This window comes from Vibrio sp. 16, from assembly GCF_963681195.1.
Taxonomy (GTDB): Bacteria; Pseudomonadota; Gammaproteobacteria; order Enterobacterales; family Vibrionaceae; genus Vibrio; species Vibrio sinaloensis_D.
This window is the reverse complement of sequence record NZ_OY808997.1, coordinates 2,708,227-2,938,912: the sequence shown is the minus strand read 5'-3', so window position 1 is coordinate 2,938,912 and position 230,686 is coordinate 2,708,227. Positions and strand designations below refer to the sequence as shown.

At 46.4% G+C, this 230,686-nt stretch carries 230 protein-coding genes, 12 tRNA genes and 6 rRNA genes (2 of these 248 running past the window's edge); 113 read left to right on the top strand and 135 right to left on the bottom strand.

Translation table 11 applies throughout. The features are described 5' to 3' along the window. The 6 genes from lptD to apaH form a co-directional block, all read left to right on the top strand. Positions 1-468 carry the 3' end of an LPS assembly protein LptD gene (gene lptD / locus U9J37_RS13675; RefSeq protein ID WP_322413836.1) on the top strand. 1,848 nt of this gene lie to the left of the window's left edge, so the window shows 468 of its 2,316 coding nt (coding positions 1,849-2,316); its start codon lies beyond the left edge, outside the window; its stop codon occupies positions 466-468. Positions 469-518: 50 nt separating this feature from the next. Next, the gene (gene surA / locus U9J37_RS13670; RefSeq protein ID WP_005476876.1) at positions 519-1,814 is read left to right on the top strand and encodes a peptidylprolyl isomerase SurA; all 1,296 of its coding nucleotides are present in this window, start codon (positions 519-521) and stop codon (positions 1,812-1,814) included. Beyond that, positions 1,804-2,796, top strand: coding sequence for a 4-hydroxythreonine-4-phosphate dehydrogenase PdxA (gene pdxA, locus U9J37_RS13665; RefSeq protein WP_005476883.1), 993 nt, complete (start codon positions 1,804-1,806; stop codon positions 2,794-2,796). Before surA ends, pdxA begins: the two co-directional genes overlap by 11 nt. A 12-nt stretch (positions 2,797-2,808) precedes the next feature. Next, positions 2,809-3,615 carry a 16S rRNA (adenine(1518)-N(6)/adenine(1519)-N(6))-dimethyltransferase RsmA gene (gene rsmA / locus U9J37_RS13660; RefSeq protein ID WP_005476881.1) on the top strand — a complete coding sequence of 269 codons (807 nt, stop codon included), beginning with the start codon at positions 2,809-2,811 and terminating at the stop codon, positions 3,613-3,615. Positions 3,616-3,684: 69 nt separating this feature from the next. After that, positions 3,685-4,062 (top strand): Co2+/Mg2+ efflux facilitator ApaG/CorD, encoded by a 378-nt coding sequence (gene apaG, locus U9J37_RS13655; RefSeq protein WP_005476879.1) that lies wholly within the window; start codon positions 3,685-3,687, stop codon positions 4,060-4,062. A gap of 18 nt (positions 4,063-4,080) precedes the next feature. Then, positions 4,081-4,890 carry a bis(5'-nucleosyl)-tetraphosphatase (symmetrical) ApaH gene (gene apaH / locus U9J37_RS13650; protein ID WP_005476877.1) on the top strand — a complete coding sequence of 270 codons (810 nt, stop codon included), beginning with the start codon at positions 4,081-4,083 and terminating at the stop codon, positions 4,888-4,890. Between the two features lie 58 nt (positions 4,891-4,948). On the opposite strand, the gene folA is transcribed toward apaH, so the two are convergent. The 6 genes from folA to rplU form a co-directional block, all read right to left on the bottom strand. Further along, positions 4,949-5,434, bottom strand: a complete 486-nt coding sequence (gene folA / locus U9J37_RS13645; RefSeq protein WP_005476873.1) for a type 3 dihydrofolate reductase — start codon at positions 5,432-5,434, stop codon at positions 4,949-4,951. Between the two features lie 15 nt (positions 5,435-5,449). Then, a complete protein-coding gene (locus U9J37_RS13640) occupies positions 5,450-5,923 on the bottom strand; it encodes a threonine/serine exporter family protein (RefSeq protein WP_005476885.1) in 474 nt (157 codons plus the stop codon). Continuing rightward, positions 5,920-6,687: a threonine/serine exporter family protein gene (locus U9J37_RS13635; RefSeq protein WP_005476874.1), complete on the bottom strand. Its 768-nt coding sequence runs from the start codon at positions 6,685-6,687 to the stop codon at positions 5,920-5,922. Before U9J37_RS13635 ends, U9J37_RS13640 begins: the two co-directional genes overlap by 4 nt. A 116-nt stretch (positions 6,688-6,803) precedes the next feature. Further along, positions 6,804-7,976, bottom strand: coding sequence for an Obg family GTPase CgtA (cgtA, locus tag U9J37_RS13630; protein ID WP_038191352.1), 1,173 nt, complete (start codon positions 7,974-7,976; stop codon positions 6,804-6,806). A gap of 293 nt (positions 7,977-8,269) precedes the next feature. Then, the gene (gene rpmA, locus U9J37_RS13625; RefSeq protein ID WP_004409945.1) at positions 8,270-8,527 is read right to left on the bottom strand and encodes a 50S ribosomal protein L27; all 258 of its coding nucleotides are present in this window, start codon (positions 8,525-8,527) and stop codon (positions 8,270-8,272) included. Positions 8,528-8,547: 20 nt separating this feature from the next. After that, a complete protein-coding gene (gene rplU / locus U9J37_RS13620; protein WP_008072988.1) occupies positions 8,548-8,859 on the bottom strand; it encodes a 50S ribosomal protein L21 in 312 nt (103 codons plus the stop codon). Positions 8,860-9,131: 272 nt separating this feature from the next. Between rplU and ispB the strand changes: the two genes are divergently transcribed. The 6 genes from ispB to U9J37_RS13590 all read left to right on the top strand — a co-directional run bounded on the left by ispB (position 9,132) and on the right by U9J37_RS13590 (position 17,896). Further along, positions 9,132-10,103 (top strand): octaprenyl diphosphate synthase, encoded by a 972-nt coding sequence (ispB, locus tag U9J37_RS13615; protein ID WP_322413835.1) that lies wholly within the window; start codon positions 9,132-9,134, stop codon positions 10,101-10,103. Between the two features lie 400 nt (positions 10,104-10,503). Beyond that, the gene (locus U9J37_RS13610; protein ID WP_322413834.1) at positions 10,504-12,255 is read left to right on the top strand and encodes a bifunctional lysophospholipid acyltransferase family protein/GNAT family N-acetyltransferase; all 1,752 of its coding nucleotides are present in this window, start codon (positions 10,504-10,506) and stop codon (positions 12,253-12,255) included. Positions 12,256-12,507: 252 nt separating this feature from the next. Next, the gene (locus U9J37_RS13605) at positions 12,508-13,587 is read left to right on the top strand and encodes a TRAP transporter substrate-binding protein (protein WP_005475213.1); all 1,080 of its coding nucleotides are present in this window, start codon (positions 12,508-12,510) and stop codon (positions 13,585-13,587) included. A 502-nt stretch (positions 13,588-14,089) separates the two neighbouring features. Then, positions 14,090-16,042 (top strand): PTS mannitol transporter subunit IICBA, encoded by a 1,953-nt coding sequence (locus tag U9J37_RS13600; RefSeq protein ID WP_043887282.1) that lies wholly within the window; start codon positions 14,090-14,092, stop codon positions 16,040-16,042. A gap of 113 nt (positions 16,043-16,155) precedes the next feature. Continuing rightward, entirely contained in the window at positions 16,156-17,304 is a 1,149-nt protein-coding gene (locus tag U9J37_RS13595) for a mannitol-1-phosphate 5-dehydrogenase (RefSeq protein ID WP_005475146.1), read from the top strand. A 61-nt stretch (positions 17,305-17,365) separates the two neighbouring features. Further along, positions 17,366-17,896 (top strand): MltR family transcriptional regulator, encoded by a 531-nt coding sequence (locus U9J37_RS13590; protein ID WP_005475233.1) that lies wholly within the window; start codon positions 17,366-17,368, stop codon positions 17,894-17,896. 144 nt (positions 17,897-18,040) lie between these two features. Here the strand turns inward: U9J37_RS13590 and glmS are convergent, their stop codons facing one another. Both glmS and U9J37_RS13580 read right to left on the bottom strand, forming a co-directional pair. Next, complete coding sequence (glmS, locus tag U9J37_RS13585; RefSeq protein WP_005475150.1) at positions 18,041-19,873, bottom strand: glutamine--fructose-6-phosphate transaminase (isomerizing); 1,833 nt, start codon at positions 19,871-19,873, stop codon at positions 18,041-18,043. Positions 19,874-19,956: 83 nt separating this feature from the next. Beyond that, positions 19,957-20,718 carry a DeoR/GlpR family DNA-binding transcription regulator gene (locus tag U9J37_RS13580; protein WP_005475142.1) on the bottom strand — a complete coding sequence of 254 codons (762 nt, stop codon included), beginning with the start codon at positions 20,716-20,718 and terminating at the stop codon, positions 19,957-19,959. Between the two features lie 432 nt (positions 20,719-21,150). Here U9J37_RS13580 and pykF point away from each other — a divergent pair, with 432 nt between their 5' ends. Together pykF and U9J37_RS13570 are read left to right on the top strand one after the other, a co-directional pair. Continuing rightward, positions 21,151-22,563, top strand: a complete 1,413-nt coding sequence (gene pykF / locus U9J37_RS13575) for a pyruvate kinase PykF (protein WP_005475201.1) — start codon at positions 21,151-21,153, stop codon at positions 22,561-22,563. Between the two features lie 211 nt (positions 22,564-22,774). After that, positions 22,775-23,398 carry a GntR family transcriptional regulator gene (locus U9J37_RS13570; protein WP_038137932.1) on the top strand — a complete coding sequence of 208 codons (624 nt, stop codon included), beginning with the start codon at positions 22,775-22,777 and terminating at the stop codon, positions 23,396-23,398. A gap of 43 nt (positions 23,399-23,441) precedes the next feature. On the opposite strand, the gene U9J37_RS13565 is transcribed toward U9J37_RS13570, so the two are convergent. The 3 genes from U9J37_RS13565 to U9J37_RS13555 form a co-directional block, all read right to left on the bottom strand. Then, positions 23,442-25,322: a sensor domain-containing diguanylate cyclase gene (locus U9J37_RS13565; RefSeq protein ID WP_005475222.1), complete on the bottom strand. Its 1,881-nt coding sequence runs from the start codon at positions 25,320-25,322 to the stop codon at positions 23,442-23,444. Between the two features lie 96 nt (positions 25,323-25,418). Beyond that, positions 25,419-26,114, bottom strand: a complete 696-nt coding sequence (locus U9J37_RS13560) for an oxidative stress defense protein (protein WP_005475224.1) — start codon at positions 26,112-26,114, stop codon at positions 25,419-25,421. A gap of 97 nt (positions 26,115-26,211) precedes the next feature. Continuing rightward, positions 26,212-27,108, bottom strand: a complete 897-nt coding sequence (locus U9J37_RS13555) for a LysR family transcriptional regulator ArgP (protein WP_005475161.1) — start codon at positions 27,106-27,108, stop codon at positions 26,212-26,214. A gap of 142 nt (positions 27,109-27,250) precedes the next feature. Between U9J37_RS13555 and U9J37_RS13550 the strand changes: the two genes are divergently transcribed. After that, a complete protein-coding gene (locus U9J37_RS13550) occupies positions 27,251-27,892 on the top strand; it encodes a LysE/ArgO family amino acid transporter (RefSeq protein ID WP_005475131.1) in 642 nt (213 codons plus the stop codon). After that, positions 27,885-28,367 carry a YbaK/EbsC family protein gene (locus U9J37_RS13545; RefSeq protein WP_005475217.1) on the top strand — a complete coding sequence of 161 codons (483 nt, stop codon included), beginning with the start codon at positions 27,885-27,887 and terminating at the stop codon, positions 28,365-28,367. The genes U9J37_RS13550 and U9J37_RS13545 overlap by 8 nt, the downstream gene beginning before the upstream one ends. Before the next feature lie 56 nt (positions 28,368-28,423). Here the strand turns inward: U9J37_RS13545 and mscS are convergent, their stop codons facing one another. From mscS to U9J37_RS13520, 5 genes are all read right to left on the bottom strand, one after another. Next, positions 28,424-29,290 (bottom strand): small-conductance mechanosensitive channel MscS, encoded by an 867-nt coding sequence (mscS, locus tag U9J37_RS13540; RefSeq protein ID WP_005475169.1) that lies wholly within the window; start codon positions 29,288-29,290, stop codon positions 28,424-28,426. Positions 29,291-29,618: 328 nt separating this feature from the next. Beyond that, the gene (fbaA, locus tag U9J37_RS13535; protein ID WP_005475220.1) at positions 29,619-30,695 is read right to left on the bottom strand and encodes a class II fructose-bisphosphate aldolase; all 1,077 of its coding nucleotides are present in this window, start codon (positions 30,693-30,695) and stop codon (positions 29,619-29,621) included. Positions 30,696-30,848: 153 nt separating this feature from the next. Then, positions 30,849-32,009, bottom strand: a complete 1,161-nt coding sequence (locus U9J37_RS13530; protein WP_005475155.1) for a phosphoglycerate kinase — start codon at positions 32,007-32,009, stop codon at positions 30,849-30,851. A gap of 151 nt (positions 32,010-32,160) precedes the next feature. Beyond that, complete coding sequence (gene epd / locus U9J37_RS13525; protein ID WP_005475123.1) at positions 32,161-33,186, bottom strand: erythrose-4-phosphate dehydrogenase; 1,026 nt, start codon at positions 33,184-33,186, stop codon at positions 32,161-32,163. A 169-nt stretch (positions 33,187-33,355) separates the two neighbouring features. Beyond that, a complete protein-coding gene (locus U9J37_RS13520) occupies positions 33,356-34,879 on the bottom strand; it encodes a PTS transporter subunit EIIC (RefSeq protein WP_005475234.1) in 1,524 nt (507 codons plus the stop codon). A 327-nt stretch (positions 34,880-35,206) separates the two neighbouring features. On the opposite strand from U9J37_RS13520, the gene U9J37_RS13515 reads away from it, so the two are divergent. After that, on the top strand, positions 35,207-35,443 hold the full coding sequence (locus tag U9J37_RS13515; RefSeq protein ID WP_005475244.1) for a hypothetical protein: 237 nt from the start codon (positions 35,207-35,209) through the stop codon (positions 35,441-35,443). A gap of 82 nt (positions 35,444-35,525) precedes the next feature. Here the strand turns inward: U9J37_RS13515 and tkt are convergent, their stop codons facing one another. Continuing rightward, positions 35,526-37,520, bottom strand: coding sequence for a transketolase (tkt, locus tag U9J37_RS13510; RefSeq protein ID WP_043887283.1), 1,995 nt, complete (start codon positions 37,518-37,520; stop codon positions 35,526-35,528). 317 nt (positions 37,521-37,837) lie between these two features. Between tkt and metK the strand changes: the two genes are divergently transcribed. The 8 genes from metK to ruvX all read left to right on the top strand — a co-directional run bounded on the left by metK (position 37,838) and on the right by ruvX (position 44,300). After that, positions 37,838-38,992 (top strand): methionine adenosyltransferase, encoded by a 1,155-nt coding sequence (gene metK / locus U9J37_RS13505; protein ID WP_005475235.1) that lies wholly within the window; start codon positions 37,838-37,840, stop codon positions 38,990-38,992. Positions 38,993-39,268: 276 nt separating this feature from the next. After that, positions 39,269-40,066: a DUF2189 domain-containing protein gene (locus tag U9J37_RS13500; RefSeq protein WP_322413833.1), complete on the top strand. Its 798-nt coding sequence runs from the start codon at positions 39,269-39,271 to the stop codon at positions 40,064-40,066. A 69-nt stretch (positions 40,067-40,135) separates the two neighbouring features. Then, positions 40,136-40,633 carry a SprT family zinc-dependent metalloprotease gene (locus U9J37_RS13495; protein WP_043887284.1) on the top strand — a complete coding sequence of 166 codons (498 nt, stop codon included), beginning with the start codon at positions 40,136-40,138 and terminating at the stop codon, positions 40,631-40,633. Between the two features lie 76 nt (positions 40,634-40,709). Beyond that, positions 40,710-41,411, top strand: a complete 702-nt coding sequence (gene endA / locus U9J37_RS13490) for a deoxyribonuclease I (RefSeq protein WP_005475167.1) — start codon at positions 40,710-40,712, stop codon at positions 41,409-41,411. A gap of 129 nt (positions 41,412-41,540) precedes the next feature. Continuing rightward, positions 41,541-42,272 (top strand): 16S rRNA (uracil(1498)-N(3))-methyltransferase, encoded by a 732-nt coding sequence (rsmE, locus tag U9J37_RS13485; protein ID WP_038191409.1) that lies wholly within the window; start codon positions 41,541-41,543, stop codon positions 42,270-42,272. Between the two features lie 13 nt (positions 42,273-42,285). Beyond that, positions 42,286-43,233, top strand: a complete 948-nt coding sequence (gene gshB, locus U9J37_RS13480) for a glutathione synthase (RefSeq protein WP_005475173.1) — start codon at positions 42,286-42,288, stop codon at positions 43,231-43,233. A 47-nt stretch (positions 43,234-43,280) separates the two neighbouring features. Beyond that, positions 43,281-43,844, top strand: coding sequence for a YqgE/AlgH family protein (locus U9J37_RS13475; RefSeq protein WP_038137822.1), 564 nt, complete (start codon positions 43,281-43,283; stop codon positions 43,842-43,844). A gap of 30 nt (positions 43,845-43,874) precedes the next feature. Beyond that, on the top strand, positions 43,875-44,300 hold the full coding sequence (gene ruvX / locus U9J37_RS13470; protein ID WP_038137825.1) for a Holliday junction resolvase RuvX: 426 nt from the start codon (positions 43,875-43,877) through the stop codon (positions 44,298-44,300). A gap of 70 nt (positions 44,301-44,370) precedes the next feature. On the opposite strand, the gene U9J37_RS13465 is transcribed toward ruvX, so the two are convergent. Together U9J37_RS13465 and U9J37_RS13460 are read right to left on the bottom strand one after the other, a co-directional pair. After that, positions 44,371-45,156, bottom strand: coding sequence for a DUF4198 domain-containing protein (locus tag U9J37_RS13465; protein WP_005475221.1), 786 nt, complete (start codon positions 45,154-45,156; stop codon positions 44,371-44,373). Positions 45,157-45,179: 23 nt separating this feature from the next. After that, positions 45,180-45,491, bottom strand: coding sequence for a hypothetical protein (locus U9J37_RS13460; RefSeq protein WP_043887285.1), 312 nt, complete (start codon positions 45,489-45,491; stop codon positions 45,180-45,182). Positions 45,492-45,704: 213 nt separating this feature from the next. On the opposite strand from U9J37_RS13460, the gene U9J37_RS13455 reads away from it, so the two are divergent. The 3 genes from U9J37_RS13455 to U9J37_RS13445 are packed head-to-tail and all read left to right on the top strand — an operon-like array spanning position 45,705 to position 48,616. Continuing rightward, entirely contained in the window at positions 45,705-45,944 is a 240-nt protein-coding gene (locus tag U9J37_RS13455; RefSeq protein WP_005475125.1) for a FeoA family protein, read from the top strand. 10 nt (positions 45,945-45,954) lie between these two features. After that, positions 45,955-48,456, top strand: coding sequence for a ferrous iron transport protein B (feoB, locus tag U9J37_RS13450; protein WP_005475223.1), 2,502 nt, complete (start codon positions 45,955-45,957; stop codon positions 48,454-48,456). Between the two features lies 1 nt (position 48,457). Continuing rightward, positions 48,458-48,616: a FeoB-associated Cys-rich membrane protein gene (locus tag U9J37_RS13445; protein ID WP_005475144.1), complete on the top strand. Its 159-nt coding sequence runs from the start codon at positions 48,458-48,460 to the stop codon at positions 48,614-48,616. A 38-nt stretch (positions 48,617-48,654) separates the two neighbouring features. Here U9J37_RS13445 and U9J37_RS13440 read toward each other — a convergent pair whose 3' ends face one another. After that, entirely contained in the window at positions 48,655-49,761 is a 1,107-nt protein-coding gene (locus tag U9J37_RS13440) for a PilT/PilU family type 4a pilus ATPase (protein ID WP_043887287.1), read from the bottom strand. Between the two features lie 11 nt (positions 49,762-49,772). After that, entirely contained in the window at positions 49,773-50,813 is a 1,041-nt protein-coding gene (locus U9J37_RS13435; RefSeq protein WP_005475129.1) for a type IV pilus twitching motility protein PilT, read from the bottom strand. A gap of 25 nt (positions 50,814-50,838) precedes the next feature. Between U9J37_RS13435 and U9J37_RS13430 the strand changes: the two genes are divergently transcribed. The 7 genes from U9J37_RS13430 (at position 50,839) to hemW (ending at position 55,627) form a co-directional block, all read left to right on the top strand. After that, the gene (locus U9J37_RS13430) at positions 50,839-51,552 is read left to right on the top strand and encodes a YggS family pyridoxal phosphate-dependent enzyme (RefSeq protein ID WP_005475219.1); all 714 of its coding nucleotides are present in this window, start codon (positions 50,839-50,841) and stop codon (positions 51,550-51,552) included. 24 nt (positions 51,553-51,576) lie between these two features. Further along, entirely contained in the window at positions 51,577-52,395 is an 819-nt protein-coding gene (proC, locus tag U9J37_RS13425) for a pyrroline-5-carboxylate reductase (protein ID WP_005475241.1), read from the top strand. Positions 52,396-52,432: 37 nt separating this feature from the next. Beyond that, entirely contained in the window at positions 52,433-52,990 is a 558-nt protein-coding gene (locus U9J37_RS13420) for a YggT family protein (RefSeq protein ID WP_005475177.1), read from the top strand. Then, positions 52,990-53,280: a DUF167 family protein YggU gene (yggU, locus tag U9J37_RS13415; RefSeq protein WP_005475152.1), complete on the top strand. Its 291-nt coding sequence runs from the start codon at positions 52,990-52,992 to the stop codon at positions 53,278-53,280. The genes U9J37_RS13420 and yggU overlap by 1 nt, the downstream gene beginning before the upstream one ends. 31 nt (positions 53,281-53,311) lie before the next feature. Further along, positions 53,312-53,743, top strand: coding sequence for a DUF4426 domain-containing protein (locus U9J37_RS13410; protein ID WP_005475132.1), 432 nt, complete (start codon positions 53,312-53,314; stop codon positions 53,741-53,743). Positions 53,744-53,846: 103 nt separating this feature from the next. After that, positions 53,847-54,446, top strand: coding sequence for an XTP/dITP diphosphatase (locus U9J37_RS13405; RefSeq protein ID WP_005475148.1), 600 nt, complete (start codon positions 53,847-53,849; stop codon positions 54,444-54,446). Between the two features lie 5 nt (positions 54,447-54,451). After that, the gene (gene hemW, locus U9J37_RS13400) at positions 54,452-55,627 is read left to right on the top strand and encodes a radical SAM family heme chaperone HemW (protein WP_005475165.1); all 1,176 of its coding nucleotides are present in this window, start codon (positions 54,452-54,454) and stop codon (positions 55,625-55,627) included. A 62-nt stretch (positions 55,628-55,689) separates the two neighbouring features. On the opposite strand, the gene glsB is transcribed toward hemW, so the two are convergent. Both glsB and trmB read right to left on the bottom strand, forming a co-directional pair. Then, positions 55,690-56,610 (bottom strand): glutaminase B, encoded by a 921-nt coding sequence (gene glsB, locus U9J37_RS13395; protein ID WP_005475185.1) that lies wholly within the window; start codon positions 56,608-56,610, stop codon positions 55,690-55,692. Between the two features lie 119 nt (positions 56,611-56,729). After that, positions 56,730-57,449, bottom strand: coding sequence for a tRNA (guanosine(46)-N7)-methyltransferase TrmB (trmB, locus tag U9J37_RS13390; RefSeq protein ID WP_005475163.1), 720 nt, complete (start codon positions 57,447-57,449; stop codon positions 56,730-56,732). A 198-nt stretch (positions 57,450-57,647) separates the two neighbouring features. Between trmB and mutY the strand changes: the two genes are divergently transcribed. The 13 genes from mutY to U9J37_RS13325 all read left to right on the top strand — a co-directional run bounded on the left by mutY (position 57,648) and on the right by U9J37_RS13325 (position 63,385). After that, positions 57,648-58,703 (top strand): A/G-specific adenine glycosylase, encoded by a 1,056-nt coding sequence (mutY, locus tag U9J37_RS13385; protein WP_005475184.1) that lies wholly within the window; start codon positions 57,648-57,650, stop codon positions 58,701-58,703. Positions 58,704-58,721: 18 nt separating this feature from the next. Further along, positions 58,722-58,994 (top strand): oxidative damage protection protein, encoded by a 273-nt coding sequence (locus U9J37_RS13380; RefSeq protein WP_008078685.1) that lies wholly within the window; start codon positions 58,722-58,724, stop codon positions 58,992-58,994. 72 nt (positions 58,995-59,066) lie between these two features. Beyond that, positions 59,067-60,203, top strand: coding sequence for a membrane-bound lytic murein transglycosylase MltC (gene mltC / locus U9J37_RS13375; protein ID WP_322413832.1), 1,137 nt, complete (start codon positions 59,067-59,069; stop codon positions 60,201-60,203). A 103-nt stretch (positions 60,204-60,306) separates the two neighbouring features. Then, a tRNA-Phe gene (locus U9J37_RS13370) sits at positions 60,307-60,382 on the top strand. A 66-nt stretch (positions 60,383-60,448) separates the two neighbouring features. After that, positions 60,449-60,524: transfer RNA gene (locus U9J37_RS13365), tRNA-Thr, on the top strand. Between the two features lie 7 nt (positions 60,525-60,531). Next, positions 60,532-60,607, top strand: a tRNA-Phe gene (locus U9J37_RS13360). A gap of 47 nt (positions 60,608-60,654) precedes the next feature. Continuing rightward, a tRNA-Asn gene (locus tag U9J37_RS13355) sits at positions 60,655-60,730 on the top strand. A gap of 307 nt (positions 60,731-61,037) precedes the next feature. Continuing rightward, positions 61,038-62,663, top strand: coding sequence for a methyl-accepting chemotaxis protein (locus U9J37_RS13350; RefSeq protein ID WP_322413831.1), 1,626 nt, complete (start codon positions 61,038-61,040; stop codon positions 62,661-62,663). A gap of 222 nt (positions 62,664-62,885) precedes the next feature. Then, positions 62,886-62,961: transfer RNA gene (locus tag U9J37_RS13345), tRNA-Phe, on the top strand. 54 nt (positions 62,962-63,015) lie between these two features. Beyond that, positions 63,016-63,091: transfer RNA gene (locus tag U9J37_RS13340), tRNA-Thr, on the top strand. A gap of 21 nt (positions 63,092-63,112) precedes the next feature. Further along, a tRNA-Asn gene (locus U9J37_RS13335) sits at positions 63,113-63,188 on the top strand. 10 nt (positions 63,189-63,198) lie between these two features. Further along, positions 63,199-63,274, top strand: a tRNA-Thr gene (locus U9J37_RS13330). A 35-nt stretch (positions 63,275-63,309) separates the two neighbouring features. Beyond that, positions 63,310-63,385: transfer RNA gene (locus tag U9J37_RS13325), tRNA-Asn, on the top strand. 307 nt (positions 63,386-63,692) lie between these two features. Here the strand turns inward: U9J37_RS13325 and U9J37_RS13320 are convergent. The 8 genes from U9J37_RS13320 to mlaF form a co-directional block, all read right to left on the bottom strand. Continuing rightward, positions 63,693-64,433: a 1-acylglycerol-3-phosphate O-acyltransferase gene (locus U9J37_RS13320; protein WP_038137868.1), complete on the bottom strand. Its 741-nt coding sequence runs from the start codon at positions 64,431-64,433 to the stop codon at positions 63,693-63,695. 117 nt (positions 64,434-64,550) lie between these two features. After that, positions 64,551-65,810: a UDP-N-acetylglucosamine 1-carboxyvinyltransferase gene (gene murA / locus U9J37_RS13315; RefSeq protein ID WP_005476225.1), complete on the bottom strand. Its 1,260-nt coding sequence runs from the start codon at positions 65,808-65,810 to the stop codon at positions 64,551-64,553. 9 nt (positions 65,811-65,819) lie between these two features. Then, entirely contained in the window at positions 65,820-66,074 is a 255-nt protein-coding gene (gene ibaG, locus U9J37_RS13310) for a BolA family iron metabolism protein IbaG (RefSeq protein ID WP_005476231.1), read from the bottom strand. A 13-nt stretch (positions 66,075-66,087) separates the two neighbouring features. After that, entirely contained in the window at positions 66,088-66,396 is a 309-nt protein-coding gene (locus U9J37_RS13305) for an STAS domain-containing protein (protein WP_005476257.1), read from the bottom strand. Continuing rightward, complete coding sequence (gene mlaC / locus U9J37_RS13300) at positions 66,393-67,034, bottom strand: phospholipid-binding protein MlaC (protein ID WP_005476235.1); 642 nt, start codon at positions 67,032-67,034, stop codon at positions 66,393-66,395. Before mlaC ends, U9J37_RS13305 begins: the two co-directional genes overlap by 4 nt. 10 nt (positions 67,035-67,044) lie before the next feature. Further along, the gene (gene mlaD / locus U9J37_RS13295; RefSeq protein ID WP_038137876.1) at positions 67,045-67,527 is read right to left on the bottom strand and encodes an outer membrane lipid asymmetry maintenance protein MlaD; all 483 of its coding nucleotides are present in this window, start codon (positions 67,525-67,527) and stop codon (positions 67,045-67,047) included. Positions 67,528-67,529: 2 nt separating this feature from the next. Next, the gene (mlaE, locus tag U9J37_RS13290) at positions 67,530-68,321 is read right to left on the bottom strand and encodes a lipid asymmetry maintenance ABC transporter permease subunit MlaE (RefSeq protein WP_005476241.1); all 792 of its coding nucleotides are present in this window, start codon (positions 68,319-68,321) and stop codon (positions 67,530-67,532) included. Next, on the bottom strand, positions 68,318-69,115 hold the full coding sequence (mlaF, locus tag U9J37_RS13285) for a phospholipid ABC transporter ATP-binding protein MlaF (protein WP_005476244.1): 798 nt from the start codon (positions 69,113-69,115) through the stop codon (positions 68,318-68,320). The genes mlaE and mlaF overlap by 4 nt, the downstream gene beginning before the upstream one ends. A gap of 243 nt (positions 69,116-69,358) precedes the next feature. On the opposite strand from mlaF, the gene U9J37_RS13280 reads away from it, so the two are divergent. The 12 genes from U9J37_RS13280 (at position 69,359) to mgtE (ending at position 78,529) form a co-directional block, all read left to right on the top strand. Next, a complete protein-coding gene (locus U9J37_RS13280; protein ID WP_005476236.1) occupies positions 69,359-70,330 on the top strand; it encodes a calcium/sodium antiporter in 972 nt (323 codons plus the stop codon). 23 nt (positions 70,331-70,353) lie between these two features. After that, on the top strand, positions 70,354-71,319 hold the full coding sequence (locus U9J37_RS13275) for a KpsF/GutQ family sugar-phosphate isomerase (RefSeq protein ID WP_039628016.1): 966 nt from the start codon (positions 70,354-70,356) through the stop codon (positions 71,317-71,319). Continuing rightward, complete coding sequence (gene kdsC / locus U9J37_RS13270; RefSeq protein WP_005476238.1) at positions 71,319-71,876, top strand: 3-deoxy-manno-octulosonate-8-phosphatase KdsC; 558 nt, start codon at positions 71,319-71,321, stop codon at positions 71,874-71,876. The genes U9J37_RS13275 and kdsC overlap by 1 nt, the downstream gene beginning before the upstream one ends. Further along, complete coding sequence (gene lptC, locus U9J37_RS13265) at positions 71,873-72,436, top strand: LPS export ABC transporter periplasmic protein LptC (RefSeq protein ID WP_005476240.1); 564 nt, start codon at positions 71,873-71,875, stop codon at positions 72,434-72,436. The genes kdsC and lptC overlap by 4 nt, the downstream gene beginning before the upstream one ends. Further along, positions 72,417-72,914: a lipopolysaccharide transport periplasmic protein LptA gene (lptA, locus tag U9J37_RS13260; RefSeq protein WP_043887451.1), complete on the top strand. Its 498-nt coding sequence runs from the start codon at positions 72,417-72,419 to the stop codon at positions 72,912-72,914. The genes lptC and lptA overlap by 20 nt, the downstream gene beginning before the upstream one ends. A 2-nt stretch (positions 72,915-72,916) precedes the next feature. Continuing rightward, positions 72,917-73,642, top strand: a complete 726-nt coding sequence (gene lptB / locus U9J37_RS13255) for an LPS export ABC transporter ATP-binding protein (protein WP_005476256.1) — start codon at positions 72,917-72,919, stop codon at positions 73,640-73,642. A gap of 51 nt (positions 73,643-73,693) precedes the next feature. Next, positions 73,694-75,154: an RNA polymerase factor sigma-54 gene (locus U9J37_RS13250; RefSeq protein ID WP_005476262.1), complete on the top strand. Its 1,461-nt coding sequence runs from the start codon at positions 73,694-73,696 to the stop codon at positions 75,152-75,154. Between the two features lie 25 nt (positions 75,155-75,179). Then, positions 75,180-75,467, top strand: a complete 288-nt coding sequence (gene hpf, locus U9J37_RS13245; RefSeq protein ID WP_005476246.1) for a ribosome hibernation promoting factor — start codon at positions 75,180-75,182, stop codon at positions 75,465-75,467. Positions 75,468-75,472: 5 nt separating this feature from the next. Further along, positions 75,473-75,919, top strand: coding sequence for a PTS IIA-like nitrogen regulatory protein PtsN (gene ptsN, locus U9J37_RS13240; RefSeq protein ID WP_038137895.1), 447 nt, complete (start codon positions 75,473-75,475; stop codon positions 75,917-75,919). Further along, positions 75,919-76,782, top strand: coding sequence for an RNase adapter RapZ (gene rapZ / locus U9J37_RS13235; RefSeq protein WP_005476229.1), 864 nt, complete (start codon positions 75,919-75,921; stop codon positions 76,780-76,782). The genes ptsN and rapZ overlap by 1 nt, the downstream gene beginning before the upstream one ends. A gap of 4 nt (positions 76,783-76,786) precedes the next feature. Beyond that, positions 76,787-77,065 (top strand): HPr family phosphocarrier protein, encoded by a 279-nt coding sequence (locus U9J37_RS13230; protein ID WP_005476226.1) that lies wholly within the window; start codon positions 76,787-76,789, stop codon positions 77,063-77,065. Between the two features lie 108 nt (positions 77,066-77,173). Then, positions 77,174-78,529: a magnesium transporter gene (gene mgtE / locus U9J37_RS13225; protein ID WP_005476239.1), complete on the top strand. Its 1,356-nt coding sequence runs from the start codon at positions 77,174-77,176 to the stop codon at positions 78,527-78,529. Between the two features lie 80 nt (positions 78,530-78,609). On the opposite strand, the gene metH is transcribed toward mgtE, so the two are convergent. Then, positions 78,610-82,290 (bottom strand): methionine synthase, encoded by a 3,681-nt coding sequence (gene metH / locus U9J37_RS13220; protein ID WP_005476230.1) that lies wholly within the window; start codon positions 82,288-82,290, stop codon positions 78,610-78,612. 92 nt (positions 82,291-82,382) lie between these two features. Here metH and U9J37_RS13215 point away from each other — a divergent pair, with 92 nt between their 5' ends. Next, positions 82,383-83,762 (top strand): cation:proton antiporter, encoded by a 1,380-nt coding sequence (locus U9J37_RS13215; RefSeq protein WP_198135520.1) that lies wholly within the window; start codon positions 82,383-82,385, stop codon positions 83,760-83,762. A 56-nt stretch (positions 83,763-83,818) separates the two neighbouring features. Here the strand turns inward: U9J37_RS13215 and U9J37_RS13210 are convergent, their stop codons facing one another. The 17 genes from U9J37_RS13210 to dusA form a co-directional block, all read right to left on the bottom strand. Then, on the bottom strand, positions 83,819-84,511 hold the full coding sequence (locus tag U9J37_RS13210; protein WP_005476255.1) for a DedA family protein: 693 nt from the start codon (positions 84,509-84,511) through the stop codon (positions 83,819-83,821). A gap of 269 nt (positions 84,512-84,780) precedes the next feature. After that, positions 84,781-84,857 (bottom strand) — tRNA-Asp (locus U9J37_RS13205). 41 nt (positions 84,858-84,898) lie between these two features. Then, a 5S ribosomal RNA gene (rrf, locus tag U9J37_RS13200) occupies positions 84,899-85,014 on the bottom strand. A 90-nt stretch (positions 85,015-85,104) separates the two neighbouring features. Then, a 23S ribosomal RNA gene (locus U9J37_RS13195) occupies positions 85,105-87,993 on the bottom strand. A gap of 262 nt (positions 87,994-88,255) precedes the next feature. Then, positions 88,256-88,331 (bottom strand) — tRNA-Ala (locus U9J37_RS13190). A gap of 38 nt (positions 88,332-88,369) precedes the next feature. Next, positions 88,370-88,446 (bottom strand) — tRNA-Ile (locus tag U9J37_RS13185). A 64-nt stretch (positions 88,447-88,510) separates the two neighbouring features. Continuing rightward, positions 88,511-90,062, bottom strand: a 16S ribosomal RNA gene (locus U9J37_RS13180). A gap of 317 nt (positions 90,063-90,379) precedes the next feature. Beyond that, positions 90,380-90,495, bottom strand: a 5S ribosomal RNA gene (rrf, locus tag U9J37_RS13175). A gap of 90 nt (positions 90,496-90,585) precedes the next feature. Further along, positions 90,586-93,474 (bottom strand): 23S ribosomal RNA (locus U9J37_RS13170). A gap of 267 nt (positions 93,475-93,741) precedes the next feature. Beyond that, positions 93,742-95,293: ribosomal RNA gene (locus U9J37_RS13165) — 16S ribosomal RNA — on the bottom strand. Together the 16S, 23S and 5S rRNA genes with 3 tRNA genes alongside form the textbook arrangement of a ribosomal RNA operon. Positions 95,294-95,857: 564 nt before the next feature. Next, positions 95,858-96,637, bottom strand: coding sequence for a phosphoadenylyl-sulfate reductase (locus tag U9J37_RS13160; protein WP_322413830.1), 780 nt, complete (start codon positions 96,635-96,637; stop codon positions 95,858-95,860). Beyond that, positions 96,630-98,366, bottom strand: a complete 1,737-nt coding sequence (cysI, locus tag U9J37_RS13155) for an assimilatory sulfite reductase (NADPH) hemoprotein subunit (protein WP_322413829.1) — start codon at positions 98,364-98,366, stop codon at positions 96,630-96,632. Before cysI ends, U9J37_RS13160 begins: the two co-directional genes overlap by 8 nt. Then, positions 98,366-100,231 (bottom strand): assimilatory sulfite reductase (NADPH) flavoprotein subunit, encoded by a 1,866-nt coding sequence (locus tag U9J37_RS13150; protein ID WP_039478571.1) that lies wholly within the window; start codon positions 100,229-100,231, stop codon positions 98,366-98,368. The genes cysI and U9J37_RS13150 overlap by 1 nt, the downstream gene beginning before the upstream one ends. A 127-nt stretch (positions 100,232-100,358) precedes the next feature. Next, a complete protein-coding gene (locus tag U9J37_RS13145; protein WP_005475948.1) occupies positions 100,359-100,589 on the bottom strand; it encodes a hypothetical protein in 231 nt (76 codons plus the stop codon). 146 nt (positions 100,590-100,735) lie between these two features. After that, a complete protein-coding gene (locus tag U9J37_RS13140) occupies positions 100,736-101,404 on the bottom strand; it encodes a TIGR04219 family outer membrane beta-barrel protein (RefSeq protein ID WP_005475987.1) in 669 nt (222 codons plus the stop codon). A 131-nt stretch (positions 101,405-101,535) separates the two neighbouring features. Beyond that, positions 101,536-101,745: an envelope stress response protein PspG gene (gene pspG, locus U9J37_RS13135; protein ID WP_005475931.1), complete on the bottom strand. Its 210-nt coding sequence runs from the start codon at positions 101,743-101,745 to the stop codon at positions 101,536-101,538. Between the two features lie 159 nt (positions 101,746-101,904). After that, positions 101,905-102,906: a tRNA dihydrouridine(20/20a) synthase DusA gene (dusA, locus tag U9J37_RS13130; protein ID WP_043887412.1), complete on the bottom strand. Its 1,002-nt coding sequence runs from the start codon at positions 102,904-102,906 to the stop codon at positions 101,905-101,907. A 110-nt stretch (positions 102,907-103,016) separates the two neighbouring features. Between dusA and U9J37_RS13125 the strand changes: the two genes are divergently transcribed. Further along, positions 103,017-104,087 (top strand): site-specific integrase, encoded by a 1,071-nt coding sequence (locus tag U9J37_RS13125; RefSeq protein WP_043887410.1) that lies wholly within the window; start codon positions 103,017-103,019, stop codon positions 104,085-104,087. A gap of 126 nt (positions 104,088-104,213) precedes the next feature. On the opposite strand, the gene U9J37_RS13120 is transcribed toward U9J37_RS13125, so the two are convergent. The 23 genes from U9J37_RS13120 to U9J37_RS13010 all read right to left on the bottom strand — a co-directional run bounded on the left by U9J37_RS13120 (position 104,214) and on the right by U9J37_RS13010 (position 115,737). Further along, positions 104,214-104,444 (bottom strand): DUF2498 family protein, encoded by a 231-nt coding sequence (locus U9J37_RS13120; RefSeq protein WP_043887408.1) that lies wholly within the window; start codon positions 104,442-104,444, stop codon positions 104,214-104,216. 192 nt (positions 104,445-104,636) lie between these two features. After that, entirely contained in the window at positions 104,637-105,083 is a 447-nt protein-coding gene (locus U9J37_RS13115) for a hypothetical protein (RefSeq protein WP_157607891.1), read from the bottom strand. Positions 105,084-105,192: 109 nt separating this feature from the next. Continuing rightward, positions 105,193-105,564 carry a hypothetical protein gene (locus U9J37_RS13110; protein ID WP_043887406.1) on the bottom strand — a complete coding sequence of 124 codons (372 nt, stop codon included), beginning with the start codon at positions 105,562-105,564 and terminating at the stop codon, positions 105,193-105,195. Next, entirely contained in the window at positions 105,557-105,994 is a 438-nt protein-coding gene (locus U9J37_RS13105) for a hypothetical protein (protein WP_150918945.1), read from the bottom strand. Before U9J37_RS13105 ends, U9J37_RS13110 begins: the two co-directional genes overlap by 8 nt. A 279-nt stretch (positions 105,995-106,273) precedes the next feature. Continuing rightward, positions 106,274-106,426 carry a hypothetical protein gene (locus U9J37_RS13100; RefSeq protein WP_005475908.1) on the bottom strand — a complete coding sequence of 51 codons (153 nt, stop codon included), beginning with the start codon at positions 106,424-106,426 and terminating at the stop codon, positions 106,274-106,276. Then, positions 106,426-106,635, bottom strand: coding sequence for a hypothetical protein (locus tag U9J37_RS13095; protein ID WP_005475922.1), 210 nt, complete (start codon positions 106,633-106,635; stop codon positions 106,426-106,428). The genes U9J37_RS13100 and U9J37_RS13095 overlap by 1 nt, the downstream gene beginning before the upstream one ends. Positions 106,636-106,726: 91 nt before the next feature. Continuing rightward, positions 106,727-107,236, bottom strand: a complete 510-nt coding sequence (locus U9J37_RS13090) for a hypothetical protein (RefSeq protein ID WP_005475977.1) — start codon at positions 107,234-107,236, stop codon at positions 106,727-106,729. 20 nt (positions 107,237-107,256) lie between these two features. Further along, positions 107,257-108,060, bottom strand: a complete 804-nt coding sequence (locus U9J37_RS13085) for a hypothetical protein (protein ID WP_043887404.1) — start codon at positions 108,058-108,060, stop codon at positions 107,257-107,259. Beyond that, on the bottom strand, positions 108,057-108,605 hold the full coding sequence (locus tag U9J37_RS13080; RefSeq protein WP_005475985.1) for a hypothetical protein: 549 nt from the start codon (positions 108,603-108,605) through the stop codon (positions 108,057-108,059). Before U9J37_RS13080 ends, U9J37_RS13085 begins: the two co-directional genes overlap by 4 nt. Continuing rightward, positions 108,602-109,036: a hypothetical protein gene (locus tag U9J37_RS13075; protein ID WP_005475942.1), complete on the bottom strand. Its 435-nt coding sequence runs from the start codon at positions 109,034-109,036 to the stop codon at positions 108,602-108,604. Before U9J37_RS13075 ends, U9J37_RS13080 begins: the two co-directional genes overlap by 4 nt. A gap of 2 nt (positions 109,037-109,038) precedes the next feature. Then, the gene (locus U9J37_RS13070; RefSeq protein ID WP_043887403.1) at positions 109,039-109,410 is read right to left on the bottom strand and encodes a hypothetical protein; all 372 of its coding nucleotides are present in this window, start codon (positions 109,408-109,410) and stop codon (positions 109,039-109,041) included. Then, positions 109,407-109,613, bottom strand: a complete 207-nt coding sequence (locus U9J37_RS13065) for a hypothetical protein (RefSeq protein ID WP_005475929.1) — start codon at positions 109,611-109,613, stop codon at positions 109,407-109,409. The genes U9J37_RS13070 and U9J37_RS13065 overlap by 4 nt, the downstream gene beginning before the upstream one ends. After that, positions 109,610-109,744 carry a hypothetical protein gene (locus U9J37_RS13060; protein ID WP_263280378.1) on the bottom strand — a complete coding sequence of 45 codons (135 nt, stop codon included), beginning with the start codon at positions 109,742-109,744 and terminating at the stop codon, positions 109,610-109,612. Before U9J37_RS13060 ends, U9J37_RS13065 begins: the two co-directional genes overlap by 4 nt. Then, the gene (locus U9J37_RS13055; protein WP_005475961.1) at positions 109,744-110,028 is read right to left on the bottom strand and encodes a hypothetical protein; all 285 of its coding nucleotides are present in this window, start codon (positions 110,026-110,028) and stop codon (positions 109,744-109,746) included. The genes U9J37_RS13060 and U9J37_RS13055 overlap by 1 nt, the downstream gene beginning before the upstream one ends. 8 nt (positions 110,029-110,036) lie before the next feature. Next, a complete protein-coding gene (locus U9J37_RS13050; RefSeq protein WP_005475981.1) occupies positions 110,037-110,864 on the bottom strand; it encodes a major capsid protein P2 in 828 nt (275 codons plus the stop codon). Positions 110,865-110,875: 11 nt separating this feature from the next. Next, a complete protein-coding gene (locus U9J37_RS13045) occupies positions 110,876-111,004 on the bottom strand; it encodes a hypothetical protein (RefSeq protein WP_005475944.1) in 129 nt (42 codons plus the stop codon). Between the two features lie 121 nt (positions 111,005-111,125). Beyond that, positions 111,126-111,893, bottom strand: a complete 768-nt coding sequence (locus tag U9J37_RS13040; RefSeq protein WP_043887402.1) for a hypothetical protein — start codon at positions 111,891-111,893, stop codon at positions 111,126-111,128. Further along, positions 111,859-112,317 carry a hypothetical protein gene (locus U9J37_RS13035; protein WP_005475946.1) on the bottom strand — a complete coding sequence of 153 codons (459 nt, stop codon included), beginning with the start codon at positions 112,315-112,317 and terminating at the stop codon, positions 111,859-111,861. Before U9J37_RS13035 ends, U9J37_RS13040 begins: the two co-directional genes overlap by 35 nt. Then, entirely contained in the window at positions 112,301-112,813 is a 513-nt protein-coding gene (locus tag U9J37_RS13030) for a hypothetical protein (RefSeq protein ID WP_043887400.1), read from the bottom strand. Before U9J37_RS13030 ends, U9J37_RS13035 begins: the two co-directional genes overlap by 17 nt. Beyond that, on the bottom strand, positions 112,806-113,132 hold the full coding sequence (locus tag U9J37_RS13025) for a hypothetical protein (RefSeq protein ID WP_005475979.1): 327 nt from the start codon (positions 113,130-113,132) through the stop codon (positions 112,806-112,808). The genes U9J37_RS13030 and U9J37_RS13025 overlap by 8 nt, the downstream gene beginning before the upstream one ends. 74 nt (positions 113,133-113,206) lie before the next feature. Then, complete coding sequence (locus U9J37_RS13020) at positions 113,207-115,108, bottom strand: hypothetical protein (RefSeq protein WP_005475983.1); 1,902 nt, start codon at positions 115,106-115,108, stop codon at positions 113,207-113,209. A gap of 185 nt (positions 115,109-115,293) precedes the next feature. Next, positions 115,294-115,470 carry a hypothetical protein gene (locus U9J37_RS13015; RefSeq protein ID WP_005475975.1) on the bottom strand — a complete coding sequence of 59 codons (177 nt, stop codon included), beginning with the start codon at positions 115,468-115,470 and terminating at the stop codon, positions 115,294-115,296. A 12-nt stretch (positions 115,471-115,482) separates the two neighbouring features. Continuing rightward, the gene (locus tag U9J37_RS13010; RefSeq protein ID WP_005475959.1) at positions 115,483-115,737 is read right to left on the bottom strand and encodes a pyocin activator PrtN family protein; all 255 of its coding nucleotides are present in this window, start codon (positions 115,735-115,737) and stop codon (positions 115,483-115,485) included. A gap of 133 nt (positions 115,738-115,870) precedes the next feature. On the opposite strand from U9J37_RS13010, the gene U9J37_RS13005 reads away from it, so the two are divergent. The 4 genes from U9J37_RS13005 (at position 115,871) to U9J37_RS12990 (ending at position 119,316) form a co-directional block, all read left to right on the top strand. After that, entirely contained in the window at positions 115,871-116,476 is a 606-nt protein-coding gene (locus U9J37_RS13005) for a S24 family peptidase (RefSeq protein ID WP_005475969.1), read from the top strand. Between the two features lie 65 nt (positions 116,477-116,541). Then, positions 116,542-117,672: an HD domain-containing phosphohydrolase gene (locus U9J37_RS13000; RefSeq protein WP_005475910.1), complete on the top strand. Its 1,131-nt coding sequence runs from the start codon at positions 116,542-116,544 to the stop codon at positions 117,670-117,672. Positions 117,673-118,378: 706 nt separating this feature from the next. Next, positions 118,379-118,828 (top strand): zinc uptake transcriptional repressor Zur, encoded by a 450-nt coding sequence (gene zur, locus U9J37_RS12995; protein WP_005475957.1) that lies wholly within the window; start codon positions 118,379-118,381, stop codon positions 118,826-118,828. 26 nt (positions 118,829-118,854) lie between these two features. Further along, positions 118,855-119,316 carry a chemotaxis protein CheX gene (locus tag U9J37_RS12990; protein ID WP_005475940.1) on the top strand — a complete coding sequence of 154 codons (462 nt, stop codon included), beginning with the start codon at positions 118,855-118,857 and terminating at the stop codon, positions 119,314-119,316. A gap of 49 nt (positions 119,317-119,365) precedes the next feature. Here U9J37_RS12990 and cysC read toward each other — a convergent pair whose 3' ends face one another. Genes cysC through cobA form a run of 5 tightly spaced genes read right to left on the bottom strand, consistent with a single transcriptional unit; the run spans position 119,366 to position 125,020 of the window. Continuing rightward, complete coding sequence (gene cysC / locus U9J37_RS12985; protein ID WP_005475930.1) at positions 119,366-119,983, bottom strand: adenylyl-sulfate kinase; 618 nt, start codon at positions 119,981-119,983, stop codon at positions 119,366-119,368. Positions 119,984-119,995: 12 nt separating this feature from the next. Then, a complete protein-coding gene (locus U9J37_RS12980; RefSeq protein WP_005475953.1) occupies positions 119,996-121,720 on the bottom strand; it encodes an SLC13 family permease in 1,725 nt (574 codons plus the stop codon). 24 nt (positions 121,721-121,744) lie between these two features. Beyond that, complete coding sequence (gene cysN / locus U9J37_RS12975) at positions 121,745-123,172, bottom strand: sulfate adenylyltransferase subunit CysN (RefSeq protein WP_005475973.1); 1,428 nt, start codon at positions 123,170-123,172, stop codon at positions 121,745-121,747. Between the two features lie 22 nt (positions 123,173-123,194). Next, on the bottom strand, positions 123,195-124,103 hold the full coding sequence (gene cysD, locus U9J37_RS12970; RefSeq protein ID WP_005475906.1) for a sulfate adenylyltransferase subunit CysD: 909 nt from the start codon (positions 124,101-124,103) through the stop codon (positions 123,195-123,197). Between the two features lie 53 nt (positions 124,104-124,156). Next, positions 124,157-125,020: a uroporphyrinogen-III C-methyltransferase gene (gene cobA, locus U9J37_RS12965; protein ID WP_005475951.1), complete on the bottom strand. Its 864-nt coding sequence runs from the start codon at positions 125,018-125,020 to the stop codon at positions 124,157-124,159. A 260-nt stretch (positions 125,021-125,280) separates the two neighbouring features. Here cobA and cpdB point away from each other — a divergent pair, with 260 nt between their 5' ends. The 4 genes from cpdB to U9J37_RS12945 all read left to right on the top strand — a co-directional run bounded on the left by cpdB (position 125,281) and on the right by U9J37_RS12945 (position 129,303). Then, complete coding sequence (gene cpdB, locus U9J37_RS12960) at positions 125,281-127,242, top strand: 2',3'-cyclic-nucleotide 2'-phosphodiesterase (protein ID WP_005475956.1); 1,962 nt, start codon at positions 125,281-125,283, stop codon at positions 127,240-127,242. A 111-nt stretch (positions 127,243-127,353) separates the two neighbouring features. Beyond that, positions 127,354-127,917 (top strand): Crp/Fnr family transcriptional regulator, encoded by a 564-nt coding sequence (locus U9J37_RS12955; protein ID WP_005475950.1) that lies wholly within the window; start codon positions 127,354-127,356, stop codon positions 127,915-127,917. Between the two features lie 72 nt (positions 127,918-127,989). Continuing rightward, complete coding sequence (locus tag U9J37_RS12950; RefSeq protein WP_005475966.1) at positions 127,990-128,445, top strand: GNAT family N-acetyltransferase; 456 nt, start codon at positions 127,990-127,992, stop codon at positions 128,443-128,445. After that, a complete protein-coding gene (locus tag U9J37_RS12945; RefSeq protein WP_038213033.1) occupies positions 128,446-129,303 on the top strand; it encodes a DMT family transporter in 858 nt (285 codons plus the stop codon). A 5-nt stretch (positions 129,304-129,308) separates the two neighbouring features. On the opposite strand, the gene U9J37_RS12940 is transcribed toward U9J37_RS12945, so the two are convergent. Next, positions 129,309-129,872, bottom strand: coding sequence for a LysM-like peptidoglycan-binding domain-containing protein (locus U9J37_RS12940; RefSeq protein WP_322413828.1), 564 nt, complete (start codon positions 129,870-129,872; stop codon positions 129,309-129,311). A gap of 235 nt (positions 129,873-130,107) precedes the next feature. Between U9J37_RS12940 and U9J37_RS12935 the strand changes: the two genes are divergently transcribed. Together U9J37_RS12935 and U9J37_RS12930 are read left to right on the top strand one after the other, a co-directional pair. Further along, complete coding sequence (locus U9J37_RS12935; protein ID WP_038139313.1) at positions 130,108-130,728, top strand: BamJ family beta-barrel-assembly machinery protein; 621 nt, start codon at positions 130,108-130,110, stop codon at positions 130,726-130,728. Positions 130,729-130,842: 114 nt separating this feature from the next. Next, a complete protein-coding gene (locus tag U9J37_RS12930; protein WP_005477004.1) occupies positions 130,843-131,337 on the top strand; it encodes a DUF2780 domain-containing protein in 495 nt (164 codons plus the stop codon). Between the two features lie 94 nt (positions 131,338-131,431). Here the strand turns inward: U9J37_RS12930 and rplQ are convergent, their stop codons facing one another. From rplQ to kefG, 37 genes are all read right to left on the bottom strand, one after another. Beyond that, on the bottom strand, positions 131,432-131,812 hold the full coding sequence (rplQ, locus tag U9J37_RS12925) for a 50S ribosomal protein L17 (RefSeq protein WP_005383141.1): 381 nt from the start codon (positions 131,810-131,812) through the stop codon (positions 131,432-131,434). 26 nt (positions 131,813-131,838) lie between these two features. Continuing rightward, complete coding sequence (locus tag U9J37_RS12920) at positions 131,839-132,831, bottom strand: DNA-directed RNA polymerase subunit alpha (protein WP_004410407.1); 993 nt, start codon at positions 132,829-132,831, stop codon at positions 131,839-131,841. A gap of 24 nt (positions 132,832-132,855) precedes the next feature. Beyond that, on the bottom strand, positions 132,856-133,476 hold the full coding sequence (gene rpsD, locus U9J37_RS12915) for a 30S ribosomal protein S4 (RefSeq protein ID WP_005477001.1): 621 nt from the start codon (positions 133,474-133,476) through the stop codon (positions 132,856-132,858). Positions 133,477-133,503: 27 nt separating this feature from the next. Further along, complete coding sequence (rpsK, locus tag U9J37_RS12910) at positions 133,504-133,893, bottom strand: 30S ribosomal protein S11 (RefSeq protein ID WP_001118870.1); 390 nt, start codon at positions 133,891-133,893, stop codon at positions 133,504-133,506. Positions 133,894-133,911: 18 nt separating this feature from the next. After that, positions 133,912-134,268 (bottom strand): 30S ribosomal protein S13, encoded by a 357-nt coding sequence (gene rpsM, locus U9J37_RS12905; protein ID WP_005435100.1) that lies wholly within the window; start codon positions 134,266-134,268, stop codon positions 133,912-133,914. Positions 134,269-134,416: 148 nt separating this feature from the next. Next, positions 134,417-134,530 carry a 50S ribosomal protein L36 gene (rpmJ, locus tag U9J37_RS12900; RefSeq protein WP_000868186.1) on the bottom strand — a complete coding sequence of 38 codons (114 nt, stop codon included), beginning with the start codon at positions 134,528-134,530 and terminating at the stop codon, positions 134,417-134,419. Between the two features lie 38 nt (positions 134,531-134,568). Beyond that, positions 134,569-135,903: a preprotein translocase subunit SecY gene (gene secY / locus U9J37_RS12895; RefSeq protein ID WP_008072356.1), complete on the bottom strand. Its 1,335-nt coding sequence runs from the start codon at positions 135,901-135,903 to the stop codon at positions 134,569-134,571. Positions 135,904-135,923: 20 nt separating this feature from the next. Beyond that, complete coding sequence (rplO, locus tag U9J37_RS12890; protein WP_004410426.1) at positions 135,924-136,358, bottom strand: 50S ribosomal protein L15; 435 nt, start codon at positions 136,356-136,358, stop codon at positions 135,924-135,926. A gap of 5 nt (positions 136,359-136,363) precedes the next feature. Continuing rightward, a complete protein-coding gene (rpmD, locus tag U9J37_RS12885) occupies positions 136,364-136,540 on the bottom strand; it encodes a 50S ribosomal protein L30 (RefSeq protein ID WP_004410429.1) in 177 nt (58 codons plus the stop codon). A gap of 7 nt (positions 136,541-136,547) precedes the next feature. Continuing rightward, positions 136,548-137,051, bottom strand: coding sequence for a 30S ribosomal protein S5 (gene rpsE, locus U9J37_RS12880; RefSeq protein ID WP_004745894.1), 504 nt, complete (start codon positions 137,049-137,051; stop codon positions 136,548-136,550). Positions 137,052-137,065: 14 nt separating this feature from the next. After that, entirely contained in the window at positions 137,066-137,419 is a 354-nt protein-coding gene (rplR, locus tag U9J37_RS12875) for a 50S ribosomal protein L18 (protein ID WP_004410436.1), read from the bottom strand. Positions 137,420-137,428: 9 nt separating this feature from the next. Next, positions 137,429-137,962 carry a 50S ribosomal protein L6 gene (gene rplF / locus U9J37_RS12870; RefSeq protein WP_005476994.1) on the bottom strand — a complete coding sequence of 178 codons (534 nt, stop codon included), beginning with the start codon at positions 137,960-137,962 and terminating at the stop codon, positions 137,429-137,431. Between the two features lie 12 nt (positions 137,963-137,974). Beyond that, complete coding sequence (gene rpsH, locus U9J37_RS12865; RefSeq protein WP_005476983.1) at positions 137,975-138,367, bottom strand: 30S ribosomal protein S8; 393 nt, start codon at positions 138,365-138,367, stop codon at positions 137,975-137,977. A gap of 29 nt (positions 138,368-138,396) precedes the next feature. Then, positions 138,397-138,702, bottom strand: a complete 306-nt coding sequence (gene rpsN, locus U9J37_RS12860) for a 30S ribosomal protein S14 (RefSeq protein WP_004410442.1) — start codon at positions 138,700-138,702, stop codon at positions 138,397-138,399. 17 nt (positions 138,703-138,719) lie between these two features. Then, the gene (gene rplE, locus U9J37_RS12855) at positions 138,720-139,259 is read right to left on the bottom strand and encodes a 50S ribosomal protein L5 (protein ID WP_038139307.1); all 540 of its coding nucleotides are present in this window, start codon (positions 139,257-139,259) and stop codon (positions 138,720-138,722) included. A gap of 24 nt (positions 139,260-139,283) precedes the next feature. Continuing rightward, the gene (gene rplX / locus U9J37_RS12850; protein WP_005476984.1) at positions 139,284-139,601 is read right to left on the bottom strand and encodes a 50S ribosomal protein L24; all 318 of its coding nucleotides are present in this window, start codon (positions 139,599-139,601) and stop codon (positions 139,284-139,286) included. 12 nt (positions 139,602-139,613) lie between these two features. Beyond that, positions 139,614-139,985, bottom strand: a complete 372-nt coding sequence (rplN, locus tag U9J37_RS12845) for a 50S ribosomal protein L14 (protein ID WP_004410450.1) — start codon at positions 139,983-139,985, stop codon at positions 139,614-139,616. 166 nt (positions 139,986-140,151) lie between these two features. Beyond that, positions 140,152-140,406: a 30S ribosomal protein S17 gene (gene rpsQ / locus U9J37_RS12840; protein ID WP_008072333.1), complete on the bottom strand. Its 255-nt coding sequence runs from the start codon at positions 140,404-140,406 to the stop codon at positions 140,152-140,154. Then, a complete protein-coding gene (rpmC, locus tag U9J37_RS12835; protein WP_004410456.1) occupies positions 140,406-140,597 on the bottom strand; it encodes a 50S ribosomal protein L29 in 192 nt (63 codons plus the stop codon). The genes rpsQ and rpmC overlap by 1 nt, the downstream gene beginning before the upstream one ends. Beyond that, a complete protein-coding gene (rplP, locus tag U9J37_RS12830; protein ID WP_005379577.1) occupies positions 140,597-141,007 on the bottom strand; it encodes a 50S ribosomal protein L16 in 411 nt (136 codons plus the stop codon). The genes rpmC and rplP overlap by 1 nt, the downstream gene beginning before the upstream one ends. Before the next feature lie 11 nt (positions 141,008-141,018). Then, positions 141,019-141,717 (bottom strand): 30S ribosomal protein S3, encoded by a 699-nt coding sequence (gene rpsC, locus U9J37_RS12825; RefSeq protein WP_005471060.1) that lies wholly within the window; start codon positions 141,715-141,717, stop codon positions 141,019-141,021. A 19-nt stretch (positions 141,718-141,736) separates the two neighbouring features. Continuing rightward, a complete protein-coding gene (gene rplV / locus U9J37_RS12820; RefSeq protein ID WP_004410462.1) occupies positions 141,737-142,069 on the bottom strand; it encodes a 50S ribosomal protein L22 in 333 nt (110 codons plus the stop codon). A 10-nt stretch (positions 142,070-142,079) separates the two neighbouring features. After that, a complete protein-coding gene (gene rpsS / locus U9J37_RS12815; RefSeq protein ID WP_004745876.1) occupies positions 142,080-142,358 on the bottom strand; it encodes a 30S ribosomal protein S19 in 279 nt (92 codons plus the stop codon). Between the two features lie 21 nt (positions 142,359-142,379). Beyond that, positions 142,380-143,204 carry a 50S ribosomal protein L2 gene (rplB, locus tag U9J37_RS12810; RefSeq protein WP_038139298.1) on the bottom strand — a complete coding sequence of 275 codons (825 nt, stop codon included), beginning with the start codon at positions 143,202-143,204 and terminating at the stop codon, positions 142,380-142,382. A 16-nt stretch (positions 143,205-143,220) separates the two neighbouring features. After that, entirely contained in the window at positions 143,221-143,523 is a 303-nt protein-coding gene (gene rplW, locus U9J37_RS12805; protein ID WP_004398471.1) for a 50S ribosomal protein L23, read from the bottom strand. Then, positions 143,520-144,122 (bottom strand): 50S ribosomal protein L4, encoded by a 603-nt coding sequence (rplD, locus tag U9J37_RS12800; RefSeq protein ID WP_005435074.1) that lies wholly within the window; start codon positions 144,120-144,122, stop codon positions 143,520-143,522. Before rplD ends, rplW begins: the two co-directional genes overlap by 4 nt. A gap of 17 nt (positions 144,123-144,139) precedes the next feature. Further along, on the bottom strand, positions 144,140-144,769 hold the full coding sequence (gene rplC / locus U9J37_RS12795; protein WP_005470867.1) for a 50S ribosomal protein L3: 630 nt from the start codon (positions 144,767-144,769) through the stop codon (positions 144,140-144,142). Positions 144,770-144,783: 14 nt separating this feature from the next. Continuing rightward, a complete protein-coding gene (rpsJ, locus tag U9J37_RS12790; RefSeq protein ID WP_004410492.1) occupies positions 144,784-145,095 on the bottom strand; it encodes a 30S ribosomal protein S10 in 312 nt (103 codons plus the stop codon). 428 nt (positions 145,096-145,523) lie between these two features. Then, the gene (gene rlmB / locus U9J37_RS12785; RefSeq protein WP_005471156.1) at positions 145,524-146,261 is read right to left on the bottom strand and encodes a 23S rRNA (guanosine(2251)-2'-O)-methyltransferase RlmB; all 738 of its coding nucleotides are present in this window, start codon (positions 146,259-146,261) and stop codon (positions 145,524-145,526) included. A 24-nt stretch (positions 146,262-146,285) separates the two neighbouring features. Further along, positions 146,286-148,745, bottom strand: a complete 2,460-nt coding sequence (rnr, locus tag U9J37_RS12780) for a ribonuclease R (RefSeq protein ID WP_005470959.1) — start codon at positions 148,743-148,745, stop codon at positions 146,286-146,288. A 246-nt stretch (positions 148,746-148,991) separates the two neighbouring features. After that, positions 148,992-149,630 (bottom strand): flagellar protein MotX, encoded by a 639-nt coding sequence (motX, locus tag U9J37_RS12775; RefSeq protein WP_005470916.1) that lies wholly within the window; start codon positions 149,628-149,630, stop codon positions 148,992-148,994. Positions 149,631-149,882: 252 nt separating this feature from the next. Then, a complete protein-coding gene (locus U9J37_RS12770) occupies positions 149,883-151,199 on the bottom strand; it encodes an adenylosuccinate synthase (RefSeq protein ID WP_038139284.1) in 1,317 nt (438 codons plus the stop codon). A gap of 171 nt (positions 151,200-151,370) precedes the next feature. Continuing rightward, positions 151,371-152,312 (bottom strand): isoaspartyl peptidase/L-asparaginase family protein, encoded by a 942-nt coding sequence (locus U9J37_RS12765; RefSeq protein ID WP_005470985.1) that lies wholly within the window; start codon positions 152,310-152,312, stop codon positions 151,371-151,373. A 97-nt stretch (positions 152,313-152,409) separates the two neighbouring features. After that, on the bottom strand, positions 152,410-152,991 hold the full coding sequence (gene slyD / locus U9J37_RS12760) for a peptidylprolyl isomerase (RefSeq protein ID WP_038139279.1): 582 nt from the start codon (positions 152,989-152,991) through the stop codon (positions 152,410-152,412). 93 nt (positions 152,992-153,084) lie between these two features. Further along, entirely contained in the window at positions 153,085-153,279 is a 195-nt protein-coding gene (locus tag U9J37_RS12755; RefSeq protein ID WP_038139277.1) for a YheV family putative zinc ribbon protein, read from the bottom strand. Between the two features lie 17 nt (positions 153,280-153,296). Further along, positions 153,297-155,093: a glutathione-regulated potassium-efflux system protein KefB gene (kefB, locus tag U9J37_RS12750; protein ID WP_043886755.1), complete on the bottom strand. Its 1,797-nt coding sequence runs from the start codon at positions 155,091-155,093 to the stop codon at positions 153,297-153,299. Continuing rightward, a complete protein-coding gene (gene kefG / locus U9J37_RS12745) occupies positions 155,083-155,667 on the bottom strand; it encodes a glutathione-regulated potassium-efflux system ancillary protein KefG (protein WP_005470997.1) in 585 nt (194 codons plus the stop codon). Before kefG ends, kefB begins: the two co-directional genes overlap by 11 nt. Positions 155,668-155,824: 157 nt before the next feature. Here kefG and U9J37_RS12740 point away from each other — a divergent pair, with 157 nt between their 5' ends. From U9J37_RS12740 to crp, 6 genes are all read left to right on the top strand, one after another. Continuing rightward, a complete protein-coding gene (locus tag U9J37_RS12740) occupies positions 155,825-157,747 on the top strand; it encodes an ABC transporter ATP-binding protein (RefSeq protein WP_005470868.1) in 1,923 nt (640 codons plus the stop codon). Continuing rightward, positions 157,744-158,223, top strand: coding sequence for a TIGR02444 family protein (locus U9J37_RS12735; protein ID WP_005471127.1), 480 nt, complete (start codon positions 157,744-157,746; stop codon positions 158,221-158,223). Before U9J37_RS12740 ends, U9J37_RS12735 begins: the two co-directional genes overlap by 4 nt. Before the next feature lie 9 nt (positions 158,224-158,232). Next, positions 158,233-159,210, top strand: a complete 978-nt coding sequence (locus U9J37_RS12730) for a hydrolase (protein ID WP_005471153.1) — start codon at positions 158,233-158,235, stop codon at positions 159,208-159,210. Between the two features lie 38 nt (positions 159,211-159,248). Next, positions 159,249-159,461 (top strand): YheU family protein, encoded by a 213-nt coding sequence (locus U9J37_RS12725; protein WP_005471041.1) that lies wholly within the window; start codon positions 159,249-159,251, stop codon positions 159,459-159,461. Positions 159,462-159,543: 82 nt separating this feature from the next. Then, the gene (locus U9J37_RS12720; protein WP_005471097.1) at positions 159,544-160,413 is read left to right on the top strand and encodes a phosphoribulokinase; all 870 of its coding nucleotides are present in this window, start codon (positions 159,544-159,546) and stop codon (positions 160,411-160,413) included. 241 nt (positions 160,414-160,654) lie between these two features. Beyond that, complete coding sequence (gene crp / locus U9J37_RS12715; RefSeq protein WP_004410522.1) at positions 160,655-161,287, top strand: cAMP-activated global transcriptional regulator CRP; 633 nt, start codon at positions 160,655-160,657, stop codon at positions 161,285-161,287. Between the two features lie 87 nt (positions 161,288-161,374). On the opposite strand, the gene U9J37_RS12710 is transcribed toward crp, so the two are convergent. The 5 genes from U9J37_RS12710 to U9J37_RS12690 all read right to left on the bottom strand — a co-directional run bounded on the left by U9J37_RS12710 (position 161,375) and on the right by U9J37_RS12690 (position 167,137). After that, positions 161,375-162,166 carry a DUF1338 domain-containing protein gene (locus tag U9J37_RS12710; RefSeq protein WP_005471066.1) on the bottom strand — a complete coding sequence of 264 codons (792 nt, stop codon included), beginning with the start codon at positions 162,164-162,166 and terminating at the stop codon, positions 161,375-161,377. 186 nt (positions 162,167-162,352) lie between these two features. Beyond that, positions 162,353-163,810, bottom strand: a complete 1,458-nt coding sequence (astD, locus tag U9J37_RS12705) for a succinylglutamate-semialdehyde dehydrogenase (protein ID WP_005471006.1) — start codon at positions 163,808-163,810, stop codon at positions 162,353-162,355. Between the two features lie 34 nt (positions 163,811-163,844). Next, positions 163,845-164,864 (bottom strand): arginine N-succinyltransferase, encoded by a 1,020-nt coding sequence (gene astA, locus U9J37_RS12700; protein WP_005471035.1) that lies wholly within the window; start codon positions 164,862-164,864, stop codon positions 163,845-163,847. A 110-nt stretch (positions 164,865-164,974) separates the two neighbouring features. Beyond that, entirely contained in the window at positions 164,975-166,189 is a 1,215-nt protein-coding gene (locus U9J37_RS12695) for an aspartate aminotransferase family protein (protein WP_005471154.1), read from the bottom strand. A 369-nt stretch (positions 166,190-166,558) separates the two neighbouring features. Further along, the gene (locus U9J37_RS12690; RefSeq protein ID WP_038192767.1) at positions 166,559-167,137 is read right to left on the bottom strand and encodes an aminodeoxychorismate/anthranilate synthase component II; all 579 of its coding nucleotides are present in this window, start codon (positions 167,135-167,137) and stop codon (positions 166,559-166,561) included. Positions 167,138-167,359: 222 nt separating this feature from the next. Here U9J37_RS12690 and U9J37_RS12685 point away from each other — a divergent pair, with 222 nt between their 5' ends. Then, on the top strand, positions 167,360-167,725 hold the full coding sequence (locus U9J37_RS12685; RefSeq protein WP_005470904.1) for a hypothetical protein: 366 nt from the start codon (positions 167,360-167,362) through the stop codon (positions 167,723-167,725). A 50-nt stretch (positions 167,726-167,775) separates the two neighbouring features. On the opposite strand, the gene U9J37_RS12680 is transcribed toward U9J37_RS12685, so the two are convergent. From U9J37_RS12680 to U9J37_RS12660, 5 genes are all read right to left on the bottom strand, one after another. Then, positions 167,776-168,672: an endonuclease I family protein gene (locus tag U9J37_RS12680; RefSeq protein WP_005471166.1), complete on the bottom strand. Its 897-nt coding sequence runs from the start codon at positions 168,670-168,672 to the stop codon at positions 167,776-167,778. A gap of 50 nt (positions 168,673-168,722) precedes the next feature. Further along, a complete protein-coding gene (locus U9J37_RS12675; protein ID WP_005471146.1) occupies positions 168,723-171,665 on the bottom strand; it encodes an ExeM/NucH family extracellular endonuclease in 2,943 nt (980 codons plus the stop codon). Positions 171,666-171,781: 116 nt separating this feature from the next. Next, the gene (locus U9J37_RS12670) at positions 171,782-175,087 is read right to left on the bottom strand and encodes an ExeM/NucH family extracellular endonuclease (RefSeq protein ID WP_005471012.1); all 3,306 of its coding nucleotides are present in this window, start codon (positions 175,085-175,087) and stop codon (positions 171,782-171,784) included. 20 nt (positions 175,088-175,107) lie between these two features. Further along, positions 175,108-176,193, bottom strand: a complete 1,086-nt coding sequence (locus U9J37_RS12665) for a porin (protein ID WP_322413827.1) — start codon at positions 176,191-176,193, stop codon at positions 175,108-175,110. 483 nt (positions 176,194-176,676) lie between these two features. Beyond that, positions 176,677-177,198, bottom strand: coding sequence for an FxsA family protein (locus U9J37_RS12660; protein ID WP_005470935.1), 522 nt, complete (start codon positions 177,196-177,198; stop codon positions 176,677-176,679). Between the two features lie 318 nt (positions 177,199-177,516). Between U9J37_RS12660 and aspA the strand changes: the two genes are divergently transcribed. The 16 genes from aspA (at position 177,517) to U9J37_RS12580 (ending at position 196,246) form a co-directional block, all read left to right on the top strand. Then, positions 177,517-178,968 carry an aspartate ammonia-lyase gene (gene aspA / locus U9J37_RS12655; RefSeq protein WP_005470944.1) on the top strand — a complete coding sequence of 484 codons (1,452 nt, stop codon included), beginning with the start codon at positions 177,517-177,519 and terminating at the stop codon, positions 178,966-178,968. A 157-nt stretch (positions 178,969-179,125) separates the two neighbouring features. Further along, positions 179,126-180,433 (top strand): anaerobic C4-dicarboxylate transporter, encoded by a 1,308-nt coding sequence (locus U9J37_RS12650; RefSeq protein ID WP_005471049.1) that lies wholly within the window; start codon positions 179,126-179,128, stop codon positions 180,431-180,433. A gap of 478 nt (positions 180,434-180,911) precedes the next feature. Continuing rightward, positions 180,912-182,360 carry a YfcC family protein gene (locus U9J37_RS12645; protein WP_005471110.1) on the top strand — a complete coding sequence of 483 codons (1,449 nt, stop codon included), beginning with the start codon at positions 180,912-180,914 and terminating at the stop codon, positions 182,358-182,360. Positions 182,361-183,144: 784 nt separating this feature from the next. Next, complete coding sequence (gene arcA, locus U9J37_RS12640) at positions 183,145-184,368, top strand: arginine deiminase (RefSeq protein ID WP_005470929.1); 1,224 nt, start codon at positions 183,145-183,147, stop codon at positions 184,366-184,368. A 57-nt stretch (positions 184,369-184,425) separates the two neighbouring features. Next, a complete protein-coding gene (gene arcC / locus U9J37_RS12635; RefSeq protein WP_005471046.1) occupies positions 184,426-185,337 on the top strand; it encodes a carbamate kinase in 912 nt (303 codons plus the stop codon). 181 nt (positions 185,338-185,518) lie between these two features. Next, on the top strand, positions 185,519-186,529 hold the full coding sequence (locus U9J37_RS12630; protein WP_005470961.1) for an ornithine carbamoyltransferase: 1,011 nt from the start codon (positions 185,519-185,521) through the stop codon (positions 186,527-186,529). Positions 186,530-186,942: 413 nt separating this feature from the next. Continuing rightward, complete coding sequence (gene pyrB, locus U9J37_RS12625; protein ID WP_005470974.1) at positions 186,943-187,872, top strand: aspartate carbamoyltransferase; 930 nt, start codon at positions 186,943-186,945, stop codon at positions 187,870-187,872. Positions 187,873-187,889: 17 nt separating this feature from the next. Continuing rightward, positions 187,890-188,354: an aspartate carbamoyltransferase regulatory subunit gene (gene pyrI / locus U9J37_RS12620; RefSeq protein ID WP_005471151.1), complete on the top strand. Its 465-nt coding sequence runs from the start codon at positions 187,890-187,892 to the stop codon at positions 188,352-188,354. A gap of 292 nt (positions 188,355-188,646) precedes the next feature. Beyond that, the gene (locus tag U9J37_RS12615; protein WP_005471135.1) at positions 188,647-189,135 is read left to right on the top strand and encodes an arginine repressor; all 489 of its coding nucleotides are present in this window, start codon (positions 188,647-188,649) and stop codon (positions 189,133-189,135) included. 131 nt (positions 189,136-189,266) lie between these two features. Next, the gene (locus tag U9J37_RS12610) at positions 189,267-191,063 is read left to right on the top strand and encodes a protein-disulfide reductase DsbD (protein ID WP_005471109.1); all 1,797 of its coding nucleotides are present in this window, start codon (positions 189,267-189,269) and stop codon (positions 191,061-191,063) included. A gap of 284 nt (positions 191,064-191,347) precedes the next feature. Next, positions 191,348-191,983, top strand: coding sequence for a response regulator transcription factor (locus U9J37_RS12605; RefSeq protein ID WP_005471143.1), 636 nt, complete (start codon positions 191,348-191,350; stop codon positions 191,981-191,983). A 104-nt stretch (positions 191,984-192,087) separates the two neighbouring features. Next, on the top strand, positions 192,088-192,717 hold the full coding sequence (locus tag U9J37_RS12600) for a MarC family protein (protein WP_039473089.1): 630 nt from the start codon (positions 192,088-192,090) through the stop codon (positions 192,715-192,717). 217 nt (positions 192,718-192,934) lie between these two features. Continuing rightward, positions 192,935-193,198 (top strand): DUF4212 domain-containing protein, encoded by a 264-nt coding sequence (locus U9J37_RS12595; protein ID WP_005470918.1) that lies wholly within the window; start codon positions 192,935-192,937, stop codon positions 193,196-193,198. A 12-nt stretch (positions 193,199-193,210) separates the two neighbouring features. Further along, on the top strand, positions 193,211-194,938 hold the full coding sequence (locus U9J37_RS12590) for a sodium:solute symporter family protein (protein ID WP_005471090.1): 1,728 nt from the start codon (positions 193,211-193,213) through the stop codon (positions 194,936-194,938). Between the two features lie 95 nt (positions 194,939-195,033). Then, on the top strand, positions 195,034-195,516 hold the full coding sequence (locus U9J37_RS12585; RefSeq protein ID WP_005470962.1) for a hypothetical protein: 483 nt from the start codon (positions 195,034-195,036) through the stop codon (positions 195,514-195,516). 76 nt (positions 195,517-195,592) lie between these two features. After that, a complete protein-coding gene (locus U9J37_RS12580) occupies positions 195,593-196,246 on the top strand; it encodes an inorganic diphosphatase (protein WP_005471144.1) in 654 nt (217 codons plus the stop codon). An 83-nt stretch (positions 196,247-196,329) separates the two neighbouring features. Here the strand turns inward: U9J37_RS12580 and U9J37_RS12575 are convergent, their stop codons facing one another. Together U9J37_RS12575 and U9J37_RS12570 are read right to left on the bottom strand one after the other, a co-directional pair. Then, positions 196,330-199,758, bottom strand: a complete 3,429-nt coding sequence (locus U9J37_RS12575) for a hybrid sensor histidine kinase/response regulator (RefSeq protein ID WP_005470927.1) — start codon at positions 199,756-199,758, stop codon at positions 196,330-196,332. Between the two features lie 111 nt (positions 199,759-199,869). Next, the gene (locus tag U9J37_RS12570; RefSeq protein ID WP_005471069.1) at positions 199,870-201,048 is read right to left on the bottom strand and encodes a 3-phenylpropionate MFS transporter; all 1,179 of its coding nucleotides are present in this window, start codon (positions 201,046-201,048) and stop codon (positions 199,870-199,872) included. Between the two features lie 212 nt (positions 201,049-201,260). On the opposite strand from U9J37_RS12570, the gene U9J37_RS12565 reads away from it, so the two are divergent. The 14 genes from U9J37_RS12565 to U9J37_RS12500 all read left to right on the top strand — a co-directional run bounded on the left by U9J37_RS12565 (position 201,261) and on the right by U9J37_RS12500 (position 213,819). Beyond that, a complete protein-coding gene (locus U9J37_RS12565; protein ID WP_005470896.1) occupies positions 201,261-203,087 on the top strand; it encodes a DUF294 nucleotidyltransferase-like domain-containing protein in 1,827 nt (608 codons plus the stop codon). A gap of 11 nt (positions 203,088-203,098) precedes the next feature. Next, positions 203,099-203,731 carry a 3'-5' exonuclease gene (locus U9J37_RS12560; RefSeq protein WP_005470988.1) on the top strand — a complete coding sequence of 211 codons (633 nt, stop codon included), beginning with the start codon at positions 203,099-203,101 and terminating at the stop codon, positions 203,729-203,731. 210 nt (positions 203,732-203,941) lie between these two features. Further along, positions 203,942-205,891 carry an acetate--CoA ligase gene (acs, locus tag U9J37_RS12555; RefSeq protein ID WP_005470946.1) on the top strand — a complete coding sequence of 650 codons (1,950 nt, stop codon included), beginning with the start codon at positions 203,942-203,944 and terminating at the stop codon, positions 205,889-205,891. Between the two features lie 308 nt (positions 205,892-206,199). Beyond that, on the top strand, positions 206,200-206,649 hold the full coding sequence (gene aroQ, locus U9J37_RS12550; RefSeq protein ID WP_005471140.1) for a type II 3-dehydroquinate dehydratase: 450 nt from the start codon (positions 206,200-206,202) through the stop codon (positions 206,647-206,649). A gap of 96 nt (positions 206,650-206,745) precedes the next feature. Then, positions 206,746-207,210 carry an acetyl-CoA carboxylase biotin carboxyl carrier protein gene (gene accB, locus U9J37_RS12545; protein WP_005470939.1) on the top strand — a complete coding sequence of 155 codons (465 nt, stop codon included), beginning with the start codon at positions 206,746-206,748 and terminating at the stop codon, positions 207,208-207,210. 15 nt (positions 207,211-207,225) lie between these two features. After that, positions 207,226-208,569 carry an acetyl-CoA carboxylase biotin carboxylase subunit gene (gene accC, locus U9J37_RS12540; protein WP_005471164.1) on the top strand — a complete coding sequence of 448 codons (1,344 nt, stop codon included), beginning with the start codon at positions 207,226-207,228 and terminating at the stop codon, positions 208,567-208,569. 136 nt (positions 208,570-208,705) lie between these two features. Further along, entirely contained in the window at positions 208,706-209,593 is an 888-nt protein-coding gene (gene prmA / locus U9J37_RS12535; protein WP_005471073.1) for a 50S ribosomal protein L11 methyltransferase, read from the top strand. A 138-nt stretch (positions 209,594-209,731) separates the two neighbouring features. Further along, positions 209,732-210,694 (top strand): tRNA dihydrouridine synthase DusB, encoded by a 963-nt coding sequence (gene dusB / locus U9J37_RS12530; RefSeq protein WP_043886778.1) that lies wholly within the window; start codon positions 209,732-209,734, stop codon positions 210,692-210,694. Positions 210,695-210,767: 73 nt separating this feature from the next. Beyond that, complete coding sequence (fis, locus tag U9J37_RS12525) at positions 210,768-211,064, top strand: DNA-binding transcriptional regulator Fis (protein ID WP_000462885.1); 297 nt, start codon at positions 210,768-210,770, stop codon at positions 211,062-211,064. A 99-nt stretch (positions 211,065-211,163) separates the two neighbouring features. Then, the gene (locus U9J37_RS12520) at positions 211,164-211,826 is read left to right on the top strand and encodes a hypothetical protein (protein ID WP_005470933.1); all 663 of its coding nucleotides are present in this window, start codon (positions 211,164-211,166) and stop codon (positions 211,824-211,826) included. An 87-nt stretch (positions 211,827-211,913) separates the two neighbouring features. Continuing rightward, a complete protein-coding gene (locus tag U9J37_RS12515; protein WP_005471010.1) occupies positions 211,914-212,135 on the top strand; it encodes a helix-turn-helix transcriptional regulator in 222 nt (73 codons plus the stop codon). Positions 212,136-212,138: 3 nt separating this feature from the next. After that, on the top strand, positions 212,139-212,369 hold the full coding sequence (locus U9J37_RS12510; RefSeq protein WP_005470995.1) for a helix-turn-helix transcriptional regulator: 231 nt from the start codon (positions 212,139-212,141) through the stop codon (positions 212,367-212,369). A gap of 139 nt (positions 212,370-212,508) precedes the next feature. After that, a complete protein-coding gene (locus U9J37_RS12505; protein WP_005471138.1) occupies positions 212,509-213,138 on the top strand; it encodes a YagK/YfjJ domain-containing protein in 630 nt (209 codons plus the stop codon). Between the two features lie 75 nt (positions 213,139-213,213). Then, positions 213,214-213,819 carry an HGGxSTG domain-containing protein gene (locus U9J37_RS12500; RefSeq protein ID WP_083794644.1) on the top strand — a complete coding sequence of 202 codons (606 nt, stop codon included), beginning with the start codon at positions 213,214-213,216 and terminating at the stop codon, positions 213,817-213,819. A gap of 79 nt (positions 213,820-213,898) precedes the next feature. On the opposite strand, the gene U9J37_RS12495 is transcribed toward U9J37_RS12500, so the two are convergent. The 4 genes from U9J37_RS12495 to U9J37_RS12480 form a co-directional block, all read right to left on the bottom strand. Next, the gene (locus tag U9J37_RS12495; protein ID WP_005471033.1) at positions 213,899-216,847 is read right to left on the bottom strand and encodes a type I restriction endonuclease subunit R; all 2,949 of its coding nucleotides are present in this window, start codon (positions 216,845-216,847) and stop codon (positions 213,899-213,901) included. Between the two features lie 163 nt (positions 216,848-217,010). Then, a complete protein-coding gene (locus U9J37_RS12490; protein WP_005471147.1) occupies positions 217,011-218,297 on the bottom strand; it encodes a restriction endonuclease subunit S in 1,287 nt (428 codons plus the stop codon). Between the two features lie 12 nt (positions 218,298-218,309). Then, positions 218,310-219,854, bottom strand: a complete 1,545-nt coding sequence (locus U9J37_RS12485) for a type I restriction-modification system subunit M (protein ID WP_005471148.1) — start codon at positions 219,852-219,854, stop codon at positions 218,310-218,312. Positions 219,855-220,043: 189 nt separating this feature from the next. Further along, positions 220,044-220,802 (bottom strand): hypothetical protein, encoded by a 759-nt coding sequence (locus tag U9J37_RS12480; protein WP_005470955.1) that lies wholly within the window; start codon positions 220,800-220,802, stop codon positions 220,044-220,046. A 306-nt stretch (positions 220,803-221,108) separates the two neighbouring features. Here U9J37_RS12480 and U9J37_RS12475 point away from each other — a divergent pair, with 306 nt between their 5' ends. Next, positions 221,109-223,178, top strand: coding sequence for an RNA/DNA-binding domain-containing protein (locus U9J37_RS12475; protein ID WP_005470964.1), 2,070 nt, complete (start codon positions 221,109-221,111; stop codon positions 223,176-223,178). A 272-nt stretch (positions 223,179-223,450) separates the two neighbouring features. Here U9J37_RS12475 and U9J37_RS12470 read toward each other — a convergent pair whose 3' ends face one another. Together U9J37_RS12470 and U9J37_RS12465 are read right to left on the bottom strand one after the other, a co-directional pair. After that, positions 223,451-223,909, bottom strand: coding sequence for a hypothetical protein (locus U9J37_RS12470; protein WP_043886759.1), 459 nt, complete (start codon positions 223,907-223,909; stop codon positions 223,451-223,453). A 90-nt stretch (positions 223,910-223,999) separates the two neighbouring features. Continuing rightward, positions 224,000-225,232 carry a tyrosine-type recombinase/integrase gene (locus tag U9J37_RS12465; RefSeq protein ID WP_322413826.1) on the bottom strand — a complete coding sequence of 411 codons (1,233 nt, stop codon included), beginning with the start codon at positions 225,230-225,232 and terminating at the stop codon, positions 224,000-224,002. A gap of 402 nt (positions 225,233-225,634) precedes the next feature. Here U9J37_RS12465 and U9J37_RS12460 point away from each other — a divergent pair, with 402 nt between their 5' ends. Next, a complete protein-coding gene (locus U9J37_RS12460; RefSeq protein WP_005471124.1) occupies positions 225,635-226,612 on the top strand; it encodes a GGDEF domain-containing protein in 978 nt (325 codons plus the stop codon). Here the strand turns inward: U9J37_RS12460 and zntR are convergent. After that, positions 226,599-227,054 (bottom strand): Zn(2+)-responsive transcriptional regulator, encoded by a 456-nt coding sequence (zntR, locus tag U9J37_RS12455; RefSeq protein ID WP_005471139.1) that lies wholly within the window; start codon positions 227,052-227,054, stop codon positions 226,599-226,601. The two genes, U9J37_RS12460 and zntR, sit on opposite strands and share 14 nt — an antisense overlap. Positions 227,055-227,329: 275 nt before the next feature. Between zntR and purH the strand changes: the two genes are divergently transcribed. Together purH and purD are read left to right on the top strand one after the other, a co-directional pair. Continuing rightward, the gene (purH, locus tag U9J37_RS12450) at positions 227,330-228,922 is read left to right on the top strand and encodes a bifunctional phosphoribosylaminoimidazolecarboxamide formyltransferase/IMP cyclohydrolase (RefSeq protein ID WP_005470976.1); all 1,593 of its coding nucleotides are present in this window, start codon (positions 227,330-227,332) and stop codon (positions 228,920-228,922) included. A 222-nt stretch (positions 228,923-229,144) separates the two neighbouring features. Further along, positions 229,145-230,434 (top strand): phosphoribosylamine--glycine ligase, encoded by a 1,290-nt coding sequence (purD, locus tag U9J37_RS12445; protein ID WP_005470893.1) that lies wholly within the window; start codon positions 229,145-229,147, stop codon positions 230,432-230,434. 71 nt (positions 230,435-230,505) lie between these two features. Here the strand turns inward: purD and U9J37_RS12440 are convergent, their stop codons facing one another. Next, positions 230,506-230,686, bottom strand: partial view of a DUF1481 domain-containing protein gene (locus tag U9J37_RS12440; protein WP_005471172.1) — the 3' end only. 515 nt of this gene lie beyond the right edge of the window; 181 of the gene's 696 nt are visible here — the last part of the coding sequence; its start codon lies beyond the right edge, outside the window — the gene reads right to left on this strand; the stop codon is at positions 230,506-230,508.

The window sequence follows — 230,686 nt, the reverse complement described above, 5'->3', positions numbered from 1 at the left end:
CTAGGAAACAGCACGTTAGAATATCGTTTCGATAAAGGTTACCTACAAGGTAACTATCGTTACGTTACCCGTAGCTACATCGAAAATACCTTAGGAGATAGCCTAGGTGACCTCGATGCAATTACTGAAGACGGCATTTCGCAAGGTGGATTACTGGCCAGTTATCAATTGACTCGCCACTGGGATACCAGCTTGCAGTACTTTTATGATTTTACCACTGAGCAAACCATTGAATGGCTAGGCCGTATTAACTACACCTCGGATTGTTGGTATGTAGGTTTCTCATACAGCAACCAACTGCGTAACTGGAAACCTGATTTCAACAGTTACCCGAATTCAGAGCCTAAATATGAAAGCAACTTCAGTGTTAACTTCGGCATTATAGGCTTTGGTACCAACCTAGGTGGTGGTTCAGGAAGCAGTGATAACTCATTGGGCTACGGTCGCCCATTCTTCTTAAACAACTAATTTGACCGCTTGCTGTCTAACAAGCAAGCGATGAATGGATAGGACTACAAATGAAATTTTGGAAAAAGTCGTTGTTAGCACTGTTTGCGGCAAGCCAGTTTACCTTGGCATACGCTCAGCCAGTCGCACTTGATAAAATTAATGTCATTGTAAACAGTGGAGTCATTCTTGAGAGTGATATTGACACTTCAATTAAAACTCTAAAGGCTAATGCACGCAAAAATGGTCAAGGCTTACCAGAGCAAGAGGTTCTACGTCAGCAAGTGACCGAGAAGCTGATTATTGACACTCTACAGCAGCAAGAAGCAGAGCGAATCGGTGTGCGTATCGATGACAATCGACTCAATCAGGCTATCGAAGAGATCGCTAAAAATAACAACCAAACCATTGAGCAATTGAGCGACTCCATTGCCGCTGAAGGCCTAGAGTACTCTGAGTTTCGCGAGCAAGTGCGTAAGGAAATCGCAGCCACTGAGGCACGCAATGCCTTAGTTCGTCGTCGCATCAATATCTTACCGGCAGAAGTGGATAACTTAGCCAACATCTTAGCCCAAGAGACCAACGCAACTGTTCAGTACAAAATCAGTCATATCCAACTGCGTGTCAACGATGGCGACGATGCATCAGCGCTAGAAAAACAAGCCAAGGATATTGTCGCTAAACTCAAAGAGGGTGCCGACTTCGCAACCATGGCTTACACCTACTCTAAAGGTCCAAAAGCACTTCAAGGTGGTGATTGGGGCTGGATGCGTAAAGAAGAGATGCCAACCATCTTCGCGGACAACATCAACTTAGAAAACAAGGGCAGCGTTATTGGCCCGTTTCGAAGCGGTGTTGGCTTCCATATTCTAAAAATTGATGACGTAAAGGGTCTTGAAACCGTCGCCGTTACAGAAGTGAATGCACGCCATATTCTGATTCGACCAACCGTAATTCTAAGTGATGAAGGCGTTCAAAAAGAGTTAAATGAAATTATTGAGCGTATCCAGGCTGGTGAAGCGACCTTTGGTGAGTTGGCACGTCAATATAGCCAAGACCCAGGTTCTGCTGCGCAAAATGGTGAGTTAGGCTATCAAACGTCTGATCTTTATGTGCCTGAATTTAAGCACCAAGTGGATACGCTGCCAGAAGGTCAAATCAGTGAACCTTTCAAAACCGTACATGGCTGGCACATTGTCGAAGTACTTGACCGTCGTCAGGTAGACCGCACCGATTCTGCGATGAAGAACAAAGCTTACCGCATTTTGTTTAACCGTAAGTTCAATGAAGAAGCAAGCGCTTGGCTTCAGGAGCTACGAGCGAGTGCCTTTGTTGAAATTCTTGAGGACGACGAAGATGACAGTTAAGCGCATCATCGTCACCGCTGGAGAGCCCGCTGGAATCGGCCCCGATCTCGTATTGGCACTGTCTAAAGAGAGTTGGGCCCATCAAATTGTCGTCTGCGCTGACAAGCAGTTGCTTCAGCAGCGAGCGCAGCAACTTGGAATTGACGTTGAACTACTGGATTATCAAATGGATAGTCCAGTAACCGCTCAGCAAGCTGGCTCTCTCATTGTCGATCATATTGCGCTCGATAGCCCAGCGGTTGCTGGAGAACTCAACGAGGCGAACGGACATTATGTATTAAAAACACTGGAAAGAGCCGCTTTGGGCTGTATGAGTGGTGAGTTTGATGCTATTGTCACCGGCCCTGTGCACAAAGGGGTCATCAATCGAGCGGGAGTCGCCTTCAGCGGCCATACTGAATTTTTCGCAGAGAAATCCAACACCCCTCTGGTGGTGATGATGTTGGCCACAGAAGGACTGCGTGTAGCGTTGGTCACAACCCATATACCGCTTGCGTATGTCTCGAAAGCGGTCACCGCAGAGCGCTTGGAAAGCATTATCAACATTCTTCATACTGATTTGGTTGAGAAGTTTGCGATTCCATCGCCTAAGATCTACGTATGTGGCCTAAATCCACATGCCGGTGAAGATGGTTGTCTCGGCAATGAAGAGATAGAGACCATCACACCAACACTTGAAATGCTGCGTCAACGCGATGGCCTTGACTTAGTCGGCCCCCTTCCGGCAGATACTATCTTCAACGAGAAGTACCTTGAGGAAGCCGATGCAGTGTTAGGGATGTATCACGATCAGGTACTTCCTGTACTAAAATACAAAGGCTTTGGTCGCTCAGTAAACATTACTTTGGGCCTACCTTTTATCAGGACCTCCGTTGATCACGGCACTGCATTAGACTTGGCAGGTTCAGGCAATGCAGACACAGGAAGCTTTAGAACTGCACTCGCTCATGCGATTGAGCTAGTCGAAAAGAAAACCAGTTAACTTGAGAAAATTATGAGAAATGATGTCCACTTAGGGCACAAAGCACGTAAACGCTTTGGTCAAAACTTCCTGAACGATCCTTACATTATTGATGGGATCGTATCTGCGATTAATCCTAGACCTGGGCAGAATCTTGTAGAGATTGGTCCGGGCCTTGGCGCAATCACGGAGCCTGTTGGCCGTGAAGTTGATAAGTTCACAGTTATTGAGCTTGACCGAGATCTAGCCGAACGATTACGTAACCACCCTGAATTGGCGGATAAACTCACGATTCATGAAGGCGATGCGATGCGCTTTGACTTCACGCAACTAGTGAAGCCAAACAACAAGCTACGCATCTTCGGTAACCTTCCTTACAACATCTCCACGCCATTGATGTTCCACTTGTTTGAGTACCATAAAGATGTGCAAGACATGCACTTTATGCTGCAAAAAGAAGTGGTTAACCGTTTAGCGGCAGGGCCTGGTACCAAAGCGTATGGTCGTCTTACCGTGATGGCACAATACTACTGTAAAGTGGTCCCTGTTCTCGAAGTGCCACCGACAGCCTTCGTGCCACCACCAAAAGTGGATTCAGCGGTCGTACGCCTAGTTCCATACGAGGAGCTGCCTTATCCGGCGACAAACCTAAACTGGCTTGATCGCGTCTGTCGCGAAGGCTTTAACCAACGCCGCAAAACAGTCCGCAACTGTTACAAAGGCTTGGTTGATGCGGAAACCTTGGAGAGTTTAGATATCAACCCAGGGATGCGTCCGGAGAACCTCACCTTGAAACAGTTTGTTGACTTGGCGAACTGGTTAGATGCCAATCGCAAGTAATTTCAGTTAAAATCAAAGGGTGATAAACATTGGTTTATCGCCCTTTTTCGACTTTATAAAGGAGTTTACATGGAAGCAGTCCCTTGTATAAAAGTCCAAGTTCACAGCAAGTACATTCCTGAGCAATCTCAACCAGATGCGAACCGCTACCTCTTCGCCTATATGATCACGATTAAAAACCTAAGCAACCAAACGGTTCAGCTTCAGAGCCGACGCTGGTTGATTACAGATGCGAATGGCAAGCAACTGACCATAGAAGGCGATGGAGTTGTGGGTCAACAGCCTTTTATTCCCAGCAATGATGAGTATACCTACAGCAGCGGTACCGCTATTGAAACACCTGTTGGCGTCATGCAAGGCCAATACATGATGTTGGATGAAAAAGGCAATCAGTTCATCGCGGAAATTGATCCATTTCGACTCGCGATTCCTAATATTCTCAACTAATCAACGACAGGGGCGATTTTGGCTACATATATTGTTGGCGATATTCAAGGTTGCTTTGACGAGCTACAACTCCTTCTCAAAACCGTAGGCTTCAATCCCAAAAATGACACCCTATGGCTAGCGGGAGATCTGGTAGCTAGAGGTCCTAAATCTTTAGAAACACTAAGATTTGTACGTAGCCTTGGTGACAGCGCTAAAGTCGTCTTAGGTAATCATGATTTGCACCTTCTTGCGGTTGCTCTGGGCATCCACAAACTCAAAAACAAAGATAAAACAGCGCCAATTTTTGATGCAGAAGACCGCGATGAGTTGCTCCATTGGCTCAGAAAACAGCCATTACTTGCTGAGCATCCTGAGTTTGTGATGTGTCACGCGGGTATCTCTCCACAGTGGACACTTGAACAAGCTCGCCAGTACGCGAATGAAGTCGAAGCCTGCCTACAAGGTGATGATTGGACGTGGCTGATCGAAAACATGTACGACAATCAACCTGACTTTTGGCAGGAGACTCTACAAAGTATCGATCGCTACCGTTATATTATCAATGCATTTACGCGCATGCGCTTTTGCCTTCCTGATGGGCGACTGGATATGGGGTGTAAATTGCCACCACGAGAAGTGAGCGGCGATAAGTTTGTTCCTTGGTTTAACCTTAAAGAAAGGATTCCTCTCAGCAAGCCCGTCCTGTTTGGTCACTGGGCTGCACTGGAAGGTTATGACAGTAAAGACGTGATCGGTTTAGATACCGGATGTGTTTGGGGTGGCAGTTTAACGATGCTGCGTTGGGAAGATAAAACGTACTTCACACAGGATGCGTTAGAGCGATAAATAAAAACGGTTGATGCGATAACATCAACCGTTTTTAGTTTGAAAAGTTAGTCAATTGCTAGCTGTTCTTTTCCAATACGACAAAACGCATGTTATAGGCATTCTTCTCATCTGCGGTAAACGTCTCTGAGTAACACTCTTCGAACTCAGCCCCCCAATCTGGAAACTGTGTATCCCCATCAACACAAGCGTCAATATGGGTCACGTACAACTTATTGGCCAAAGGCAAACAAGCGGCATAAATCGCTCCACCACCAATGATCATGACTTCATCCACATTACCTGCCGCCTTCAAAGCATCATCAATCGACGTAACCGTGGTCACCCCATCAATCGTCAGGCTGGCATCTCGGCTAATGACAATGTTCTCGCGACCAGGTAGAGGTCGACCAATCGAGTCATAGGTCTTGCGCCCCATCACGACGGGCTTTCCCATAGTACAGCGCTTAAACCAGGCAAAATCTGCAGGTAAATGCCAAGGCATTTGATTGTCTTTACCGATAATTCGATCGTTTGCCATGGCAGCGATCATGCTAATGATCATTCACTTACTCCTGAGTTAGACAATGGGCTTACGGCGATAGAATAGCAAGCCAGGCATCGCAAGACCAACTGCTAATCCAGCGATAATAAACATTGCCTTTAAGAAGTTCTCCATCAACATCGCCACCAATTCAGGGCTGTAGCCTCGGTGGTTCAATTCAACTAAAGCGATCATCGCTTTAAAAGCAAATACCCCAGGGACCATTGGAATCAAAGCGGCAACGGTAAATACTTTTGGGTGAGCAAGAAAGCGGTGTGACCAATGAACGCCAACCATACTCACGATCATGGCTGCAAAGAAGGTTGCCCACTCTATCGGAATGCCAAAGTGCATCATCAAGTAACGTGAACCATGACCTATCGCTCCCCCTAACGCACAATACATCAGGGCTTTCTGTGGCACGTTGAAAACCAAAGCAAACCCAACAGCGGGGATGGCAGCAAACAACATGTCGTTGAGCAAACCTAACAGCAGTTCTATTGAGATCATGCTACCCACCCCCAAACACCGACTAAGCTCATGGCGGCTACGATTCCTAAACTGGTTGCTAAGGTGAGAAGACTTGCCATAACAAAGCGCGCAATGCCCATATTGATGTAGCCCTTGAGCATATCCGCTACAGAGTTAATCAAAGGGAAACCAGGGACGAGCATCAAAACAGATGATGCCATAACGATCGAAGGGGAGTTTCCGATGTCATAAATCACCGCCTGAGCGGAAACGGCGGTAGTGACAAAAGCGGTCGCGGCAAAGTTCAAAAGTGGATTAAAGTGACGATGACCAATTTCTTGTCGAACAACCATACCCGTAGCAGACGCAATAAACGTCATCACAAATACCGCCCAATCTCCCCCAGCTAAACGACTGAACGCCGCGCACGACAAACCGATCATGAATACCACTAACCAGCGGTTATAGCGTTCAGGACTGATCTGGTTGAGTTTCTTCTGAGCCATTGTTGAGTCAATGATGCCACGCTCTAACATAATACAGATGCGCTGCACTTGAGTGATAGCCCGCATGTTGATCCCTCTGTCAGGACATCGGCGAGCGGTCGTGATGCAGTGTTCTTGGTAGACAGTCGTTACCACCAAAGAACTGGCAGACAGAGAAACCTCAACTTCATCCATGCCTGATGCCATACCAAAACGGCGCATCAAGTCACCAACTAATGTACTTTCAGCGCCGTGAGCTAACAGCATTTGCCCTGCTTGGGCGATCATGCGGGAAACGGCGCGTTGCTTAGATGCCATATAACAATCCTACTCCTTTAGAATCCGGCTATTGTCCTCGGAATTGCAACATCATGATTTGATTTAGACACAAAAAAGCCGCAATAGTCATTGCGGCTTAGATATAGTTTCACTGATTAGTCACGAACGTAGACAACGTGGCCGTCATCTTCTTCGTCGTCCCAATCATCCCAGTCGTCATCATCTTCAGTGATCACGTCTTTACCGGCCATCGCATCTTTGTGGTAATCATCCCACATGAAGTCAACTTTCTCTTCTTCAGAAAGCTCTTCTTCTTCACGAGGTAGATTTTCCATAAAGTCAGCCAGCTTATAACAAAGCTCTTTAGTACCTTGACGATTCACCGCTGAAATCTTGTAGTAATCCTCTTCCCAACCAAGTGCATCAAGAATATTTTGGATTACTTCGTTAGCTTCTTCTTCTGGCATCAGATCGACTTTATTGAAGATCAACCAACGTGGTTTATCAGCCAGTTTTTCACTGTACTGCTCAAGCTCATCAATGATCGTCAATGCATTCTGAACAGGATCAGATTGATCAATCGGCATAATGTCGATCATATGCAAAAGCACTCGACAACGCTCTAGGTGCTTCAAGAAACGAATGCCAAGTCCAGCACCGTCCGCAGCGCCTTCGATCAAGCCTGGAATATCAGCAACGACAAAGCTCTTCTCAGGGACCACACTCACTACCCCTAGGCTCGGGATAAGTGTTGTAAACGGGTAATCTGCAACTTTTGGTTTCGCCGCAGACACCGCTCGAATAAATGTCGACTTACCCGCATTCGGTAGGCCTAGCATGCCCACATCAGCAAGTAGCAGTAGCTCTAAGCGAATCTCACGGATTTCACCTTTAGTACCTAGCGTCTTTTGACGTGGCGCTCGGTTTACTGACGATTTAAAACGCGTGTTACCCAGACCATGCCAACCGCCTTTCGCGATCATCACTTTCTTACCATGCTCCGCCACTTCTGCAACGATTTCATTGGTATGGATATCAACTGCACGTGTACCAACTGGAACACGCAATACATTGTCTTTGCCGCGCTTACCTGTACAGTTACCGCCACGACCGTTTTCACCACGTTCTGCTTCATAGAAGCGTTGGAAACGGTAATCGATCAAGGTATTTAGGTTTTCGTCAGCTTGGATGTATACATCGCCGCCATCGCCACCATCACCACCATCAGGGCCACCTTTCGCAACGAATTTCTCTCGCCAGAAACTCACTACACCGTTACCGCCATCACCGGCTTGAACTTTTACTACCGCTTCATCAACGAATTTCATCTCTTACTCCGCCCTTTTGCTATGTGTCATAGCTGCGTTGCAAATATCATCTCAAACTCCACCAAGTGAAGTGAATGATACAAATTCTAGCAGATTCCAATCTCAGACTGATCACCTTAGATCTGTAATGTTCTGCTACTGGAACAAATATGAAGGGACTCTTTACCAGAGTGCCTTAGTATTCATTCCGCAATGTTGGCAAACTCAAGTCACCATAAATAAAAAACCCCGCCGAATCGGCAGGGCTTTTGAATTCAGCTTGAAAGCTAATGAATAAATTAAACTAGGTTTAATTACTCAGCTTCGATGCTAACGAATTTACGGTTTTTAGGACCTTTCACTTCGAACTTCACTTTACCTTCAGTAAGAGCGAATAGAGTGTGGTCTTTACCGATACCAACGTTAGTACCAGCGTGGAACTTAGTACCACGTTGACGAACGATGATGTTACCTGCAAGAACAGACTCACCACCGAAACGCTTAACACCTAGACGTTTGCTTTCTGAATCGCGGCCGTTACGAGTAGAACCACCAGCTTTTTTGTGTGCCATTGTTAAACTCTCCTAATCGATTAAGCGTTGATACCAGTGATTTTCACTTCCGTGAACCACTGACGGTGACCTTGTTGCTTACGAGAGTGCTTACGACGACGGAACTTAACGATTTTAACTTTATCGCCACGACCGTGTTGTACAACTTCAGCAACTACTTTACCGCCCTCTACTAGAGGAGCGCCAACTTTAACATCTTCGCCGTTAGCAACAAGAAGAACTTTATCAAATTCTACAGTTGCACCAGTTTCAACGTCTAATTTCTCTAAACGAAGAGTTTGACCTTCGCTTACACGGTGTTGTTTACCACCAGATTGGAAAACAGCGTACATATCTTACTCCGCTTTTTCCGCACAGCCATATGCATATTAAATGAGCATCTTGGGTGTGCGCTAAACTAATCATCAATAGGGCGCAGATTCTACAGAAGAGATCTCCCTATGACAAGCCATATTTTGAAAAAATTGGCGAAAAGCTGTTCGCCAATTAAAAGTGCGGCAATCATGCCCGTTAAGCATGTATTAATCAACGTTTTTTAGTGTATTATTCAGCGATTAAAGCAGATAAGAAGACCTTACAAGTTCTAACTTCAGCCGGATTTACCATGGATTTTAAAGCTATCCAAGCGCTAACTGCCGATGACATGGCAAAAGTGAATGAAACAATTCACGCCCAACTCAACTCAGACGTATCTTTAATCAACCAATTAGGTTTTTACATCATTAGTGGTGGTGGTAAGCGCATACGTCCATTGTTAGCAGTATTATCTGCTCGCGCTTTGGGTTATCAAGGAAACGCTCATACAACGGCGGCAGCCTTTATTGAGTTCATTCATACGGCGACGCTATTGCACGATGACGTCGTTGATGAATCTGACATGCGCCGCGGCAAAGCGACCGCAAATGCGGCATTTGGTAATGCTGCTAGCGTATTAGTTGGTGACTTTATCTACACACGCTCTTTTCAGATGATGACAGAACTAGGATCCATGAAGATCCTAAAGCTCATGAGTGACGCTGTTAATGTGATTGCAGAAGGTGAAGTTCAGCAGCTAATGAACTGCAACGATCCTGACACAACTGAAGAGATCTATATGGACGTGATCTATTCAAAAACGGCACGTCTGTTTGAAGCCGCGACACAGATCGGTGCGATTCTTAATGATGCGCCTGAAGACGTGGAGACTGCCCTACAAAACTACGGCAAATATTTAGGCACGGCATTCCAGCTCATTGACGATGTTATGGACTACACGTCAGACGGTGAAGAAATGGGGAAAAATGTCGGCGATGATCTTGCAGAAGGTAAACCGACTCTGCCTCTGCTATACGCGATGCGTCATGGCAATGACGCGCAAGTTGCCATGATTCGTGAAGCAATTGAAAAAGCGAATGGCATGGAAAAACTCACTGAGATTCTAGCGGCCATGGAAGAAACTGGCTCGTTAGAGTACACACGCCAAAAAGCTTACCAAGAAGCAGATAAAGCCATTGCAGAGCTTAGTGTGCTTGAAGAGTCTGAGTATAAGCAAGCGCTAGTCACACTTGCACATATGGCGGTTCACCGAACCAGTTAAGAGTGCAGTGCCTAAAAACAGCAGATACAACAACGGGAACCTTAGGTTCCCGTTTTACCTCTTAAGGTGAGGTATTCCAGATCAGCAATTGCGAAGGTAAATTGACTGGCTATCTTCCATAGGAGTCTATCGCTCATCTCGGTTCGATAACCCTACCCGCCTAGACACATTAGCAATGAAACTTTGGTTTAGATGCAAAATTAGTATATTTTGTGAGCGATATATTTTTTAATAAAATTAATTAATCATCGTTACATTGTCGCTCACCAACATTACCGCAATAGAGTTAAGTGTCATTCAACTGTCACCTGAATGTCATTCAGAACTCACTAAGTTGAAGCTTCCCTGTCACAACTTACTCATAACCTCTTCTACAGAACTCAATCATCTGTGAGGATATATGGAAGTTTCGAGCCCTTTTCGTCTCCCTCAAAAAACACCATTCCGCTTAGGCGAACAGTTTACCGAGTGGGCCACTGGCCTGTCTCAGTTAGATAAGTTTTATGCCCAACGTCCAGCAGGCTGCTCCACTCAAACATTTCTCCGCTTTACTTTAGAAGTGCTAGGGATCGACTACCAAGTCGTAAAAGGTGGGCTTGGAAACATTCCATCATCGGGTGCAACCGTCGTAGTCGCTAACCATCCACTAGGCTGTGTGGAAGGCGTTATCCTTGCTGAGCTTTTGTTGCAAGTACGCCCTGATGTTCAAATTCTCGCCAACCACCATCTTAAAACCGTACCTGAGCTAGACGAATTATTCATTGGCGTCGATGTGTTTGAGGGCAATACCGCTAAACAGGCCAACTTGAAGGCGCTTCGCCATGCTCACCAACACCTAGAACAAGGTGGACTCCTCTTGTTATTCCCAGCAGGCGAAGTTTCTCAACTCATCAACAGCAAAGAAGCGTATCTAGAGGACAAGCAATGGAGCCGATCTGTCAGTCGCCTGATTCGAAAGTCCTCAGCCACCGCCGTTCCGGTTTTTATCGATGGTCAAAACACGAAACGCTTTTATTTCGCTGGCAAAGTTCACCCACTGCTAAGAACTTTGATGTTAGGGCGTGAGCTGCTCAACAAACGGGAGCAATGCATCAACATCTCGCTGGGCAATGCGATTCAATATAGAGAACTCAAAGGGCTCAGCGATGATCAAATGACCCAATATTTGCGTCTTAATACCTATGTGCTTCAAAGCTCATCGACCTCTGCCCGACATCAGCAACAAACGCCGATAGAACCCATTGCTCAACCACTGCCTCTAACGGATCGATTAAATGATCTTGCACGTCTGCATGAAGATCACCATTTACTATCTAGTGGCGACTTTGATGTATATTGCTGCCGATCTGACGAAATCCCCGCGCTGATGCATGAAATTGGCCGTTTACGTGAAGCCAATTTCAGGAAAGTTGGAGAAGGCACAGGCCGCAGCATTGATCTTGATGAGTTTGATCGCGACTACTTACAGCTGTTTATTTGGGATAAACAACACCAACGCTTGGTTGGTGCATACAGACTCGGACTTGTCGATAAACTCATTGAAAAAGGTGGGTTATCTACACTGTATTCGAAAACACTCTTCCGATTTGACCAACCCTTTATTGACAGTATGGGCCCGGCGATTGAAATGGGGCGCTCTGTAATCGATGAACACTACCAAAAAACCATGGCTCCCCTATTGTTGCTCTGGAAAGGCATCGCCACTTTTGTTCAGCGCAACCCTCACTACACTCACCTATTTGGTCCAGTCAGTATCAGCAACGACTACAGTGAACAAGCAAGGCAACTGCTAGCAGAAACCATGACGCTGCATTATTACAACTCTGACGTTGCCGCATTTGTTACGCCTTCAAATCCACTCCCGACAAAGAGTCATCACTGGAATACTTCCATGCTGACTGCTTTAGGTGATATTCAATTACTCTCGAAAGTGATTTCACGTATGGATGAGGGTAAAGGCGTGCCGGTTTTACTGCGCCAATATCTTGGATTGAATGGAAAGCTGATTGCTTTCAACGTCGATCCCGCCTTCAACAATGCGCTAGACGGTTTGATCATGGTCGATCTTAGAAATGTTCCAGTAAAAACCTTAGCACGGTACATGGGAGTTCAACACGCTCAGCAATATCTCTCTTATCACGCCGAACGCTAACTATGCTCAGTGCTGCGTGACCTATGCAGCACTTTTACTATCAAGATAATCTTCTTTTAGCGTATCTATTTGTGCTCATATATTGCACAACCATCACTTACCACTATGCACTCTCACCAAGAAGTGTTTCCAACGCGGTACCTTATCTTATCTAGCAGCGGCTCAGTAGAACAAAATTAGATTGACGAAAAATTCACCAAAGGAAAAGCTAGCCTTTGATGATAAACACAACAACAAGGAAGTCGTAAAGTCATGCTGCCAAAACAAAAATTCCTCCGTCCGTTGCTAATAGGCGCCGCCACGCTCTCTTTAGCGTCCGCCTCATTTGTCAGTTTTGCCGCCGATAAAGTCTACCGCCTAAAACTTGCCGAAACATGGGGACCAAATACCCCTATCTTGGGCGATGCGACAAAAAACATGGCGAAGCTGGCAGAAGAGATGTCCAATGGACGCCTGCAAATTCGCATCGATTCTGCCAATAAACACAAAGCCCCTCTGGGTATTTTTGACATGGTTAAATCTGGCCAATACGACTTGGGGCATTCCAGCTCTTACTACTGGAAGGGTAAAGTACCCAACACCCTATACTTCTCTTCTATGCCATTTGGCATGATTTCAACGGAGCAGTACGCTTGGTTCTACCGCGGAGGCGGTATGGAATTGATGGAAAAAGTCTACGCTCCACATAACTTGCTCTCTTTTCCTGGAGGTAACTCCGATATTCAAATGGGTGGATGGTTTAAAAAAGAGATCAACTCAGTCGATGATCTGAAAGGGCTAAAAATCCGCATCCCGGGGTTTGCAGGAGAAGTGATGGCAAAAGTCGGCGCTGCGCCAACGAATATTGCCCCTGGTGAACTGTATACCTCTTTAGAGCGCGGCACGATCGACGCACTAGAATGGGTAGGTCCTGCATTCGATTTGCGTATGGGCTTTCAAAAAATAGCGCCGTACTACTACACCGCATGGCATGAACCAGGCTCGGAAACCCAATTCCTCGTAAACAAAAACAAATGGGACTCACTACCAAAAGATCTGCAAACGATCTTAGAAACCGCGTTCCGCGTCGCTGCATTTGATATGTACACTCAAGCCGTCGATGCCAATGCAAACAGCTGGGCAACCATGAGTGCAGAGTACCCTGACATCAAGGTTCGAGACTTCCCACCAGAAGTACTCAAAGCGATGCAAACAGCCACCGCAGAGTTACTCGAAGAGCAAGCGAACAGTGACGCTCTCGCTAAAGAGATCATTGAATCGCAAAAGCAATACCTAACGAAAGTACGCGCTTGGACCGATATTTCTTCAAAAGCGTATCTTGAGGCTAACTAGCGAATAAATGGCAAGGGCAACCTTGCCATTTTTCAACCCGCACATCAGATTATCCAACCTCACTTACGTCACCCATTTATGTTGCTAAATTTCACAAAACAGCAAAATAAGACGTAGATCACAATGCACATTTAGATAGCACCACGGTGAAACGTGATGAAAATCTCACTTTAAGTTTATTCGATAAAAACAAAAACAATAAAGGTGATTTAGATCACCATACATTTAAATTTTCAAATTTTTAAAATGAGATCTTAGTTATTTAATTTTTATTGACAAATTTAAAGTTTAAAATTTGTATTAAAATTACGTTGTAAAAACGAGATGAAAATCACGAAGAAATACGTTGGAGGTAGGTATTTACGAGGTGGTGATCACAAAAAACCCGTCGTCAGTTCCAGAATGAATTTGTGTGGTAAATTGATTGAGAACTAAGCAATCAAGCGGTTTTGGCGAACCGTACTACTACAATATTCATCAGAACATCGAACGGGGAACTGTTATGATATCACCAGATGCTAAGATCAAGATACAAAATTTTGGTCGTTTTCTATCTAACATGGTAATGCCTAACATCGGCGCGTTTATCGCGTGGGGCTTTATCACTGCTCTATTTATCCCAACTGGATGGCTACCTAACGAAACGTTAGCCTCTATGGTTGGTCCTATGATTACCTACTTGCTGCCACTACTTATCGGTTACACCGGTGGTAAATTAGTTGGTGGCGATCGTGGGGCGGTCGTCGGCGCAATCACAACAATGGGTGTCATTGTCGGTACCGACATCCCAATGTTTATGGGCGCGATGATGGTTGGCCCGATGGGCGGCTGGGCGATCAAGAAATTCGATAACTACATCGACGGTAAAGTAAAAAGCGGCTTTGAAATGTTGGTCAACAACTTCTCTGCCGGCATCATCGGTATGGCGTGTGCGATCCTCGCTTTCTTCTTTATCGGGCCATTTGTCAAAGTGTTATCTGGCGGCTTGGCTGCTGGCGTAAACTTCCTGGTGTCAGCGCATTTACTGCCTTTAACCTCTATTTTTGTTGAACCAGCGAAGATCCTGTTCCTAAATAACGCGATCAACCACGGAATTTTCTCTCCACTGGGTATTCAACAAGCGTCTGAAGCTGGTCAATCGATCTTCTTCCTAATCGAAGCAAACCCAGGTCCTGGTCTAGGTATCCTTCTAGCGTACATGGTGTTTGGTAAGGGTACAGCTCGTCAAACAGCAGGTGGTGCATCAATCATCCACTTCTTCGGCGGTATCCACGAGATTTACTTCCCATACATCCTAATGAACCCTCGTCTAATCCTTGCGGCTATCGCAGGTGGTATGACTGGCGTATTCGTTCTAACTATCTTTAACGCAGGTATCGTTTCTCCAGCATCACCAGGTTCAATCTTTGCAATCTTGTTGATGACTCAGAAAGGCTCAATCGTTGGTGTACTAGCGTCTATCGCAGCAGCAGCAGGCGTGTCATTCGCCGTAGCAGCACTGCTAATGAAGACACAAACGTCAACAGAAGAAGACGGCGATGAAGCAGCACTAGAAAAAGCAACATCACAAATGAAAGACATGAAATCTGCATCTAAAAACGATGCGGTGGTAAACAGCCAAAGCAAAGGTGACGTAGACCTAGCGACAGTACAAAGCATCATTGTCGCTTGTGATGCGGGCATGGGCTCGAGTGCAATGGGCGCGAGTATGCTACGCAAAAAGGTTCAAGACGCAGGTCTGAACATCCACGTAACCAACCTTGCCATTAACAGCTTACCAGAGAGTGCAGATATCGTGATTACTCATAAAGACTTAACGGATCGTGCACGTAAGCATGCTCCAAACGCACACCACATTTCATTGACGAACTTCCTAGACAGCGAAATGTACAACCAGCTAGTCACCAAACTACTAGCAGCACAAAACCAATCCGCAGCCAATGACGACCAGATGGTAAAAGTGTCCGTCATGGCGGCGAACGACGACAGCTTTGAGCCACAACAACCATCGGTATTCCAAATCCAGCGTGAGAACATTCACCTAGGTTTGAAAGCAGCCAACAAAGAAGAAGCCATTCGCTTTGCAGGCAACAAATTGGTTGAACTTGGCTACGCAGAACCAGAATACGTAGACGCGATGTTTGAACGTGAAGCATTGGTTCCCACTTACCTAGGCGAATCTATAGCAGTACCTCACGGCACGGTAGAAGCGAAAGACCGCGTGAAGAAAACCGGCATTGTAATCTGCCAATACCCATCGGGTATCCAATTTACTGAAGACGACGATGATGTAGCGAAACTGGTTATCGGCATTGCCGCTAAGAACGATGAGCACATCCAGGTGATTACCACCATTACCAACGCGCTCGATGAGCCGGAGTCGATTGAAAAGCTAACCAGCACCAACGATGTGGAAGAGATTCTAAACATCCTTGGCGGCCAGCAAGCGGCTTAATCACTCCCTTTAATTTGCTCCTGAGCAAACCGAGGTCAGCTGTCACCCCCTATGCGGTTGGCCTCACCCTAAATTCGTTTAGTCAACATTTCAGACATTGGTAGGTAAGAACTATGAAAAACGCAGTTCATTTTGGCGCAGGTAACATTGGTCGTGGCTTCATCGGTAAACTATTAGCAGACGCGGAAGTCGAGGTGACATTTGCAGACGTTGATGCACCACTCGTCGATCAGCTGAGCCACAAGCAAGAATACAAAGTAAAAGTGGTCGGTACTGAGTGCCAAATCGACACAGTAACTCACGTCACCGCGGTTAACTCAGCCAGTGAAGATGTCATCGACCGCATTGTAAAAACCGACTTGGTAACAACAGCGGTTGGCCCTAACGTACTGGACATCATTGCAAAAACCATCGCTACCGGCATTGCTAAACGCTTTGCAGCAGGTAACGATAAACCATTGAACATCATCGCGTGTGAAAACATGGTTCGTGGCACCACACACCTCAAAGGTGAAGTGTACAAACACTTAGATGGATCATTGCACGCAAAAGCAGACGAGCTCGTTGGCTTTGTCGATTCAGCGGTAGACCGCATCGTGCCACCAGCAGAAGCGGCGAACGATGATCCACTAGAAGTGACGGTAGAAAGCTTTAGCGAATGGATTGTGGATGAACAGCAATTCAAGGGCGAAATCCCTGACATCGCAGGCATGGAAAAAACCAACAACCTAATGGCGTTTGTAGAGCGTAAGCTGTTCACACTCAATACCGGTCACTGCATTACCGCTTACCTAGGTTGCTTGAAAGGCCATCGCACCATTCGTGAAGCGATTGAAGATCCAAGCATTCACGCTGAAGTGAAACAGGCGATGCAAGAAAGTGGAGAAGTACTGATCAAACGCTACGGCTTTGATCCCGACATGCACAATGCGTACATCGAAAAGATCCTAGGTCGTTTCGCTAACCCATTCTTAGTTGATGAAGTTGACCGTGTAGGCCGTCAACCAATTCGCAAATTAGGTGCCAACGATAGATTAGTGAAGCCGTTACTCGGTACAATTGAGTATGGCACTGAAAATCAAACACTTTTGAAAGGCATTGCCGCTGCATTGAAGTACACTAACGACACCGACCCACAAGCAGTAGAACTGCAAACCTCATTAAAAGAAGTGGGTGTGAAGCAGACGCTAGCAAAATACACTGGGCTAGCGGAAGAGAGTCTCGAAGTGGCAAAAATCGAATCCATTTTCGAAACATTATAATAAAACATTCAAGGAGGGGTTTGCGGACTCCTCCCTCACTAACAGCAATTTAGTTCAGTATATGGTAGACACTATCAATGAAACCGAGATTATCGAACGATTAAATAGCGCCCCTTCGGTACGCGGTTTTTTTATCGCTACCGTTGACGTATTTAATGAGTCGATCGACGCATTAATGCAGAGAATTTTCCAAAAAGATAACTTCGCTGTGCAATCTGTGGTTGGTCCATTACTCCATGACACAGGTCCACTTGGTGATCTTTCTGTCCGCCTAAAACTACTTTTTGGTTTAGGGGTACTTCCCAACCAGGTTTATCACGACATCGAAGACATAATCAAAATAAAGAACACGTTAAACAGTGATACCTCCGATTATGAATTCACCGATCCAAACGTGTTAGAACCGATTAAGAAGCTCAACTTGGCAAGTAAAATGGGAATGGTTCAGTTGGAAGTGACCGAACCTGACGACGACATTGACCTCGAGTTTTATCAACTTCAACTGCAACGACAGCAGCAGATCATAAAATCAGGGCTCTCACTTGCGATTGTTGAGATTTGTAACGAACTCAACAAAGAGAGCCCATTCTAACGCCACTTCCTATCGCAACGCCTCTAGCAAACCGATAAATCATAGCAGTCAATCACCTCAAACATATCGCTAAGCGCTTGATTCATTTCCCCAGAGACAAAAAAGCCGAGGACAAAGCCTCGGCTAAATCGAGTTATATCACAATTACTCAACCGTTACCGCTTTCGCTAGGTTACGAGGTTGGTCTACGTCCGTACCTTTGATCAATGCTACGTAGTAAGACAGTAGCTGCATTGGGATGGTGTAGTAGATCGCTGCTGTGATTTCACTCACGTGTGGCATGGTGATGATCTTCATGGTCTCATCACCTTCGAAGCCTGCGTCCGCATCTGCGAATACGTAAAGCAGACCGCCACGCGCACGTACTTCTTCAACGTTTGATTTCAGCTTCTCTAGAAGATCGTTGCTTGGTGCAACAACCACTACGGGCATATCTGCATCGATCAACGCTAAAGGACCGTGTTTCAGTTCACCCGCTGCGTACGCTTCTGCGTGAATGTAAGAGATCTCTTTCAGTTTTAGAGACGCTTCCATCGCGATTGGGTAGAACTCACCACGACCTAGGAATAGTGTGTGATGTTTATCAGCAAAGTCTGGTGCGAGTGCTTCGATCTCTTTTTCGAAAGAGAGCGCTGCGTTGATTTGTTTCGGCAGAGCGTGAAGCGCTTCTACGATCTCTTTTTCTTTCTCTTTGCTGATGCGGTTTTGTTGCTTACCAAGAGCAGTTACCAGCATCAGTAGTGCAGAAAGCTGAGTCGTGAAGGCTTTGGTTGATGCCACACCGATTTCCACACCCGCGCGAGTCATAAATGCAAAGTCAGACTCACGAACCAAAGAAGAGCCCGCTACGTTACAGATGGTCATTGCCGCCATGTAACCCTTCTCTTTTGCTAGGCGAAGCGCTGCTAACGTATCGGCGGTTTCACCAGATTGAGAAAGCGTGATCAATAGGCTGTTTGGACGCGTCACAAACTTGCGGTAACGGAATTCAGACGCGATTTCTACGTCACAGCTCACGCCAGCAATGTCTTCAAACCAGTAACGCGCTGTCATACCCGCGTTGTAAGACGTACCACATGCCACGATCTGTACATGCTCAACTTTGCTTAGAATTTCTGTCGCGTTCACACCAATAGCTTCTGTAACAACAGAATCCGCAGTAAGGCGACCTTCCATTGTGTTGATCAGCGCCGTTGGTTGCTCGTAGATCTCTTTCTGCATGAAGTGACGGTACTGACCTTTGTCACCCGCATCGTGCTCAGCGTTTGATTCCGTAATTTCACGTTCTACACGCTCACCTGTTGCATCAAATACTGTTACTTCACGACGAGTGATCTCAGCAACATCACCTTCTTCGAGGTACATGAAACGGCGTGTTACGTTCAGTAGCGCAAGTTGGTCAGATGCCAGGAAATTTTCACCCACACCAAAACCAATCACGATTGGGCTACCAGAACGAGCAACAACGATGCGGGAAGGATCGTTACGATCCAGCGCTACCGTGCCGTATGCACCTTCCAGTTGTTTTGCTGTTTTTTGTACCGCTTCAAGCAGTGTTTCTGACGTGCGAAGTTCCCACTCCACCAGGTGAGCGATAACTTCCGTATCGGTTTGAGATTCAAATACGTAACCGCGAGATTGCAGCAATTCACGTAGCTCTTCGTGGTTTTCGATAATACCGTTGTGTACCACTGCGATGTCACCTGACATATGTGGGTGTGCGTTCACTTCTGAAGGTTCGCCGTGTGTTGCCCAGCGCGTGTGAGCAATGCCTGTTCCACCCACAACTTGCGCTGAATCGACGGCATCCGCGAGCTCTTGTACTTTACCGAGGCGACGAATACGCGTTAGGTTCGATTCGTGATCAACGATCGCAACCCCTGCCGAGTCATAACCGCGGTACTCTAAGCGACGTAATCCTTCTACTAAAATTTCAGCGACATCTCGTTGTGCAACAGCACCGACGATTCCACACATAATGGTAACTCCAATTTAATTTTCCGAGTGGCAACAAGCAAAGCCAAAAGCGGATCGGTTAATATTTGTTGATAATTTTTGCTTTAAGCGCAAATCACTGTGACGCCATGCGACTCAATAACTTGCTTAGATTCTGGTTCTAAATCTTTGTTAGTAATTAAAATATCGACGCTGTCCCAAGCCAGTTCCAAGTTAGGGATCTTTCGGCCGATCTTTTCAGATTCGACCATAACAATGACTTCTCGTGACACTTCTGCCATCACTTTGCTTAAGCCGACTAACTCATTAAAAGTCGTAGTACCGCGCTCCAAGTCAACGCCATCAGCCCCAATAAAGAGTTGGTCGAAGTCATACGATCTTAGAACAGATTCGGCGACTTGCCCCTGAAACGACTCCGAGTGCGCATCCCATGTCCCGCCAGTCATCAGCAAAGTGGGCTCACTCTCGAGTTCATTCAGCGCATTTGCCACGGTGAGCGAATTGGTCATCACCACAAGGCCACGCATTCCATCGAGTTGCTTAATCAGTGCCCCTGTCGTGCTGCCACTATCGATCACTATGCGATTGTGTTCACGAATCAATTTAGCGGCTGCTTCAGCAAGTTCATTCTTACGAATCGAAACATGTTGGCTCAATTCGTCGTTGACCACTTCTTTTGGTAATGCAATCGCGCCACCGTAACGACGCAGTAACTGACCATTTTTTTCAAGAGAAGCAAGATCCTTTCGTATCGTGACTTCAGAAGTTGAAAACTGAACCGATAGCTCTTCAACACTGACCTCACCTTTCTCATTCACCAAATTGGAAATCGCGTGTCTTCTTAGCTGAGTGTTTCGTTTCGACATTTATTGATTACTTAAAAGTTTCGAAGTGAAAGTTATTATAGTCAAGTCGAAAGATTTAAGTCCATTTATTTCGATCCAAAAAATTAATAAATAGCGATAAAACCTTGTCCTAAGACAATTCTTAAGCAGTGATATTGAAATCATTCGGTGGTAGAATGCGCCACCTAAAAGAAAAAAAATTACAGAATTGAACGTTATTTTTTTGCAACTAACTGCGTATATCCTAGGTTAGTCACATAAATGCTGAATAATAGCGCACCAGATTGGTCAGAAAATGACTAAACTTGGTGAAAGACTTTCAGTTTTGAAGTCACATGAATTTTGTCAGTTTACCTGTAAAAAGCAGGCACAAAATGCTCGGTAAACTGTTGAGACTTCCACAAGATTAACAACTTTCAAATTGTAACTATTATTGACCGGAGAGTATCTTCCATGAAAAAGACCAAAATCGTATGTACGATTGGCCCTAAAACTGAATCTGTAGAGAAGCTAACTGAGCTAGTAAACGCAGGCATGAACGTAATGCGCCTGAACTTCTCTCACGGTGACTACGAAGAGCACGGCACTCGTATCGCGAACTTCCGCAAAGTGATGGAAGAGTCTGGTAAGCAACTTGCAATCCTTCTAGACACTAAAGGTCCTGAAATCCGTACGATCAAACTAGAAAACGGCGACGACGTTGATCTAGTAGCTGGTCAAGAATTCACATTCACAACTGACATCTCAGTTGTGGGTAACAAAGACAAAGTAGCTGTAACTTACGCTGGCTTTGCGGCTGACCTAAACGTTGGTAACACTATCCTAGTAGACGACGGTCTAATCGAAATGGAAGTGATCGCAACAACTGAAACTGAAGTTAAGTGTAAAGTACTTAACAACGGTGCTCTAGGCGAAAACAAAGGTGTTAACCTTCCTGGCGTTTCTGTAAACCTACCTGCACTATCTGAAAAAGATAAGAACGACCTTAAGTTTGGTTGTGAGCAAGGCGTTGACTTCGTAGCTGCTTCTTTCATCCGTAAAGCTTCTGACGTTCAAGAAATCCGTGAAGTACTTGCTGCAAACGGCGGCGAGAACATCCACATCATCTCTAAGATCGAAAACCAAGAAGGTGTTGATAACTTCGACGAGATCCTAGAGCTTTCTGACGGCATCATGGTTGCTCGTGGTGACCTAGGTGTTGAAATCCCAGCTGAAGAAGTAATCTTCGCTCAGAAAATGATGATCGAGAAGTGTAACCGTGCACGTAAGATGGTTATCACTGCAACTCAAATGCTTGATTCTATGATCAACAACCCACGTCCTACTCGTGCGGAAGCTGGCGACGTTGCTAACGCTGTAATGGACGGTACTGACGCAGTAATGCTTTCTGGTGAAACTGCTAAAGGTAAGTACCCAGTTGAAGCAGTAACTATCATGGCTCAAATCGCGAACCGTACTGATTCAGCTCTAAAAGCTGAGCTAGGTTCTCGTCTAGACAGCCCACGTCTACGCATCACTGAAGCAGTATGTAAAGGCGCAGTAGACACAGCTGAGAAACTAGCTGCTCCACTTATCGTTGTTGCAACTGAAGGCGGTAAGTCTGCACGTTCAGTACGTAAGTACTTCCCAACTGCAAACATCCTAGCACTAACAACTAACACTAAGACTGCTGCACAGCTAGTTCTAACTAAAGGTGTAACTCCAGTTGTTGTTGAATCAATCGACAGCACTGACGCATTCTACGTAGCAGGTAAAGAGCTTGCTCTAGAATCTGGTCTAGGTAAAAAAGGCGATATCGTGGTTATGGTTTCTGGTGCTCTAGTCGCTTCAGGCACAACAAACACAGCGTCAGTACACGTTCTATAAGAATCTAGCACTTTCTTACCATTTGATAAAAAGAGGGCTAACGCCCTCTTTTTTTTATATATTCTGCTTGCTCCCATATTCGGTACGCTGTATTATCAAATTCAGCTAGCGGTACTTCATACCGTTAAATGGAATTAGTTGTATATCAGTATTATCAGTGAGTGAGGATTGGATTGTGCCTAGCCCAACATTGACAGATAAAGTCGCCAAGATGATTTATCTGGATATTTTAAGCGGTGAACTTAAACCTGGACAAAAACTCGTCGTTGCAGACCTCAAAGCCAAATACAACGTTGGCGCATCTCCTATCCGTGAAGCCTTAGTTCAGTTATCTTGGAGTAACTACGTCAACCTTGAACCTCAAAAAGGTTGTTGGGTTGCGGCCGTGACCGTCGAAGAGCTCACCGACCTCTACCAAAGCCTACGTTTTGTCGCGGCGGCGCTATTAAAGCAGGCGATTGAACATGGTGATGAGAACTGGGAACTGCAAGTCTTGACCTCTTTCCATAAACTTTCTCGCATCAAAAACGTGCAAGAAACCTTTGATTGGTCTGAATGGGAGGAACGTCAGCATCAATTCCATGTTTCGTTACTTGAAGGGGCGACTTCGAAGCAAATGCTGAACTTTTTCACTGATCTAATCAATCAAATCAAACGCTATCGCTATTTTGCGTTGGCCAATGGTTCAAGCTCAGAGATGTTCAACATCGATGAATACGAAAGCATCATGAAGCTGGTACTTTCTAAAGAAACTCAAAAAGCAACGGAAGTGTTTGAGCATCATCTAAATCGCTCAATGTCACATATTCAAGGCGCGATTGAGCAAGCTGCGTAATCAAATCATATACAAAAAAATCGAGCACTTCAGCTCGATTTTTTTATGCCACTTCTTCTGACGAACTGCAAACAGAGACCAAATTACGTCCCAACGTCTTAGATTCGTAAAGCGCGATATCGGCACACTTATAACTGCGCGTTCTGTCCGCAAGCAAATCCGTCACCCCTGCACTGATCGTGACAGAAAGGTCCGGTGCAATCTCAACGGCAACACGCAGTCGATTCAATGCCATTTCGGCTTCTGCAAGACTGGTATGCGGTAAGATCACCGCAAACTCCTCGCCACCAATTCGCGCAACGAAGTCAGTATCTCGCAGCGTGTCTTGCAAAATAACGCCGACGCGTTTGATTACGCGATCGCCTTCATCATGACCTTGCTGATCATTAACACGCTTGAAGTGGTCGATATCCAGCAGCGCTAAACATGTCGTCTGGCGAGGATAGCGGTCAACCAACTTCGCGTATTTACTCAGCTCAGATTCAAATTTGCGTCGGTTCCAAAGTTGGGTGAGTTCATCTTTTTCACTCAGAATTCGCAGCCGCTCTTCAAGCTTCTTACGCTCGGTAATATCAACCAATGAGCTAATGTAGTAACTCACGCGACCAGACTTCGATAACACGCTTTGAATTCTGAGTATTGCGGTCACTTCATCATCGCTATTGGGTTTTGAAAAGAGCACTTCGCCTTGCCAGTAATGGTCACGAGCAACATGTTCAAATATCTCTAACATCAACTCGAGTTGTTTATCACCGAGCAGTTTAGCCAACGTATTTTTTGAGGAGACCGAAGAGTGAGTTAATCCAGTCAATTGCACAAACTCATCGTTAACCATTATGGTACGGTGATTTCTGTCAGAGATGATCACAGCAGACATCCCACTGAGTGCGGCTCTCGCGAGTTGACTTTCAATACTGCGCTTTCGGTAGTGCATCACCAACCAAGTCGCAGGCACAACAAAAGCCAGCATCAAAAGGACAACCAAGATGGCTTGCTGAACAAGCTCACTGACGTCACGTTTAGTCAAGGCTTCGATCTGTTCGGGCCCCATTTGGATCACTAAGTAGAGCTTCTGATGCGGGGTCAATGAAATGCCGTTGTAAACCACTAAGGTACCATTCTCGATCAAATGACCTGAAGGTTGCTCCTTCATGGCACTCCAAGCCGTTGGCAGCTCTTTAGCTAAATTGTAGTGTTGCCTGCTTTCTATTAAATCCCCAAACAGCTTGCTCTGCTTCCCACTAGCAAGATAAAAGCCGTTCTCACCAATCAGTTCAGGTCTGAAAATTTCATCAGGTGAGTAGTTAAGCCGCGAAGCCAGATACCAAACATCAATATTGACCACCAAATAGCCATATTTCACCCCATCGACAAATACGGGAGTGAACAACCTCAACGTCGGTTGATAAGGCACGCTGATGTTGCCGCCTTCACGTTGCAGATCGATTTCTGATGCCCCAACTTGGTTCTCTTTTAGCTGCGAAGCAAACTGAAAATAGTCCCGCTGCGATACGTTATACAGTGTTTCAGCGACTGCTACCTGTTCATTTCCTTGGTAGTAGTTAATTTGTACTTGCTCGTTGCCCTGCAAATCGACATAGCGAATCTGTGTATACCAGCGCTGATTCAAGGCAACAGAGCGCCACACTTCTTCCACTACACGTTTGTTTTCATTGGAAGGATCCTGCACGTAATCGTAAAGGTTTCGACTGTGAGAAAGCAGCTCAATAATGGAAAGGAATTGACTGCGGAAAGAGAGATATTCACGCTCACTGTATTCGAGCTGATGAGCCGCTTGCCTTGCAGTTTGATCAATAACTTGATCTTTTAGCTGATAAAACTTTTGTAAGTAGTAAGTGGTTACTATCACCGTAAATGTAAGCGTAGTGGCTAATAAATACGAGAAAACATATTTACGACGCATTGATACCACTACTCCTAATCATTTGGCTGATCAGTATACCACTTACCAGAGTGTGGGTTAAAGTTTGGGGCTGCCACACCTAAACTATTGGTGTAATCAGTCCAGCTGATAAATAACATCGACTCTATCGCGAATCACAATGGTTGAGTCTTGATAGGTATTGGACTCCGTTTTTGCGTCCATCGCCATCGATCGCATTAATACTGGCTGAGAGCTTGGCATGTTGTAATCAATACGCCAGACCCCTTTGATCTCTTTATCAAATCCTTCAGCGAGAAAGTCCGCCTTATTGTTGGCATCTTTGATCGCTGCCATTCTGGCTTGATCTTGATATTTGCCCGGGTCTTTGACTTGAAGTTGGATATTGTCGACCTGATTAATACCTGCATTTAGAGCGGTATCTAAGTACTGATTCAACTTATCCAGATCATTCACTGTCACATTGATCGTGCGACTCGCACGGTAACCGACCAACTCGGGTTTGCCATTTTTGGGGTAGTGGTATTGAGGAGAAATATAGAGGTTGGAGCTAGTAATACTCTCTCCTTCAACGCCTTGTGCTTTGAGTGCCGTAAGGAAGTCGGAAACCACTTTATCAACGGCTTGTTTAGACTGCTCAGCTGTCATAGTGGTTTCCACGACTCTAGTAGTGAACTGAGCCATATCAGGTTTAGCAACGACCTCACCGTAACCTGTGGTCACAAGATGAGGAAAATCTGGCGTATTCGCCAACACGCTTGTGCTTAGCGTTGCCAATGAAATAAGCGCAACAACGGAAGGAATCACTTTCATACTAAAATTGCCCTATCGGATTAACTGACTACATCATAGGTAAGGAACAAGGTTTGACCAAGCGAACAGCTCCGTTCTGACAAAGATTTAACCCAAACTATTTTGGCAGCTTGCCATGGCAGTATTCGAGAATGGCTTGGGTAACTTGTTGTAAAACCCCGCTCTCTAACTGCCAGTGGTGCCAATAAATTTTAAAGCTCAGCTGGAACCCTGGCATTAAGTCTACCAACCGCCCTTGCGCTAACTCGTCGCTGATTTGCAGACGGGGGATTAAACAATAGGCAACCCCGAGTAGAGCAAGATTCACAAAAGCTTCAGAGCTGGCTACACGGTGATGAACAATTGCTTCTGGAGAAAGATTAAAGTACTGTTGAAGAAACTGGCGATGCATTTGATCGTATTGATCGTACGACACTGCTGGAGCGCATTCTAAAGCCTTTCGGGTGACGCCATGTCGAAAGTACTGCTGCGCAAACGCAGGGTTGGCGACACAAACGTAATCCATTCTGCCCAAATAATGACTTTCGCACCCTTTGAGCGCGCTTTCTTCCCAACTTATCGCTCCTGTTACTTCCCCTTTCCTTACCTTCTCTAAGGTGCGATCTTCAAGATCCACGGACAGGTTAAACTCGACTTTGCGCTGTTTCATGATGGGCGTTAACGCGGGAAGCAGCCAAGTCGCTAGGCTGTCAGCATTGGTCGCGATGGAGACTTGAATTGGGCGTTCGCTATCTTGGTTAGTCAACTCAGGCAACAGCTCGCGTTCAAGCACTTGAACTCGATGATAAAAGCCCAGCAGTTTCTTACCCGTTGTGGTCAATCTCAACGGCTTCTCACGAATCAGCACTGGCTTTGCAAGAAACTTCTCCAACTGTTTAATACGCTGCGAAACCGCTGATTGAGAGATATAGAGCTCACTCGCCGCGCGTTCAAAACTGCCACGACTGGCCACCATTTCTAACGCTTCAATCCATTTGTAATCTAAACCTCGCAAAACATTCCCTTACTTAGCAGGCATTCAAAACACAATTATTAGCATCACTTATGTAAAGTTAAAATCATTAATTTTACTAATTTTTCAAGTTTGAATACTTTACCCATTAGTTGATAGACACAATTAACATGGAGTAATAGCGGTGAATGTTTGGTTGATTTTGCAAGGGTTTGGACTGGGTGCAAGCATGATCATTCCTATTGGCGCACAAAATGCCTACGTGCTTAACCAAGGAATAAAACGACAACATCATTTAACAACAGCTAGTATTTGCAGTTTTCTTGATATCGTTTTTATCTCGTTAGGCATTTTTGGTGGCGGCGCACTGTTGTCCAAAAACGAGACGCTACTGATGCTAGTTACACTGGGGGGTATCGCTTTTTTAACCCTTTATGGCTCCCTATCATTGAAAAGTGCTTTTAGCACTCAGTCTAATGAAACAAAAGAAAATCAAACACTTCGGGGAAAGCGTGCCGTGATTCTCGGTGCACTCGCCGTGACGGTATTAAACCCTCACTTATATCTCGACACCGTTGTCATTCTGGGTTCGATTGGTGGTCAGTTTGAAGGCCAAGATCGCATTTCCTTTGCTCTAGGAACGATGATGGCTTCACTCGTTTGGTTCTACTCGCTGTCTATTGGTGCCGCTAAATTAGGCCCAGTGTTATCACAACCTCGAGTCAAGCAAGGTATTGATATCGCGGTTGCTATTATGATGTATGCGATTGCGCTGATGTTGGCGCTCGAGCTGTTCACTATGTTTGGTTGGGTGATTCATGAATAAACTCGAAGAAATTTATCTGTTTAATAAGACATTGCTGGGAAAGCTAAACGTTGAATACCAAGAGTGGCATCACGAGCCAATTCTTGATTTCACCACAGACGAGAGAGTCGCTAAAGAGCTAGGATGGACAGGTACACACACCAAAAGCCTGTTCTTGCAACTCAAAGGAGCTGGCTTCGCTCTGTTCTTGACAGACAAAGACAGTCGGTTGGACAGCAAGGGTATCAAAGCATTACTAGGCAAACGCCCATCGATTGTAAGTAATGAGGCAATGAGTGAAGCAACAGGTTGTGTTGCTGGTGCCGTCTGTCCCTTCGGTTTGCCCGCAGAGATCCCAATCGTGGTTGACCGTCGACTGTATGAATTCGAACAGCTTCTCTACACACCAGGTCACCCGGAATGCACATTTGGTATTTCTGCTAGCGATCTCAAGATTGTTTTATCAGCCTTGAGCAACCCAATCTTCGAGCTGTAAAAACGTACAAAAAAAGCGAAGCCAATGGCTTCGCTTTGTATCGTGTTAAGCGGTGATTACGCTTCAACTTTGTTCAAGTGAACATCCATTTGCGGGAAAGGAATTTCGATGCCTTCTTTGTCTAGGCCTTCTTTGATCGCTTGCATCAAATCAAAGTAAACATTCCAGTAGTCCGCCGTTTTCACCCAAGGGCGCACAACGAAGTTAACTGAAGAATCCGCAAGAGTATGAACACCAACTTGCACGCCAGGCTCTTTCAATACGCGCTCATCTGACTGACAAATCTTAGTCAACAGCTCTTTAGTCTTCTGTAGATCGGAATTGTAAGAAACCCCAATCATTAAATCGACACGTCGTGTTTCGTGACGAGAATAGTTCGTGATAGGGCTGCCAATGACGCTGCCATTTGGAACAACTACCATTTTGTTATCAGGTGTTTTCAATACAGTTTGGAAAATCTGAATCGCTTCAACACTGCCTGCTACACCGCCAATTTCAACGTAGTCGCCTGACTTGAACGGACGGAAAGCAACAATAAGTACGCCCGCCGCAAAGTTAGATAGTGAGCCTTGAAGAGCAAGACCAACAGCAAGACCGGCGGCACCGATTACTGCCACAACAGATGCGGTTTGAACACCTAAGCGGCCCAGCGCTGCAATTAGAACAATCACAAACAGCAAGTAACGTACAAGACCATGGATAAACTCGACAACCGCCTTATCCATATTTTTCTTTTCTAAAACCTTAGCAACACTGTTTGCTACGGCTTTCACGATCATGTTACCGATAAATAGAATCAGAACGGCAGAAATGATGTTTACGCCGTATTGAACCAATAGATCAGAGTTCGTCGTTAACCATTTTTCTGCGTGACTTAATCCATCAACTAGGGGAGCTTCAATTCCCGCTGATTCGCCTGCCATATTTGTATCCTCTCAAAATGTAATAATTCTATGAATCAAACTGCTTTATATTAGTAATTAACCACGGCTTGCTTATCCATGCGGTCAAGCAATGCCATTTTTTTGGCACAATATCTCATTTTTGACCATTCTCAAAGTCAAGTTTTTGCAAAGAGAATAAAAACAGACGTTTATCAAAACATGTTGAAATCGGCTTGTTACAGATTACGCAAAGCATTTACATTTAGCCAGATTTTTCACATCACTCACTCAGATAAACGAGCCAAGTATCAGATATAAAAAAACCCGCTCAATGAGCGGGTTTTTATCATTCGTAATAGCGACTAACTTATAGTACGTCTACTGCGTTTAGGTCAGCAAAAGCTTGCTCTAGACGAGCAACCATTGAAGCTTGACCAGCACGTAGCCATACGCGTGGGTCGTAGTACTTCTTGTTTGGTGCGTCTTCGCCAGTTGGGTTACCGATTTGACCTTGTAGGTAATCGTGGTTTTCCGCTTCGTACTTACGGATACCATCCCAAGTTGCCCACTGTGTATCAGTATCGATGTTCATCTTGATAACACCGTAACCGATAGACTCTTGGATCTCTTCTTGAGTAGAACCAGAACCACCGTGGAATACGAAGTTTAGAGCGTTTGGTGCGATACCGAACTTCTCTGCACAGTATGCTTGAGAATCACGTAGGATAGTTGGAGTTAGAACAACGTTACCAGGCTTGTAAACGCCGTGTACGTTACCGAAAGATGCTGCGATAGTGAAGCGGTGTGAAACAGCGCTTAGTTTCTCGTATGCGTAAGCAACGTCTTCAGGAGAAGTGTAAAGCTCAGATGCGTCCATGTGAGAGTTATCTACGCCGTCTTCTTCACCACCAGTACAACCAAGTTCGATCTCGATTGTCATGTTCATTTTAGCCATGCGCTCTAGGTACTTAGCACATGTTTCGATGTTCTCTTCTAGAGACTCTTCAGAAAGGTCTAGCATGTGAGAAGAGAATAGAGGCTTACCAGTTTGAGCGAAGAACTCTTCACCAGCGTCTAGTAGACCGTCGATCCATGGAAGAAGTTTCTTAGCTGCGTGGTCAGTGTGTAGGATTACTGGCACACCGTAAGCTTCAGCTACAGCGTGAACGTATTTAGCACCCGCTACAGCACCAAGGATTTGAGCACCTTGACCTTCAAGTTTAACGCCTTTACCAGCGAAGAAAGCTGCACCGCCGTTAGAGAACTGAACAACAACTGGAGCTTTAACTTTAGCTGCTGCTTCTAGTACTGCGTTTACAGAGTCAGTACCTACAACGTTAACTGCTGGTAGAGCGAAGTTGTTCTCTTTAGCAACTTCAAAAACTTTCTGTACGTCGTCGCCAGAGATAACACCTGGTTTTACGAAATCGAAGATCTTAGACATGGATTTAATCCTATTTATCTGTCGTTTTAAAAATAAAACTTGTTAAGTTTAAATTCTTGCAAACGTTTGCTCACAACTCGCGCTATTCTAGCAAAAAACTGTGATGTGCAGCAAACAAGAAAGCGGGAGAATCACTCTCCCGCTTTCACTTAATTACTTAGCGCGCTCTTCAAGCATTGCCACTGCTGGAAGTACTTTACCTTCAACGAATTCAAGGAATGCACCACCACCAGTAGAGATGTAAGAAACGTCAGCTTTGATACCGAATTGGTCGATAGCCGCTAGCGTGTCACCACCACCTGCTACAGAGAAACCTGCTGACTTAGCGATCGCTTCAGAGATACCTTTGGTACCCGCTTCGAAGTTCTTGAATTCGAATACGCCTACAGGACCGTTCCATAGGATTGTCTTAGCGTTAGCGATGATTTCAGCTAGAGCTGCCGTTGAGTCTGGACCTAGGTCGAAGATCATGTCGTCGTCAGCGACGTCAGCAACGTTCTTGATTTCAGCTTCTGCGTTCTCGTCGAATGCTTTCGCACATGCAACGTCAGTCGCAACTGGGATAGAACACTCTTTCATTAGTTTTTGAGCGGTTTCAACTAGGTCAGCTTCGTATAGAGACTTACCTACGTTGTGGCCTGCTGCAGCGATAAATGTGTTCGCGATACCACCACCAACAACTAGCTGGTCAGCGACTTTAGATAGAGACTCTAGAACGGTTAGTTTAGTAGAAACTTTAGAACCACCAACGATAGCAACAAGTGGACGCTCTGGGTTGTCCATTGCTTTACCTAGTGCTTCTAGTTCAGCAGCAAGAAGAGGACCAGCACACGCAACAGGCGCGTTCATACCAACACCGTGAGTAGACGCTTGAGCACGGTGAGCCGTACCAAATGCATCCATTACGAAGATGTCACAAAGTGCTGCGTATTTCTTAGATAGCTCTTCTTCGTTCTTCTTCTCGCCTTTGTTAAAGCGAACGTTTTCAAGAACAACTAGCTCACCTGTGTTTAGCTCTAGGCCATCTAGGTAATCTTTCGCTAGTTTAACGTCGCAATCTAGTGCGTCGTTTAGGTAGTTAACAACAGGTTGTAGAGAGAACTCTTCTGCGTATTCACCTTCAGTTGGACGACCTAGGTGAGAAGTAACCATAACTTTAGCGCCAGCTTCTAGACAGTGCTTGATCGTTGGTAGAGATGCTAGGATACGTGCATCAGAAGTCACTTTGCCTTCTTTTACAGGTACGTTTAGGTCCGCACGGATAAATACACGTTTACCTGCTAGATCCAGGTCAGTCATCTTGATTACAGACATGATGTGTCCTCTCAAATATTCAATAAGTAAAGTTTTCAGTAGCCCGGCAACCCTGCCAAGCCTATTAATTCTTTAAACTGGTTCAGATATGGAGCCATCATTTATTTATTTCAAGGGTGAAAATAAATAATTCTCCTCGCTGCACTACGGCTTACTTTGCAGCTTGCATTGCGAGCGCAGTATCCAGCATGCGGTTCGCAAAGCCCCATTCGTTATCACACCAAACAAGCATTTTCACTAAATGCCCATTGCTCACTCGAGTCTGTGTACCATCGACAATCGCGCTATGGGGATCATGATTAAAGTCGATAGAAACGAGCGGCGCTTCAGTATAGTCAACAATGCCCTGTAATGTACACTGAGATGCGTTAACAATGGTTTGATTTACGTCATTAACTTTCACATTTGTATTAATTGTGACACTTAAATCCATCGCCGTGACGTTTACCGTTGGTACTCGCACGGAAATCGCTTCAAATTTGTTAGAAAATTTCGGGAAGATTCTTTCAATACCTTTATGCAACTTAGTGTCTACGGGAATGATCGACTGGCTGGCGGCACGTGTTCGACGCAAATCGGAGTGGTACGCATCAATGACTTGTTGGTCGTTCATCGATGAGTGAATCGTAGTAATGGTGCCAGATTCGATTTCAAAAGCGTCATCAAGGGCTTTAATGATAGGGACAATACAGTTAGTGGTACACGAACCGTTGGAGACAACTTTGTGTTCGGCTTTTAGCGTATCGTGGTTCACACCATAGATAATGGTATTGTCGAGATCGTTGGCCCCAGGGTGTGAAAATAGGACTTTCTTTGCGCCCGCTTTGATATGCTCTTGACCATCCGCTTGAGAGCCAAAAACACCTGTACAATCTAAGACCAGATCGACCTCTAGATCGCGCCACGGCAGCAGCTCAATATCACTGAGATGTAGAATGCGGATAGAATCAAACTCTCCGCTGTCATGATGAATATAGATATGCTCTTGGTCGTTGGTCACCTTCTTGCCGAATCGACCGTGGCTTGTATCGTATTGCAGTAGGTGCGCCATGGCATCTGGCTGAGCAAGCTCATTGACTGCTACCACTTTAATCTGCTGGCTTTTGCCACTTTCATATACTGCCCGCAGTACATTACGACCGATACGTCCAAATCCATTGATCGCAACTCTTAGCATGATTCCATCGCCTTACATGATTTTCGTGTCACAAATAGTAACCGATAGCCACTCGAAGCGCATTAGTAGAATGCTAAAGCGATCTATAAGTTTGAAAATTAAATGCAAGGCAACGCTACCAACCTCTCGATTGATAGCGTAAATATTGAAGATCGTTCGTTGTAGATGATTAGCTAGGGCTTACTGACAGTGAAGCCGAAGTATCGCTGAGACTATCACTCATAATTTCAGCCACAAATTGAGCCCGCGCACCTAGAATGATTTGCAAGCCACTTGAACCCACTTTTATGACTCCCATCGCGCCGAGGTCTTTGATTCCCTTCTCATTCACAAGTGACTGATCTTTAATCTGTAGGCGCAACCTGGTAATACATGCCCCTATCGAAGTAATGTTCGCGGCACCACCAATCAAGGTTGTAATTTCACTCGCTAGCTCTTCATTTTCTAAGGTAATAGCCTTACTTTGCGTATCCTCACGTCCAACCGTTTTCAAGTTGAGTTTTCGAATTGCAAAGCGGAAAACCGTGTAGTAAATCGCAGCCATCGCTGAGCCCCAAAGAATCACATTGAACCAGTTGGTTTTAAAGCCATCCATCGCTGGAAGAACCCCAAATGAAACAAAATCAATGATACCTGCAGAGAAGGTTTTACCTATGTGAACATCCAGCGCATACGTCACCGCATAAGACACCCCAGCCATAATTGCAGAGAACACATAAAGCACAGGCGCGACAAAGATAAACGCGAATTCCACTGGCTCTGTAATACCGGTAACAAAAGAGGTAAGTGCAGCTGAACCCAAAATACCCGCTGCTATTTTTTTGTTTTTGTCATTCGCTTCGTGATACATCGCTAAACACGCCGCAGGGAAAGCGAACATGTAAATTGCAAAGTTGCCCGATAGGAATTTACCTGCTTCTTGGTATTCGCTGGTTGAGAATGTTTTGACGCCATCTTCGAGCATTTTAAACCAAATCGTATGATCGCCGTTTACAATAGTTCCAGCGGCGGTGGTGTACTCCCCGAAAGAGAACCAATAAGGGCTATAAAAGATATGATGGAGGCCAACTGGAATTAGAGCGCGTTCCATAAATCCGTAGATGAACGTTGAGACATACATGTTGCCGCCATTCGCCATGTGCGACAGCGCATCAATCCCTGACTGAATATATGACCAAATATAAGGTAATACTAACCCGATGAGAAACGCAGAAAATGCAGTCACAATAGGAACAAAACGTTTACCGGCAAAGAAGCCAAGGAAATCAGGCAGCTTAGTATCATAAAAGCGTTGGTACATAACGGCAGCGAGAATACCAGCGATAAGTCCACCAAAGACACCCGTTTGCAATGACGGAATGCCCATCACCATCGCATAACGACCACCACCGATCGCCATCTCAGGCGTAATACCTAACGCGACCCCCATGGTTGCATTCATGACAACCATCGCAACAATCGCAGCTAAGGCGGCGATCCCAGATTCCTTAGTCAAACCAACGGCAGCCCCCACGGCAAACAGCAAGGCTAAGTTATCAAATATGACGCCCCCAGCACGCATCATAAGCGGGATATCGAGCTTAGCGCCAAAGGCGAGCAGTAGACCTGCTGCTGGTAAGATGGATATAGGCAGCATCAATGCCTTCCCTATCAAGGAAAGCTTAGATAAGCCTGTTTTTAAACTATCTAGCATAATACAGTCCTTTAGTATCGATGGATTACCAAAGAACACTACCAACAACGACGAAGCCTAAGGTTACAAATAGAAAGCAGTTTGTAACTCATCCCTTACAATCTTCTTGTCATGGCTAACAAATACTTGGCTAAACGGAATGACTGATTAATCACAGACGGCCGATTGCAGTCCATCCTTAGACAAAAACCAAGGAGAAGTTACCTAGACCGCAATGTGAATTTATTCAACTTGATTGATATATTTTTCTTATGCATAGTGCGGCGGAGTATGTCGTTTTTCTATTGGCTGTTTCTATTCTAGTTTTATCAACCAAAGGAAATGACTATGTCTGGATACCCAGCCACTCACTTTTGTAAACAATGCGAACAAGAAACGCCCCATAGTGAAGTGCTTGTCAGAAAAAACAGCAGCTACGACACGGACACTTCTCTTTTAGGTCGAATCAAATTGATGGCTCATACCTTTATCAATGGTGGTCATTACTATGACATGGACAGATACGTCACATGCAAAGTGTGTGGTCACAAAGAGAAAGATAACTGGGGTAAAGAGTTTGAGTAACCGCTGCGCAGACTTAACTTGAACGCATAAAAAAACCGAGCCAAATGGCTCGGTTTTCTCTTTTTCGTTGATACGAACTAAATTAAGAAAGTAGTTCTTTCGCTGTGTTCACTACGTTTTCTGTAGTGAAACCGAACATCTTGAACAGTTCGCCTGCTGGAGCAGATTCACCGAACGTTGTCATACCGATGATCTTGCCGCCGAAGCCAACGTACTTGTACCAGAAGTCAGCAATACCCGCTTCGATAGCGATACGCGCAGTTACGTCTGATGGTAGTACTGCTTCGCGGTACTGCGCGTCTTGCTTGTCGAAAGCATCTGTAGATGGCATTGAAACTACGCGTACTTTCTTACCTTCAGCTGTTAGTTCAGCAGCAGCGTTAACCGCTAGCTCAACTTCAGAACCTGTTGCGATAAGGATTAGCTCTGGCTTGCCAGCACAATCTTTCAGGATGTAAGCACCTTTAGCAATGTTAGCTACTTGCTCTTCGCTACGCTCTTGCTGTGCAAGGTTTTGACGAGAGAAGATTAGCGACGTTGGGCCGTCTTTACACTCGATAGCCAGTTTCCAAGCGACTGCAGACTCAACTTGGTCACATGGACGCCATGTGCTCATGTTTGGCGTTAGACGTAGAGACGCCATTTGCTCAACTGGTTGGTGAGTTGGGCCATCTTCGCCAAGACCGATAGAGTCGTGCGTGTAAACCTGAATGTTCTGAACTTTCATCAGAGCAGCCATACGCATCGCGTTACGAGCGTATTCCATGAACATTAGGAAGGTTGCGCCGTATGGTACGAAACCACCGTGTAGTGCAATACCGTTCATGATCGCTGTCATACCAAATTCACGTACACCGTAGTGGATGTAGTTACCCGCTGGATCTTCAGCCGACACAGACTTAGAACCAGACCACATAGTAAGGTTAGAAGGCGCAAGGTCAGCCGAGCCGCCTAGGAATTCTGGTAGCATAGCACCGAACGCTTCTAGCGCGTTTTGAGACGCTTTACGTGATGCGATGTTTGCAGGATTTGCTTGCAGGTCAGCAATGATTGCGTTTGCTTTCTCTTCCCACTGTGCTGGTAGTTCACCGTTTAGGCGACGCTTAAGCTCAGCGGCTTCTTCAGGGTATGCCGCGGCATAAGCATCGAACTTAGCATTCCATGCAGCTTCTTTTTCAGCACCCGCTTGTTTTGCATCCCACTGTGCATAAACATCAGCAGGAATTTCAAATGGACCGTGCTCCCAACCAAGTTGCTTGCGAGTCGCTGCAATTTCTTCTGCGCCTAGTGGTGCACCGTGACAGTCGTGAGAGCCAGACTTGTTAGGCGAACCAAAACCGATCACTGTTTTAGTACAAATCAGAGTTGGGCGAGGATCCGCTTTAGCGGCGATGATTGCTGCGTTGATCGCTTCAGGATCGTGACCGTCTACCGCTGGGATTACATGCCAGCCGTACGCTTCAAAACGCTTAGGTGTGTCATCAGAGAACCAGCCTTCAACGTGACCATCGATAGAGATGCCGTTGTCATCCCAGAACGCAATCAACTTACCAAGACCTAGCGTACCAGCTAAAGAACATGCTTCGTGAGAGATACCTTCCATCAGACAGCCGTCACCCATGAATGCATAAGTGAAGTGGTCAACGATATCAAAGCCTTCTTTGTTGAACTGTGCTGCCAACGTCTTCTCAGCTAACGCCATACCTACAGCGTTGGTGATACCTTGACCTAGAGGACCTGTCGTTGTCTCGATACCTGGTGCGTAACCGTACTCAGGGTGGCCTGGTGTCTTAGAGTGAAGCTGACGGAAGTTCTTCAGATCGTCAATCGATAGCTCGTAACCCGAAAGGTGTAGCAAAGAGTAAATCAGCATAGAGCCGTGGCCATTTGAAAGAACGAAACGGTCGCGGTCAGCCCATTCTGGGTTTGCTGGGTTGTGGTTTAGGTGAGAGCGCCAAAGAACTTCAGCGATATCAGCCATACCCATAGGGGCGCCTGGGTGGCCAGAGTTAGCCTGTTGTACACCATCCATGCTTAGAGCGCGGATAGCATTAGCGAGATGTTGACGAGAAGACATGTCAGCTCCTGAGTGCATTAAGCGAATCATATAAATGTGGGCGATAATTCTCTCAAAGCGAATCTAGCTGTGCAAACGTTTTCCAAGCCATTTGTTCACAAATTTCCGACCTTTCGCAGCAAATCGCTCGAAGTTACTCATTTGAAGCCAATTTAAGGCAAACGTTTGGTTTTATCTAATAATAAAAAAGAGCTTGTAATTCGAGCATTCAAAACTAGAATAGACGTCTAGATGTAGATACACCTACAGTTTTTAATATTATTGAATGCTGGAGTGTTACCAAACCTCCAACATTAACCAGATATAGTGGAGCTAACATGGCTAAGCACCTATTCACTTCTGAGTCGGTATCAGAAGGTCATCCAGATAAAATTGCAGACCAAATTTCTGATGCTGTTCTTGATGCAATTCTAGAACAAGACCCAAAAGCACGTGTCGCGTGTGAAACTTACGTTAAAACCGGTATGGTCATGGTTGGTGGTGAGATCACGACTTCAGCATGGGTAGATATCGAAGAGCTAACGCGTCAAACCGTGCGTGAGATTGGCTACGTTCACTCTGATATGGGTTTTGACGCGGATTCTTGCGCCGTTCTAAACACTATCGGTAAGCAGTCACCAGACATCAACCAAGGTGTTGACAAAGCCGACCCTAAAGAGCAAGGCGCAGGGGACCAAGGCATTATGTTTGGTTACGCAACCAACGAAACAGAAATCCTAATGCCAGCACCTATCACTTACGCACACCGCTTAGTTGAAAAACAAGCAGAAGTACGTAAGAGCGGCAAACTAAACTTCCTACGTCCAGATGCGAAATCTCAGGTAACGTTCCAATACGATCAAGGTAAGATTGTGGGTATCGATGCGGTTGTTCTTTCAACTCAGCACTGTGACTCAGTATCAACTCCTGACCTACGTGAAGCGGTAATGGAAGAGATCATCAAGCCAGTATTGCCGTCTGAGTGGATCAACAAAGAAACTAACTTCTTCATCAACCCAACGGGTCGTTTCGTAATCGGTGGTCCAATGGGTGACTGTGGTCTAACTGGTCGTAAGATCATCGTTGATACCTACGGCGGCGCAGCTCGTCACGGTGGCGGTGCGTTCTCTGGTAAAGATCCATCAAAAGTAGACCGCTCTGCAGCATACGCTGCACGTTACGTAGCGAAAAACATCGTTGCGGCTGGCATGGCTGATCGTTGTGAGATCCAACTTTCTTACGCAATCGGTGTTGCGGATCCAACCTCTATCATGGTGGAAACGTTCGGCACTGAGAAAGTCTCTCACGACATTATCGTAGAAGCAGTTCGCCAGAACTTCGATCTACGTCCATACGGTCTACAAGAGATGCTGAACCTACTTCAGCCTATCTACAAGAAGACAGCAGCTTACGGTCACTTCGGTCGTGAAGAGTTCCCATGGGAAGCGACAGATAAAGCAGCGATTCTTGCAGACTTCGCAGGTCTTAAGTAATTAGAACATAAGACATAATCGAATTTAAAAGGGCTTTGGGGAAACCAAAAGCCCTTTTTCTTTACCGAGAAAAATACCGATGAAAGTTGTATTTTTTTGCCATCGGGTCAATAGTTAAAAATATGTTAATGGGATAAATCTATATTGAATTTCATCTCGTAACACAAGATAAACTCTTGCCCCAACCAAGAAGTCAACGATCCGGGCATCGAGTTTCCAACACATTCGGGCAGCCAAACCGCCCGGTGAGAACAGAGAATCGATCAAGGAGGATGTATGCCTCGTACGGTGAATCCACACGACTTCAAAGAGAAACATAAAGAAGTCCCAGACGCGGAATATGCTCGCACCATTCCGTGTAATCAAGTAAGCGTTTCAGCGCCATTTCATTGGCTCTCGTTGGGCTTACACGACTTTATCAGAATGCCTCTTATCAGCGCATTCTATGGTTTATGCTTTATGGCCGCCGCGATTGGTATTGTATTACTCGTTCAATGGCAAGGAACTCACCTCGTGGTGATGCCTAGCCTAGTTGTTTACATGCTAATCGGCCCTTTCCTCGCTCTCGGTTTATACGATGCGAGTTGGGAAAGAGAGAAAGGACACAGCGCCAGCCTGCTTCATTCAATGAAAGCGATCGGACGCAATTCGACCTCTCAATGGGCATTCGCGGTCTTGCTGGCAGTATGTATGATTTTCTGGATGCGCATCGCTGCGTTGCTTCACGCCTTATACCCTTCCGTGCAAGGTGCTCCGCTCACCGAATTTATGCCTTTCCTCGTGATAGGCTCTCTAGTTGGCTTTATCCTCGCTTGTGTTGTGTTCAGCATCTCCGCATTTTCAATTCCACTGATGATGGAACGTCACGTCGATATGATGACCGCGGTATTTACCAGCTTCAATGCCGTTAAGTCCAACATTCCGGCTATGATTGTGTGGGCAGGCTTAATTTGTGGCGGTATTTTGGTGGGCTTCGCCACTTACGGGATCGGCATGTTGTTCACAATGCCAATACTCGGCTACGGCACTTGGCACGCATACCACGAAACCATTAAGAAGAAACATCACCCTTAACAAGAATACCTGTTTCGATCTATGATGCGCCCCAACCCTTTTGGTTGGGGCGTTGTTTTAGGAGTAAATGTGGATTTAGAACTCGATTATCGTGCGCACAAAGTCATCGCAGAGTGTCTATTCCAAGCGCAAAACGCCTTCAAACGTCAATTCCCACAACCTTCACTCAACTACAAGCTGCGCGGTAAAGCTGCGGGTAAAGCTTATCTACAACTCAATGAAATCCGCCTCAATCCAACCCTGTTTAAAGAGAACCAGCAGGCATTCTTAAACGAGGTGATCCCCCATGAAGTGGCCCATTTGATCACCTATCAAGTCTATGGCCGAGTAAGACCACACGGTAAAGAGTGGCAAGGCGTGATGGAAGCCGTATTTAAAGTCCCTGCAAAAACGACGCACTGCTTTGAAATCACTTCAGTGCAAGGGAAGACCTTTGAGTACCTTTGTGCCTGTACCACCTACCCTTTGTCGATTCGCCGACACAATAAAGTACAGCGAAAGCAAGCCAGTTACCGCTGTCAGCAGTGCCAACAGACACTCGCTTTCAGTGGTAAACAACTCTCCTAGTTAATTGTTTTCTCAGTAATACAAGCCAGCAATGCGTGCTAGACTGTAAGCACTCATACTTTTCTAATACCAAGATATGAAAACACAACGCTTGCTTGCATTCACCATTGCGCTCCTGTCATCTGTGGCAGTCGCCGCTCCACCTTCTTCTTTTTCGAAAGCAAAGAAAGAGGCGGTCAAAATATACGCCGATCACCCAACCAGTTTTTATTGTGGTTGTGATATTCAGTGGCAAGGAAGAAAAGGCATCCCCGACTTAGAATCTTGTGGCTACCAAGTTCGAAAACAGCTCAAACGCGCGTCACGTATCGAATGGGAACATGTGGTCCCTGCGTGGCAATTTGGCCACCAGCGCCAATGTTGGCAAGAAGGCGGACGCAAAAACTGCGCGAAGAAAGATAAAACCTTCCGCATGATGGAAGCCGATCTTCACAACCTGACTCCTGCGATCGGTGAAGTGAATGGCGATCGTTCCAACTATAACTTTAGCCAGTGGAATGGCGTCGACGGCGTCAGCTATGGCCGCTGTGAAATGCAGGTCAACTTTAAGCAGCGCAAAGTGATGCCACCCGATCGAGCAAAAGGTTCCATCGCGCGTACGTACCTTTATATGAGCAAAGAGTATGGATTTAGGCTATCTAAACAGCAAACGCAACTGATGAATGCATGGAACAAGCAGTTTCCGGTTGATTCATGGGAATGTGAGCGAGAAGAGCGAATTTTCAAAATTCAGGGGAATCACAACCCGTTTGTTTATCAAGCCTGCCAAGCCCTTTAAGTTATCTATCCTTCAACCAACAAAGAGTTTCCAGTTCTTAGCTGGAAACGCTTTGTGCCCCTTGTTTTTTCCCTTAAAAGCATCCATGTTAGAGGTTATCTCTAAATCTCTTGCTGGAAATCGAAACCAATGCGAATCCCACGAATCTATCATCCAGAAACCATCTCACAGCTAGGCACTCTCATGTTGAGTGACGACGCTGCCGGCCACATTGGCCGTGTATTGCGAATGAAAGAGGGGCAAGATGTCCTGCTGTTTGATGGCAGTGGTGCTGAATTTCCAGCAACCATTTCAAGTGTGACAAAAAAACACGTCGAAGTGGATGTCACCGAACGCATTGAACGCAGCGCGGAATCACCGCTTGATTTGCACCTAGGTCAGGTGATCTCACGTGGTGACAAGATGGAGTTCACCATCCAAAAATCGGTTGAGCTTGGTGTAAATACCATTACTCCTCTGATTTCAGAGCGCTGTGGTGTGAAACTGGATCAAAAGCGCTTCGAAAAAAAGCTCGCGCAATGGCAGAAAATCGCTATCAGTGCCTGTGAGCAATGTGGTCGTAATACCGTTCCTGAAATCCGCCCAATCATGCAGCTTGAAGAGTGGTGCGCCGAAGACTATGACGGCTTAAAGCTCAACCTTCATCCACGAGCAAAATACTCAATCAATACCCTGCCAACACCGGTAGAGAAGGTTCGTCTATTGATTGGTCCAGAAGGTGGCTTGTCAGCGGAAGAAATCGGTATGACAGAAGAGTATAAATTTGAAGAGACACTGCTTGGCCCACGCGTACTGCGCACGGAAACAGCGGCTCTCACTGCAATTACAGCCTTGCAAGTTCGTTTCGGCGATCTTGGTTAAACGGAGAACAACAATGATCAAATTAGGTATCGTAATGGACCCTATCTCGTCCATTAACATCAAAAAAGACTCTAGCTTTGCCATGATGCTTGAAGCGCAGCGCCGCGGCTACGAAATCCATTACATGGAGATGAACGACTTACACCTAGACCAAGGTGTCGCCATTGCTGATACCAAGGTCGTCGAGCTAAAAGAAGATCCAACGGGTTGGTATGAGTTTAAATCGGAGCAAACCATTGAACTGTCTGAGCTTGATGCCGTTCTGATGCGTAAGGATCCTCCGTTTGATACCGAATACATCTACGCGACTTACATTCTTGAGCGCGCTGAAGAGCAAGGCACACTGATTGTAAACAAGCCGCAAAGCCTACGTGATTGTAACGAGAAGTTGTTCACCGCTTGGTTCCCAGAACTTACGCCGACCACCATCGTAACGCGTAAAGCCGAGAAGATTAAACAGTTCCGCGAGCAACATGGCGACGTGATCCTAAAACCTCTTGATGGCATGGGTGGCGCATCTATCTTCCGCGTGAAAGAGGGTGATCCAAACGTGTCGGTGATCATTGAGACCCTGACCAACCACGGTCAAAACTACGCAATGGCGCAAACCTTCGTCCCAGACATCAGCAATGGTGACAAGCGCATCCTAGTGGTCGATGGTGAGCCGATTGGTTACTGCTTAGCCCGTATTCCAGCTAAAGGTGAAACCCGCGGCAACCTAGCCGCTGGCGGGACTGGTGAAGCAAGACCATTAAGTGAAACAGATAAAAAGATCGCTGAAGCTGTAGCGCCTACACTTAAGGAAAAAGGACTGATTTTTGTTGGTTTGGATGTCATCGGCGACAAGCTAACTGAAATTAATGTAACAAGCCCAACGTGCATTCGTGAAATCGAGGCTGCATTTGATGTTTCGATCACAGGCAAGCTTATGGATGCGATTGAACGCCGCATCAACAAATAATAACAAGGGGGTAGAACCTCTGCCCCTAATAATCTGTTGGAGTGTCTATGAATTTAACTAACCATTTTTTAGTGGCGATGCCCGGGATGAAAGATCCCTACTTTGAGCGCAGCGTTATCTACGTGTGCGAACACAATGATGAGGGCGCCATGGGTCTAATGATTAATGCTCCAATCGACGTCACCGTCGGCAAAATGCTCAAACAAGTGGATGTCCAATCGGTTCATCCGCAGCTGTTCACCGACAGCCTCGACAAACCCGTCTTAAAAGGTGGGCCCGTCTCAAGCGATCGAGGCTTCATCTTGCACCAGCCCAAAGATGAGTATGAGTCGAGTATTCAGATGACGGACAGTATTTCTGTCACCACCTCGCGAGATATTCTCACCGTGCTAGGCACCGAAGCGGAACCAAACGAGTACTTGGTGGCATTGGGCTATTCCGGCTGGGAGCCTGGCCAGCTCGAAAGTGAACTCTCAGACAACTCATGGCTGACCATCGAAGCGGACCCAGACGTCATTTTTAACACGCCCATTGCTGAGCGCTGGCAAAAAGCCGTGCAAATGTTGGGTATTAACGTTGCTCAGCTCTCAAGTGAGATTGGCCACGCGTAATCGACCATAAAGACTAAAAACAGGATTCTCATGTCTAGAACCATCATGTCCTTTGACTTCGGTACCAAAAGCATTGGCAGTGCAATTGGTCAAGAGGTCACGGGTACCGCGTCTCCTCTTCGTGCATTTAAAGCCAATGACGGAATCCCCAATTGGGATGACATCGAAAAATTAATCAAAGAGTGGCAACCCGATTTATTGGTTGTTGGTTTACCGACCGACCTCCATGGTCGCGACTTAGAGACCATCACACCTCGGGCGAAAAAGTTTGCCAACCGACTACACGGTCGCTATGGCTTACCTGTCGAATTGCATGATGAAAGACTCTCAACCACCGAAGCGCGAGCAGACCTCTTCAACATGGGAGGATACAAGGCGCTAAGCAAGGGCAATGTGGATTGCCAATCCGCCGTTGTAATTCTGGAAAGTTGGTTTGAAGCGCAATGGGGTGAATAAGCTCTCCCATCGCAGAAACTAAACGAAAAAAGCTGGCGATTAAGCGCCAGCTTTTTTGATCGAATAGCGTTTATAAGTCTTGCGCTTCAATCCAAAGCACGGCGTCTTGCGATAGCTCTTTGCCTTTAAACTCTTTATCAGGACCTGACCCTAGGCACGCAAATCCCCACTTGCCTGCTGTTGGCACACCGAAAGTAAACATGCCATTGTCATCCGTGATGGCAACAATCGCAGACGCAGGCGTGCTGCGATGCGTACCTTTACCAAAAGCATTCGCTTTACTATCAATGTCAGTGTTTAGAAATTCAATCTCACACTCTACACCTGCCGCTGGCTTACCTTCAGAGAGAAGCTGGCCAGTGAATGTACTACCAGCAAGCACTTGATAAGGCTTGTTCTTCGGCACAATTTCCGTCTTCAAACCCAGTGGCTTCTCCCACCCAGTTGGCAGTCCACCTTTATTGATGTAACGCTTGGTGATTTGTTGAATGTAGATGTCCTCACCGCCTTCATAATAAGGCGCTGGTGTTGCGGCAAAAATGTAATCACCGTTGCGACGGATTTTATACTCTAACTTAAACGCCTTCGCCTTGTTGTCAGGGCCAGTCCACTCAATAGGTTGCAACGTATCCAACAGATCCGTTTTCTTGCCTTTGAATGTAACCGTTAGGGCCTCTGGCTTTTCAATGTCCATCACATGGCCGTTGTCCATCGGGTGGCCAAACACAACCTTCATGTCCACGGTCGTTGGAGCGTCAAGCTGAGAAGTTGGCGTATGCATTAATAGGAAGTGAGCCTGAGAAGCGGCCGACAAAGAGAGTGCAGCCACACCAACCGCTAGAGATAACTTTTTCATTTTTTCATCCTAAATTTCTTTGGTTATTCAACAATATTCTTGCCATCAACTTCTATGGAATGTCCCGGCCCAGCATTGAACTGAACTTTGTACTCACCTGCAGGTTTCTCAAATTCAATTTCACCATCTTCGTTAATTTCACTGGTAATTAACGTCTTGCCCGAGCCATCAGTTACCAACACTTCTACGCCGGATGCTGAAGAGCCATCGGAAAAGCCACCTTCACACAAAATGGTATTGTCGCCGAAGTCATAACATGAAAATAACGGGGTGTGAGCCAGTGCTGCACTAGGAAGCACTGCACTCATTAGTAAGAGCAGAGTTTTTTGTTTCATTTTTTCGTCCATTTCTAGCATTTTTAAAAAGATATTGAGAATGAATCCCAATTTTATGCCGAGAGATTAACGACTGAACTCAATAAATAAAAGTGAGAATGATTATTAAATACATCTTCATTGATATAAATCATTTATACAATGGTTATTGTTTAATTAATTTTCGGCGCATTGTTTACAATCTCGAAAGGAAAAACTACTCACTGTTATTACATGCAAACTACCTTAAGCCAGCTATCCATTGGACAAAGCGCAACGATTGTTTCCCATCAATCGAACGGAGCCGTTCGCCAACGCCTGCTTGATTTAGGGCTCATTCCACAGTCTCAAATCAAGCTGATTCGCAAAGCGCCGCTGCGTGATCCTTTCGAGTTTAGAGTGGGCGCAACCAGCGTCGTGATCAGAAAAACAGAAGCCGAGACCGTTATCGTGCAACTCGTAACGTTGTCGTAAGGAAATCGTTATGCAACGGAAAAAAGTACTACTGGCAGGCCAACAAAACGCGGGCAAGTCGACGATTTTTAATATGCTGACAGGCGCAAGACAGCATGTTGCTAACTACCCAGGCGTCACTGTAGACAAAAAAACAGGCTATTTCTCGGTAGCCGGCGACGCCTACCAACTCATCGATTTACCCGGTACATACAGTTTGAGCTGCTACTCACTAGAAGAAAGGGTGGCTCGCGATGCCCTTAGGCAAGAGTCGGCTGACGTGGTTCTCAACGTAGTCGATGCCGCCAACCTCAACCGCTCTTTGCACCTCACAATGCAACTGATTGAAATGGGTCTGCCAATCGCCTTGGTACTTAACATGATGGACATTGCTCAGTCAGAAGGTATCGCTATCGACTCGAGTGCGTTGAGTCAGCAAATCGGTGTGCCTGTCGCAGAATGTATTGGTAGGAAAGGAAAAGGTGAAGATCAGATCAACGCTGCTCTGCTCAATGCTAAAAAGCAGCAAGCGCCGATCGATTATCCGCAATTAGAGCCCGAGCTTTCTTCACTCACCGAGTGGCTCGATAGCGCGATTGCCCCGCAAAGCTACTCGTTCCGCTGGCTTGCACTGCGACTGTTAGAGCGCGATAGTCATATCGATGAATGGCTAGGTGAATGCCTCTCTGAGCAGCAGGCTCAGCAGTTGAGTGCCAAAGTCGAGCTGTATTTAAACGGCATTGAAACAAGGTTAAGCAGCACAGTCAGTGATTACATTGTTGCGCAGCGACATCTGCGTGTCTCGATGCTTGTTGAAGCGTGCAGCAGTCAATCTTGCCACCAAATCGAAAAACTCTCTGTGAGCGATAAAATTGACAAGGTTGTCCTCAATAAATTTGGCGCGCCGCTGTTTCTTATCGCGACCGTATTTGTCATCTATCAAAGCTCCATTGTCTATGGATATGAGCTAACCAACTACTGGTGGCCTTATCTCGCAGGGCTTAGAGAACTCATTGCCGGGGTCTTACCCGACGCGGGTTTTCTCCACGATCCTTACGTTCGATCGCTCGGCCTATGGATTGTCGACTCAGCCAACACACTACTCAACTATATCCCCATTTTTCTGATTCTGTTTGCACTTATCGCGATCATTGAAGATTCAGGCTACATGGCAAGGATCGCATTTATTTCAGATCGGGTACTCAATCGCTTTGGCTTACATGGACAAAGTACATTGCCGATGATTCTCGCAGGCGTCTTTGCCGGGGGATGCGCCGTACCGGGCGTCATGGCAACCAAAGGGATTCCAGACAATCGCGCTCGCATTGCGACGATCCTAACGGTGCCGTATATGAACTGTTTAGCGAAAGTCCCTTTGTACACCCTGCTTCTGGGTATTTTCTTTGTTGAAGACAAGTCTTTGATGACATTTTACATTTCGACAATTTCAATCATCGCAGCGCTACTTGTGGCAAAGCTGTTAACCCAATCTGTCTTGCGCCGTACCGAGCAAGCCCCCTTTGTCATGGAACTGCCGCGCTACAACCTGCCAACGGCACGCAGTGTGGTGACTCGCTCTCTAGAGAGAACCTGGATGTACGTACGCAAAGTGGGCACCATTGTGCTTGCGGTCTCTACGGTCATTTTCGTCTTGTTGCAATTTCCCGGCGTTCCAGAGCAAGAGCAGCAAGCGTTCCAAGCACGAGCGGAAAAAGCCGTCGCTCGCTTTCAAAAAGCAGCGCAAAAAACTCAGTATGCCGACTCATTTGATGAGCAGTCCTTAACAGACCTCGTAAACTTCTATACGGATTACCGCGCAGCAAAACTGAATGCGAAAGGCGCTGGTGCATCTCAATCAGTCAACACCGCTTTCCAATCTCGCAATGAACTTTACTTCGCCATTACTGCGAGAAAAGGAGGAAAAGATGCAGCTAAACTCAACAAAGCATTAAGAAAATTGGCTTCGGAAAGAAAGAAAATTCGCCGAGAAATGAAAGAGAGGCGCCTTGAAGCTTCACTGTTAGGTAGTTTTGGCCGAGCTTTGGAACCGGTCACCCGATATGCAGGGTTTGATTGGAAGATCAACGTTGCGCTATTTTCTTCGTTTGCCGCTCGCGAAAGCAGTGTGGCGACACTCGGCGTGCTATTTCAACCCGAAGAGGACAATAACCAAAAACTGGAGCAGCGGATGGCCCAATCAGATGAACTTGCCGGTCACGGCGAAGTCGCTGCTGTTGCGCTGATCTTGTTCTTCATTTTGTACCCACCCTGTCTCGCCACCGTGATGATGATAAAAGTGCAGACGGGAGAGTATAAATGGATGCTCCTCTCCATCGTATTGCCAACCTTGCTCGGTTTTACTGTTGCAACGCTTGTTTATACGATCGGCACCCGCTTTGCTCTAAGTGGTATCCAAGTGATGTCACTCACCTACTTTTCAGCCTTAGTCTCTTTGCTGCTGGTCGGTCTACGCGATAGAAAGCAGCAGAAAAAACAGGGGCAGCCCATTCCTATAAAAGTCGTTGAGAAATAGCATGTTCGAGCAAAACTATACCGTCTTGGATACACTTGGGTTAGTCGCGGTTGTGGCAATCGCCATTGTCTACCTTTACGTTCGCTTGGTGAGAAAAAAAGCCAGTTGTGGAAATGGTTGTGGTGGCTGCAGCTCAGATAAATCGAAAGAGAAAATCTAGCCAGTAAAAAAATGCCCTGCAGACTAGCAGGGCATGGTTCAATCCATATCAATTTTCACATTACTCAAAGAGCCACCAGCGAAGCCGTCACCTCGCCTTGTCTTTAGCATAATGCGCAAGTCATTCGCGGAGTCCGCACTGTGCAAGGCATCTTTTTCATTGATTTTTCCATCGATAACCAACTGATATAAAGCTTGGTCAAAGGTTTGCATGCCTATCTCTTTTGATTTAGCCATGGTCGATTTCAACTCATGCAGCTCTCCTCGGCGAATCAGGTCTGACACGCGTGGGCTATTAAGCAGAATTTCAAATACACCGTGACGCCCTTGACCATTCTTATCACGAATCAACTGTTGACCTATCACGCCGCGTAGGTTCATCGACAAATCAAACAAGAACTGCTCTTTTTGCTCTTTAGGCACCAAATGCAAGATACGCTCAAGCGCTTGGTTTGCGTTGTTCGCGTGGAGCGTCGCCATACACAGGTGACCCGTTTCAGCAAACGTCATCGCGTATTCCATGGTTTCACGAGAACGAATTTCGCCAATTAAGATCATATCCGGCGCTTGGCGCAGCGAGTTTTTAAGCGCGACTTCATAGCTTTCAGTATCTAGCCCCACCTCACGCTGAGTGACGATACAACGCTTATGCTCATGCACAAACTCGATCGGATCTTCCACGGTAAGAATATGACCAGTTCGGTGGGTATTTCGATAGCCCGTCATTGCCGCCATGGTGGTGGATTTCCCCGACCCTGTAGCACCGACGACCAACACGAGCCCTCGCTTGGCGATCGACAAATCTTGCAGCACATCAGGCAAGCGTAAATCTGCAAAGCTAGGAATCGTGGTTTCAATGCGGCGAATCACCGCGCCAGGTAGCTCTCGTTGGTAAAACGCCGATACTCGATAGCGACCAAAGTCTCGTACTATGGCAAAGTTCGCCTCTTTGCTTGAATGGAACTCTCGCTGCCGATCTTGATCCATCATACTTCTGAGTAGGATATCCACATCATTCAGTGACAGCTTCTCACCATGCGCACGCAGTTCCCCGTCTACTCGATAAAGGATCGGAGCGCCTACGGTAATGTATAGATCAGACGATTTTTGGTTGTTCATTCCCTGAAGGTAAGCATTAATATCCATATTCTCACCCATCAGAACAAACTATTGGATTCAGTTTCGATCTTCTTCGCCACTTCATCAGGATCCACCTGACCTTGAGCAATCAACTGCTTGGCGTGCTGCTCCATAGTCTGCATGCCGTGCGCTGCGCCAGTTTGGATCACTGAATACATCTGTGCCACTTTGTCTTCACGAACCAAGTTTCGAATCGCTGGGGTCGCCATCATGATCTCATGGCAGGCGGTGCGCCCTCCACCAATCCGCTTCAGCAGTTTCTGCGCGATAACAGCACGCAGTGACTCCGACAACATGGATCGCACCATGTCTTTATCGCTACCAGGGAAAACATCGATAATACGGTCAATGGTCTTAGCGGCACTACTGGTATGCAGCGTACCAAACACTAAATGGCCTGTTTCCGCCGCCGTCAGCGCCAAGCTGATCGTCTCTTGGTCACGCAGCTCACCCACCAAAATGACATCGGGATCTTCACGCAACGCACTACGCAGCGCATTACTAAAGCTGTGGGTATCGCGGTGCACTTCGCGTTGGTTTATCAGGCACTTGTTGTTGGTGTGAACAAATTCGATAGGATCTTCGATGGTAAGGATGTGTTTATTCTGGTGGCGGTTAATGTGATCCACCATGGCGGCAAGCGTTGTCGACTTACCCGAGCCGGTTGGTCCGGTCACCAAAACCAAGCCCTTCTCCATATTGGCGATCTTTTCGAAAATTTGCGGCGCTTCCAATTGCTCTAAGGTTGGAATATCGGTTGGAATGGTACGAAACACCGCAGAGCTACCGCGAGACTGGTTGAACGCGTTGACACGGAATCGACCAACGTTAGGTAACTCAAATGAAAAATCGACTTCAAGCCGCTCTTCAAACTCACTTCGCTGAGCATCGTTCATGATCTCAAAAATCAAACGGTGCACATCAGAATGACTAAAAGCAGGAACACCAAGCTTTCTTACTTCTCCATCTATACGTACCATGGGTGAAACACCCGCAGAAAGATGTAGATCTGATGCATTATGCTTTACACTAAAATCCAGTAATTCAGCGATATCCATTTATTTTCCTTAAGTAAAATCGGCTATGAACAGTATTCAACAAAATATTGAACAGATCACCTCACAGATTGAGAGCGCACAACAAAAGTGTGGACGACCTCGAGAGTCAGTGCAACTTCTGGCGGTGAGTAAAACGAAACCTGTAGACGCAATTCTCGAAGCTGCCCACGCAGGCCAAGTTGCATTTGGTGAAAACTACGTGCAAGAAGGGGCCGATAAAGTAGCATATTTTAACGAACACCATCCAGAACTTGCGCTTGAGTGGCATTTTATTGGTCCGATCCAATCCAACAAGTCTCGTCACGTGGCAGAGAACTTTGCTTGGGTACATACGGTTGACCGCGCCAAGATAGCTCAGCGCCTCAATGACCAACGTCCAGCAGGCATGCCTCCGCTTCAAGTCCTAATGCAAGTCAACACCAGTGGTGAAGCTTCAAAATCTGGCCTGAATGAAAATGAAATCTTTGCTCTGGCAGAGTTGATTTCTTCGCTGCCCAACCTCACGTTAAGAGGATTGATGTCAATTCCTGCCAACGTGTCTGACTACGCATCACAGCTGTCAGCATTTAAGCAATTGGCCGAGTTAAAAGATGCGCTGGTAAAGCGTTTTCCAGATGAGCAGCTTGATACCCTATCGATGGGAATGAGTGGCGATATGGAAGCGGCCATCGAAGCGGGAAGCACTATGGTTCGTATCGGGACCGCCATTTTCGGCGCACGTGACTACAGCAAGTCGTAAACAAACAGAAGGACAAGATAACCAATGGAACACAAGAAAATTGCCTTCATTGGCGCGGGCAACATGGTCAAAGCCATTGTTTCTGGATTAATTGCAGATGGGTATCCTTCATCTTTGATTACGGCGACTGCACCTTCAGAAACAAGGCGCCTACCGCTAGAGCAAGAGTTTGGTATTAATACCACCAACAATAATAGCGACGCCGTACAAGAAGCCGATGTGGTTGTGTTGTCTGTGAAGCCACAAATGATGGAAGAGGTGTGCAAGCCTCTTCAACAGCTAGATTGGTCAGGCAAATTGGTTATCTCGATTGCCGCGGGTATTCAAAGTGCGCGCTTCAATGAAATGCTAAACAGTGAGCTCAACTTGGTCCGAGTGATGCCTAATACACCTTCGCAGTTAGGCTTGGGCATGAGCGGCTTGTTTGCACCAACGCATGTTTCTGAGCAAGACAAAGCCTTTGCAGCTCAGCTCATGGAATCATGTGGAAAGGTCTGCTGGGTTGAGCAAGAATCTGGTATCAACAACATCATTGCTGCTGCAGGCAGTGCGCCAGCCTATTTCTTCCTGTTTATGGAAGCGATGCAAGCCGAGGCCATCGCGCAAGGCTTTGATAAAGACACCGCGCGTTTGTTGGTTCAACAATCAGCACTTGGCGCGGCCAGTATGGTGGTGAACAACCCAGAAACCGAGCTGTCCACACTAAGAGAGAATGTCACCTCTAAAGGTGGAACAACCGCAGAGGCGCTGCGCACATTCAATGAACACCAACTTTCAGATATAGTAGCCAAAGCCATGCAAGCGGCGGTCGCGCGCGCTGAAGAGATGGAAGCACTATTTTAACTATTTGAGCCTCAGGCTCACTAACTAAGGGTCACCTATGAATTCGATGAGTTTTCTGATTTCCACCCTATTTGATTTGTACATCATGGTGGTGATCTTACGCATTTGGCTGCAAGCCGCCCGTGCCGATTTCTACAATCCGTTTTCGCAGTTTATCGTCAAAGCCACTCAACCTGTGATTGGCCCACTGCGCCGAGTCATTCCATCTATCGGTAGCTTGGATATGGCAACCGTCTTGTTTGCCTACGTATTGTGTGTACTCAAGTTTGTCGCGTTGATTCTTATTGCATCCAACGGCTCAGTATCATTCAGTGCAGATTTTCTATTCTTGGGTTTCTTGTCGCTTCTAAAAGCGGCTGGCAGTCTGTTGTTCTGGGTGTTATTGATCCGCGCCATCTTAAGCTGGGTGAGTCAAGGTCGCAGCCCGATTGAGTACGTGTTCCACCAGCTCACTGAACCTATGCTGGCACCAATTCGTCGCATTATTCCGGCGATGGGTGGTTTCGACCTCAGCGTGCTGGTGCTGTTCATCGCTCTTCAATTCGCTAACTTCCTAATGGGCGATTTGATCGGTCCAATCTGGTTCCAACTATAATGTCTAACGTTGCTTGGTTTGATGGCGAAGATTTAGTTCTTCGCCTCTATATTCAACCAAAAGCGAGTAGAGATAAGTTAGTCGGGTTACATGGCGACGAACTGAAAGTCGCCATTACTGCCCCACCCGTAGATGGCAAGGCCAATGCGCATTTGAGCAAATACCTCGCAAAACAATTTAAAGTCGCGAAGGGATTGATCAAAATAGAAAAAGGCGAACTCGGCCGGCACAAACAGCTCAGAGTAAACTCGCCCACTCAAATCCCCGCAGAAATTAAAGCCATCTTATGATGGCTTTTTGTTTACAAAGGAAGAAGCAGCTATGAAAAAATGGATTACCCTACTGTGTGCAAGCTTGCTTGCCCTACCTACATGGGCAGGTCAGTTTAAAACCATTAAAGAGGTGGAAGTGCACTACTCTGCCTTTAACTCAACCTTTCTGACACCGCAAGTCGCGCGCAGCTATAAGCTAAAACGCAATGGCTACTCCGCGCTTCTCAACATCAGTGTGCTCGACAACTACCAACCAGGTAAGCCTGCTATTACAGCGAAAATCAGTGGCTCGGCGAAAAACCTGCTTGGTCAAACTCGTCAGCTGACATTCCGGGAAGTCAAAGAGGCGAATGCCATTTATTACTTAGCAGAGTTTCCCATCAGCGACGAAGAGAACTTAACCTTCACAATTGATGTTAATGCTGGCAATAAAGGTACGGGCACATTAAAGTTCACCCAAAAATTTTATGTCGAAGAGTAATTAGGTTGTGATGATCTAAATGCTATTGGACACCCTAAGACCGAAACCTATTTAACGGGAAGAGGCGTCACTCTCCCCACGGATAAAAACGAAAGAGACCACCATGAAAAAGATAGTGCTAGCAACTGGCAACCAAGGCAAAGTTCGTGAAATGGCTGACCTACTGTCTGACTTCGGCTTCAATGTTGTTGCTCAAAGCGAGTTCAACGTATCGGAAGTCGCCGAGACTGGCACAACCTTTATCGAAAATGCCATCATCAAAGCGCGCCACGCAGCAAAAGAAACTGGCTTTGCCGCGATTGCGGATGACTCTGGCCTTGAAGTGGATGCCCTTAAAGGCGCACCAGGTATCTATTCTGCCCGTTATGCAGGTGTTGGTGCGACTGACCAACAGAACCTAGAAAAGCTACTTGAAGCAATGAAAGACGTACCGGAAGCAGAACGCACCGCACGTTTCCACTGTGTACTGGTGCTAATGCGCCATGAAAACGATCCAACACCGATCGTTTGTCATGGCAAATGGGAAGGCCGCATTCTGACGGAAGCTCACGGAGAAAACGGCTTTGGTTACGACCCAATCTTCTTTGTCCCTGAAGATAACTGCGCTTCAGCTGAACTAGAGCCAGCACGCAAGAAGCAACTTTCTCATCGTGGTAAAGCGCTCAAAACACTGTTTGCAACGCTTTCTGAGCAGCCTTTGTAATCGTAATGAGCCAACTAATTCCACCAGCGTTAAGCCTTTATGTACACATCCCATGGTGTGTACAAAAATGCCCATATTGCGACTTTAACTCGCATGCTCAAAAGGCAGTTATTCCCGAGAAGGAATACATTGCCGCTCTGCTTCAAGATTTAGAGGCCGATATTGAACGCTATCAACTAGAGAGCAACCCACGTCTACTGCATTCCATATTTATTGGCGGCGGTACGCCAAGTTTAATCTCAGCACAAGGCATTGCCGAACTGCTCTCTGGTATTGAGGCAAGGCTGCCATTTAAGCCAGATATTGAGATCACTATGGAAGCCAACCCTGGCACCATTGAGGCAGAACGTTTTGCTGGTTACCAAAAAGCAGGAGTCACTCGAATTTCGGTAGGCGTGCAGAGCTTCGAGCAACAAAAGTTAGAACGGCTTGGGCGTATTCACGGTCAAGATGAAGCCGTTAACGCCGCCAAGCTTGCTCATCAGATTGGCTTAAACAGCTTTAACCTCGATCTTATGCACGGCTTACCGGATCAATCTGTCGATCAAGCTCTTGCGGATCTTGAGAAAGCGATCGCGCTCGATCCTCCGCATCTATCTTGGTATCAGCTGACCATTGAGCCCAATACTCTGTTCTACTACAAACAGCCAACACTACCTGACGATGATGACCTGTGGGATATCTTCGAACTTGGGCATCAAAAGCTCGCTGACGCAGGCTACGTTCAATACGAAATCTCCGGTTACAGCAAGCCAGGATTCCAATGCCAACACAACCTCAACTACTGGCGCTTTGGTGATTACCTTGGCATAGGCTGTGGCGCTCACGGTAAGATCAGTTTTCGTGATGGCCGCATTGTTCGCACTACCAAGATTAAACACCCTAAAGGCTACCTCGACGCGTACGACAATATGGTCAAACCGTACTTGAACAGCGAAGAAGAAGTTGCAGCAGACGATCGCCCTTTCGAGTTCTTTATGAACCGCTTCCGACTTCTTGAAGCCTGCCCTAAGCAAGACTTCCTTGATACAACAGGCTTAGGCTTTGAAGCAATTCAAGCAACCATGAACTGGGCAATTGAGATGGGCTACATCGACGAGAGCGATACTCATTGGCAAATCACCGAGAAAGGTAAGCTGTTCCTTAACGATCTGCTCGAAGCCTTTATGGCAGAAGAATAAAACAGATATAAAAAACGGGTTGAGGCGTAAACCTCAACCCATTGTTTATAAGGCATTTCGAATTAGAAGATCGAACGACCGATTCGTTCAGCAAGCAACTCTAGCGCTTTGGTTCCTGCCAATGAGTTACCTGAAGGATCAAGTTCAGGCGACCAAACCGCAATCGTCATTTCTCCGGGAACTACTGCAATGATGCCCCCACCAACCCCTGATTTCCCTGGCATACCGACACGGTACGCAAACTCGCCCGCTCCGTCATAGAGGCCACACGTTGCCAGTAATGCATTGAGCTGCTTCGTTTGAATTGGCGTAATCACGGGCTTACCGGTTTGCACTGATGTCCCTTTGTTGGCCAAGTAGCTGAAGGTCTTTGCTAAATCGACGCAGCTCATTTTAAGTGCACAGGCGTGGAAATAGTTGTTCAGTACCGGAATCACATCGTTTTCAAAGTTACCAAACGAGCGCATCAGATACGCGATCGCTGCATTGCGATCGCTGTGCATCATCTCCGAAGCTGCCACCACTTTGTCATAACAGATATGGGTATCGCCCGATAGCTGACGAACGAATTCAAGCAGTCGTTGGCGCGGCGCCGACAAACGGCTGTTGAGCAAGTCAGCCACCACAATCGCACCCGCATTAATAAACGGGTTACGCGGAATGCCTTGTTCCATCTCAAGCTGAATCAGTGAGTTAAACGCCTGACCCGATGGTTCTTTACCGACTCGACTCCAAATCTCGTCCGGTTTATACAAGCACATGGCAAGCGTTAGGCTCAGCGCTTTAGAGATGGATTGAATGGAAAAAGACTCATCAGCATCTCCAGCTTTGATCACTTGACCATCGTTGGTAAATACCGCAATCCCCAGTTTGTTTGCCCGCACTTTCGCGAGAGCCGGAATGTAATCAGCAACTTTACCTTTCCCAATCAGAGGACGAACCTCTTCTAGGATTTCAGTGAGAATTTCTTTTGTCGGTTTCATGGCAACCTTAAAAATCAATTAGTTATTATTATTTTCTTGTAGGGTCAAAAAAGCCAACATCGTGGAATGTTGGCTTTCTCGTTGTTTGTTGAGCGGTTAGCAGAGTAACCTGCGCGAGGCTATTTTACGCGCTTGTATTTAATATCCCAAACACCGTGACCTAAACGGTGACCGCGCGCTTCAAATTTTGTTAGAGGACGCTCATCAGGGCGAGGAATGTAATCACCATCCTCCGCGATGTTCTCAAAACCAGGCGCTTGATTCATCACTTCGATCATGTGCTCTGCGTAGTTTTCCCAGTCTGTCGCCATATGGAAAATACCTTCACCATTAATCAGTTTTTGGCGAACCATTTCAGCGAAGTCGAGCTGAACAATACGACGCTTGTGGTGGCGCTTCTTGTGCCATGGGTCAGGGAAGAAGAGTTGCAGCGTTGTTAGGCTGCTATCAGGGATCATGTGCTCAAACACTTCTACCGCATCGTGACACATAACGCGTAGGTTAGTAATACCTGCCTCGCGAGCGTCAGACAAACACGCACCCACGCCAGGGCTGTGTACTTCGATGCCGATAAAGTTTTTTTCTGGTGCATTCTTCGCCATTTCAACCAGCGATGCGCCCATGCCAAAACCAATCTCGAGAACGACAGGGTTATCGTTACCAAACACCTCTTTCCAATCAAGAAGCTTTTCTTGGTAATCAATACCCATGGTTGGCCAACACTCATTCATCGCGTTTTCTTGACCTTTGGTCAAACGACCTTCGCGGCGAACAAAGCTGCGAATTTTGCGTATCAGTTTACCGTCTTCGTTGTACTCGTTAGTGGTCACTTCACTCATGATTTTGCCTGTTTAAAATTTGGTCTCGACTCAAAGGGATTGTGATTATCCAAAGAATTGCCACTGGTGCAAGTTTTTTAGCGAATTCCACTCTTATCCCTGCTGGAAAGTATACCCTTACTGTTTGTCGGTTGTACTTTACCTACAAACTATGATGCAATTTTGCCAGATTCGATAACAAAATAAACAGAGCAAGTCGTGACTCCATTCGCTAGTGCCATCCTAGAGTGGTATGAAAACTATGGCCGTAAAAGCCTACCTTGGCAGCAAGATAAAACCGCATATAGCGTTTGGCTGTCAGAAATCATGTTGCAACAGACTCAAGTTGCAACGGTCATCCCTTATTACCAACGTTTTCTAGAGCGATTCCCAACGGTTATCGATTTAGCTAACGCTGAGCAAGATGAAGTTCTCCACCTCTGGACCGGACTGGGCTATTACGCGCGAGCTCGTAACCTACATAAAGCCGCAAAAGTGGTCGCGGAACAATATGGAGGGGAGTTTCCGCTCAACATAGAAGAGATGAATGCGCTACCGGGTATTGGACGTTCGACAGCCGCAGCGATTCTTTCCTCAGTGTATAAACAGCCACACGCCATATTAGATGGCAACGTTAAGCGTACCTTAGCGCGCAGCTTTGCTGTAGAAGGTTGGCCCGGACAAAAGAAAGTTGAAAACCAATTATGGCACTACGCTGAGGCGCACACGCCCGATGTGGACGTCGATAAATACAATCAAGCCATGATGGACATGGGTGCTATGGTGTGCACGCGCAGCAAGCCCAAGTGTACCTTGTGCCCAGTCGAATCAATGTGCGTTGCCAAACAACAAGGTAATCCGCTTGATTATCCAGGTAAAAAGCCGAAAAAAGAGAAACCGGTGAAAGAAGCATGGTTTGTAATGCTTCACTTCGATGGCAAAGTCTGGCTAGAGCAACGCCCGCAGTCAGGTATCTGGGGCGGGCTATTCTGCTTTCCAGAACACAGTGACGCCGATATTCAGCATCAGTTGGACCTTCGCGGCGTCTTAGAAACTAGCATCAAGCAAACCAGCCAACTGATCGCTTTTCGTCATACCTTCAGTCACTACCACCTCGACATCACCCCAATTTTGGTAGACTTATCAAACCAACCTAATGTGGTAATGGAAGCAGGCAAAGGTCTTTGGTATAACTTATCCCAACCTGAAGAGATCGGTTTAGCCGCACCAGTCAAACAATTGCTGGAAAGCTTACCCTTTGAGCTTCAACATTAATCTATTTAAGGAATCGTTATGAGCCGCACCGTATTTTGTGCTCGACTGCAGAAAGAAGCTGACGGTCTAGACTTTCAACTTTATCCAGGTGAACTGGGCAAACGTATTTTCGACAACATTTCAAAAGAAGCTTGGGCTGAGTGGCAACATAAACAGACCATGCTGATCAATGAAAAGAAACTGAATATGATGGACCCTGAGCATCGAAAACTGCTTGAAGCAGAGATGGTCAGCTTCTTATTTGAAGGCAAAGAGGTTCACATCGAGGGTTACACGCCACCGAGTGAGTAAAAACTCACCGAAGCGTAACGATCAACGAAGAGACATCACTGCATTGCATTGATGTCTTTTTTTAGGAGAATTATGAAGAAGTTAGCCTACTTTGCTCTGGCAATGACCTTGACCGGCTGCAGCCGAGAATTTGTCGAAAGCATGTATGACGTCAATTACGAACCGACCAACCGTTTTGCAAAAAACCTAGCGGGGCTACCTGGTCAATTCGCAAAAGATACCGATGCCCTTGACGCCCTAATCAATAGTTTTTCAGGCAACATCGAAAAACGCTGGGGACGGAATGAAATCAAGTTTGCGGGTAAAAGTAACTACGTTAAGTACATCGACAATTATTTGAGCCGCTCAGAGGTGAACTTCGATAAAGGGTTGATCACGGTAGAGACCGTCTCTCCGACCGACCCAAAAGGGCATTTAAAAAATGCCATCATCACCACACTCCTAACACCAGACGACCCAGCCAACGTCGATCTATTCTCTTCCAAAGAGATCACCCTCGAGGGTCAGCCCTTTCTTTATCGACAAGTGGTTGATCAAGATAAACAGCCCATTCAGTGGTCTTGGCGAGCTAATCGATTTGCCGATTATCTGATCGCCAATCATCTCAAGGTCAAAGATGTCGACTTTAAGAAAGCCTACTATGTCGAAATTCCTATGGTGGAAGAACAGTTCGAGATCCGCAGCTATAAATACGCAGACATTGTTCAGCGCGCTTCTCGTAAGTACGACATCCCCGAAGATCTAATTTACGCCATCATTAAAACTGAGAGCAGCTTTAACCCTTACGCGGTCAGCTGGGCCAATGCCTATGGCTTGATGCAAGTTGTCCCTAAGACAGCGGGTAAAGATGTGTTTAAGCTCGTAAAGAAAAAGTCGGGGGAGCCAACTCCAGAGTATTTATTTAACCCTGAAAACAACATCGATACTGGTACCGCTTACTTCTACATTTTGAAAAACCGCTATTTGAAAGACGTCAATCACCCACTTTCACTCGAGTACAGCATGATCTCGGCGTACAACGGGGGGACGGGGGGCGTGCTAAACACCTTTAATCGCAGTGATAGAAAACGAGCAATGCGGGACTTGAACTCATTGCAACCCAATCAGGTCTATTGGGCGCTCACGAGAAAGCACCCAAATGCCGAAGCGCGCCGATACTTAGAAAAAGTCACCAAATTCAAAAAAGATTTTAACTCAGGGAAAACATAACCAGTCAAAACGACTAAATAATCGACACTTAAGCACTTTTTTGATTTTTTTTCTAAAAACCTGTTGACGGCAAGACCGAAAATCCGTTTAATAGCGCTCCGTCGCCCGGATAGCTCAGTCGGTAGAGCAGAGGATTGAAAATCCTCGTGTCGGTGGTTCGATTCCGCCTCCGGGCACCACAATTTGATTTGTTGGTGTCTAAACAAAACGTTATAACACGGACAAAAGCACAAAGAATACAGTGTGCCGACTTAGCTCAGTAGGTAGAGCAACTGACTTGTAATCAGTAGGTCACCAGTTCGATTCCGGTAGTCGGCACCATTCTTTTGCCTCGATAGCTCAGTCGGTAGAGCAGAGGATTGAAAATCCTCGTGTCGGTGGTTCGATTCCGCCTCGAGGCACCATTATTTGGTGCGCTTGCTTAGTAATAGTAAGACACAAACAGAATAGTTCCTCCTTAGCTCAGTTGGTAGAGCGACGGACTGTTAATCCGCAGGTCGCTGGTTCGAGCCCAGCAGGAGGAGCCACTTTAAGAAGCCAAGTCGAAAGACTTGGCTTTTTTCATTTCTGATTTCCTCAGTTCCTTGGTCTCTTAAAAAACCTTACCTCTATCGCCTTCGAGCGTGATGGCACTTGCCTTGACTTAAACAATTGGATTGCTATGCACTAGCTTTCTTAAAAAGAACTTATTTTACACTTAAAATTTAATCTCAATCATAGTTTGAACCCTGTCTGCTATTAGCTTCTTATCTTCTACACTAATATGAAGGTTGTGTTACAGGTCGACGTGTAACTGTAATAAATATAAAAATGACTTATTTGTGAGCTGATTTTATGAAACTAAAGACACAAGCTTATTTATTATCAGGAATTATCTTGATCGCTTTACTCGCTTTAACTGCAACGGGTTTATGGACGTTACGTGTCGCCAGTAATCTGGATAACAAAGCGCGTGTAACGGAACTGTTCAAAAGTGCGTACAGCATCCTTACTGAAGTGGAGAAAATGGCAGTCGAAGGTACCTTGGAAGAAGATGAAGCCAAAGCGCTTGCCACTAGACTGCTGCGCAACAACATCTACAAAGACAACGAGTACGTGTATGTTGCCGATGATAAAATGACTTTCGTTGCGACGCCGTTAGATCCGCAACTTCATGGCACAAGTTTCCATGACTTCAAGGATGGCAACGGCAACAGTGTTGGCCAATTGATCCTTGATGTTTTAGGGCGCAGCACTGGCAAGATCGTTGAATATACTTGGACACAAAAATTGGCTGATGGCTCGATTGAAGAAAAACTCTCGATTGCCGAGCGAACACCTCATTGGGGCTGGGTTGTCGGAACGGGTATTGGTTTCAACGAAGTAAACGCTCGCTTCTGGTCAACGGCGCAATGGCAGCTCATGCTATGTCTTTTGATTGCGGGTTCAATCTTAGCCGCACTGATCGTTTCCATTCGCCGAATGCTCGCTCTGCTTGGTGGTGAACCTCAAGATGTCCGTAAAGCGGTACAAGATGTGGCGAATGGACACATTCAGACGTCATTCAACGAAAAAGCGCCATCAGGCAGTATCTATGAAGCGGTGCAGCAAATGAGTCAATCTCTGGCGCAGTTGGTCGAAAATCTAGACGGCTCAATGCACGCTCTTCGTGGTGAGCTGGCGAATGTGGAAGAACGAGCGGCAAGCATCGCTCAGCTTACGGACTCTCAGCAGCAGTCAACGGAGATGATCGCCACAGCAATGACGGAGATGGCATCATCCGCTAACAATGTTGCAGACTCTGCAAGCGACACAGCGAAAAACACCGATGAAGCAGATAAACAGTCTCAGCATACGCAGCAATTGATTCACAACACTGTCGACAATATTCAAGGGTTAGCTGGCCAGCTGGGCGCTGCAAGTCGTGCCGTCGCCGACCTAGATAACGACGTCAATAATATAGTGAAAGTTCTCGACGTGATCGGTGATATTGCTGAGCAAACCAACCTTCTTGCTTTGAATGCAGCCATCGAAGCCGCTCGAGCTGGCGAACAAGGCCGAGGTTTTGCCGTTGTTGCAGACGAAGTACGTAACCTCGCAGGACGCACTCAAGATAGCACCAAAGAGATTCAACAGATGATCACCAACTTGCAGGAAGGCTCGCGCAATGCCATCCAAACAATGGAAGTATGTGCGGAAACCAGTGAGAGTACGGTTGAAGAGTCTCAAAATGCCTCAGAAGCACTTCAACAAATCGTGGTTGCATTAGAATCAATTTCTCAAATGAGCCACCAAATTGCGACAGCAGCAGCAGAGCAAACCCAAGTGAGTGACGATATTTCTCAACGAATTAACATGATCGAAGAGAGCGGCACACAATTAAGTGGTGTGGTCACAGAGAGTCACAACAGCACTCAAAGCTTAGCGAAACTGGCCAATGAGCTTGAAAACTGGCTCAGCAAATTTACTGTTAAGCACTAGTTATCGGCCCAATCCTATAAAAGCACGCTCAAATGCGTGCTTTTTTACTTTCTAAATCCCCCAAACGCAGATAAGACATAGCCTAAGCGCACTCGCCTTCTATACATTTCTTATCCAAAATGGACAAAAACAGCCCATTAAGTATAGAAAAACAACAAACGATATTTTTTTTGCATTTTAATGTTGACCTGAAACACGAAAAGCCTTTTAATACACCTCGTCGCCCGGATAGCTCAGTCGGTAGAGCAGAGGATTGAAAATCCTCGTGTCGGTGGTTCGATTCCGCCTCCGGGCACCACAATTTATTTGTTGGTGTCTTAGCTAGACAACAGCAATGAAAAGAAATAAATGCGCCGACTTAGCTCAGTAGGTAGAGCAACTGACTTGTAATCAGTAGGTCACCAGTTCGATTCCGGTAGTCGGCACCATTTCTTTTCACAATGAACAATTCCTCCTTAGCTCAGTTGGTAGAGCGACGGACTGTTAATCCGCAGGTCGCTGGTTCGAGCCCAGCAGGAGGAGCCACATTTAGTGTGCCGACTTAGCTCAGTAGGTAGAGCAACTGACTTGTAATCAGTAGGTCACCAGTTCGATTCCGGTAGTCGGCACCATTCTTTCTCTTTAGAAAGATTATAAAAAGAATAATTCCTCCTTAGCTCAGTTGGTAGAGCGACGGACTGTTAATCCGCAGGTCGCTGGTTCGAGCCCAGCAGGAGGAGCCACTTTTTTAAAGCCAAGTCGAAAGACTTGGCTTTTTTTGTTGCCACAATCTCACCTCCTTTTGCCTAAGATCTCCATCCACTACCCTATCTCCAATTTATCAATTCGAGTATCAACAAGTTGAGATACCACACAAATACCATTGTGGTTGCAAATTCCATCATCTCTGCGCCATCAAACCTTTCCCGCTAGTATGACGTTAAGTAATAAGCCTTGTCATACTCGCTCAAGAAGCCTTTATACACAGATACAAAAAAGCCAGCTGTGTTACCACAACTGGCTCAATTCTAACGCTCTGAGTGCTCTCTATTAAGCTTTTACACCTTCTTGCTGATTAAGCATCGCCACTTCATTGTCGAGCTCTTCTAGCTTGGCCTTCATCTGTTCACGGCATGTATTGGCGAGGTCACGAACACTCTCCTTACCATGCGATTCAACCGAAACCGGTGGAAGCATTTCTACAATCACATGGCCATTGTTCCAACGGTTTAACTTAATGCCACCCGTTGAACTACATACAATAGGAATAATTGGCAATTGAGCACCGATGGCTGCGTGGAAAGCGCCTGTTTTGAACGGTAGTAACCCACGACCGCGTGAACGAGTGCCTTCAGGGAACATCCACACTGACACGTCACTTTGTTTCATTTGGTCAACGACTTGATCAATCGTCCCTTTTGCCTTCGAGCGATTAGCACGGTCAATCAGAATATTTCCCGTCAACCAGTAAAGCTGACCAAACAAAGGCATCCAAGCTAGACTCTTTTTACCAACGGTGACCACTTTAGGAGTAACCGCTGAGGAGACCGTAAATAGGTCCCAGTTGTTTTGGTGGTTGGCAATGTAAATATGCTGACCACGCTGATAAGCGTCTTCTGGCAATCGAAGCTCCAACTTGATACCAAAGATACGAGACATCTTGCCGAAAAGGCGACCAAAAGTGAAAACATGCTTAGGATTGCGAGGGCTAAGTAAGCAGTAGCCGCAACCAAACACAAACATTACGACTGCAAAAATCGCAACAGCTAATACACGTAGTAGTGCAATCATTGTGGTTCTCCAAGAACACAGTGAATCAAAATAATTTGAACAGACTCTAACTGATCTATGGCTCATAAAAAAGCCGAAACTGACGTTTCGGCTTACAAATGTTAGCTGAAGAGAGGATTAGTCACGAAATCTCTCAATCTTCGCTCCCAACGCAGACAACTTATCTTCAATTTTGTCGTAGCCACGATCAATGTGGTAAATACGATCAACAATGGTTTCGCCGCTTGCGATACAACCTGCAATCACTAAGCTTGCAGATGCACGTAGGTCTGTCGCCATCACTTGTGCGCCGCTCAGCTCTTCAACATCGCCACAAATCACGGTGTTGCCTTCAATTTCAGCTTTCGCGCCCATGCGCATCAGCTCAGGGACGTGCATAAAGCGGTTCTCGAAGATAGTCTCGGAAATGACACCGCCACCTTTAGCCATCATGTTCAATAGCGTAAATTGCGCCTGCATATCCGTTGGGAAACCTGGGTGTGGCGCGGTACGAATCGTCACAGCTTTGAGTTCTCGACCTGTCATGTCGACAGAGATCCAGTCTTCACCCGTTTCGACAAGAGCTCCAGCTTCTTCTAGCTTAGCAAGTGCCGCTTCTAGAAGGTGCGCACTGGTGTTACGGCATACCACTTTACCGCCAGATACAGCGGCAGCAACGAGGAACGTACCCGTTTCGATGCGGTCAGCAACCACAGCATGCTTGCCGCCACCAAGTTTCTCAACGCCTTCAATCGTAATCGTATCAGTGCCAGCACCAGAGATTTTTGCCCCTAGTTTATTCAAGAAGTCAGCGGTATCGACGATTTCAGGCTCGCGAGCGGCGTTGTCCAGCGTTGTCTTACCCTCAGCAAGCGTTGCTGCACACATAATGGTAATCGTCGCACCCACGCTGACTTTGTCCATCACGATGTGAGCGCCTTTTAAGCGGCCATCAACATTCGCCTTCACATAGCCATCTTCAAGTGTAATGGTGGCACCGAGCTGCTCTAGCCCATGGATATGAAGATCAACCGGACGTGCTCCAATCGCACAACCGCCAGGTAGAGAAACCTGACCTTGGCCAAAACGAGCGACTAGAGGTCCAAGCGCCCAAATGGATGCACGCATGGTTTTTACTAGGTCGTAAGGCGCGCAGTACTCATTGATGCTGCCCGCATCGACATGCACAGAGCCGTTACGCTCAACTTTGGCACCTAAACGCTTAAGCAGTTCCATCGTGGTATCAATATCACGAAGATGAGGGACGTTTGCCACTTCAACTGGTTCTTCCGCCAAAATCGAAGCAAATAAAATCGGCAGTGCTGCGTTTTTTGCACCTGAGATGGTGACTTCACCGACGAGAGGCTGTTTAGACCCCGTTACACGAAACTTTTCCATTACTAAACCTTACAGTGACATCAACTTCTTATCACGAGCCCACTCATCAGGAGTGAAAGCTTTAATAGAGACTGCGTGAATGTCATTTCTTTGGATATATTCCATCAGCGGTGCATAAATGAGTTGTTGTTTCTTAACGCGGCTCATTCCATCGAAACTAGCATCAACAGCAATCACTTCGTAATGGCTTCCTTCACCTTTAACCATGATCTCTTCTAGGTTTAGAGCTTGTTCTAAAATCTGTTGTACTTTTGCGCTATCCACAATTCACCCCTGTTTAATTCTTTAAATGCCCGTCGAGATGTTGTTCGACATTACTTAACTGAAATAAGGTTTTCAGTTGTTTTGGCACGAAGCTGAGCATTATATGACAGTTTTGTTTTTTTGCATGCTCTAATAGGTGAATTAACATCACCATTCCAGCAGAATCGACACGTTTTACTTGCTCCAATGAGAGCTCAATTTCATTTGCCGTGACATCCCACTGTTTCAACTGTTCCCAGAGCAGCGGCACAGACTCTCTATCAAGTGCGCCTGATAGCACATACCTGTCTTCCGCGACACACCGCCATTGCTGCTGGCTCATTGCTGCTGGCTCTCAAAACGAATAGGTTGCTTCGCCAATTGCTCAAGTTCTTCAGCCACCACTAGAATGCCATCTTGACGCAACTTGCTGCTCCACTCCGACTGCTTACTTGAGAGCAAGCTGATTCCCTCAGCAATCATATCGAATGCTTTCCACTCACCGGTTTTCTTATCCTTTCGAAGTTTGAACTCCAGTTTGATGTTCGGGCGAGGCGAGTCGATGATCTCTACTTTAATACCAGTAATACTTTTACTTGCATCAAGCTTAGGCTCTGGTTCAAAGGCTACCTCTTGATCGGTATATTGCGTCAAGACTTGCGCGTAAGACGTCACCAGATAAGCGCGGAAAGAGTGGATAAATGTCGCAACATCCTCTCGCTTCGCCCCTTTCAAGTTGGGACCTAGCAACTTCAATGCAGCGTATTGCTCATTGACGTAAGGCATCATCTCTTCTTCAACGATCACCTTTAGATAGTCTGGGTCTTGCTGAACTTTCGGCTGCTCTGCTTTCAAGCGCGCGAATGCTACTTCAGCCACTTGCTTCATCATTTGATATGGCTGAGTTTTATCGATTTCAGCTGCCATGACATTGGACGCGAAAACAATACCAATAAAAGTGAGTACTAACTTTTTCAACATAACTGGTTCCCTATTCGCTTGCTGAGTCACCGCCAACGCTATACAGCACTTGGCCAATCAAATCTTCGAGTACAATAGCGGACTTGGTGTCCTCGATGAAATCGCCATCCACCAGCATCTGTTCATCTTCAAAGACAAAACCCGGAGTCAATCCAATGTACTGCTCACCAATCAGACCTGAGGTCAAAATCTTTACGCTGGACGTTTCTGAAAACTGATCGTATTTCGCGTTAATCGCCATGCTTACCACAGGGAGCAATGAATCCGTATTCAAGCCAATGTCCGTTACTCGCCCAACAACAACCCCGCCGACTTTAACTGGTGAGCGAACTTTTAAGCTCCCAATGTTGTCAAACTCAGCTTTGAGCGTGTAAGTATCGTTGGAGCCAAATCCCTTAACGTCAGCGACTTGAAAAATCATTACCAGAATTGCGCAAATTCCGGCAAGGACAAAACTACCAACCCATAATTCAGTTTTTCGTGTTTGCTGCATGTTTAGTTCCCAAACATCAATGCTGTCAGTACAAAGTCTAATCCCAGTACTGCAAGTGAAGAGTGTACCACTGTGCGAGTTGTCGCTCGGCTTATACCTTCCGAGGTCGGAATCGCATCGTATCCGTTAAATAGAGCAATCCAAGTCACCGTAATCGCAAATGCTAGGCTCTTGATCATGCTGTTGCCAATGTCTTGTCCAAGTTCAACCGATGATTGCATTGCAGCCCAAAAGCTTCCGTGATCGATCCCTTTCCAGTCAACACCAACCAGCTGTCCCCCCCAGATCCCTACTGCCATAAAGATCATCGCAAGCAAAGGCATCGAAATGACACCCGCCCAAAAGCGTGGCGCAATCACCCGTTTCAGTGGATCAACCGCCATCATTTCCATACTCGAAAGTTGCTCTGTGGCTTTCATAAGACCAATTTCAGCGGTCAAAGCGGAACCTGCGCGTCCAGCAAACAACAGTGCTGTCACAACCGGTCCTAGCTCTCGCAGTAATGAGAGCGCGACCATTTGCCCTAATGCCCCTTCAGCGCCGAAATCAATCAAAATAACGTAGCCCTGAAGGCTCAAGACCATACCGATAAACAAACCAGAGAGGACAATAATCAGCAGCGATTGTACGCCAACACTGTAAAGCTGCTTAATCAATAGAGGGAGATTTGCTATCGGTTGAGGACGGGACGCCAAGGCGCCAAATAGCATTAAACTGGCTCGGCCAAACGAAGCAATGACAGAGAGCGCTCTGCGGCCAGTGGAAGCAACAAAATCAGTAAGATGTGCCATCATTGAAATAGCTCCTGCATGATTGGCTCAGCGGGATAACGAAATGGAACAGGTCCATCAGCGTCGCCTTGCAAGAACTGTTGCACTTGAGGATCAGGGTTGTCACGCAACTCCTGTGGCGTCCCCTTGGCAATCACTTTACCATTAGCAAGAATGTAGACCCAGTCAGCGATACTCATGACTTCTGGAACATCGTGAGATACAACAATGGATGTGACTCCTAGTGCTTGGTTTAGATTGCGAATCAACTCAACCAAGACGCCCATGGTAATCGGGTCTTGGCCAACAAAGGGCTCATCAAACATGATTAAATCGGGGTCAAGGGCAATGGCTCTGGCTAACGCCGCTCTTCGAGCCATCCCTCCAGAAAGCTCGCTCGGCATTAGCTGAGCAGCACCTCGCAACCCCACCGCTTCTAGCTTTAAAAGCACTAATGTTCGAATCAGTTCTTCAGAAAGTTGCGTGTGTTCGCGCAGTGGAAAAGCGACATTGTCAAAGACCGTCAGATCGGTGAACAAAGCACCTGATTGAAATAGCATGCTCATTTTTTTTCGAGCGGAGTAAAGCTGCTTACGACTTAATGATGGAATGTTATCGCCATCAAACCAAATCTCGCCACTTTCAGGGGATATTTGGCCGCCAATCAGACGCAACAAGGTAGTCTTACCGATACCGGAAGGCCCCATAATCGCTGTCACTTTTCCCTTTGGTACTCGAAGGCTAACGTCATCAAATATCTTACGATTCCCTCGGGTAAACGTAATTTTATTGACCGTTACCAAGTCTTCTGATGTCATCACACACTCGTATTAAGTCGCTAGAATGGGCAATCATAAGCACATTCAAATTGAATTAAAAGCACTGTTCAATTAAAAGTCGTTGATTCAAACCGAGGCATCGGTTTAGACGTCAATCTAACTTAAGCACGAAATGTGAATCATTGCTTAACAATTAATTGAATGAACTGCTTCCCTTTTATAAACCAAACCGTCAAAATTAACGGTTAAATTCTCTCGTTTGTATATTAATTAGGAAGCATCATGTTTGAAGCGGTCGCGTTTCTCATCATAGGATTAGTGTTTTTAGTCTGGAGTGCAGACAAACTGGTATTTGGCGCCGCAGCACTAGCGCGTAACGTCGGAATTTCACCTTTGGTGATTGGTATGACAATCCTTGCGATGGGATCATCTGCTCCTGAAATGATGGTTTCTGCTACCGCCGCACTCGATGGCAAAACAGATACGGCGGTTGGGAATGTACTGGGTTCAAACATCGCGAACATCGCGTTGATTTTGGGCATTACTGCGCTCATCAAACCTCTTTCGATCAGCTCTGCCGTGCTGCGCCGAGAGCTTCCTTTAATGATCGGAGTGACCATTCTTTCCGGTATTTTACTTTGGGATAGCCACCTAGGTTTTTACGAAGGCATTCTGTTATTTGTTCTATTTGCCGCTTTTATTATTACAATGCTTCGCATCAGCCAAAAAGAAAAAGCCGCTGGCACGTCGGACGCGCTACTCGAAGAGCAAGAATCAGAAGTGCCTGATGGTGTTAGTAACGCGAAAGCGGCCATGTGGGTTGTCATCGGTCTAATTATTCTTCCTCTAGCGGCAGACGTGCTAGTCGACAACGCCGTTATCATTGCTCAGTACTTTGGCATGAGCGACCTGGTGATTGGCTTAACCATTATCGCCGTTGGCACCAGCCTGCCGGAGCTTGCAGCTTCTCTTGCAGGAGTGATGAAAGGGGAAGACGATATGGCGGTTGGTAACATCATTGGCTCCAACGTGTTTAATATTCTCGCCGTAATGGGCATCCCTGGTATTTTAAACCCATCCATCTTAAGTGAGTACGCGATGGGACGCGATTTCTGGGTTATGCTCGGCGTTTCTCTATTACTCGTTGTCATGGCGCTGGGCAAATCACGAAGCATTAATCGCATTGAAGGTGGCGTATTATTCTGTACCTTTATCGTCTACCAAGCTTATTTGATTCTTAATATGACCGCTTAATGACCGTTTCCTTGGAGTTTGCGATGTTTGATTACCGTTCTGCTGCTTTAGATGTATTAAAAACTGAGATAGAGGCCTTAGAGCAACTTGACCAATACTTCAACGATGAGTTTATCCAAGCGTGTGAACTGATTTTGTCCAACAAAGAGGGCAAAGTTGTCGTCATGGGTATGGGGAAATCTGGCCACGTTGGCAATAAGATCGCCGCTACCCTTGCAAGTACAGGAACGCCCTCTTTCTTTGTTCATCCTGGCGAAGCAGCCCATGGCGACCTAGGTATGATTAAGCCGGGCGACATCGTGTTGGCGATCTCAAACTCGGGGGAATCATCAGAAATCTTGGGGCTATTCCCAGTCTTAAAAAGATTGAACATCAAAATCATCAGTATGACTGGCAAGCCACACTCAAATATGGCAAAGCTTTCGGATCTCCATCTTCAGATTACCGTACCGAAAGAAGCCTGCCCAATTCAGCTCGCACCAACGTCAAGCACAACTGCGACTATAGTGATGGGCGATGCACTTGCGATGGCACTGATGCAAGCGCGTGGTTTTACCGCAGAAGATTTTGCGCTCTCCCACCCGGGTGGCGCGTTAGGTCGCAAGCTATTGTTGAAACTCGCCGATATTATGCACTCAGGTGAGAACCTACCTCTAGTTAAGCCTACAGCTCTCGTTAGGGAAGCACTGCTTGAGATCAGCCAAAAAGGCTTGGGCATGACTGCGGTCGTCGATGACCACCAGCAATTGTTAGGTATCTTTACCGATGGCGACTTGCGCCGAATCTTAGACAAACGCGTTGACATTCATACTGCGTCGATTGGTGATGTTATGACAGCAAATCCAACTGTCGCTTCTCCTAATATGTTGGCAGCAGAAGGGTTAAACTTAATGCAAGCAAAAAGCATCAATGGCCTGATTCTCTGCGATCAGGGCAAAGTCGTCGGCGCACTGAATATGCACGACATGTTAAAAGCAGGAGTGATGTAATGACACAATGGGTAGAAACTCTGTATCAACCTGTGGAACAAAACATTCTAACGATTGCCAAACAGATCAAACTGCTGATTTGTGATGTTGACGGTGTTTTCTCTGATGGTCTCATCTACATGGGCAACGATGGAGAAGAACTCAAAACCTTTCATACCCGCGATGGCTATGGGGTAAAATCGCTAATGAATGCAGGTATTGAGATTGCTATCATCACAGGGCGTCAGTCGCAAATTGTCGAGAACCGCATGAAAGCCCTTGGCGTTTCCATGATCTATCAAGGTCAAGACGATAAAGTGCAAGCGTATCAAGATATTTGTGACAAGCTGAATATTTCTCCGGAGCAAACTGGCTATATCGGCGATGACCTTATTGATTGGCCAGTGATGGAAAAGGTGGCGTTAAAAGTCTGCGTAGCAGATGGTCACCCATTACTTAGAAAACGAGCCAATTACGTCACGGCGATCAAAGGTGGGCACGGTGCCGTGCGCGAAGTGTGTGACCTGATTTTGCAAGCGCGTGACGAGTTGGATGTGCACAAAGGTTTAAGTATATGAGTCTATCTCGTATCAGCTACCTGATTCTTGGTTTTGCTCTCTGTTGGTCAGCCTATTACTATTTTGACCGACAAAGCCAACAAGCACCTCAAGTTAGTCCTGATTTAGAACAGCCGATGTTCAGTGGGAAGTCGTTAACCAATACGTCTTATACTGAAAGCGGCGTACGAAGCTACGTGATTACCTCACAAAGCTTGGATCATTACGCTAAAAGCGGTGATACCGTTTTTGAGAAGCCTGTACTCAAGGTGTATAAAGAAGGTTTACTTCAAGAGTGGGAAATCACCGCTCAGACAGGCATTTTGAATAAAAAACATATTCTGACACTTTCGACCGATGTCGTTGTAAAAAACCTACTTCCTGAATCGGGATTCGATACACTGTCTACCAACAGTATGAACATCCAACTCGACAACAGAGATTTTTGGGCAGATGATCAAGTCATCATCAATGGCCCTCAGTTTGAAACCGTAGGGCAAGCAATGAAAGGCAATTTTGCCGATCATGATGCAACCCTTTATAAGAGCGTACAAGGTAGATATGAAACTCTCACACCTTAGTCTTATTTCTTGCTTAGTCTTATCAGGCCCAGCAATGGCGCTGTCGACTGACCAACAGCAGCCGGTTTATATTGACTCAGACAGCCAGCAGCTAGACATGCAGAGTAACAAAGTCACCTTTCTCGGTGACGTAAAGCTCAAGCAAGGTAGCATTAACATCAACGCTGACAAGATCGTTGTTACCCGTAACCCAAACGATGGGTCGATTGAAAGCATTGATGGTTTTGGCAAACTCGCGACATTTTCGCAGCTCACTGACGACGGAAAAACCCTGTATGGCGAAGCCGAAGAGCTAGAGTACAGCTTAGCCAAAGATCAGTTAACCATGCGTATAAAAGCCATGCTGTCTCAAGATGACAGTACCATTCGTGGTAATCAAATTCGCTACCATATTTCTTCACAGAAACTCACTGCGGATGGCCAGTCAAAAGGCGATCGCGTCTCCACTGTCCTACAACCTCAAGCAGTACAAGAATAGTTATGGCGTTACTCAAAGCAGAGCACTTGGCGAAAAGCTACAAGAACAGAAAAGTCGTCTCAGACGTCAGCTTGCAGGTCAAATCCGGGCAGATTGTCGGTTTACTTGGCCCAAATGGGGCGGGAAAAACCACTTCGTTTTACATGATTGTCGGTTTAGTTGCGCGTGATGAAGGTGCGATTTACATCGATGATCAAGATATCAGCGTTTTACCTATGCATAGTCGTTCCCGAATGGGGATAGGCTACCTTCCGCAAGAAGCCTCTATATTCCGTAAACTGTCAGTTCAAGACAACATCATGGCTGTTCTAGAGACCCGGAAAGAGCTGACCCGAGAAGAACGCCAAGACAAATTGGAAGACCTGCTAGAAGAATTCCACATCCAGCACATTCGTCAAAGTGCAGGTATGGCATTATCAGGGGGCGAACGTCGCCGAGTTGAAATTGCTCGAGCACTGGCCGCAAACCCAAAATTTATATTGCTTGATGAACCCTTTGCAGGCGTCGACCCGATTTCGGTTATCGATATCAAGAAGATCATTGAGCATCTTCGCGATCGCGGACTCGGAGTGTTAATCACTGACCATAACGTTCGCGAGACTCTAGATGTCTGTGAAAAAGCTTACATCGTTAGCCAAGGACACTTAATTGCCGAAGGGTCACCGGATGAAGTTCTCAATAATGAACAAGTAAAACAAGTTTATCTCGGCGAACAATTCCGTCTATGATTAAAGTGAAGAACGGCAAGATTCTATAGCATTTAAGGCAAATAATACTGAATGAAACCCTCATTACAACTCAAGCTAGGACAGCAGTTAGCGATGACACCTCAGCTACAGCAAGCGATTCGTTTGTTGCAGTTGTCAACGCTAGACCTTCAACAAGAGATTCAAGAAGCGCTCGATTCCAATCCTCTTCTCGAAGTCGAGGAGTCAGGGGATGACGCTACAATTGCCGAGGATAAAGGCAGTAATGAGGACAAAGAACCCACCGTTGATGTCGCAGAACCAGACGTAAAAGACAGTTCAGAGCTCATCGAGAAATCGGAAATCAGCTCTGAACTTGAAATCGATACAACATGGGAAGATGTCTACAGCGCCAACACCGGAAGCACAGGCATCGCCTTAGATGATGACGCTCCCGTTTATCAAGGTGAGACAACAGAGTCGCTGCATGATTACTTAACTTGGCAGCTTGACCTAACTCCATTCAGTGATACGGACCGTACCATTGCCATGGCCATTATCGATGCTGTAGATGATTACGGTTATCTAACAGTCTCTAGCCAAGATATTCTAGAAAGCTTTGATAACGAAGAAATTGAAATTGAAGAAATCGAAGCCGTTCGTAAGCGCATTCAGCAGTTTGACCCATTAGGTGTCGCTTCACTAAACCTACAAGATTGCCTGCTACTTCAACTTGCCACTTTCCCAGAAGATACACCTTGGCTATCAGAAGCAAAGTTAGTCCTGACTAACCATATAGATCAACTTGGCAATCGTGACTACAAACTGATCATTAAGGAAACTAAGCTTAAAGAAGCAGAGCTCAGAGAAACCCTCAAGCTAATCCAACAATTGGACCCGAGACCAGGAAGTCGCATCACCACCGAACATGCAGAGTATGTTATTCCCGATGTCTCAGTCTTTAAAGATCACGGTAAATGGGTAGTCACAATTAATCCAGATTCGGTACCAAAACTGAAGGTAAATCAGCAATATGCCGCGCTAGGCAAAGGCAATAGTGCCGATAGCCAGTACATCCGCAGCAATTTGCAAGAGGCGAAATGGCTAATTAAGAGCCTAGAAAGCAGAAACGAGACGTTGCTCAAAGTTGCTAAGTGTATTGTTGAACATCAACGGGATTTCTTCGAGTATGGAGAAGAAGCCATGAAGCCAATGGTGCTCAATGATGTTGCACTTGATGTCGACATGCATGAGTCAACCATTTCACGGGTAACAACGCAGAAATTCATGCACACCCCGCGTGGTATTTTTGAATTGAAGTACTTTTTCTCCAGTCATGTTAGTACTGACAACGGCGGAGAATGTTCATCCACTGCAATTCGCGCTTTGATTAAAAAGCTGGTTGCTGCCGAAAACAGTGCCAAGCCACTGAGTGACAGCAAGATTGCAGCTCTACTCGCTGACCAAGGGATTCAGGTCGCTAGACGAACAATAGCGAAATATCGTGAATCACTCGGCATTGCCCCTTCAAGTCAGCGCAAACGCCTGCTTTAAGGCATTTAACCGAGAAGGAAAGTCTATGCAAATCAATATTAATGGCCACCACGTTGATCTAACAGATTCAATGCAAGACTATGTTAATGAAAAGTTTCAAAAGCTGGAGCGCTTTTTTGACCATATCAACAGCGTTCATGTTGTTTTAAAAGTTGAAAAAGTCCGTCAAATCGCAGAAGCTACCCTTCACGTAAATCAAGGTGAGATTCATGCCTCTTCAGATGATGAAAACATGTATGCCGCTATTGATTCCCTAGTCGACAAACTTGTTCGACAGCTAAACAAGCACAAAGAGAAGCTAAACGCTCACTAACCACCATGCAATTAAGCGAAATCCTTACACTGGACTGCACGAAAAGTGCAGTTCAGTGCACCAGTAAAAAACGAGCCCTAGAAATGATCAGTGAACTTGTCGCTGAAAAAACAGGCCAAAACTCCACCGAACTATTTGAATGCATGCTCAGCCGAGAGAAGATGGGCAGTACTGGCATTGGAAATGGAATAGCCATTCCCCATGCTCGTATGCAGTCGAGTGACAAAGCCGTGGCGGTATTAATTCAATGCGAATCTCCTGTTGAGTTCGACTCCATCGACAATCGACCTGTTGACCTACTTTTTGCTCTCCTCGTCCCAGACGCTCAATGTAAAGAGCATTTAAAAACCCTTTCTAGCATGGCCGAACGATTAAACGACAAACAGGTCCTCAAACAACTTCGCAAGGCTCAATCAGATCAAGAGCTTTACGACATTATGGTTAGCCAATAATGCGTCTGATTGTAGTAAGTGGTTACTCAGGCGCGGGTAAAAGCGTCGCGCTTCGTGTTCTAGAAGATCTTGGCTACTACTGTGTCGACAACTTACCCGTCGATATGTTGGATGCGTTTGTTCAATCGGTTCAATCAAGCAAACAAAATGTCGCGGTAAGCATTGATATCCGCAACCTACCTGCCGAACCAAATTTAGTTGAGGATGTTTTAACTCAGCTAAAACAAAGCTCTGATGTCAGTGTGTTGTTCCTAGATGCGAACAAAGAAACCTTGCTGAAACGCTACAGCGAAACACGTCGCATCCACCCTTTGACACTCAGCCTAGAAAACACATCACTCGAACAAGCGATTGAGAAAGAGCGCGCGATCCTCTCTCCGTTAAAAGAGCATGCTGATCTAGTGATCAACAGCAGTAATCAATCTCTGCATGAACTGAGTGAAACCGTTCGTATGCGTGTAGAGGGGCGAGAGCGTAAAGACCTCGTTATGGTCTTTCAATCATTCGGCTTCAAATACGGGCTACCCAATGATGCGGACTATGTGTTTGACGTTCGATTCTTGCCAAACCCACATTGGGAGCCAGACCTAAGACCATTGACGGGCTTAGATGCGCCAATCAAGTCATTTTTGGAAAGTCACTCTGATGTGATGGAGCTAAAACAACAGATTCAAAAGTTCATTGAACACTGGCTACCACTCCTCGAGAAAAATAACCGCAGCTACCTAACCGTAGCGATTGGCTGCACTGGCGGAAAACACCGCTCTGTATATTTAACCCAACAAATTGGCGAATACTTTGCTGAGATGGGCCACCAAGTGCAGATCCGTCATGCGTCGTTAGAGCAAAACCACAAGGAATAACATCATGCAGCAACAGAGTCGAACCGTTCTAATCCAAAACCGTTTAGGCCTTCACGCTCGTGCTGCTGTAAAGCTTGTTGAATTGGCTCAATCTTTTGACTCCGTGCTAACCATTCAAAACCATGAAGGGAAAGAAGCCACTGCAGATAGCGTGATGGGATTGCTACTACTTGAATCAGCTCAAGGCGAACATGTCACCATTAGCGCTGAAGGTGCAGACGCCCACCCAGCTCTTGAAGCCGTTTGCCAACTTATCGAAGCAAAGTTCGAAGAAGACGATTAATACCTCTTCATTGACAAATTTCCTCTCCTTCACATTAACTTATTAAATAGATTGTAAAATTAAGTTACTATTCACCGCATTGTAGATAAATAGAGTCAGGGGGAATCAATGGCAGAGCAAATTGAATTTGACCAAGCTCACCAAGCCCTCCAAGAAGTTACAGAAGCTCTAGAAAATGGCCGCTTTGTTCATGTTCGTCGTCAATTACAGGACATGGAACCTGAAGACATTGCCCATCTATTAGAGGCCTCTCCGCGTAAAAGCCGTGAAGTTCTTTGGCAACTTACCGATCCAGAAGATTATGGTGAAATCCTCGACGAGCTCAACGAGGATGTCAAAGATGACTTGGTGTCTAAGATGGCACCAGAAATGCTCGCGGAAGCAACGGAAGGGATGGAAACGGATGACGTAGCCTATGTACTGCGTAGCTTACCTGACGACGTTTCCAGAGAAGTCTTATCGCAAATGGATGCGGCAGAGCGTCTATTGGTCGAAACCGCCCTCTCCTATCCTGAAGATACCGCTGGTAGTTTGATGAATACCGACGTCATCACCATTCGTGGTGATGTCGATGTCGATGTTGTCCTGCGTTACCTACGTATGAAAGGCGAACTACCAGAAGCAACAGATGCTTTGTATGTCATTGACGAAGAGAGCCGACTGATTGGTGAGCTTCCGATTACCACGCTCATCACAACCCAGCCCGATGTAAAAATCAGTGATGTGATGGAAGACGCTGATGAAGCGATTGACGTCACCATGAGTGATTCTGATATCGCAAGTCTATTCGAGCGCCGTAACTGGGTTTCAGCACCTGTCATAGATGAAAACCAGCATCTAGTCGGTCGTATTACCATCGATGACGTAGTCGATGTCATTCGTGAAGATGCGGAACACTCAATGATGAGTATGGCGGGTATGGATGATGACGAAGATACTTTCGCACCAGTCGTAAAATCAGCACGGAAGCGAAGTATTTGGCTGGGCGCCAACGTACTCGCAGCCCTCGCTGCGGCGTCGGTCTCCAATATGTTTGAGGCCACCTTAGATCAAATGGCAGCTATCGCCGTTCTAATGACTATCGTTCCATCAATGGGAGGTGTTGCAGGAAACCAGACTGTCGCACTGGTCATCCGTGGTCTTGCTCTTGGGCATATCGGTGACTCAAACAAACGAGAACTGCTTATTAAAGAAGCTGCGATCGGCCTCCTTAACGGCATTATGTGGGCGCTGATTATTGGTGGTATCGTCGTTGCTTGGAAGGGTAACTGGATGTTGGGAGGTATTATCTCAGCCGCGATGTTAACCAATCTACTGGTCGCGGGCATTGCTGGGGTAACTATTCCGATTCTGTTGAAGAAGATGAATATCGACCCTGCCCTAGCAGGCGGTATGGCACTAACCACCGTCACCGATGTGATTGGTCTATCGGTTTTCTTAGGCCTCGCAACGATCCTAATTTAAGGGCGAAATAGCAGAAACGAAAAAGCGCAGTATCAATGATACTGCGCTTTTGTTTTTATCGACATCTAGCCAATAGATAGTTAGCTGTTAATGTTTGGTCCCAACCACTTCTCAGCTTCTAGCATATCCCAACCTTTGCGAGCTGCGTAGCTTTCCACTTGATCCTCTTGGATCTGAGCGATCGCAAAGTAACGAGAGTCAGGATGCGAGAAGTACCAACCCGAAACGGATGCACCTGGGTACATTGCATAGCTCGATGTCAGTGACATTCCAATGTTTTCTTCAACATTCATAAGCTCCCAAAGCGGTCCTTTCTCAGTATGCTCTGGACATGCTGGGTAGCCAGGAGCAGGACGAATACCTTGGTATTTCTCACGAATCAGGTCTTCATTCGACAGAGCTTCATCCGCAGCGTAACCCCAAATCTCTTTACGCACACGCTCATGTAGATACTCAGCAAATGCTTCCGCCAGACGGTCCGCTACCGCTTGAATCATGATGGCATTGTAATCATCACCCTGTGCTTTGTATTCGTCGGCAAGTTCACGCTCACCGATACCACCAGTTACTGCAAAAGCACCAACCCAATCGCGCTTACCAGACTCTTTCGGGGCAACATAATCAGACAGACAGTAGTTGAAGCCTTTTGGTTTCTCCGTCTGCTGGCGCAAGTTATGCAGCACTTTCGCCACTTCTGTTCGAGATTCATCAGTGTAAACTTCAATATCATCACCCACGCTTGCAGCAGGGAACAGACCACACATACCTCGTGCTTTGAGTAAGCCTTCACGCTCAACACGATCTAATAGTTCGTTAGCATCTTTGTACAGGCGCTGCGCCTCTTCACCTACTTCTTCATGGTCAAAGATTGTTGGATACTTGCCGACTAACGACCAAGTCATAAAGAAAGGCGTCCAGTCGATGTACTTACGCAAAGTAGACACTTCAAAGTCATCAAAGATATGGATGCCCGGCTTCACAGGAGCAGGAGGCGTGTACTTATCCCAATCAATCGCGGCTTTGTTCGCTCGTGCTTCTTCTAAAGTAACAGGCTTAGTGCGCGGCTTCTTACGGTTATGCTGATCACGCACGCGTTCATAATCCACGTCAAGTTTCTCAACAAAGCTAGGGCGAAGTTCGTCTGAAAGTAATGATGTACATACACCAACCGCACGAGAAGCGTTATTGACGTAAACCACTGGATGCTTGTAGTTCTGCTCAATCTTAACCGCCGTATGGGCTTTCGATGTTGTCGCACCACCAATCAGAAGCGGAAGATCAAAATCAAGACGCTCCATTTCTTTGGCGACATGCACCATTTCATCAAGGGACGGAGTGATCAAACCAGAAAGACCAATGATATCGACGTTTTCTTCTTTGGCTACCTTGAGGATCTTCTCACATGGCACCATTACGCCAAGATCGATGATCTCGTAGTTGTTACATTGCAGAACCACGCCAACAATGTTCTTACCGATATCGTGAACGTCACCTTTTACCGTAGCCAACAAAATCTTACCGTTGGAAGAGCCCACTTGCTTCTCTTTATTAATAAAGGGCTCTAAATGTGCTACAGCTTGCTTCATAACACGCGCTGATTTCACTACCTGAGGAAGGAACATCTTACCTTCACCAAATAAGTCACCCACCACGTTCATGCCGTCCATCAATGGACCTTCGATTACTTCCAGTGGCTTAGAGGCATTAAGGCGAGCTTCTTCGGTATCTTCGACAATGAACTCCGTAATGCCTTTAACCAACGCATGTTCAAGACGCTTCTCTACCGTCCAAGTACGCCACTCTAATGCAGAAGCATCTTCTTCTTTGCCGACGCCTTTACCTGCGTATTCTGCCGCGATATCAAGTAGCCTCTCGGTCGAATCATCACGGCGGTTAAGAACCACGTCTTCTACCGCTTCACGCAGTTTGTCTGGAACGTTATCGTAGATCTCTAATTGACCCGCGTTCACGATGCCCATGTCCATACCATTTTTAAAGCAGTGGTATAGGAATACCGCGTGAATCGCTTCACGGACGTAGTTATTACCGCGGAATGAGAAGGAAACGTTAGACACACCACCAGAGATCATCGCGTGAGGCAAGTCGCGCTTAATGTCGGCAACCGCTTCGATGAAATCCACGGCGTAGTTGTTGTGCTCTTCGATGCCCGTCGCAACCGCGAAGATGTTCGGGTCAAAGATGATATCTTCTGGTGGGAAGCCGACTTCATCAACCAAGATACGATAAGCGTTAGTACAGATTTCTAACTTACGCTCACGTGTTTCTGCCTGACCAACTTCATCAAACGCCATAACGATAACTGCAGCACCATAGCGACGAATCAGTTTTGCTTGCTCAACAAACTTCTCTTTACCTTCTTTCAAAGAGATGGAGTTCACGATGCCCTTGCCCTGAATACACTTCAGACCCGCCTCGATAACCTCCCATTTAGAAGAGTCGACCATGATAGGCACTTTGGAGATCTCAGGCTCAGAGGCACATAGGTTTAGGAAACGAACCATACAGGCTTCTGCATCCAACATGCCTTCATCCATGTTGATGTCGATGATCTGAGCACCGTTCTCAACTTGTTGTCGGGCGACCTCTAGCGCTTCATCGTAGAGCTCTTCTTTGATCAGGCGTTTAAATCGAGCAGAACCGGTAACGTTAGTACGCTCACCTACGTTGATAAACAGTGTCTCTTTTTCAATCGTAAGAGGCTCGAGACCGGATAAACGACACGCAACCGTAAGCTCAGGCAAATCACGAGGTTTGACACCTTCAACGGCCATTGCCATATGGCGAATATGCTCTGGCGTGGTGCCACAACAACCACCAATTAGGTTGAGGAAACCGCTCTCCGCCCACTCTTTAACGTGTTCCGCCATATCTTCTGGCGAAAGGTCATACTCACCAAATGCATTCGGTAGACCCGCATTTGGGTGAGTAGAAACAAAAGATTCCGAAATACGAGAAAGCTCTTCTACGTAAGGGCGCAGTTCGTCAGGACCAAGCGCACAGTTCAAACCAAATGAAATCGGGTTAACATGACGAAGAGAGTTATAGAAGGCTTCCGTAGTTTGACCTGAGAGGGTGCGTCCAGAAGCATCAGTAATGGTACCGGAGATCATAACTGGCAACTCGATACCTAATTCTTCGAAGACGCTATCAACCGCGAAGGCACAAGCTTTAGCGTTAAGCGTATCGAAGATGGTCTCGATAAGAATAAGATCAGAGCCACCTTTGATCAGCGCTCGAGTGGACTCTGAATAAGCTTCAACAAGCTCATCGAAGCTGACGTTACGATAGCCTGGATCGTTTACATCAGGGGAGATAGAACAAGTACGGTTTGTTGGACCAAGCACACCCGCAACATAACGTGGACGCTCTGGCGTTTTTGCCGTCCATTCATCAGCGGCTTCACGGGCAAGCTTTGCAGCGGCGAAGTTGATTTCCTCACTCAGGCTTTCCATCTCATAGTCAGCCATCGCAATCGTCGTCGCGTTAAAGGTGTTGGTCTCAAGAATATCAGCGCCTGCTTCTAAGTAAGCGCAATGAATTTCCTTAATCAATTGAGGCTGAGTGAGCACCAACAAATCGTTGTTGCCTTTTAGATCACAATGCCAATCCGCAAAGCGCTCTCCTCGATAGTCTTGCTCTTCAAGTTTGTATCCCTGAATCATGGTGCCCATACCACCATCAATCAGCAAGATACGTTGCTTTAATTGAGCTTCAATCTGTTGTCTTACATTACTTCCCACAGTACAGCCTCATTCCTTTAGTTATCTCTCCATCCTATCACACAAATTAAAGGAGTCTAGACGTCTAAAACAACTAAATTTATCACTCTTCCATGACAAAAAAGTGTTTGCTATTTAAGCATGCTAGGAACAAAATTCTTATTCACATTTTGTTACATGTAGAGAGTTTTATGTCGGTCTACTACACCCTATGTTTTCTATCCGCTGCTGCGATGATGATTGCTTTCATAAACAGCAAGATAGGAAAAATGCAAACGACAATCGCCATCACTGCTGGCTCAATGATTTTATCGTTACTCATCTTGGTCGCAGGTCAAAATGATTGGTTCCACTTAACAGAAATTGCTTCGAAGACAATGTCGAGCATTAACTTCGAAGATTTTTTGCTCAAAGGGATCTTGGGTTTCCTGTTGTTTGCCGGCGGACTAGGCATCAAACTGCCGAACTTGAAAGATCAAAAGTGGGAAATCACCGTACTTGCTTTAGGGGCAACCTTGTTCTCTACCTTCTTTATTGGTTTCGCTTTATATGGCTTCTGCCAACTAATCGGGATCCAATTTAATTTGGTCTACTGCTTATTGTTCGGTGCATTGATTTCTCCAACAGACCCGATTGCAGTGCTGGCCATCGTTAAAAAGCTCGATGCACCAAAACGAATTTCTACCCAAATCGAAGGAGAGTCACTGTTTAATGATGGCTTTGGGTTAGTGATTTTTGTCACTCTATATACCATCGCTTTTGGCAGCGAAGCACCGACCGTTGGCAGTGTCAGCATGCTGTTTGTTCAAGAAGCCATTGGCGGCATCGCTTATGGCTTCGCCCTAGGTTTACTGTTTCACTACTTGATTAGCGCAACTGATGATCACTCAATGGAGCTCTTATTGACGATTGGTATTCCAACCGCTGGATACGCATTTGCTGAAGTGCTGCATGTCTCTGGTCCTTTAGCCATGGTCGTCTCGGGTATTATGATTGGCAACTGGACACGCTTTATTGGCTTTTCCAAAGAGAGTGAGGATCACCTTGATCATTTTTGGGAGCTAGTTGATGAGTTCCTTAACGGCGTACTCTTCCTACTGATCGGCATGTCGATGCTGCTCTTCGAGTTCCACAAAGAAGACTGGATATTAATGGCATTCTCTGTACCTTTGGTACTCTCAGCCCGTTACATCAGCGTATTTCTCTCCTACATAGGGTTCAAACGCTACCGTAAGTATAACCCTTGGTCAGTCAAGATTCTCACTTGGGGAGGGCTACGTGGCGGCCTAGCGCTGGCAATGGCTCTGTCGATCCCATCTGGAATTTGGGTCATTCAAGATAAGCTTATTGATGTGAAAGAGATTATTTTGGTTATGACCTATTCGGTAGTCGTCTTCTCTATACTAATCCAAGGTTCAACGATCACCCCTATGATCGAAAAAGCAAAGCTAGCCCAAAAAGAGATGGAAGCTGCAAACACCACCGAACAGTAATAGAGACCACTTTATATGTAAAAAGGCAGCGAAGGTCGCTGCCTTTTTTACATCTATTACTTTCTGAAGAGCTCTTCTTGTATAGGCTCAGCAATGGGTTGGGATGACGATTTACGCAATTTGATAAGTAGAATACTCGAGATAGCAAGACATAGAGTTACGACCGGAGCAGCCATTAAGCCAACAGTTATATACTTACTGATTTTTTCCGGAAGCATAGGTAACAACATGCCAAATGAGCACAATAGTAATGTCCATAGAGATGCACTTACCCATGAAAAGTAGTGAAACTGTCGAACTTGACTGGCACGCATTCCCATCACCAAAGGTAATAAAGAACGAACTACAGGGATAAAGCGAGCACAAAACAAAGCCACCAAACCATGTTTACCTAATAATGCGTCTACCTGAATCATACGGTTAGTCGGAACCGAGTTTACCCACCGTTGCACCCGAGGCAATTTGTTTAACCAAGCCCCCTGCAAATAGCCAACCCAACTTCCGAGCGCTGCGCTAAGACATATCAGTACAAATACCGAAATTGGATGAAGAACTCCGACTGCGGCTAAAGTGCCAGAAAGTACGACGACACTATCACACGGGAACGGCGCTGCTGGGATGAAACCACTTTCAAGAAAAATCAGTGTTCCAACAACACAGTAAATCATCACTGCACTGCCTGGTGTTTGTAGAACAGAAAAATCTTGCTGCCAAAGAGCAGCAAGTGTAGAGAGAAGAGCATCCAACATATTGATAAACTCTAGAAATGCCTAACTATCTCTCTTTTATCCCTTTGACCAGACATCTGCAATTACGATATTCAATCGTTAGGATTAGCAGGCCCAGACCTAAGGCTTAAGCTTCTCCTAAAACGACAAAAGCCTAGTCGTCAGACTAGGCTTTCTAATATTGAGGGCGATGGTATAGCGCTGCGCCACTCTTTTAACTCGAATCGAAACAAAAAAGGATTCGCCAGATACGAAAAAACCTCAGCATTTCTGCTGAGGTCTTCAATAAATGGCGGAGTGGACGGGACTCGAACCCGCGACCCCCGGCGTGACAGGCCGGTATTCTAACCAACTGAACTACCACTCCGCAGTGGCGTACTCGCTACAAGCAAGTGTCCATAATTTAAAGCCTGGCGATGTCCTACTCTCACATGGGGAAGCCCCACACTACCATCGGCGCTAATTCGTTTCACTTCTGAGTTCGGCATGGAATCAGGTGGGTCCAAATCGCTATGGTCGCCAAGCAAATTCTTTAATCTGGAAAGCTGTTTGTGTTCTCTATAACACAATCAAAGTATTCTTATTTGAGTCCATCAAAACCCTTTGGGTGTTGTATGGTTAAGCCTCACGGGCAATTAGTACAGGTTAGCTCAATACCTCACAGCACTTACACACCCTGCCTATCAACGTTCTAGTCTCGAACAACCCTTTAGGACTCTCAAGGAGTCAGGGAAGACTCATCTCAGGGCTCGCTTCCCGCTTAGATGCTTTCAGCGGTTATCGATTCCGAACTTAGCTACCGGGCAATGCGTCTGGCGACACAACCCGAACACCAGAGGTTCGTCCACTCCGGTCCTCTCGTACTAGGAGCAGCCCCCTTCAATCTTCCAACGCCCACGGCAGATAGGGACCGAACTGTCTCACGACGTTCTAAACCCAGCTCGCGTACCACTTTAAATGGCGAACAGCCATACCCTTGGGACCGACTTCAGCCCCAGGATGTGATGAGCCGACATCGAGGTGCCAAACACCGCCGTCGATATGAACTCTTGGGCGGTATCAGCCTGTTATCCCCGGAGTACCTTTTATCCGTTGAGCGATGGCCCTTCCATTCAGAACCACCGGATCACTATGACCTGCTTTCGCACCTGCTCGAATTGTCATTCTCGCAGTCAAGCGGGCTTATGCCATTGCACTAACCTCACGATGTCCAACCGTGATTAGCCCACCTTCGTGCTCCTCCGTTACTCTTTGGGAGGAGACCGCCCCAGTCAAACTACCCACCAGGCACTGTCCGCAACCCCGATGAGGGGTCAACGTTAGAACATCAACACTACAAGGGTGGTATTTCAAGGACGGCTCCACCGATACTGGCGTACCGGGTTCAAAGCCTCCCACCTATCCTACACATGTAGGGTCAATGTTCAGTGCCAAGCTGTAGTAAAGGTTCACGGGGTCTTTCCGTCTAGCCGCGGGTACACTGCATCTTCACAGCGATTTCAATTTCACTGAGTCTCGGGTGGAGACAGCGTGGCCATCATTACGCCATTCGTGCAGGTCGGAACTTACCCGACAAGGAATTTCGCTACCTTAGGACCGTTATAGTTACGGCCGCCGTTTACCGGGGCTTCGATCAAGAGCTTCGTGCAAGCACTAACCCCATCAATTAACCTTCCGGCACCGGGCAGGCGTCACACCGTATACGTCATCTTACGATTTTGCACAGTGCTGTGTTTTTAATAAACAGTTGCAGCCACCTGGTATCTGCGACTCTCAATAGCTCCATCCGCAAGGGACTTCACCGTCAAGAGCGTACCTTCTCCCGAAGTTACGGTACCATTTTGCCTAGTTCCTTCACCCGAGTTCTCTCAAGCGCCTTGGTATTCTCTACCCGACCACCTGTGTCGGTTTGGGGTACGATTCCTTACAATCTGAAGCTTAGAGGCTTTTCCTGGAAGCATGGCATCAATGACTTCACACCCGTAGATGCTCGACGTCGTGTCTCAGCCTTAAAGAGAGCCGGATTTACCTAACTCTCAAGCCTACGCACTTGAACCTGGACAACCGTCGCCAGGCCCACCTAGCCTTCTCCGTCCCCCCATCGCAATTGTAAGAAGTACGGGAATATTAACCCGTTTCCCATCGACTACGCCTTTCGGCCTCGCCTTAGGGGTCGACTTACCCTGCCCCGATTAACGTTGGACAGGAACCCTTGGTCTTCCGGCGAGGAGGTTTTTCACCCCCTTTATCGTTACTCATGTCAGCATTCGCACTTCTGATACCTCCAGCATGCTTTACAACACACCTTCAACGGCTTACAGAACGCTCCCCTACCCAATGACTAAAAGTCATTGCCGCAGCTTCGGTTTATAGCTTAGCCCCGTTACATCTTCCGCGCAGGCCGACTCGACTAGTGAGCTATTACGCTTTCTTTAAATGATGGCTGCTTCTAAGCCAACATCCTAGCTGTCTAAGCCTTCCCACATCGTTTCCCACTTAGCTATAATTTGGGACCTTAGCTGGCGGTCTGGGTTGTTTCCCTCTCCACGACGGACGTTAGCACCCGCCGTGTGTCTCCCGGATAGTACTTACTGGTATTCGGAGTTTGCAAAGGGTTGGTAAGTCGGGATGACCCCCTAGCCTTAACAGTGCTCTACCCCCAGTAGTATTCGTCCGAGGCTCTACCTAAATAGATTTCGGGGAGAACCAGCTATCTCCAGGTTTGATTGGCCTTTCACCCCTAGCCACAAGTCATCCGCTAATTTTTCAACATTAGTCGGTTCGGTCCTCCAGTTGATGTTACTCAACCTTCAACCTGCCCATGGCTAGATCACCTGGTTTCGGGTCTATATCCAGCAACTCGACGCCCAGTTAAGACTCGATTTCTCTACGGCTCCCCTAGATGGTTAACCTTGCTACTGAATATAAGTCGCTGACCCATTATACAAAAGGTACGCAGTCACAGGACAAGCCTGCTCCTACTGCTTGTACGTACACGGTTTCAGGTTCTATTTCACTCCCCTCACAGGGGTTCTTTTCGCCTTTCCCTCACGGTACTGGTTCACTATCGGTCAGTCAGTAGTATTTAGCCTTGGAGGATGGTCCCCCCATATTCAGACAGGATATCACGTGTCCCGCCCTACTCGATTTCACTGAACACACATCGTCAACTACGGGACTATCACCCTGTATCGTCGGACTTTCCAGACCGTTCGTCTAACGCGTGTAAAGCTTAAGGGCTAGTCCAATTTCGCTCGCCGCTACTTTCGGAATCTCGGTTGATTTCTTTTCCTCGGGGTACTTAGATGTTTCAGTTCCCCCGGTTCGCCTCGTTATGCTATGTATTCACATAACGATACTTACTTATGTAAGTGGGTTTCCCCATTCGGAAATCCCAGACTCAAATGGTTTTTACTACCTAATCTGGGCTTATCGCAAGTTAATACGTCCTTCATCGCCTCTGACTGCCAAGGCATCCACCGTGTACGCTTAGTCACTTAACCATACAACCCCAAAGGGTCTTTGTTAGTAACCAAAGTTGTCTGCATTTTTATACATGTGCAGACACGATTTTGCCGGACTCAAATTCCAAGAACACTTGAATGTGTCGTTTGGTGTTTGTCATAAAGACAAACATTGAGAACTTTACAATCAACAATAATTTGTTGATTTGTCAGCTTTCCAAATTGTTAAAGAGCTAGATTTCTAATGAAACCATTTTTAAAGACTCTGCCTTCTATTTAAAGAAAGAAGAACACTTAAAGATGGTGGAGCTATGCGGGATCGAACCGCAGACCTCCTGCGTGCAAGGCAGGCGCTCTCCCAGCTGAGCTATAGCCCCATCAAGGTGTCGATACTGTATGCCAACTTCAAGGAAATTGGTGGGTCTGAGTGGACTTGAACCACCGACCTCTCGCTTATCAGGCGAACGCTCTAACCACCTGAGCTACAGACCCAGTATCGTCTCTAAAACGTATAAACCATCAATCTGTGTGAACACTCATCGCAATAATCATCGTATAAGGAGGTGATCCAGCGCCAGGTTCCCCTAGCGCTACCTTGTTACGACTTCACCCCAGTCATGAACCACAAAGTGGTGAGCGTCCCCCCGAAGGTTAAACTACCCACTTCTTTTGCAGCCCACTCCCATGGTGTGACGGGCGGTGTGTACAAGGCCCGGGAACGTATTCACCGTGGCATTCTGATCCACGATTACTAGCGATTCCGACTTCATGGAGTCGAGTTGCAGACTCCAATCCGGACTACGACGCACTTTTTGGGATTCGCTCACTCTCGCAAGTTGGCCGCCCTCTGTATGCGCCATTGTAGCACGTGTGTAGCCCTACTCGTAAGGGCCATGATGACTTGACGTCGTCCCCACCTTCCTCCGGTTTATCACCGGCAGTCTCCCTGGAGTTCCCACCCGAAGTGCTGGCAAACAAGGATAAGGGTTGCGCTCGTTGCGGGACTTAACCCAACATTTCACAACACGAGCTGACGACAGCCATGCAGCACCTGTCTCTCAGTTCCCGAAGGCACACTCGTATCTCTACAAGCTTCTGAGGATGTCAAGAGTAGGTAAGGTTCTTCGCGTTGCATCGAATTAAACCACATGCTCCACCGCTTGTGCGGGGCCCCGTCAATTCATTTGAGTTTTAATCTTGCGACCGTACTCCCCAGGCGGTCTACTTAACGCGTTAGCTCCGAAAGCCACGGCTCAAGGCCACAACCTCCAAGTAGACATCGTTTACGGCGTGGACTACCAGGGTATCTAATCCTGTTTGCTCCCCACGCTTTCGCATCTGAGTGTCAGTATCTGTCCAGGGGGCCGCCTTCGCCACCGGTATTCCTTCAGATCTCTACGCATTTCACCGCTACACCTGAAATTCTACCCCCCTCTACAGTACTCTAGTCTGCCAGTTTCAAATGCAATTCCGAGGTTGAGCCCCGGGCTTTCACATCTGACTTAACAAACCACCTGCATGCGCTTTACGCCCAGTAATTCCGATTAACGCTCGCACCCTCCGTATTACCGCGGCTGCTGGCACGGAGTTAGCCGGTGCTTCTTCTGCAGCTAACGTCAAATGATGCCGCTATTAACGACAACACCTTCCTCACTGCTGAAAGTACTTTACAACCCGAAGGCCTTCTTCATACACGCGGCATGGCTGCATCAGGCTTGCGCCCATTGTGCAATATTCCCCACTGCTGCCTCCCGTAGGAGTCTGGACCGTGTCTCAGTTCCAGTGTGGCTGATCATCCTCTCAGACCAGCTAGGGATCGTCGCCTTGGTGAGCCCTTACCTCACCAACTAGCTAATCCCACCTGGGCATATCCTGACGCGAGAGGCCCGAAGGTCCCCCTCTTTGAGCCGAAGCTATTATGCGGTATTAGCCATCGTTTCCAATGGTTATCCCCCACATCAGGGCAATTTCCCAGGCATTACTCACCCGTCCGCCGCTCGACGCCGTTATCGTTCCCCGAAGGTTCAGACAACTCGTTTCCGCTCGACTTGCATGTGTTAGGCCTGCCGCCAGCGTTCAATCTGAGCCATGATCAAACTCTTCAATTTAAGATTTTGTCGGCTCAATGAATACTGAACATTACATAAGTAATGTTTGAATTGACTGTGCTGAATCTTTCGATTCAATGGTCACTTCGTTTCATTGAAACCTAATTTGAAGCCTAAGCTTCTAATTGGATTATCATCAACGAGTGCCCACACAGATTGATAGGTTTATATTGTTAAAGAGCTTTGCTTTCAGCACCTTAGCACTTAAGCAGGACGCGTATATTACGCGATTGACTGTTGAAGTCAACATAAAACTCTAAGATATTTCTTAAAATTCTATGGTGACTGATTTTCAATGAAAATCGGTCAAATTTAAAGCCTGGCGATGTCCTACTCTCACATGGGGAAGCCCCACACTACCATCGGCGCTAATTCGTTTCACTTCTGAGTTCGGCATGGAATCAGGTGGGTCCAAATCGCTATGGTCGCCAAGCAAATTCTTTAATCTGGAAAGCTGTTTGTGCTCTCAAAACACAATCAAGTAATTCTTGTATCGAGTCCATCAAAACCCTTTGGGTGTTGTATGGTTAAGCCTCACGGGCAATTAGTACAGGTTAGCTCAATGCCTCACAGCACTTACACACCCTGCCTATCAACGTTCTAGTCTCGAACAACCCTTTAGGACTCTCAAGGAGTCAGGGAAGACTCATCTCAGGGCTCGCTTCCCGCTTAGATGCTTTCAGCGGTTATCGATTCCGAACTTAGCTACCGGGCAATGCGTCTGGCGACACAACCCGAACACCAGAGGTTCGTCCACTCCGGTCCTCTCGTACTAGGAGCAGCCCCCTTCAATCTTCCAACGCCCACGGCAGATAGGGACCGAACTGTCTCACGACGTTCTAAACCCAGCTCGCGTACCACTTTAAATGGCGAACAGCCATACCCTTGGGACCGACTTCAGCCCCAGGATGTGATGAGCCGACATCGAGGTGCCAAACACCGCCGTCGATATGAACTCTTGGGCGGTATCAGCCTGTTATCCCCGGAGTACCTTTTATCCGTTGAGCGATGGCCCTTCCATTCAGAACCACCGGATCACTATGACCTGCTTTCGCACCTGCTCGAATTGTCATTCTCGCAGTCAAGCGGGCTTATGCCATTGCACTAACCTCACGATGTCCAACCGTGATTAGCCCACCTTCGTGCTCCTCCGTTACTCTTTGGGAGGAGACCGCCCCAGTCAAACTACCCACCAGGCACTGTCCGCAACCCCGATGAGGGGTCAACGTTAGAACATCAACACTACAAGGGTGGTATTTCAAGGACGGCTCCACCGATACTGGCGTACCGGGTTCAAAGCCTCCCACCTATCCTACACATGTAGGGTCAATGTTCAGTGCCAAGCTGTAGTAAAGGTTCACGGGGTCTTTCCGTCTAGCCGCGGGTACACTGCATCTTCACAGCGATTTCAATTTCACTGAGTCTCGGGTGGAGACAGCGTGGCCATCATTACGCCATTCGTGCAGGTCGGAACTTACCCGACAAGGAATTTCGCTACCTTAGGACCGTTATAGTTACGGCCGCCGTTTACCGGGGCTTCGATCAAGAGCTTCGTGCAAGCACTAACCCCATCAATTAACCTTCCGGCACCGGGCAGGCGTCACACCGTATACGTCATCTTACGATTTTGCACAGTGCTGTGTTTTTAATAAACAGTTGCAGCCACCTGGTATCTGCGACTCTCAATAGCTCCATCCGCAAGGGACTTCACCGTCAAGAGCGTACCTTCTCCCGAAGTTACGGTACCATTTTGCCTAGTTCCTTCACCCGAGTTCTCTCAAGCGCCTTGGTATTCTCTACCCGACCACCTGTGTCGGTTTGGGGTACGATTCCTTACAATCTGAAGCTTAGAGGCTTTTCCTGGAAGCATGGCATCAATGACTTCACACCCGTAGATGCTCGACGTCGTGTCTCAGCCTTAAAGAGAGCCGGATTTACCTAACTCTCAAGCCTACGCACTTGAACCTGGACAACCGTCGCCAGGCCCACCTAGCCTTCTCCGTCCCCCCATCGCAATTGTAAGAAGTACGGGAATATTAACCCGTTTCCCATCGACTACGCCTTTCGGCCTCGCCTTAGGGGTCGACTTACCCTGCCCCGATTAACGTTGGACAGGAACCCTTGGTCTTCCGGCGAGGAGGTTTTTCACCCCCTTTATCGTTACTCATGTCAGCATTCGCACTTCTGATACCTCCAGCATGCTTTACAACACACCTTCAACGGCTTACAGAACGCTCCCCTACCCAATGACTAAAAGTCATTGCCGCAGCTTCGGTTTATAGCTTAGCCCCGTTACATCTTCCGCGCAGGCCGACTCGACTAGTGAGCTATTACGCTTTCTTTAAATGATGGCTGCTTCTAAGCCAACATCCTAGCTGTCTAAGCCTTCCCACATCGTTTCCCACTTAGCTATAATTTGGGACCTTAGCTGGCGGTCTGGGTTGTTTCCCTCTCCACGACGGACGTTAGCACCCGCCGTGTGTCTCCCGGATAGTACTTACTGGTATTCGGAGTTTGCAAAGGGTTGGTAAGTCGGGATGACCCCCTAGCCTTAACAGTGCTCTACCCCCAGTAGTATTCGTCCGAGGCTCTACCTAAATAGATTTCGGGGAGAACCAGCTATCTCCAGGTTTGATTGGCCTTTCACCCCTAGCCACAAGTCATCCGCTAATTTTTCAACATTAGTCGGTTCGGTCCTCCAGTTGATGTTACTCAACCTTCAACCTGCCCATGGCTAGATCACCTGGTTTCGGGTCTATATCCAGCAACTCGACGCCCAGTTAAGACTCGATTTCTCTACGGCTCCCCTAGATGGTTAACCTTGCTACTGAATATAAGTCGCTGACCCATTATACAAAAGGTACGCAGTCACAGGACAAGCCTGCTCCTACTGCTTGTACGTACACGGTTTCAGGTTCTATTTCACTCCCCTCACAGGGGTTCTTTTCGCCTTTCCCTCACGGTACTGGTTCACTATCGGTCAGTCAGTAGTATTTAGCCTTGGAGGATGGTCCCCCCATATTCAGACAGGATATCACGTGTCCCGCCCTACTCGATTTCACTGAACACACATCGTCAACTACGGGACTATCACCCTGTATCGTCGGACTTTCCAGACCGTTCGTCTAACGCGTGTAAAGCTTAAGGGCTAGTCCAATTTCGCTCGCCGCTACTTTCGGAATCTCGGTTGATTTCTTTTCCTCGGGGTACTTAGATGTTTCAGTTCCCCCGGTTCGCCTCGTTATGCTATGTATTCACATAACGATACTTGCTTATGCAAGTGGGTTTCCCCATTCGGAAATCCCAGACTCAAATGGTTTTTACTACCTAATCTGGGCTTATCGCAAGTTAATACGTCCTTCATCGCCTCTGACTGCCAAGGCATCCACCGTGTACGCTTAGTCACTTAACCATACAACCCCAAAGGGTCTTCTAGTCAACTAACCAAAGTTGTCTGCATTTTTATACATGTGCAGACACGATTTTGCCGGACTCAAATTCCAAGAACACTTGAATGTGTTTATTGGTGTTTGTCATAAAGACAAACATTGAGAACTTTACAATCAACAATAATTTGTTGATTTGTCAGCTTTCCAAATTGTTAAAGAGCAATAATAGCTCGAAGCTTACGCTTCAAAACCATCAATCTGTGTGAACACTCATCGCAATAATCATCGTATAAGGAGGTGATCCAGCGCCAGGTTCCCCTAGCGCTACCTTGTTACGACTTCACCCCAGTCATGAACCACAAAGTGGTGAGCGTCCCCCCGAAGGTTAAACTACCCACTTCTTTTGCAGCCCACTCCCATGGTGTGACGGGCGGTGTGTACAAGGCCCGGGAACGTATTCACCGTGGCATTCTGATCCACGATTACTAGCGATTCCGACTTCACGGAGTCGAGTTGCAGACTCCGATCCGGACTACGACGCACTTTTTGGGATTCGCTCACTCTCGCAAGTTGGCCGCCCTCTGTATGCGCCATTGTAGCACGTGTGTAGCCCTACTCGTAAGGGCCATGATGACTTGACGTCGTCCCCACCTTCCTCCGGTTTATCACCGGCAGTCTCCCTGGAGTTCCCACCCGAAGTGCTGGCAAACAAGGATAAGGGTTGCGCTCGTTGCGGGACTTAACCCAACATTTCACAACACGAGCTGACGACAGCCATGCAGCACCTGTCTCTCAGTTCCCGAAGGCACACTCGTATCTCTACAAGCTTCTGAGGATGTCAAGAGTAGGTAAGGTTCTTCGCGTTGCATCGAATTAAACCACATGCTCCACCGCTTGTGCGGGCCCCCGTCAATTCATTTGAGTTTTAATCTTGCGACCGTACTCCCCAGGCGGTCTACTTAACGCGTTAGCTCCGAAAGCCACGGCTCAAGGCCACAACCTCCAAGTAGACATCGTTTACGGCGTGGACTACCAGGGTATCTAATCCTGTTTGCTCCCCACGCTTTCGCATCTGAGTGTCAGTATCTGTCCAGGGGGCCGCCTTCGCCACCGGTATTCCTTCAGATCTCTACGCATTTCACCGCTACACCTGAAATTCTACCCCCCTCTACAGTACTCTAGTCTGCCAGTTTCAAATGCAATTCCGAGGTTGAGCCCCGGGCTTTCACATCTGACTTAACAAACCACCTGCATGCGCTTTACGCCCAGTAATTCCGATTAACGCTCGCACCCTCCGTATTACCGCGGCTGCTGGCACGGAGTTAGCCGGTGCTTCTTCTGCAGCTAACGTCAAACGAATACGCTATTAACATACCCGCCTTCCTCACTGCTGAAAGTACTTTACAACCCGAAGGCCTTCTTCATACACGCGGCATGGCTGCATCAGGCTTGCGCCCATTGTGCAATATTCCCCACTGCTGCCTCCCGTAGGAGTCTGGACCGTGTCTCAGTTCCAGTGTGGCTGATCATCCTCTCAGACCAGCTAGGGATCGTCGCCTTGGTGAGCCCTTACCTCACCAACTAGCTAATCCCACCTGGGCATATCCTGACGCGAGAGGCCCGAAGGTCCCCCTCTTTGAGCCGAAGCTATTATGCGGTATTAGCCATCGTTTCCAATGGTTATCCCCCACATCAGGGCAATTTCCCAGGCACTACTCACCCGTCCGCCGCTCGACGCCGTTATCGTTCCCCGAAGGTTCAGATAACTCGTTTCCGCTCGACTTGCATGTGTTAGGCCTGCCGCCAGCGTTCAATCTGAGCCATGATCAAACTCTTCAATTTAAGATTTTGTCGGCTCAATGAATACTGAACATTACATAAGTAATGTTTGAATTGACTGTGCTGAATCTTTCGATTCAATGGTCACTTCGTTTCATTGAAACCTAATTTGAAGCCTAAGCTTCTAATTGGATTATCATCAACGAGTGCCCACACAGATTGATAGGTTTATATTGTTAAAGAGCTCTCTTCTTTGTGATTCGCATCACTTCAGAAGAGGCGGCCATTCTAGCGAGATAAAGTTTAGTGTCAACCACTTTTTTCAAACTTTTTTTCAAGCGTTACCGCTTGGCTAGTAAACCGCGCCGACTTCGCTTGAACCCTTATGAGCTCTTGCCCTGTCGACGAGGAGGCATTATAGAGATCGCGCTCACATTGGCAAGCGTTATTTTGAAAAAACTGCAGAAATAACGCTTAACCGCCGACTTTTCATTCAAAGCCTTATTTATCCAACTTTACCCCTAGAAAGCAAACACAATACCCACAGAGTTATCCACATATCGCTATTTTTAGCAAAAAGAAAAGGCCGCATTGCGGCCTTTCTTCATATATATAGAAGAGAATAAACTAGATACCCGAACCGTCTTGCTCGTTGCCATCATCCTCATGAAGTCCACACTCACGCTTTAAACCAAAGAAGCGAGTCTCCTCTTCACTCATTCCTGGCTCCCACTTCTTAGTTGTATGCGTATCACCTACCGACAGGTAACCTTCATCACGCAGTGGGTGGTAAGGCAATCCATGCTCCTCTAGGTAGTAGTGAACATCTTTATTCGTCCAGTCGATTACAGGTAGGAATTTAAATACACCATTTTGAATCGATAGGATTGGCAAGCTGGCTCTAGATTTAGATTGCTCTCTACGTAGACCCGAAAACCAAGTCCCGACTTCTAGCTCATATAAAGCCCGCCTCATTGGTTCTACTTTATTCAGCTTGTTGTATTTTTCAATTCCCTCTATACCTTGTTCCCACAACTGGCCATATCTCGCTTCTTGCCAATTCGCACTTTCTTTTGCTCGATAAACTTTTAGGTTGAGCGTGAGTTGTTCACTCAGTAGATCGATAAAGCGATATGTTTCTGGAAACAGGTAACCCGTATCTGTCAGAATCACGGGGATATCAGGTTTTTGCTGAGTGACCAGATGCAGCATAACCGCTGCTTGAATACCAAAGCTCGACGATACAGCAAACCGATCTTCAAGATTTTCTAACGCCCAAGCTACTCGTTGCTGCGCGGTTAGCTGCTCTAACTCTGCATTAATTTGACCAAGCTGCAGTATTTGCTCTGTCTTAGTTAATGAGAGAAGCTCTGCTAACTTTGGTTTTGAAGCGATTGAATCAAGCATGCAAGTCCCTCTTAGATACTTTGACTTCTTGAATGATGCCAGCACGGATAGCAAAATCACCAAATCCTTCGCCAGCTTCACGCTCTTTGGCCCAACGACCTACGAGCTGATCAATCTCTTCTAGTATCTGTTTATCTGTGATGTTCTCTTTATACATCTTCGGAATACGCGTACCGGCACGGTTACCTCCTAAATGAAGGTTGTAACGACCAGGCGCTTTACCTACTAAACCAATCTCAGCTAACATCGCACGGCCACAGCCATTTGGACAGCCAGTAACACGCAAGATAATGTTGTCTTCTTTAGGTAACCCGTGCTTCTCAAGGATGCCTTCTACATCAGTCACAAACTGAGGAAGGAAACGCTCTGCTTCTGCCATCGCGAGTGGACAAGTAGGAAATGCCACACATGCCATCGAGTTTTTGCGCTGCTCACTTACAGTGTCATCTATTAAGCCATGCTCGCGAGCAATTTTCTCAATCTTGGCTTTTTGACTCTTAGCCACACCAGCAACAATTAAGTTCTGGTTTGCCGTCATACGGAAATCGCCTTTATGGATTTTGGCAATTTCAGCAACACCGGTTTTGAGTGGTTTGCCTGGGAAATCTAGCAGTCGACCATTTTCGATAAACAACGCTAGGTGGTGTTTACCGTCGATGCCTTCTACCCAACCAATTCGATCACCGCGATCGGTAAACTCGTATGGGCGACTCTCGCCAAACTTCACGCCTGCACGCTTCTCTACTTCCGCCTTAAATACATCAATACCAACACGGTCTAGAGTGTACTTAGTTTTAGCGTTCTTACGATTTGATCGGTTACCCCAATCACGTTGAGTCGTCACAACCGCAGCAGCCACATCGAGTGTTTTATCTAGTGGGACGAAACCAAAGTCGTCAGCACGACGAGCGTAAGTAGATGTGTCACCATGAGTCATCGCCAATCCGCCACCCACTAAGACATTGAAGCCCACCAGCTTACCGTTCTCACCGATCGCGACAAAGTTAAGGTCGTTCGCATGTACATCCACATCATTTTGCGGAGGAATCACCACCGTTGTTTTGAACTTACGAGGAAGATAAGTTTTACCTAAGATCGGCTCATCATCGTCGGTGGTTTCTACTTTCTCGCCGTCTAGCCAGATTTCCGCATACGCTTTGGTTTTAGGTAGTAGATGCTCACTGATTTTCTTCGCCCATTCGTAAGCTTCTTGGTGCAACTCTGACTCAATCGGGTTAGTCGTACACAACACGTTACGGTTTACGTCGCCCGCAGTCGCAATTGAGTCAATGCCAATGCTGTTTAGCGTTTGGTGCATTAGCTTGATATTTGGTTTAAGTACACCATGGAATTGAAACGTTTGACGTGTTGTTAGACGGATACTGCCATAAAGCGAATGTTCGGTTGCAAACTTATCAATCGCCAACCACTGTTCAGGTTTAATAATACCGCCCGGCATACGTGCACGAAGCATCACGTTATGCAGTGGCTCTAGCTTTTGCTTAGCGCGCTCGTTACGAATATCGCGATCGTCTTGCTGATACATTCCGTGGAAACGAATGAGCTGGAAGTTATCCGCAGTAAAACCACCAGTGATCTTGTCTTCCAGATCTTGCTCTATGGTTCCGCGCAAAAAGTTGCTTTGAGTTTTCAGACGTTCGTTATCAGATAACTTTCCTAACTCTTCGCCTAGTACGACTTGCTTATTATTTTCAGTAGAAAAAGTCATTAGTACACATCCCTTTGATAACGTTTCGCTTTACGTAATTCATTGATAAATTCTTCTGCATCATCACGTGATAATTTTCCGTGCTGCTCGACAACATGAATCAAAGCTTCATGAACGTCTTTCGCCATGCGTGTAGCGTCGCCACAGACATAGATATAGGCACCATCTTGAAGCCACTGCCACACTTGCTCAGCGTTTTCTAAGATACGATGTTGAACATAAACTTTCTCTGCTTGGTCGCGGCTAAAGGCCACATCTAGACGGTTTAACAAGCCTGATTTCAGATACTTTTGCCACTCAACTTGATACAAGAAATCTTGCGTAAAGGTACGGTCACCAAAGAACAACCAGTTCTTGCCTTCTGCTTCACGATTGTCGCGCTCTTGAATAAAGCTGCGGAAAGGAGCAATACCAGTACCTGGACCAATCATGATGACTGGAGTGTTATCATCTTGCGGTAGCTTAAAGTTATTGTTGTTTTCAACAAACACTTTCACTTCGCCACCTTCTTCCAAGCGCTGAGCTAAAAAGCTTGAAGCGCCACCATAGCGTTTTTCATCACCCTTATCGTATTCAACCAAGCCAACGGTCAGATGGACTTCTTCATCAACTTCTGTTTGGCTCGATGCAATGGAGTACAGGCGAGGAGTTAAACGGCGCAACAAACCTATGAGTTCATCCGCAGAGAGTTTGGTTTTCTTTTCAGAAAGGACATCTACTACCTGAGTATTACTTGCGTACTCACGCAGTTTGTCTTTGTCTTCCACCAGCTTTTCTAGCTTCTTGCTACCCGATAGCTCTGCAAACTTAGCCACCAGTTGTGGGTTCGCCGCGGTGATTTCAAACTTACTCACCAATGCGCTGTGAATAGAGAGGCTTTCACCGTCAACTTCGACACTTTCAACGCCAGATAAACCAACCTTACCGAGAATGGCATTGGCAAGCTCAGAGCTGTTGTCAAACCAAACCCCTAATGCATCACCCGGTTGGTACGTCAGACCTGAGTCCGTCAGGTCGATTTCTACGTGGCGAACATCCTTACCTGAGTCACGGCCTGTAATTTTTTGGCTAGTTAACAAGGTCGCGGTATATGGATTTTGCTTATTGTATTGAGAGTGCCCCGCTACCGCTTGACCAACGGGTAGTTGAACCACATCCGCTTCTTGACCAGAGGCGAGATCGTCTTTGACGGTTTCAAGAGCTTTCGCACGCCACTCTGCTGCTGGCGCGTCGTAGTCCACATCACAATCAATACGATCAATAAACGCACTAGCGCCCTGCTTCGCCAGATAGGCGTCAAAGTCTTTGCCCGTTTGACAGAAAAATTCGTAGCTTGAATCACCTAAACCGATAACACCATACTTCAGATTTGGCAGCTTAGGTGCTTTCTTGGATTGCAAAAACTCATGCAGCTCTATGGCATTATCAGGCGCTTCGCCTTCACCATTGGTTGATGCCACGATAATAACGTGCGTTTCTTTCGCTAAGTTCTTACCTTTGTAATCACTGGCATCAAACAGCGCGACGTCAATACCTTGGGCTTTCGCTTCTTGCTCTAACTGCTCGGCAACACCCTTCGCATTCCCCGTTTGAGAAGCAAAAATGATGGTCAGTTTGCCAGCTGGTTTCGCTGCTACCGCAGCGGCGGCTTGATTAATTGGAGCAGCTGCGCCCGTTGTTTGAGGCTGAGCCTGCGATAATCCCCAAAAATACCCACTTACCCATGCAAGCTGCTGTGAGGAAAGACCGGAGACGGTTTGTTGAAGAGAGCCAAGCTGCTGGTCATTGAGTGGAGCAGCGATGGCAGGTAATTCTTGCTGAGAAGGCCCGTTGTTAGTAGAGGACTCTTTCTTATTTAAAGACATGGTCACGACATCCCTATTCATTGCGTGATGATAGATTAACCACTCTCTTTAATAACAAGAAAGAATAGAAGTGAATGTTTTATAACTTTTGGAATTAAAGGATTAAAGCAGAGAGGCGTTTATATCTTTATTTGGCTTCGATTCTTACTTGTTGAAAACCAACCGCCATGGCAGATTTAGACGCTAAATCGAGATCGATATACTGACACTCCTCTCCGTGAGAGTCGGTCAACAGCACAAAGCCGCCCCGGGCGTGACGAAACTCAACAATCCAAGCGCCCTCTTGAGCGGAAGGTTCAATGATGGCCTCCACCAATTTGTTTTCCCTGTATAGATTCCTTAGCTCAGTAATCGTCATGAGGTTCCTTTCTCTATCGGACACAAAACTCCTAGAGTAAGGATGGTAGAAAGCGTCGAAAGTGCGAACAAATAACGCTCAATATAATCAATAGATATAAAAAAACGCCGCTATATAAATAGCGGCGTTTCTCAATAATTTCTTTTTTAGAAGCTAAACTCAGCCCCAACAAACCAACCATTGGCAAAAATAAACGGCTTACCTAAATCTGAGCCACCAGCAACACGGAAATCTTCAGACTCTAAATCGATCACTCGATAACCACCTTTTAATGCGAGTTGGTTGCCATTCAAATCCATTCGGTACTGAGCACCAGCCATTAAGTCAGTACTCTTGATGCTATTGCTATCACCGAAGTTCATTTCACCAATAATATCAATGGACGTATCTGGAACAGTCAGCTCTGCATAGCCGTACCATGCCCAAATCATTCCATCGAATTCTGTATTTCGTGTCGCGTCTTCTGCATTGATGTATTTGGTATTAGACAAGTCACTTAAAGTCACACCCGCATCAAAGTGCATTAATTCATGCTCAAAAATACGGTAGTAAAGTGTTAAGTCTAATTTATCGAATGCCATGTAATCAGCATCGACACTAGAGTAACGAATTCGAGCATCAGGTACGTACTTAACATTATGCTCTATGGCTGCGTAAAAGCTTGGGGAAGTGTCACTATCACGGTTTACTTCATTAACCTTTGTCTCCGACAACCACATTTCAGCACCAATCTTCGTCGTCAATGATGACTCTTCAGCGACAGCTGGCACTGACATGACAGCAGCAGCGAGTAAGGCTGCAGTTTTAAAACCCATGAACTTGTTTCTCCCAGTAATGGTGCTTGCTCCTCCCAAGACGAGTAATCGTCAATGGAGGTGTATACGATATGCGCGAATTCTACCATACACACCCGCCATCCCAGCAACTATTTATCTCTGGATGAGAATTAACGAGCCTGCGCTACATGAGATTTAAAGAACCATATACCGATCGCAATCACGATGAGCCAAGGTAATATTTTAAGTACTGCACCTAACATTCCAAGCAGAACCATGACAACAATAGAAAACGCTACCCCAGCAAATACCGTCAGCATAGTGACTCCCGTAACGAGTAGTGTCGCGGTAAATACCAAAATAAAAATCAGTTCAAACATACGCTTCTCCTTTGTTTGAACTGACTCTTTCAGATTATGTGCCAACTTCAAAAAAATAAATAACACACTGATTTTATGATACAAAATAAAAAGGCGCTCACGATAAGCACCTTCTTAATAAATTAGATTTGGTATTTTTCACCACACTGTTGGTATTTTTTACACATCCAACTCTTGCGGAATTTTCGCTAAAGCCGCTTCAACCACCTCGATACCCGCACCTGGTTTGTGCGCATTCTCGCTAATGTATCGACGCCACTGACGGGCACCTGGCATCGCTTGGAACAAACCAATCATATGACGAGTAATGTGCCCAAGATAAGCGCCTTTCGAAAGCTGAGCTTCAATGTATGGGTACATTTCCTTTACGACTTGAGAGCGTTTTTTGATCGGCTTGTCTAAACCAAAGATCTGCTGATCCACTTCCGCTAGTAGATACGGGTTCTGGTAAGCTTCGCGACCGACCATCACACCATCTACATGCTCTAAGTGAGACAGAGAATCGCCCAGTGTCTTTACCCCACCGTTTACGGCAATGTTTAGATGAGCAAAATCTTTCTTTAGCTGATACGCACGAGGGTAATCCAACGGTGGAATCTCTCGGTTTTCTTTCGGGCTTAACCCAGACAACCAAGCCTTACGCGCATGAATAGTAAACTGGTCACAACCGCCTTTCTCTGAAACAATCGAAACAAAATCTGTCAGAAACTCATAAGAATCTTGGTCATCAATACCGATACGTGTTTTCACCGTGACTGGAATATCCACCACATCACGCATTGCAGCTACACAATCCGCCACCAACTGAGGCTCCGCCATCAAACAAGCACCAAAACGGCCATTTTGCACACGATCTGATGGGCACCCTACATTAAGGTTGATCTCATCGTAGCCGCGTTCTGCTGCAAGTTTAGCGCAAGTCGCGAGATCTTGCGGGTTCGAGCCACCTAACTGCAGTGCCACCGGATGTTCTTCTTCGTTATACGCTAAAAAATCACCTTTACCATAAATGATCGCACCAGTCGTAACCATCTCTGTATAAAGCAGAGTCTCGTTTGTCAGCAAGCGATGGAAGTAGCGGCAATGACGATCTGTCCAATCGAGCATGGGTGCAATGGAAAAGCGGTTAGCCGCGTATTTACTAGTATTGTCAGGTTTCATAAGGTGTTACTCGAAATCTTACCACTGTATATACATACAGCAACTTGCTAGAATTGCCCCAAATCTACCCATTCAGTACGCATATAGTACGCATCAAAGGAGTAGGACGAATGGCGTCATTCAGCATTAAAAAACGAACACTAAAAAGCGGTGAACTGCGCTTTACAGTGGACATCATAGTCAAAAAGAATTCGGCGATTATACACAGAGAATCGAAAACATTCAGGAAAAAAGAACTCGCCCGAACCTATGCAAATAAACGGGTTTTAGAGTTGGAAAATCCAGACGCATGCGGACAAAAATCCGTACCGCTATACGTACTGTTCGACAAGTTTATGGAAGAGCCTGATTTGTGGGATAAAACCGGACGAACAAAGCAGTATGTCATTAAACTACTTCGTGATTGCGATATTGCTTATGTTGAGAGTGACAAGCTAAGAACAAGTGATCTCATCCAACACTGTAAAAACCGTAAAGGTGCAGGCGCTGGCGGCGCTACCATCTACCATGACATTGCTTACCTTCGTTCAGTAATGAAAAAAGCTAAGCCCGTTTTCAATATTGCTGCCAATTTTCAGATATTCGACGAGGCCGTTCCCGTTCTCACCGACATGGGGCTAATAGGTAAAAGCCAAAAACGAACCCGTCGCCCTACTTCCGAAGAACTCAAACTGCTCAAAGAAGGGCTAGAGCAAAGAGAGAACTATCGACCAAACGGAAAAACACGGATTCCATTCACTGACATTCTTGAGTTCAGCATTCTCACTTGTATGCGTATTGGAGAGGTGTGCAATATTCGATGGGAAGACTTAGACCACGAAAACAAAACCATCGTGGTTAGAGATAGAAAAGACCCGCGTAAAAAGACCGGCAACCATATGTTAGTCCCCCTACTCGGTGAGTCATTTGATATCGCGCTCAAGCAACCGAAGATAAATGAGCTGATTTTCCCCTACAACCCAAGAAGCGTAACCGCAGGTTTTCAGAGAGTACGTAATGAGCTAGGTATTGAAGATTTAAGGTACCATGACTTGCGAAGAGAGGGAGCGAGTCGTTTATTCGAAAAGGGCTACTCTATTGAAGAGGTTGCACAGGTTACGGGGCATAGGAGTTTGAATGTGCTGTGGCAGGTGTATACTCAGCTATTTCCCTCCAACCTACATAAAAAGGCTCAGCAATGAGCCTTTTTTATCAATATAAGCAATTGAAATAAAACACACTTTAACAATAACCGACCACAAAACGCCCACACAGTAAGATTTATAGGATATAGCGTTGGGAATCAGCCTTAAACGCTTTGTTAGCTATTAAGGCAAAAAGTCAGCAAAGACCTCACTATATACCTTTTGCGCCTGTTCAGTTTTTTCAGTTGGTCGTCCATCCGAATCAAGAAAGAGATGAGCTCTCGGTACAAAATTCCCATTAACAACCTCAAGATCATCAAAGCTCATTCCATCGAAATATTCTGGATGGTTCTTTAGATGCAGGTTCAATAGAGGAAGAACTTGTTCCTTTGTAACACCAACTACATTTGACATATTTGTCTCCTTATATTTAATGATTCCGTAAATTCCCAGACTTTAGGAAAGATAGCTAACGCCCAATTGAGGGGTGAACAACGCCTCCACCCAAACCTAAAGCATTGTGCCATAAACACTAAATTTGAAGTAGAAGCAAAAGTGCCAAGCGTTGTGAATCCCTCTTAAATTGCTTGTTATAAATATTTTGAACTACTTATACTTCTCGACAACTACGGCTTCTATAGCCTGACAAAACTCATTGATGTCTTTCGTCTCGACACCGGAACAAGTCAAAAAAATTGAACTGTCTTTATACGTAACCGTGAAGCTTTCATAGTGAACTGCACTACTAAAATTAAAACAAATACTCAACTCAATTGATTTGTGGGGCCCAAACTCATCAAAGCCGTCTACAGACGTAACTATATGTATTGGAGGAACTCGCTCACTATCATGGATATTGTTTGCATACGAAGTAACTTTGCCACGAGTACAGAAATGATTATTCAAACGCTTTTCGAGATCTTTAAGTGTTCTGATTGCTAGCTTTTTAGCGTTAGTTTCAGTTCTCGAGGTTTCGAGAATCTTTTTGTTTAATTGATCAAATTTCCCACCGGGTTTGCCAACCATAAGTCTACGAAAAAAATCAAAATTCACCGATAAAACCTCTAATATTTATAACGCCGCATTAAGGTGTGAGCAACGCTTGGCTATACTTGAGCGAAGCGAAACTGCCAAGCGTTGCGAATCACTCTTAAATGCTTTGTTAGAATTTTCCAGTCCCGATGATTTCTTCCAAAACAGAATCCATTCCGTACAGCTTTTCTCTGACTATCGAGTTGAGTTCTTTCAATGAGTCCAATGCTTCTTTTGTTCCTAGGACCTCACTTGTATAGACTACAGAGCGAATATCAGCTTCATGCCAATGCTCACTTGGAATTCCCGCCAATTCATTTGCACTAGGGTTTCCTGGATAGTAATGAAGAAAATACTTACCCTCTTTATTCTCTATAATTGACCATGTGTGTTTGTTGTCATAAACAAAAAAACATTCCGAATCCATGTCACCTTGGACAACATTCGTGATTGACCCAGAATTTGAAATCATTGCGTTAATCGCCGTTACAATTTTACTCATTAGTATCTCCGACTAAATGATCAATATTTTTTACGTTAAGGTGTCTGAGACGTTCTCTCAACTCACTGACTAGTGCTCGCTTTTTAGGCTCAGACAACTGCTTTTTGCCTAAAGCATACATATCAATATCAGAGAGAGAAGATGAAAAATGCTGCTTTAACTTATCATTACCTTTGATCTGACCAACGATCTCATTAAGAATATTGACTATTTTTTCATTTTCATTTTCGTCTTTAGCATTGTATTCGTTTAGCTTTTCCAACTTCTCTTTAACTTCGGAAAGAGATAACTGATATGTATAATTCACTAACATTCTGAATACAGCAGTGAAGCTCTCTTTTTTGGCAAGAAATAAATAAATCGCAATCGAAGAGGCTCCAATCGTAACGATGTTGGAAATCAAAGATATCCATTTCATTAACTCATCCAATTCTATCTCCTTTATTAAATGAAAATTCTAACGCTTATTAGCTAACTTCCGCCCGCCTAACACGACTCATTTTGTGAATGACTAATTTTAACCAGACAACAATACCATCGGATTATCAACAAGTTGAATATCCAAACTAAAAGTTATTATGCAAACTGTGTTCTATGTCATTAATCAGTACGCTTTCCTGACATTACTCGCAAAAAAGCCCACTCCAAAGAGTGGGCTAACACGATCAAACGTCATATGACGAAGACAATGACACTTACAATGACGTTTTTAATGACGTTCTTCTAGGCGAACAATCCGCTCTTCCATTTTTTCCATCGTTCGACGGATCCACTTGAGATCGGTTTTAATCGCTACACCAACACCAATACCACTAGAGATTGCGCTCACCGCAGCTATGATTAGGGTTTGGTATTCCGCCATTATTTGCTCTCGTTACGTAGGGTTTCCCATAGACCAAGCGCCATCGGTACAAGCGTACCAATGAGACCACCGTAGCTTGCGCCGGACTCACTGACCGAGACCGTCAGCAGCTCAGGATGCCCTGACGCAGCAGCCACACCCGCCGCAATGAGCGCCGCCCCTTTGTAGGTGGACGGCTGTTTGATAAGACTTTCTAGATACTTTTTCATAGCAATTTATTCCCTTTCAGAAACTTGATGGCGTAGGCACTGAGGATGGCTCCTATCACCATCACGATGATTTTCTTGGCGTCTTGTTTGGTCATGCCATTTGTACCCCTTGTTGCGCTTGCTCTAGGGTGTAATGACGACCGACTTCCATAATCGACATCGAATGAATCAGACGCGCCAGCGTGTTGTCGCTGCGTAGGTCAATCGGTGCATCAGGGCTCACGCCGACACGCTTCGCCACAAACTCGGCGTAATGGTCTGAGTTGTTTTCATGGCTTGGCGCAAACTTATGGATAAGCTCACGGATACTCTCTAGGCCGTAGCGCCCTTGGTAGGTATCACGCAGCAATTTGGCCCCTGCTCGGAATCCATATTCCGGTGCTTGGAAGGTTTCAAAACGGCTATCCACCGATGGCGTGACCTTGCCGAGCCAGTTGTTATTTACATTGCTCTCGATGTTGAGCGGGTTATTCGCTCGAACGCCGCGAGGCTTACGAATGGTATTCACCACGTTGGTGACCTCTTGAGTGATGGTTTCAATAACATTGCTCCCACGTTGTGAGCGGGTGACGTAAACCACACCACCCACAAGCAGAAGCATGAAGGCAATAACGGGCGCTCTCACACTGGCACCACGTTGTTATCAACCTTGTCCACGATATTCACGTCCAACACGCTGATAGAAAACGGCTCGGCGTAAGAGACGTACATGCTGAGCGGATTCAGCTCAATGACGTTTTCCGTCCAGAGGATTTTTTCAGAGTATTCCTCCCACGGAATTTCGGTGTACTCCCACACGAGCTGACACGCGAGATGCAGATTGTTGAACGTAAAATTCAACGCCTCCGCCGTCAGTCCGGTGTTGTTGCCTTCGGTTGGGCCAAGCGGCAAACGCGCCACTTTGGTGTAGTTGGCCGTGAGCACCAAAACGTCGTGACTGTCTCGGTTCACATTGACCGGAATACGAACCAAGGGCTCGACAATTTCAGGCGTTTTATCAATATCAAAGCCAATATCGAGCGCTAACCCGTCCCACAGGTTCACATCCGAAAAGCCGTCCGCGTTCAGGCCGATTTGATAGCGAATGTTGATGCTCAGCGTGAACTCAAGCTCTTTGTTTTGATGCCCGTCGATGTCTTCCAGAATCGAGTCACGCATGGCTTGGGGCACAAAGTCACTCACCGTCACCGTTTGACCGTTTTGGTCGACAATGGAAAAGCAGTCTTTACGGATGTAATCGGCGTAGGCTTGTTGCGGGTAGCGCACCGGACGCAAGTCCAAGGTCGGTTTAATCGTCTGAGCCAGAATCCCAAGGTGACCGCCGGAGCCTTGCGACAAGACGTATTGGGCGAGGCGCTCCACCTTGTTGACTGAGCTACCCTCCCCAATGATTTGGCGAATACGGTCAAAAAGTTGTTCGTTCATGAGTGACACTCCAAGATAAACACGCGATCGGTTTCTGCTCCTGTCAGTTCGATGGCGGCGGTCGATTCAATCTCAATGAGCTCACCCGCCAGTAGCGGATAGCTCCCGTTAATCAAAATCTGCTCGGCGTTATCGCTTGGGGTGCGAATCGTGATTTTTTGTCGAGTCAGATTCTCTTCAAGGCTTGCGGGCATGGTGAGCTCTTGCACATCAATGGCGCTGCTCTTGGGCTGCACCTTGGTTTTCACTTGCTGATTGGGCGCAATCTCCATTGGTGGCATTAACTCAATGACCACACGCTGACCGTCAGACGGCGGTTGGAAATCGCCTTTACCAAATTCCACATCAATGGTTTGAGACTCGCTCGAATGCAGCAGCACTCGCCCAAGCAGCTCGTTGTTTTTAATCACCGAGCCTTGTGGAATCGTCACGCGCTCACCCGTCACGGTTTCCATCACAATCGGAGCGCTTGCGTAACGCAGCCACAGCCAAGAGCCGGAGATGGTCACGGGATACGGCTGATTTTCTTGCAGCGTAAATTTCATCGTTTCTTCAGTGCCATCATGGCCACCGCTCCTAGAATCAAGGCAATCACAACCAACATGATGATTTGCTCTTTGCGCGTCTCACTTTGGCCGTTGTCTTGTTTGAATTTCGCCAGCTCCATAATGGAATCTAGGCTTTGTTTGTTTTGCTCGGCTTGGTTACCCGCGAGCCCTGCCAACATTTGCAAGTTCTCCGAGTTCGCCGCGCTCATATCGTCTAAGGCATCACCCGCAAACGACAGCGAGCCATTCATTGCGCTTTCGGCAAATAACAGGCTTTTCTCGATGGCACCGTGGTCAGTGGCCGTGACCGTAATGGTCGAATCCGACACGCCACTGATGGCCGTTCCGAGGTTGTTGCCAGAAATGGCATTTTGACCGCTGACGTTACTGGTCGAGGTGATGTTCTTAGAGCTGGATTTACCACCCATAATTACACTCTCATTGTTAGGTGCGTGGTGTCGGTCAGAGGCTTTTCCGTGGTGTTCAAGCGGCGAACCAAACGCGCCAACGCGGGAAAGTAGGTCTCAGCGGAAATACTGGTTAACCCCGCCTTCTTCACGTAGGTTTGAAGCTCTTGAATGCCGTGAATCACCCCATGACCGGACACGCCCCATAGGTAATAGCTCTCACCGAGGATTTCTCCGGCCACTGTGATGTCGTAGCCCTCACCCGTTAGTTGATAGAGGCTTACGCGCCCTGTCTGGACTTCGGCTTTCAGCTCCTCAAAGTCCTGCGGACAAGCGCGAAAGGCCACCTTCAATCGGGCAAGCGCTTCGGGGCTCTCAGTGACACAGACAATCATTTCTTGCGCAGCACCAGAAAAGCCAAAATGACCACAACCGCCCCAATCAACCAAGGGCTTACCCCTTGAGGGCTTCCCATGTTGATAGAGCCAATGCTTTGGCCGCTGTTATTGGTACTCGTTGCGGTAGAGGGGCCCGCTTGACCGCCACTGATAGGCATGGTGCCGCTGTTGGTGAGGCCACCGCCTAGCATCGGAATCATAAGCCCCCCTTAAGGAGCGCGTAGCCCACAACCAAGAGCACCAACATCATCACAAGCTTGCTTGAGCCCTCAGAGAGCTGAAAGCCCACAATGCCGCCACCCAAAAACACGACAGGGAGTAGAAAAGGCATTACTTACCCCCTTTCATCAGCATCACAACAAGCAAGAGAACAATAAGCGCGCCCACACCCATGACGATGTAAGTCGTATTCATGCCCCCTTGATGGCTCACCAGAGGGCGACCATCGGCGGTCTGCCCCTCTACTTGATGCGGTCGCGCTTCGTCTGGGTTGCTTGCGGTCTGCTTGTTGTCGATGTCGTTTTGAGCCACACCTTTGATCCAAGTGCTGCCCGCATCAGAGACCGCATCGACGAGCTCGCCGCCTGCCTCACTGATTGCATCTAACCAACTCATAGCCACTCCTATTGCGCGTTAACCACAGCCACTTGCTCGATGGCTTCCACGATAAGCGGCACACTGCCGGACGAGGATTTCTCAAGCTCAAATTGCAGTGAGCGCACCGCTTGGGTTTTCAGCTTGCCTTCCGTACCAAAACCCGTACGAATGAAGTCGAGCGAGAACCAACCATCGTTTTGCTCAAGGCCCATCGCCGCCAAGTCGAAAGCGTTGTCCGCTTTGTTGACGTTCATTTCTTCGCGGTCGTCACGAATGACGCGAACACGCTCAATCGTGTCGTCTTTGAAGTGAACACGGTTAATGTTCAGATACGGCGAGCGCTCAGCCCAATCAAACGGCGTACGACCAGAGGCAGACGCGAACCACGTTAGCGAGAAGATGCGCGGCATAAAGATGCGCTGCGTTTGCGCTTCCGTAATATGAGCGCGGGCGCGAATGCTCGGCGCCTCGACACCGCTTTTCGCTTTCAGTTGGATGTACACAAACCAGATTTCGCCTGGCAACGTCACAAGCTCACCTTGGCGAACGCCAATCTTGGTACGCATGGTCATGTCGCTAAACGAGATCACGTAGCGGCCTTGCTGCGTGTAGTTCGAGCGGTGCTCTTGTAAATCCACCATGTCTTGACCAGAGAGTGAGACAATCTCTTTACCGTTGTGAGTGATGCGCACACGCTCAATATCAGACGGGTTAAAGATGTTCGTCACGAGCTCAAGGTTTTGGTAGGTTGGCCCCGACACCAAACGCAGCGTAGCTTGGTTGCCCCATGCCACACCCTCAACAGGGTCGAGCTCTTTTGGACGCGGGTTAAATAGTGTTTGAAGTGCTTCCATTACCGTTCTCCTTAGAACCAGCCAGTTTTGCCGTTGATGGTTTCTTTCAGAGTTTTCATGGCCGCAATGTTGTTAATCGCCGCCAAGATGATGATGGTCAGCAAGGCCGTGATTAACATGTTTTTGTGTTGTGCTTTCATGTTGTTTCCAATTCGTCACAGGTTGAAAAGAGCCTTGATTAAGCGAGGAAAAAACGAGTTGGACAACGGAAGGCAACCTATAGGTTAAGTGGTTAACCTATAGGTTGGAGTGTGAAGGGCATCACCGATAATTTAGGGAGGTTTTCGCCCCTGTTTGGCAGTTAAACGCGCGCTTTTCAACGTTACCAATCCCATCACGAACGAGCATGTATTCCGCAATTGGCTTGTTGATTTTCTGCTTGTTGACCTTGGCCGAGACGAGCGAGGCAATCTCGCTAATCTCTAAGCCTTTCTTGTCAGCCAACCATTTGGCATCGGACATCGAGTTAACCGCGCCAATCCACCAAGTCGAGGATTGTTCGGTCACGGTTTTTGGCACTTCCTGACCACGCTGAAACACCGTGTGAATCACTAAGCCATACTGACGACCACCGCGCAGCAGCTCCCCCGCTTTGCCCTTGAGTTTGCCGGAGGTCTCAACGCAGCTCGCCAACTCTTCGATAACGGCATGCAGCTTGGGCGCATGGCCGTTACCCATAGCCCACACCACCGCGCTAAAGAACTCCAATTCGTCAGCGGTCGCCCCGCCCTTGGGAATGTACGCGAGCTTAAACGACTGACCGGAGCGGCGAGCCATCACCAACGATTTGACGAACGCGACGCGAGATTCCGTGCCATGACACATCTGTCCTTGAAACTTCGCCCCTGCATAATTTCGGTATGGGTCGAAGAACACCGCTTGCGAGGCTTTCGGTACAAGCCCCAAATGCTTCACCGCCGAGGTTTTGCCCCCGCCCGTTCCCGCCACATAAATCACATGCTCGGCATCGTGTGACGGGTTGGAGTTCACCGGATTAGGCAGGTTGAGCGGCTTTGGCTTTTTCGACATTGCGCTTTTCCTCCTCCGCTTTTTGAATCGCTAACTCTTTGATGGTGCGCTTTGAGGTGTAAATCAGACCAAGCACCGCAATCAGCAGCGTAGCCTCTTCGATGTAATCCCCAAACACGGCCATAATGCTGCCGCCGTGTTTATTGAGCACTGGCACCGCCGCATTGATCACTTCGGTTTTGCCTTTTTCATCAAAGCTAAATTCCACACCTGAGATAATGCAGGTGGCTTGCTCGCACAAGGTGAACATCACCCCCATAAAACCTTGCAGCGCTTCATCGTTCAGCCCTTCGGTTTCTGGTGCGGTTTCTTCGGTTAGTTCAGTGGGTGACTCTTCGGTTTCAAGCTGCTTGATAAACCCGCCAAAATCGCCCCAATCGTCGCCCTCAGTCAATGGCTCCAAGGTTTCATTCGGTTGCTGCATTGGCGACCTCCTCAGATTGTGGTTTTGGCATCAACAAGCGAAAAGCCCACAGTAGGACAATCAGTACACCAAGTGCGGTCAATACACGCTTGAACGAAAAGAACGACTTTGAGACGGGCGCTTTCTCTTCGGTTTCGCTTTCGGTTAACTCAGTGCTTTCAACCTTGCTATCACTGGGCTCAGCGATAGCATCAGGCTCAACACTTTCAACGGTTTCTAGTGCGTTGGCTTCGGTTGAATCCAACGCTTCGAGCTTTTGGCCTACCATGATCCTTTCCGTTGAAAAGCGTTCTTCGATGTACTTATCAACGCTTTTGCTCATGGAGCTATTACCGCAATTTGGACACTTGTAATACTTCAAACCAAGGTTGCGACTGTTCTTCGGTGGCTCGCCTTCGGCAATCAAACGTCCTTCACCTACTTGATGTACGGTTGCTTCACTTGAGCACACCGGACAAGGCACATACCCGCGAACCGGATTCGGATGTTTACTCATGGCTATCCTCCACCACTTGCGCGTCTTCAATGCCATCTAACTGGTTGAGGTTAGCGGTCACATGAGCGCGGTACTTCTTACGCGCCACATTGTTGAGCTTGGTTAACTGCTCAATTTGCTCGAAGAAGTTGGGCGCAAGCCCTAACGCTTCCAGTGAAAACGAGCCCGTCATTAACATCTTGGTGGCTTTGCTCATTAGCTTGCTCATGTCCATCTCTTTGAGCTTTTTCACTTCGTTCTCAACGTTGGCCGTTAATTGGTCTGCCGCATCTAACGCGGCAAGGTCACGCTGACATTCTTGAATAGAGAGTGATTTCATTGGTTTTCCTCTGTCTCACGACGTTAGTTAATAAGATGCCCCTGATTCCCATCGTTGGCGTGTTTGATTGTTGGCTAAGCGGCTAACCTGCCTTCTAGGTAGTCAGATTTAACGCTCTGCCAATAGTTAATTTCTTCTTCGGTCGGCTCATTAGGTACTGGCTCTTTTAAAACACTCTGCCAATACGCTCGCCTCTCTAAAAAATGTTCATATTGAGCTTGGTACTGCTCTCTTGCTTGCTCTCGAATATCACTTAAGTCGATATGATGCCGAGTGCCATAAACCTCTCGCTCCAACACTTCACTATATTGGCCCGTTGCACCGAGCAGCTCCATTGACCAACCACGCGCCCCACACGCCCAATGCAAGAAGCTGTCTAATCGTTCACGCGATTTATCACCATCAAAGGTGATAGAAAAACGATTCGTGCTCGAAACGTGCATTTCTTTTTGCTTCATATCTTGAGTGACTTTCTTGGCCGCTCGCTCTAAACGAATGATGCGACTTTGCAGTTTGTCCAAATACGCTTGAGGTTGATCTTGTTTCTTCGCAATGCCGGACGCTTTAATGGTTTGAGCCTTCATCTTGTTGATGCGAGAAAGTGAACGTTGTAGCGGTTTCTTCCATTGTTCTAACTTGTAGCCAAGCTCTTTAATCACGGCGGTAATGTTGTCTGCTTCGAACGTGGCTAATGTTTCCCATGCCGGAGCGCGAGAACAACGCGCAATGTTATAGCGATTGCCACGAATCAAGCCTTGGTCTGCGTTCTCACCTTTCGCGGCATAACCGAGCGCTTTAATTAGATAGGAGCTTGCCGCCTTGGGTTGTTTAATCCATTCAAGGTGCGCCATCCCCTGCCCCCAAAGTGCTTCAAGTCGTTTCGCCCAATCAGCAAAAACCGATTTATCTACCGACCAACGCATCACCAAATGAATGTGAGGGTTTGGCTCACCGATGATTTCGCCGTTTTCATCCTTGCTTGGTGGACACTCTGCCACCCAAATGTAATGAAAATCCGCTTTGTCTCGGTCTGGGCCGAACTCGGTTGGCTTCGCTTTGTAGTGAGGCTCAATTTTTCTTCCGGTCTCAGTTTCCCAACCGCGCTGATACATTTTCTTGCAGCCATCCAAGAAGCGAGAGACCTCTCGCCCCATCGTAGTCTCAAGCACTTTGACCACCTTGAACGGTTTCTCGGGTAATAAGGTGTATTGCCCGTCTTTGCCGTGAACCAACGTCCCTTTGTCTCGCTCAAATCGAATCGGCGTGTAAGGTCGCCCTTCGGCTTCAGTCATTGCCCCGAATAACGCCATGCGCTGCTCACGCGAAAAGGTAAGCGTTAAGAACGTGGTGAAACCATCATGGCACTGAGCAACATAAGCGCCCGACTCAAAGATTTTCGACACACTTCGTTTAGTGAGCTTTTCTGTGAAGCGTTCCCCAACATTGGCATCCGGTGCGCTTCCTGCTGGCGGTTGAGTGACTATCTGCGCTCGATGCTGACCTGACCAATCTCGTTTTTGTAGATGCAAGGAAACAGGGGATGATTCTGGGGTAAACGTTGTTTTCTCATGCGCAAGCGGTAAGACAGCCGCACTCGTTCGCCCTGTAGTCGCGTACAGGCTTTCAAAGCTGTCATGCCCTTTCCTGCTATCAAGCTCCGTTTTAACGCCGCGAGGATGCTTGAGCACTCGCAAACGCTTATCAATTCGAGCGATTTTCTGGCGTTTTTTGTCGTGTCCGACTTTTGCGCCCTTGGACAAGCCTATTGTTTCCTCGCTATCGCGAGCCGCTTCGCGGATGTGTTTGGTGCGCAGAAAATGCAGTTGTTCATAGATACGGAGTTTTTGGTTCTCACTCTCAGCCCATTGCTGAAAATCAGAACCTAAAAAACCCGCTTCATAGCAGGCATTGGTTTTCAAAATTTTATCGAGTGGGCGAACAGCTCCGCCCACATACAGTAGATCTTCTTTTTTCATTACTTAAGTTCGTCGCCACGTAAGCGGGTTTACGTTCAAGCCTTTCGTTCTCTTTTGATTTAAGCCGTGTTCCTCGCGGAGCTTTTGCAAAATGCTGATAGAGCGCTGTCGCTTTTTAGGGTCTGGGTTCACCATTCCCGCCATATCAGGACAGGGCAAATGAATGGGGTCAGATACCTGCACAGTTACACCTCCAAGCTCTCTAGTAGCTCAATGGCCTCTTGGAGTTGGCAACAAACCTGATCCAAATAGGCTTCGGCATTGGGTACTGGTGCGATTCGTGAGCCAATAGCCTCAAGCAGTGCTTTGGCTTCGCTTGAGTGAGTAAAATCAATGTTGATTGCGTGAATGGGTGTATTCATTGTTTGCTCTCCCTAACCGTTAACTGATAGCCAATCTTGCTTCGCTTCTTCGTGTCGCTTATCGATGTAAGCGGCCAAATCTTCGACTTTGATTAGAGAAGGACTGCGCTCAGAATCACGCAACTTGAAGGTAGGAACAGGGAAATCACAGGCTTTCGCTCGCTGCTCCGCTGTCTTAGGAGTAATGCCAAAAAATTCTTGGCTAATTTGTTTTAGCTCAACAGTTGGACTTTCAAAACGAGCTAATAGGGCAAAACTTGTATTCATACTTCCTCCGTGTAGTACACTAGAGGGAGTTAAAGGAAATTCTAGTTCCCCTTAACATCCCCAAACTCAACAAAGGGAATTATTGAGGATCTAATTTCTTAAATCAACCCCAAAAGTACACGGAGATATTTTTATGGGAAGTTTTGAGGAGCAACTAAAAGAGCTTAAGCGATTAACCAACACCGCTAAGAACGTTGATTTAGCAAAGGCTCTTGGTAAGTCTCCAAAGACAATTTCCAACTGGAAACACCGAAACCACATCCCTGAGGATATTTTCATCAAAGCTAGAGAGCTGTCACAAAATGGCTCACTTGCTCCCCGTGGCTACCTAGAACTCAAGTTCTATGACGTTGAGGTAAGTGCGGGTCATGGAGCTCTGGTTGAAAAAGAAGAAGAATCAAGCGCAATGGTGTTTAGTGAGAAGTTCATTAGACAAGAGCTTGGTTTCAACCCAAACAATATTTTCCTAATGCCTGTCCGTGGTGACAGCATGAGCCCTACCCTCAAGAACCAGAGCATTGTGATGGTCAATCGTGTTGATGGATTCTCAAATGACGGTATCTATGTTTTCCGCTTCGATGGCCGCTTGATGGTGAAACGTATTCAGTTCTTACCACAAGGAATCAAGGTTGTTAGTGATAACTCAGCTTACGAGCCGTGGGAACTTTCTAAGAGTGATATTCAAAGCGCGGATTTTGAGATCATTGGTGAGGTGGTTTGGTCAGGGCAAAGGATGTAGCTGAAAATAGTACTAAACTATTAGTAACATACCTTTAAGAAAAAACTATGTGAGCTCATACGCTAATGGATATCAACTTACTTACAAAAAGGGAATATTTGACGAGTCATGATTTCTACAGAGATCTCATTGATTACTTAGTACAAGAAGCTCAAAGTGATATTGGATACTTCCATTTTTATTCCCATGATGGTGATGAAATCGCTCTAAATGTTTGGTCAACGTCTGTTTTGAAACACTGCCACTCAAGTCATGAAACTCACTATCCACTATCGTCTGCCGGAATATGGGCGGACAGTATACGAGCCCAAAAGCCAGTCATACATAACCACTATGACGCGAGTTACTCGACAATTGACTCTTTGCCTGAAGGTCATATTAAATTAACTCATCACTTCAGTGTTCCATTGATACTAGATAATCATGTAGTTGCCGTCATTGGGATAGGTAACAGCAAAGATCCATATGCTAAAGAGTTCGTCTATGATTTCTTTAAAAGGGTCAACGATTTATGGCCAGAGGTTCAATCCAAGGCCAATAGCATAGACTCTGTTCATTCAAAGAATCAGCTAGCATTTGAATCTCATAGCCCTGTCGAAATCATGACCGATATGCTCGGGGCAATATCTCGTGCCCTTGAGATTCGAGATGAGTACACATCTTCCCACCAAAGAAATGTCTCTCATATATGCGCTCTGATAGCAGAAAAGCTATCCCTCAAAGAAAACGTAAAAGAAGGCTTAATCATAGGGGCACTGGTTCACGATATCGGCAAAATTGTGATTCCTTCTCAGATATTAAATAAGTTGGGAAAACTTATGCCAGCAGAATACAAGTTGCTCCAAAGTCACTCTGAAGTTGGGGCAAAAATTTTTAGCGAGGTTTGCTTTCCTTGGCCAATCAAAGAAATGATCGAACAGCACCATGAAAGACTTGACGGTTCAGGTTACCCACATGGAATAAAAGGGAACAAAATAGTACTTGAGGCTCGCATCATTGCAGTCGCTGACACGTTTGACGCCATGGCAAGTGATAGACCCTATAGAAAGGCTGTAGGGGCATTAAAAGCCTTAGAAACCTTAAAACAAGGCAGGAACAAACTGTATGATCCCTACGTGGTAGATGCATTTCTAACTTGTTATGAAGAAGATGAAACGTTAGGAGGCCTGTATACGCCAATAAGTGGTTTTCAATAGTCTGGTACGTATTTAGTACGTATGACTCACTGGCGAGACTAGCAATAGCTTAAAAGTGAGTCCAATCGAGCATGGGTGCAATGGAAAAGCGGTTAGCCGCGTATTTACTAGTATTGTCAGGTTTCATAAGGTGAGTCTCGCAGTAAAGTGAGCATCTTGGTGAAAAATCGATTCGCGATTATACACACAGAATCACAAACATTCAGGAAAAAGAGAAACTCGGACAGCAATACCTAGACAAGCTCAATACAAGTGGCGTCGCGTGTGCCATGCGCCATTCAGCACTTTACCACCAGTAGGCCAAAAACTGCCTGCCTCAATAGCAACATCTTAATTGTTTGATTATGTGGAGATAAAATCGATCATCATTCTAAGCTCAGAAAGCAATATCACCTTTTGGTCTACGGGTGACCAAAAGCAAGGTTAACCCCCAGGATTACTGACTCTACCAGTTTCATTTGCTCGCCACGCCCTTGTCTATCAACAATAGAATCTACCTCTAAGCACATACCATACTGTCACCAAGACAGCAAAACGGCGCTAACTCTTACTGATCTTGTTTCGTTTTCCATCAACTTAGAGTAACTTAGGCGGCATAAGCCATTAAGGTTCATTGGGGTAACTAACTGAACAAGCAATCATAAATTACCCATAGATCAACGATAAACCTCAATAAATGGTATATTATTAAAAATGTCCATGAGGAATGGTGAACAGTTTGGATCAACAGCTAGTGACACAAATTGAAGAAATATGCGCTGCTCGCGGCGTACGACTCACTTCACAGCGTAAGCGTGTATTTGAGTTAATCTGTGCGAGCCCCAAAGCATCAAGCGCTTATGAGCTGTTAGAAGATTTGAAACAGACTGAACCTCAAGCAAAGCCGCCAACGGTCTATAGAGCCTTGGAGTTTTTGTTAGAACAGGGGTTTATTCATCGAGTCGAGTCAACCAACAGCTATATCCAATGTGGCTCTTGTAACGCCCACACGCATTATTCACACATGCTGATCTGTGATAAATGCAGTAATGTTATTGAACTGCTAGATGATAGTTTGGTAGCCTTGTTAGTTAACAATGCGGAAAAGCATGGATTTACCATCACCAACCATGTGATTGAATCTCACGGTGTTTGTAAAAACTGCTCATCCGAATAAGCGAAATAAAGATATAGAAGAAAGTTATGCGCGCTGAATTTGTAAACCCGTTTTTAGCTTCTTTAATGAACGTTCTAAAGACGATGGCTTCACTGGAGTTGAAGCCACAAAAACCTCGTGTTAAGAAAGATGAAATCGCACGTGGGGATGTATCAGGTTTAATAGGGATGGTTGGTCCGCAAAGCCGCGGTTCTATGTCTATTACCTTTGATGAGAGTCTTGCATTAGAAATCATGCAAAACATGCTAGGTGAGCGCCCGAATGGTCTAAACGACGAAGTGACCGATATGGTGGGTGAAATCACCAACATGGTAACAGGTGGCGCAAAACGTATTCTAGCTGATAGCGGTTTCGACTTTGATATGGCAACACCTGTTGTCGTATCTGGTAAAGGCCATACGATTCGTCATAAATGTGAAGGCTCAATCATCATCATGCCTTTTTCATCTCAATGGGGTAATGCCTTCATTGAGATTTGCTTTGAGTAACCGCTCAACGAGATCAAAAAAGCTTCCCTCGGGAAGCTTTTTTATTAGGTCATGCAATAATGTTGCGCGTCTTTAGAGCTAGCAAACAGTCATCCACCAGCTCATCAATTGATTTTTCTCCCGCTAACAAATCGATCTCTGGATTGATAGGAGCCTCATATTCAGAGTCGATTCCTGTAAAATTAGGGATCTCTCCTGCTCGGGCTTTTTTATACAGCCCTTTAGGATCGCGTTGCTCACATACCTCAAGAGATGCATTGACGAAGACTTCAATAAACTCCCCTTCCGGAAGCAGGTCTCGGACAAGCTGACGCTCTGTTCGGTGAGGGGAAATAAAAGCAGAGAGAACGATTAAACCTGCGTCAGCCATGAGTTTAGATAGTTCACCGATGCGACGTATGTTTTCTCGGCGATCTTGATCAGAAAAGCCCAAATCACTACATAAACCATGTCGAACATTGTCACCATCAAGCAAGTAGGTGTGGTAGCCCAGTTCTGCTAGCTTGTTTTCTAACGCTCCAGCCACAGTGGATTTTCCTGCACCTGAAAGACCTGTAAACCAAAGCACAGCCGGTTTTTGCTGCTTTAAGTTAGCACGAAACTGCTTATCGATAGCATGCTTATGCCAAACGATATTTTCATCCTTAGTTGGCGTTTCCGTTGTCATAACTGTGTCCTTTTAATACGGGAAAAACTGGGGAATAAGCGCCAATACCAGCACTGAATATACGATTGATAACGGTATTCCCACACGAATATAGTCGGTCAATTTGTAGTTCCCTACGGTGTAAACCAATAAGTTAGTTTGATATCCGTAAGGAGAGATAAAACTCGCGCTCGCGCCAAACAACACCGCCATTACAAACGGCATTGGGTCAACCCCATAACCAATGGCCATGCTGTAACCAATTGGAAAGGCCAAGGCTGCGGCTGCATTGTTGGTTACCAGTTCGGTTAAAATCAGAGTCAACAAGTAGGTCGCAACGATAGCGCCAAACACTCCCCAGCCGTTGAATGCTTCAATAAACATTTGGCCCAATGTCATCGATAATCCGGACGAAAGCATAAGCTGAGCGATAGAAAGCGCAGAGCCAACAATCACCACAATATCGATAGGAAAGCGGCGGCGCAGCTCACTAAGTTGAACAATGCCGGTAAACAAAGTTAAAGAGAGGAAGACCGAGAGCCCTTTAATTAACGGCACAACATTAAGAAGCGCAAGCCCTATGACACTGGCAAAACCGATCAAAACGATCGCGGACTTGTTGGCATCAAGACGTGCGCTCGAATCAAGATCATTCATAAGGACGAATTCTTTGCGATGCGCTTGTCGCTCTTGTTCAAATCGTTTACCTGGTACCAACACTAGGGTGTCACCCGCATTGAGCGTAATATTCCCAAGTCCACCTTGAAGACGCTCATGGCCTCGACGAATGGCAACCACTACTGCGTCAAACCGATCTCGGAAATGGCTCGATTTCAGAGTCTTATTGCAAAAGCTTGCCGATGAACTCACCACCACTTCCACAAAGTTTTGTCCATTCAAGTGATGCTGACCAAACAGCGTCAAACCTTGGATTTCTTGCAATGTGGCAACACTTTCAATATCACCACAAAACAGAAGACGGTCGCGAGCTTGGAGAACAAAATCAGGATCGACGGAAGGCATCGTTTGACCATCGCGAATCACTTCCGCTAGGAACAGTTTTCTCAGTGCGCGAAGATTATTCTCACTAATGCTGCGCCCAACCAGTGGCGATCCTGGCTCTACGCGAGCTTCCAAAAAGTAAGGAAGATCATCTTGATTGTGATCATCATGGTTGGGAAGCAGGTAACTTAATGGCACTAAGATCAAAAGCCCACCAACTAGAACAGAAAGGCCGATCATAGTCGGCGTGAAAAACCCTAAACTCGGGAGCCCTGCGTCTTCCACAAAGCTGTTGATGATCAAGTTCGTTGACGTTCCGATCAACGTCAAGGTGCCCCCTAAGATCGCGGCATATGAGAGAGGGATCAACAGCTTTGAAGGTGCATGCTGTTGATTGCGCTTAATCGCACCAATCAGCGACACAACCACTGCTGTGTTATTCGTGAAAGAAGAGAGCAGAGCAGTCGAGACACCCAGCTTCGCCACTACAGTACCTAACCGCCCTGTTGATAGCGACCGACTCACCCAACTGATCAAGCGAGTCTTCTCTAGTGCCGCTGACGCTAAGATCAACAGAACAAGAGTCACCAAAGAAGAGTTAGTAAAGTTTGTGGCAACCTCGCCGACCTCAATCATGCCAGCAAGAAACGCAATAAAGGCTGCGCCAGCAAAAATGAAGCTCGGTTTAATCCGCGTTGTTAGTAGGCATGTAACAATGCCCAATAACAATGCCAATACCAATCCTTGTTGCCACATAACACTTCCTTGTCAGCCTAGTGACTACTTCAATAACTGGCTGATGTCTTTTGCTTCCCAATGAGGGAAGTGCTTACGAACAAGCGCATTGAGTTCCACTTCAAAAGCTGAAATATCACCCGCTTTCGCTTCTACTTGAGTCAAGCTCTCACGAACAAGACCAGCGCCAACAGTCACATTAGTAAGACGGTCAATGACGATGAAACCACCAGTGTCTGCACATGATTGGTAGGCATCAAGCGCCACAGACTCTGTTAACGTTAGTTCACACAGACCAATACCATTGAGCGGAAGTTCTACGGCGCTATGCGTTGACAGGTTGTTAATGTCGTATTGATGGCGAATCCCTTCAACACGGCCAACGGTTTTCTTACCCGCAATCTTAATGTCGTACTCGCGACCCGGCTGCAGCGGCTGCTCTGTCATCCAAACGATGTCTGCCAACAGATGGTTGCTTGACTCGACTTGTGCCTTCTCTAGCACAATCAAGTCACCACGGCTGATATCAATCTCATCTTCCAATGTCAGGGTGACTGCTAAACCCGCTTGAGCTTGCTCTAAGTCACCATCAAAGGTGACAATGCGTGCCACTTTAGATGTTTTGCCCGATGGCAACGCTTTAATGCTGTCGCCAACGTTTACGCTACCTGAAGCAATCGTGCCGGCAAAACCTCGGAAATCGAGATTAGGGCGGTTCACGTATTGAACTGGGAAGCGAAAATCGCCAGACGTCTTATCTTGGTCAACATCGACGTTTTCGAGTAACTCAAGCAGTGACGGGCCTTCAAACCAACTCATTCGTGGGCTTGCTTCCACAACGTTATCGCCTTCTAGAGCAGATAGCGGAATGATCTGAATGTCGGTTTCGCCCTGAAGGTTCTTGGAAAACGCTAAGTACTCGTCGCGAATTTCTTCAAAACGCTCTTGAGAATAATCGACAAGATCCATTTTGTTCACGGCGACAATAAAGTGCTTCAAGCCAAGCAGGTTCGAAATGAACGAGTGGCGGCGCGTTTGATCGAGCACCCCTTTACGGGCATCAATTAAGATCACCGCAAGATCACACGTTGACGCACCTGTCGCCATGTTGCGTGTGTACTGCTCATGTCCAGGAGTGTCAGCAATAATGAACTTGCGCTTTTGAGTCGAAAAATAACGGTAAGCGACATCAATGGTGATCCCTTGCTCACGCTCTGCTTGCAAGCCATCAACCAGTAACGCTAGGTCTGGGCGCTCGCCCGTTGTGCCGACACGTTGGCTGTCGTTGTGCACTGCCGCTAGCTGATCTTCATAAATCTGCTTCGAGTCATGGAGCAAGCGACCAATTAAAGTACTTTTGCCGTCATCTACCGATCCACAAGTCAGGAATCTAAGTAGTGATTTGTATTGATGCTGTGTCAGGTAACCTTCGATACCTAGCTCTTCTAATTGAGCTTCTACTGCGCTATTCATGTTTCTTTCCTTAGATCCTTAATTAGAAGTAACCTTGGCGTTTTTTCAGTTCCATCGATCCAGACTGATCATGGTCGATCGCGCGGCCTTGACGTTCACTCGAGGTCGCTACCAACATCTCTTCGATAATGCCAGTTAACGTATTGGCTTCAGATTCAATTGCGCCAGTCAACGGGTAGCAGCCAAGCGTACGGAAACGTACACTCTTCTCTTCAATTTTCTCGCCTGGCTCTAGCTTCATGCGATCATCATCAACCATGATCAGCATGCCATCACGCTCAACGACCGGACGTTTGTCAGCCAAATACAGAGGAACAATTTCAATGTTCTCTAGGTAGATGTATTGCCAGATATCTAGCTCAGTCCAGTTCGACAATGGGAAGACGCGGATGCTTTCACCCTTGTTGATTTGACCGTTGTATGTACGCCAAAGCTCAGGACGCTGGTTTTTTGGATCCCAAGTGTGGTTCTTGTCTCGGAATGAGTAGACACGCTCTTTTGCGCGAGATTTCTCTTCGTCACGACGAGCACCACCAAATGCCGCATCAAACCCATACTTGTTCAGAGCCTGTTTCAAACCCTGAGTTTTCATGATGTCGGTATGCTTAGAAGAGCCATGCACAAATGGGCTGCATCCCATCGCCAGACCTTCTGGGTTCTTATGTACCAAAAGCTCGAAGCCATACTTCTCTGCAGTGCGATCACGGAACTCAATCATCTCTTTGAATTTCCAGTCAGTGTCGACATGCAACAGCGGAAAAGGAATCTTACCTGGGTAAAATGCTTTACGAGCTAGATGCAGCATCACCGATGAGTCTTTACCGATTGAGTACATCATCACCGGGTTATCAAATTCAGCCGCCACTTCACGGATGATATGAATACTCTCCGCTTCGAGCTGCTTGAGGTGGGTTAAACGTTCTTGGTCCATGTTAGTGCTTCCTTTGCGGCTCTCTATGAGCTTCTGACTAATCAAATAATGAGTTATGCGAATTGGCGTTGCTGCACGACAGGCTGTGGATTGAACCACGCCAGTTTGTCTGACAGAGACACCACTTCACCAATGACGATGAGAGACGGTGATTGCGCGTCTTTCGCAAGTTCAGCCAGTTGAGCTAGCTGACCTTTGAATATTTTTTGGGTTGCCTGAGTGCCACGTTCAATGATTGCGATGGGCGTTTCAGGGGAGCGACCTTGTTCAATCAGCTGACTTTCAATGTAGTCAGACTTCATTAACCCCATGTAAATCACCAAGGTTTGATTACCTCGTGCAAGGGTCGACCAATCCATCTGATCGCTTTCTGCTTTTAGGTGACCAGTAATAAACATCGCTGACTGAGCGTAGTCTCGATGAGTCAATGGAATACCGGCATAAGCGGTCGCACCTGCTGCGGCAGTAATACCTGGGATAACTTGGAAAGAGATGCCCGCATCAGCAAGCACTTCCAGCTCTTCTCCTCCGCGACCAAAGATGAATGGATCGCCACCTTTAATCCGAACTACGCGATGCCCTTGCTTTGCGAAATCGACGAGCAGCTGGTTGGTTTTTTCTTGCGGAACACTGTGATGACCGGCGCGCTTACCGACACAGACCAAAATCGTATCACTTGGCACTAAGGCCATGATTTCATCCGAGACAAGGTAGTCATATAAAACGACATCAGCTTGCTGCAGGAAACGAATGGCTTTCAGAGTCAGTAACTCGACATCACCAGGCCCAGAGCCCACTAACGCCACTTCTCCTTGAGCAAGAACACTCTGACCAATCGTATTGAGGTTTGCTTGTTCTGTTCGCGAAGTCTGTCGGTTACTTCGCGGAAATTGAGAAACTGTATCCTTGCTCGCCATCGTGACATCCTTTCCTAATTGATGATGGCATTATGGCCGCCAATACATATTACCTGAAATTCTAAAATTTCATTTTTTATATCAATAACTGATAAGGAGAGATTCGACATCGGTTGTTGTTTGAGCAATTTTGAGAGATTGTCAGCAGAACACCATAAAGCGCCCGCGTAACATCACAAATTACTAGAGTTTGAAATCATTGTTTCATTTCATTTTGTTACATTAAGCACGATCCCAACTAACGCTATCGGAGCTTAAAAATGAAAGTAGCAGTGAAACCCCTTTCAATTGCTGTTTTAGGTGGAATGCTGACCATGGCAGGTCCAGCTATGGCAGAAACAATCAAATTACGCATCGTAGAAACCACGGATATTCATACCAATGTCATGGACTACGACTACTACAAAGACAAACCATCACAAAAAATTGGTTTAACGCGTACTGCTACTTTGGTTAAACAAGCCCGTGCAGAAGTGGAAAACAGTGTTTTAGTCGACAACGGAGACCTGATCCAAGGTAGCCCAATGGGTGACTACATGGCCTCTAAAGGTATTGAAGCGGGCGAAGTCCACCCGGTATACAAAGCCATGAACCAACTCAACTATGATGTGGGCAACATTGGTAACCATGAGTTCAACTATGGTTTGGAGTTCTTAGCAGAAACCATCAATGACGCCGACTTCCCGTACGTAAGCGCCAACGTTTTTGACAAGAAAACCGGAAAACACTACTTCAAGCCATACATCATCAAATCGCACAGCTTTAAAGATGTGGAAGGTGTGGAACACGAAATTAAAGTCGGTTATATCGGCTTTGTTCCGCCACAAATCATGGTCTGGGACAAGAAAAACCTAGAAGGTAAAGTGTTCGCCAAAGACATCAAAGAGACGGCTGAAGAGCTAGTTCCTCAAATGAAAGCGGAAGGCGCTGACGTTATCGTTGCTATCCCTCACTCTGGTGTCTCTTCCGATCCACATAAAGTGGGTGCAGAAAACTCGACCTACTACTTATCTCAGGTAGAAGGCATTGATGCGATTGCCTTTGGTCACTCACACGCGGTATTCCCAGGAAAAGGGTTCGATAATATCCCTGGCGTAGACAACCAAAATGGCACCATTAACGGCGTTGCGGCTGTAATGCCAGGTCGTTGGGGTAGCCACGTTGGTGTTATTGACCTTGAGCTAAAAGAAAAAGATGGCAAGTGGACGGTAGTGAAAGGGCAAACTGAGGCTCGCCCTATCTACGACAAGAAAACGAAGAAATCTTTAGCTGAAGCGGACGCTGAGATGGTGAAAGCGCTTGAAGCAGACCACAAAGGTACGCGTGATTTCGTGAACCAACCAATTGGTAAAGCAAACGACGTCATGTACAGCTTCTTGGCGCTTGTCCAAGATGACCCAACGGTACAGATCGTCAACCTAGCGCAAAAAGATTATGTCGAGCGCTTTATCCAAGGTGACCCTGATCTTGCAGATATTCCAGTCCTTTCTGCCGCCGCACCATTTAAAGCGGGCGGCCGTAAGAACGACCCTGCAAACTTTACTGAAGTTGAATCAGGTCAGCTGACTTTTCGTAATGCCGCCGATCTTTACTTATACCCGAACACGCTAGTCGCAATGAAAGTGACGGGTAAAGAAGTCAAAGAGTGGCTGGAATGTACAGCAGGTCAGTTCAAGCAAATTGACGTTAACAGTACCGCTCCACAAAGCCTGATCGACTGGGATGGTTTCCGAACTTACAACTTCGATGTCATTGACGGTCTGAACTATCAAATTGATGTGACAACACCAGCCAAGTACGACGGTGATTGTAAGCTAGTGAATGACGGTGCCGAACGTATTGTTAACCTAACTTACCAAGGTAAGCCGATTGATATGAAGCAGGACTTCATCATCGCGACCAACAACTACCGTGCATACAGCAATAAGTTCCCGGGTACGGGTTCTGAGTTTGTTGCATTTGATTCTCCAGACGAAAACCGCTCTGTCATTGCGTCTTACATTACTCGTGTGAGCAATGAGAAAGGCCAATTTACTCCGAGCGCAGACAACAACTGGTCATTTGCACCAATCAAATCAGACAAGCAGCTGGATATTCGCTTCGAAACATCTCCAAGTGAAAAAGCGGCGAAATTCATTGAAGAAAAAGGCCAATACCCAATGAAGCGTGTCGCAACCGACGATGTTGGCTTTGCGGTTTACCAAATCGACCTGCAGAAGTAACTCAGTTATCACAATTCTAGCCGCGACCAAGTTCGCGGCTTTTTTGTTGCTCGGCATTTTCGTGAAATCAGTTACACTCTTTGACACTGTTAACCACCTATACCCAGTTCTATGATCGACGTTTTTAAACAGCAACTCATCTCTCATGGCTTTAACACAGACGAAACAGAGCAGCTGTGCCAGTCTGCAAAATGGATAGAACTACCAACACGCCACATTCTGCTCCATCAAGGAGAAGTGGCTCAGGAGATTTACTTTTTGCTAGAGGGTATTTGCCACTCCGCCTATCTCACAGAGAAAGGCAAAGAGTTCAGCAAAGAGTTTTACTGGGAAAACGACTGGATCATTGGATTCGAGGGCCTAATCAAACAGCAGCCTTCGTCTTACCTGCTCGAATCTCTGACACCTTGCTCCCTCGTTTCACTACCGATAGAGACATTGCGAAATTGGCGAGAGCAAAAACACGGTATCTATCTCAAATTGCTCGAAACGCAACTCATGCATAAGGAAAACAAAGAGCGATTTATGTTGCTCTATTCGCCTGAAGACCGTTATGCCCTGTTCTGTGAGCACTTTCCAAACTTGCATGAGCGCCTTAACGACTACCAAGTGGCTGCATACTTAGGTATTACGCCCATTAGCCTCAGCCGCATTAAAAAACGTATGCAAAATTAACAATGGTTAATGCCGCAATAAAGCAAGACCGTTAGTGTCGTCATGATTCAGCACTTAGTGAAAAGGACAACTATGATTACCTGGCAACAACTCACTTTTGAACAGCTTTCAACCACTCAGCTTTATCAACTACTCAAGCTACGCGTTGACGTGTTTGTCGTTGAACAAACATGCCCTTACCCTGAACTAGACGACAAAGATCATCAAAGGGGTGTACATCATCTATTGGGCTACCGCGAAGACCAGTTAGTTGCGTGCGCTCGATTGCTCCCTCCCGGAATCAGTTACCCATCCGCGAGTATTGGTCGTGTCGCAACGAAAGAAAATGAGCGAGGAAGTGGGCTTGGCCATCAATTGTTGCAGCAAGCACTTTCCGCCTGCCAACAACTGTGGCCAGAGCAGTCTATTGAGATTGGCGCCCAAGAGCACTTAGCTAAGTTTTACGAGAAACATGGATTTGTTCAAACGTCTCCCATGTATTTGGAAGACGACATTCCTCATATCGATATGAAATTGAGCAAGGAATAAATGTCCGCGCATCACCTTGCCATCTTGTTACTCGTACTGGGCAACTTTGCAGCCTCAGTGTCTGATATCGCCGTAAAACTGCTTGATGGTGACGTCCCCACCTTCCAGTATGTCTTTATTCGTCAACTATTTTCATTGCTACTGATATGGCCTTTATGGCATCGCCAACCTAAAAAAGAAAGAGCACTTATCTCTTGGAAGCTTCAGTTGCTGCGAGCCCACTTAATCTTAATGGGCAGTGGGTGTATGGTCATCGCAATTACTCATCTCCCCCTTGCAACCGCAAATGCGGTTTTCTACGCCGCGCCTCTTTTGATGCTGCCTCTTTCAGTGATGTTACTAAAGGAGACCCCATCTCTGGGGAAAATTCTCGCAAGCTTATTCGGTTTCGTCGGAGTATTGGTCGTGTTGCGCCCCTCGGAATTTCACTGGGCTGCGCTCTTTGCTCTTGGGACCGCAATGACGCTGGCGTTGTTCAACATCACCGCGAGGCGATTACCAAAAGAGCAAACAGTCGTCACGACACTATATTGGACATCATTGCTGTCACTACCAATGTCAGCCATTCTTTGCGCGATCTACTGGCAACCCATCAGCAACACTTCCTTGCTGCTAATATTGGCAAGTGCAGGGTTAATACTCTCTTACAATGGACTGGCTGTTGCAGCCTACAAACGAGCGCCGGCGGGCAATATTGCGATAGCAGAAAACTCAGGATTGGTATTTGTGACTTTGTTCGGTGTGGTGTGGTTTTCGGAAGTACCCGATTGGTTAACCCTAGTCGGAATATTGATGATCGTTGTGCCGCTGATCCCTTGGAGGTCTCTCAGATTCAGGCCAGCGGCAAAAGGAGCATAATTGCCTTATTTACTGCGTCCAAAGCCTCCATCAGAGAGGCGGAAAAACATCACCGACTGATCTTTTTTCTCCAGTTGGAGGATGTCTAATTGCCCTTCTTCCGTCAACTTAAAGCGCACGAGCTGCCCTTGCTTGATGTAACTGAGTGGCTTATCCGAACCTTCCACTTTCACCAATGCATTGAGATCAGACATGGCTAAATTGTTACTCCGAAAAACCTGAGCCAATGTGTCGCCACTTTTCACTTGGTATTCTTTCCAATCGCTAGAAGCAAGTTGCTGTTGACGAGCATTCTTCTGCTCACTCAGACCCGTTGTATTGATGTCTATCTCAACTCGTTGAGGTTCTCCCTGCGTAACTTCAGACTGAGATTCAGGGAACGGTATCAGAATTAAGAGTAATACGATTGGTAAAAGAACCATAAGCGCGCGTTGGTGCAACTTGGGTAACAGGGCCCAGCTCGCCGCTACTTTGTCTTTCATCGCCTGCCCATCTATCGATGACCATTTTTGCTTCATTAGCTCAATATAATTCACAGAGGGTTGTTTCTTTTTCTTTCTGCGATTCATCGCGTCACATCTCCAAGCGGGCTTCATTCCAAGTATAAAAACCAAGCGCACATGAGTATAGGAAATTTCACTCTTCTGAGTTATCAACAAGTCAAATTTTGCAGTGCATTGAATGAAAGTCGATCTAAATCGCACATTCTCTCTGGAGGAAGAGTATCTCAAGGGGAACATTTCATCATACCGCTATACCTGGTATCCTAACCCCTTTAACACAAACCATACAAAGAGAGACACTATGTCTGAAGTAAAATTTGAGACTGTAGAGCAAAAAGCAAGCTACGGTATCGGTCTACAGATGGGTCAGCAACTAGCAGGTTCTGGTCTTGAAGGTCTTAACGTTGATGCAATCGCTGCAGGTATCGCTACAGCACTAGTGGGTGACATGCCAGCTATCGAAATTGATGAGATCAACGGTGCACTTCAAGAACTACATCAACGCGCTGAAGCAGCTCGTCAAGAAGCGGCAAAAGCAGCAGCTGCTGACGGTGAAGCGTTCCTAAAAGACAACGCTCTGCGCCCAGAAGTAACGGTTCTAGAGTCAGGTCTACAGTACGAAATCCTTACTGAAGGTACTGGTGAGATCCCAACGTCTGATAAGCAAGTTCGCGTACACTACCACGGTGAACTAACAGACGGCACTGTATTCGACAGCTCTGTTTCTCGTGGTCAACCTGCTGAGTTCCCAGTAACTGGCGTAATCAAAGGCTGGGTTGAAGCTCTTCAACTAATGCCTGTTGGTTCTAAGTGGAAACTATACATCCCACAAGATCTAGCATACGGTGAGCGTGGCGCTGGTGCAGCAATCCCTCCATTCGCGGCTCTAGTATTCGAAGTTGAGCTACTAGATATCCTATAATTCGGATTTTTAGCTTATCTAATAACGGCGGCACATTGTGTCGCCGTTTTTTTTGAATAATACTGAACCACAAACCGAACCGCTGCGTTCGGTTGTATTGAATAAGGAGAAGTTATGAATAAGAAAATCGCAATAGCCGCTTTGGCAAGCCTCGCTCTTATGGGCTGCCAAACGACATCAAAGACAGACCAAACGAAAAGCAACAGTGGCTACAGTGAACTTGCCAGTGCCGCATTGATGGGAGCAGTGCAAACTTGGTCCAAGCAAGGAGCAGCAGATACAGATTTAGTGTCAGCAATCCAGAGCAGCGCTAAGGTATCATCGGAACAAGCTATCGGTGGTATGGGCTCTTTACTCGCACTCGCGCAAAACTCATTGGGTAGCTCGGAGAAAAGTGAGCTGGCAGGTCTTGTTCCAGGTTTTGATTCACTACAATCAAGCGGTCTCACGGCCATGATTGCAAACAACGAAACAGTAAAAAGTGCATTTTCAGCTTTAGGGATGGATCCTTCACTGATCTCTACCTTTACGCCAATCATTCTAAGCGCTCTGCAAAGTCAAGGGGCAAGCTCTAGCTTACTCGACAACCTAGGGGCAATCTGGAAGTAAATCCGATTCTCGACACTTTTTATCAAGCGTTGATTATCACCCAAACGCAAAAAAGCCGAGCTGACGCTCGGCTTTTTCGTTCTTACGAACCTGATTACTCAGCAGCTTCTTCAGCAGCTGGGCGATCTACAAGCTCAATGTAAGCCATTGGAGCTTTGTCACCAGCACGGAAACCAGCTTTTAGGATACGAGTGTAACCGCCCTGACGAGCAGCAAAACGTGGACCTAGTTCGTTAAATAGTTTTGCAACTACTTCGTTGTCACGAGTACGTGCAAACGCTAGACGACGGTTAGCAACACTGTCAGTCTTAGCTAGTGTAATCAAAGGCTCAACTACGCGACGTAGCTCTTTTGCTTTTGGCAATGTAGTCTTGATAACTTCATGACGTACTAGAGAGCTAGCCATATTGCTGAACATCGCTTTACGATGTGAGCTGTTGCGGTTGAGTTGACGACCACTCTTACGATGGCGCATGACCTAATCCTTCTAACTATTATCGATTAATCTTCAGCGATAGACGCTGGTGGCCAGTTTTCTAGGCGCATACCCAGAGACAGACCACGTGATGCAAGTACGTCTTTAATCTCAGTAAGAGATTTTTTACCAAGGTTAGGCGTTTTAAGTAGCTCAACCTCAGTACGCTGTACAAGATCACCGATGTAGTGAATCGCTTCTGCTTTCAGACAGTTAGCAGAGCGAACTGTTAGTTCAAGATCGTCTACAGGACGCAGTAGGATCGGATCGAATTCTGGCTTCTCTTCCTTCTCCTCAGGTACACGTACATCACGAAGATCTACGAACGCATCCAATTGCTCAGCTAGAATAGTAGCTGCGCGACGGATAGCTTCCTCAGGGTCAAGAGTACCGTTCGTTTCCATGTCGATAACAAGCTTGTCTAAATCTGTACGCTGCTCTACACGAGCTGCTTCTACAGAGTAAGCAATCTTATCTACTGGGCTGTACGTAGCGTCAACCAGTAGGCGACCAATTGGACGCTCATCTTCTTCAGTATGGATACGAGCTGAAGCTGGAACGTAACCGCGACCACGTTCAACTTTGATACGCATAGCGATCTCAGCGTTGTCATCCGTTAGGTGACAAATAACGTGTTCTGGGTTAGCGATCTCTACATCACCATCATGGGTGATGTCACCTGCAACCACAGGGCCCGAGCCTGATTTGTTTAGCGTAATGAATACTTCATCTTTGCCTTCGGCAACGCGCACAGCCAAACCTTTAAGGTTAAGTAGGATTTCAAGAATATCTTCCTGAACGCCTTCTTTAGTGCTGTACTCATGAAGTACGCCTTCAATTTCTACTTCTGTTACAGCACAACCTGGCATAGAAGATAGAAGAATACGGCGAAGTGCATTACCAAGAGTATGGCCAAAACCACGCTCTAATGGCTCAAGAGTTACTTTTGCGTGTGTCGTGCTAACTTGTTCGATGTCAACAAGACGTGGCTTAAGAAATTCTGTTACAGAACCCTGCATTGTGTCCTCTCTTTAGTTTAAACCTTACTTAGAGTAAAGCTCGACGATCAGTTGTTCGTTGATGTCAGCAGACAGATCTGAACGCTCAGGCAGACGCTTGAACGTACCTTCCATCTTGCCACCATCTACTTCAATCCAAGTTGGTTTTTCGCGTTGTTCAGCAACTTCTAGAGCCGCTTTGATACGAGATTGCTTTTGAGCTTTCTCGCGGATAGCAACAACGTCGTTAGCCGCAACTTTGAAAGAAGGAACGTTTACAACTTTACCGTTAACTAGGATAGCTTTGTGGCTAACTAGCTGACGTGCTTCTGCGCGAGTTGCACCAAAGCCCATGCGGTAAACTACGTTATCAAGACGACCTTCAAGAAGCTGAAGTAGGTTTTCACCAGTGTTGCCTTTTAGGCGAGCTGCTTCTTTGTAGTAGTTACGGAATTGTTTTTCTAGAACGCCGTACATACGACGAACTTTTTGCTTCTCACGAAGCTGAACGCCATACTCAGATAGACGACCGCGACGAGCGCCGTGTACACCTGGTGCGTTATCAATTTTACACTTGGTATCGATCGCGCGTACACCAGACTTAAGGAATAAGTCAGTACCTTCGCGACGGCTAAGCTTCAGCTTAGGACCCAAATATCTTGCCATGATCTTTCTCCAGTAATCTAAAAAACGTTATACGCGACGTTTCTTAGGTGGACGACAACCGTTATGAGGGATTGGTGTAGCATCAACAATGTTTGTGATGCGGAAACCAGCTGCGTTCAGTGCGCGAACAGTAGATTCACGACCTGGACCAGGACCCTTAACCATAACTTCCAAGTTCTTTAGGCCGTATTCTTTAGCCATTTCAGCACAACGCTCAGCAGCAACCTGTGCAGCGAACGGAGTAGACTTACGAGAACCGCGGAAGCCTGAACCACCTGCAGTAGCCCATGCTAGAGCGTTACCTTGACGGTCAGTAATAGTTACGATTGTGTTATTGAAAGATGCATGGATGTGCGCAACGCCATCTGCAACTTGCTTGCGTACGCGCTTACGAGCGCGAGTTGGTTGTTTAGCCATTGTACTCTACCTTCCCGATTATTTCTTGATCGGCTTACGCGGACCCTTACGGGTGCGAGCATTGGTTTTAGTACGCTGTCCACGTAGTGGTAGACTGCGACGATGACGAAGACCACGGTAACAGCCAAGGTCCATAAGACGCTTGATGTTCATAGATACTTCACGACGTAGATCACCTTCTACAGTGTACTTAGCTACACCATCACGCAGTTGATCGATCTGCTCTTCAGTTAGTTCACTGATCTTAACATCTTCAGCAATACCCACTTCAGCTAGGATAGCTTGAGAGCGAGTTTTACCGATGCCGTAGATTGACGTTAGTGCAATCACAGCATGTTTTTGATCAGGAATGTTAATGCCTGCTATACGGGCCATTATTCACTCCTAGTGTTTCTTAAAAAGAATTAGCCGCAGCAAAGCCCGTTATGGATACGCTGCGGAATACTACTTCTTTTGCACGCAAAAGGTAGGCCGAGGAATATACTCGACACTACCTTATATTTCAAGTAAAAATTTCTGCTGATTAGCCTTGGCGCTGCTTGTGCTTTGGCTCACTGCAAATCACGCGAACGACACCGTTACGCTTGATAACTTTACAGTTACGGCAGATTTTTTTAACGGAAGCACGAACTTTCATTGCTAAACTCCGTAATTGAAACTGAAGCCACCGCCGGGTTAACGGCCGTAACCTTTCAGATTCGCTTTCTTCAACACAGAATCATACTGTTGGGACATCATATGAGTCTGTACCTGTGCCATAAAGTCCATGATTACAACGACTACGATTAGTAGTGATGTACCGCCGAAGTAGAAACGTACGTTCCACGCGACCATCATAAACTCTGGAATCAGACAGATAAAGGTAATGTACAGTGCACCAGCAAGGGTTAGACGTGTCATTACTTTATCAATGTACTTAGCTGTCTGCTCACCTGGGCGGATACCGGGTACGAATGCACCAGACTTCTTCAAGTTATCTGCTGTTTCACGCGGGTTGAATACCAACGCCGTGTAGAAGAAACAGAAGAAAATAATCGCTGCTGCATAAAGCATTACATACAGAGGTTGACCTGGGCTAAGAGCCAAAGACACGTCAGTTAACCAACCGAACGCGCTGCTCTCACCGTTCTGACCAAACCACTGAGCCAGTGTTCCTGGGAACAGGATAATGCTTGATGCGAAGATTGCCGGAATAACACCTGCCATATTAATTTTAAGTGGCAAGTGAGTGCTTTGCGCAGCAAATACTTTGCGACCTTGTTGACGCTTCGCGTAGTTAACAACGATACGACGTTGACCACGTTCCATGAAAACAACAAAGTAAATAACTGCGAATGCTAGTACAGCAATCAACAGCAGAAGAAGTACATGCAATTCACCTTGACGCGCTTGCTCGATTGTTTGACCGATTGCCGAAGGCAATCCAGCAACAATACCTGCAAAAATTAGCAACGAAATACCGTTACCAATTCCACGCTCTGTAATTTGTTCACCTAACCACATTAGGAACATGGTGCCGGTTACTAAACTTACGGTAGCAATTAGCGTAAACATGGTTTGGTTGATAACAACCAGATTATCGACCATGTTTGGTAAGCCTGTTGCAATACCAATAGCTTGGAATGTTGCAAGTACAAGCGTGCCGTAGCGTGTATATTGGCTGATCTTACGACGGCCTGCTTCACCCTCTTTTTTGAGTTCAGCTAACGCTGGATGAACTACAGTTAGCAGTTGGACAACAATAGATGCCGAAATATACGGCATGATGCCCAACGCTAATATAGATGCACGCTCAAGAGCACCACCGGAGAACATGTTAAACATTTCAACGATGGTACCTTTTTGCTGTTCGAACAAATCGGCAAGTACAGCAGCGTCAATACCAGGAATCGGCACAAATGAGCCGGCTCGGAATACTAAAAGTGCACCAATTACGAATAATAAGCGCGACTTTAGTTCACTTAAGCCGCTCTGAGCACTACGAAAATCTTGTCCTGGTTTCTTAGCCATCTGTACCTCGTTCCTCGAGATTATTCCTCGATTTTACCGCCTGCAGCTTCGATTGCAGCTTTAGCGCCTTTAGTCACACGTAGACCTTTAACAGTCACTGCTTTGTTGATCTCACCAGATAGAACAACTTTTACGAATTCGATGTTCTTAGTGATAACGTTAGCAGCTTTAAGGCTGTTTAGATCTACTACGTCACCTGTTACTTTCGCTAGCTCAGCTAGACGAACTTCAGCAGACACTAGGCTCTTACGAGAAGTGAAGCCGAATTTAGGTAGACGTTGTTTCAGAGGCATCTGACCGCCTTCAAAACCTGGACGAACTGAACCACCAGAACGTGACTTTTGACCTTTGTGGCCACGGCCACCAGTTTTACCTAGGCCAGAACCGATACCACGACCTACGCGTTTAGCAGTAGTCTTAGCACCAGCAGCTGGAGATAGAGTATTCAAACGCATTCTGATTACTCCTCAACTTTAACCATGTAGTATACCTTGTTGATCATACCGCGTACGCACGGAGTATCTTCAAGTTCTACTGTGTGGTTGATTTTACGAAGGCCTAGACCTTTAAGACACGCTTTGTGCTTAGGTAGACGACCAATTGAGCTTTTAGTTTGAGTTACTTTAATAGTTGCCATGGTGTTCTTACTCCGAAATAGATTCAACAGTTAGACCACGTTTAGCAGCAACCATTTCTGGCGACTTCATGCTACCTAGTGCATCGATCGTTGCACGAACGATGTTGATAGGGTTCGTAGAACCGTATGCTTTAGATAGTACGTTGTGTACACCAGCAACTTCTAGTACTGCACGCATCGCACCACCTGCGATAACACCCGTACCTTCTGCTGCAGGCTGCATGTAAACTTTAGAGCCCGAGTGGCGACCTTTCACTGGGTGGTGAAGAGTGCCTTCGTTTAGAGCGATCGTAGTCATGTTACGACGCGCTTTTTCCATTGCTTTTTGAATCGCTGCAGGTACTTCACGAGCTTTGCCGTAACCGAAACCTACACGACCGTTACCGTCACCAACAACTGTTAGTGCAGTGAAGCTCATGATTCGACCACCTTTAACCGTCTTAGATACACGGTTAACTGCGATTAGCTTTTCTTGCAAATCATTCGCTTGAACTTGTTGTTCTTTAGCCATCTTCCAACCCTACCTTAGAATTTCAGACCAGCTTCGCGAGCAGATTCTGCTAGCGCCGCTACTCGACCGTGGTATTGGAAACCAGAACGATCAAATGCAACTGATTCTACGCCTTTTTCAAGAGCGCGCTCAGCAACAGCTTTACCTACTGCTTTAGCTGCATCGATGTTACCAGTGTTCTTAACTTGCTCACGGATCGCTTTTTCTACAGTAGAAGCTGCTGCGATAACCTCAGAGCCGTTAGCTGCAATAACCTGAGCGTACACGTGACGAGGAGTACGGTGTACTACTAGGCGAGTTGCACCCAGTTCTGCAATCTTACGACGTGCGCGTGTAGCACGACGGATGCGAGATGCTTTCTTATCCATAGTGTTACCTTACTTCTTCTTAGCTTCTTTAGTACGCACATTTTCATCTGCGTAACGAACACCTTTACCTTTGTAAGGCTCAGGCTCACGGTAAGAACGAATGTCAGCCGCAACCTGACCAACAAGTTGTTTGTCACAACCAGTGATCACGATTTCAGTTTGGCTTGGACACTCAGCTTTAATACCCGCTGGCAACTCGTGCTCAACTGGGTGTGAGAAGCCTAGTGTTAGACCTACAGCGTTGCCTTTGATAGCAGCACGGTAACCAACACCTTTAAGAGTTAGCTTCTTAGTAAAGCCTTCAGTAACGCCAACAACCATGTTGTTAACTAGAGCGCGAGCTGTACCAGCTTGTGCCCATGCGTTTACAACACCTTCTTTAGGACCGAAAGTAAGATTGTTTTCTTCCTGAGCTACAACTACTGCGTCGTTAAGAACGCGAGATAGTTCGCCTTTAGCACCTTTTACAGTGATTTCTTGGCCGTTTAGTTTCACCTCTACGCCAGCTGGAATAGCGACAGGTGCTTTAGCAACACGAGACATTTTCTACTCCTATTACGCTACGTAAGCGATGATTTCACCACCAAGACCTGCTTTACGTGCAGCACGGTCTGACATAAGACCCTTGGAAGTTGAAACGATAGCAACACCAAGACCACCCATTACAGAAGGAAGCTCATCTTTCTTCTTGTAAACACGTAGACCTGGACGAGAAACACGTTTAAGTTGCTCGATTACTGGTTTAGCTTGGAAGTACTTAAGAGTAACTTCTAGCTCAGGTTTTGCTTCGCCTTCAACAGCGAAGTCAACGATGTAACCTTCAGCTTTTAGTAGTGCAGCGATTGCAACTTTAAGCTTTGAAGAAGGCATTTTAACAGCAACTTTGTTTGCTGCCTGACCGTTACGAACGCGGGTCAGCATATCCGAAATCGGATCTTGCATGCTCATATGATTTACTCCAAATGATTAAGTGGCAATTACCAGCTAGCCTTACGAAGTCCAGGAATCTCGCCTTTCATGCAAGCTTCGCGAACTTTGATACGGCTTAGACCGAACTTACGTAGGTAACCGTGTGGACGACCAGTTTGGTTACAACGGTTGCGCTGACGTGATGCACTTGAATCACGTGGAAGAGATTGCAGTGTAAGAACTGCGTTCCAACGATCTTCTTCAGATGCGTTTACATCGCTGATGATAGCTTTTAGCGCAGCACGCTTTTCAGCGAACTTAGCTACTAGCTTCGCACGTTTTGCTTCACGTGCTTTCATTGAATTTTTAGCCATAACAGTAACCCTTCACCTTACTTACGGAATGGGAAGTTAAAGGCAGCCAGCAGAGCACGGCCTTCCTCATCAGTACCAGCAGACGTCGTAATAGTGATGTCTAGACCGCGTACTTTATCAACTTTATCAAAGTCGATTTCCGGGAAGATGATTTGCTCGCGAACGCCCATGCTGTAGTTACCGCGTCCGTCAAAAGACTTAGCGCTAACACCACGGAAGTCACGTACTCGTGGAAGAGCGATGTTAATCAAACGCTCAAGAAAATCCCACATACGTTCGCCACGCAAGGTTACTTTACAACCGATAGGGTAGCCTTCACGGATTTTGAAACCAGCAACAGATTTGCGAGCTTTAGTGATAAGTGGCTTTTGACCAGAGATCGTTGCCATATCAGCAGCTGCGTTTTCTAGCAGTTTCTTATCGTTGATTGCTTCACCAACACCCATGTTTAGGGTGATTTTCTCGATTCTAGGGACTTGCATGACGCTTGTGTAGCTGAACTCTTTGGTCAGTTCAGCGACTACAGACGACTTGTAGTAATCATGCAGTTTCGCCATAGTAGAACTCCAAATTACTTTCTATTAGTTAGAAACAGTTTCGCCGTTAGACTTGAAGAAACGAACTTTCTTGCCATCTTCAAAACGGAAACCGATACGGTCAGCTTTACCAGTAGCTGCGTTGAAAAGCGCCACGTTAGAAACGTCAATAGCTGCTTCCTGCTCAACGATACCGCCTTGGATACCTAGAGCTGGAACAGGTTTTTGGTGTTTCTTAACTAGGTTGATACCTTCAACGATAACTTTACCAGTTGCTAGAACCTTAGTTACTTTACCTTTCTTGCCTTTATCTTTACCAGCAAGAACGATTACTTCGTCATTACGACGGATTTTAGCTGCCATCTTACGTGCTCCTTACAGAACTTCTGGAGCCAGTGAAACGATCTTCATGAACTTATCGCCACGAAGTTCGCGTGTCACAGGACCAAAGATACGTGTACCGATTGGTTGCTCAGTGTTGTCGTTCAACAATACGCAAGCATTACGGTCGAAGCGAATGACAGAACCGTCTGGACGACGTACGCCTTTACGGGTGCGAACTACCACCGCCTTCAGAACGTCACCTTTCTTAACTTTACCGCGAGGAATTGCTTCCTTAACAGTAACTTTGATGACGTCACCGATATGTGCATAACGGCGGTGAGAGCCACCCAGAACCTTAATACACATTACGCTGCGAGCGCCTGAGTTATCAGCTGCGTCCAGCATACTTTGCATTTGGATCATGTTAGTGCTCCGCTAAATATATAAAAAAACTAGACCCTCACGGGTCGGGCTGCCTCTTTAAAAGGGACGCGAATTGTACCACCCTTTTTTTCAATTGGGTAGTCAAAAAATAAACGGCCCCAAAAATATTTTTGGAGCCGTTTAGTTTCATAGAATTAGCTAAAGATTAACCTTTCGCTTTTTCTAGAACTTTTACCAAAGTCCAAGACTTAGTCTTAGACATTGGACGACACTCTGCGATTTCAACGCTGTCGCCTAGGCCACATTCGTTGTTCTCGTCATGTGCGTGTACTTTAGTCGTGCGCTTTACGTATTTACCGTAAATTGGGTGTTTAACCATGCGCTCGATAGCAACTACGATAGACTTGTCCATCTTGTCGCTAACAACACGACCTTGTTGAGTACGTTTTACTTCGCTCATTATGCGCCTGCCTTCTCAGTCAAAACAGTTTTCACACGTGCGATATCACGGCGTACAGCTTTCAGAGTATGAGTTTGCTGTAGCTGACCAGTTGCAGCTTGCATGCGCAAGTTGAACTGTTCGCGTAGCAAATTCAATAGCTCAGCGTTAAGCTCTTCAACGCTTTTCTCGCGTAGATCTTGTGCTTTCATCACATCACCTGCTTAGTTACAAATGTAGTCTTGAATGGCAGTTTACGAGCCGCTAGGCGGAACGCTTCACGTGCCAATTCTTCAGGTACACCACCCATTTCGTACATAACCTTACCAGGTTGGATTTGGGCTACCCAGTACTCAACGTTACCTTTACCCTTACCTTGACGAACTTCTAGTGGTTTTTCTGTGATAGGCTTGTCTGGGAATACACGAATCCAGATTTTACCTTGACGCTTAACGTGACGTGTCATTGCACGACGTGCCGCTTCGATTTGACGAGCAGTTAGACGACCACGGCCAACAGCTTTAAGACCGAATTCGCCGAAGCTTACATCAGTACCCTTAGCTAGACCACGGTTACGACCTGTCTGAACCTTACGGAACTTAGTACGTTTAGGTTGTAGCATCTGTCGACTCCTTACTTACGGCCTTTACGCTGCTTCTTAGGCTTGTCGCCTTTAGGCTCTACAGCGTTAGCTGCTGGCATACCGCCTAGAATCTCACCTTTGAAGATCCAAACTTTAATGCCGATCACACCGTATTGAGTGTGAGCCGAAGAAGTTGCGTAATCAATGTCAGCACGAAGAGTGTGTAGAGGCACACGGCCTTCACGGTACCACTCAGAACGTGCAATTTCAGCGCCGCCTAGACGACCGCTTACTTCTACTTTGATACCTTTAGCGCCTAGACGCATTGCGTTTTGTACCGCGCGCTTCATAGCACGACGGAACATAACACGACGCTCTAGCTGAGACGCGATGCTATCACCTACAAGCTGTGCATCTAGCTCAGGCTTACGTACTTCAGCGATGTTGATTTGCGCTGGTACACCTGCGATTTTAGCTACAGCTGCGCGAAGTTTTTCTACGTCTTCACCTTTCTTACCGATTACTACGCCAGGACGAGCAGTGTGAATAGTCACACGGATGCTCTTAGCTGGACGCTCGATAACGATGCGTGATAGTGACGCTTTTTTCAGTTCACTTGTAAGGAACTGACGTACCTTGAAGTCGCCGTCTAGGTTGTCAGCGAAATCTTTGGTGTTAGCAAACCATGTAGCATTCCAAGGCTTAACGATGCCTAGACGAATACCATTAGGATGTACTTTTTGACCCATTGCTTACTCTCCTAGTCTCTTAGCGATCTGCTACAACAACAGTGATGTGGCTTGAACGCTTCAAGATACGATCCGCACGACCTTTAGCACGAGGCATAATACGCTTCATGATCGGGCCTTCATCTACGAAGATTTTTGCGACATTTAGATCGTCAATATCTGCGCCTTCGTTGTGCTCCGCGTTAGCGATAGCTGACTCAAGAACTTTCTTGATTAGCTCAGCAGCTTTTTTGTTGCTGAACGTTAGAATTTCTAGAGCCTGGTCTACAGATTTACCACGAATTTGATCCGCAACTAAGCGAGCTTTCTGAGGCGAAATGCGAGCAAAGTTATGTTTAGCTAGTGCTTCCATCATCTACTCCTTAACGCTTCTTCGCTTTCTTATCCACGACGTGGCCGCGGTAAGTACGAGTTGGTGCAAATTCACCCAGTTTGTGACCGATCATTTCTTCAGTAACGAAAACTGGTACGTGCTGACGACCATTATGGACAGCGATGGTCAAACCGATCATCGTAGGGATGATCATTGAACGACGGGACCAAGTCTTAATAGGCTTTTTGTCTCCGCTTTCCACCGCTTTCTCTACCTTCTTCAGCAAGTGTAGGTCAATAAATGGACCTTTCTTGAGAGAACGTGGCATGGCGATTCCTCTTTATATAGATTACTTGTTACGACGACGTACGATGTACTTGTCAGTGCGTTTGTTCTTACGAGTCTTGAAGCCTTTAGTTGGCTGACCCCATGGTGAAACTGGGTGACGACCACCAGAAGTACGACCTTCACCACCACCGTGTGGGTGGTCTACTGGGTTCATTACCACACCGCGAACGGTTGGACGAACACCGCGCCAGCGGTTAGCACCAGCTTTACCAAGTTCACGTAGCATGTGCTCAGAGTTACCAACTTCACCGATTGTTGCACGGCCTTCAGAAAGTACTTTGCGCATTTCACCAGAACGTAGACGGATAGTTACGTATGCACCGTCGCGAGCAACGATTTGAGCATAAGCACCAGCCGAACGAGCTAGCTGACCACCTTTACCAGGTTTTAGTTCAACGTTATGTACAGTTGAACCTACTGGGATGTTACGCATTGGTAGAGCGTTACCAGCTTTGATTGGTGCATCAACACCAGACTGGATAGCATCACCAGCTTGAACACCTTTAGGTGCTAGGATGTAACGACGCTCACCGTCTGCGTACAGAACTAGAGCGATGTTAGCGCTACGGTTTGGATCGTATTCTAGACGCTCAACTTTCGCTGGGATACCGTCTTTAGTACGTTTGAAGTCAATTACACGGTAGTGGTGCTTGTGACCACCGCCGATGTGACGTACTGTGATACGACCGTTGTTGTTACGACCACCGTTCTTAGAGTTTTTCTCTAGAAGAGGTGCGTATGGCTTGCCCTTGTGTAGGTCAGCGTTAACAACTTTAACAACGTGACGACGACCAGGGGAAGTCGGCTTACATTTAACAATAGCCATTGTTCAACTACTCCTGTTATTCCGCGCCGCCAACAAAGTCAAGATCTTGACCTTCTTTCAAAGTAACGTACGCTTTCTTAACGTCGCTGCGGCGACCTTGGCGTAGACCTTGACGTTTGGTCTTACCCTTAGTGATAAGAGTATTTACAGACTTAACTTCAACTTCAAAAAGCTTCTCTACAGCAGCTTTGATCTCTTTCTTAGTTGCATCTTTTGCTACTTTGAAAACGATAGTGTTCGCTTTCTCAGCTGCCATAGTTGCTTTTTCAGAGATGTGCGGTGCACGTAGAACTTTTAGGATACGCTCTTCAGTGATCATGCTAGCATCTCCTCAACTTGCTTAACTGCTTCAGCAGTCATTACAACTTTGTCGAACGCGATTAGTGAAACTGGGTCGATACCAGCAACGTCACGTGCGTCAACTTTGTATAGGTTACGAGCAGCTAGGAATAGATTCTCATCTACTTCGCTAGTCACGATTAGAGCGTCAGTTAGCTCAAGCTCTTTAAGCTTAGCAACTAGCTCTTTAGTCTTTGGCGCTTCAACTGAGAAGTTATCAACAACGATTAGACGCTCTTGACGAACTAGCTCAGAAAGAATGCTCTTCATAGCACCACGGTACATTTTTTTGTTTACTTTTTGGCTGTGATCTTGTGGTTTCGCAGCAAAAGTAACACCACCTGTACGCCAGATTGGGCTACGGATTGTACCAGCGCGTGCGCGACCAGTACCTTTTTGACGCCATGGCTTAGCGCCACCGCCAGATACTTCTGAACGTGTTTTCTGAGCACGTGTACCTTGACGAGCACCTGCTGCAAATGCAACAACTACTTGGTGTACAAGAGCTTCGTTAAACTCACGTCCGAAAGTAGTTTCGGAAACAGTTAGTGCATCAGCACCTTTAACCATTAGTTCCATTACTTACTCCTGAGACGTTATGCTTTAACAGCTGGTTTAACGATCACGTTTCCGCCAGTTGCGCCTGGGACTGCACCTTTGATAAGAAGCAGGTTGCGCTCAGCGTCAACACGTACGATCTCTAGGTTTTGAGTCGTTACACGCTCAGCACCCATGTGACCTGCCATTTTCTTGCCTTTAAATACGCGACCTGGAGTCTGACATTGACCGATAGAACCAGGAGCACGGTGAGACAATGAGTTACCGTGAGTAGCATCTTGAGTGCGGAAGTTCCAACGCTTAACAGCGCCTTGGAAACCTTTACCTTTAGAAGTACCAGTAACGTCTACTTTCTTAGTTTCGTTGAATAGTTCAACTGTTAGCTCAGCGCCAACTGCGAACTCTTCACCGTTTTCCAAACGGAATTCCCAAAGACCACGACCAGCTTCAACACCAGCTTTAGCAAAGTGACCTGCTTCTGGCTTTGATACGCGGTTAGCTTTCTTAGCACCAGTAGTAACCTGGATTGCTGCGTAGCCATCTGTCTCAAGAGTTTTCACTTGAGAAACACGGTTAGCTTCAACCTCAACAACAGTTACTGGGATAGAAACGCCTTCTTCAGTAAATACGCGGGTCATGCCCACTTTACGACCGATTAGACCAATCATTCTTCTAATCTCCCTTAACCTAGGCTAATTTGAACGTCAACGCCCGCAGCAAGGTCTAGACGCATTAGAGCATCAACAGTTTTGTCTGTTGGCTCAACGATGTCGATTAGACGCTTGTGAGTACGGATTTCGTACTGGTCACGTGCTTTCTTGTTAACGTGTGGAGAGATAAGAACTGTGAAACGCTCTTTACGAGTAGGTAGTGGGATTGGACCACGAACCTGTGCGCCAGTGCGCTTAGCTGTTTCAACGATTTCCGCTGTAGAAGCGTCGATTAGTTTGTAATCGAAAGCTTTTAGGCGGATACGGATACGTTGGTTCTGCATGAGACAGAGCTCCAATATTAAAAATTACACAAACAATATCGCCACTCAGACTCGTCAAGACGAGAGAATGCCGATTGATTTATGTGAAACCGTAGCATCCAAGATTAGGACGCATTGTCAGTTAATTTTCGATTAACTATCCCTACATACCAGAGTCACCTCTGGGGATAGTTTTTCCGAAGAAAAGATAGCTAATTGTATTAACCGCGAACATAAGCTGAGTCTACATTACCCGATAAATCGGCTCCTCGGCGCTCATTGGTTCACAACTGGCTTAACCAGTGCGACGCATTATACAGATCACAGTTTCACATGCAAGCCCTGTTTGAAAAATAAACGAGAAAGATGCCAAGGAGGTTTTAGCAGCGCATTGATTAAAAAAGAGCAGACTGAATCAACAATCTGCTCTTTAGAATGTTGCCAATAGCTTAAGCTAAACGCTGACGCACTGCCTCAAATAAACATACCCCAGATGCTACTGAAACATTAAGGCTAGATACGCTACCTGCCATCGGGATCTTGATTAAGTCATCACAGGTTTCACGGGTTAGACGACGCATACCATCTCCTTCAGCGCCCATTACAATAGCCAAAGAGCCTGTCAGTTTAGCTTGGTATATATCCTGAGTCGCTTCACCAGCAGTACCGACAAACCAAATGCCCTGTTCTTGAAGCGCTCGCATGGTGCGCGCTAGATTAGTCACGCGAACTAGTGGTACCGTTTCAGCCGCACCACATGCCACTTTACTCACTGTTGCCGTAATATTCGCTGACTTATCTTTTGGTACGATTACCGCAGCAACACCTGCAGCATCCGCATTACGTAAACAAGCACCAAGGTTATGTGGATCTGTTACGCCATCAAGAACCAACAATAGTGGTGACTCATGTTTAGCAAGTATATCGTCTAAGTCGTTTTCATTAAGCTGCTTGGCCGGTTTCACTCGCGCCATAATGCCTTGGTGGTTCGCACCACGTGCTTTGTCATCGAGCGTCTTGCGCGTCATTTGCTGAATCGACACTCCACACACTTGGAGTTCATTCAAAATCGGCATCAAGCGGTCATCTTGACGACCTTTCAGCACAAACGCTTCAATAAAGCGCTCAGGTTCACACTCTAGTACCGCTTTGACGGCGTGAATTCCGTAAATAAATTCGTTACTCATTTAAAAACCTGTTGGGTTAATTTCTTACTGTGCCGCTTTCTTCGTGCGCTTAGTTTTCTTCGGCTTAGCACCTGGCTTTTTCTTACGAGCCTTGGTGACCTTCGGCTTCTTGCCTGATTTAGATTCCGCACGCTCTGGTCGTTTCGTCGGCTCTACATCAGGGCTCGCTTTGTGCCCTGTGCCACTTTTGGTAGCTGCACGTTTTTTCTCTTTGGCTTTTCGTTTTGCCTCTGCCGCGCGCTTCTTAGCCGTCTTTCCTTCGCCGCGTAGCTTACGACTTGTTTCAACTAATTCAAAGTCAATTTGGCGATCATCGAGATTTACCGAAAGGACTTTCACTTTCACCGCATCGCCTAAACGGTAAATCGCTCCAAAACTTTCACCGATAAGCCTTTGACCAATCGGATCAAATTGATAATAGTCGTTCGCAAGTGCGGAGATGTGAACCAGTCCATCGATATGAAGGTCACTTAGGCGAACAAAGAAGCCAAATCCTGTGACGTTTGCGATCACGCCGTCCAGGTCTTCACCAACATGATCCTGCATGTATTCACATTTGAGCCAATCCGAGACTTCACGAGTGGCATCGTCTGCGCGGCGTTCGGTCATCGAACATTGCTCACCGTAGAAGTCCATATCATCAAAGGAGTAATGGTATCCACCTGTTTGCGTCCAACGGTCTTTCAGGGTGCCGTTTTCTTTGGCAATCAGATATTTGATTGCTCGATGTAACAGCAAGTCTGGATAACGGCGAATTGGCGAAGTAAAGTGCGCATATCGCTTTAACGCCAAACCAAAGTGTCCGCAGTTATCTGCGTTATAGACTGCTTGCTTCATCGAACGTAGCAGCATGGTTTGGATCAACTCTTTATCTTGACGCTCAGCAATCTGCTTAACGAGATCAGCGTAATCCGTTGGTGATGGCTCTAAACCACCATTTAAGTGCAAGCCAAGTTCACCTAAGAAATCGCGGAAACCTTGTAAACGCAGTTCACCCGGTGATTCGTGAATTCGGTACAGCGCAGGCTCCTTCGCTTTCTCAACCAATGAAGCCGAAGCGATATTGGCTAGAATCATACACTCTTCAATGATCTTGTGTGCATCATTGCGAATAACTGGTTCAATGCTGTCAATCTTACGCTCAGCATTGAAGATGAACTTAGTCTCGACCGTTTCAAACTCGATCGCACCGCGATTGTCACGTGCATGCTTGAGTACCTTGTACATGCTATGCAGTTCTTCAAGATGCGGTACCAGCTTGTGATAACGCATTCTAAGTTCTTCATCTCCTTCCAAGATGTCGTGAACCTTGTTGTAGGTCAGACGCGCGTGCGAGTTCATCACCGCTTCGTAGTGCTTGTAGCCTGAGAGTTTACCGGTGTCAGAGATGGTCATCTCACAGACCATACATAACCTATCAACTTGCGGGTTGAGTGAACATAGTCCGTTGGAAAGCACCTCTGGTAACATTGGTACAACTTGAGATGGGAAATAAACCGAGTTACCGCGATTGATCGCTTCTTTGTCGAGTGCGCTGTCTGGGCGAACATAATAGCTGACATCCGCGATAGCTACCCACAAACGCCAACCACCACTTTTCTTCTTCTCACAGAAAACGGCATCATCGAAGTCACGCGCATCTTCACCATCGATGGTGACCAACGGTAAGTCGCGAAGATCGACACGCCCTACTTTCGCCTCTTCCGGAACCTCTTCTCCCAAGCCTTCAATTTGCTTGTTAACAGCTTCTGGCCACTCATGAGGAATCTGGTGAGTACGGATTGCGATCTGCGTTTCCATCCCAGGCGCCATGTTCTCACCCAACACTTCCACTACTTTGCCCATCATGCCGCGAGAACGGGAGCCGCGATCGGTAATCTCAATCACGACGACATTGCCCATACGAGCACCCGCTCTGAGATCATTTGGAATTAGGATGTCTTGGCTGATACGTGAATCATCAGGGACAACGTATGAGTAGCCATACTCAAGAAAGAAACGCCCCACAATCTGGGTTGCTCGTTCTTCGAGAACACGAACAAGTCGCCCTTCCTTTCGTCCTCGCTTAGAGTTGTCCGTCGGTTGCACCAGTACGTAGTCACCATGGATAATGTTTTTCATCTGGTGATGAGGAAGCACAATGTCGTTATCTTTGCCAACACTGCCTTCTGGACGGACCCAACCGTGTCCATCTTTGTGACCAATCACATAGCCTTTTACCATTTCCAACTTCTCAGGCAGGGCATAGCATTGACGACGCGTGAACACGAGCTGACCGTCGCGCTCCATTGCGCGAAGACGACGACGCAAACCTTCATAGTGATCTTCACCAGACAATTTCAACGCCTCAAACAGGTCGTTGCGATTCATCGGAACACCGGCTTGGCTTAAGAATTCAAGAATGTACTCACGGCTAGGGATCGGATTTTCATAATTCTCCGATTCACGAGCTGCAAAAGGGTCATTATGGGTATTGTCTGACATAGGAAGGCCTGCTATCAATTGGAGGACTCTTTAAGTATATCTAAATCTTACGGTTACCTACAGCACAAGAACTGGCTGCACCCCAATAAATGACTAAATCTGAGCAGATAGCCAACCTCTACTAAGCTTATGGATCAACGCGAAGATTGTATTGCCTATCAAAGAGACAAAAACGCCCCGACATTGCGGAGCGTTTAGTTTGAATTCATTGGTGAGTGCAGCGACCAAATGTTCAAGGGTTCAGAGTTACCAGAAGGTGTCGCGCTTTTTCGCTCTCACAATAATGTTTTCTGGCATGCGACGTTCTAAACCTTGACGCAGAATTGAAATGCGCTTGTGTGTACGCTGATCTGCAGTGACGGAATTATACAGCCAACGATAGGCATCTTCGTAGTCCAACGGACTGCCATAATCACGCAATAGCAACTCAGCTAAATGGATTCGAGCATTCAAATTACCCATCGCAGCAGCTTCACGCAAATATGGGATCGCACGTTCTTTGTCTTGTTGCACTAAAGTGCCTCTAGAATAGTAACGACCTAACTGCTCAAGCGCAGCAGGTAAACCTTGATGAGCCGCATTTTCCATATAATAAAGGCCAAGCTCAACATCCTGATCGACACACACGCCCCATGCCAACATATCTCCGTAAAGAAACTCGTAAGACGGAAGACTAATGCGCGTTGCTCGCGCAACGATGTCTTCTACCAACTGGCAATTATCCGCTTTGACACGCTCTAGATGTTGATTGTTGTTTATCAGTTTAATCAGTTCTGCTTCGGTATATATAGGTACCGGCTCACCAATTTCAGGCAATTCATTCGCCTGAACTGCCGAGATACTTAAAGCCAATACCATCGAAGCCGCTAATTTTCTTAGCTTCATTGTCTGCACTCTTCACTTCGATCGTGTGTGCTACGGTTTCACTTCGACGAGAAGCTAAAACGATAACACCCGTTTTGCCACAGATGCGGCAAGCTTGATAGTTATATCGGCAATGGGTGCTAACTCTTTAATCAAAATTGCCGCTATCAGGCAAATTGTTGCCATTCACAACCGATAGATCAAGAGAAAAATGGTCATAAAAAAACCAGCACCGGAGTGCTGGTTTTGTAATTCACTGATAGCAATCAGAAATTAAGCTTGGTATGGGTGAACCTTAATGATGGTTTCATTACGGTCAGGGCCAGTAGAAATAATATCAACTGGGATACCCGTTAGCTCTTCGATACGCTTGATGTAATCTAGAGCTGCTTGAGGCAGTGCGTCTAGAGTCTTAGCACCGAATGTGGTTTCAGACCAACCAGGCATTGTTTCGTAGATTGGCGTAGCTTCTTCAAAAGACTCAGCAGCCATTGGCGAAACTTCTAGGATAGAGCCATCTTTCATCTTGTAACCAGTACAGATTTTGATCTCTTTTAGCCCATCAAGAACGTCTAGTTTCGTTAGACACATACCCGTTAGAGAGTTGATTTGGATTGCGCGGCGCATTGCTACTGCATCAAACCAACCTGTACGACGTAGACGACCTGTTGTTGCACCAAACTCGTGGCCAACAGTACCTAGGTGTTTACCGATTGGATCTTGCTTGTCTTGACCATCGTATAGCTCAGTTGGGAATGGACCTGAACCAACGCGAGTACAGTACGCCTTAGTAATACCAAGAATGTAACCGATGTGACGAGGACCAAAACCAGAACCTGCAGCAACACCACCAGCAGTCGTGTTAGAAGAAGTTACGTATGGGTAAGTACCGTGGTCGATATCTAGTAGCGTACCTTGAGCACCTTCGAACATGATCTTGTCGCCGCGCTTACGTGCTGCGTCTAGTTCGTCAGTTACGTCCATAACCATTGAGGTTAGTAGGTCTGCGTAACCCATGCACTGCTCAAGAACTTCATCGTAGCTTACTGTTTCAGCTTTGTAGAAGTGCTCTAGTTGGAAGTTATGGAATTCCATGACTTCTTTTAGTTTCTCAGCGAACATTTCTTTATCGAAAAGGTCACCAACGCGTAGACCGCGACGAGCAACTTTATCTTCGTAAGCTGGACCGATACCACGGCCTGTTGTACCAATCGCTTTTTTACCGCGAGCAAGTTCACGCGCGTTATCGATAGCGATGTGGTAAGGAAGAATTAGAGGACAAGCTTCAGAAACGAAAAGACGCTCGCGTACTGGGATGCCGCGCTCTTCTAGAGGCTTCATTTCTTTAAGAAGTGCTTCAGGCGAGAGTACAACGCCGTTACCGATAACACATTTTACGTTATCGCGTAGGATGCCTGATGGAATTAAGTGAAGAACGGTTTTTTCACCGTCAATTACAAGAGTGTGACCAGCATTGTGACCGCCTTGGTAGCGAACCACATACTTTGCATCTTCAGTTAAAAGGTCAACGATTTTACCTTTACCTTCGTCACCCCATTGGGTGCCCAGAACGACTACGTTATTTCCCATCTTTCCAGTATCTGTTGCTAGTTAAAAATGGATTCTAGCACTGAATCACATTTCTTGCAGTCATTTTTTAATCATCCATGCGTAATACTGATTAAACAAAGCCATGTTTAAAACAACTGCGATTAATATCAATCAGTTAGTGCTTTCCTGACGAAACATCACCGCCAGAGGTTACTCATCGGCGTATATTTTTACGCTCAGTTTCCCATCTCTATCGATACCCGCGCGATACATCCCAGAACTGTTCATTGAAAAATGTAGGTTACCTTGCGCATCCACCGCTATCAGACCGCCTTCTCCGCCCATCTGTTTCAATTCCCCTTGGATAATGGTTTCACAGGCGGTGTGTACATCTTCTTTGAGATAGCGCATTCGAGCAGCAACGTCCCCGGCAACCATTTTACGAATGAAGAATTCACCCATACCTGTGGTTGAAACGGCCACATTACCGTTCTCTGCAAAGGTACCGGCACCAATAATCGAAGAGTCGCCGACGCGACCATATTTCTTATTTGTCACGCCCCCTGTGCTGGTTGCTGCCGCTAAGTTCCCTTTTTGATCCAAAGCCACGGCGCCGACCGTGCCGTACTTTTTATCATCGGGGTATTTAGATTCTGAGAGCGCAAATAGGCCTTTCTCTTTCATCGAGAGTAATTGCTCATAGCGGCGATCAGTAAAGAAGTAATCCTGCTCGGTAAATGAGTAGCCCTGCTCAAACGCGAACTGTTCAGCCCCGTCACCAATCAGTAGTACGTGGTTGCTTTTCTGCATCACATCACGAGCAAGCTCTATCGGGTTTTTAATATGGCGCACCCCAGCCACTGCGCCAGCTTCGGCCTTAGCTCCGTGCATGACGGAGGCATCCATCTCAACCATCTCTTTATGAGTGAGGACCGAACCTTTGCCAGCATTAAAGTTAGGAGAATCTTCGAGCACCTTCACCGCAGCAACAACCGCATCAAGTGCATCACCAGATTGAAGAAGAATCTCATGCCCTGCGCGAACGGACCGCTCGAGATCAGCGAGGATCGCAGCCTTGAGCTCATCGCTCATTTGCTCACGTAGAATGGTTCCGGCTCCGCCATGAACGGCGATTGAGAAAGGCTTTGTCATCGGTTGGACTCCTTCAATCTAACGACCTTACTGGGACAAAAAAGGCGCTCCCCGTTTTACAGGAAACGCCTCTTGTTACTCGCTAATCATCTATGGATTAGTGAGAACCGCAGCTACCGCCACCGCAGCAACCGTCTTTTTTCTCTTCACCGTGGTCATGACCTTCGCCACCACAACAACCACCTTCGTGATCGTGGTCGTGACCACAACCACCAGCTTGATGAACATGGCCGTGTTCGATCTCTTCTGCTGTTGCTTCGCGTAGAGCGACAACTTCAACATCAAACGTCAGTGTTTGACCTGCTAGCATGTGGTTACCGTCAACCACAACTTCATCACCGTCAACTTCTGTTACTTCAACAGGGATTGGACCTTGGTCAGTATCCGCTAGGAAACGCATACCCACTTCGATTTGCTCAACACCTTGGAAAACATCGGCAGGAACGCGTTGTACTAGTGCGTCATTGTGCTCACCGTACGCTTCTTCTGGAGAAACAGTAACAGAGAACTTCGCGCCCGCTTCCTTACCTTCTAGTGCAGTTTCAAGACCAGTGATTAGGTTGTTGTTGCCGTGTAGGTAATCTAGAGGCGCGTCAGTTGTAGACTGATCAACAACAACACCGTCTTCTAGCTTTACTTGGTAAGCAAGACTTACTACTACGTTCTTTTCGATTTTCATATTGGCTCCAAGGAGGATAAAGGACCACAGCTAACCCTATGGTCAGCAAACTTTCTACTGGGGTTATTATGGGGATGATTCAGAGAAACTCAATCAATCCGGCTTAAAAATCCCGATCATTTCTTCGCCGCTGTGCTTGGTCGTTTCCATGGACTCGGGTTTTCTTTGATCTTGGTGACCACACTCGACACACTCAACCAGTTCGATATTATTTTCTATCCACCAACGTAATGTGTCTTGTTCTGAACACTTCGGGCAGTTGGCGCCTGCGATAAATCTTTTTTTCATGTTACGACTCTATTGGATTAATCCCAGAAGTTCTTCGCTTGTTGATCGCTTTCCATTTCACGACCAAAAATCTCTTCCAGTTCTTTACGGGCTTCTTTGGCTCTTAAGGCCAATTGCTTATCATCTTGATGCTGAGGGAGGAGCTCTTTGAGCATCGCGTTATCAAGTTTCCTAAAATGGGCTTCCGCTCGTTTGGCTTGATACGGATGCATTCCCAACTCAACCAACGCCTGACGGCCTAGATCGAGTGCACCAAGGAAGGTTTCACGAGAATAGCTTTCAACACCATGGCTCAGCAACTGATAAGCTTCTACGCGACTGCGTGCTCGAGCGAGCAAACGTAGCTTAGGAAAATGCGTCTGACAGAGTTCTACGATCTTCATGATCTCATCCGGTGAGTCGGTACAAATGACCATGGCTTCGGCTTTGTCTGCACCAGCGGCTCGCAATAAATCGAGCTGAGTGGCATCACCGTAGTAAACTTTGTAGCCATACTTTCTCAGCAACTGAATTTGGCTAGCATCACTTTCCAGCACCGTCACTTTGATCTTGTTGGCGTACATAAGACGGCCAATGATTTGACCAAAACGACCAAAGCCCGCAATGATGACGCGAGGCTGCTTATTGATGACATCGCTAGCCAGTGTTGCTTCTGTTTCTGCGTTTAGTCCTCTCGCATACCATTTGTTCTGCGCCATCAGTAATAGAGGGGTGGTGACCATAGATAAGCTGACTACAACAAGCAAGAAAGCCGTCTGCTCTTGGTTAAGAAGCCCTTCGGCACTCGCAGCGGTAAAGATAACGAAGGCGAACTCACCACCTTGGCTTAAAATCGCCGCCATTTTACTGCGCGATTTTGCACGACTACCATAAAGACGCGCTAAGAAATAAAGAATCGCCCCTTTCACCGCAACCAAGCTGAATACCGTCACAAGGACAGCAAATGGTTCTAACGCAAGCAACCCTAAGTTGACCGCCATACCCACGGCAATGAAGAAGAGTCCAAGCAGCAAACCTTTAAACGGTTCTATCGCGATTTCTAACTCGTGACGATACTCGCTTTCCGCAAGTAACACTCCAGCAAGAAAGGTTCCTAGCGCCATAGATAAACCAAGCTGCTTCATGATTAGAGCAATGCCTATCACCAGCAAGAGTGCCGCGACAGTAAACAATTCACGCACGCCACTAATCACGACATAACGGAACAATGGTCGCAGCAAGAAGTGACCACCAACCAACAGCCCGCCTACGCCAGCAAACATCCACAGCGCATCCCACGCATTGCCTGCCGTGTTTCCGGCAAGTAAGGGCAAAATCGCCAACATGGGAATCACGGCGATATCTTGGAATAGCAATACTGCAAAACCCGACTGACCCGCTTCTTTGCCTGCCAACCCTTGCTCTTCAATCACTTTCAAAGCAATGGCTGTCGAGGAAAGCGCCAGTCCCATTCCAATTACTAAACTGGTTTGCCAACTGGTTCCCGCTAAATAAGCAACGCTGGATATCACACAAGTTGTGATGACCACTTGCGCGCCGCCTAAACCGAGAATCGGTCCTTTCATTTGTAATAGCTTTTTCGGGTTCAGCTCCAAGCCGATCAGAAAGAGCAGCAAGACGACACCAAACTCAGCGAAGTGGAGAATCGCTTCAACGTCGCTGATCAAGCCCAGCCCCCAAGGGCCGATCGCCACACCAGCGAGAAGGTAACCCAATACCGAGCCAAGCCCCATTCGTTGCGCAAGGGGCACCGCCACTACCGCTGCGGTCAAGAAAATCACACTACTTTGGAGGAAATCACTTTCAAGCGCCATGCTCGCCTCCTAATTCTTCTGGGTAAACATACAATGGGTCATTCAACCATTGTCGATACGCTTCAGCGTGTTGGTAGCGCTCCATTTCGGAGACATTTCTTGCCCAGTAAAGCACTAAAGGTTCAATCCAATGCATTTGACACAATGCTGCAGTGAGCTCAAAAGGTTGAAGTATCTCTGATAAAGGATAGCGGTTGTAGCCACCTTTACTAAATGCTTCCTCTTGACCTCCTGTCGTAATCACACTGCGCCAATATTTGCCCTTCAACGCCTCACCGCCACCAAACGCAAATCCTTTCCCGAGCACTCGGTCTAGCCACTCTTTTAGCAATGCTGGGCAAGAGTACATATAAAGAGGGTGATGAAACACGATCACATCATGTTCGATAAGTCGTTGGTGCTCCGCGGCGACATCAATAAAAAAATCGGGATAGTGCGCGTAAAGATCATGCACGGTGACATGCTCAAGTGATTGAATTTTCTTGAGCATCATTTGGTTGGCCACTGACGACTGTGACTCAGGGTGGGCATACAGCACCAAAACTTTGGGCTTTTGCGTGGCTAAACTCTGCATTCCTTGGACAGCAATCCTTGTGTTTCGAATGTATTCTATTGTTTTTATAGGTTATCAGTTTGTTATACGTGGTTAGCGCAAATAACGCAATAATCGACTTTTAATCTTATTCCCCCTACTATTCGACGCAATACGAGCAAAGATAAAGCAAACAACTATGATCACCTTCTCTGGCATACAGCTACTACGTGGCGGAAAACCCCTTCTTGAGCAAGCTTCAGCAACCATTCATCCCGGCGACAAAGTGGGCCTGGTCGGAAAAAATGGCTGCGGTAAGTCGACGCTTTTTGCATTAATTAAAGACGAGCTGTCTATTGATGCGGGCAACTTCAGCAAACCTGCTCATTGGGAACTAGCATGGGTCGCTCAAGAAACTCCTGCTCTCGAGCGTAGCGCCATTGAGTACGTAATCGATGGTGATCGTGAATATCGAAAGCTAGAAGCCGATCTTGCACAGGCGGAGCAACAAGACAAAGGGACGCTAGTTGCCGAAATCCACGGCCAAATTGAAACCATCGGGGGGTACAGTATCCGCGCTCGTGCGGCGGAACTATTGGATGGTTTAGGCTTTAGCCAAGAGCAAATGAGTTGGAACTTAACTCAGTTCTCGGGGGGCTGGCGTATGCGCTTGAACCTAGCTCAAGCTCTGCTTTGCCGCTCAGATTTGTTGCTTCTTGATGAACCAACCAACCACTTGGACTTAGATGCCGTGATGTGGCTAGAACGCTGGCTACAAAACTACCCCGGTACACTCGTGCTTATCTCACACGACCGAGACTTTCTCGATCCTATTGTCGGTCGTGTCATTCACGTCGAGAATCAGTTACTGAACGAGTACACCGGCAACTACTCATCATTTGAAGAACAGCGCGCTCAGAAGCTTATCTTGCAACAAGCGCAATTTGAGAAGCAACAAAAGCAGATGTCGCACATGCAAAGCTACATCGACCGCTTCCGCTACAAAGCCTCGAAAGCTCGCCAAGCACAGAGCCGAATCAAAGCCTTAGAGAAAATGGAGAAGGTTCTGCCTGCGCAGCTCGATAACCCATTCAGCTTCCAATTTCGCGATCCAGATGCGCTGCCAAACCCTATCATCATGATGGATGAGGTATCAGCAGGCTATGGCGATAATCTTATCTTAGAAAAAATCCGCCTCAACCTCGTACCTGGCAGTCGCATTGGTCTACTTGGTCGCAATGGCGCAGGTAAATCAACGCTGATTAAGTTGCTTTCTCGTGAACTCAATCCTCAAGGGGGCGACTTAACCTATTCACAAGGCGTGAAGATTGGCTACTTTGCTCAGCATCAACTAGAAACGCTTCACCCAGAAGAAACACCGTTGCAGCACATGATGCAGATCGCGCCTGACAAGAATGAGCTCGAGCTGCGTAATTATCTCGGCAGTTTTGGCTTCCAAGGCGATAAAGCGCTAGAAAAAGTAGCGCCGTTTTCCGGTGGCGAGAAAGCACGTCTGGTGCTGGCATTAATCGTATGGCAAAAACCGAACTTGCTGCTGCTCGATGAACCAACGAACCACCTAGATTTGGATATGCGTCAAGCGCTAACTATGGCTCTGCAAACCTTTGAGGGGGCGATGGTGATTGTCTCGCACGACCGCTACCTACTGCGTGCGACCACCGATGATCTTTACCTGGTTCATGATCGCCAAGTTGCCCCATTTGATGGCGATTTGAACGACTACTACAAATGGCTAACAGAGCAACAAAAAGCGGAGCGACGTGAAGCCCAAGCTCAGCAACCAGAGAAAACGAGTGCGAACAGCGCGGCGGCCAAAAAAGACCAGAAACGCCGTGAAGCTGAATTTCGCAAGCAAACCGCGCCAATTCGCAAAAACCTGACAAAGTTAGAAGAAAAAATGGATAAGTTGGGTGAATCGTTAGCGGAAGCGGAAACGCAATTATCCGATAACTCACTTTATGAAGCCGAAAATAAAGCTAAACTTAATCAAGTACTCGCCATTCAAGCCAACAGCAAAGCCGAGCTTGAAGATGTTGAAATGGAATGGATGGCTCTCCAAGAAGAGCTAGAACAGATGGAGCAGGAGTTCAGTAGCCAATGAGTTCAGAGCACGCACAAATTTCTTTAACACTTGAGCGCTTGTGGCAATTTAGCTTGCAGTACTACAGTGTGCGAGAAGTAAAAGAGGCGTGCTTAGCTCTGCAAAATCAGTTTAAAGGTAACGTCAATTTATTACTGCTGCTCAAATGGCTCGACGAACAACAGGTCTGTTTTGGTGAGCAAGATTGGCATCGTGTTGAGGAGTGTCTCGGGCGCTCCGAAGCCCTACTCCTCAATTTCCGCGAGTTAAGGCGAAAGCTAAAAAGCCAAGTGCCAGACACTGTCTATCGAGAATCGCTTCAATTCGAACTGCAACTCGAAAAACAGCAGCAGTCTGATCTGGTTGATTGCATTAACAGTATTCAATTGGAAAAGAATCTCGGCGAGCCACTTACGCTTCGGTATTGCCGTCAACTTGGTGGCGAGCGCCTCTATTCAGCCTTCGCTGAGCCCATTGATAACATCGCCAACCTATAGAGACTGTTTATGACTCAGTTTGTCGCCGCCAAAGGGCTTTCCAATCCCCACCTTCAAACCCTAGCTCCGCGCTTAATTCGAAAAAAAGCGCTGTTTGAGCCTATCTGGCAAACACTTGATACCCCCGATGGTGACTTCCTTGACATCGCTTGGGGTGAAGATAACCAGACCACAGCGGCCAAAAGCAAACCGATTTTCGTTCTGTTCCACGGACTGGAAGGATGCTTCTACAGCCCTTACGCCAATGGCTTGATGGATGCGTTTAACAAACAAGGTTGGCTCTCCGTCATGATGCACTTTCGCGGCTGCAGCGGTAAGCCGAACAAGTTAGCGCGCGCTTATCACTCTGGTGAAGTCGAAGATGCCCGTTTCTTTTTGCAGTACCTCAATAGTCTATTTCCTTCTCAAAAGAAGGTTGCCGTTGGGATTTCACTTGGCGGAAATATGCTGGCGAACTACTTGGCTAAGTATAATCAAGACCCACTACTCGATGCCGCAACGATTGTCTCCGCGCCATTGGATCTCTCGGCCTGCTCGGAGCGAATTGAACAAGGCTTTTCTAAGCTCTACAAAAACTACTTACTCTCCTCTTTGAAAAAGAGCGCCTTGCAGAAGCACCACTTACTCAAGGGCGAGTTAGGGCTAACTTATCAATGCATCAAACGGGTGACGCGATTGTACGAGTTTGACGACTTAATCACCGCGCCGCTGCATGGATTTAAAGATGCCGAAGATTACTACCAGCGCTGTTCGGGCATCCACCGCCTGAAAGAGATCAAAGTCCCGACGCAAATCATTCATGCCAAAGACGACCCGTTTATGACTGATGCGGTGATCCCCAAGTATGTGCTGCCCGATAACATCGATTACCGGCTGTTTGATCAAGGCGGTCATGTCGGCTTTGTTACCGGCAGCGCCATCAAACCGCGGTTTTGGCTGGAAGAAGCCCTGCCCGCCTACTATGAAAGTCTCACCGATCCGGCATAATAGCGCCTCATCTGCGAACATAAAATCTAGAGGTATTTATGATTGTTCCTTGGCAAGACATTGCACCAGAGACATTAGAAAACTTGATTCGTGAGTTTGTCCTTAGGGAAGGAACCGACTACGGAGCGGTAGAGGTGTCACTGCAAAGCAAGATTGACCAAATTAAGAAACAGCTCGAGTCGGGTGATGCGGTCGTGGTTTTCTCCGAGTTACATGAAACCGTCGACATTCAACTCAAAAACAAATTTTAGAGAACTGCATACAATGACGGTTTACTAAAGCGTGCTATAGTGAACTCCGATTACAGGAACGTATTCAACGACAAGGTTTGTCATGTCAGCAAAACATCCAATTATTGCCGTTACCGGTTCTTCTGGCGCCGGTACTACCACTACTTCAGAAGCTTTCCGTAAGATGTTCAATATGATGAACGTCAAACCCGCATGGGTTGAAGGCGACAGCTTCCATCGCTTCACACGACCAGAAATGGATGTGGAGATCCGTAAGGCGCGCGAGCAAGGCCGCCATATTAGTTACTTTGGCCCACAAGCTAACGACTTTCCTGCGCTAGCAGAGTTCTTTCGTAAATATGGCCATGAAGGTACAGGGCAAGTTCGCCGCTACCTGCACACCTTTGACGAGGCAGTGCCATACAACCAAATGCCTGGCACCTTCACCCCTTGGCAAGACTTGCCAGAGAACTCCGACGTTCTTTTCTACGAAGGGTTGCATGGCGGCGTCGTCGATGGCGATGTTAACGTTGCCCAGCATGTGGACTTCTTGATTGGCATGGTTCCAATCGTGAACTTAGAGTGGATTCAAAAGTTTGTTCGAGACACACGCGATCGAGGTCACTCTCGTGAAGCGGTGATGGATTCGATTGTTCGTTCGATGGACGACTACCTCAACTACATCACCCCACAGTTTTCGCGCACCCACATTAACTTTCAACGAGTGCCGACCGTCGATACATCCAATCCTTTAAATGCAAAAGGCATCCCGAGCTTGGATGAGAGTTTCGTGGTCATTCGCTTGCGCGGAATTAAGAACGTCGATTTCCCATACTTACTGGCAATGATTGATGGTTCATTTATGTCGCGACATAACACCATAGTCGTGCCTGGTGGCAAGATGAGTTTTGCGATGGAATTGATCGTTCGTCCTATCCTTCAGCAACTCATCGAAACAGGAAAAATTGGCTAGAACTCACGGCTAGAACACGATTACTTTTCATACCGTGATCATGTGCACAGTTTTGCGTAGCAAAACCCAAGTAGGACCCGATTAAAATCAAGAAATCGTTTTCGAAAAAGGATACTATTTGTAACCGAAACACAAGTTGGCTTGCAGCATTTGTAAAGTGCTCTTATCCTAGTAAGCCTATTTAAGGCTTAGCTAAAACATGGAAAGCGGCAAGCGTACCCTGCAGAGGAAGTGAGATATTATGGTTCTAGGTAAACCTCAAACCGACCCAACATTAGAGTGGTTCCTTTCACACTGTCATATTCATAAGTACCCATCAAAAAGCACGCTAATTCACGCGGGCGAGAAAGCTGAGACGTTGTACTACATCGTTAAAGGTTCAGTTGCGGTTCTTATTAAAGACGAAGAAGGTAAGGAAATGATCCTTTCTTACCTAAACCAAGGTGACTTTATCGGTGAACTTGGTCTATTCGAAGAAGACCAAGAGCGTACCGCATGGGTTCGTGCTAAATCTCCTTGTGAAGTAGCAGAAATTTCATTCAAGAAGTTCCGTCAGCTAATTCAAGTAAACCCAGATATCCTAATGCGCCTTTCAGCGCAAATGGCAAGCCGCCTTCAAGTGACAAGCCAAAAAGTGGGCGACCTTGCGTTCTTAGACGTTACTGGCCGTATCGCGCAAACGCTACTAAACCTAGCGAAGCAACCAGATGCGATGACTCACCCAGACGGCATGCAAATCAAGATCACTCGTCAAGAAATCGGTCAAATCGTTGGCTGTTCTCGTGAGACAGTAGGTCGTATCTTGAAGATGCTAGAAGAGCAGAACCTAATCTCTGCTCACGGTAAGACAATCGTTGTTTACGGTACTCGTTAATCTCGATTAACTGCTGAATTTTAAAAGCCACCCATTGGGTGGCTTTTTGTTTATGAGCAATACAAACTAGGTAATCCCTGTTCTAACTTACCCATTGGTGCTTTCAAAAATCTTATCAGCAGACGCCGCAACAAACCCTGGATAGAGCTCGCCGTTGCTCATTGGATAACGCTTGGCAAACTCATAGAAACCACCCGGGATAATCTCTGTGCCTTCAGTAAATTGCACGGGGACTTTGTCTGCCATAGTGGATGACTGTTCGAGCAACACATCAGGAGATCCTTTCACCTCACCACCAAACTCATTGATGGTAAAGCCTGCATCACGCAGATGGTTGTTCACATCAACCACTTCGTTAAACGCATTTAACTGATTAACGCTCACAGTAAAGTGGTTTGCACCATAACCATGGGCAGCTAACCAAGAAGCGTATTCACTCTCTTTTGCCAACGTCTGGAAATCAGCGTAGCTAAGATCCCACAAACGTCCGCCATACAAAAACTCTGGGCTTTGCAATTGAGAGGCGTCTACCTGCTCAACCAGTTTAGCCACGATAGCCTGCAACTCGGCTGAACACTCATCGACTTTGAGTTCACTGATGAATACTTTCGGTTGCGTTGGATCTGGATGTTCAAAATGCTTGGCGACTAACTTTTTGCTCTCAAACACATAGTCACCACAAGGGGTGTAACCAGCATCAAGGAATGGTTGAGCCAGCGTCGCAATGCCTAACGGCTCAACATTGAAGGTGCGCAAAGCAATATGGTCGTTGATCAATGCTTCGTCTTCTTGCAGAAGTTGATGCACTTTTTCAGCAGAGGGACATAAGCGTTGAATATAGTCATTCCATAACGGTTGGAACAAAACATCTGGCGTCATAACGCCTCCTTGTATCGGGGTTGTTTACGTTAAAGAGAGCTTTATTAGTATTGTTTTTCGATATAAAAGAGGCCACCTAACCAAAATGTGTCCAGAAAATCTGATTAGGTAGCCTTCAACCTGTGACGTTTAAAGTGCCTTTCGGCTGAGAAAGGCAATAAGGGAAACCTTAGTGGTTTATTATGGTTATAGATCTAACCCTGGGCTTAACGTAGCAGGCAGCAATGTTTCGCTGCCTTCCATCGAAGCCATTGGGTAAGCACAATAGTCTGCGGCATAGTAAGCGCTTGGACGTAAATTACCCGATGCGCCTGGACCGCCAAATGGTGCATCACCACTCGCGCCAGTGAGCTGACGGTTGCGGTTTACGATACCCGCACGGATATGGTCAACAAAGTACTCCCACTCGCTGTCATCGGTAGACACTAGGCCAGCCGATAAGCCAAAGCGTGTGTCGTTAGCCAGTTCCACCGCTTTTTCCAAGCCTTGGTAGCGAACGACTTGCAGCAACGGGCCGAAGTACTCTTCATCTGGCAGCTCTGCAATCGCAGTGACATCAATGATACCCGGTGTAACAAATGCCGCCTCACCCGCTTTCGCCTCGATTAGACTCTCACCGCCAAGCTTTTGCAGATTCGCTTGCGCAGCAAGGATAAAGTCAGCGGCAGCTTTTGAAATTTGAGGCCCCATAAACGGAGCAGGCTCTGCAAATGGCTGGTCGACACGGATCTTGTTAGTCGCTTCCACCAGTTTGCTCACTAATAGGTCACCTTTATCACCTACAGGCACATACAAGCGACGCGCACAGGTACAACGCTGCCCTGCACTGATGAATGCCGACTGAATAATGGTATAAACCGTCGCATCAAGGTCACCATAGCTCTCAGAGATAACCATCGGGTTGTTGCCGCCCATCTCTAAAGCCAGCATCTTGCCAGGTTGTCCTGCAAACTGCTTGTGCAGAATGTGTCCGGTGTTTGCACTACCCGTGAATAGTACGCCATCAAGACCTTTCGAATCAGCGAGCGCTATTCCCGTCTCTTTGGCACCTTGAACTAGGTTAATCACGCCCTTTGGTAGACCAACTTGATCCCACAGTTTCATCGCAAACTCACCGGTTAGTGGCGTTTGCTCTGATGGTTTGAATACCACTGTGTTACCGGCCAAAAGGGCTGGCACGATGTGACCATTTGGCAAATGACCCGGGAAGTTATACGGACCAAATACCGCCATCACACCCAGTGGGCGATGACGTAGAACAATCTGGTTGCCTGCTGCTTCGCGCTGCGCTTCACCGGTGCGATCATGGTATGCGCGAATCGAAATAGCAATTTTACCGGCCATTGCTGCCGCTTCTGTACGCGTTTCCCAGATTGGCTTGCCCGTTTCTTTGGCAATGATTTCCGCAATCTGCTCGCTGTTCTCTTTCACTTTTTCGGCAAAGGCCAAAACAATCGCCTCGCGCTCTGCAAAGCTCATTTTCTTCCAACCGAGAAACGCACTGCGTGCCGCCGATACCGCTTGCTCGACTTGTTCAGGCGTTGCACTGTCGCCTTGCCAAATCACTTCGTTGTTGTACGGGCTTTGCGAACTCATCGGCTCGCCTTGTCCCGCAACCCATTCACCTGCAATCCAATGTGTCATAACTTCTTCCTTCAAATTCTTTATACATTCAGGCTTACTGAGCCAACATTCGAACGAATTCGCCTTCGCTTACTTTGAGTGCATCCGCTACCTCAGGAGAAAGAATCACGGATTCGGTCTCTCGGTCATAGGACGCTTTTGCCGCTGTCGCGCGGAAATTTTCAAAAGACGTATTAGAAATCAAGTAATCGTTCGCGCTTGAATGCTCCGCGATGGTCACTTTGGCTCGGAACGAGTGACGTACCGATTCAATATTACGCACATCACATTCAACCGTTGGGCCACCATCGAAAATATCGACGTAGTTACGGCAAGTGAAACCTTCCTTTTCAAGTAAGCGCAGCGCTGGGCGTGTGTTCTCGTGCACTTCACCAATTACCGCTTGTGCTTCTTTGCTCAGTAGGTTGATGTAGATGGGCAACTTAGGCATAAGGTCGGCAATAAAGCCTTTCTTACCGATACCTGTTAGGTAGTCAGCCATGGTGAAATCGATCGAGAAGAAATGCTCTTGCAGCCACTGCCAGAATGGCGAATTACCTTCTTCGTCAGACACACCACGCATCTCAGCAAAGACAGTTTTAGAGAAGCGATGTGGGTGTTCAGCCATCATCAAGAAACGACACTTCGACATCAAACGACCATTCAAACCGCCACGGAATGTTGGTCTTAGAAACAGCGTACAAATCTCACTACATCCGGTGTAGTTGTTACCAAATGTCAGTAACTTAACGACATTGTTAACGCCCAGCTTTGCTGAAGAATGAACAATCGTACTGATATGGTAAGAGTAAAAAGGCACATCCCAGCCAATTGAAGCTTCAATTCCGGTACAACCCGCTACTTCGCCAGTTTCACTATCAAAACCGACCATTAGGTAACCTTCATCACCGGGCTTAGTAACATCTGGCTTGGTAAAACTGTACTCTGAATGAGTAATTCGATTGGTTAACAATTGTTCGTTAACTGGTAGAGATGTAAATCCGTGACCCGATTCTACGGCGCAAGTGTGTAGTGCGTCGTAATCCGACATTGCGATAGGGCGAACAACTAGCATCGATACTCCCTCCTGATGCTCATACCAACACCACCAGCTATTTTGAAGAACAACTGGTGGTCTCGATAGTCGAGCTAAGCATGATGACTTAGCTCAGTTAGATGTTTTAATTATTGTGTTAGCGACGCTAATGCTTTATCCAGGCGTGCTAATCCTTCTTCGATTTCTTCTTTACTAATGACAAGTGACGGCGTGAAACGCACTACGTTTGCACCCGCAACTAGTACCATTAATCCTTCTTTACCTGCTGCGACCAAAACATCGCGAGCACGGCCCTGCCACTCATCATTAAGTGCAGCACCGAGTAATAACCCTTTGCCACGAACCTCGGCAAAAACTTGGTATTTATCATTCAACTTCGCCAAGCCATCACGGAACAGCGCTTCACGCTCAGCAACGCCAGAAAGAGTTTCTGGGTTGCTCACGACGTCAACCACCGCTTCTGCCACAGCACACGCCAGAGGGTTACCGCCGTAAGTCGAACCGTGAGTACCCACTTTTAGGTGCTTAGATAGCTCTGTAGTCGTTAGCATTGCGCCAATAGGGAAACCACCGCCTAAAGATTTCGCAGTGCTTAGAATGTCAGGCGTCACACCCAGACCTTGGTAAGCATAAAAATGACCAGTACGACCGTTACCGGTTTGAACTTCATCAAAAATCAGCAGTGCATTGTGTTTGTCACACAGTTCACGAACAGTTTGAACAAATTCGTCTGTTGGAGAGATGATGCCGCCTTCACCTTGAAGCGGTTCCATCATGATGGCACACGTGCGATCTGAGATATGCTCACGTAGCGCTTCAACATCATTGTATGGTAGGTGCGTCACGTCACCTGGCTTAGGACCAAAGCCATCAGAGTATGCAGCTTGACCGCCGACAGTGACCGTAAAGAAGGTACGGCCGTGGAAACCTTGTGTAAACGCGATGATTTCAGATTTCTCTGGACCAAACTTATCAGCAGCGTAACGACGCGCCAGCTTAAGAGCAGCTTCGTTCGCTTCAGCGCCCGAGTTAGCAAAGAACACTTTTTCTGCAAAGCTCACGCCGGTCAGCTTTTTCGCTAGACGCAGCGCTGGCTCGTTAGTCATCACGTTACTGAGGTGCCACAACTTTTGGCCTTGCTCTGTTAATGCATTCACCATTGCTGGATGACAATGACCTAGACAGCTCACGGCGATACCACCAGCAAAGTCGATGTACTCTTTACCTTGCTGATCCCAAACGCGAGCACCCTCGCCTTTCACTGGAATCATTTCCATTGGGTTATAACAAGGTACCATTACCTCATCAAACAAACCGCGTTCTACATTATTTTCTACAGTCATTGCACATTCCCTCTCGATACCGCATGCATAGCGAATATGTTGTCCTTACTTCCATTCAATGAAATAAGATATTGTTTTGCTTTTAAGCAATTACGGCATTGTATTTACAAACAATTAACCTTTTCAATAGTGATTTATGCTTTTTATCCACACTGAAAAAGCCGAATTCCCATCATGTGTGAGTATTTATGCACGATGCTACTCGTTTTATGAAGCAATATATTCTTATAACAAAGATAAGCTCTGATTAAGCATAGGCATAGCAAGGGCTGAAAGGTAACAATGACATAGGCTGCGAATAGTTTTTCACAGAATATTCGCCGCTTTAATTATGAAAGAAATGTTAAGAAAGGTGATCCCAGTCAGGGTTTATCGCTTCAGAAAGTTGGCGAGCAGTTCATGTCCCTGCTCCGTTTTGATCGATTCTGGATGAAACTGGACCGCATCTATCGGTAAGGTCTTATGTTGATAGCCCATAATCTCATCCATAGAACCATCTTCAAACTCAGTCCAAGCAGTTAACTCAAAACAGTCGGGTAGAGTGCCATTTTTCACCACCAACGAGTGGTATCGGGTCACGGTGAGTGGATTGTTCAAACCAGTAAATACACTTCGTCCATTGTGTCGAATAGGCGAGGTTTTACCGTGCATCACTTGCCGAGCGCGCACCACTTCACCACCAAAAACTTGCGCGATGGCTTGATGCCCTAAGCAAACTCCCAGAATGGGTAATTGCCCCGCGAAATGTTCTATCGCTTGCAACGAGATACCCGCCTCATTAGGGGTACACGGCCCAGGCGAGATAACCAAGTGCGAAGGCGCTAACGCTTCAATACCGGCAATATCAATTTCATCATTACGTACCACTTGCACATCAGCCCCCAACTCACAGAAGTACTGATAGAGGTTGTAAGTAAACGAGTCGTAATTATCGATAATCAACAGCATGGCAGAAACAAGCACTAAGTATTTCGAAGTTAGGAGCGGTATTGTGCAATAAGAAGATAGAAAGGCAAGTAATAATCGATCGGGCAATATGTTCTTAAACTTGCTCCAGATAACGATAATTAAAATAAATACAAACAAGCATTAGATACACACCGCAAATCTATCATATGATTGAGCTGCTAATAAAAGCAGATACACAACAAATAGTTACAGAGAAATATAATGAAATTTAATGCAATCGTCGCAAGCCTAGTGGCTTCGCTCGCACTGGTTGGTTGTCAATCAACGTCAGATGTTCCAACACCAACAGCAGATAAACAAACCATTGAAGAAGCTCGCACTGCACTCGCAGGTGTTGATGATTTGACTGTCGATGAGTCTGGCGTTATCTCTTTAGTGCAGACACTGCCATCGAGATACCAGTGGAATGCGACAGCAATTAAGAAAATTGGTCGTGAAGTCTCCTGCGATAACCTGCGCTACTTCGTAGACAAAGGTATGGTGGTGAACATTCACTTTAAAGGCCCTAAAGGTCGCTATGATCACTTTGACCAACAGCGATGCCTAGAAGAAGACCAATACCTATAAAAAAAGAGCCAACGTTTGTTGGCTCTTTTAAAATCTAACTATAAAGATCGCTACTGAACACAATCTTTAGCAAAGATGCTATCTGCCCAATGTGGATTATCGACAAATGGATTTCGGTTACCTTGAATGTTTTGAATCTTGGTATTTCTCTCAAATTCAAAATCATCGACGCCGTCCAGTTTGTTCCACTCAAGCAAAATACAAACATTACCCAAAGCTGTACCGTTGTCAGTCACTGAAGAGACAAGCTCTAAATCAGGGTTAGACGCATCACTATTGTCTTTTCCTTCATAGCGCGTTGCCATGTAGAACATCATACGTGCAACATCACCTTTTACCTCATCACGTGGTTCAAATGAGTCGCCATCTCTTCTGTTACCTGGCGCTTCTGTTAACTCGGTGCCCCCTTCATCAAACTCTAGGTTTCCTCGCGCCCCATTAACGCTTTCATCCGTCGGTCTTAAATGATGGATGTCCGTGTATGCCGCCGCGCGCTTATCGTTAAAGCCTCCATTTGACTTAGGATAGGTGTGTTCACGGTTCCAGTTGTCTTGACCTAAACTGCCTTGACCCGATTTTTGTCCTTTCTCTTGTGAGCGCCCGGTGTACATCAAGATCACGTTGCTACTGTTGTTCGGATCTTCATCGGTAATATCCAGAGCATCCCAAACGTCAAAGCTGCTTGAAGAGTAAGGCAACTGAGTAATCCCTGTGGATATAATCGCATTGAGCGCCGCTTTCAGTTCTGGCCCGCTTTTACCAATGGCACTATCGTAATAGCCATTAGGGTTATGGATCTCTCCTGGCGGTACGGGTGGCTCAACGATGTCAGTCTGGCAAGTGATTGACGGAATCCCTCCAACCACATGAGGATCATGCGCTTGTTCATAAGCGGCAGAGGCACCAAAGGTGCTCATCATTAATAAAGTGAATAGTGTTTTTCTCATGACTTTGATTCGGGGGGAGAAATCCCCCCTCTCCTAATTATGGTAACCAATTACGCTTTGAACTTGCGACGCAAGAATCCCAGACCAAATAAAGCGAGTAGTCCAACGCCCCCAGTACTACCAGCATCTTCACTATCATCTCTTGTTGCTTCTACGACATTGATACGATCAGACTGAATCACTTCACCAGCGATTGTTGTTCTAACACTGTATTCCCCGAGTTCTAACCCTTCGGAGAAGCTCACTTCAGTCCAGCCTAGTGCAATCTCATATGCGTCCAGGCTATCTTTGGCAACTCTCGAAGACGTCGCTACATAAGTTGAAATGGCGTCACTAATTGAAACCGAAACTTCATCACCCACTTTTAGATGGGTGCCATTTGCTTGGGTCAAATCAACAAAGTATTTAAAGCTCTTACCCACTGAAGGCGCAGGTATTCTAGGCTCATTGATCGGCTCAAAGGGCAGTTTTACGGGCGTTCCAGGAACAATAGGTTGGTCTGGGTCTATAGGATAAATAGGATCGATTGGCTCTAAAGGTTTACCATCAAAAGCAATAGAAATGACAACTGGGTCATGAACCGCGGCGCGATAAACGTCTTGGTACTGTTGGCCCAAACTATGATCATACGCCAATACACTTGCTTCACCAGCGTTGATATTCCACTGCTTCGCATCAACCACCAAAGACTTCAAACCCGGTGAGGTTAGAATGTAGTCGAAACTCCCTTGTCCATCACGATTGACGGTGTTGTAGCCCTTCGAATCGAGAATAGCCAACACATTTTCATAACCATAAAAGGTATCGATGACCTTTCCATTTTCGCCATGAAGCGGGTCATCGTCTATGAGGGTAAAAGACGCGGCTTTGATTTCATGAGTTTCAGGAACGTCATCACGATTGGTCAAGACCGATATTGGGTCTTCATTTAGGTAAGCATTGAAACTACCCAAAATGACTTTTTCACCCGATACGTCTTGTAACTGCTGACCTAGATAATCAGCGGCCGATACTCGTAATTCTGCGCATTGGCCTTGTTTAGCATTGCTACTGTTTTCAAGGCAACTCTGTTGTCTATCAACAAAATCACTTACTGCTACAGTTAACGTTTCATCGCGATCTTTAAAATTAAAGGTTGCAATAAGACTGGCGGCTTGTGCAGCAAGCTTTTCAGAAGAAACTTGCTTAGGCATTTCAACCACTTTTAAGGACTCAAGCCCTACTTTGCTGGCTTTAAAAATCAAATAATTGGCCGATGTCAGTTCACCGAACTGCTCAAGCCCTTGCGCACTGGCAATGTGGTAATGATTCGCTTCATCTAGGTTTTTGTTGAGCTCGCTGACTAACTGACCGATAGCTGAAGAGGTAGACAAACCATTGTTCTCAACTTCCATTAAGCCAACGACATCGGCATCTAAGGCGATCAAAGCACTAACCAATTTTGATGTCTGAACTTCAAACTGCGCTGTATCAACGGTCGTTTCAATCAACATTCCATCATTGGCTAAGTTGGCTTCGCCACCAAAGGGGCTATTTAAGTAGCCACCCGTATTAAAGGTCGCCAGTTTAATATCCCCACTCTTGAGACTAGGTTTATCCTGACGACTGTTCCCATTAGCCACAAACGTTCCATTGTGAGCAGGCTCGGTCACATAAAGACGATAGTCTGAGTACGAGTAACCCAAGACGCCTTGCAACTGATTCGCACGGTCTCCTACGCGAATATAGTCATCCGTGGAACCATTTTGGTCAGCATCACTCTTAGCAAAATCTGGGTACCAAGCAGGTGCACCACTCGTGTCTTTGTCAAACGATTCCACAACGACTCGGAAGTCTTCATTACAATCTGCAGCTTTAGCCGCATCATCTGATGCCGGGAAAAAACTCTGGTTAGGGTGGACGCTTGCTTGGCCTCGACTGAGCACCATATTGTAGCGCTGAGCCTCTTCATCCAAACTGTAGCTTCGAGAAACTCGCATATCTAACATCGAGTTTATGTTGATTAACATGCCTTCATGGCGCTCGAGGGTGAAATCAAACTCCTTGTCACTGGATAGCTCCGTAAAATCAGTGGCAGTAATTGACCCCGTACCAATGGTCTTGACGTCATTCGCTGGAATCTGTGTCCAACCAAAGTACTCTTCTACAGGACCCATGACTTCGACTTTATCGCCAACTTTTAACCCGGTGACATCTGCAACGACAAAGATACCGTCAGAAGTTTGCGCGTCGTTATCAGGCGTCTCATCCTGCATAAAGAAACCGATACGTTCACCTTGAGCGATCTCCGTGCTCTGTATCGCGGTGATTACACCAACAACAGTAAACACTTCATCTGATACAAACTTGCCATTCAGAGGATCCGTGTAAGGAGATGCCCATGAGCTCCCCTGTAGTTCACCAATTAAAGAAGCTGGAGAAGGCTCAGGGTCGGGATCAGGTGTCGGATCTGGGTCTGGAGTAGGCGGAGTCACACCATCCACGCTTCCTAGCCCCTCGTAGTTTCCATCACCGGCATTTTTCCACTCACTGGCTTCAAAAGACATGGATGGCATGCTTGGGCTAATACGCTGTAGAGAAGAATCTTCAAAGACATCTGTTGCATCCGAACCGAGATGCCCAACAAGATCGATATTTACCCCATTTTTCGCAAGCGCCACAGCATCGCCGCCTTTCCCGTTGAAAGCGAGAGCTTCAACTTGATCGACAACAGCGGGAAGTTTTCCCGCTAACTGACTATGGGCCACAACATACACTTCACCAGCTCCCAAATTTCCTGCAAGTGGGAACTCTGTTGTTAGCGGGTTAGAGCCCGTTTGGTTGTTATATTGAACAATAGAATACTGAGACAAATCGACGGATACAGAACCATTGTTATAGATCTCAACGGCTTTATCATTGCCGTTTTCCACCACTTCGGTAATCAGAACATTTGCCTGTACCACAGGAGCAGCAACCAGACTGATGGCGACTGCTAAAATACTTTTTTTCATTGTTAACACTCACTGGTAACAAAATTAATGACTCAACATGCCAAATAGAGCGAATACTCTGTTTTTCAGCAATAAAAAGGGGGCTAGTGCAAAACACTAGCCCCCATGTCGAACCGTTAGCGACGACGACGCAAGAAACCAAATCCAAACATGGTCAATAGCGCGCCAATACCAAAGCTACCACCCGAGCCGTCATACTCTGGAGCGACGGGTTTCACATTGCTTGAATCACGTTTTGCAATCGACACTGTCATTGTTTTCGAATCAATCACCGTTGAAGTTGAGCGCGAAACCGCATCTCTGTCACCTTTAAGCTGCATAGTTAAGGTGTAATCACCTGCTTCCAAGCCAGCCACATCAAACATCACTGTCTGAGCGCCATCGGCATCAAGTGTTACCTTTGGCAGAGTGACACCGGTTGGACGAGGCGAGATTGAGATTTCCGCAATATCACCCGCTTTCGCTTGTGCTGATACTGGGAATGCAATATCTGCTCGACCACTCTTCATGGTGATAGAAACTGGCACTTCACCCGCTTCGCCATATTTGTAGCCTAGGCTGATGATGGCAGAATCATGGTCAGAAGAGCGGAAAGGCGTTTCAGCATAGAACGGATTAGGTTCATTGGTGTCGCCACCCTTGTATTTGTGGTTATAGTCATACAACGACGATTCTGGTGCATTGATGTGCCAATCTGTTGCATCTACCAAACGACCTTGTAGAGAAGGAGAAATCAGCATGTGATCCAACGAGCCAACTTCATCATTGAAGGAATAGCTCCATGAAGTTTTACCTTCTTCCGTTTTTAGATCGACCGCGTTCAAATAACCAAACGTCTTCTCAATACGCTGACCATTTTTTTCAAATGGCGTCTTGCCTACGTAGGTATGTTCTGATGCATAGATGGCTTTACCAGTCGGGTTGCTTGTTAGGACTAGCATCGGATCTTCATTCGCATATGAGTTCATATCACCCAATACGACTTTATCACCCGCAATATCTTCTAACTCTGAACCTAAATGGTATGCAGCCGCAACACGGAAGTTTTCACACGAACCTTGGAAATCATCATTGCGTACATCGTCCTTCTCAGGGTCGAAATTCTTCCACGTTTCCCAGCCTTTCCAGTCTTCGTAACAGGTTGAACCTTTAGACTTAAAGTGGTTAACAGCAACAGACAGTTTCTTACCCGTATGATTCACTTTAAAGGTCGCTACGACACTGTGACGTTGATAGTTGTCGCCACTTTCGCGAATTTCACCTTTTTTATCCAAGATTGGCGCACCATTGCCATCAACGATCGTTGGCGCGTGCTGCTCTGGCATCGGAATCACTTCACCAGTGATAATTGAAACTTTAGAAGGACGGTAGATAACACCTGTCGTGATCGCATCCGAACCCACTGTATCTTGCTCATCAAGAACCGCGTCACCGTTCTTATCGAACCCAACAAACACATAGCGATTGTGGATTGAGTTCTGTCTATTACGATCGCCGTAATCTTCGTCGTAGTATTTGGCATTGACGGCAGCAAGTAGCTCATTGATTGCACTGAAGTCACCGAAACCATTGTTCTCAACTTCCATCACACCCAAGATGTCCGCATCCAAGCCGTAAATCGCTTCAACGATTTTGGCCTGTTGACGCTCAAACTCTTGCTGGGACTCTGCTCCGCGGTTGTCACCGAAATTGTTGTCAGCACCACCATATGGTGAGTTGAAGTAGTTCAGTACGTTCTGAGTCGCCACTTTAATGGTGAAACCATGCTCACCGTATGATTCGTTGATGGTTGGTGCATCTGTACGATCTGTATTGTGGACAAACGTAATGTTCTGCGAAGACTCTAGGGCTTTAGGCACGATGATATTGAAGTTACCGTAAGAGTAACCAACAACACCCGTTAAACCCACTACGCTATCATTAATGCGAACGTAGTTTTTCTGTGGATCTTGTTTAAATTCTGGGTAATAAGGAATCTCACCATTTGGCGCTTTACCGTCAGACTCAAGAATCACACGGAAGTCATCGTTTTCAGCCGCTTGAGCTAAAGAATCAATCGATCCTGCAACATGGTCTTGGTTTGGCTGAGGGTTTGGACGCTTGTATGCAAGAACCATGTTATTGCGGAAAGCATCGTAATCGAAGCTAAAGCTACGTGACACTCGCATATCATGTTTTACTGCCATTAATTCATCGCGACGTGCTTCTTTTGCCTCATCTAGACGTTTTAGATATGTAGCCTCGTCTTCATCAGCGTCACGTTCAACCGTCACCTTCTCAACAAGCGCGTCAATGGTAGCCAACTCTTGAGCTGTCTTACCCATATCGGCAGTAGTCTTGACCAGCATACCTTCGTAACGTTCTAGCGTAGATTCAAATGTTGTATCGTCAGCATGGCGTTTTAGTTCAACAGGCGTGACAGAAACTGGCGTTTCATCAATCACTTGCCATTTATCATCAGCGGCAACAAGCTGGGTTAAACCATAGTTTTCTTTAACTTTGGCTACTACACACACTTTTTGACCGATCATGCTATCAGTGGCTTGAGCGGTCGGCACAAAAATACCGTCTGATGTCAGGTCATTACCATCGTTGTCATACAGGTAAAAACCCTTCGCAGGATAACTCGTCACCGCAGACACAATACCCGTTACTTTATATTGCTTGGCAGACTCATACCCTTCAGTAATAAGTGGAGAGAACTTACCCTCGCCTTGTACCGCACCGATGGTTTGTTCTTCTAAATCCGTTGCATCATCACATGGGGTATTTGCTGGCGGGGCTATTGGGTCATTGTTGACCGCAACTGGGTCACCTAGTCCACCAAAGTCGTTCTGAGGAAACGCTTCCCAATCGTTCGCATCGTAAGTATTTTTAGGCCCTGTGCCAGCTTTGCGTCTCAGGGTCATGTTTGCCCATGGGTCATCAGCTGCATCAGAATCACTGTAGATCCCAAAGATATCGTGAACATCACTTTGTGCTGAAGAGGTACCTAGCCAAACTGCGTCATCACCATTAAACGTTAATGCATTGTACTTAGCCTGGTCGTACGTACCGGCTGTAACCGCTGCACCTTCTCCACCCAAGCGTTCGATGTATTGGAAAATCTCAGCACCAGCTTCACCATTAACGACAACAATGCTTTTCCCTGGTGCAATGGTGACATCTTTAAGAACATTTATTTTGTCCTTGTTATGAACCATATTTTTATAACGACTGAAGTACAGCGCTAAATCACCATCATTACCTTCAAAGGTTACAGCGGATGCACCAGTGTTACTGATTTCGACAGCTTTATTCTGTGCGGAGCCTTCAACATACTCGGTAATAAGTACTTTGCTCATATCTCCAATATCAGCAGTAGCGACGCCGCTAAGTACAGTACTAATTGCACCAGCAAGTAGGGTCATTTTCTTATTCATTTTCTTGTTCTCCGGTCCAATTAGAAGTAAACGCGTGCGTACGCGTAAGCTTGTTGCGCAGCTTCACCGCCGTTGACTTCAAATGCAATCACACTTGAAGGAGTCGGCTTGTAATTCACGCCCAGCGTTGTCCAAACGCGCTCATCGCCCCAATCTGACTCTTCGGCACCATTCGCCTCATTGTCGATTGCCCATTGCTCATATTCTTCGTAGTTGTATGACGCAGTGAATTCCCACTGAGGATTTAATACATACTTGGCGGAGGCTAGGTAGCCCTCGTTATTTTGCGGTTTATAATCGTTGTAAAGCACACATTCAGGCACACCAAACTCATTTGGTTTCTTCTGGGCACAAGTACCGATGTATTCTTCTTCTCGGAACAAGTTGACACCCAAGTGGAACTCGTCAGTAACAGCTAGTCGCGCACCTGCACCTACTAGTCTTTGCTCACCGTATTTAGATTCACTATCTGACCCTCTACGACCTTCTACACCAACCACAACTGAAAAACGATCACCAAAGTAACCTACGTATCCATTACCGACATCGCCAAGAGAAGAACCAGATGAAGACTCACCTCCATAGCTGTATGAAGCCCCGACTTTAACGACACCAAGGAAACGGCCTTCATACTTGAACGTCGTATCTTGGTCACCAGCTTCACCCGTTTCAACAGTCGTATCGAAAGTGAAGTCGCCCCATTTATCGTAATCATCAAATGCCGTGTCTGTGAGACCTGCCTCAATGTAGTGAGACACATTTTCTGACTTCCACAGTTCATAGCCGATAAACAGTTTGTCGATCGCTAGCACCATGTCTCCACTACCGTATTTCCAGTTTTCACGCTCATAATCGAGCTCTAGGCGGTAATGCATTTTTCCTTGCTGGCCTTTAACGCCCATGGTGGCAAAAGAGTCGTCAATGAAGTTCTTATCTTCATAGAACTCACCATATTCGTATTTGGCACCAATATGTCCACCAACCCCAACTTCACCATATAACTTGGCAAAATCACCTTGGTCGTTTTCATAGATGGTTACGGCACTTGCGTTTGCTGCTAAAAATAGCGATGAAATCGCTATTGCCACTGCATTTCTTTTTAGCATTTGAGTTTCCCTTCGATTTAGTTGCCGGTTAACTGCACACTTCCAACAGGCATAGTTAATATCGCTAGAGGCAGTACTAACGGCTAACTAAGCAAAGATTGTTGTGTTTAAAACGGTGTAGATTGACCGGAAAGTCATTAATAACAGGACGATTGTCGACCTTTTAGGTAAACAAAAAATGAACATACATTGCTAATGAGAAATTAATCACATTTATATTATCAATAGTATGAATACTCTAAAATTTTCAACAGATACAGTAAGACACAAAAAAAACTGTTCAAAAGCACGTAAATCTGTGGCAAAGATCGCATTTAACCACATAGAAATATGACCTAAATGCGCTAAAAAGGACTAACGAGAACGATTGCTCAATGACATAGCGTTGCTTAGATGGCTGAGAGGAAAGAGGTAGGAATGAAATTTGTGATAGTGCGCAACCTATTAACAACTGTTAACAAACGTTGCGCACAAATAGATTGGTTATTTTAGACGGCGCTCATCGTCATCTTTACGTTCATATTCCCCTTCAAAGGTATCTCCTTTTTGGGATTGGAACGGGTCGCGATTGAACGGATCATTTTCAAATGGATTTTGCCCAAACTGGTCGCCATTAAAACTGCCATGGAAGCCCTGACCACCGACCGTTTTTACCACCATTTTGCTCATCAGGTACTTCGCAATCGCTGCTCGTGGGGCTGGCAAAAGAACCAACATGCCCAATGCGTCTGTCATAAAGCCAGGTGTGAGTAAAAGCACACCTGCTACAGCAAGCATGACTCCTTCAAAGATTTGCTGTGCTGGTAATTCACCTTGATTAAGGCGGTTTTGTACCGACATTAAGGTTTGTAACCCTTGGCTACGGACTAGCGATGCACCAACAAATGCGGTGATCAGCACCAAAGCGATGGTTGGCCATAAGCCTAGGAAACCACCAACTTGTATAAACAGGCCTATTTCAATAATAGGTACGAAGATAAACAGTAATAATAAGATAGGAAACACACGCCCTCCTTTGTTGATGTCAGTGTACGTGCTCTGGTGTGTGAGCTCAAATTGAAGCTGTAAAAAAGCGTGATAAATCCCTCAATAGCCCCCTACCCCTAAAGGGCTATTCATACCCTGTTCATATCTTGCAAAACTTTAACTAAACAAAAGCGAAAAAGGTGATCCAGTTACTATTTTTATGCGCTAGGTACAGTATTATGTGCCACATAAGTCAGGACGGATTTAACAGCCTAAAACTCTGACGAATGGATTCTTAAACTACAGATTGGCTAGTAATTCACTTTATTATCAGAATAATTATCTAAGGATCCTGTGATGGCTACCCTAACCGATGCTCCAAAAACAGCAGCCCCTGCTACCCGTATCGAAGAAGACCTACTAGGTGAGCGTCACGTACCGGCTGATGCCTACTACGGCATTCATACTCTACGTGCTATCGAGAACTTCAACATTTCTAACATGACCATTTCTGACGTACCTGAGTTTGTACGCGGTATGGTAATGACGAAGAAAGCAGCCGCTCTTGCCAACAAAGAGCTAGGCGTGATCCCAAAAGACGTTGCGAATTACATTCTTGAAGCGTGTGACTTGATTCTTGAAACAGGCAAGTGCATGGATCAGTTCCCTTCAGATGTATTCCAAGGTGGTGCGGGTACTTCTGTCAACATGAACACCAACGAAGTGATCGCCAACGTTGCTCTTGAGCTGATGGGCAAAGAGAAAGGTCAATACGAGTTCATTAACCCAAATGACCACGTCAACAAGAGCCAATCCACTAACTGTGCATACCCAACGGGGTTCCGTATTGCGGTCTACAACAGTGTTCACCAGCTAATGGAAGCGATTGAGTACCTAAAAGGTGCCTTCGAACTTAAAGCACAAGAATTTAAAGACGTATTGAAGATGGGTCGTACTCAACTTCAAGACGCGGTACCGATGACAGTGGGTCAAGAGTTCCACGCATGGGCGGTAACCCTAAACGAAGAGATTCGTGCGTTGGATTACACTTCAAAACTGCTACTGGAAATCAACCTAGGTGCAACCGCAATCGGTACTGGCTTGAACGCTGCACAAGGCTACCAAGCGGCAGCAGTGAAACACTTAGCGGAAGTAACGGGGCTTGAAGTGGTGCCTGCTGAAGATCTTATCGAAGCGACCTCTGACTGTGGCGCTTACGTAATGACGCACGGCGCGCTAAAACGTCTAGCGGTTAAGCTGTCTAAGATCTGTAACGACCTACGTCTGCTTTCTTCTGGTCCTCGTGCGGGTCTCAACGAGCTGAACCTGCCTGAACTTCAAGCGGGCTCTTCTATCATGCCAGCAAAAGTAAACCCAGTAGTGCCAGAAGTGGTTAACCAAGTGTGTTTCAAAGTGCTTGGCAACGACAACACTATCTCGTTCGCAGCAGAAGGCGGCCAGCTTCAACTTAACGTGATGGAGCCAGTGATTGCTCAAAGCATGTTTGAATCAATCACCATCTTGAAAAACGCTTGTGTGAACCTACGTGATAAGTGTATCGATGGCATCACAGTCAACAAAGAAGTGTGTGAAGCCTACGTTTATAACTCTATCGGTATCGTCACTTACCTAAACCCATACATTGGCCACCACGAAGGTGACATCGTCGGTAAGATTTGTGCGGAAACAGGTAAGAGCGTTCGCGAAGTGGTATTGGAGCGTGGACTACTCACCGCAGAAGAGTTGGACGACATTCTTTCCGTCGAAAACTTTATGCACCCAACCTATAAAGCAAAACGCTACGAATAAGCGAATCGATAAGGCCCCAAACGGGGCCTTTTTTAGGCTTGCATACGGTTAACCCCATTCGTTGCATGGTTTTTGCGAGCCTCATTATTTAAACATTCAACCGCAGAGCAGAGTGTTTAGATAATTAAAATCAAAATACACTTTATGAGGTAACAATATGGTAGCAGTCGAACTCATCGTCGTTCTGCTCTTCATCTATTTGGGAGCAAGAATTGGTGGTATCGGTATTGGTTTAGCAGGTGGTGCGGGTGTGATAGCCCTATCACTGGTCTTGGGTGTTCCTACTAGCCAAGCGTTTATTCCGATCGATGTCATCTTAATTATCATGTCAGTGATTACCGCAATCGCAGCGATGCAGGTTGCTGGTGGTATGGACTGGTTAGTACAAGTGGCAGAAAACTTTTTGCGTAAGCACCCTGAGCGCATCACCTTTTACGCGCCGATTGTCACTTTCCTAATGACGCTAATGGCAGGCACTGGCCACACTGCGTTTTCAACCTTACCAGTGATCGCAGAAGTTGCGAAAGGCCAAGGCGTACGTCCGTCTCGCCCGCTTTCTATCGCGGTTGTCGCATCACAAATCGCGATTACGGCTTCGCCAATCTCTGCAGCGGTAGTTGCGTTTGCGGCGATGCTTGCGCCAATGGGTGTTGACTACCTAACGCTGCTTGCGGTTTGTATTCCAACCACTTTTGTCGCTTGTATGATTGGTGCGTTTGTAGCGAACTTTATGGGCAGTGAGTTGAAAGATGATCCGATTTATCAAGATCGTCTAGAAAAAGGACTCATCAAGCTATCGACGGAAACAAAACGTGAGATCTTGCCTACGGCGAAGACAGCCACCTACATCTTCCTTGCGGCAATTGGCTTTGTTGTTTGCTACGCAGCCGCCATTTCTAAGTCTGTAGGGCTGATCGTTGACCCTGCACTAGGACGTAACGAAGCCATCATGACGGTAATGTTGGCGGCTGCAGCAGCAATCGTGATGATCACTAAAATTGACGCGGCAAAAATTCCATCGGCTGCAACATTCCGCTCTGGTATGACAGCTTGTGTGTGTGTTCTCGGTGTGGCATGGCTAGGCTCAACGTTCGTTAATGCGCACGTTGACGGCATTAAAGAAGTCGCTGGCGCGCTATTGGCAGACTACCCTTGGATGCTTGCGTTGGTTCTATTCTTTGCATCCATGCTGCTTTACTCACAAGGTGCAACCACTGTCGCGCTCATGCCAGCAGCACTCGCAATCGGTGTTGCCCCGCTGACAGCCGTTGCTTCTTTTGCAGCAGTGAGTGCACTGTTTGTACTGCCAACTTACCCAACGCTGCTTGCCGCGGTTGAGATGGACGACACAGGCTCAACACGCATTGGTAGCTATGTCTTTAACCACCCGTTCTTTATTCCAGGAGTAGTGACGATTGCCTCTGCCGTTGCACTAGGCTTTACGTTCGGCAGTCTATTTATTTAGACTCACCAATGTCTGATAGAGGAGCTTCGGCTCCTCTTTTTTTATTTCATCCTTAGTAAAAAAACCTAGGTCACAAATCAAGTTTGATATTAATCAAAAAAGTTCTCGAAAGTTCTTTGTGCATTTAAATCCGCCGCTTTGAATAAAATTCCCACCTATCTTTTTTTTACTGGTTTACCGCCCCTGACAAAAGGGTTTACATCAATCCTTCGGCATAGAAATCCCTTCTTTCTAACCAATTAACCACATAAAAAAACCACTCATCACACCACCTATTTTTTACTGAATATTTTTGTGAAGATCACCAAAGTTACAGAGTGAATGACATTTTAAAATAACCCACAAGAGCTAATAAGTTCCTAATTAAATAAAAACAAATTTACCAATAACTTATTCCCTAAGTTATTTATTTTTTAAATCTAATAGTCGCTGATTCACTTTTATTTGTGGACACATAAATAAAAGTAAGGAGATCACCATGACAACCCAAACTGTACCTACTGAAGAAAAAAAAGGTGGCTTCTTTGCCAACTTTAAATTCCCTTCCGCCTATACAATTCTTTTCGTACTGATTGCACTGGTTGCTCTACTGACATGGATAGTGCCAGCAGGTCAATATGATCGCGTAATGAATGAAGACTTAGGTCGAGAAGTCCCTGTTACTGGCACCTATCAACCGGTAGACGGTAACCCTCAAGGCGTGATTGACGTACTTCTTGCACCGATTGATGGTTTCTATGACCACAATAGCTACGAAGCTGCGGCGATTGACGTTTCACTATTCATTTTGATCATCGGTGGCTTCCTTGGACTTGTAACCAAAACAGGAGCCATTGATGCGGGTATCGAACGCGTGACCGATCGCTTAAAAGGTCGTGAAGAGTTGATGATACCTATCTTGATGGCACTGTTTGCGGCCGGCGGTACCGTCTATGGTATGGCAGAAGAATCATTGCCTTTCTATACCCTACTTGTTCCCGTCATGATGGCGGCGCGCTTTGACCCTCTAGTTGCTGCAGCTACTGTTTTACTTGGCGCGGGTATTGGTACTCTAGGTTCTACAATCAACCCATTCGCAACCGTTATCGCGGCAAACGCAGCGGGCATTCCATTTACAGATGGCATCGTGCTACGTGTTATCGCTCTGCTAATCGGTTGGGTTATCTGTGTCGCTTACGTGATGCGTTATGCTCGTATGGTTCGCAACGACCCAACAACGTCTGTGGTTTACGATAAATACGAAGAAAACAAAGCTCACTTCCTAGGTAACCAAACTGGCGAGCGCTTAGAATTCACCGGAACTCGCAAGCTTATCCTAAGTATCTTTGGTGCCTCGTTCGCGGTCATGATCTACGGTGTATCGGTTGCAGGTTGGTGGATGGCTGAGATCTCAGCGATGTTCCTAGCATCAACCATCATCATTGGTCTGGTTGCTCGCATGAGCGAAGAAGAGTTTACCAACAGCTTTATTGACGGCGCTCGTGACCTACTGGGTGTGGCGCTAATCATTGGTATCGCACGTGGTATCGTAGTGGTCATGGACCGCGGTATGATCACTGACACGATTCTGTTCTCAGCTGAGCAAATGGTGACAGGTCTATCGTCTGTTGTGTTCATCAACGTAATGTTCTTCCTTGAAGTACTGTTGTCATTCCTAGTGCCTTCAAGCTCAGGTCTGGCGGTATTGACCATGCCAATTATGGCGCCATTGGCTGACTTTGCAGGCGTAGGTCGCGACCTAGTTGTAACGGCGTACCAATCTGCTTCTGGCCTGGTGAACCTAGTGACTCCAACGTCGGCAGTGGTCATGGGTGGCCTTGCGATTGCCCGAGTTCCTTACGTCCGTTACGTAAAATGGGTAGCGCCACTGCTTGCGATTCTAGCTCTGTTCTGCATCGCGATACTCAGTATCGGTGCAATCATCTAACACTGACTTTTCCTTGCCCAGGCTCACAGAACAGCGAGCCTTACTCAAAAGCCGCCTTGTGCGGCTTTTTTTATTTGGCCTAATCACCGGTGCCCGCAAAGTCGAACACATCTTCAATGACGCAAACCCAGCGTTTTTCACGCCTCTCCCTTTACGAATCAACCACCTAACACTAACCCTTCAGCTGGCAGCTAAGCCACGCTAAATAGCGTTGTCATCAAGGTTATAGCGATAACAAATAAAAAGAGTAAATAACAGAACGTTTATATATTAGATATTTTATCTTCATGGCACAGTTTTATTTATTTCAAACAGAAAAATTCTAGGAACTGACAAACTGAGTTTTGTGATCTATGTATAAGTTACCAACAAAACATTTGTTACCAGAGGATTAATTTCGACCTAAAAAACACTTATCTAGAAAGTTTGAGTGCATATTTCTAACCTATTCACTTTTTTATCACGCAATTATTTTTGAATACATTTCCCTTTCTACACCTAACAACAAACCTTGGTGAATATTTCATGCATAAACTTCCTAAAATAATGCGTGATTAGGGTATTCACAGCGAAATAACAAGTGCATAGATATTGTTAAAACCCTTTAAATACGAGGCTTTGAGCATAAAAAATGAATTGTGAGCGATCTCTAAGATTCCTCCCCAGAGAGGCGTAATATTAATTCCAGAACAAATAAGTGAATAAATAAATTCACGCTTCTTTTCCCTACAAATTAAATATTAGCTTTATTTAAAAGCTAATTAAAAATAAGAGAGATACGATCATGAGTAAGTTTTACGTAGGTTCTGAAATCGGTCAATTACGTCGCGTTCTTGTTCACCGCCCTAGACGAGCTCTGACTCACCTAACACCATCTAACTGTCACGATCTGCTATTTGATGACGTGTTGGCAGTAGAGCGTGCAGGTAAAGAACATGACGTATTTACTCAAACTCTACGCGATCAAGGTGTTGAAGTTCTTCTTCTTACTGACCTACTAGCCGATACGCTAGCCGTGCCAGAAGCGAAAGAATGGTTACTAAACCGCCAAGTATCAGACTACCGTTTGGGTAAAACATTCGCCAATGACGTTCGTTGCTACCTAGGTGACCTTCCAAACCTAGAGCTAGCAAAAATTCTAACGGGTGGCCTTTCTTACGCAGAGATGCCAATGAAGTCTTCTTCAATGATGCAAGGCCTACATGCGCCAACAGACTTCATTATTGAACCTCTACCAAACCACCTATTCACTCGCGATACGTCTTGCTGGGTTTACGGCGGTGTATCAATCAACCCAATGGCGAAACCGGCGCGTCAACGCGAAACAAACCATGTTCGCGCAATCTACCGCTGGCACCCAACATTCGCTGGCCAAGACTTCATTAAGTACTTCGGCGATGAAGAGAGCATTAACTACGACAACTCAACTATCGAAGGCGGTGACGTTCTTGTTATCGGTCGTGGCACTGTTCTTATCGGTATGTCTGAGCGTACAACGGCTCAAGGTGTTGAGCACTTGGCATCTAGCCTATTCAAACATGGTCAAGCGAAACAAATCATCGCAATGGAGCTACCAAAACACCGCTCTTGCATGCACTTAGACACAGTAATGACACACATGAACGAAGACACCTTCTCGGTTTACCCAGAAGTGGTTCGCAAAGATGTGAAATGCTGGAGCCTAACTGGCGATGAGTCTGGCGCTGTCAACGTGAAAGAAGAAGGCTACTTCGTTACCGCTATCGAGAAAGCGCTGGGCGTAGACAAGCTAAACCTAATCACAACAGGTGGTGACAACTTCCACGCAGAACGTGAACAGTGGAACGATGCAAACAACGTTCTAACCGTGAAACCAGGCGTTGTTATTGGCTACGAAGGCAACACTTACACCAACGAAAAATACGATAAAGCAGGCATCACAGTTCTACCTATCCCAGGTGATGAGCTAGGTCGTGGTCGCGGCGGCGCTCGCTGCATGAGCTGCCCAATCGAACGTGACGGCATCTAAGTAAGTGATTAAAAGGCGAGAGTTCTGGCTCTCGCCCCCTGCAGAGAGATTTTCAACATGACAAAACAAACAGTTGTTGTAGCACTAGGTGGTAACGCTCTACTTCGTCGCGGTGAGCCATTAGAAGCAGAGGTACAACGCCACAATATCGAAATCGCGGTTAAGACCATTTCTGAAATCGCCCAAGAGTACAACGTGGTACTTGTTCATGGTAACGGCCCACAAGTTGGCTTATTGGCACTGCAAGGTTTGGAATACAAAAAAGTCGCTCCTTACCCACTTGATGTACTAGGCAGCGAAACGCAAGGCATGATCGGTTACATGCTCATGCAAGAGTTCAAAAACCAAATGCCGAACGTCAATGCAACTTGCATGCTAACGCAAATGACCGTGGATCCAAACGACCCAGCATTCGCGGACCCAACGAAGCCAATTGGCCCAATTTACGAAGAAGCCGAAGCGCGTGAACTGGCTGAGAAATACCACTGGACCATCAAGCCAGACGGCAAGCACTTCCGCCGCGTGGTTCCTAGCCCACAACCAACAGGCATCATCGAGCACGAAGCGATCACTGCGCTTATCGAACAAGGCCACTTGGTGATTTGTACTGGCGGCGGCGGCATCCCAGTGAAGCGCGAAAACGGCAAACTGGTGGGTGTTGAAGCGGTAATCGATAAAGACATGTCTGCTGCGTTCCTCGCGAAACAGCTTGATGCGGATGCACTGCTTATCCTGACTGACGCTGATGCTGTTTATCTAGATTGGGGCAAACCAACACAACACGCACTGCGCGGCACAACGCCAACTGAGCTAGCGAAATACGAGTTTGATGCAGGTTCCATGGGACCAAAAATCGAAGCCTCGTGCGAGTTCATCAAGCAAGGCGGAAAAGTGGTCGGTATCGGCTCTTTGGAAGATGGTTTACGCATCCTTCAAGGCACCGCGGGCACCAATATCACGAAAGGCTAAACGAATTATTACCCCATAGCTGGAGCGAGACATCGAGAGGTCGACCCTCGTTGAATCATGACACTCATGCCTCGCTCCCCACTGTGGCAAAACTTAAAGCAACAAACACTATTAATTTCTGCGTTTTCTTACCTCTTTCCCTGCAATAAGAGAGCGCTAAAACCCTAAGAAGGAAAACATCATGGCTTTCAACCTACGCAACCGTAACTTCCTAAAACTACTAGACTTTACTCCACGTGAAATCCAACACTTCTTGGATCTATCAGCGGAGCTGAAAAAAGCGAAATACAACGGCTATGAGCAACCTCGTCTAAAAGGCAAAAACATTGCCCTAATCTTCGAGAAAACATCAACTCGTACACGTTGTGCATTTGAAGTTGCAGCATTTGACCAAGGCGCTCAAGTTTCTTACTTAGGACCATCGGGTTCTCAAATCGGTCACAAAGAGTCAATGAAAGATACAGCACGCGTTCTTGGCCGCATGTATGACGGCATCGAGTACCGTGGTTTCGGTCAAGAAATCGTTGAAGAGCTAGGCGCTTACGCTGGCGTGCCAGTATGGAACGGCCTAACAGACGAATTCCACCCAACTCAAATCCTAGCTGACTTCCTAACTATGATGGAACACGGCCGTGGTAAACAGCTACACGAGATGAAGTTTGCTTACCTAGGTGATGCGCGCAACAACATGGGTAACTCACTCATGGTTGGCGCAGCGAAAATGGGCATGGACATTCGTCTAGTCGCACCAAAAGCATTCTGGCCAGAAGAAGAGCTAGTAGCAACATGTCGCGAAATCGCAGAAGAAACAGGTGCGAAGATCACTCTAACTGAAGACGTTCAAGAAGGCGTTCAAGGCTGTGACTACCTATACACTGACGTATGGGTATCGATGGGCGAAGCGAAAGAAGCATGGGCTGAGCGTATCAACCTAATGATGCCTTACCAAGTCAACATGGACATGCTAAAAGCAACAGGCAACCCACATGTGAAATTCATGCACTGCCTACCAGCATTCCACGGTGAAGACACAACAGTTGGTAAACAGCTTGCGGCGGAATACCCACAACTGAAAGACGGTGTGGAAGTAACAGACGAAGTGGTTGAGTCTAAACACTCTATCGTATTCGACGAAGCAGAAAACCGCATGCACACCATCAAAGCTGTAATGGTTGCTACTCTAGGCGACTAATCTGCAGGGAAATGCGGACGGCAGGATTAGAGTTATCACTCCATGAATAAAGTCCGCATTTTTTTTCACACAGATTGAAACAAAATAGCGACCCAAACGCCTTCAAGCAAGTTCTCACAATGACTGAGAAAACGAAGCGAAAATATGCGAAATTCGCATAAAAATCCAATTTTTGGATACTTTTCGCAAACGCTTGCAAGGCGTTTTTTTGTGCGTATAATCCTCCGCAATTTGTCTAAGGAGTAGCAAAAATGACACAGCCACTGACAACAAATTGTTGTTACCAAACGCGCCCAGAATCGGGATCGTTGTCTGTTTCATTTTCTCCATTGATTCTATTTTAAAGCCTCCTATTTTAGGGGGCTTTTTTTTGTCTGTAATTTACGTTTGATTTGAGACAAGGACACACTGTTATGGCGCATTCATTGTTTAAAAAGCACATCATCTCCATCCCAGAGCTCAGCCGCAAAGAGCTAGAGCTTATCGTCGATACCGCAGCAAGATTAAAGGCAGAACCCAATCCTGAATTGCTGAAAAACAAAGTAGTAGCCAGCTGCTTCTTTGAGCCTTCAACGCGTACTCGCCTATCGTTTGAAACGGCAGTTGAGCGTTTGGGTGGCAGCGTAATCGGTTTTGACAACGGTGGTAACACGTCTCTGGCCAAAAAAGGCGAGACATTGGCGGACTCGGTTCAAGTTATCTCATCGTATGTGGATGCGTTTGTGATGCGTCACCCACAAGAAGGGGCAGCGCGTCTTGCTTCTGAGTTTTCTAATGGCGTGCCGATTGTTAACGGCGGTGACGGAGCAAACCAACACCCGACTCAAACGCTGCTCGACCTGTTCTCTATCCATGAAACGCAAGGCACTTTAGACAACCTCAACGTCGCTTTTGTCGGTGATTTGAAATACGGCCGCACCGTACACTCTCTTACTCAAGCGCTAGCGAAATTCGACAATGTGCGTTTCTTCTTTATCGCACCAGACGCACTGGCCATGCCAGAATACATTTGTGAAGAGCTTGAAGAAGCAGGCATCAAGTTCAGCATGCACAACAACATTGAAGAAGTGGTGCCAGAGCTGGATGTTTTATACATGACTCGCGTACAAAAAGAGCGTTTTGATGAATCTGAGTACGCGCACATGAAGTCTGCGTTCATCTTAACCGCCGCCACTCTTGAAGGCGCGCGCGACAATCTAAAAGTGCTTCACCCTCTACCACGTGTTGACGAGATCACTGTCGATGTCGATAAAACCAAGCATGCTTACTACTTCGAACAAGCAGAAAACGGCGTCTACGCCCGCGAAGCATTACTTGCCCTAGTTCTTAACGAAAACATTTAATCAGCAGGAGAGACATCATGGTGAAAGAAACTCAACTACAAGTAGAAGCAATCCGCAACGGCTCTGTGATTGACCATATTCCTGCGCACGTTGGTATCAAAGTGCTCAAGCTGTTCAAAATGCACAAAGCGAATCAGCGCATAACGATTGGTCTTAACTTGCCATCTTCAGCCTTGGGCGCAAAAGATCTGATCAAGATTGAGAACACCTACTTAACCAAAGAACAAGCAAGTCAACTGGCACTCTACGCACCAAAAGCGACGGTTAATCAAATCGAAGAGTACAAGGTGGTAAGCAAGCTGAACTTAACGCTACCAGATAGCATTGAAAGTGTGTTTGTCTGCCCGAACAGCAACTGTATTTCTCATGGTGAACCGGTAGAAAGCCGCTTTAAAGTTCAACAAAAACAGGAAAACGTGCACCTGAAATGTCACTACTGTGAAAAAGTATTCTCACGCGAAATCATGGCCGAAGCACGTTAAGCTCACTTTTCAAGGGCTACCATCTGTAGCCCTTTGATTCGTTGGATATTTATTCAACCAATAGGATAAATATCCAATCCATTCAGAACAAATCACCAAAAATCAAGATTTTACTTAGTTTTTTATTTGGCGATCCCATTCACAAAGCCGTACTATCTTTGGTGGTAAACTGGCTCCATATTCAACTAAGTCACCACGATAGAGTGACCGCTCAAGCGTTGGGCACAGAAGGGAGAATGGAGTGCCTAAGTTTACATGGACGATTTATCCGTACGTCACCTGAGGAGTTCCCATGAGTGAAACTCTAAACCCTATGAACATCGATTATACCGAAGATAAAACCCTGACAGCGGCTTGTAAGCGCTTGCTACAACAACAGAGTTTTGCCACTCAAAACGAACTGCGTGAAGCCTTAATTAACATTGGTTTCGAAGGCATCAGCCAATCGACTGTGTCACGCTTGTTGTCACAGTTGGGTGTCGTTAAAGTGCAAAATGCGTGTGGCAAAAAAGTCTACTGCATTACGGTAGAGACCGCCCCCGTGCGCGTCGAATCCTCGATATCTTCGCAAATAGAGTTCATTACCCACAACCAAGCCATGGTGGTGGTCAAGACACACCCAGGCAGCGCCCAGTTAGTGGCTCGCTTAGTCGATATTGATCCGCATACCGAGATCCTAGGTACCGTTGGCGGTAACGACACGGTATTGGTGATCCCGAAAGACACCGACAACATCGACGCATGTGAGCGCGTGGTTCGCACTCGACTTGGCGTCGCATAAGATTTCGGGCTAGGCGAAAACCTAGCCCAACATCATCACTGATAGTAATTTTCTTATCGATGAAACTAATTGCCGCCCTTCCCTGTCTTATTGAGTTAAAATAAACCAAATTTTACTCAAGTGACGAATTTATGCGCTTCGCCTTATCACTGCTTATTCTCTGTTTTACGGTCGTTTCTGCACCTGCATTGGCGCTCTTTGGCAATTCCAACTCCAGTCCGAGTTTTGCAAACAACAGCAATACGTTTGTTCCTGTCGATGAAGCCTTTCCGTTTAATTTCTACCAACAAGGTAATCGTGTCTTCCTCGATTGGCAGGTAAAACCCGACTACTACCTGTATCAGCATCGTATTTCCGTCACGGGAGAGAATGTCAATGTCGCCCAGGTTGAGATGCGTGATGGGGAGCCCTACAAAGATGAGTTTTTCGGCGATGTAAACATTTACACCACACCACTTTTTGCTGAAATTAACTTAGCCGATTACCAACCTGGGGCGCGTTTGATTATCCAATATCAAGGCTGCGCAAAAGCGGGGTTTTGTTACCCACCAGAGACACGGGTGATTGATGTCACCAGCTTTGAGTTTGACTCTGCGTCTAATGTCATCCCAGCGCAAAGTGGCACTAAAGCCGACGCCATCAATACTCCAAGCAAAGAGAGCGCACCACAGTCTAAGGAAACAAGTCTAGCAGCCAAACTTAGCGACAGTTGGTGGACACCACTGCTGTTTCTTGCCCTTGGTGTGGGTTTGGCTTTTACGCCTTGTGTCTTGCCTATGTACCCTATTTTAACCAGCATCGTGTTAGGTAGCGGCAAGCTTAGCCACCGACGCGCACTTGGCTTAGCCTTTATTTATGTGCAAGGGATGGCGCTGACCTACACCTTGCTCGGTTTAGTGGTCGCCTCCGCAGGCTTGCAGTTCCAAGCCGCCATGCAGCACCCTTATGTCTTGATTGGCTTGAGCGTATTGTTTGTCGCGCTGGCGCTGTCGATGTTTGGCTTATACACCATTCAGCTGCCAAGTAGTGCACAAACTTGGCTCAACAACCTCAGCAACAAGCAGCAAGGCGGAAGCTCTTGGGGCGTCTTTACTATGGGGGCGATTTCTGGGCTAGTTTGTTCACCTTGCACCACCGCCCCACTGTCGGGCGCACTTCTTTACGTAGCTCAAAGCGGCGATTTGCTCACCGGTGGTGTGGCGCTCTACGCACTTGCGCTCGGGATGGGCATTCCACTTATGTTGGTTGCCGTGTTTGGTAATAAACTGCTACCAAAAGCAGGCAACTGGATGGATCGCGTGAAAACGCTATTTGGGTTCGTGTTACTTGCTGCGCCAATCTTCTTGCTTGAGCGCATCTTGCCGGAAGCATGGGCAACAGGCTTGTGGTCGGCACTGGGTATCGCGGCATTCGGTTGGCTTTACCATATTAAGAACAGTTTAGAGTTTGGCGGTTGGAAGCAGAGTACGGTCGGTATTATTGCCGTTCTGGGCTTGTTTGCGTCCGCCCAACCGGCGCTCAATTATTGGTTTGGCAATCATAGTGAACAGCAAGTGCTGTCGACCATTGAATTTCAGCGAATCAACAATGTCGTCGAGTTGAATCAGCAACTCGCTCTCGCCAAACAAGCGGGTAAACCGGTGATGCTCGACTTCTACGCTGATTGGTGTGTCGCCTGTAAAGAGTTTGAGAAGTACACTTTCCACCAGCCAGATGTTGAAAGCAAGTTGCAAGGTTTTGTTCTCCTTCAAGCAGATGTCACTAAGAACACACCGCAAGATATTGAGCTGCTCAAAGAAATGAACGTGTTAGGCCTACCCACTATCGATTTCTGGGACGCAAACGGAAATGCCGTCAGCAATGCACGCGTCACCGGCTTTATGCGAGCCGAACCTTTCTTAGAGCATTTGGTCACCCATAACCTATAAGCACCATTTATATCGCGCCTTGAAGACTCAAGGCGCGACGACTCATACCATCTCTTTCCAGCCTTACTATCGCTAGATGAGCTTTAGGTTACCCATAAGCCAAACGCCTTATAACCTGCCGCGAACGTTGACGCGGCTATAGTTCCAAAACGCAATTCGCTTATCTATATGCAATTTTTCTAATAAAACCCGATACAGTTCAGACTTTTAGTGCATAAACATTGTCCACATTGCTAAAGGTGACAATAATTCTGTTAACCAAATTGTTATAAGTGCTTAACGTCATGGATTCGACCTACAACATCATCATCGCTGACGATCACCCGCTATTTCGAAATGCGCTGTTTCAATCCGTTCACATGGCGGTCAGCGGCGCGAACTTGCTCGAAGCGGATTCCTTAGATGCTCTGCTTGCCGTACTCGCTCGTGAAGAGGAGCCTGATCTTCTGCTGCTTGATCTCAAGATGCCTGGCGCGAATGGCATGTCTGGCTTAATTCATCTGAGAGCCGAGTACCCAGATCTGCCTATTGTGGTGGTGTCTGCCAGTGAAGAGCCGTCGGTTGTCACCCAAGTGAAAAGCCATGGCGCGTTTGGCTTTATTCCAAAATCAAGTGACATGCGTGAGCTCGTTAGCGCACTAAATCAAGTACTCAATGGTGAACCCTTCTTCCCTGAAGGCTCGATCACCAACAATGCGGCATGCAACGATTTGGCTCAGAAAATTGCCACCTTAACGCCTCAGCAATACAAAGTCCTCGGAATGCTATCTGATGGCCTGCTCAATAAGCAGATTGCGTATGAATTAAATGTCTCAGAGGCGACCATTAAAGCCCATATGACGGCGATATTTAGGAAGTTAGGGGTAAAAAACCGAACTCAAGCTGTCATTCTACTTCAGCAGCTTGAATCTGAAGCTTAACTGACGCCAACCTGACACTTTTTAATAGTAAACTTTGCTAAACTCTCGGAGTCAGGCAACAATCTGATTTACCCCTCTGTTCACTAACTCTGGGAGTACATCTCTTGCTAAGTGTCTTAATCACTCAATTCGTCGTTTTGTGGGCCGTGATTGATCCGGTCGGCTCCGTCCCTGTCTACCTATCACAAACTCATCACTTAACCGCTAAGCAGCGCAGACTTGTTGCGTTAAAAGCGGTGGGCATCGCCACTGGGGTGCTGTTATTTTTCCTTGTCGTGGGTCAGCTTTTACTTGAGGCCATGCAAATCCCTTTACCCGCCTTCCAAGCAGCGGGAGGGCTGGTACTGTTGCTATTTGCACTGACCATGATTTTTGGTGAGTCTAAACCTGAACAAGAGACAAAACTCAGTGAGGAAATCAGCCATTCCGATCTCGCTGATCTAGCGGTTTACCCACTCGCTATTCCATCGATTGCATCACCGGGTGCGATGATGGCGATCGTGATGCTTACTGACAACCATCGCTATTCGCTGATCGACCAAGGGTTGACCGCAGCCGTGATGATTGTGGTGCTACTGATTACGTTGCTTTTACTACTGGGGGCGACTCATATTCAGAAATGGATTGGCAATGTCGGCGCTGCGATTATTAGTCGGGTGATGGGGCTTATTTTGGCCGCGGTGGCCGTGAATAATCTGCTGATGGGAATTAAAGATTTCTATCTCGGTGGATAATTTTCCGCTGAATAGACCAGCAAACATTAGACTTTTGGCTAATTTAACACAACATTAACATCACAGTTTCTTACCAGAACTATTTAAGCGCCTAATTTTTAGGCGTTTTTTGTTTTATACGCCCCGACTAAAGTTGAAAAGAGTTCTTGCCCCACCCTTGCTAATGTAGATATTGAAACATTTTCTTAACAACAAAACCAATCGTAAGGAGGCGGCAATGGCGTTTGAAAGTCAGGATAAAGCCAAAGCCTATTGGGACAAAAACGTAAAACTGATGATCAACCTAATGGTGGTTTGGTTTGTCGTTTCTTTTGGCTGCGGCATCTTATTTGTCGACGTACTTAATCAATTTCAACTAGGTGGTTACAAGCTAGGCTTCTGGTTTGCTCAGCAAGGCTCTATCTATACCTTCCTAGGTATTATTTTCTACTACGCGTGGAAAATGCGCCAAATTGACCGTGAATTCGGCGTAGATGAGTAAGGAGTAACTCAGATGGATTTGAAAACTATCACTTACCTCGTTGTTGGTGCGACCTTTATCCTCTACATCGGTATTGCGATTTGGGCACGTGCTGGTTCAACTAAAGAGTTCTATGTTGCAGGCGGTGGTGTAAACCCTATCGCTAACGGCATGGCAACCGCAGCTGACTGGATGTCTGCAGCATCGTTTATCTCAATGGCAGGTCTGATTGCCTTTATGGGTTACGGCGGCTCTGTATTCCTAATGGGTTGGACAGGCGGTTACGTACTTCTCGCACTACTACTTGCGCCTTACCTACGTAAGTTCGGCAAGTTTACTGTACCAGAGTTCGTAGGTGAGCGTTTCTACTCAAACGCGGCACGTATCGTTGCGGTTGTGTGTCTTATCATCGCATCGGTCACGTACGTTATCGGTCAGATGAAAGGCGTAGGTGTTGCATTCGGTCGTTTCCTAGAAGTGGATTACTCAACGGGTCTTCTGATCGGTATGTGTATCGTATTCATGTACGCAGTAATGGGCGGCATGAAAGGCATTACCTACACGCAGATTGCTCAATATTGCGTACTCATTTTAGCTTACACTATCCCTGCAATCTTTATCTCTCTGCAACTGACGGGTAACCCACTGCCTCAACTTGGCTTGGGTAGTACCATACAAGGCACCGATGTTTATCTACTCGATAGGCTCGACCAAGTGGTGACCGAACTCGGCTTTAGTGAATACACCACGCAAGTCCGTGGCGACACGCTGAACATGTTCGTTTACACCATGTCACTGATGATCGGTACAGCAGGTCTACCACACGTAATTATCCGTTTCTTCACGGTACCTAAGGTACGCGACGCACGTACATCAGCAGGTTGGGCTCTAGTCTTTATCGCTATCCTATACACAACGGCTCCAGCAGTATCTGCAATGGCTCGTCTAAACCTAATGGATACAGTGAATCCAGCGCCAGGTCAGCACCTTGCTTACGATGAGCGTCCAGACTGGTTCAAGAACTGGGAGAAAACAGGTCTACTTGGATTCGAAGATAAGAACGGCGATGGCAACATCCAATACACTTCTAGCGCAGCAACCAACGAGCTAAAAGTTGACCGTGACATAATGGTACTGGCTAACCCTGAGATTGCGAAGCTACCAAACTGGGTAATCGCTCTAGTGGCAGCCGGCGGTCTAGCAGCCGCACTATCAACGGCAGCAGGTTTATTGCTGGCTATCTCGTCCGCGATATCCCATGACTTAATCAAAGGTGTTATTAATCCGAATATATCTGAGAAGAAAGAGCTGCTCGCCAGTCGGATCTCCATGGCGGTGGCGATTGCGGTGGCTGGTTATCTTGGCCTCAACCCACCAGGCTTTGCAGCAGGTACGGTAGCACTGGCCTTTGGTCTCGCCGCATCGTCCATCTTCCCGGCACTGATGATGGGTATCTTCAGTAAAGGCATCAACAAAGAAGGTGCGATCGCCGGTATGATTGCAGGTATCAGTATCACTCTGTTCTACGTATTCCAGCACAAAGGCATTCTCTTCATCGCCGATTGGAAATACCTAGAAAGCTGGGGCAGCAACTGGTTCCTAGGCATCGAACCAAACGCATTTGGTGCAATTGGCGCAGTGTTTAACTTCATCGTAGCGTTCGCAGTATCGAAAGTGACTGCAGAAACACCACAAGAAGTGAAAGACTTAGTTGAGCACGTACGTGTACCTGCAGGTGCTGGCGACGCTGTTGATCACTAATAACAATACCTAAACCACAAAAGCCCCTATTGGGGCTTTTTTATTCCAAATTTTGCGTTACCGTATTCGAAGTCTGTTGTAGCAAGGAAGCCAAGATGTTCAAAAATAAGCACTTTATAGTCGCTCTATTAGTCGCCCCAATTCTATCGATCATCGCCTATTTCGGTGCTGATATGGCGGTCAGTGAGAAACCTCACGCAGCCAAAGAAGGGCAAAGCTATAAGTTGATTGCCAAATCCAACTGCCGATATACCAGCGGTCTTTGCGGAATGGAAAATGGTGAATTTAAAGTGCAGTTTCGTTCAGAAAAGCTCACCCAATCTGAGCTACAGCTCTCATTGAAGTCTCAATTTCCACTCGAGGGCATCAAACTCTCATTGGTCGACAGCCAAGATCAAACAGGTCAACCTATCGATATGGTTTCAGCCGATCAAGCAGGTCAAAACTGGTACATTACGTTACCCAAACCTGCCTCAGCGGAAAGTTGGCTCCGCGTCGCGATTCAAGCCGAAGGCACGCTCTACTATGGCGAAACTCAAACCGCCTTTGTGAAATACGAGACCTTATTTACTGAATAACGAACTCTCGTTGAGTTAATAAAATTGAAATAGTCCTGACGTAGATTTACGTACACTCTATGAAAAGGACTATTCAATGAAAAAACGACTTCTTTCTTTTTTGCTTATTGCATCTTCCCCCGTACTAGCGGCAGATAACTACACCGTTACTCAAACTGACACTTACACCCTGACTTCAAACGTCGATCTCATGTCCATTCCGGCAATCAATTCTGGCGGTACGATCAATGCCATTATCGAGATTCCAACGGGTACAAACCAGAAGTGGGAAATAAACAAAGACGACACCTCACAAGTGATTTGGGAATTCAAAAAGGGCAAACCACGTATTGTCAATTACCTTGGCTACCCAGCAAACTACGGTGCGATTCCAAGCACCGCACTCCCGAAGGAACTTGGCGGAGATGGAGATCCACTTGATGTCATCGTCTTGGGTCACTCTTTACCACGAGGCTCTATCGCCGAAGTTCGATTAATCGGCGTACTAAAGATGCTGGATGATGGCGAACAAGACGACAAACTACTTGCTGTCATGACTGAAGGTTCTCCACTATCCGATATCACGTCGGTTTCGCAATTGGATAGCGAGTTTAATGGTGTATCTAAAATTGTCGGTACTTGGTTTAGCAACTACAAAGGCAAAGACGGCGGTATGGTTCTGCAGGGGATAGAAGACGCTGGTGTAGCGAATGAAGTGTTGAGCCAAGCCGTAAAGAACTATAAGGGCTAACCCAAAGCGTTAAAGCGCCCACACAATGGCGGGCGCTTTCATCTGCTGCACCGGCACTTATCATTCTAGAACCGAAACCAGCCTTAGACTCGATTCAATATTGCTCTTAGTTTTAACGGTTTCACTGGTTTGGGTATAAAGGCAAACCCATTCGACTTAATGCCATCCATCATGTCGTTGGTACGGTCAGCACTGATGATCACACCTTCAAAGCTGTCTCCCAGACGCAATCGGCACTGCTGTAATACCTCAAGGCCTGTTCGACCATTGTCGAGTCGATAGTCCGACAAAATCACATCAGGAAGCCAATTGTCTTCGATCGATTTCAAGCTCGTTACAATGTCTGTCGCAGTGCGTACGTCACAGCCCCAACGCGCGAGCAGATTCTCCATCCCGACCAAGATGTCCGTTTCATTATCCACACACAGCACTTTCAAGTGACTTAAGTCAGAAACGGGGGCCGCAGGTTGCGCTTGCGGTTGGACGAGCGCCTCCAATCCTCGTTTTAAGGTAATGGAAAAAACACTGCCTTGCCCCGGCCATGAGCGCATTGAAATCTGATGGCCGAGAACATGCGCGATGCCCTTAGATATCGCTAAACCTAAGCCCAACCCTTGATCGGATCGCACTTGGCTACCGCGTGTAAACTCTTCAAAGATCTCTTGCTGCTTCTCTTCCTCAATGCCCGTACCGTTGTCCCAAACCTCAATCCGAGCTTGGCCATCGACGCGACGTACGCCAAGCACCACCTTACCCTTTGGATTATACCGAAACGCATTGGTTAAGAAGTTTTGCACCACGCGACGCAGCAGTTTCGGGTCTGACTGAACGATCAACTGGCTCGGAACCATTTCGAAATCAATCCCCTGCTGCTTAGCGAGCGCACTAAATTCCGCATTGAGGTTAGCCAGCACATCATTGATCGCAAAGGCATGCACGTTAACATCTAGCTTCCCAGATTCAAGACGTGAAATATCCAGCAAGTCACCAATCAAATCTTCCGCCGCACCTAACGCACTCTCTATGTGTTGCGAGAGTTTCTTGGTCTCTTCTTCTTGCGCCACTTCCGACAAAGACGATGCAAATAAACGCGCAGCATTGAGCGGCTGCATTAAGTCGTGACTCACCGCAGCCAAAAAGCGAGACTTCGATTGAGACTCTAACTCTGAACGTTGCGTCGCAGCAACAAGCTGTTTATTGAGATTTTCCAGTTCTTGAGTCCGCTTGTGTACACGCTCCTCCAAGGATTCATTGGCTTCTTTTAGAGCCTGCTCTGCATCTCTAAATACAGTGATATCAGTAAAGCTCATTACGAATCCACCACCAGGCATCGGATTACCTTGCACTTCAATCACTCGCCCATCAGGACGAATACGTGATGAGGTATGACGCGTGCCTTGCTCCAAGTGATACACGCGGCGGCGCACATGCTCTTCCGGATCGCCCGGACCACAGAGCCCTTGTTGTGCATTGTGTCGAATCACATCCGCAATCGGCCGACCAACCTGAATCAATCCCGTCGGAAAGGTAAATAGCTCCAAATAACGCTGGTTCCAAGCCACCAGCCTGAGCTGCTTATCAACCACCGCAATGCCTTGGCCAATGTGTTCAATCGCCCCTTGCAGTAACCCACGACTAAAGTCATACAGCTCAGAGGCTTCATCGACAATGGTTGCGACCTCTTCCAACTGCATATTGCGCCCTTGCAAAGCGGACGTAAGTACCAATTTTGCTGACGAGGCGCCAAATACGCCTGCCAACACTCGCTCTGTATGGCGAATGAGGGTGGAAGGCGCTTGTTGATTCGGCAACATGGTTTCATGCTGCTGCATCCAATATTGCTTGAAGGCATTGCGCACCCGCTGCCTGCCCACAAAACGAGACGCAAGCATCTCCAATTCGCCGACCGTAACTCGGCTTTGGTAGAGACTCATGTTTTCACTTTCCGGCAGCGGTGTACCGACAAAGGAGGCAGACTGCAGTCGCTCACTCAAACTTGAGCGAGTAACCAAAGAGACCAACACATAGCTGATCGCGTTGATGGTCACACTGAGCACAATGCCCCAATCGGAGCTTTTTATTCCGGCGTTTTCTAATAGATCGGGTGGTGTCACGACCCACAATAAGAAGTTGCTGCTGGCATCACCGGCTAGCATGTCGGTTTGGCTCATTAGGGTAATCAACCAGATGGTAAACCCTAATCCAAGCCCAACGTAGGCGCCTTTTCGGTTGCCCTGACGCCAATACATCCCGCCGAGGATGGCTGGCGCAAACTGGGTAATGGCAGCAAAAGAGAGAAAGCCAATCGCAGACAAGGAGTGAATATTGCCCAAAGCTTGATAAAAGCCCCACGCGCCGAGCAACAAGAGTAAAATCAAAGCGCGACGAATCACCAGCAACAAGCCTGAGAAATGACGATGATTGCGCTGCGACAATCGCATTCTGCGCAGTAACAGAGGCATTACCAAATCGTTCGACACCATAATCGCTAGCGCAATGGTTGATACGATCACCATACCACTCGCCGCTGATGTCCCGCCCAAGAAGGCGAGTAAGGCAATGTCTTGAGCCCCCACAGCCATCGGTAAACTGATCACATAAGTGTCGGCACTGACGCCAGAAAGCATGCTCTGCCCCACCCAAGCAATAGGAAGAACGAACAGCCCCATCAACACCAAATAAGCAGGGAACAACCAACGTGCTGTATGCAGGTCTTGCGCTCGTTCATTCTCCACCACCATAGTATGAAATTGACGCGGCAAACAGACGATCGCCATCATGGTCAGCAAGGTGTGAATTACCAAGGTTGGGATGTTAGGGGATTGATAGGTTTGCGAGGCGATGTCGAGCAATTCTATGTCACTGCGATTGAGCGCAAGATAGAGAATAAAGCAGCCCACCACTAAGAAGGCGACTAACTTAAGCAAAGATTCAAATGCGATGGCCATCATCATGCCGCGATGATGCTCGGTGTTATCAATATGACGAGTACCAAACAGCATAGTGAAGATGGCTAATGCGGCGACAACAAACCAAGAGACATCAAACCCTTGCCCGGAAACATTGTCCGCGAGATCTGGCGCGATGATCTCAAGCCCCATGGTAATGCCGCGTAACTGAAGGGCGATGTACGGCAAGATACCCGCGACCGCAATTAAGGTGACGACCACCGCTAACCCTTGCGACTTACCATAGCGGGCAGCAATAAAGTCGGCGATTGAGGTAATGTGTTCGCGTTTTGCGGTGATGATCAAACGCGCAAGTATTCGCCATCCGAGGGTAAACACAATAATCGGGGCGATATAAATGGGCAGAAAAGACCAAGGGTTATTACTCGCTTGCCCGACCGTGCCATAGAAGGTCCAAGAAGTACAATAAACCGCAATCGACAAGCTATAAATCCATGGTCGCCATTTTGCCAACCACTTCGTCTGCTTGTCACCGTACCAGGCAATGAGAAACAATAGCCCTAGATACAGCAGCGACACTAAGATCACCAACCAACCTTGCATCAGATATCCTTATCGAATCGTCGATTCTCTTTTTATCATCAATAAAAAAGCCCTCCATCATGGAGAGCCTTCATTTAACTAAGGATATCTACTGAACTCAATCAGACAGGGTTAATTCTGTGGTTCAGGCTCCATAACCTTGCGTGGCGATTTCACCTTAGGTTCAACACGAATAAACAACGCCAGTACACCCATTGCAGCCATCGCCCAGAAGACATTCGCCCCCCAATGCTCGTAACCCCAACCACTTAGCGTCGTCATTAACGCAATAAAGGCGCCCAAAGGAATCGCGTTATACAGCGCCTGCAACGCCACCATTTTGCGTGGCTCTGAATCTTGGATGTATTGGATGGCGGCAATGTGGCCAATCGCAAACGTCACGCCATGCAACAGCTGGATCAACACCAGCGCCAACAGTATCGTCGTTGATGCCGTTAAGCCCCAACGCACAATAACGCCAATAGCGGCCACCACAAACAACGCACGCAGTGTCCACCCTGCGAACAAACGCTTACTCAGTGCGAAGATTGCCACTTCAGAGACCACACCTAGGCTCCACAAGTAGCCGATAATATCTTCCGAGTAGCCCGCTTCTTTCCAATAAATGGAACTGAAACTGTAATACGCCGCGTGACTGCCTTGAATCAATGCGACCAAGACAAGAAACTTGACGACCGGCCCTTCACGAAGCAAGTCCATCAACTTGGGTCTTTCAGTATGTTCTTCAACTTCCGTTACGGGCATTGGGTTGATGCGACGCATCGAGAAGATAAGCGCCGCTGCTATCCCCGCCAATGCGGTAAACAGAATCATATCGCTGCCATATTGAGCCACTAAAAAGCCCACCACGGTCGACCCTGCAATAAACGCAATCGAGCCCCACAAACGAGTGCGACCATAATCAAGCATCTTCAAGCGAGAGTAGTAATTCGCCATCGCATCGGACAGCGGGACAACCGGACCACAGCAGAGATTAAATAGCACCGTCGCCAGCGCCATCATCCAGAAGCTGCCGCCAGTGAAGAAATGGAATGCAATAAAGAGTAACGAGGCAAAACTTAACCAACGTAATGCTGGCATTAAATGTTCGACTTTATGAAGTCGCGGCGTCAACACTAAGTTAGCGACGCAGCGGGTCGCGAAACCAATACCAACCAAAAGACCAATATCGGTCGGAGAGACGCCCTGCTCTTCAAACCACAAGGCCCAAAACGGCAAATAGACACCATACGCAAAGAAAAAACCAACAAAATACTGGGATATCCAGCCGTAGGGGGTAGGGGTCAGCATCGTTACCTCGGATTGCTAAAGAACAGAAACCCTATTATCCACGTTGTTACCCCAGTTAAAAGGGAAGATTATTCCCATTACCTTTTCCCTTATTGTCCAACTGGCTAGCCCTGAAAAACAGCGTTTAACCCAATTCGACCAAAGTCGTCTGGCGAATCCAACCAGATCAGGCACACTTACTCTATGGTCTCTTGCACACTTGTAGGTCGCTCATGCCAGACAAATTTAACATGCAATCCCCACCGTTTGATCGCTTAGATGAGAAACAACAAACCTCACTGCGCGCCTCACTAGATGTGGCTTACTTTCGCGAAAAAGAGGTCATTTTGAAGGCCAACAGTGACAGTCAGCATCTCTATATATTGATCAAAGGGGCGGTTGAAGAGCAAAGCGAGGATGGCCAAGAGATCTTTGCTCACTACGCGAATGACGACTTATTTGATGTGCGCGCCTTATTTGAGGGGCAAGCCAAGCATCATTATGTCGCCCTTGAAGATACCCTCGTCTACTTGTTACCTAAGTCGGTTTTTCTTGAGCTCTATAATGAAAACGGCCAATTTGCTGCCTACTTCGATACCAACCTCGCCAAACGGCAAGAACTGATTGAAGCGGCACAACAGCAACAAAACTTAGCCGAGTTTATCCTGACCAAAGTCGACCGTGGCATTTACCACCCACCAATGATTTTGCAGCCAGAACAACCATTGAATGAAGTCACCAAAACCTTAAAAGAGAACGGCTTGGACTCCGCATTGGTCAGACTGCATGACGACGACATTCGCTTATTGGATGACCCACACAATCTGCCTTATGGCATCGTCACACGCACTAACATGCTGCATGCGGTGATGCTCGATGAGCATCCGTTAGATACCCCCGTTGGGCGCATTGCCACTTTCCCTGTGGTGCACATCGACGACGGTGACTTTCTCTTCAACGCCATGATCAAAATGACGCGAAATCGCATGAAGCGAGTCATGGTCGCTGACGGCAAAGAAGCGGTGGGCATGTTGGACATGACGCAAATATTGAGTGCGTTCTCAACCCACTCCCATGTCCTGACGTTGAGTATCGCTCGCTCATCCAGCGTAGAAGAGTTGGCGATGGCCTCAAACCGCCAACGTCAATTGGTCGATAGCCTATTAAGCAACGGCATCCGCACCCGATTTATCATGGAGCTTATCTCTGCGGTCAATGAGCAAATCATCGAAAAAGCCTTTGAACTGATTGTTCCTCCTGCCCTTCACGACCACTGTTGTTTGGTCGTTCTAGGCTCAGAAGGGCGTGGAGAACAAATCCTAAAAACCGATCAAGACAACGCTCTAATCATCAAAGATGGTTTGCATTGGCACCAATGTGAAAAGGTGATGGATCAACTGACGCACACACTGCAACAGCTAGGCTACCCACTCTGCCCCGGCAACGTCATGGTCAACAACCCCAAATGGGTCAAGAGCCAAACGGATTGGAAAAAAGTGCTCACCAAGTGGTCCAAACCCACCTCATCTGAGCAGGTGATGGATCTGGCGATCTTTACCGATGCTCACGCCGTCGCGGGGAACAAAGAGCTGCTTACCCCAGTAAGACACCACCTTCGAGAATTGATGCTTAACAATATGTTGGCACTGCAAGACTTCTGTCGACCAGCGTTGCAATTCTCTTTGCCCCTCACTCTGTTTGGCAACGTAAAAAAGGACAAGCAAGGGGTCGATTTAAAAAGTGGCGGCATTTTTCCTATCGTCCACGGCGTGCGCACGTTGGCTCTCGAATACGGCATCGAAGAGAGCAATACCTTTGATCGTATTGAAGCATTGCGACACAAACGCATTCTCGAACATGATACCGCCGATAACCTTAACGAAGCGCTCAAGTTGTTTTTTAAATTACGTCTTGGTCAGCAGCTGGCCAATCAACACAGCAGTAATCGAATCGATTTAACACAGCTTGAACGCACCGAGCGCGATCTGCTGCGTCATAGTTTTCACGTGGTTAAGAAGTTCAAGCAGTTTCTTGGCTATCATTATCAGATACGGGATTAAGGGAGGCCGCGATGAACTGGCTTCAGCGTCGTTATTGGTATCTCAAGTTGAAAGGCTCGCCCTATCGCCCGCTGTTTGGCACGCTACAAAAAGGCGAGTATGTATCGTTAGACTGCGAAACCACTAGCTTAGATCCCAATCGAGCTGAGTTGGTGACCATTGCTGCCACCAAGATTATTGATAACCGCATCATAACCAGCCGCCCCTTTGAAGTGAGGCTACGAGCGCCTCAATCGTTGGACTCTAGCTCAGTCAAGATTCATCAAATGCGCCATCAAGATTTGGTCGATGGGCTCGATGAAAAGCAGGCTCTGATTAAATTACTCGAGTTTGTTGGCAATCGCCCTTTAGTGGGCTATCACATCCGTTATGATAAAAAAATTCTCGATTTAGCCTGTCGCCGCCACCTTGGGTTTCCCCTCCCCAACCCGCTGATTGAAGTGAGCCAGATTTATCACGACAAACTCGAACGCCATTTACCCAATGCGTATTTTGACTTGAGTCTGGATGCCATTTGCAAGCACCTGGACTTACCAATACAGGATAAACATGACGCTCTGCAAGACGCGATTTCCGCAGCCTTGGTCTTTGTTCGCTTAACAAAAGGTGATCTTCCTAGCCTAAATTTGCCTTACGTCAGATAAATTATCATACGACCGAGTTCTCAATTTGCGTTTTAATTCCTTAATTTTTAAGCATAAGTCTCTCTCTCATCCTAAAGTCTAATTGTCGAATCTCAGCCTGTGATTGAAAGTTATAGCCATAGGGAATTTACAACGTCAGGGTCGAGTGACCTTATCGTTTAAAACGGACACTTGCTCGATTCAAATGAATTAAGCACAAGGAGAAAAGCAATGAGTGAAGCCCATATCTATCCGGTAAAAGAAAACATCAAAAAAAATACCCACGCGGATAACGATACTTACCAAGCTATGTACCAACAATCGGTCACTGATCCTGTCGGCTTCTGGAGCGAGCACGGAAAAATCGTCGATTGGATGAAGCCTTTCACCAAAGTAAAGAATACCTCTTTCGACACAGGCCACGTTGATATCCGCTGGTTTGAAGATGGCACACTCAATGTTTCTGCTAACTGTATTGACCGCCACCTAGCCGAGCGGGGTGATGACGTTGCCATCATTTGGGAAGGTGACGATCCAAGTGATGACAGCACACTCACTTTCAAAGAACTGCACAAAGAAGTGTGTCAGTTTGCTAACGCACTGAAAGAGCAAGGCGTTCGCAAAGGAGACGTGGTGTGTCTTTACATGCCAATGGTAACTGAAGCTGCCGTTGCCATGCTTGCTTGTACTCGAATCGGCGCAGTCCACACTGTGGTATTTGGTGGTTTCTCTCCGGAAGCCCTGTCAGGCCGTATCATCGATTCAGATGCGAAAGTCGTCATCACCGCAGACGAAGGCGTTCGTGGTGGTCGCGCGGTACCACTGAAGAAAAACGTTGATGAAGCACTGACTAACCCAGAAGTGAAGACCATCGAAAAAGTGATCGTAATGAAGCGCACCGGTGGTGACATCGACTGGCACGAACACCGTGATGTTTGGTGGCATGAAGCGACAGCAAACGTCTCTTCAGACTGCCCACCAGAAGAGATGAAAGCCGAAGACCCGCTATTTATCCTTTACACGTCAGGCTCAACAGGCAAACCAAAAGGCGTACTTCACACCACAGGCGGCTACCTAGTGTATGCAGCAATGACGTTCAAATACGTCTTTGACTACCAACCAGGGGAAACCTTCTGGTGTACTGCAGATGTGGGTTGGATTACTGGCCACACTTACCTAATCTACGGTCCATTGGCAAACGGCGCGAAGACCATTCTATTTGAAGGTGTGCCAAACTACCCAAGCACCAACCGTATGAGCCAAGTGGTCGACAAGCACCAAGTGAATATCCTTTACACAGCGCCAACCGCTATTCGTGCATTAATGGCGAAAGGTAACGAAGCAGTGGAAGGCACCTCTCGTAGCAGCCTACGTATCATGGGCTCAGTGGGCGAACCGATTAACCCAGAAGCGTGGGAGTGGTACTACAAGACCATCGGTAATGAAAACTCTCCAATCGTTGACACTTGGTGGCAAACCGAAACTGGCGGCATCCTAATCGCCCCACTTCCAGGTGCGACGGATCTAAAACCAGGTTCGGCAACGCGTCCATTCTTCGGTGTTCAGCCAGCGCTTGTTGATAACATGGGTAACATCATTGAAGGCGCAACAGACGGCAACCTAGTGATTCTAGATTCATGGCCAGGTCAAATGCGTACGGTTTACGGTGACCATGACCGCTTTGAACAAACTTACTTCTCTACCTTTAAAGGCATGTACTTCACCAGTGATGGCGCTCGACGTGATGAAGATGGTTACTACTGGATCACAGGCCGTGTTGATGACGTTCTAAACGTATCGGGCCACCGCATGGGTACTGCTGAAATCGAATCAGCACTGGTTGCACACGATAAGATTGCCGAAGCTGCGATTGTCGGTATCCCACACGATATCAAAGGTCAGGCTATCTACGCTTACATCACGCTTAATGATGGTGAATTTCCAAGCGCAGAACTGCACGCAGAAGTGAAAAACTGGGTACGTAAAGAGATTGGCCCAATCGCAACGCCAGACGTGCTGCACTGGACGGACTCTCTACCGAAGACGCGTTCAGGTAAAATCATGCGTCGTATTCTGCGTAAGATTGCGACGGGCGATACCAGTAACTTAGGAGATACCTCAACGCTCGCCGATCCAAGCGTGGTTGATAAACTCATCGCAGAGAAAGCAGAGCTGGTATAAGCCAAACCTGTTTAAAACACCTACCAAAACCCAAAGTCGCCGCTTATGTGGCGACTTTTTTGTTTGTTGGAGCACAAAATCGCCCTAGGAAATGGCTCGAATATGACCAATTTTGTTACCTTGGTTGCAAAATCGCCCCGCACCTCTGGCTGATTAGACCAGTAAATTGCTGCTAAATGCGCTGAATTAGCTATAATCTGGGTCTATTTCAAAGATCCAGCCAAATTTCTTACAAAGAAACCATGCTGAATCGACGATAATATGGGAATATCTAAGTTCGACTCATGTACTAGGAAGATAGCGACATAATGACAGCAAAATCACGCATTCTTGTCTTAAACGGTCCAAATCTCAACCTGCTAGGGCTACGTGAACCCGCTCATTACGGTTCTCAAACGCTTTCGCAGATCATTGATTCCCTGACCGAACAAGCACAACTTGCCAATGTAGAACTGGAACATCTACAGTCAAATCGCGAGTACGAACTGATTGAAAAAATCCACGCAGCGTATGGCAACGTGGATTTTATTATTATCAATCCAGCAGCGTTTACGCACACCAGTGTCGCGCTACGTGACGCTCTACTGGGCGTTGCCATCCCATTTATCGAAGTGCATTTATCCAATGTGCATGCTCGAGAACCTTTCCGTCATCACTCTTACCTGTCTGATAAAGCAGAAGGGGTGATTTGTGGTTTAGGAGCTCAAGGCTATGAATTCGCATTGTCGGCAGCCATTAACAAGTTGCAGGCAAGCTAACCCAACAAACGTTAAAGTCACTGGCTATTAACGTCACAGAATCACTCTGCAGCTCTATTGAGCTGTCTTATTCACAAGATAAAAGAGAAAGAAAAGATGGATATCCGTAAAATCAAGAAGCTTATCGAGTTAGTAGAAGAGTCTGGCATTGCTGAGCTAGAAATCTCTGAAGGTGAAGAGTCGGTACGCATCAGTCGTAGCGGCAGCGCAGCACCTGCAGCGCCAGTTCATTACGCAGCAGCGCCAGCACCTGTAGCAGCTCCTGCTCCAGCGGCAGCACCGGCACCTGCCGCAGCTCCAGAAGCAGCAGCGCCAGCGACACCAGCGGGTCATCAAGTTCTTTCTCCAATGGTAGGTACTTTCTACCGTTCTCCAAGCCCAGACTCAAAAGCATTCATTGAAGTGGGTCAATCTGTTAACGCTGGCGACACACTATGTATCGTTGAAGCGATGAAGATGATGAACCAAATCGAAGCTGACAAGTCTGGCGTAGTAACAGCTATCTTAGTTGATGACGGCCAACCAGTTGAATTCGACCAACCACTTGTTGTTATCGAATAATAGAGGCTCTCTCTTATGCTAGATAAATTAGTCATCGCGAACCGAGGTGAAATCGCACTTCGAATTCTTCGCGCATGTAAAGAATTAGGCATCAAAACGGTTGCTGTTCACTCAACAGCAGACCGCGACCTAAAACACGTCCTATTGGCAGACGAGACCGTATGTATCGGTCCTGCTCGCGGTATCGACAGCTACCTAAACATCCCTCGCATCATTTCTGCAGCAGAAGTGACAGGCGCTGTAGCGATTCACCCAGGTTACGGTTTCTTATCTGAAAACGCAGATTTTGCCGAGCAAGTAGAGCGCAGCGGCTTTATTTTTGTGGGTCCTAAAGCCAACACCATCCGCATGATGGGTGACAAAGTGTCTGCGATCACAGCAATGAAGAAAGCTGGCGTTCCTTGTGTTCCTGGCTCTGACGGCCCGCTTGATAATGATGAAGTGAAGAACAAAGCGCACGCGAAACGCATCGGCTACCCAGTGATCATCAAAGCCTCTGGTGGCGGCGGCGGTCGTGGTATGCGTGTGGTTCGTAGCGAAGCTGAACTGGTTGAAGCTATCGCTATGACGCGTGCAGAAGCGAAAGCAGCGTTCAACAATGACATGGTTTACATGGAGAAGTTCCTAGAAAACCCTCGTCACGTTGAAGTTCAAGTGATTGCTGACGGTCAAGGCGGTGCTATCCATCTAGGTGAACGTGACTGTTCTATGCAGCGTCGTCACCAAAAAGTTGTCGAAGAAGCGCCAGCTCCAGGTATTACTGAAGAAATGCGTAAATACATCGGTGAACGTTGTACTCGTGCGTGTCTAGAAATCGGTTACCGCGGCGCAGGTACATTCGAGTTCCTATACGAGAACGGCGAATTCTACTTCATCGAAATGAATACTCGTATTCAGGTTGAGCACCCAGTAACTGAAATGGTAACAGGCGTCGACCTAATCAAAGAGCAGCTTCGCGTTGCAGCGGGTCAGCCTCTGTCATTCACGCAAGATGACATCAAGATTCGCGGCCATGCGATTGAATGTCGTATCAACGCGGAAGATCCAGAGCGCTTCCTACCATCTCCGGGTAAGATTGAACGCTTCCATGCACCAGGCGGCATGGGCGTACGTTGGGAGTCGCACATCTACACGGGCTACACAGTCCCACCTCACTACGATTCAATGATCGGTAAACTGATCACATTCGGTGAGAACCGTGATGTAGCAATTGCTCGTATGAAGAACGCACTGGGCGAGATGATTGTTGAAGGCATCAAGACTAACGTGCCTCTGCAAGAAATGATTATGAATGACGAGAACTTCCAGCACGGCGGTGCGAACATTCATTACCTAGAGAAAAAACTGGGTCTGCAATAAACCTAGATTCTCTCGCTTAAACAAATGCTCACTTCGGTGGGCATTTTTGTTTAGGGCATTTAATAACCTATAAAAATGGCCAATTTCTGCTACACTCTGCGCCAAATCACATCAATCAAGTAAAGAGCTGATACTCATGCCTTGGATTCAAATCAAACTCAACGCGACCAATGATAACGCTGAACAGATCGGCGATATGTTAATGGAAGAAACGGGCGCCCTTTCTGTTACCTTTCTAGATGCTCACGATACCCCTGTATTCGAGCCTCTACCGGGTGAGACACGCTTGTGGGGTGATACTGATATCCTTGCACTTTATGATGCAGAAGCTGACACCAACTTCATCATAGAGCAAACTAAGCTCAGCGGTTTACTTCCTGAAGGCTTTGCTTACAAAGTTGAGCAACTTGAGGATAAAGACTGGGAACGCGAGTGGATGGATAACTTCCACCCAATGAAATTTGGTGAGCGTCTATGGATTTGCCCAAGCTGGCGTGACATCCCTGAGCCTGACGCGGTCAACGTAATGTTAGATCCAGGTTTGGCCTTTGGTACTGGTACTCACCCTACTACCGCTCTCTGTCTTGAATGGCTAGAAGGCTTAGATTTAACGGGCAAAACCGTCATCGACTTTGGCTGTGGCTCCGGTATTCTCGCGATCGCTGCGATCAAGCTTGGTGCTGAGAAAGTTATCGGGATCGATATTGATCCTCAAGCATTGCTCGCCTCTAAAGACAATGCCGAGCGTAATGGCGTTGCTGACCAACTGGAAGTATTCCTTCCTCAAGATCAACCTGAAGGACTGATCGCCGACGTTGTGGTAGCGAACATCCTAGCAGGTCCTCTGCGCGATCTTTCGCCAATTATTAAGTCATTGGTGAAGCCAAATGGTGAGCTCGCAATGTCCGGCGTTTTGGATACGCAAGCGGAAGATGTTGCTAACTATTACCGTGACGAGCTTCACATTGCTCCTATCAAAGAGCAGAGTGAATGGTGTCGCATCTCTGGTCGCAAGCAAGGCTAGATAAGACTTTGCGAGTTAATTGACTGATTTTTGGGCATTTTGCGAAAACAATTTGTAAATGCTCAAATATTAGTCTTTTCACGGCGCTAAAAAATGCGTAAAATGCGCGCCCTTACTGGTCCTAAGCTGTTTGATATTTTGAAAATCGGAAATTACCAACTTAAGAACAATCTCATCGTTGCCCCTATGGCAGGTGTGACGGATAGACCATTCCGAGAGTTGTGTCTCCGCTATGGTGCAGGTATGGCCGTCAGTGAAATGATGTCGTCTAATCCGAAACTATGGAAAACCTCAAAATCAAAGCAGCGCATGGTACATGAAGGCGAATCGGGCATTCGCTCTGTACAGATTGCGGGTGCTGATCCACAGCTTATGGCCGACGCTGCTCAGTTTAGTGTTGAAAACGGTGCGCAAATCATCGATATCAACATGGGCTGTCCAGCCAAAAAAGTGAATAAAAAGCTAGCCGGCTCTGCGCTACTACAGTATCCAGATATCATCGAAGATATCCTGAAAGCTGTGGTGAATGCAGTCGATGTTCCTGTGACATTAAAAACCCGTACTGGCTGGGATACAGACAACAAAAACTGTGTCCAAATCGCTAAATTAGCCGAAGACTGCGGCATACAAGCTCTCGCCCTTCACGGACGTACCAAAGCATGTATGTACAAAGGCGAGGCCGAATACAACAGCATTAAAGCGGTCAAACAAGCGATCTCTATTCCGGTTATTGCTAACGGTGATATCGATAGCCCAGAGAAAGCAAAATTTGTCCTAGAGTACACTGGGGCAGACGCTTTGATGATTGGACGCCCTGCCCAAGGTCGTCCGTGGATTTTTCAGGAAATCCAACACTTTTTGGAAAACGGCACGACGATGCCTGATCTTCCCCTTGCGGAAGTGAAAGACATCCTGCTTGGTCATGTGAATGCACTCCATGAGTTTTATGGAGAGTATTTAGGTCCACGTATCGCGCGTAAGCACGTGGGTTGGTACCTAAAAGAACATGAACAAGCAAGTGAGTTTCGCCGTACCTTCAATGCCATCGATGTAGCAGAGCTGCAACTTGAAGCATTAGAAGGTTATTTTGATTTAGCCTAAATATTTGCGGCAATTGCTGCAGATATGACGGGTTTAACGTTGCATCATAATTAAGAGAAGAGCTAGACCGAATATGTTCGAACAAAATCTGACTTCAGAAGCATTAACAGTAACTACAGTAACGTCACAAGACCAGATTACTCAAAAGCCTTTACGTGACTCTGTTAAAGCATCTCTTAAAAACTACTTGGCACAACTAAACGGCCAAGAAGTAACAGAGCTATACGAATTAGTTCTAGCTGAAGTTGAACAGCCACTACTAGATACTATCATGCAGTACACTCGCGGTAACCAAACTCGCGCAGCAACGATGATGGGTATCAACCGCGGTACTCTTCGCAAGAAACTTAAGAAATACGGCATGAACTAATCGAGCATAGCCAAAGCCTTATGTAGCAAGCCGCTAGAGAGAGATCTCTAGTGGCTTTTTCTTTATATGTACCCCCATATGTACCCCTAGGTGTTTCTTATGCTTATCTCGAACTCACTTCAAGAACACGCAATCAAAGTACCTCCTATCAGATACGAGAGCGCTGACACGCTTACTATTGGTGATATCGAAATCGTGAACTGGCAACGAACAAAGTCACTCGAAGAAATAGAAGCAGAACTCCCAGATTCCTTCGAGCAAAAACTCGCAAGTAAATATGTACGCTCCGTGCTAAGAGAAAAAATATATCAGCGACCGGATCTTGATAAGTTACGAGAGAACATTCTTCACCGGCTCTCAAAACATGAAGACATCATTAAAAGAGATAAGCAAAAAGAAGCTCTTGATGAATTTGAAAAAAAATACTTCCGAAGTCTTGTAGAGCGCATCATTGGTGGCTGCGTAGTACAAGCCCCATTCCTCCCAGCAATTCAGAAAGCTAAAGAGTTCGCGAAAGAGCTCTACACACAGTGGAATGTAAAGGATGTTCAAGTCGGCACTATGATTAGCTTTATTCAGAGCAGCTGTAAGAGTAATTTATTCAATGGTATGTCTAGCCTATCGCATAATACCTTACGCAAAATCATACAACCTTATGCACCAAAATCAGCTTTTCGAAAAGGTCGTAGCAGCCCGTCGAACATTGCCGCTCTCGAACTGGAAGCGAAGCGATTATTTGGTACAGAAGCTTTTTTATTTTAAGTACCAAGGCTAGCTGAATAGACGAAAGCATTTCTCCTCGTTGGCAAACTCAAAACCATTGAAAACAAGCCAACACATGGTAAAGAAATGCTTAAACATACAGCTCAGAACCTCAATTTACCCTTAAAACCTACCGACCGTCTTATTCGAGAAGAAGAGCGGCGAGCCCTTACGTCTATATCTCGCTCTCAAGCATGGGTTCTTGAGCAAAAAGGCCAGTTCCCTAAGCGGAGAAAACTAGGAAATCGCTCTGTCGCGTGGGTACTGTCTGAAATCATGGAATGGATTGAAACAAGAGAGGGGGCTTAATTCATGGGTAAAACACGTTACTACGATTACAGCCGTGCGATGACCCAAGAAGCGCCAACAAAGATCGTAACTAAAAAGCAGCTAGCACAAGAAACAGGAAAAAGCTTATCCACTATTGGGAGAATGATAAAGGATGGGCGAGTTCCAGAACCGTTAAGAACCCCTAGAGGTAATACTGGCGGATGGTTCAGGGCAACAATTAATAAGTGGTTAGAAGAACAAGAAACCCAATAAGACGCCCAAAAGCTACCTTTTGACCGCTTTTGATTACGCTAACTAACATTGTGATCTCTGATAAATTAGCAACAATCCAGAGTGGTCAAAGATTTGAGATGTGTATTTCCCTTAAATATCGCAGGTTACTATATATTGTATGTGCCAGATCCTAAACCATCCGTCAAAGAAACATCTTGCTTACTTTCTATATCAAGATCACCCTCATCTAATCTTTAATAGCAAGAAAGGCATCATTCCTGAGATCTTAAATAAGTCTTTTAAGCTGGTGGATACTATGCTCACTTACTATAGCAAAGTGACGGCTGTGTTTGTCCAACTCCACCAAGCTCAACCAACCGAAGATAACCAGTTGCTAACCATTATGCTCCAAAGGTTAAAAGCAGCGTTAAAAAAACACTATCGCTGTGAAGTTGGATATTTTTGGGTTAGAGAACAAAACGATGCTAACTCCCAGCACTACCATATGATTGTGTTACTTAGCGGTCATAAGTGTCAACAAAGTCAACTGGTAGATACTGCTTCCGGCAACGCTTGGAAGAGCATTCACCCCGACAATTTCAGGTTTAAACCTAAAAATCGCATCTATCGAATAAAGCGAGACGGGAGTTATCGTGAGCTTAGAGCTTTAAGAATGCGTATGAGTTACATGGCAAAAAGAGAAGGGAAAAACACAATAGCTTCGAACGTGAACTCATACCAATGCTGCCGCTTAAAGAAAAATTGCAAATTGCTAAGTGAAAACTTTTCTTCCAATCAAACCCCATGAACCGAGCTATAAATTAGCTTTTCAACCGAACAAGATTCCGCCACTCCCAGAATTTAAGGATCTTTTTGACGAAAAATGACACAAAAACGTTTCGACTTATCGACTCTGCCTCTGTGTGGAGCGACAACAACATCAGGCACACCATGTAAACGGCGCGGTTCAAAAAACAATGGCAGATGCAAATTACATGGAGGGCAGTCTACTGGACCGAGAACTAAGTCAGGGAAATTAAAATCAAGCCGTAATGCGGCAAAGAAAATGCCAACTTGGGCTATGTGCAAAATCACTGATAAAGAACAAGCCCTATTCAATCAAGCTTATCAAGCCTTACAAGTAATAAAGACTCTTGGACCAAACATCCCTAAATATGGTGATACAACCCTAAATACAGTCGTTGAAGTGAACAGGGAAGCTCTAGAAGTAATGAAATTCGCAATACTGCAAGAGTTCGGTATGCAGGACTTTATTTTGTTACAAGCTGCTTTAGACCAATACTACCAAGACTCGGGGGCCCCTCACTTAGAGTGTCACGTGCATTACACTCTATTTAGCCATCCACAGTTCAATCGCTGGCGATCTCAAAGGCAAAGTGACTACTTGGATGAGTATCTAGATAAGGCTGCTACAAAGGAAATGAGGAAGCTTGAACGCAACTTCAAGAAAATGCAGTTAGGACAGTAGCTATGGCAGGTTTTATACCGTAATTTCACTTTTGCGTCGCTGGTGGCTTTCCACCAGCGGCTCTTACCTTACCTAGGTTTTAATGAAAACCTTCGATAAAGGTCGCAGCGAACCCTTTCAGCCGCTCTGCGATACGAGGAAGGATTGTGCGGCGTGTTCTGAAGGTCATCTTCTCTGTTGTTAGCTGGGCGATATCATCCGACTTCAAGCTGTCTACACTCATACCGTTCTCGATGTTCGTCACCATTTCGCTGAACTTATCGGTGTCCAACTTCTCTTCTTCTGCTATCAGGCTTAGCTCTTTTTGCTTCTGCTCTTCGATGTACTCATCAAACTCAGCACCTTGCACTAAGCCTTGCATCGACTTCTCAATAAAATCTTCGATGAGAGAACGCTTGCTATACAAAGTCGGTTCAGTAGCCAGTAAGTTAGCGATAACTTGGCGCTTCTTCTCTTTTGCTTCGTCACAAGACTCTTCGAACATGGTCATTAGTAAGTGACGAATATAGCTAACGTTGACTTCATCACGTTGGAGTAGCTCTAGCTCAAAATCGATGTCCGCTAAGATAGACTCTTTATCAGCAGGCCCTTTCTTGAGTTCACGGGCTAAATCGCTGTATTTAGAGGCATAGTCAACGAATTCTTGCTCAGACATACCAAGCGTTTCAATGTCGAAATCGCTAAATGTCTCAAGTTGGTTCTTTAACCGCATCAAGATGCGGAACTGCTTAATAAAGCCTGCTTGCATGTCTTCGTCAGGCAAGTCATCGACACTTTGCACGTCAGGAGCAATTGCTTTCAACGCTTCAAGTGCTTTAGCAAAGTCCTCGGTCAAGCCGTTAAGGTCTGGAACTTCAATAAACTCGATTGGCTGTTTATTTGAGAACAGGGTAAATGCTTCGTCCGCTTGTGGCTTAAGGTTGCGGTAACACATAACATTACCATGCGACTTCACTGTGCCATTTAAGCGGTTGGTGCGGGAGAAAGCTTGCACCAAACCATGATATTTAAGGTTTTTATCGACATAGATGGTGTTTAAGCCGGGGGCATCAAAACCTGTAAGGAACATATTCACCACTAGCAAGATATCCACTTCACCGTTCTTCGTGCGGTTCGATAGATCCTTGTAGTAGTTGTAGAAACTGTCGGTATCTTGGGTCGAATAGCTTGTACCAAACTGTCGGTTATAGTCTTCGATGTAAGCATCTAGCTTGTCTCGGCTATGAACTTTGGCGTTGGCTTCCGCTAAGCCTTTGACATTGACCTCACCTTCGAACTCTTCTTCCTCATTTACACCGTAGCTAAAGATGGTGCCGATATTGAGCTTATGTTTGCCCTCTTCTTTAAGGGCTTTGAATGTGTCGTAGTAGGTGATGAGATCAGGCACACTTGCCACACACAGCATGGCGTTAAACTTGCGTTTGGTCTTATGACCGTGGATACCGATGATGTGCTCACACACTTGTTTAATGCGCTTTGGAGAGCTAAAGAACTCGGCGACATCGATACTGCTTACGTCGACATCCATGCTGTCATTTTTATGTTTTAGCTTGCCGTAATACTCAATAGCAAATGGAAGCACGTTGTCATCTTTGATCGCATCAACAATCACATAGCTATGAAGGCGTTCACCAAACAGATCTTTTGTAGTTCGCTTCTGTGTGCCTTTGCCTTCGACTTTTTTAGCGGTCGCATTGTCAGCGAAGATAGGTGTCCCCGTAAAACCAAATAGCTGTGCTTTTTCAAAGAAGTCGACGATGTTTTGGTGTGTTTCGCCAAATTGGCTACGATGGCATTCATCAAAGATAAAGACCACTCGCTCTTGGCGTAAGTGCTCAACCTGTCCTTTAAAGCGAGGTTTGGTTATCAGGTTATTAAGCTTTTGAATTGTAGTGATGGTGAGCTTGTTGATGCGATTGACTTTATTACTGTAGATCGGTGCATACTCAGCAACTTGTGGCAGCTCTTCACCGTCGTTGGCACTACTATCTTTGGTGTTTAGCGCTTTCTTCGCCGTGTTCTTTGGTGGAGGTGGTCGAGAACCGAGGAACTGATTCAGAAGGCTCTTAGTGTCACCCGTGCTGTCGACACTGCCTCTTAAAAAGGCATCAAACTCTTTTGCAGTTTGGTAGTCGAGATCTTTGCGGTCGACCACAAATACCACTCTATCCACATCTTCAAGTGTAGAGAGGATCTGGGCGGTTTTGAAGCTAGTCAGCGTCTTACCACTGCCTGTCGTGTGCCAAATGTAACCGTGGTTATTGTTGGTTTTAACCTGACTAACGATCGCTTCTACCGCATAGAATTGGTAAGGGCGTAGCACCATCAAAAACTTACCTGACTCATTCTGCACAATATAACGGCTGAGCATCTTAGTCAGATGAGGTCGATTTAAGAACGCATCAGCAAACTGAGGCAGCGAGTTAATCTTGTTATTTTCAACGTCCGTCCAGTGGAAAGTCTGCTTAAACGAAAGATCACGGTTATTAGAGAAATATTTGGTGTTAACGCCGTTCGAGATAACAAACAACTGTACGTAGTTGAACAGCCCGCCTTGCGCACCATAGGTATGTTTGTCGTAGCGTTTTATCTGATTGAAAGCTTCCGCCAATTCAATGCCTCGGCGTTTTAGTTCAATTTGAATTAGCGGTAAACCATTCACCAAGATGGTGACGTCGTAGCGGTTCTCGTACGTCCCTTGAATGGTGATCTGATTGGTCACTTGGAAGTGGTTCTTGCTGGCATCATCAAACAATAAAGTCAGGTAGTCGGTGGTGCCATCTTCACGAGTGACATCCACCTTGCCCTTTAAGCGCTTGGATTTATCGAAGATGCTGCCTTTTTCAAGCTTGATGAGCACACTTTCAAACTCACGCTCTGTTAGCGTGACGCTATTGGCTTTCTCAAGCTGAGTTTTTAGGTTCGCCTTCAGCGCCTCAGCGTTACCAATATCAACAGGTTTGAAATCGGCAGCGATAAGCTGATCGATTAGCTCTTTTTCAAGTTGTGCTTCTGATTGTGTGCTCATAATTCTTCTTTTTATAAATCCAACTAACGGTTACCTACTTTTTAACGCAGATAATTGGGCTGTCAACAAGGCAGCAATTGATCGAAGCCCTACGAGCATAGCTTGCCTATGTGACTAGGGTGAGGGAAAGCCACTAACACCGTTGACGGTTCAATTAGCAAAGTTAAACGAACATTTGTTGTAATAAACCCCTCTTCCACTCTTTAGCTTTTTCAAACTCGGAGTTGGCGAGGTCGAGCTTCTGGTCGATAGATGAAACAAACTGAACGATTTTGTTTTGCTCTTCAATACATGGCACTGGAATCGGCATTTTGAAAAAATCACTTGTTGTGATATTCATTCGGTCATGGCGGGCACCAAAATTTGCAATGCTATTCATGTAGCGATGCCATTTTGTAGTTTTAAAGAAATACTCAAGATAGCTTAGGTTCACGCTCTTGTTCACTGTAAAAACAGTGTATAACGGAGACATGACTCCGACATCTAGCTTATTTCTGTTAATCGGTCCTACTGGTGCTGGGATAGATATCCTAGGGTTGTAAACAAAGTCATTAGGTTTTACCACATAGTAGCCATCTAAATTACTCTGGTTCGCAATGTCCCTGTCAAAGTAATCAGCTTGATGAATAATGCCTTGTGTCGCTGAATTTGTGAGAACAGCACTTACGCTAGTGTCTTTGTTTTTGACCGTAGATTTCTTGCTCAGTTTACCAAGTTCAATCTCTTCCCAATCAGAAAACTCGCTACCGTCAGCTGCTTTAAAGCGCAATGTCGGCGGGACAAAGGTTAGCTGCCCATCTTGCTCTTCCCATTTACCATTGAACAATTGCTGCATCACACCTTTTTTGTACTCGGCGAGCTTGTCTTTTTTCTCTGCTAGTAGGGCGATCTTCTCATCGACTTTTGATAAGAAAGAGGCGATTTTTTGTTGTTCTGGAATACAAGGAGGTAGGTCAATATTGACGGCTGATAGTGTTGCTTGACCGACGTTATAACGAGTGCTACCACCACTCTTAGTAGTAACTTCTTTGCGAGCTTTATCTGTTTTCAAAAGATAGTTCATGCAAACAGAGTCAAAGTCGCCAACCTTTTTTCCTCGAATAACAAAACCGCCAAATGTAGCAACGTTCTTCTTATCCAAATAAACGTTAGCCTGTCCCACTTCCTCTCTAGTCTCAGAGCTTCTTTGGAACAGGATATCGCCATATTCAACGATATTCTTTTCAAACTCTTTGTTTTCTACATCAACAGAGCCAACTATTCGATCGTAAGTGATATAGTCATTCTCAATAATATCCATTACGTTAATAAATTTAACACCACGTCCGTATTGCTCTCTTGATGCATTGATACCATTTTTAAAGGTCATCAATTCGCCTAGCTCAATTGCTTGCCAATTCTCAGAAAACTCTTCAAACCTTAGCTTCGGCACATTCATTTGTTCTGTCATATGATACCTACTTTAGAATGGTGCCTTGATGTTTAGTTGAGAACAGAAGTCGGCAATATCTGCATCCACTGAGTGCATTTTGGTCTCTAGCTCAGCAAGTTCAGAGGCTACCGTATCCAGAGCAACAGGCTCTTCCTCTTCAAAGGTATCAACGTAACGAGGGATGTTGAGGTTGTAATCGTTTTCTTCAATCTCAATAAGCTTGGCAACGTGGGCAAACTTTTCAACAGATTCACGTTTGCTGTAGGCTTCAACAATGCGCTCAACGTCGTCATTACGCATAAAGTTTTGTGCTTTGCCTTTTTCGAAGTGGTTAGATGCGTCGATAAACAGCACGTTATCATCGTTCTTACGATTCTTCTTAAACACTAAAATACAAGTCGGGATACCTGTACCGAAGAAGATACCCGCTGGTAAGCCAATCACGGCATCTAGGTAGTTCTTTTTCTCGATAAGGTGCTTACGGATATGACCTTCTGCCGCACCGCGGAATAGGATGCCGTGAGGAACAACGACCGCTAGCGTGCCCGTTTCATTCAATTGGTGAATCATGTGAAGAACAAAAGCGAAATCAGCTTTCGATTTAGGGGCAAGCTTGCCGTAGTCAGCAAAGCGTTCACTGTTTAAGTGCAGTTCGTTAGCACTCCAGTTCGCTGAAAACGGAGGATTTGCCACGACCGCATCAAAACGCTGCTCTAGGTGCATTGGATGCTCTAGCGTGTCATCGTTTTTGATGTCGAATTTATCGTACCGCACACCGTGCATCAGCATATTCATACGAGCAAGGTTATAAGTGCTTGGGTTTTGCTCCTGACCACAAAACTCAAGGTTGTGGCTGCCGACTTCACGAGCAACACGCAGTAGCAATGAGCCTGAACCACAAGTAGGGTCGTATACCGATTTCACATTCCCATTTAGGCTAACAAGCTTTGCGAGGATCTTACTTACCTGTTGCGGGGTATAGAACTCACCCGCCTTTTTACCCGCACCAGAAGCAAACTGACCGATAAGGTATTCATAGGCATCGCCCAGCAAATCAATCTCGGTATTTTCTAGGTGGAAGTCGATGTTATCGAGGTGAACCAAGACCTGACTAATTAGCTTATTACGTGCATCTGGATTTTTACCCAGCTTGCTTGAGTTAAGGTCTAACTCTTCGAACAAACCGTTGAAGTCGTCGGCAGAATCCGCCGCTGTGGTGGATTGTTCAATATCAGCAAGAGTGCGATCAAGCTCATCGATAATAAACTCTTGCTTCTTACCACGCCCTGCTAGGCTAGAGAAAAGCTGCTTAGGCGCAATAAAGTAGCCTAGGTTTTCAACACACTCTTCACGTAAGTCATTGAGTAGTTCTTTATTATCAACAGCACCAATAAAGGTAATGCCATCTTCGGCAAGTAGCTCATCACAGTAGCGGTTTAGCTTGTCTGATAAATACTTGTAGAAGATAAGCCCCAGAATGTAGTCACGAAAGTCGTCTGCTGACATATTGCCACGTAGTGTGTTGGCGATGTTCCAGAGCTGTTTTTGAAGTTCTTGTTGGTGTTGTTGAACCATGGTTTACCTGTTGTGGTATGTATTAAGTATGGGATAGTGAGAGATTGTACCAAAACTAGAAATGCTCAGTTTGTTTCTTATCACGCTAGTGCAGTCTTGAGGCGCAACTAAACATGCAATTGAGCCGAAAGCTCGGCTCAAAAGAAGTGACACATCAGAAAGACTCATCGACAAGACATGAGCGGCATACTAGTGTGAATCTGCGTAAACTGCTTTTCGAATATCGGAAAGGTGAGCATACAGCTCGTGAACTTGAGCAACTGTAGATGTCAGTTTTACAAAGAGAACTTTGAAGCAAAGATAAAACTCATTGATCAGAGGTGTATCACAGCAGGTATTTGCTAAGCCGGGTAAGAACACCTCTGGGAATTCATCTGGGTCTCCCCCATATAAGTCACCGAATTCATCCAGAGCAGATTCCAAATCATCACTGTCTAGTTCATCACTCGAAAGGAAGCTCGCATACTCAGATACAATAGCCTCAGTAATAGAGATAAATTCTTTTAATGACTCTGGTGTAGAAGATTGTCCGAATGGTGATTTGTGAATAACTTCTTTCACGGCATCTAGATAGATATCTAGAGCATCCTCTGGCTCATCAGATTTGAAATCACCGTCAGGATCCAGTTCGAGGTCAGCCCAAAGTTTAACTAGCTTAGCTTCCGCTAGTTCAGAATTCTCATCTATTTCCTTATCGCTAAAACGCTCACGGTATACTCTGTCAATGTCACATTCATACCAGTTAGCAACAAACAAGAAATCTTGTTTAACTTGCGCCATGATGACACCTTGCGATTCAGCCAACTCTTCTAGTTCTTGAATAAGTTCAACTGTAATTTTCTGTCGTTCAAGAAGAGAGGCAAACTCTCGTCGTTCCATCATTAATGGAGCGATTGCATTCTTGCTTTCTTCCAATAATCGAGAAAAGGCATCAGAATCGAAACGCATGGACTATCCTTATTTTGCTTACAAAGCTAATCAAAAAGTATTAAGTGAAACGATATGTGCAATCTTACACCTAACATAAACACACACCATAACCTTATGTACATTGCTTAGACCAATTCACATTTCTACATAGAAGAACCTAGTGAAAGTGGTCCATATTTGCTTCCAATCACACCAACTCTTCACTTATATAGTGATAGATCCATGAATCAATAAACTTGCTCTTACTGTTCCAAAAAAAAACGATTCTCAGATACAATCAGTAATCAGAGCCCCACCCACCAGCCCAAAGATTTAAGGAATGAAATGACCACTTCCATCCAAGATATTATCGACTTACAAATACTGGCGGAGTCCTCTGAGATCGAGTTTAAACTTGCAGGTGGCAAAAATGGTAAGGGGCAACTACCCAAAGACTTTTGGTCTAGTTATTCCGCAATGGCAAATGGTCGAGGTGGTTGGGTAATACTTGGTGTAAAAGAGACAGACCGAGAGTTTACTCCTGTGGGTGTAACAGATATTGAGAAAGTCCGAACCGACCTTTTTAACCAGCTTAGTGATCGTGACAGAGTAAGTGTGAATCTACTCTCTGAGGAAGATGTTCAAGTTGTAGTAATGGATGGCAAAGATGTTCTCGCCATCCATATTCCACCTGCAACCCGAAAGCAAAAACCTGTTTATCTAGGAAAGAACCCTATGGGTGGCAAGACCTACGTTAGGCTCCATGAAGGCGATAGAGTCTGTGATGAAGAAACCGTTAAGCGTATGCTTGCTGAACAGCTCAATGATTCACGAGACAACGAGGTTCTATCTGAGCATTATTCCTTTGATGATGATATTGACGTTACAACACTTAATGCTTACCGAAATCTTTTAGCTTCCCACAACCCAGATCATCCATTTTTATCTTCAGATCTGTTTGATTTTTTTAAACAAATTGGCGGGTGGCGTAAAGACAGAGAAACGGGTAAACAAGGTATCACGGTAGCTGGTATTTTAATGTTTGGTACATGGGATGCGATTACCTCTGTACACCCTGACTACTTCGTTGATTATCAAGAAAGACCAGAAGCAAAAACAGAATTAAGATGGATTGACCGTGTTCATTACGACGGGACTTGGTCTGGAAACTTATTCGACTTCTATCGAAAGGTTTATCAACGCCTAACCGCTGATCTAAAAGTGCCATTCAAGCTAGAAGATGGCCAGCGAAGAAATAATACACCTGTTCACATCGCTTTGCGTGAAGCTCTTATCAATAGTCTCGTACACGCTGATTTTACTGTCCGTGTACCATTGCTAATAGTGAAGCGCCCGGATCTCTTTGGCTTTCGTAATCCGGGGTTAATGAGAATTCCCCTTGAAGATGTTATTGATGGTGGGCTGAGCGATTGCCGCAACCAAACACTACAAAAGATGTTTCTCTTAATAGGCCTCAGCGAACGAGCAGGCTCTGGAATACCTAAGATTTACAGTGGATGGAATGATGCCAAGTGGAGAAAGCCAAAATTTACTGAAAGGCAGTCACCTGATCAAACAATATTAGAGTTAAGCACTGCGGGGCTAATCCCACAGGAAACAATGGAGCAACTCCATGCTATTTTTGGCGATGACTTTTACTCGTTAGATGAACTTGAGACTAAAATCGTAGTCAGTGCCGCTGTAGAGGGGTGGATTAACCATGAACGAGCTTGTGAGCTAACTGAAAAGCACACCCGTGAAGTTACTCTAATCCTGCCTCGGCTTGTAAACAAAAACTTTTTAGTAGCGGCTGGAGAAAGCAAGCACAAGTACTACACCCTGCCCGGTGTAAACAACATTCCAACTCCAGATAATGTTTTTGCTGCCTCTGCACTACCAGAGAAAGTAGTGCCTAATATCGATTTAGACATAACGCATAGCGACGACAACATAACGCATAACGACGACAACATAACGCATAGCGACGACAACATAACGCATAACGACGACAACATAACGCATAGCGACGACAACATAACGCATAAAAGCAGCAACACAACGCACAACGAAGATACTAAACCAAGAGATCAACATGGTCGCCTGTTATCGGAACTACTGTCTAAACCGATCATTGATGACCTAGAGCAGCTTCAGCAAGACTTCTATGAGGAGTTAAGCAGCCTCGCTTCACCTGTGAAAGCAAAATCTAGAACATCAAAAGAGCAAATGAAGGAAGTCATTGCTGAACTGTGCACCGGGCATTTTATAGAAGTAGCGCAGCTCGCATCATTATTGGGTAGAACAAATCAAAGTATTAGACAGAACTACTTGAAGTCAATGGTAGAGGATGGTGTTTTAGAATTAGCGTTCCCACAATCACCGAGAACACCTCGTCAGGCGTACAGCACTAAATAGACAAGTTCATTCCCGTGCCCCAAATATCGAAAAACCTCAATGATACTCACCGAGGTTCCAACGTCGACCGGGCACTCCCGATCCATTTGTCATAAGTATAGAAAATAAGATCTGCGTATAGCTATGTCTTTGTTAGCTGGTGGCTTTAGTACCACCAGCAATTCAAAATGCCCTCTACTAAGGTAAGCAATATTCCAACGTCAGATAATATTACGCTGCCTCTACACTACCCGATGAAGCAACACATATTTTCTTGCTTGGTCGTAACGCTCCTAGAAAAGAATCGCTACATTAGAGTCAAACCAATCTCTTAACTCATTGCTTTCATCCTTAAACCAAGCTCTTAGCTCTTCTTTTTGATAGATGAAATATGGAGTTCCGTGTACTGGACCACGATACCCCCGATGATAGACTATGTCTTGACCAGCAGGAACAAGGAATGTATCGCCATCACCTAAGCCGATGCTTATATAGTGGTGCTTAAACCTTAACTCATCGTGAAGTTCCTTTAGCTCCTGCGTAGCAGCAAGAACTAACTCTCCACCCCAGTGTTGACTTGAGCCACAATATTTGGAGATAGAACTCTGGCTTACCCACCATTCCTTGAGTTCGTTTCGCTCTAAATGGGGGAACCAAAAATACTGAGCACTAGGTTCTTCCTCAAAGAAAAAATCATATTGGATCAGCACTAGCAATTCCGACTCAGCTCTTTGCAGGACACTAGTTTTCATTTTTCACTCCCACAATCAATGTGAGTACCGTAGAGTTCATAACCGACTACAACCGCTACAAGTTCTTGAACTCGATTCTTATAATTCAGTTTAGACATTTGCAATCCTGATTGGCACTACGTTTTCATGCTCACCAACTAGTATATCCAAATGCTCTATCCAAATAGTCAACGCTGCTGACTTTTCAGGGATATATTGACTGCGGTTATAAATTTGCATAATCCCTCCTAAACTATGACCTAGTAGTTGCTCAACAATATGAGGTGCAACACCTAATTCATTCAGTCGAGTAGCCATCGTTCTTCGTAGATCATGTAAAGCCCACTTATCTTCATGTCCCATTTTTTTCCAAAGCATGCGTCCATATTGACTAACTGCTTCAGGTGTTTTTACTTCACCTAAAATAGGTTCTGATTTGTTTGCCCCATCTTTAAGTTTAACTAACCACGATTGAATCTCTTTAGGTATTGGACGAAGTATCTTATCTCCACCTTTGCTGTGATCTTTTGGCACAGTCCATAGCATCTCTTCAAAGTCCCACTCAGCCCAAGTTGAGAGGCGAACCTCCTGCGTCCTAGCACCAAAAATAATCAATATCCTCAATAAATTACGATAATACTGATTATCAAACAGCCCCTCTTCGGTCACTAGAGACCAAACGTCTTTCAATTCTTTAACCGACAATACACGGTCTTTTTTCTGCTGTTTGTTACCAACATCAGAAATAGTTAAATCGTCCAAAGCTCGATTAAAAGCATACTGACGAACACGACAAAACCTCAACGCTTGCTTCGCATTCTGTAACACATAACCAGCAGCGACAGGAGCAGGCCGTTGCTTACCTACAATTCCCTTAGTAATTCGAGCAAAGCAATCAACCCAGTGGCGTGTTTCCGTTTGCGCCAAAGGTAATGAGCCTATGTATGGGTAAATATGTTTTTGAAACTGAGCTCTATGCTTTGAGGCATTCGCGCGATTATCTTCAGCATAGTTAACTAACCAATACTCTAAGGCATCTTTTACGGAAACAGGTTTTAGAGTTTCATTGCGAACAAGCGAGCGCTGGTGGCTCGGGTCATAGCCTTGAGCTAACCACTCTCGACACTGCTGAGCTTCTTCTCTTGCTTTCAATAAAGAGAGAGCTGGATAGTCACCAAGATCCAGCCGACGGCTCTTTCCATCAATTTTATACCGGTACTGCCAACGTACTTTGCCTTTTTCAGATACTCTCGCACCTAAACCTGCACCATCAGTCAATACAAAACCTTTCGAATGACTCTTATTTAAGACAGTTTTTAGATTTTTATCGAATAGCTTACCCATAAGACCTCTTTTCGGGGTTCATAGACCGTTTCCATGTACCCCCATATGTACCCCGAGATCATCATAAGACAGAAAACAAGCAAAAACAAACGAAGACAAAAAACAACTCAAGTCATTGTTTTAATTTAAATTAAAATAACAAATAGGAACAAAGCAAAACATACAAAAACAAGGATTCAGATAATACGGCATGAACTAATTCGTTAGTGCATTATTTCTGACTTTGGAAAAGCCGAATCTTACCGATTCGGCTTTTTCTTTTCTGTTAGTCCGAAATTTTGTAGCTCGTACCGAACGTAGTACTTATTGACTAAATTATAATCAAAGTGTGATCTATTGAGATTGATCACAACAACCACCCTTATATAATGGTCAATTCTTTGGTGATCTGGATTGAACTACATGATTGATATGCAACGGGAAGAATGGCTTCAGCTATTGCTGAATGAGCTCCCCGAACAGCTATTTGTACTCGATCAATATGGTCAATTTGTCGAAGGGTTTGGTGGTACGTTCCACGCAACTCGCCTAGATACGTCAAAGACAAGCTCTCTGAGCACAACTCTAAGCAAGCCTAAAGCAGAAGAATTACTGCAAGCACTCAACAGTGTCCTTAAATCTCAGAAACCAAGCGTCATTCAATACGCCATTTCGCCTCTCGACTGCCAACAGCTCTCAATTGAAGAGTTGGATCAACTGCATGGTGAAGCCTGGTTTGAAGCAACAATCAAGCCGCTTTGCACGCTTGCAGGTAGGCAATATGTTTTGTGGCAAGAACGAGATATCACCGATGCTCATCAGCGTGAGCAAACTTTAAAGCGTCTCTCTGAAACGGATGAACTGACTAAGGTTCTCAACCGCAGAGCTTTCATGTTAGAGCTCGATCAAGCCTTTATGGCAGCCAGACAAGCTAAAGAGCACGTCAGTTGCTTGATGATCGACATCGACCATTTTAAAGAGATCAATGATCAAGTGGGTCACTTGTCGGGAGATGAGGTGATCGCTCACGTCGCACGCATCTGCCAACAGCAGATTCGTTCTAGCGATGCTATTGGCCGATTAGGAGGAGAAGAGTTTGGCATCATGCTCAGCAAGATTGGCGCAATTCAAGCCTATGATATTGCTGAACGTATTCGTGAATCGATCGAAACGACGCCTTGTGAAGTAGACGGCAAACTGATCTTCCCTACCGTCAGTATTGGTATTGCCGAAGCTGACGACACGCTTTCTGATGTCAAAACCTTGTTGGTTCAAGCAGACAAAGCCATGTACTACTCCAAGCATACTGGCCGCAATCAGGTCACGATCTATTATGCCAACCTGCCCAATATGAAAATCGACTCGGACAGCAATAAAACCAAAATCCTTATCGCTTCTTAACTTGAGCCACCTCATCACAGCACGATTCGCTGTGTCGCTCATCGTCCGCCAACGCACCAAGTATCGAGCAATGACTCGCATCATCATCTACGTGGCCGCAGCAAGCATCATTTATCTTCCGTAACGCACTGCGAATTCTGGTCAATTCACGGATCTTCTCATCAATCAGCCTCAATTTAGCCGTAGTGATCGCTTTTACCTCAGCACAACTGTGCTCGGTTGCCTCGAGTTTTATCTCTAAAAGCTCTTTAATTTCATCCAAACTCAAGCCTAAATCTTTTGCTTTCAAGATGAAGCTGACTTGCCGCTGGTTTTCCTCATTGTACAAGCGATAGCCCGACTCACTGCGGCCTGCGGGGTTTATTAGCTGATTTTTCTCATAAAACCGAAGCGTATCTGCAGTCACACCGCAGCGTTTCGCCAATTCACCAATCTGAAACATAATTGTCCTAATTAACGTTTTCGTTACGTTTAAAGCCAAAAAGCGAGTTATTTGCAATTATTTTTGCGATGCCAAACGATTGCGCGAGCTTTTTTGTAATAAATTGGTTAGAATACGCGCCATCAATCTCAGAGACTGTTTCAATAGCAATAGTGCTAACAAAGGTCTTTACCAAAACTGGCCAATATTTTACTGCTCATTCAACGAGCAAAGTAAAAACAAGTTCATTTTTGGCAAACATCTTTATCTTACTGTGACTTTGAGGAAATAGAAGCATGAGTAACGCTCGTCCTATTCGCCGCGCACTTATCAGCGTATCAGACAAAACTGGCATTGTAGAATTCGCTCAGGCACTCGCTGAACGCGGTGTCGATATTCTATCAACAGGTGGTACGGCTCGCCTACTGGCAGAAAAAGGCATCTCTGTAACGGAAGTCTCTGACTACACTGGCTTCCCTGAAATGATGGACGGCCGCGTTAAAACTCTACATCCTAAAGTTCATGGTGGTGTTCTAGGTCGCCGTGGTCAAGATGACGACGTAATGGAAAAGCACGGCATCAACCCAATCGACATGGTTGTAGTAAACCTTTACCCATTCGCAGAAACCGTTGCTAAAGAAGGCTGCACGCTAGCGGACGCGGTAGAGAACATCGACATCGGCGGCCCAACTATGGTTCGCTCTGCAGCGAAAAACCACAAAGATGTGACTATCGTGGTTAATGCACACGACTACGACCGTGTTATCGCTGAAATGGACGCAAACGACAAGTCTCTGACTCTAGACACTCGCTTCGACCTTGCTATCGCAGCATTTGAGCACACAGCCTCTTACGATGGCATGATTGCGAACTACTTCGGCACTATGGTTCCATCATACGGTGAGAACAAAGAGGGTGACGAAGAGTCTAAATTCCCACGTACTTTCAACCAGCAATTCGAGAAAAAGCAGGACATGCGCTACGGTGAAAATAGCCACCAAGCAGCCGCTTTCTACGTTGAATCAAACCCTGAAGAAGCATCAGTATCTACTGCTCGCCAAATCCAAGGTAAAGCTCTTTCTTACAACAACATCGCTGACACTGACGCAGCCCTTGAGTGTGTGAAAGAGTTCGACGAGCCCGCTTGTGTCATCGTTAAACACGCAAACCCATGTGGTGTAGCACTGGGTAAAGATATCCTAGAAGCTTACGACCGTGCTTACCAGACTGACCCAACGTCTGCATTTGGCGGCATCATCGCGTTCAACCGCGAACTTGATGCAGCAACAGCATCTGCGATTGTTGAGCGCCAATTCGTTGAAGTGATCATCGCCCCTTCTGTATCAGCTGAAGCCGTTGAAGTGGTTTCAGCTAAGAAGAACGTGCGTCTACTTGAGTGTGGCGAGTGGACAACTAAGACAACTGGCTTTGATGTGAAACGCGTGAATGGTGGTCTACTGGTTCAAGACCGTGACCAAGGCATGGTAACTCTCGATGACCTTAAAGTGGTATCTAAGCGTCAACCAACAGAAGAAGAGCTAAAAGATGCGCTATTCTGCTGGAAAGTTGCAAAATACGTGAAATCAAACGCAATTGTTTACTCGAAGGGTGACATGACAATCGGTGTAGGCGCAGGCCAAATGAGCCGTGTTTACTCTGCGAAAATCGCAGGCATCAAAGCTGCAGACGAAGGTCTACAAGTCGAAGGCTGTGTAATGGCATCAGATGCATTCTTCCCATTCCGCGACGGTATCGACGCGGCTGCAGAAGCGGGCATCAAGTGTGTGATTCAACCAGGCGGCTCTATGCGTGATGACGAAGTTATCGCAGCAGCAGATGAACACGGCATGGCGATGATCTTTACGGGTATGCGTCACTTCCGTCACTAATTCTCTTGTCATCATTGGGGCGGTAACTGCGTTGACTACGCTCGCTTGCCCTAATCACATAGCGAGCTATGCTCATAGAGATAAGCTCGCTTGTCGCCTTGTTAGCGCTCCCACTGATTTAAAGAGACCTCGAAGAGTTGAATGACGTAAGCACCAACTACTTTGAGCAAACTGATTATTAATTTTTTGAATATTTAGATATTTGAGATTAAGGATTTAACAATGCGAGTTTTAATTATTGGTGCTGGCGGTCGTGAGCACGCGTTAGGCTGGAAAGCAGCACAAAACCCAAATGTTGAGACAGTATTCGTTGCACCTGGTAATGCAGGCACAGCGCTTGAGCCAAAGCTTGAGAATGTAAACATCGGCGTTGAAGCCATCTCTGAGCTGGTTTCTTTCGCTCAAGAGAAGAAAATCGAGCTAACGATTGTTGGCCCTGAAGCACCACTAGTTATCGGTGTGGTTGATGCTTTCCGTGAAGCGGGCCTTCCAATCTTTGGCCCTACAGAAGCCGCTGCACAGCTTGAAGGCTCAAAAGCATTCACTAAAGACTTCTTAGCTCGTCACAAGATCCCGACAGGCGCTTACGCAAACTTCACTGAAATTGAGCCAGCTCTGGCTTATGTTCGTGAACAAGGCGCTCCAATCGTAGTAAAAGCTGACGGCCTTGCTGCAGGTAAAGGCGTTATCGTTGCGATGACTCTTGAAGAAGCAGAAGATGCAATCAAAGACATGCTGGCTGGCAACGCGTTTGGCGAAGCAGGCAGCCGCGTGGTTATCGAAGAATTCCTTGAAGGTGAAGAAGCGAGTTTCATCGTAATGGTCGATGGCAAAAGCGTTCTACCAATGGCCACCAGCCAAGACCACAAACGTGTCGGCGACAAAGATACTGGCCCTAACACTGGCGGCATGGGTGCATACTCTCCTGCTCCTGTTGTTACACCTGAAATCCATGAACGTATTCTTGAAGAAGTTATCTACCCAACGGTACGTGGTATGGACGCTGAAGGAGCGCCATACACAGGCTTCCTATACGCAGGTCTTATGATTGACAAAGACGGCACGCCGAAAGTAATCGAGTACAACTGCCGCTTCGGTGACCCAGAAACACAACCTATCATGATGCGTATGGAGTCTGACCTTGTTGAGCTATGCTTGATGGCTATCGATGAGAAACTCGATGAAGCAGAGTCTAAATGGGATCCTCGCGCGTCTATCGGCGTTGTCCTCGCTGCTGGCGGTTACCCTGCTGACTATGCAAAAGGCGATGTAATTTCACTACCAACTGAACAAGCTGACGATCAGAAGATCTTCCACGCTGGTACCGCAAATAACGCTGCGGGTGAAGTTGTGACTAATGGCGGTCGTGTACTGTGTGCAACAGCACTAGGTAATAGCGTCTCAGAAGCGCAAGAGAAAGCTTACGCACTGGCTAAGCAGGTTAGCTGGAATGGTATGTTCCACCGCAACGACATCGGCTACCGTGCAATTGCACGTGAGCAAGAGAAGTAGACAACAGTTTCAGTTGGCACATTAGATAAAAGGCGCTCTTGATGAGCGCCTTTTTGATCTCGATAGTCGGTTTATTCTTCAATTAAATTCGGACGCTCAATACAATCTTGGCTGTCTTCCGCCAGCATCAAGAGCTCTTTGACCGTCACTTTGCTTCCGCGAGTTGAGCCTAAAAGCGCTATGTAGTTGTCGACTGAAGACAAACGATCAACAACGAAGCTAGGCAAAGTCTGGTTGAACTCGATCGTTGAG

Bases quoted from the DNA above. Each gene is read 5' to 3' on its own strand.
- U9J37_RS13460 (WP_043887285.1), bottom strand. From the start codon at position 45,491: ATGAAACAAAAAACTCTGCTCTTACTAATGAGTGCAGTGCTTCCTAGT.
- cysC (WP_005475930.1), bottom strand. From the start codon at position 119,983: ATGACAACGGAAACGCCAACTAAGGATGAAAATATCGTTTGGCATAAG.
- U9J37_RS12630 (WP_005470961.1), top strand. From the start codon at position 185,519: ATGGCTTTCAACCTACGCAACCGTAACTTCCTAAAACTACTAGACTTT.
- hemW (WP_005475165.1), top strand. From the start codon at position 54,452: ATGAGCCAACTAATTCCACCAGCGTTAAGCCTTTATGTACACATCCCA.
- U9J37_RS13080 (WP_005475985.1), bottom strand. From the start codon at position 108,605: ATGAAATTTACGCTGCAAGAAAATCAGCCGTATCCCGTGACCATCTCC.
- zur (WP_005475957.1), top strand. From the start codon at position 118,379: ATGGTGAACAGTTTGGATCAACAGCTAGTGACACAAATTGAAGAAATA.
- pykF (WP_005475201.1), top strand. From the start codon at position 21,151: ATGAAAAAGACCAAAATCGTATGTACGATTGGCCCTAAAACTGAATCT.
- U9J37_RS13440 (WP_043887287.1), bottom strand. From the start codon at position 49,761: ATGGATATTAATGCTTACCTTCAGGGAATGAACAACCAAAAATCGTCT.
- U9J37_RS13110 (WP_043887406.1), bottom strand. From the start codon at position 105,564: ATGAGTAAAATTGTAACGGCGATTAACGCAATGATTTCAAATTCTGGG.
- U9J37_RS12735 (WP_005471127.1), top strand. From the start codon at position 157,744: ATGAGTTCAGAGCACGCACAAATTTCTTTAACACTTGAGCGCTTGTGG.
- lptC (WP_005476240.1), top strand. From the start codon at position 71,873: ATGAGTCTATCTCGTATCAGCTACCTGATTCTTGGTTTTGCTCTCTGT.
- glmS (WP_005475150.1), bottom strand. From the start codon at position 19,873: ATGTGTGGAATCGTCGGTGCTGTTGCACAACGAGATGTCGCTGAAATT.
- U9J37_RS13085 (WP_043887404.1), bottom strand. From the start codon at position 108,060: ATGAACGAACAACTTTTTGACCGTATTCGCCAAATCATTGGGGAGGGT.
- lptB (WP_005476256.1), top strand. From the start codon at position 72,917: ATGGCGTTACTCAAAGCAGAGCACTTGGCGAAAAGCTACAAGAACAGA.
- U9J37_RS12990 (WP_005475940.1), top strand. From the start codon at position 118,855: ATGCGCGCTGAATTTGTAAACCCGTTTTTAGCTTCTTTAATGAACGTT.
- astA (WP_005471035.1), bottom strand. From the start codon at position 164,864: ATGCTAGTTGTTCGCCCTATCGCAATGTCGGATTACGACGCACTACAC.
- U9J37_RS13545 (WP_005475217.1), top strand. From the start codon at position 27,885: ATGAATAAACTCGAAGAAATTTATCTGTTTAATAAGACATTGCTGGGA.
- endA (WP_005475167.1), top strand. From the start codon at position 40,710: ATGAAAACACAACGCTTGCTTGCATTCACCATTGCGCTCCTGTCATCT.
- U9J37_RS12500 (WP_083794644.1), top strand. From the start codon at position 213,214: ATGACACAAAAACGTTTCGACTTATCGACTCTGCCTCTGTGTGGAGCG.
- U9J37_RS13280 (WP_005476236.1), top strand. From the start codon at position 69,359: ATGTTTGAAGCGGTCGCGTTTCTCATCATAGGATTAGTGTTTTTAGTC.
- rplR (WP_004410436.1), bottom strand. From the start codon at position 137,419: ATGGATAAGAAAGCATCTCGCATCCGTCGTGCTACACGCGCACGTCGT.
- U9J37_RS12490 (WP_005471147.1), bottom strand. From the start codon at position 218,297: ATGACAGAACAAATGAATGTGCCGAAGCTAAGGTTTGAAGAGTTTTCT.
- rpsN (WP_004410442.1), bottom strand. From the start codon at position 138,702: ATGGCTAAAAATTCAATGAAAGCACGTGAAGCAAAACGTGCGAAGCTA.
- U9J37_RS13455 (WP_005475125.1), top strand. From the start codon at position 45,705: ATGCAAACTACCTTAAGCCAGCTATCCATTGGACAAAGCGCAACGATT.
- U9J37_RS13410 (WP_005475132.1), top strand. From the start codon at position 53,312: ATGAAAAAATGGATTACCCTACTGTGTGCAAGCTTGCTTGCCCTACCT.
- U9J37_RS13040 (WP_043887402.1), bottom strand. From the start codon at position 111,893: ATGTCGAAAAAGCCAAAGCCGCTCAACCTGCCTAATCCGGTGAACTCC.
- ptsN (WP_038137895.1), top strand. From the start codon at position 75,473: ATGCAATTAAGCGAAATCCTTACACTGGACTGCACGAAAAGTGCAGTT.
- U9J37_RS13610 (WP_322413834.1), top strand. From the start codon at position 10,504: ATGGAAGTTTCGAGCCCTTTTCGTCTCCCTCAAAAAACACCATTCCGC.
- U9J37_RS13000 (WP_005475910.1), top strand. From the start codon at position 116,542: ATGGATATCAACTTACTTACAAAAAGGGAATATTTGACGAGTCATGAT.
- U9J37_RS13605 (WP_005475213.1), top strand. From the start codon at position 12,508: ATGCTGCCAAAACAAAAATTCCTCCGTCCGTTGCTAATAGGCGCCGCC.
- rpsH (WP_005476983.1), bottom strand. From the start codon at position 138,367: ATGAGCATGCAAGATCCGATTTCGGATATGCTGACCCGCGTTCGTAAC.
- U9J37_RS13145 (WP_005475948.1), bottom strand. From the start codon at position 100,589: ATGACGATTACTGAGCTAAGGAATCTATACAGGGAAAACAAATTGGTG.
- U9J37_RS12950 (WP_005475966.1), top strand. From the start codon at position 127,990: ATGATTACCTGGCAACAACTCACTTTTGAACAGCTTTCAACCACTCAG.
- mlaC (WP_005476235.1), bottom strand. From the start codon at position 67,034: ATGTTGAAAAAGTTAGTACTCACTTTTATTGGTATTGTTTTCGCGTCC.
- arcA (WP_005470929.1), top strand. From the start codon at position 183,145: ATGAGTAAGTTTTACGTAGGTTCTGAAATCGGTCAATTACGTCGCGTT.
- rnr (WP_005470959.1), bottom strand. From the start codon at position 148,745: ATGTCAGACAATACCCATAATGACCCTTTTGCAGCTCGTGAATCGGAG.
- kefG (WP_005470997.1), bottom strand. From the start codon at position 155,667: ATGCAGAGTTTAGCCACGCAAAAGCCCAAAGTTTTGGTGCTGTATGCC.
- rplP (WP_005379577.1), bottom strand. From the start codon at position 141,007: ATGCTACAACCTAAACGTACTAAGTTCCGTAAGGTTCAGACAGGTCGT.
- U9J37_RS12610 (WP_005471109.1), top strand. From the start codon at position 189,267: ATGCGCTTCGCCTTATCACTGCTTATTCTCTGTTTTACGGTCGTTTCT.
- rpsS (WP_004745876.1), bottom strand. From the start codon at position 142,358: ATGCCACGTTCTCTCAAGAAAGGTCCATTTATTGACCTACACTTGCTG.
- zntR (WP_005471139.1), bottom strand. From the start codon at position 227,054: ATGTTTCAGATTGGTGAATTGGCGAAACGCTGCGGTGTGACTGCAGAT.
- U9J37_RS12670 (WP_005471012.1), bottom strand. From the start codon at position 175,087: ATGAATAAGAAAATGACCCTACTTGCTGGTGCAATTAGTACTGTACTT.
- trmB (WP_005475163.1), bottom strand. From the start codon at position 57,449: ATGAGTGAAGTGACCACTAACGAGTACAACGAAGACGGTAAACTGATA.
- U9J37_RS13565 (WP_005475222.1), bottom strand. From the start codon at position 25,322: ATGCGTCGTAAATATGTTTTCTCGTATTTATTAGCCACTACGCTTACA.
- yggU (WP_005475152.1), top strand. From the start codon at position 52,990: ATGTCTAACGTTGCTTGGTTTGATGGCGAAGATTTAGTTCTTCGCCTC.
- U9J37_RS13380 (WP_008078685.1), top strand. From the start codon at position 58,722: ATGAGCCGCACCGTATTTTGTGCTCGACTGCAGAAAGAAGCTGACGGT.
- lptA (WP_043887451.1), top strand. From the start codon at position 72,417: ATGAAACTCTCACACCTTAGTCTTATTTCTTGCTTAGTCTTATCAGGC.
- U9J37_RS13095 (WP_005475922.1), bottom strand. From the start codon at position 106,635: ATGAAAAAGTATCTAGAAAGTCTTATCAAACAGCCGTCCACCTACAAA.
- U9J37_RS13520 (WP_005475234.1), bottom strand. From the start codon at position 34,879: ATGCTAGATAGTTTAAAAACAGGCTTATCTAAGCTTTCCTTGATAGGG.
- U9J37_RS12680 (WP_005471166.1), bottom strand. From the start codon at position 168,672: ATGAGAAAAACACTATTCACTTTATTAATGATGAGCACCTTTGGTGCC.
- purD (WP_005470893.1), top strand. From the start codon at position 229,145: ATGCGAGTTTTAATTATTGGTGCTGGCGGTCGTGAGCACGCGTTAGGC.
- U9J37_RS12665 (WP_322413827.1), bottom strand. From the start codon at position 176,193: ATGCTAAAAAGAAATGCAGTGGCAATAGCGATTTCATCGCTATTTTTA.
- U9J37_RS12470 (WP_043886759.1), bottom strand. From the start codon at position 223,909: ATGAAAACTAGTGTCCTGCAAAGAGCTGAGTCGGAATTGCTAGTGCTG.
- U9J37_RS13595 (WP_005475146.1), top strand. From the start codon at position 16,156: ATGAAAAACGCAGTTCATTTTGGCGCAGGTAACATTGGTCGTGGCTTC.
- pspG (WP_005475931.1), bottom strand. From the start codon at position 101,745: ATGTTTGAACTGATTTTTATTTTGGTATTTACCGCGACACTACTCGTT.
- rsmA (WP_005476881.1), top strand. From the start codon at position 2,809: ATGAGAAATGATGTCCACTTAGGGCACAAAGCACGTAAACGCTTTGGT.
- U9J37_RS13060 (WP_263280378.1), bottom strand. From the start codon at position 109,744: ATGCCTTTTCTACTCCCTGTCGTGTTTTTGGGTGGCGGCATTGTGGGC.
- U9J37_RS13025 (WP_005475979.1), bottom strand. From the start codon at position 113,132: ATGAAATCACTCTCTATTCAAGAATGTCAGCGTGACCTTGCCGCGTTA.
- arcC (WP_005471046.1), top strand. From the start codon at position 184,426: ATGACAAAACAAACAGTTGTTGTAGCACTAGGTGGTAACGCTCTACTT.
- dusA (WP_043887412.1), bottom strand. From the start codon at position 102,906: ATGAAACCTGACAATACTAGTAAATACGCGGCTAACCGCTTTTCCATT.
- U9J37_RS12675 (WP_005471146.1), bottom strand. From the start codon at position 171,665: ATGAAAAAAAGTATTTTAGCAGTCGCCATCAGTCTGGTTGCTGCTCCT.
- rpmJ (WP_000868186.1), bottom strand. From the start codon at position 134,530: ATGAAAGTTCGTGCTTCCGTTAAAAAAATCTGCCGTAACTGTAAAGTT.
- motX (WP_005470916.1), bottom strand. From the start codon at position 149,630: ATGAAGCTAAGAAAATTAGCGGCTTCGATGGTATTGGCTTTAAGTATC.
- U9J37_RS13125 (WP_043887410.1), top strand. From the start codon at position 103,017: ATGGCGTCATTCAGCATTAAAAAACGAACACTAAAAAGCGGTGAACTG.
- U9J37_RS13120 (WP_043887408.1), bottom strand. From the start codon at position 104,444: ATGTCAAATGTAGTTGGTGTTACAAAGGAACAAGTTCTTCCTCTATTG.
- U9J37_RS13320 (WP_038137868.1), bottom strand. From the start codon at position 64,433: ATGATTGCACTACTACGTGTATTAGCTGTTGCGATTTTTGCAGTCGTA.
- mlaF (WP_005476244.1), bottom strand. From the start codon at position 69,115: ATGACATCAGAAGACTTGGTAACGGTCAATAAAATTACGTTTACCCGA.
- U9J37_RS12520 (WP_005470933.1), top strand. From the start codon at position 211,164: ATGCTTATCTCGAACTCACTTCAAGAACACGCAATCAAAGTACCTCCT.
- U9J37_RS13600 (WP_043887282.1), top strand. From the start codon at position 14,090: ATGATATCACCAGATGCTAAGATCAAGATACAAAATTTTGGTCGTTTT.
- crp (WP_004410522.1), top strand. From the start codon at position 160,655: ATGGTTCTAGGTAAACCTCAAACCGACCCAACATTAGAGTGGTTCCTT.
- U9J37_RS13465 (WP_005475221.1), bottom strand. From the start codon at position 45,156: ATGAAAAAGTTATCTCTAGCGGTTGGTGTGGCTGCACTCTCTTTGTCG.
- rplC (WP_005470867.1), bottom strand. From the start codon at position 144,769: ATGATTGGTCTAATCGGTCGTAAAGTGGGCATGACCCGCGTATTTACT.
- U9J37_RS13010 (WP_005475959.1), bottom strand. From the start codon at position 115,737: ATGAATACAAGTTTTGCCCTATTAGCTCGTTTTGAAAGTCCAACTGTT.
- U9J37_RS12725 (WP_005471041.1), top strand. From the start codon at position 159,249: ATGATTGTTCCTTGGCAAGACATTGCACCAGAGACATTAGAAAACTTG.
- kefB (WP_043886755.1), bottom strand. From the start codon at position 155,093: ATGGCGCTTGAAAGTGATTTCCTCCAAAGTAGTGTGATTTTCTTGACC.
- U9J37_RS12580 (WP_005471144.1), top strand. From the start codon at position 195,593: ATGAAAAAACGACTTCTTTCTTTTTTGCTTATTGCATCTTCCCCCGTA.
- U9J37_RS13090 (WP_005475977.1), bottom strand. From the start codon at position 107,236: ATGCTTCTGCTTGTGGGTGGTGTGGTTTACGTCACCCGCTCACAACGT.
- U9J37_RS12570 (WP_005471069.1), bottom strand. From the start codon at position 201,048: ATGCTGACCCCTACCCCCTACGGCTGGATATCCCAGTATTTTGTTGGT.
- rpmA (WP_004409945.1), bottom strand. From the start codon at position 8,527: ATGGCACACAAAAAAGCTGGTGGTTCTACTCGTAACGGCCGCGATTCA.
- U9J37_RS13050 (WP_005475981.1), bottom strand. From the start codon at position 110,864: ATGGAAGCACTTCAAACACTATTTAACCCGCGTCCAAAAGAGCTCGAC.
- U9J37_RS13070 (WP_043887403.1), bottom strand. From the start codon at position 109,410: ATGATTGTCTGTGTCACTGAGAGCCCCGAAGCGCTTGCCCGATTGAAG.
- accB (WP_005470939.1), top strand. From the start codon at position 206,746: ATGGATATCCGTAAAATCAAGAAGCTTATCGAGTTAGTAGAAGAGTCT.
- U9J37_RS13405 (WP_005475148.1), top strand. From the start codon at position 53,847: ATGAAAAAGATAGTGCTAGCAACTGGCAACCAAGGCAAAGTTCGTGAA.
- murA (WP_005476225.1), bottom strand. From the start codon at position 65,810: ATGGAAAAGTTTCGTGTAACGGGGTCTAAACAGCCTCTCGTCGGTGAA.
- rpmD (WP_004410429.1), bottom strand. From the start codon at position 136,540: ATGGCAACTATTAAAGTAACTCAAACTAAAAGCTCAATTGGTCGTCTA.
- rpsC (WP_005471060.1), bottom strand. From the start codon at position 141,717: ATGGGTCAAAAAGTACATCCTAATGGTATTCGTCTAGGCATCGTTAAG.
- U9J37_RS13100 (WP_005475908.1), bottom strand. From the start codon at position 106,426: ATGGCGGAATACCAAACCCTAATCATAGCTGCGGTGAGCGCAATCTCT.
- U9J37_RS12710 (WP_005471066.1), bottom strand. From the start codon at position 162,166: ATGACGCCAGATGTTTTGTTCCAACCGTTATGGAATGACTATATTCAA.
- U9J37_RS12475 (WP_005470964.1), top strand. From the start codon at position 221,109: ATGACCACTTCCATCCAAGATATTATCGACTTACAAATACTGGCGGAG.
- U9J37_RS12980 (WP_005475953.1), bottom strand. From the start codon at position 121,720: ATGTGGCAACAAGGATTGGTATTGGCATTGTTATTGGGCATTGTTACA.
- tkt (WP_043887283.1), bottom strand. From the start codon at position 37,520: ATGTCTTCTCGTCAACATCTCGCTAATGCTATCCGCGCTCTAAGCATG.
- U9J37_RS12585 (WP_005470962.1), top strand. From the start codon at position 195,034: ATGTTCAAAAATAAGCACTTTATAGTCGCTCTATTAGTCGCCCCAATT.
- U9J37_RS13075 (WP_005475942.1), bottom strand. From the start codon at position 109,036: ATGGGTGGTAAATCCAGCTCTAAGAACATCACCTCGACCAGTAACGTC.
- cysN (WP_005475973.1), bottom strand. From the start codon at position 123,172: ATGAATAGCGCAGTAGAAGCTCAATTAGAAGAGCTAGGTATCGAAGGT.
- acs (WP_005470946.1), top strand. From the start codon at position 203,942: ATGAGTGAAGCCCATATCTATCCGGTAAAAGAAAACATCAAAAAAAAT.
- prmA (WP_005471073.1), top strand. From the start codon at position 208,706: ATGCCTTGGATTCAAATCAAACTCAACGCGACCAATGATAACGCTGAA.
- cysD (WP_005475906.1), bottom strand. From the start codon at position 124,103: ATGGACCAAGAACGTTTAACCCACCTCAAGCAGCTCGAAGCGGAGAGT.
- U9J37_RS12515 (WP_005471010.1), top strand. From the start codon at position 211,914: ATGCTTAAACATACAGCTCAGAACCTCAATTTACCCTTAAAACCTACC.
- cgtA (WP_038191352.1), bottom strand. From the start codon at position 7,976: ATGAAATTCGTTGATGAAGCGGTAGTAAAAGTTCAAGCCGGTGATGGC.
- purH (WP_005470976.1), top strand. From the start codon at position 227,330: ATGAGTAACGCTCGTCCTATTCGCCGCGCACTTATCAGCGTATCAGAC.
- U9J37_RS13560 (WP_005475224.1), bottom strand. From the start codon at position 26,114: ATGAAAGTGATTCCTTCCGTTGTTGCGCTTATTTCATTGGCAACGCTA.
- U9J37_RS13640 (WP_005476885.1), bottom strand. From the start codon at position 5,923: ATGATCTCAATAGAACTGCTGTTAGGTTTGCTCAACGACATGTTGTTT.
- rplF (WP_005476994.1), bottom strand. From the start codon at position 137,962: ATGTCTCGTGTTGCTAAAGCACCTGTCGCTATTCCAGCTGGCGTAGAG.
- U9J37_RS12730 (WP_005471153.1), top strand. From the start codon at position 158,233: ATGACTCAGTTTGTCGCCGCCAAAGGGCTTTCCAATCCCCACCTTCAA.
- U9J37_RS13580 (WP_005475142.1), bottom strand. From the start codon at position 20,718: ATGTCGAAACGAAACACTCAGCTAAGAAGACACGCGATTTCCAATTTG.
- U9J37_RS13435 (WP_005475129.1), bottom strand. From the start codon at position 50,813: ATGGATATCGCTGAATTACTGGATTTTAGTGTAAAGCATAATGCATCA.
- ruvX (WP_038137825.1), top strand. From the start codon at position 43,875: ATGTCTAGAACCATCATGTCCTTTGACTTCGGTACCAAAAGCATTGGC.
- mlaE (WP_005476241.1), bottom strand. From the start codon at position 68,321: ATGATGGCACATCTTACTGATTTTGTTGCTTCCACTGGCCGCAGAGCG.
- U9J37_RS12495 (WP_005471033.1), bottom strand. From the start codon at position 216,847: ATGAGCACACAATCAGAAGCACAACTTGAAAAAGAGCTAATCGATCAG.
- U9J37_RS12935 (WP_038139313.1), top strand. From the start codon at position 130,108: ATGTCTGAAGTAAAATTTGAGACTGTAGAGCAAAAAGCAAGCTACGGT.
- rplD (WP_005435074.1), bottom strand. From the start codon at position 144,122: ATGGAACTAATGGTTAAAGGTGCTGATGCACTAACTGTTTCCGAAACT.
- rplX (WP_005476984.1), bottom strand. From the start codon at position 139,601: ATGGCAGCTAAAATCCGTCGTAATGACGAAGTAATCGTTCTTGCTGGT.
- rplB (WP_038139298.1), bottom strand. From the start codon at position 143,204: ATGGCTATTGTTAAATGTAAGCCGACTTCCCCTGGTCGTCGTCACGTT.
- U9J37_RS13065 (WP_005475929.1), bottom strand. From the start codon at position 109,613: ATGATTCCGATGCTAGGCGGTGGCCTCACCAACAGCGGCACCATGCCT.
- rpsM (WP_005435100.1), bottom strand. From the start codon at position 134,268: ATGGCCCGTATAGCAGGCATTAACATTCCTGATCAAAAACATGCTGTG.
- rpsQ (WP_008072333.1), bottom strand. From the start codon at position 140,406: ATGAGCGAAGTAAAACGTACTCAACAAGGTCGTGTTGTTAGCGACAAG.
- U9J37_RS12685 (WP_005470904.1), top strand. From the start codon at position 167,360: ATGAAATTTAATGCAATCGTCGCAAGCCTAGTGGCTTCGCTCGCACTG.
- U9J37_RS13275 (WP_039628016.1), top strand. From the start codon at position 70,354: ATGTTTGATTACCGTTCTGCTGCTTTAGATGTATTAAAAACTGAGATA.
- mscS (WP_005475169.1), bottom strand. From the start codon at position 29,290: ATGGCAGGCGAATCAGCGGGAATTGAAGCTCCCCTAGTTGATGGATTA.
- fbaA (WP_005475220.1), bottom strand. From the start codon at position 30,695: ATGTCTAAGATCTTCGATTTCGTAAAACCAGGTGTTATCTCTGGCGAC.
- U9J37_RS13230 (WP_005476226.1), top strand. From the start codon at position 76,787: ATGCAGCAACAGAGTCGAACCGTTCTAATCCAAAACCGTTTAGGCCTT.
- rsmE (WP_038191409.1), top strand. From the start codon at position 41,541: ATGCGAATCCCACGAATCTATCATCCAGAAACCATCTCACAGCTAGGC.
- U9J37_RS13350 (WP_322413831.1), top strand. From the start codon at position 61,038: ATGAAACTAAAGACACAAGCTTATTTATTATCAGGAATTATCTTGATC.
- pyrI (WP_005471151.1), top strand. From the start codon at position 187,890: ATGGTGAAAGAAACTCAACTACAAGTAGAAGCAATCCGCAACGGCTCT.
- U9J37_RS12765 (WP_005470985.1), bottom strand. From the start codon at position 152,312: ATGACAAAGCCTTTCTCAATCGCCGTTCATGGCGGAGCCGGAACCATT.
- U9J37_RS13635 (WP_005476874.1), bottom strand. From the start codon at position 6,687: ATGGCATCTAAGCAACGCGCCGTTTCCCGCATGATCGCCCAAGCAGGG.
- U9J37_RS13015 (WP_005475975.1), bottom strand. From the start codon at position 115,470: ATGAATACACCCATTCACGCAATCAACATTGATTTTACTCACTCAAGC.
- pdxA (WP_005476883.1), top strand. From the start codon at position 1,804: ATGACAGTTAAGCGCATCATCGTCACCGCTGGAGAGCCCGCTGGAATC.
- U9J37_RS12575 (WP_005470927.1), bottom strand. From the start codon at position 199,758: ATGCAAGGTTGGTTGGTGATCTTAGTGTCGCTGCTGTATCTAGGGCTA.
- U9J37_RS12770 (WP_038139284.1), bottom strand. From the start codon at position 151,199: ATGGGAAATAACGTAGTCGTTCTGGGCACCCAATGGGGTGACGAAGGT.
- U9J37_RS12930 (WP_005477004.1), top strand. From the start codon at position 130,843: ATGAATAAGAAAATCGCAATAGCCGCTTTGGCAAGCCTCGCTCTTATG.
- U9J37_RS13530 (WP_005475155.1), bottom strand. From the start codon at position 32,009: ATGTCTGTAATCAAGATGACTGACCTGGATCTAGCAGGTAAACGTGTA.
- rplE (WP_038139307.1), bottom strand. From the start codon at position 139,259: ATGGCGAAACTGCATGATTACTACAAGTCGTCTGTAGTCGCTGAACTG.
- rpsJ (WP_004410492.1), bottom strand. From the start codon at position 145,095: ATGCAGAACCAACGTATCCGTATCCGCCTAAAAGCTTTCGATTACAAA.
- U9J37_RS12595 (WP_005470918.1), top strand. From the start codon at position 192,935: ATGGCGTTTGAAAGTCAGGATAAAGCCAAAGCCTATTGGGACAAAAAC.
- U9J37_RS13005 (WP_005475969.1), top strand. From the start codon at position 115,871: ATGGGAAGTTTTGAGGAGCAACTAAAAGAGCTTAAGCGATTAACCAAC.
- U9J37_RS12945 (WP_038213033.1), top strand. From the start codon at position 128,446: ATGTCCGCGCATCACCTTGCCATCTTGTTACTCGTACTGGGCAACTTT.
- U9J37_RS13150 (WP_039478571.1), bottom strand. From the start codon at position 100,231: ATGTCTTTAAATAAGAAAGAGTCCTCTACTAACAACGGGCCTTCTCAG.
- hpf (WP_005476246.1), top strand. From the start codon at position 75,180: ATGCAAATCAATATTAATGGCCACCACGTTGATCTAACAGATTCAATG.
- U9J37_RS12460 (WP_005471124.1), top strand. From the start codon at position 225,635: ATGATTGATATGCAACGGGAAGAATGGCTTCAGCTATTGCTGAATGAG.
- rplO (WP_004410426.1), bottom strand. From the start codon at position 136,358: ATGCGTTTGAATACTCTATCTCCAGCTGCTGGTGCTAAGACTACTGCT.
- mgtE (WP_005476239.1), top strand. From the start codon at position 77,174: ATGGCAGAGCAAATTGAATTTGACCAAGCTCACCAAGCCCTCCAAGAA.
- U9J37_RS12940 (WP_322413828.1), bottom strand. From the start codon at position 129,872: ATGAATCGCAGAAAGAAAAAGAAACAACCCTCTGTGAATTATATTGAG.
- U9J37_RS12565 (WP_005470896.1), top strand. From the start codon at position 201,261: ATGCCAGACAAATTTAACATGCAATCCCCACCGTTTGATCGCTTAGAT.
- U9J37_RS13035 (WP_005475946.1), bottom strand. From the start codon at position 112,317: ATGCAGCAACCGAATGAAACCTTGGAGCCATTGACTGAGGGCGACGAT.
- U9J37_RS13160 (WP_322413830.1), bottom strand. From the start codon at position 96,637: ATGCTTGATTCAATCGCTTCAAAACCAAAGTTAGCAGAGCTTCTCTCA.
- secY (WP_008072356.1), bottom strand. From the start codon at position 135,903: ATGGCTAAGAAACCAGGACAAGATTTTCGTAGTGCTCAGAGCGGCTTA.
- gshB (WP_005475173.1), top strand. From the start codon at position 42,286: ATGATCAAATTAGGTATCGTAATGGACCCTATCTCGTCCATTAACATC.
- aroQ (WP_005471140.1), top strand. From the start codon at position 206,200: ATGACAGCAAAATCACGCATTCTTGTCTTAAACGGTCCAAATCTCAAC.
- rplU (WP_008072988.1), bottom strand. From the start codon at position 8,859: ATGTACGCTGTTTTCCAATCTGGTGGTAAACAACACCGTGTAAGCGAA.
- U9J37_RS13515 (WP_005475244.1), top strand. From the start codon at position 35,207: ATGTCTGGATACCCAGCCACTCACTTTTGTAAACAATGCGAACAAGAA.
- U9J37_RS13475 (WP_038137822.1), top strand. From the start codon at position 43,281: ATGAATTTAACTAACCATTTTTTAGTGGCGATGCCCGGGATGAAAGAT.
- U9J37_RS12560 (WP_005470988.1), top strand. From the start codon at position 203,099: ATGAACTGGCTTCAGCGTCGTTATTGGTATCTCAAGTTGAAAGGCTCG.
- U9J37_RS13500 (WP_322413833.1), top strand. From the start codon at position 39,269: ATGCCTCGTACGGTGAATCCACACGACTTCAAAGAGAAACATAAAGAA.
- glsB (WP_005475185.1), bottom strand. From the start codon at position 56,610: ATGAAACCGACAAAAGAAATTCTCACTGAAATCCTAGAAGAGGTTCGT.
- U9J37_RS13055 (WP_005475961.1), bottom strand. From the start codon at position 110,028: ATGAGTTGGTTAGATGCAATCAGTGAGGCAGGCGGCGAGCTCGTCGAT.
- U9J37_RS13020 (WP_005475983.1), bottom strand. From the start codon at position 115,108: ATGAAAAAAGAAGATCTACTGTATGTGGGCGGAGCTGTTCGCCCACTC.
- mlaD (WP_038137876.1), bottom strand. From the start codon at position 67,527: ATGCAGCAAACACGAAAAACTGAATTATGGGTTGGTAGTTTTGTCCTT.
- feoB (WP_005475223.1), top strand. From the start codon at position 45,955: ATGCAACGGAAAAAAGTACTACTGGCAGGCCAACAAAACGCGGGCAAG.
- proC (WP_005475241.1), top strand. From the start codon at position 51,577: ATGGAACACAAGAAAATTGCCTTCATTGGCGCGGGCAACATGGTCAAA.
- accC (WP_005471164.1), top strand. From the start codon at position 207,226: ATGCTAGATAAATTAGTCATCGCGAACCGAGGTGAAATCGCACTTCGA.
- U9J37_RS13305 (WP_005476257.1), bottom strand. From the start codon at position 66,396: ATGAGCCAGCAGCAATGGCGGTGTGTCGCGGAAGACAGGTATGTGCTA.
- aspA (WP_005470944.1), top strand. From the start codon at position 177,517: ATGGCTACCCTAACCGATGCTCCAAAAACAGCAGCCCCTGCTACCCGT.
- apaG (WP_005476879.1), top strand. From the start codon at position 3,685: ATGGAAGCAGTCCCTTGTATAAAAGTCCAAGTTCACAGCAAGTACATT.
- cpdB (WP_005475956.1), top strand. From the start codon at position 125,281: ATGAAAGTAGCAGTGAAACCCCTTTCAATTGCTGTTTTAGGTGGAATG.
- fis (WP_000462885.1), top strand. From the start codon at position 210,768: ATGTTCGAACAAAATCTGACTTCAGAAGCATTAACAGTAACTACAGTA.
- U9J37_RS13030 (WP_043887400.1), bottom strand. From the start codon at position 112,813: ATGAGTAAACATCCGAATCCGGTTCGCGGGTATGTGCCTTGTCCGGTG.
- U9J37_RS12645 (WP_005471110.1), top strand. From the start codon at position 180,912: ATGACAACCCAAACTGTACCTACTGAAGAAAAAAAAGGTGGCTTCTTT.
- rpsE (WP_004745894.1), bottom strand. From the start codon at position 137,051: ATGGCTAAAGAACAACAAGTTCAAGCGAATGATTTGCAAGAAAAGCTA.
- U9J37_RS13570 (WP_038137932.1), top strand. From the start codon at position 22,775: ATGATTTATCTGGATATTTTAAGCGGTGAACTTAAACCTGGACAAAAA.
- U9J37_RS12605 (WP_005471143.1), top strand. From the start codon at position 191,348: ATGGATTCGACCTACAACATCATCATCGCTGACGATCACCCGCTATTT.
- rapZ (WP_005476229.1), top strand. From the start codon at position 75,919: ATGCGTCTGATTGTAGTAAGTGGTTACTCAGGCGCGGGTAAAAGCGTC.
- slyD (WP_038139279.1), bottom strand. From the start codon at position 152,991: ATGAAAATCGAAAAGAACGTAGTAGTAAGTCTTGCTTACCAAGTAAAG.
- U9J37_RS13420 (WP_005475177.1), top strand. From the start codon at position 52,433: ATGAATTCGATGAGTTTTCTGATTTCCACCCTATTTGATTTGTACATC.
- cysI (WP_322413829.1), bottom strand. From the start codon at position 98,366: ATGACTTTTTCTACTGAAAATAATAAGCAAGTCGTACTAGGCGAAGAG.
- U9J37_RS12505 (WP_005471138.1), top strand. From the start codon at position 212,509: ATGTGCCAGATCCTAAACCATCCGTCAAAGAAACATCTTGCTTACTTT.
- U9J37_RS13430 (WP_005475219.1), top strand. From the start codon at position 50,839: ATGAACAGTATTCAACAAAATATTGAACAGATCACCTCACAGATTGAG.
- U9J37_RS13140 (WP_005475987.1), bottom strand. From the start codon at position 101,404: ATGGGTTTTAAAACTGCAGCCTTACTCGCTGCTGCTGTCATGTCAGTG.
- rplV (WP_004410462.1), bottom strand. From the start codon at position 142,069: ATGGAAGCACTAGCTAAACATAACTTTGCTCGCATTTCGCCTCAGAAA.
- folA (WP_005476873.1), bottom strand. From the start codon at position 5,434: ATGATCATTAGCATGATCGCTGCCATGGCAAACGATCGAATTATCGGT.
- kdsC (WP_005476238.1), top strand. From the start codon at position 71,319: ATGACACAATGGGTAGAAACTCTGTATCAACCTGTGGAACAAAACATT.
- U9J37_RS12650 (WP_005471049.1), top strand. From the start codon at position 179,126: ATGGTAGCAGTCGAACTCATCGTCGTTCTGCTCTTCATCTATTTGGGA.
- rpsD (WP_005477001.1), bottom strand. From the start codon at position 133,476: ATGGCAAGATATTTGGGTCCTAAGCTGAAGCTTAGCCGTCGCGAAGGT.
- ispB (WP_322413835.1), top strand. From the start codon at position 9,132: ATGGATTTTAAAGCTATCCAAGCGCTAACTGCCGATGACATGGCAAAA.
- U9J37_RS13215 (WP_198135520.1), top strand. From the start codon at position 82,383: ATGACAAAAAAGTGTTTGCTATTTAAGCATGCTAGGAACAAAATTCTT.
- U9J37_RS13445 (WP_005475144.1), top strand. From the start codon at position 48,458: ATGTTCGAGCAAAACTATACCGTCTTGGATACACTTGGGTTAGTCGCG.
- pyrB (WP_005470974.1), top strand. From the start codon at position 186,943: ATGGCGCATTCATTGTTTAAAAAGCACATCATCTCCATCCCAGAGCTC.
- surA (WP_005476876.1), top strand. From the start codon at position 519: ATGAAATTTTGGAAAAAGTCGTTGTTAGCACTGTTTGCGGCAAGCCAG.
- U9J37_RS12740 (WP_005470868.1), top strand. From the start codon at position 155,825: ATGATCACCTTCTCTGGCATACAGCTACTACGTGGCGGAAAACCCCTT.
- rpsK (WP_001118870.1), bottom strand. From the start codon at position 133,893: ATGGCTAAACAACCAACTCGCGCTCGTAAGCGCGTACGCAAGCAAGTT.
- rplW (WP_004398471.1), bottom strand. From the start codon at position 143,523: ATGATCACTGAAGAGCGTATCCTAAAAGTTCTACGTGCACCGCACATC.
- U9J37_RS13045 (WP_005475944.1), bottom strand. From the start codon at position 111,004: ATGAAAGCACAACACAAAAACATGTTAATCACGGCCTTGCTGACCATC.
- rpmC (WP_004410456.1), bottom strand. From the start codon at position 140,597: ATGAAAGCACAAGATCTACGCGAGAAAAGCGTTGAAGAGCTTAACGCT.
- U9J37_RS12465 (WP_322413826.1), bottom strand. From the start codon at position 225,232: ATGGGTAAGCTATTCGATAAAAATCTAAAAACTGTCTTAAATAAGAGT.
- U9J37_RS12590 (WP_005471090.1), top strand. From the start codon at position 193,211: ATGGATTTGAAAACTATCACTTACCTCGTTGTTGGTGCGACCTTTATC.
- rplQ (WP_005383141.1), bottom strand. From the start codon at position 131,812: ATGCGCCATCGTAAGAGTGGTCGTCAACTCAACCGCAACAGCTCACAT.
- astD (WP_005471006.1), bottom strand. From the start codon at position 163,810: ATGACACATTGGATTGCAGGTGAATGGGTTGCGGGACAAGGCGAGCCG.
- U9J37_RS12480 (WP_005470955.1), bottom strand. From the start codon at position 220,802: ATGCGTTTCGATTCTGATGCCTTTTCTCGATTATTGGAAGAAAGCAAG.
- cobA (WP_005475951.1), bottom strand. From the start codon at position 125,020: ATGGCGAGCAAGGATACAGTTTCTCAATTTCCGCGAAGTAACCGACAG.
- mltC (WP_322413832.1), top strand. From the start codon at position 59,067: ATGAAGAAGTTAGCCTACTTTGCTCTGGCAATGACCTTGACCGGCTGC.
- U9J37_RS12920 (WP_004410407.1), bottom strand. From the start codon at position 132,831: ATGCAGGGTTCTGTAACAGAATTTCTTAAGCCACGTCTTGTTGACATC.
- U9J37_RS13250 (WP_005476262.1), top strand. From the start codon at position 73,694: ATGAAACCCTCATTACAACTCAAGCTAGGACAGCAGTTAGCGATGACA.
- U9J37_RS12720 (WP_005471097.1), top strand. From the start codon at position 159,544: ATGTCAGCAAAACATCCAATTATTGCCGTTACCGGTTCTTCTGGCGCC.
- U9J37_RS12615 (WP_005471135.1), top strand. From the start codon at position 188,647: ATGAGTGAAACTCTAAACCCTATGAACATCGATTATACCGAAGATAAA.
- U9J37_RS12510 (WP_005470995.1), top strand. From the start codon at position 212,139: ATGGGTAAAACACGTTACTACGATTACAGCCGTGCGATGACCCAAGAA.
- U9J37_RS13210 (WP_005476255.1), bottom strand. From the start codon at position 84,511: ATGTTGGATGCTCTTCTCTCTACACTTGCTGCTCTTTGGCAGCAAGAT.
- U9J37_RS13590 (WP_005475233.1), top strand. From the start codon at position 17,366: ATGGTAGACACTATCAATGAAACCGAGATTATCGAACGATTAAATAGC.
- U9J37_RS12485 (WP_005471148.1), bottom strand. From the start codon at position 219,854: ATGGTTCAACAACACCAACAAGAACTTCAAAAACAGCTCTGGAACATC.
- U9J37_RS12755 (WP_038139277.1), bottom strand. From the start codon at position 153,279: ATGAAAAAAAGATTTATCGCAGGCGCCAACTGCCCGAAGTGTTCAGAA.
- epd (WP_005475123.1), bottom strand. From the start codon at position 33,186: ATGCTAAGAGTTGCGATCAATGGATTTGGACGTATCGGTCGTAATGTA.
- metK (WP_005475235.1), top strand. From the start codon at position 37,838: ATGGCTAAGCACCTATTCACTTCTGAGTCGGTATCAGAAGGTCATCCA.
- rlmB (WP_005471156.1), bottom strand. From the start codon at position 146,261: ATGAGTAACGAATTTATTTACGGAATTCACGCCGTCAAAGCGGTACTA.
- rplN (WP_004410450.1), bottom strand. From the start codon at position 139,985: ATGATCCAAATGCAAAGTATGCTGGACGCAGCTGATAACTCAGGCGCT.
- U9J37_RS12955 (WP_005475950.1), top strand. From the start codon at position 127,354: ATGATCGACGTTTTTAAACAGCAACTCATCTCTCATGGCTTTAACACA.
- U9J37_RS12690 (WP_038192767.1), bottom strand. From the start codon at position 167,137: ATGCTGTTGATTATCGATAATTACGACTCGTTTACTTACAACCTCTAT.
- U9J37_RS12695 (WP_005471154.1), bottom strand. From the start codon at position 166,189: ATGACTGTAGAAAATAATGTAGAACGCGGTTTGTTTGATGAGGTAATG.